The sequence below is a fragment of the Saccharothrix sp. NRRL B-16348 genome, assembly GCF_001280085.1.
Lineage (GTDB): Bacteria > Actinomycetota > Actinomycetes > Mycobacteriales > Pseudonocardiaceae > Actinosynnema.
In genome coordinates this window covers 1-165,845 of record NZ_LGED01000198.1, presented here as the reverse complement: position 1 = coordinate 165,845, position 165,845 = coordinate 1, and the positions used below count along the sequence as shown (strand labels likewise).

Annotated in this window: 122 protein-coding genes and 1 pseudogene; 74 read left to right on the top strand and 49 right to left on the bottom strand. The window is 72.1% G+C overall.

Annotated features, from left to right (window positions below):
• Window positions 1–11: 11 nt before the first annotated feature.
• The 6 genes from ADK67_RS49185 (at window position 12) to ADK67_RS20925 (ending at window position 6,516) form a co-directional block, all read left to right on the top strand.
• On the top strand, window positions 12–110 hold the full coding sequence (locus tag ADK67_RS49185; RefSeq protein ID WP_231648288.1) for a ricin-type beta-trefoil lectin domain protein: 99 nt from the start codon (window positions 12–14) through the stop codon (window positions 108–110).
• A gap of 86 nt (window positions 111–196) precedes the next feature.
• A complete protein-coding gene (locus ADK67_RS20945; RefSeq protein ID WP_082403644.1) occupies window positions 197–1,579 on the top strand; it encodes a glycoside hydrolase family 43 protein in 1,383 nt (460 codons plus the stop codon).
• Window positions 1,580–1,858: 279 nt separating this feature from the next.
• Window positions 1,859–3,124, top strand: a complete 1,266-nt coding sequence (locus ADK67_RS20940) for an extracellular solute-binding protein (protein WP_053718146.1) — start codon at window positions 1,859–1,861, stop codon at window positions 3,122–3,124.
• On the top strand, window positions 3,121–4,074 hold the full coding sequence (locus tag ADK67_RS20935; RefSeq protein WP_053718145.1) for a carbohydrate ABC transporter permease: 954 nt from the start codon (window positions 3,121–3,123) through the stop codon (window positions 4,072–4,074). The genes ADK67_RS20940 and ADK67_RS20935 overlap by 4 nt, the downstream gene beginning before the upstream one ends.
• Entirely contained in the window at window positions 4,074–4,919 is an 846-nt protein-coding gene (locus ADK67_RS20930; RefSeq protein WP_053718144.1) for a carbohydrate ABC transporter permease, read from the top strand. Before ADK67_RS20935 ends, ADK67_RS20930 begins: the two co-directional genes overlap by 1 nt.
• 43 nt (window positions 4,920–4,962) lie before the next feature.
• The gene (locus ADK67_RS20925; RefSeq protein WP_053718143.1) at window positions 4,963–6,516 is read left to right on the top strand and encodes a glycoside hydrolase family 43 protein; all 1,554 of its coding nucleotides are present in this window, start codon (window positions 4,963–4,965) and stop codon (window positions 6,514–6,516) included.
• 158 nt (window positions 6,517–6,674) lie between these two features.
• On the opposite strand, the gene ADK67_RS20920 is transcribed toward ADK67_RS20925, so the two are convergent.
• Window positions 6,675–9,035, bottom strand: a complete 2,361-nt coding sequence (locus ADK67_RS20920; protein WP_053718159.1) for a family 43 glycosylhydrolase — start codon at window positions 9,033–9,035, stop codon at window positions 6,675–6,677.
• Between the two features lie 32 nt (window positions 9,036–9,067).
• Window positions 9,068–11,938 carry a family 43 glycosylhydrolase gene (locus ADK67_RS20915; RefSeq protein ID WP_053718142.1) on the bottom strand — a complete coding sequence of 957 codons (2,871 nt, stop codon included), beginning with the start codon at window positions 11,936–11,938 and terminating at the stop codon, window positions 9,068–9,070.
• Window positions 11,939–12,355: 417 nt separating this feature from the next.
• On the opposite strand from ADK67_RS20915, the gene ADK67_RS20910 reads away from it, so the two are divergent.
• Both ADK67_RS20910 and ADK67_RS20905 read left to right on the top strand, forming a co-directional pair.
• Window positions 12,356–13,372, top strand: a complete 1,017-nt coding sequence (locus ADK67_RS20910; protein WP_197289548.1) for a LacI family DNA-binding transcriptional regulator — start codon at window positions 12,356–12,358, stop codon at window positions 13,370–13,372.
• A gap of 165 nt (window positions 13,373–13,537) precedes the next feature.
• Window positions 13,538–16,225: a hypothetical protein gene (locus ADK67_RS20905; RefSeq protein WP_157620670.1), complete on the top strand. Its 2,688-nt coding sequence runs from the start codon at window positions 13,538–13,540 to the stop codon at window positions 16,223–16,225.
• A 1-nt stretch (window position 16,226) separates the two neighbouring features.
• Here the strand turns inward: ADK67_RS20905 and ADK67_RS52650 are convergent, their stop codons facing one another.
• Both ADK67_RS52650 and ADK67_RS52645 read right to left on the bottom strand, forming a co-directional pair.
• Window positions 16,227–16,763 (bottom strand): TetR/AcrR family transcriptional regulator C-terminal domain-containing protein, encoded by a 537-nt coding sequence (locus ADK67_RS52650; protein ID WP_231648287.1) that lies wholly within the window; start codon window positions 16,761–16,763, stop codon window positions 16,227–16,229.
• Complete coding sequence (locus tag ADK67_RS52645; RefSeq protein ID WP_197289546.1) at window positions 16,688–17,197, bottom strand: GntR family transcriptional regulator; 510 nt, start codon at window positions 17,195–17,197, stop codon at window positions 16,688–16,690. The genes ADK67_RS52650 and ADK67_RS52645 overlap by 76 nt, the downstream gene beginning before the upstream one ends.
• 126 nt (window positions 17,198–17,323) lie before the next feature.
• On the opposite strand from ADK67_RS52645, the gene ADK67_RS20895 reads away from it, so the two are divergent.
• Window positions 17,324–18,055 (top strand): DUF2306 domain-containing protein, encoded by a 732-nt coding sequence (locus tag ADK67_RS20895; protein ID WP_082403643.1) that lies wholly within the window; start codon window positions 17,324–17,326, stop codon window positions 18,053–18,055.
• A gap of 102 nt (window positions 18,056–18,157) precedes the next feature.
• Here the strand turns inward: ADK67_RS20895 and ADK67_RS20890 are convergent, their stop codons facing one another.
• Complete coding sequence (locus ADK67_RS20890) at window positions 18,158–19,135, bottom strand: PaaX family transcriptional regulator (protein WP_053718139.1); 978 nt, start codon at window positions 19,133–19,135, stop codon at window positions 18,158–18,160.
• 303 nt (window positions 19,136–19,438) lie between these two features.
• Here ADK67_RS20890 and ADK67_RS20885 point away from each other — a divergent pair, with 303 nt between their 5' ends.
• Together ADK67_RS20885 and ADK67_RS20880 are read left to right on the top strand one after the other, a co-directional pair.
• Window positions 19,439–20,785, top strand: coding sequence for an extracellular catalytic domain type 1 short-chain-length polyhydroxyalkanoate depolymerase (locus tag ADK67_RS20885; protein ID WP_053718138.1), 1,347 nt, complete (start codon window positions 19,439–19,441; stop codon window positions 20,783–20,785).
• Window positions 20,786–20,958: 173 nt separating this feature from the next.
• Entirely contained in the window at window positions 20,959–21,924 is a 966-nt protein-coding gene (locus tag ADK67_RS20880) for a hypothetical protein (RefSeq protein ID WP_157620668.1), read from the top strand.
• Window positions 21,925–21,961: 37 nt separating this feature from the next.
• On the opposite strand, the gene ADK67_RS20875 is transcribed toward ADK67_RS20880, so the two are convergent.
• Together ADK67_RS20875 and ADK67_RS20870 are read right to left on the bottom strand one after the other, a co-directional pair.
• A complete protein-coding gene (locus ADK67_RS20875; protein ID WP_157620666.1) occupies window positions 21,962–23,530 on the bottom strand; it encodes a hypothetical protein in 1,569 nt (522 codons plus the stop codon).
• Between the two features lie 25 nt (window positions 23,531–23,555).
• Entirely contained in the window at window positions 23,556–24,539 is a 984-nt protein-coding gene (locus ADK67_RS20870; protein ID WP_053718135.1) for an ATP-binding protein, read from the bottom strand.
• A 318-nt stretch (window positions 24,540–24,857) separates the two neighbouring features.
• Between ADK67_RS20870 and ADK67_RS20865 the strand changes: the two genes are divergently transcribed.
• The gene (locus ADK67_RS20865; RefSeq protein WP_053718134.1) at window positions 24,858–25,313 is read left to right on the top strand and encodes a DUF1877 family protein; all 456 of its coding nucleotides are present in this window, start codon (window positions 24,858–24,860) and stop codon (window positions 25,311–25,313) included.
• A gap of 113 nt (window positions 25,314–25,426) precedes the next feature.
• Here the strand turns inward: ADK67_RS20865 and ADK67_RS20860 are convergent, their stop codons facing one another.
• The 3 genes from ADK67_RS20860 to ADK67_RS20850 all read right to left on the bottom strand — a co-directional run bounded on the left by ADK67_RS20860 (window position 25,427) and on the right by ADK67_RS20850 (window position 28,345).
• Window positions 25,427–26,089: a lytic polysaccharide monooxygenase auxiliary activity family 9 protein gene (locus ADK67_RS20860; RefSeq protein ID WP_053718133.1), complete on the bottom strand. Its 663-nt coding sequence runs from the start codon at window positions 26,087–26,089 to the stop codon at window positions 25,427–25,429.
• A gap of 287 nt (window positions 26,090–26,376) precedes the next feature.
• On the bottom strand, window positions 26,377–27,933 hold the full coding sequence (locus ADK67_RS20855) for a multicopper oxidase family protein (protein WP_053718132.1): 1,557 nt from the start codon (window positions 27,931–27,933) through the stop codon (window positions 26,377–26,379).
• Window positions 27,926–28,345: a hypothetical protein gene (locus ADK67_RS20850; RefSeq protein ID WP_053718131.1), complete on the bottom strand. Its 420-nt coding sequence runs from the start codon at window positions 28,343–28,345 to the stop codon at window positions 27,926–27,928. The genes ADK67_RS20855 and ADK67_RS20850 overlap by 8 nt, the downstream gene beginning before the upstream one ends.
• Before the next feature lie 107 nt (window positions 28,346–28,452).
• Between ADK67_RS20850 and ADK67_RS20845 the strand changes: the two genes are divergently transcribed.
• Complete coding sequence (locus ADK67_RS20845; RefSeq protein ID WP_231648284.1) at window positions 28,453–29,352, top strand: LysR family transcriptional regulator; 900 nt, start codon at window positions 28,453–28,455, stop codon at window positions 29,350–29,352.
• Window positions 29,353–29,355: 3 nt separating this feature from the next.
• Here the strand turns inward: ADK67_RS20845 and sigJ are convergent, their stop codons facing one another.
• Window positions 29,356–30,291, bottom strand: coding sequence for an RNA polymerase sigma factor SigJ (gene sigJ / locus ADK67_RS20840; protein WP_053718130.1), 936 nt, complete (start codon window positions 30,289–30,291; stop codon window positions 29,356–29,358).
• A gap of 164 nt (window positions 30,292–30,455) precedes the next feature.
• On the opposite strand from sigJ, the gene ADK67_RS20835 reads away from it, so the two are divergent.
• A complete protein-coding gene (locus tag ADK67_RS20835) occupies window positions 30,456–30,896 on the top strand; it encodes a YybH family protein (RefSeq protein ID WP_053718156.1) in 441 nt (146 codons plus the stop codon).
• A 61-nt stretch (window positions 30,897–30,957) separates the two neighbouring features.
• Window positions 30,958–31,395: a YybH family protein gene (locus tag ADK67_RS20830; protein ID WP_053718129.1), complete on the top strand. Its 438-nt coding sequence runs from the start codon at window positions 30,958–30,960 to the stop codon at window positions 31,393–31,395.
• A 359-nt stretch (window positions 31,396–31,754) separates the two neighbouring features.
• Here the strand turns inward: ADK67_RS20830 and ADK67_RS20825 are convergent, their stop codons facing one another.
• The 3 genes from ADK67_RS20825 to ADK67_RS20815 all read right to left on the bottom strand — a co-directional run bounded on the left by ADK67_RS20825 (window position 31,755) and on the right by ADK67_RS20815 (window position 35,513).
• A complete protein-coding gene (locus ADK67_RS20825) occupies window positions 31,755–32,651 on the bottom strand; it encodes a DMT family transporter (RefSeq protein ID WP_053718128.1) in 897 nt (298 codons plus the stop codon).
• 4 nt (window positions 32,652–32,655) lie between these two features.
• Window positions 32,656–34,143, bottom strand: coding sequence for a class I adenylate-forming enzyme family protein (locus ADK67_RS20820; protein ID WP_231648283.1), 1,488 nt, complete (start codon window positions 34,141–34,143; stop codon window positions 32,656–32,658).
• 194 nt (window positions 34,144–34,337) lie between these two features.
• Complete coding sequence (locus ADK67_RS20815; RefSeq protein ID WP_053718126.1) at window positions 34,338–35,513, bottom strand: serine hydrolase domain-containing protein; 1,176 nt, start codon at window positions 35,511–35,513, stop codon at window positions 34,338–34,340.
• Window positions 35,514–35,625: 112 nt separating this feature from the next.
• Here ADK67_RS20815 and ADK67_RS20810 point away from each other — a divergent pair, with 112 nt between their 5' ends.
• Entirely contained in the window at window positions 35,626–36,798 is a 1,173-nt protein-coding gene (locus ADK67_RS20810; RefSeq protein ID WP_053718125.1) for an ArsR/SmtB family transcription factor, read from the top strand.
• A gap of 7 nt (window positions 36,799–36,805) precedes the next feature.
• Here ADK67_RS20810 and ADK67_RS20805 read toward each other — a convergent pair whose 3' ends face one another.
• Window positions 36,806–37,933, bottom strand: a complete 1,128-nt coding sequence (locus ADK67_RS20805) for a cytochrome P450 (protein WP_053718124.1) — start codon at window positions 37,931–37,933, stop codon at window positions 36,806–36,808.
• Window positions 37,934–38,075: 142 nt separating this feature from the next.
• Here ADK67_RS20805 and ADK67_RS20800 point away from each other — a divergent pair, with 142 nt between their 5' ends.
• Window positions 38,076–38,546, top strand: a complete 471-nt coding sequence (locus tag ADK67_RS20800; protein WP_053718123.1) for a MarR family winged helix-turn-helix transcriptional regulator — start codon at window positions 38,076–38,078, stop codon at window positions 38,544–38,546.
• On the opposite strand, the gene ADK67_RS20795 is transcribed toward ADK67_RS20800, so the two are convergent.
• Window positions 38,543–39,493 carry a helix-turn-helix transcriptional regulator gene (locus tag ADK67_RS20795; RefSeq protein ID WP_053718122.1) on the bottom strand — a complete coding sequence of 317 codons (951 nt, stop codon included), beginning with the start codon at window positions 39,491–39,493 and terminating at the stop codon, window positions 38,543–38,545. The two genes, ADK67_RS20800 and ADK67_RS20795, sit on opposite strands and share 4 nt — an antisense overlap.
• Window positions 39,494–39,556: 63 nt before the next feature.
• Between ADK67_RS20795 and ADK67_RS20790 the strand changes: the two genes are divergently transcribed.
• The 4 genes from ADK67_RS20790 (at window position 39,557) to ADK67_RS20775 (ending at window position 43,480) form a co-directional block, all read left to right on the top strand.
• Window positions 39,557–40,711 carry an epoxide hydrolase family protein gene (locus ADK67_RS20790; protein WP_053718121.1) on the top strand — a complete coding sequence of 385 codons (1,155 nt, stop codon included), beginning with the start codon at window positions 39,557–39,559 and terminating at the stop codon, window positions 40,709–40,711.
• Between the two features lie 161 nt (window positions 40,712–40,872).
• Window positions 40,873–41,301: a YybH family protein gene (locus ADK67_RS20785; RefSeq protein WP_231648282.1), complete on the top strand. Its 429-nt coding sequence runs from the start codon at window positions 40,873–40,875 to the stop codon at window positions 41,299–41,301.
• Between the two features lie 68 nt (window positions 41,302–41,369).
• Complete coding sequence (locus ADK67_RS20780) at window positions 41,370–41,894, top strand: flavin reductase family protein (protein ID WP_053718120.1); 525 nt, start codon at window positions 41,370–41,372, stop codon at window positions 41,892–41,894.
• 11 nt (window positions 41,895–41,905) lie between these two features.
• Entirely contained in the window at window positions 41,906–43,480 is a 1,575-nt protein-coding gene (locus ADK67_RS20775) for an acyl-CoA carboxylase subunit beta (protein WP_442974174.1), read from the top strand.
• Between the two features lie 185 nt (window positions 43,481–43,665).
• On the opposite strand, the gene ADK67_RS20770 is transcribed toward ADK67_RS20775, so the two are convergent.
• Together ADK67_RS20770 and ADK67_RS20765 are read right to left on the bottom strand one after the other, a co-directional pair.
• Entirely contained in the window at window positions 43,666–45,120 is a 1,455-nt protein-coding gene (locus ADK67_RS20770) for an aminotransferase class III-fold pyridoxal phosphate-dependent enzyme (protein ID WP_053718118.1), read from the bottom strand.
• A gap of 1 nt (window position 45,121) precedes the next feature.
• Window positions 45,122–45,505, bottom strand: coding sequence for a YybH family protein (locus ADK67_RS20765; RefSeq protein ID WP_053718117.1), 384 nt, complete (start codon window positions 45,503–45,505; stop codon window positions 45,122–45,124).
• A 178-nt stretch (window positions 45,506–45,683) separates the two neighbouring features.
• On the opposite strand from ADK67_RS20765, the gene ADK67_RS20760 reads away from it, so the two are divergent.
• The 8 genes and pseudogenes from ADK67_RS20760 to ADK67_RS20725 all read left to right on the top strand — a co-directional run bounded on the left by ADK67_RS20760 (window position 45,684) and on the right by ADK67_RS20725 (window position 82,208).
• The gene (locus tag ADK67_RS20760; RefSeq protein ID WP_053718116.1) at window positions 45,684–58,436 is read left to right on the top strand and encodes a type I polyketide synthase; all 12,753 of its coding nucleotides are present in this window, start codon (window positions 45,684–45,686) and stop codon (window positions 58,434–58,436) included.
• Window positions 58,437–58,448: 12 nt separating this feature from the next.
• Complete coding sequence (locus ADK67_RS20755) at window positions 58,449–67,565, top strand: type I polyketide synthase (protein ID WP_053718115.1); 9,117 nt, start codon at window positions 58,449–58,451, stop codon at window positions 67,563–67,565.
• Window positions 67,566–67,666: 101 nt separating this feature from the next.
• Window positions 67,667–73,681: pseudogene (locus tag ADK67_RS20750) on the top strand (thioester reductase domain-containing protein); the annotation flags it as partial.
• 1,009 nt (window positions 73,682–74,690) lie between these two features.
• Window positions 74,691–76,772: a BTAD domain-containing putative transcriptional regulator gene (locus ADK67_RS20745; protein WP_197289544.1), complete on the top strand. Its 2,082-nt coding sequence runs from the start codon at window positions 74,691–74,693 to the stop codon at window positions 76,770–76,772.
• Window positions 76,773–77,146: 374 nt separating this feature from the next.
• The gene (locus ADK67_RS20740; protein WP_053718112.1) at window positions 77,147–77,926 is read left to right on the top strand and encodes an SDR family NAD(P)-dependent oxidoreductase; all 780 of its coding nucleotides are present in this window, start codon (window positions 77,147–77,149) and stop codon (window positions 77,924–77,926) included.
• Window positions 77,927–77,961: 35 nt separating this feature from the next.
• Window positions 77,962–79,209 carry a cytochrome P450 family protein gene (locus ADK67_RS20735; RefSeq protein ID WP_053718111.1) on the top strand — a complete coding sequence of 416 codons (1,248 nt, stop codon included), beginning with the start codon at window positions 77,962–77,964 and terminating at the stop codon, window positions 79,207–79,209.
• Window positions 79,210–79,370: 161 nt separating this feature from the next.
• Window positions 79,371–80,954, top strand: a complete 1,584-nt coding sequence (locus ADK67_RS20730; RefSeq protein WP_053718110.1) for a GMC family oxidoreductase — start codon at window positions 79,371–79,373, stop codon at window positions 80,952–80,954.
• A 114-nt stretch (window positions 80,955–81,068) separates the two neighbouring features.
• Window positions 81,069–82,208 (top strand): MFS transporter, encoded by a 1,140-nt coding sequence (locus ADK67_RS20725; protein WP_197289543.1) that lies wholly within the window; start codon window positions 81,069–81,071, stop codon window positions 82,206–82,208.
• A 72-nt stretch (window positions 82,209–82,280) separates the two neighbouring features.
• On the opposite strand, the gene ADK67_RS20720 is transcribed toward ADK67_RS20725, so the two are convergent.
• Both ADK67_RS20720 and ADK67_RS20715 read right to left on the bottom strand, forming a co-directional pair.
• Window positions 82,281–83,459: an acyl-CoA dehydrogenase family protein gene (locus ADK67_RS20720; RefSeq protein ID WP_053718109.1), complete on the bottom strand. Its 1,179-nt coding sequence runs from the start codon at window positions 83,457–83,459 to the stop codon at window positions 82,281–82,283.
• Window positions 83,460–83,592: 133 nt separating this feature from the next.
• The gene (locus ADK67_RS20715; protein WP_053718108.1) at window positions 83,593–84,174 is read right to left on the bottom strand and encodes a maleylpyruvate isomerase N-terminal domain-containing protein; all 582 of its coding nucleotides are present in this window, start codon (window positions 84,172–84,174) and stop codon (window positions 83,593–83,595) included.
• 155 nt (window positions 84,175–84,329) lie between these two features.
• On the opposite strand from ADK67_RS20715, the gene ADK67_RS20710 reads away from it, so the two are divergent.
• Window positions 84,330–85,502: an acyl-CoA dehydrogenase family protein gene (locus ADK67_RS20710; protein ID WP_053718107.1), complete on the top strand. Its 1,173-nt coding sequence runs from the start codon at window positions 84,330–84,332 to the stop codon at window positions 85,500–85,502.
• 174 nt (window positions 85,503–85,676) lie between these two features.
• Here ADK67_RS20710 and ligA read toward each other — a convergent pair whose 3' ends face one another.
• Window positions 85,677–87,668, bottom strand: coding sequence for an NAD-dependent DNA ligase LigA (gene ligA, locus ADK67_RS20705; RefSeq protein ID WP_053718106.1), 1,992 nt, complete (start codon window positions 87,666–87,668; stop codon window positions 85,677–85,679).
• 118 nt (window positions 87,669–87,786) lie between these two features.
• Between ligA and ADK67_RS20700 the strand changes: the two genes are divergently transcribed.
• Window positions 87,787–88,956 carry an RtcB family protein gene (locus tag ADK67_RS20700; RefSeq protein WP_053718105.1) on the top strand — a complete coding sequence of 390 codons (1,170 nt, stop codon included), beginning with the start codon at window positions 87,787–87,789 and terminating at the stop codon, window positions 88,954–88,956.
• 124 nt (window positions 88,957–89,080) lie between these two features.
• On the opposite strand, the gene ADK67_RS51070 is transcribed toward ADK67_RS20700, so the two are convergent.
• Both ADK67_RS51070 and ADK67_RS20695 read right to left on the bottom strand, forming a co-directional pair.
• Window positions 89,081–89,251, bottom strand: coding sequence for a hypothetical protein (locus ADK67_RS51070; protein WP_157620659.1), 171 nt, complete (start codon window positions 89,249–89,251; stop codon window positions 89,081–89,083).
• Window positions 89,252–89,341: 90 nt separating this feature from the next.
• Window positions 89,342–92,404: an AfsR/SARP family transcriptional regulator gene (locus ADK67_RS20695; RefSeq protein ID WP_157620657.1), complete on the bottom strand. Its 3,063-nt coding sequence runs from the start codon at window positions 92,402–92,404 to the stop codon at window positions 89,342–89,344.
• Window positions 92,405–92,759: 355 nt separating this feature from the next.
• On the opposite strand from ADK67_RS20695, the gene ADK67_RS20690 reads away from it, so the two are divergent.
• From ADK67_RS20690 to ADK67_RS20680, 3 genes are all read left to right on the top strand, one after another.
• Window positions 92,760–93,260 carry a GNAT family N-acetyltransferase gene (locus ADK67_RS20690; RefSeq protein ID WP_053718103.1) on the top strand — a complete coding sequence of 167 codons (501 nt, stop codon included), beginning with the start codon at window positions 92,760–92,762 and terminating at the stop codon, window positions 93,258–93,260.
• 122 nt (window positions 93,261–93,382) lie between these two features.
• Window positions 93,383–94,825 carry an argininosuccinate synthase gene (gene argG, locus ADK67_RS20685; protein WP_053718102.1) on the top strand — a complete coding sequence of 481 codons (1,443 nt, stop codon included), beginning with the start codon at window positions 93,383–93,385 and terminating at the stop codon, window positions 94,823–94,825.
• A 196-nt stretch (window positions 94,826–95,021) separates the two neighbouring features.
• Entirely contained in the window at window positions 95,022–95,921 is a 900-nt protein-coding gene (locus ADK67_RS20680; RefSeq protein WP_053718101.1) for a bile acid:sodium symporter family protein, read from the top strand.
• A gap of 78 nt (window positions 95,922–95,999) precedes the next feature.
• On the opposite strand, the gene ADK67_RS20675 is transcribed toward ADK67_RS20680, so the two are convergent.
• Window positions 96,000–97,016, bottom strand: coding sequence for an NAD(P)/FAD-dependent oxidoreductase (locus ADK67_RS20675; protein WP_053718153.1), 1,017 nt, complete (start codon window positions 97,014–97,016; stop codon window positions 96,000–96,002).
• A gap of 195 nt (window positions 97,017–97,211) precedes the next feature.
• The gene (locus ADK67_RS20670) at window positions 97,212–97,691 is read right to left on the bottom strand and encodes a superoxide dismutase (protein WP_197289540.1); all 480 of its coding nucleotides are present in this window, start codon (window positions 97,689–97,691) and stop codon (window positions 97,212–97,214) included.
• A 129-nt stretch (window positions 97,692–97,820) separates the two neighbouring features.
• Between ADK67_RS20670 and ADK67_RS20665 the strand changes: the two genes are divergently transcribed.
• Window positions 97,821–99,185: a 3' terminal RNA ribose 2'-O-methyltransferase Hen1 gene (locus ADK67_RS20665; RefSeq protein WP_053718100.1), complete on the top strand. Its 1,365-nt coding sequence runs from the start codon at window positions 97,821–97,823 to the stop codon at window positions 99,183–99,185.
• A complete protein-coding gene (locus tag ADK67_RS20660; protein ID WP_053718099.1) occupies window positions 99,185–101,674 on the top strand; it encodes a polynucleotide kinase-phosphatase in 2,490 nt (829 codons plus the stop codon). The genes ADK67_RS20665 and ADK67_RS20660 overlap by 1 nt, the downstream gene beginning before the upstream one ends.
• A 155-nt stretch (window positions 101,675–101,829) precedes the next feature.
• Here ADK67_RS20660 and ADK67_RS51060 read toward each other — a convergent pair whose 3' ends face one another.
• Genes ADK67_RS51060 through ADK67_RS20650 form a run of 3 tightly spaced genes read right to left on the bottom strand, consistent with a single transcriptional unit; the run spans window position 101,830 to window position 104,997 of the window.
• Window positions 101,830–102,030, bottom strand: coding sequence for a hypothetical protein (locus ADK67_RS51060; protein WP_157620655.1), 201 nt, complete (start codon window positions 102,028–102,030; stop codon window positions 101,830–101,832).
• 40 nt (window positions 102,031–102,070) lie between these two features.
• Window positions 102,071–102,688, bottom strand: coding sequence for a hypothetical protein (locus ADK67_RS20655; protein ID WP_053718098.1), 618 nt, complete (start codon window positions 102,686–102,688; stop codon window positions 102,071–102,073).
• Window positions 102,689–102,747: 59 nt separating this feature from the next.
• A complete protein-coding gene (locus tag ADK67_RS20650) occupies window positions 102,748–104,997 on the bottom strand; it encodes a hypothetical protein (RefSeq protein ID WP_197289539.1) in 2,250 nt (749 codons plus the stop codon).
• A 438-nt stretch (window positions 104,998–105,435) separates the two neighbouring features.
• Here ADK67_RS20650 and ADK67_RS20645 point away from each other — a divergent pair, with 438 nt between their 5' ends.
• From ADK67_RS20645 to ADK67_RS20625, 5 genes are read left to right on the top strand one after another with little or no spacing between them, the layout of a single operon-like run.
• Window positions 105,436–106,566: an ABC transporter substrate-binding protein gene (locus tag ADK67_RS20645; protein WP_053718097.1), complete on the top strand. Its 1,131-nt coding sequence runs from the start codon at window positions 105,436–105,438 to the stop codon at window positions 106,564–106,566.
• A 3-nt stretch (window positions 106,567–106,569) separates the two neighbouring features.
• The gene (locus tag ADK67_RS20640) at window positions 106,570–107,481 is read left to right on the top strand and encodes an ABC transporter permease (protein WP_053718096.1); all 912 of its coding nucleotides are present in this window, start codon (window positions 106,570–106,572) and stop codon (window positions 107,479–107,481) included.
• Window positions 107,469–108,272 (top strand): ABC transporter permease, encoded by an 804-nt coding sequence (locus tag ADK67_RS20635; RefSeq protein WP_053718095.1) that lies wholly within the window; start codon window positions 107,469–107,471, stop codon window positions 108,270–108,272. The genes ADK67_RS20640 and ADK67_RS20635 overlap by 13 nt, the downstream gene beginning before the upstream one ends.
• A 2-nt stretch (window positions 108,273–108,274) precedes the next feature.
• Window positions 108,275–109,318, top strand: coding sequence for an ABC transporter ATP-binding protein (locus tag ADK67_RS20630; protein ID WP_053718094.1), 1,044 nt, complete (start codon window positions 108,275–108,277; stop codon window positions 109,316–109,318).
• 7 nt (window positions 109,319–109,325) lie between these two features.
• On the top strand, window positions 109,326–110,489 hold the full coding sequence (locus ADK67_RS20625; RefSeq protein ID WP_053718093.1) for a low temperature requirement protein A: 1,164 nt from the start codon (window positions 109,326–109,328) through the stop codon (window positions 110,487–110,489).
• Here the strand turns inward: ADK67_RS20625 and ADK67_RS20620 are convergent.
• A complete protein-coding gene (locus ADK67_RS20620) occupies window positions 110,461–111,075 on the bottom strand; it encodes a hypothetical protein (RefSeq protein WP_053718092.1) in 615 nt (204 codons plus the stop codon). The genes ADK67_RS20625 and ADK67_RS20620 overlap by 29 nt on opposite strands.
• A gap of 222 nt (window positions 111,076–111,297) precedes the next feature.
• Window positions 111,298–112,728, bottom strand: coding sequence for an LVIVD repeat-containing protein (locus tag ADK67_RS20615; protein WP_442974175.1), 1,431 nt, complete (start codon window positions 112,726–112,728; stop codon window positions 111,298–111,300).
• A 335-nt stretch (window positions 112,729–113,063) separates the two neighbouring features.
• Between ADK67_RS20615 and ADK67_RS20610 the strand changes: the two genes are divergently transcribed.
• Entirely contained in the window at window positions 113,064–113,573 is a 510-nt protein-coding gene (locus ADK67_RS20610) for a DUF305 domain-containing protein (protein ID WP_231648281.1), read from the top strand.
• A 7-nt stretch (window positions 113,574–113,580) separates the two neighbouring features.
• Here ADK67_RS20610 and ADK67_RS20605 read toward each other — a convergent pair whose 3' ends face one another.
• On the bottom strand, window positions 113,581–113,895 hold the full coding sequence (locus ADK67_RS20605) for an antibiotic biosynthesis monooxygenase family protein (protein ID WP_053718089.1): 315 nt from the start codon (window positions 113,893–113,895) through the stop codon (window positions 113,581–113,583).
• An 81-nt stretch (window positions 113,896–113,976) separates the two neighbouring features.
• Here ADK67_RS20605 and ADK67_RS20600 point away from each other — a divergent pair, with 81 nt between their 5' ends.
• The 5 genes from ADK67_RS20600 (at window position 113,977) to ADK67_RS20580 (ending at window position 118,345) form a co-directional block, all read left to right on the top strand.
• On the top strand, window positions 113,977–114,558 hold the full coding sequence (locus ADK67_RS20600; RefSeq protein ID WP_053718088.1) for a TetR/AcrR family transcriptional regulator: 582 nt from the start codon (window positions 113,977–113,979) through the stop codon (window positions 114,556–114,558).
• A gap of 314 nt (window positions 114,559–114,872) precedes the next feature.
• A complete protein-coding gene (locus ADK67_RS20595) occupies window positions 114,873–115,781 on the top strand; it encodes an ABC transporter ATP-binding protein (protein WP_053718087.1) in 909 nt (302 codons plus the stop codon).
• A 4-nt stretch (window positions 115,782–115,785) separates the two neighbouring features.
• On the top strand, window positions 115,786–116,511 hold the full coding sequence (locus tag ADK67_RS20590; protein ID WP_053718086.1) for an ABC transporter permease: 726 nt from the start codon (window positions 115,786–115,788) through the stop codon (window positions 116,509–116,511).
• Window positions 116,512–116,522: 11 nt separating this feature from the next.
• Complete coding sequence (locus tag ADK67_RS20585) at window positions 116,523–117,719, top strand: sensor histidine kinase (protein WP_053718151.1); 1,197 nt, start codon at window positions 116,523–116,525, stop codon at window positions 117,717–117,719.
• Window positions 117,716–118,345, top strand: coding sequence for a response regulator (locus ADK67_RS20580; RefSeq protein ID WP_053718085.1), 630 nt, complete (start codon window positions 117,716–117,718; stop codon window positions 118,343–118,345). Before ADK67_RS20585 ends, ADK67_RS20580 begins: the two co-directional genes overlap by 4 nt.
• A 25-nt stretch (window positions 118,346–118,370) precedes the next feature.
• Here the strand turns inward: ADK67_RS20580 and ADK67_RS20575 are convergent, their stop codons facing one another.
• The 9 genes from ADK67_RS20575 to ADK67_RS20535 all read right to left on the bottom strand — a co-directional run bounded on the left by ADK67_RS20575 (window position 118,371) and on the right by ADK67_RS20535 (window position 127,618).
• Complete coding sequence (locus tag ADK67_RS20575; protein WP_053718084.1) at window positions 118,371–118,868, bottom strand: hypothetical protein; 498 nt, start codon at window positions 118,866–118,868, stop codon at window positions 118,371–118,373.
• Window positions 118,869–118,952: 84 nt separating this feature from the next.
• Entirely contained in the window at window positions 118,953–119,327 is a 375-nt protein-coding gene (locus ADK67_RS20570; RefSeq protein ID WP_053718150.1) for an allophanate hydrolase-related protein, read from the bottom strand.
• A complete protein-coding gene (locus ADK67_RS20565) occupies window positions 119,236–120,294 on the bottom strand; it encodes an XdhC family protein (RefSeq protein WP_053718083.1) in 1,059 nt (352 codons plus the stop codon). Before ADK67_RS20565 ends, ADK67_RS20570 begins: the two co-directional genes overlap by 92 nt.
• 10 nt (window positions 120,295–120,304) lie before the next feature.
• A complete protein-coding gene (locus ADK67_RS20560; RefSeq protein WP_053718082.1) occupies window positions 120,305–121,729 on the bottom strand; it encodes an NCS2 family permease in 1,425 nt (474 codons plus the stop codon).
• A 168-nt stretch (window positions 121,730–121,897) separates the two neighbouring features.
• Entirely contained in the window at window positions 121,898–122,380 is a 483-nt protein-coding gene (locus tag ADK67_RS20555; RefSeq protein WP_053718081.1) for a nucleoside deaminase, read from the bottom strand.
• Between the two features lie 288 nt (window positions 122,381–122,668).
• Window positions 122,669–124,894: a xanthine dehydrogenase subunit D gene (gene pucD, locus ADK67_RS20550; RefSeq protein ID WP_053718080.1), complete on the bottom strand. Its 2,226-nt coding sequence runs from the start codon at window positions 124,892–124,894 to the stop codon at window positions 122,669–122,671.
• Entirely contained in the window at window positions 124,891–126,246 is a 1,356-nt protein-coding gene (locus tag ADK67_RS20545; RefSeq protein WP_053718079.1) for an 8-oxoguanine deaminase, read from the bottom strand. Before ADK67_RS20545 ends, pucD begins: the two co-directional genes overlap by 4 nt.
• A complete protein-coding gene (locus ADK67_RS20540) occupies window positions 126,243–126,728 on the bottom strand; it encodes a (2Fe-2S)-binding protein (RefSeq protein ID WP_053718078.1) in 486 nt (161 codons plus the stop codon). Before ADK67_RS20540 ends, ADK67_RS20545 begins: the two co-directional genes overlap by 4 nt.
• Before the next feature lie 2 nt (window positions 126,729–126,730).
• Window positions 126,731–127,618 carry an FAD binding domain-containing protein gene (locus ADK67_RS20535; RefSeq protein WP_053718077.1) on the bottom strand — a complete coding sequence of 296 codons (888 nt, stop codon included), beginning with the start codon at window positions 127,616–127,618 and terminating at the stop codon, window positions 126,731–126,733.
• A 174-nt stretch (window positions 127,619–127,792) separates the two neighbouring features.
• On the opposite strand from ADK67_RS20535, the gene ADK67_RS20530 reads away from it, so the two are divergent.
• Window positions 127,793–129,271, top strand: a complete 1,479-nt coding sequence (locus tag ADK67_RS20530) for a PucR family transcriptional regulator (protein WP_157620652.1) — start codon at window positions 127,793–127,795, stop codon at window positions 129,269–129,271.
• A 63-nt stretch (window positions 129,272–129,334) separates the two neighbouring features.
• On the opposite strand, the gene ADK67_RS20525 is transcribed toward ADK67_RS20530, so the two are convergent.
• Together ADK67_RS20525 and ADK67_RS20520 are read right to left on the bottom strand one after the other, a co-directional pair.
• Window positions 129,335–129,688, bottom strand: coding sequence for an Imm1 family immunity protein (locus ADK67_RS20525; RefSeq protein ID WP_053718076.1), 354 nt, complete (start codon window positions 129,686–129,688; stop codon window positions 129,335–129,337).
• A gap of 2 nt (window positions 129,689–129,690) precedes the next feature.
• Entirely contained in the window at window positions 129,691–131,103 is a 1,413-nt protein-coding gene (locus ADK67_RS20520; protein ID WP_053718075.1) for a DUF1996 domain-containing protein, read from the bottom strand.
• Window positions 131,104–131,420: 317 nt separating this feature from the next.
• On the opposite strand from ADK67_RS20520, the gene ADK67_RS20515 reads away from it, so the two are divergent.
• The 6 genes from ADK67_RS20515 (at window position 131,421) to ADK67_RS20490 (ending at window position 138,041) form a co-directional block, all read left to right on the top strand.
• Window positions 131,421–132,965, top strand: a complete 1,545-nt coding sequence (locus ADK67_RS20515) for an NB-ARC domain-containing protein (protein ID WP_053718074.1) — start codon at window positions 131,421–131,423, stop codon at window positions 132,963–132,965.
• Window positions 132,966–133,054: 89 nt separating this feature from the next.
• A complete protein-coding gene (locus tag ADK67_RS20510; protein WP_053718073.1) occupies window positions 133,055–133,984 on the top strand; it encodes an SMP-30/gluconolactonase/LRE family protein in 930 nt (309 codons plus the stop codon).
• A 212-nt stretch (window positions 133,985–134,196) separates the two neighbouring features.
• On the top strand, window positions 134,197–136,614 hold the full coding sequence (locus tag ADK67_RS20505; RefSeq protein ID WP_053718072.1) for a sensor histidine kinase: 2,418 nt from the start codon (window positions 134,197–134,199) through the stop codon (window positions 136,612–136,614).
• 44 nt (window positions 136,615–136,658) lie between these two features.
• Complete coding sequence (locus ADK67_RS20500; RefSeq protein WP_053718071.1) at window positions 136,659–137,096, top strand: roadblock/LC7 domain-containing protein; 438 nt, start codon at window positions 136,659–136,661, stop codon at window positions 137,094–137,096.
• Window positions 137,096–137,467, top strand: coding sequence for a DUF742 domain-containing protein (locus tag ADK67_RS20495; RefSeq protein ID WP_053718070.1), 372 nt, complete (start codon window positions 137,096–137,098; stop codon window positions 137,465–137,467). The genes ADK67_RS20500 and ADK67_RS20495 overlap by 1 nt, the downstream gene beginning before the upstream one ends.
• Entirely contained in the window at window positions 137,448–138,041 is a 594-nt protein-coding gene (locus tag ADK67_RS20490) for a GTP-binding protein (protein ID WP_053718069.1), read from the top strand. Before ADK67_RS20495 ends, ADK67_RS20490 begins: the two co-directional genes overlap by 20 nt.
• Before the next feature lie 4 nt (window positions 138,042–138,045).
• Here the strand turns inward: ADK67_RS20490 and ADK67_RS20485 are convergent, their stop codons facing one another.
• The 4 genes from ADK67_RS20485 to ADK67_RS20470 form a co-directional block, all read right to left on the bottom strand.
• Window positions 138,046–138,612, bottom strand: a complete 567-nt coding sequence (locus ADK67_RS20485) for a hypothetical protein (RefSeq protein ID WP_157620650.1) — start codon at window positions 138,610–138,612, stop codon at window positions 138,046–138,048.
• A 68-nt stretch (window positions 138,613–138,680) separates the two neighbouring features.
• Window positions 138,681–140,048: a tryptophanase gene (locus ADK67_RS20480; protein WP_053718067.1), complete on the bottom strand. Its 1,368-nt coding sequence runs from the start codon at window positions 140,046–140,048 to the stop codon at window positions 138,681–138,683.
• Between the two features lie 9 nt (window positions 140,049–140,057).
• Window positions 140,058–141,056 (bottom strand): tryptophan dimethylallyltransferase family protein, encoded by a 999-nt coding sequence (locus tag ADK67_RS20475; protein ID WP_053718066.1) that lies wholly within the window; start codon window positions 141,054–141,056, stop codon window positions 140,058–140,060.
• 538 nt (window positions 141,057–141,594) lie between these two features.
• Entirely contained in the window at window positions 141,595–142,458 is an 864-nt protein-coding gene (locus tag ADK67_RS20470) for a 3-hydroxybutyryl-CoA dehydrogenase (protein WP_053718065.1), read from the bottom strand.
• Window positions 142,459–142,576: 118 nt separating this feature from the next.
• Between ADK67_RS20470 and ADK67_RS20465 the strand changes: the two genes are divergently transcribed.
• Window positions 142,577–143,596, top strand: coding sequence for a serine hydrolase domain-containing protein (locus tag ADK67_RS20465; protein ID WP_053718064.1), 1,020 nt, complete (start codon window positions 142,577–142,579; stop codon window positions 143,594–143,596).
• Window positions 143,597–143,648: 52 nt separating this feature from the next.
• Window positions 143,649–146,828, top strand: coding sequence for an NACHT domain-containing protein (locus ADK67_RS20460; protein WP_053718063.1), 3,180 nt, complete (start codon window positions 143,649–143,651; stop codon window positions 146,826–146,828).
• Here the strand turns inward: ADK67_RS20460 and ADK67_RS20455 are convergent.
• Window positions 146,818–147,279 carry a CAP domain-containing protein gene (locus ADK67_RS20455; RefSeq protein ID WP_082403639.1) on the bottom strand — a complete coding sequence of 154 codons (462 nt, stop codon included), beginning with the start codon at window positions 147,277–147,279 and terminating at the stop codon, window positions 146,818–146,820. The two genes, ADK67_RS20460 and ADK67_RS20455, sit on opposite strands and share 11 nt — an antisense overlap.
• 144 nt (window positions 147,280–147,423) lie before the next feature.
• Here ADK67_RS20455 and ADK67_RS20450 point away from each other — a divergent pair, with 144 nt between their 5' ends.
• Both ADK67_RS20450 and ADK67_RS20445 read left to right on the top strand, forming a co-directional pair.
• Window positions 147,424–147,939 (top strand): SigE family RNA polymerase sigma factor, encoded by a 516-nt coding sequence (locus ADK67_RS20450; RefSeq protein ID WP_053718062.1) that lies wholly within the window; start codon window positions 147,424–147,426, stop codon window positions 147,937–147,939.
• Complete coding sequence (locus ADK67_RS20445) at window positions 147,936–148,586, top strand: hypothetical protein (RefSeq protein WP_053718061.1); 651 nt, start codon at window positions 147,936–147,938, stop codon at window positions 148,584–148,586. The genes ADK67_RS20450 and ADK67_RS20445 overlap by 4 nt, the downstream gene beginning before the upstream one ends.
• Window positions 148,587–148,622: 36 nt before the next feature.
• Here the strand turns inward: ADK67_RS20445 and eat are convergent, their stop codons facing one another.
• Entirely contained in the window at window positions 148,623–150,038 is a 1,416-nt protein-coding gene (eat, locus tag ADK67_RS20440) for an ethanolamine permease (RefSeq protein WP_053718060.1), read from the bottom strand.
• A 176-nt stretch (window positions 150,039–150,214) separates the two neighbouring features.
• On the opposite strand from eat, the gene ADK67_RS20435 reads away from it, so the two are divergent.
• The 5 genes from ADK67_RS20435 to ADK67_RS20415 are packed head-to-tail and all read left to right on the top strand — an operon-like array spanning window position 150,215 to window position 155,078.
• Entirely contained in the window at window positions 150,215–151,555 is a 1,341-nt protein-coding gene (locus ADK67_RS20435; protein ID WP_053718059.1) for a glutamine synthetase family protein, read from the top strand.
• The gene (locus ADK67_RS20430; RefSeq protein ID WP_053718058.1) at window positions 151,536–152,246 is read left to right on the top strand and encodes a gamma-glutamyl-gamma-aminobutyrate hydrolase family protein; all 711 of its coding nucleotides are present in this window, start codon (window positions 151,536–151,538) and stop codon (window positions 152,244–152,246) included. Before ADK67_RS20435 ends, ADK67_RS20430 begins: the two co-directional genes overlap by 20 nt.
• Complete coding sequence (locus ADK67_RS20425; protein WP_053718057.1) at window positions 152,243–153,601, top strand: aldehyde dehydrogenase family protein; 1,359 nt, start codon at window positions 152,243–152,245, stop codon at window positions 153,599–153,601. The genes ADK67_RS20430 and ADK67_RS20425 overlap by 4 nt, the downstream gene beginning before the upstream one ends.
• An 11-nt stretch (window positions 153,602–153,612) precedes the next feature.
• On the top strand, window positions 153,613–154,380 hold the full coding sequence (locus tag ADK67_RS20420) for a 3-oxoacyl-ACP reductase (RefSeq protein ID WP_053718056.1): 768 nt from the start codon (window positions 153,613–153,615) through the stop codon (window positions 154,378–154,380).
• Entirely contained in the window at window positions 154,380–155,078 is a 699-nt protein-coding gene (locus ADK67_RS20415) for a FadR/GntR family transcriptional regulator (protein WP_053718147.1), read from the top strand. Before ADK67_RS20420 ends, ADK67_RS20415 begins: the two co-directional genes overlap by 1 nt.
• Window positions 155,079–155,082: 4 nt before the next feature.
• Here ADK67_RS20415 and ADK67_RS20410 read toward each other — a convergent pair whose 3' ends face one another.
• Complete coding sequence (locus tag ADK67_RS20410) at window positions 155,083–155,628, bottom strand: hypothetical protein (RefSeq protein WP_157620646.1); 546 nt, start codon at window positions 155,626–155,628, stop codon at window positions 155,083–155,085.
• 144 nt (window positions 155,629–155,772) lie between these two features.
• Here ADK67_RS20410 and ADK67_RS20405 point away from each other — a divergent pair, with 144 nt between their 5' ends.
• From ADK67_RS20405 to ADK67_RS54715, 11 genes are all read left to right on the top strand, one after another.
• Window positions 155,773–155,985 (top strand): RNA polymerase subunit sigma-70, encoded by a 213-nt coding sequence (locus ADK67_RS20405; protein ID WP_053718054.1) that lies wholly within the window; start codon window positions 155,773–155,775, stop codon window positions 155,983–155,985.
• Between the two features lie 3 nt (window positions 155,986–155,988).
• Window positions 155,989–156,762 (top strand): Clp protease N-terminal domain-containing protein, encoded by a 774-nt coding sequence (locus tag ADK67_RS20400; RefSeq protein ID WP_053718053.1) that lies wholly within the window; start codon window positions 155,989–155,991, stop codon window positions 156,760–156,762.
• 121 nt (window positions 156,763–156,883) lie between these two features.
• Complete coding sequence (thrS, locus tag ADK67_RS20395) at window positions 156,884–158,947, top strand: threonine--tRNA ligase (protein ID WP_197289538.1); 2,064 nt, start codon at window positions 156,884–156,886, stop codon at window positions 158,945–158,947.
• Entirely contained in the window at window positions 158,944–159,492 is a 549-nt protein-coding gene (locus tag ADK67_RS20390; RefSeq protein WP_053718051.1) for an HIT family protein, read from the top strand. The genes thrS and ADK67_RS20390 overlap by 4 nt, the downstream gene beginning before the upstream one ends.
• Window positions 159,493–159,583: 91 nt before the next feature.
• Window positions 159,584–160,444 carry an alpha/beta fold hydrolase gene (locus ADK67_RS20385; RefSeq protein ID WP_053718050.1) on the top strand — a complete coding sequence of 287 codons (861 nt, stop codon included), beginning with the start codon at window positions 159,584–159,586 and terminating at the stop codon, window positions 160,442–160,444.
• Between the two features lie 329 nt (window positions 160,445–160,773).
• A complete protein-coding gene (locus ADK67_RS20380; protein ID WP_231648280.1) occupies window positions 160,774–162,207 on the top strand; it encodes an amino acid adenylation domain-containing protein in 1,434 nt (477 codons plus the stop codon).
• Window positions 162,204–163,418 carry a hypothetical protein gene (locus ADK67_RS20375; protein ID WP_053718048.1) on the top strand — a complete coding sequence of 405 codons (1,215 nt, stop codon included), beginning with the start codon at window positions 162,204–162,206 and terminating at the stop codon, window positions 163,416–163,418. The genes ADK67_RS20380 and ADK67_RS20375 overlap by 4 nt, the downstream gene beginning before the upstream one ends.
• Window positions 163,419–163,428: 10 nt before the next feature.
• Window positions 163,429–164,253, top strand: coding sequence for an enoyl-CoA hydratase/isomerase family protein (locus tag ADK67_RS20370; RefSeq protein WP_053718047.1), 825 nt, complete (start codon window positions 163,429–163,431; stop codon window positions 164,251–164,253).
• 15 nt (window positions 164,254–164,268) lie between these two features.
• On the top strand, window positions 164,269–164,778 hold the full coding sequence (locus ADK67_RS20365; protein WP_053718046.1) for a sigma-70 family RNA polymerase sigma factor: 510 nt from the start codon (window positions 164,269–164,271) through the stop codon (window positions 164,776–164,778).
• Between the two features lie 341 nt (window positions 164,779–165,119).
• Window positions 165,120–165,473 (top strand): hypothetical protein, encoded by a 354-nt coding sequence (locus ADK67_RS51055; protein WP_157620644.1) that lies wholly within the window; start codon window positions 165,120–165,122, stop codon window positions 165,471–165,473.
• Between the two features lie 207 nt (window positions 165,474–165,680).
• Window positions 165,681–165,845, top strand: a 165-nt coding sequence (locus ADK67_RS54715; protein ID WP_157620642.1) for a helix-turn-helix domain-containing protein, incomplete at its 3' end; no start/stop codon positions are given.

The following is a 165,845-nucleotide window of genomic DNA, read 5'->3' as shown; positions in this document are numbered from 1 at the left end:
CCCAGGCGGGGTTGTGCCTGGACGTCAACCAGGCCGCCACCGCCAACGGCTCCACCCTCATCCTCTGGACCTGCAACGGCCAGAACAACCAGAAGTGGACCCGCGTCTGACGGACGGCCGCCGCCGACCGACGCACCGGGACCGATCACCCGCACCGTCATCACCCGCCGACCGGTACTCCTCCTGGAGGTTCGTCATGAAGTCGACGCCGTTGTCCTCGGCGCTCCTGCGGCGGGCAGGCGCCCTGCTCACCGCGATCCTGTGCGCCCTCGTGCTCGCACCCGCGATGGCCAAGGCGGACAACCCGATCGTGCAGCACATCTACACCGCCGATCCGGCGCCTTTGGTGCACAACGGTCGGGTGTACCTGTACACGGGCCACGACGAGGACGGCTCGACCTGGTTCACGATGAAGGAGTGGCGGGTCTGGTCGTCGGCCGACATGGTGAACTGGACCGATCACGGTTCGCCGATGAACCTGGGCACGTTCGCCTGGGCCAAGCAGGACGCGTGGGCCGGGCAGGCGATCGAGCGCAACGGCAAGTTCTACTGGTACGTGCCGGTGGTGAACCGGGCGACCGGCCGGATGGCGATCGGCGTCGGCGTGGCGGACAGCCCCACCGGCCCGTTCCGCGACGCGATCGGCCGGCCGCTGGTGGAGAACGGCGAGATCGACCCCAGCGTCTTCATCGACGACAACGGTCAGGCGTACCTGTACTGGGGCAACCCGAACCTGTGGTACGTGCGGCTCAACGCCGACATGACGTCCTTCTCGGGCGGTGTCACGCAGATCCCGCTCACCACGGCGGGGTTCGGCTCGCGCACCGGTGACGCCGCCAGGCCGACCCTCTACGAGGAAGGCCCGTGGGTCTACAAGCGCAACGGCCTGTACTACAACGTGTTCGCGGCGAAGTGCTGCTCGGAGTTCATCGCCTACTCCACCGCGCCCAGCCCCACCGGGCCGTGGACCTACCGCGGCACGGTCATGCCGACGCAGGGCGGCAGCTTCACCAACCACGCGGGCATCGTCGACTTCAAGGGCGGCTCGTACTTCTTCTACCACAACGGCGCCCTGCCGGGTGGCGGCGGCTTCACGCGTTCCGTGGCGGTGGAGAGGTTCAACTACAACGCCGACGGCACCATCCCGACCATCAACATGACCACGGGCGGCGCACCGCGGGCGGACACGCTCAACCCCTACGTCCGGCAGGAGGCCGAGACGATCGCCTGGGGCTCGGGCATCGAGACCGAACCGTCCTCCGAGGGCGGCATGAACATCGGCTGGATCGAGAACGGCGACTACGTCAAGGTCAAGGGCGTCGCGTTCGGCGCGGGCGCGAGGTCGTTCAGCGCGCGGGCCGCCTCGGGCACGTCCGGCGGCACCGTCGAGGTCCGGCTGGACAGCTCCAGCGGCCCGGTGGTGGGGCGCTGCGGCGTCTCGGGCACCGGCGGCTGGCAGAACTGGGCGAACGTGTCCTGCCCGATCAGCGGCGCGACCGGCACCCACGACCTCTACCTGCGCTTCACCGGCGGCAGCGGCTACTTGTTCAACCTCAACTGGTGGCAGTTCACCGCCTAGTCGGCGCGCTCGACGAGCTTAGATAGTTCGCGTTCACAAAGTGTGTCGAGAAGAGTCCACTGAGGCGAGTCCGGCCGGGGGGATGGCAGGCGGCACAACGGTTCTTGACGGCCCTTGTGACACAGCTTACTGTCGTGAGCGCTAACAATCGGAGTTGAGGGCGAAACTTTCGGTCGCACGGTGCGGCCCGGCACTCGACCCGGTTCACGCGATCGCCTGCCTGCGGTGCCCACCGCCGGTGGCGGTGCCGCCTGTTCTCGCACACCTTGGAGAAGCGTCGTGAAACTCCGCTTGCCCCTGCTCTGCACCGCCACGGCCCTGGCTCTGCTCACCGCCTGCACACCCGGCACGGGCGGCGGCGGGGGAGGGGACGGCAAGTCCTTCGAGTTCTGGTCCTTCTCCGCCATCAACCAGAAGCTGACCGTGGACGCGTACCAGGCGAAGCACCCGGACGTCCAGATCAAGCTGACCGAGGTGGGCTCCTCGACCGAGACCGCCCAGTCGCTGACGACCGCGCTGGCCGGCGGGAAGGTGCCGGACCTGGTGCTGATCCAGGGCGACAACCTGCCGCAGTTCGTGGACCAGCCGCAGAACTTCGTCGACCTGAGGACGCTGGGCGCCGACGACATCAAGGGCGACTACCTGGACTGGGTGTGGAAGCAGAGCGTCGCCAAGGACGGTGAGGTCCTGGGGGTCCCCACCGACGTCGGCGGCATGGCCGTGGCGTACCGGACCGACCTGTTCGCCGCCGCCGGGCTGCCCACCGACCGCGAGGCCGTCAGCGCGCTGTGGCCGACGTGGGACGCGTTCATCGAGACCGGCAAGCGCTACAAGCAGGCCACCGGCAAGGCGTTCACCGACAACGCGGCGACCAGCGTGTTCTACCAGGCGGTCAACCAGGTCTCGGAGAAGTACTACAGCGCGGACCGCAAGCTGGTCTACAGCACCAACCCGCAGGTGAAGGCGGCGTTCGACCTCGGCATCAAGGCGGCCACCTCCGGGATCACCGCCGGGCAGTCGTCGTTCGAGAGCGCCTGGAGCGCCGGCATGGGCCAGGGCGCGTACGCCGCGGTGTCCGCGCCGTCGTGGATGCTCAACAGCATCCGCAGCACCGCGCCCGACACCAAGGGCAAGTGGGACATCGCCAGGATCCCCGGCGGCTCCGGCAACTGGGGCGGCAGCTACCTCGCCATCCCGAAGGGCGCGAAGAACCCGCAGGCCGCCTGGAACTACATCAAGGAGATGCAGTCGCCCGCCGGGCAGCTGGAGCACTTCACCCGCGTCGGCGCGCTGCCCTCGACCCCGTCGGTCTACAAGGACCCCAAGCTCACCGACGGCAAGGACCCGTTCTTCACCGACGCGCCGACCGGCAAGATCTACACCGACTCGCTGCTGGGCCTCAAGCCGTTCTACATCGGCCCGGACAGCGCCGCCATCGGCCAGGAGTTCCTCGACGCCATCACCAACGTCGAGCAGGGCGGTGGCAACCCGGCCACCGCGTGGGACGACGCCGTGAGCAACATCAAGACCGCCATCGGCGAGTGACGACCGTGACCGCCACGCTCACCCCGGCGCCTTCGGCCGAACTGCCGCCCCCTGCCTCGCCGCGAGGCAGGGGGCTCGCCGAGCGCCTGTCGCCGTACGCCTACGTCGCCCCGTTCTTCGTCCTGTTCGGGGTGTTCGGGCTGTTCCCGCTCGCCTTCACCTTCTACGTGGCGCTGTTCGACTGGAACCCCATCGGCGACCAGGTGTTCATCGGCACGGACAACTTCACCCGCATGTTCTCCGACCCGCGGTTCTGGAACGCCGCGGGCAACACGGTGAGCATCTGGGCGCTGTCCACCATCCCGCAGTTGCTGCTGGCCCTGGTGCTGGCGCACGTGCTCAACCACGCCCGGCTGCGGTTCGCGCTGTTCTTCCGGATGTCCGTGCTGGTGCCCTACATCACCTCGGTGGCGGCGACCGCGGTCGTCTTCGCGCAGCTGTTCGACCGCGACTACGGGCTGCTCAACTGGCTGCTCGGGCTGGTCGGGATCGATCCGGTGGACTTCGTCCAGTCCACGTGGGGCAGCCACGTCCTCATCGCCACGATGGTGACCTGGCGGTGGTTCGGCTACACCACGCTGCTCTACCTCGCCTCGCTGCAATCGGTGCCGCGGGCGGTCTTCGAGGCCGCGGCCATCGACGGCGCGGGGCCGTGGCAGCGCTTCCGGCACATCACCATCCCCTCGCTGCGGCCGGTGATCATCTTCACCGTGGTCACGTCCACCATCGGTGGCCTGCAGATCTTCACCGAGCCGCTGCTGACCGGCTCGGGGCTGACCTGCGGCGCGGTGCGCCAGTGCCAGACGTTGACGTTGTTCCTGTACGAGCAGGGTTTCGGGCAGTTCGAGTTCGGCTACGGCTCGGCGATCGGGGTCGCCCTGTTCGTCATGGTCGTGGCGATCGCCGCGATCAACTTCGTGCTGTCCACCCGGATCAAGGCGGACCGATGATGAGCACCGCGACGCGCGGCCGGCGCCCCGGCCGGGTCCGCTGGTGGACCTACCTCCTGCTGTCCGCGGCCACCGCCGCGTGCCTGTTCCCGCTGTACTGGATGTTCATCGTCGCCACCACCGACACGGCGACCGCGACGAAGATGCCGCCCGAGGTCGTGCCCGGCGGCAACTTCTTCCACCTCCTGGGCCTGGTCCTGGAGACGGTGCCGTTCGTGCAGTCGCTGCTCAACAGCCTCGCCGTGGCGACCGCGATCGGCGTCGGCCAGGCGGTGCTGTGCTCGCTGGCCGGGTTCGCCTTCGCGAAGCTGCAGTTCCCCGGCCGCAACACGCTGTTCGTGATCGTCGTGCTCACCATGACGGTGCCCACGCAGCTCTCGGTCATCCCGCAGTACATGATCATGACGCAGCTCGGCTGGGTCGACACCCTCCAGGCGCTGATCGTGCCCGGCCTGGCCAGCGCGTTCGGCATCTTCTGGATGCGCCAGCACATCTCGGCCACGATCAGCGACGAGCTGATGCAGGCGGCCCGCATCGACGGCGCGAGCACCGCTCAGGTGTTCTGGCGCATCGCGTTCCCGATCGTGCGCCCGGCCGCGTTCGTGCTCGGCCTGTTCGGGTTCGTCACCGCGTGGAACGACTTCCTGTGGCCGTTCATCGTGCTCAAGTCGCCCGAGCGCTACACCGCCCAGATCGCGATCAAGGCACTCCAGAACAGCCTCGACGTGGACCTCGGCCTGGCCATGTCCGGCTCGTTCCTCGCCACGATCCCGCTCGTCGTGCTGTTCGTCGTGGTCGGGCGCCGCATGGTCGCCGGCATCCTCGAAGGCGCCTTCAAGGGCTGAAGTCACCGCACAACGCTGAAGCCCTCGCACAACAAGGAAAACCATGACCTCACCGAAGTCCGAGGTGTCGTACTACGACAACCCCGTGATCCCTGGGTTCCACCCGGACCCGAGCGTGTGCCGGGTCGGCGACGACTACTACCTGGTGTGCTCGAGCTTCGAGTACTTCCCGGGCGTGCCGATCTTCCACAGCCGCGACCTGGTGAACTGGCGGCAGCTCGGCAACGTCCTGGACCGGCCGTCCCAGCTGCCGCTGCCGGCCGACGCGATGGCGTCCGACGGCATCTACGCGCCCACGATCCGGCACCACGACGGCCGGTTCTGGATGATCACCACGAACGTCTCGCACGGCGGCAACTTCATCGTCACCGCCGAGCGGCCGGAAGGCCCCTGGTCCGACCCGGTGTGGATCGACCTGCCCGGCATCGACCCCGACCTGGCGTGGGACGAGGAGGGCAACTGCTGGTGCTCCTTCGCCGGCGCCCACGGGCCCACGTTCAACGGCGTGCAGGTCGCCCGCGTCGACCCCGAGGCGGGGAAGGTGCTGGAGGGACCGTTCCCCGCCTGGGCGGGCACCGGGTTGCAGTGGCCGGAGGCGCCCCACCTGTACCGCATCGGGGAGTGGTGGTACCTGATGATCGCCGAGGGCGGCACCGAACGCGGCCACACCGTGGCCATGGCACGCGCCCGCTCGCCGCGCGGTCCGTGGGAATCCGCGCCGGGCAACCCGGTCCTGACGCACCGCAGCACGAGCGAGCCCGTCCAGAGCACCGGCCACGCCGACCTCGTCACCACCCCGGACGGCGAGTGGTGGATGGTCCTGCTGGCCACCCGCCCGGTCGGGTACAGCCCCAAGTTCCACGTGCTGGGCCGGGAAACGTTCCTCACCCCCGTGCGGTGGGAGGACGGCTGGCCGCTTGTCGGTCCCGTGAAGTTGAGGGAACAGGCGCCCGGCGCCGCGCGGCCGCTGGAGGCCGCACCCCAGCGGGACGACTTCGACACCCCCGGCCTCGCGCCGGTGTGGATCTCGCCGCGGTCGCGCCCGGACGGGTCCTGGTCGCTCGCCGAACGGCCCGGGTGGCTCGCCCTGCACGCCACGGGCGCCACGCTGGACCAGCCGGGCTGCACCTTCGTCGGCCGACGCCAGCAGCACCCGGAGAGCCGCACCGCGGTGCGGCTGGACCACGGCGCCGGTCGCGCCGGCCTGTCGGTGCGCCTGGACGAGGGCCACCACTACGACTTGGAGGTGGCCGACGGGCAGGCCAGTGTCATCGCCCGCATCGGACCGCTGCGCCAGGTCGTGGCCACGCGTCCCGTGGTCCAGGGCCCGGTGACCCTGGTGATCACCACCCGGTCGGCCCGGAAGTGGTCGGAGGGTGAGGAGCGGCGGTCGGGCCTGCACGTCGCCGCGCCCGACTACCTCGCCTTCCACGTCGGCGAGGACCCGGAGCCGCTGGCCGAGCTGGACGGCCGGTACCTGTCCACGGAGGTGGCCACCGGGTTCACCGGCCGGGTGATCGGCATGTACGCCACCGAGGGCACCGCGTGGTTCGACTGGTTCGACCACGGCCCGCTGGACGACCCCGAGCGTTCCTGACGAACGTTATCGACCGCGGACCCGCGGCCGTCCCGACCACCGTCGGAACGGCCGCGGGTCCGTCTCACGTCCGGGCCAAGCGTGGAACCGCCGCCGCTACGACGACAGTTCCGGCACGACGAGGAGGCGGCCCGGGAAGCCCCGGGCCGCCTCGCCGGTCAGCGACAGGTGCGCGCGTCGTACGGCACCGAGAGCGCGGTCGACACCTCGTGCCCGTCGACCACCGCCTTCGCCGTCACCTCCGCCGTGCCCGCGGCCACGGCCGACTGCCGCGTCGTGAACGGGTGGAACCGGGTCTTGCCCGGCTCGACGTCGTCGAACGACTTCGTGCCGTAGGGCGTCTCGACGACGAAGTCGACCGGCGCCGACTCGTTGTTGGTCACCCGCACGGTCAGCTTCACGTTCGGCCCGGCGCACCGGGTGTCCGCGTCGCCCTCGACCTTCAACGACGGCTTGGCGAACTGCCAGCTGTCGACCTCCAGCAGGTCCCGGCCCTCCGGCCCGACGAACGTGAAGTACACGTCGTGCACCCCCGCGACACCGTCGAGCTCGGTACCGACCTCGGTCCACTCGCCGACCGGCCCGTCCACCGGGATGGTGGCGACGACGGGGCCGGTGCGGTCGTCCAGGCGGAGTTGGACGCTCGTGCCCGCGGTGAGCGGCTTGACGCGCGCCGACACACCGGTCGTCCCGGACCCGAAGTCCGCCGACGACAACGACGTCCAGTCGCCGTTGTCGACGTCGTGCAGAGCCAGTTGCGGCACGTCGTTCGGCGCGTTGAGCCGCTTGGTGGCCAACCCCTGCTGCCAGGCGATGGTCTCCGCCTCGACCACCCGGTACGGGTCGAGGTGGCGGATCTGCTCGACGCCGTCGAAGGTGCCGACGACCTCCTTGATGGTGCCGTCCGCGTTGAACTCCAGCTTCGCGATGTGCGGGCTGCGGAACCCCTGCGTCGCGCCGCCGGTGATGCGGCGGTTCAGCGTCTGCGCGTGGTAGGTGAAGTAGTGCTCGCCGTTCAGCTCGAAGACGGACTGGTGGTTGTTGCCGCCGGCGCCGAAGTAGTTGCCGGGGTTCTTGAAGATGACCCCCGCGTACTTGTCGGGCGTCCACGGCCCCATCGGGTTGTCGGCCACGAGGTAGGCGATGGCGCCGGTCGGCGGGCCGTTCGGGTCGATCGGGCCGCCGAAGCCGAAGTTGGACGAGTAGGAGTAGTAGTACTTGCCGTCCCGCTTGAAGACGTGGCCCGCCTCGAACATCAGCGGGGCGTCGATGGTCTCCGCCGCGCCGTCGGTGCTGATCATGTCGGCGCCCAGCTTGACGACGCGCGTCGACTTCGGGTGGTTGGTGTTCTCGTAGGAGTTGGAGCCGTCGTTGCCGCCACCGCCGAAGTACAGGTAGCCCTGACCGTCGTCGTCGATGAACACGCCCGGGTCGAACAGCCAGTTGCGGCCGTCGGACGCGCCGGGGGTCTGGCTGGTGATGAGCAGGCTGCCGCGCTCGTCGCGCCACGGGCCCAGGGGCGAGTCGCCGACCACGACCCCGGTCGCCGCGCCGTTGTTGGCGAAGTAGAGGAAGAACTGCTCCTTGCCGTCGACCACCCGGCTCTCGACCGCGGGCGCCCACGACTGCGTCGCGTACTTCGCCAGGCCGTTCGGCCCGGCCACCGGGATCTCGCCGTGGTCGGTCCAGTTGACCAGGTCGTCCGACGAGATCACGGTGATCGTGTTGATCCCGCCGTAGGTGTTGGTGGGCGACGTCCCGTCCGGGCCGGGGTTGTACACCTGGGTGTCGTTGGTCATGTACACGTAGACCCGGCCGTCGTGCACGAAGGCGTTGCCGTCGGCCCCGAACTTGTGGGAGATCAGCGGGTTGCCCTCGCCGGGGTTCTTGCCGAGCACCTCGATGGTGGTCGACGGGGTGAACTCCCGCAGGGTGACGTCGTCCACCTTGAAGTCCATCAGGTGGAGCGCCGGCGCGGCCGCGGGGTCCGCCGTCCACGGCGTCTCGACGAAGACGCGCGGCGTCGTGACCGCCTGGCCGGCCGGGATCGTGAACGTGCCCTGGAGCAGGCCCCACTGCCCGCGCGGCACGGTGCCGGTGCCCAGGTTGGTGTAGGTCGAGCCGCCGTAGTGCATGGTCACGAAGAACTGCTTGGTGGCGGGGCTCGCCGGGTTCTCGTACTTCACCCGGGCGGTGACGGTGTACGTCTTCCCGGCCTGCACCTTGCCCGCCAGGTCCTGGGCCGGTCCCGAACCCGTGGTCTTGCGGTTCGTCACCACGACCGCCCCGGCGCCCGAGTAGGCGTCGCCGGTGGGTGACAGGGTCGCGCCGTCGGTCGCGTTGCCGCTGTTGACGGTCCACCCGGACAGGCCGTCCTCGAAACCCGGGTTGGCGATGAGGTTCGGCTCGGCGGCCGTCGCCGCGGGTGCGGCCCCGAGGCCACCGGCGAGCAGGGCGCCGACGGCGGCGAGGACGACGGCTCTGCGCCGTCTCGACCGCGGCGGACGTTGTCTGTGCACGTGGTTCTCCTTGTTGTGGGCGTGGTGGTCGCTCACCGGCAGGTGCGCGCCTCGTAGGGGGCCGTGAGCTCGACCGTCCGCGGCTCGCCGTCGACCGTCGCGGACGCGGTGACCGACGCCGAACCCGCCGGCACGTCCCGCTCACGGGTCGCGAACGGGTGGGCGCGGGTCTGGCCCGGCTCGACGTCGCGGAACGACTTCGTCCCGTACGGCGTGTCGACCGTGACGTCCACCGAGACCGCTTCGTGGTTGGTGATCTCGACGGTGAGCGACACCTTCGGTCCTGTGCACCGGGTCCGCGCCGACGCCGACACCGCCACCGGGAACCGGGCCACGCCGAGCCGGGCCAGCTCCAGGCTCAGCGCCCGTTCCGGCGCGTCGACCTGGTTCTGCGTGCCCAACCGCGTCGCCCGCGCCTGCTCGGCCTTCCGCAGCGCCGCCCGCATCGCGGCCCACGCGTCGGCGGGGTAGTGGTGCTCGTCGAGGGTGCGCGCGTGCGCGATCGCGGCGTCGAGGGCGGCGGTGCCGACCGGCTTGCCCTCCGCCGTCAGGGTGTCGCTGAGCAGGAAGTGGTCGAAGTCGACGTTCCCGCCTGCCTGCCGCGTCGCGTAGTTGAACAGGCCCCAGCGGTGGCCCATGAAGTGGGCGAGGCTGCCGTCGAGGGTCTGCGGACCGACGCGATCGCCGAGCTTGTGCCAGGCCAGGCCGTCCAGGCTGTAGTAGAACGTCGTCCAGCCCTGCCCGGTCGGCGAGTCGAACTCCACGTCACCCTTGAGGTGCACCTCGGTGGCGTCGCCGAGCGGCACCTCCGTGCCGGGCACGAAGCGCTCCGCCGCCGCCTGGTCGAACGTGGCCGGGAAGGGCTGCACGCGGTTGACCACCCCGAGGGTGTTCCGCCCGTCCACCCGCTTCACCGCGACGTAGGAGAAGCCGCGGTTGTACATCGCCAGGCCCGCGACGTCGCCGTCCTCCATCCCGGAGAAGTCGAGCCGCGTCTCCGCCGAGCCCTTGGGGCCGAACGTGCGCTGCGACAGCGTGTTGCGCGCCTCCTCGAACCACGTCAGCTCGGCGCGGTTCGACAGCTTGGCGTAGGTGTAGTCGCCGGTGACGACCTTGCCGGTGGTGAGCCGCAACCAGCCCTCGCGGTCGGTCAGCGACCAGTGGCGGTTGTCCGGCGCGTGGTTCCACTCCCAGGTCAGGCCCAGCCGGGAGCCGTTGGGCGCGATCTCCGCCTCGGTCGGGTGCTCGGTGGTCACCGGCTGCCCCACGACCGACACGTCGTCGAGCAGGTACTCGACGGCGGACGACGGCGGCTGCGGGTTGGCCCACGGCGTCTCCACCGCGAACTTCACCTTGTCGGTCGCGGCCGTGCTCGGCACGGTGAACCGGCCGGAGACCGTCGTCCACCGGCCGGCCGGTACGTCACCGGCCGCCATCACCTGCACACCCGCGCCCCAGTCGGCGACGAGGTTGAACCGCACGGTCGCCGGGCCCGCGGCGTACTTCACCTTCGCGGACACCGCGTACGTGACGCCGCGCTGCAACACCCCGTCCAGGGACTGCTGGGGGCCCGAGCCGTTGACCGTGCGGTTGCCCACCCTCAGCGCGGTCGACCCCGTGGCCGGATCGGTCCCGTCCAGGGCGAGCCGCGCCCCGAACTGTCCCGCCCACGGCGCCACCGAGCCGGACTCGAAGCCGGGGTTGCGCATCAGTTCCACGCCGAGCAGCGACTCGTCCACCTCCGGCGGGGCCGGGATGGTCCACTTCTCGTCCATGTACGCCTTGTGCGGCGCGTCGTTGGCGAAGTCGTCGGAGGCGACGATGCCCTTCTGCCGCTCCAGCGCCTCCAGCGCGGGGCTGAGCCTGATCGGCTTGGCGAACACCCCGTTCACCGGCACCACGCCGTCGTCGCCGAACGTCGGCCAGCCGTCCTGCCACGTGGCGGGGATGAGCGCCGGGATGCGGCCGACCGGGAACGAGTCGCGGAAGAACATGCCGTACCAGTCGGTCCGGCCGCCGTCACGGGCGATCGGCACGAGGCTGCCCTGGGCGAACCCGTTCGAGTTCAGCGCGCCGCGTACCTCGTACGGGTTGCCGCCGTCCGCGGTCGCGTACCGGCCGAGCAGGTACGGCGAGCGGAAGAGGACCACCTGGCGACCCTGGCCCGGCGGCCACGTGATGATCACGACGTAGTAGTGGCCGTCGATGTACTGGACCTGGGCGCCCTCGAACAACCCGCCGAGGAACGGGGAGCCGGGGTAGTCCGCGGGCCGCAGGATGCCCGGGTACTCCGCCACCACCCGGGTCAGGTCGCCGCTCAACCTGACCGCGCTGGTCGACCCCGACCCGTAGAAGACGTACGGCGTGCCGCCGTCCCGCTCGTCGAAGTACAGCGACGGGTCGTGGAACGCGCGCCCCAGCGGCAGCCGCGTCCACGCGCCGTCCTCGATGTCGTCGGTGCTGTAGAGGTAGGAGCCGCCGAGGTTGTTGGTGTTGAAGGCGACGTAGAACCTGCCGCCGTGGTAGCGCAGCGACGACGCCCACTGGCCCTGGCCGTACGAGTTCTGGCCGTTGCGCAGCGAGAACGAGTCGCCGATGTCCAACCGGTCGAAGACGTAGTTGACGATCTCCCAGTTGACGAGGTCGTACGACTTCATGATCGGCGCGCCCGGGCTCAGGTGCATCGTCGTGCTGATCATGTAGTAGAGGTCGCGGCCCTCGTCGTTCTCGGCCGCCGGGACGCGCTCGACGCTGACGTCCGGCACGTCCGAGCCGAGCAGCGGGACCGAGTACGTCCCGTCCCCCTTGTCGGTGGAGGTGTACGACGGCGCGGGCCGCCACCCGTCCACGGCCTGGGCCGGGCTGGTCGAGGCGACGGTGGCGCCGATGAGGGTGATCGTCATGACGGCGGTCCGCAATCTCCGGCGTGTGGCGCGCGGGCGGGAATGGGCGTGCAGGGACATGGACGACTCCAGACGCGGCCGAGATCCTGTGACCGCTAACAGAAGGTGTGCGACCAATGACAGTGAGGGCTTCGGTGCTTCCGTAACGGCCGTGAGTCGGCGGCGTGAACCTCGCGTTGCCGTCAGTGTTAGCGATAACACAAAAGGGTGTCAACGGCCGGTAGCTGCTAAAAAACGCGCGCGGACATTTAGCACCCACCCGCGTTGACTGGAGAAATGGCAGGTGGCTACATTGACGTGCTGGTCACCGTCGATCGGCCGCCAAGACGAAACTTTCGGTTGCGGACGACCATCCACTGACCGAGTGGTTTGCGGCGACGTCCGCCACGCGCGGGCGTTGCGCGGATGGGGACGGTAGTGGGGAACAGGACATCCGGCGCGCCCGCGATGGCAGACGTCGCCCGGCTCGCCGGGGTCTCGCACCAGACGGTGTCGCGCGTGCTCAACGGGCACCCGTACGTCCAGGAGCAGACGCGCCTGCGGGTCCAGGCCGCGATCGACGAGCTGGGATACCGCCCGAACCGGGTCGCCCGCGCCCTGGTGACGGGCCGCTCGCAGCTGATCGGCGTCGTCGCCCAGAACACCACCCTGTGCGGGCCCTCCTCGTTGCTGGCCGCGTTCGAGCAGGCGGCGGCGCTGGCCGGGTTCGTGGTGACCACCCACCGGGCCAACGTGCTGGACCGCCAGTCGATCACCAAGGCCCTGGAGCGGCACCGCGACCAGCGGGTGGCGGGCATCGTCGTCATCGCGCCGACGACCTCCGCGCACGACGCGGTCGACACCGTGCCACCCGACGTGCCGCTGGTGATGGTGGACGGCGACGCGCGGCGCGCCACCCCGACGGTGACGGTCGACCAGGCGGCGGGCGCCGTCGCCGCGACCCGGCACCTGCTGGAGGCAGGCCACCGCACGGTGTGGCACGTGTCCGGTCCGCCGGACTGGTTCGACAGCGCCGGCCGGATCGAGGGCTGGCGGTCGGCGCTGGAGGCCGCGGGCGCGGAGGTGCCGCCGATCGTGCCCGCCGACTGGAGCGCCGCGTCCGGCTACCGGACGGGCCAGATGCTCGCGCGGATGCCGGAGGTCACCGCGATCTTCGCGGCCAACGACCACCTGGCGCTGGGCATCCTGCGGGCGATGAGCGAACGCGGCAGGCGCGTGCCGCACGACGTGAGCGTGGTCGGCTTCGACGACGTGCCCGAGGCGGCGTACTTCATCCCGCCGCTGACCACGGTCCGGCCGGACTTCGACGCCGTCGCCCGTGACGCCCTGGAACTGCTGATGGCGCAGATCGACGGGAGTTCGGTCGCCGGGCTGCTGCGCACCTCCACCCCGACGCTCGTGCCCCGGGACAGCGTGCGGCCACCGTCGGCTTGACGCTCGGCCGCGTTCACGTCGAAACTTTCGATCGAGCGCGGCGGGCGTCAGGTACTTTCGGGAAGTGTTGTGGCCGAAGGCCCGCAACATTTTCGTCAATGCTTGTGAGCCCCTCTCCGACACCACTAGAACTGTTCGGACGTCGGCGATTCAGGGGGACTTGACATGCGCTCGATCGGACTCTTATTACCCGCGTTGGTGGCAGCGGCTCTCGTCGTGCCGGTCGCGGCGACGGCTCACGCGCGACAGGCGCCGGACCCGCCGTCGTCGGGCTGGACGGTCAGCGGCGCACGGGTTGCTTGGACGGCGCCCGCCCCGGTTCCGCCGGGTGGCGCCGCGGTCGAGTTCTGGGAGGGCGACCGGCTGCTCGGCGTGCCGCGCCCGTCCGCGGACCTGCGCACCTTCACCCTGGACGCGGTCGGCGTCGACGACGTCGACGGGCTCCAGGTGCGGGCGTCGGGCAGGCGGTTGGACGTCGAGGAGCCCGCACCTCCGTCGGCCGCGGTGGACGTGGCGCCGCTCGCGTTGTCCCCCGCCGGCGACACCGATCCCGGCAAGCCCGGTCCGTTCGGCACGCGCACCGGGGAGTACGAGATCGACCCGATCACGGTGCCCGGCTACCCGGTGCCGCTGGAGATGAAGGCCGTGGTCGTCGCGCCGGACGGCGCGCCGGGCAGGCGACCGCTGGCGTTGTTCCTGCACGGCAGGCACATCACCTGCTACAACGGCACCCAGCCGCTGCTGGAGTGGCCGTGCCCGGCGCCCGCCAAGCCGGTGCCGAGCCACCGCGGCTACCTCCAGGCGCAGCGGCTGCTCGCCTCGCAGGGCTACGTGACCGTGTCCGTGTCGGCCAACGCGGTCAACGCCCACGACACGTTGGACTTCGAAGCAGGCGCGGGCGCGCGGTCGGCGCTGGTCCGCGCCCACCTGGCCAGGTGGGCGGACTGGGCGGGCGCCGGTCGGGGCTCCGCGCCCGAGGTCGTCCGCGCCGCGCCCGTGGCAGACCTGGGCAACGTGCTCCTGGTCGGGCACTCCCGCGGCGGCGAGGGCGTCAACCGGGCCGCGGTCGACAGCCTCTCCCCGTCCCAGGGCGACGGTCCCGTGCGCTGGACCATCAAGGGCCAGCTGCTCATCGGCCCGACGATCTTCGGGCACAACCCCGCGCCGGACGTGCCGTCGGCGACCATCCTGCCCGGCTGCGACGGCGACGTGTCCGACCTCCAAGGCCAGCTGTTCGTGGACGCGACCCGCGGCCTGAGCCGGGGGACCGCGCTGCACAGCGCGTTGTACTTCGTCGGCGCCAACCACAACTACTTCAACACCGAGTGGACGCCCGGCCAGGCGGAAGCCCCGGCGTCCGACGACTTCCCCGTCACGTGGACCGACGCGGTGTGCTCGCCGGGGACGGCCACCCGGCTCACGGCCGAGCAGCAGCAGACGGCGGGCGCGACCTACATCGCCGCGGCGGCACGGCTGTTCGTCGCGGGCGACCGGCGGGTGCTGCCGCTGCTCGACGGGGCGGGCGTCCGCGCGCCCTCGGCCGACCCGGCGCGCGTGCTCGCCCACGCCGTCGGCGGCGCGCGTTCCCCGTTCGTCGTGCCCGACGGGACGACTTCGGCGGACGGGTCCGCGCGGGTGTGCGCGCAGGTCTCGGCCGACCCGGCCGCGGCGTGCGTCGACCCGACGGCCAGCCGCCCGTCACCGCACTTCACCCGGTTCAACCGCGTGGTGCCGGAATCCGGCCGGTTCGCCGTGGCGCTGCGGTGGACCGCCGACGGTCAGCCCTCGACCGTGCGCCCCGACGCGCCGGTGTCCCTGGCCGGGTCGCGTCAGCTGGCGCTGCGCCTGGCCGTGCCGCCGAACACCACGGCCAACCGCTTCGACGTGGCCGTCACCGACGCGTCCGGTCGGCGCGCGCGGCTGGGGACGGTGAGCCTGGACGGGCTGCCCGCCACCGACCGGCTGTCCGCCCGCTGGGCGCAGGAGGTCCGCGTGCCGCTGCCCGCGCGAGGGATCGACCTGCGGCACGTCGCCGAGCTGGAACTCGTCCCGCACGGCGGTTCCGGGCAGGCGTGGCTCATCGACGCCCACGGCTGGGCTCCCGGCCTGCCGGACCCGCGCCCGGTGGCGCTGCCGCGCGTCGACGTGGGCGCGCTGACCGTCGAGGAAGGCGACTCGGGCGTGCAGACCGTCCGGTTCCCGGTCTCGGTCACCGGTGACGGCGCGGGCTCCGTGCGGATGTTCGTCCAGGGCGAGGACGGCGCGTACACCGAGCTGCTGGTGGCGATCGAGCCGGGGCAGCGCGAGGTCGAGGTCCCGGTGACGGTCACCGGCAACACCCGCTGGAGCTTCGGCGCGAAGCGCGTGGTCCTGGCCAAGGCCGTGCGGGGCGCGGTCGTCGGCCACTACACGGACCGGCTGACCGTGCCGAACGACGACCCCGAGCCGACCGTCACCGCCACCCCGGTCATCGGCGAGGTCACCGAGGGCGGCACGCTGACCTTTCGGGTGACGCTGTCCTCGGCGGCCGACTCGAACGTCACGGTCATCGGCCGGGCGATCGCGCCGGGAGGGGCCGAACTGTCCACAACGGACGTCGACGAGACGTGGTTCCGCCAGCGCGTCTTCCAGGAGGAGCCACTGCCGTCCCGGCCGTTGTCGAGCACCGGGGTGCAGGTGACGGCCTACTTCCAGCGCGGGCAGGTGAGCGTGGACGTGCACGTGCTGACGGTGGCCGACGCGGAAGTCGAGCCGGCCGAGCGGATCCGGTTCGACCTCGCGACGCGCACACCGGGCTCGATCGCCGCCACCGTCGTCGGCACGGTCACCGACAGCCCGCCGAACGCGCGGTGAGCTACGGGGGCGCGGACCCGTGCGTTCCGCGCCCCCGCCCGCCTGCGTGATCAGCCACCAGGGCGGCGAACCCGTCGAGGTGGCGTGCGAGGCCGTACTCGAACAGCTCGTCCAGGTCCGACGTCGCGTCACGCGGGATCGTCGCCAGCAAGGGGAAGTGCCCGCCCGCGAGGAGTTCCTCGGCTCGTGCCCGCCGCGCCGACCACCACCGGTCCAGCGGCACGCCGGTCTCCTGCTCGGCGTCGACCTCGTCCGCCAACGGCAGGGCGGTGGCGATGACCAGCGAGTGCAGCGTGAGCGCCTCGCGGATCCGCGTCGACATGGGCAGTCCGAGCCCGTCGAGCGCGCGCAGGACCCGTTCGGTCTGGGCCATCATGTTGGGCACCAGCATCGGGCGGGTGAACGAGACGGCCCTGGGCAGCCAGAGGTGCCGCCGGCACAGCTGCCACTGCCGGCGGGCGATCAGCTCCAGGTCGGCCCGCCACCCCCGCGACGGCCGGGCGGGCGGCTCCGCTTCGCCGAAGACCTCGTCGGCCATCTGCGCCACCAGCTCGTCCTTGGTCGCCGCGTGCCGGTGCAGCGACACCGGACCGACGCCGAGTTCGGCCGCGAGCCGTCGCAGGACACGGCGTCGAGCCCTTCGGCGTCGGCGATCGAGATCGCGGTGCGCACGACGTGCTCGCGGGTCGACTCCCGCCGGGGCATGCCCTTCCGCCGCGGCGCCGCCTGGTCGGCCGGCTGCTCGCGGGCGCTGATCACCGTGCCGGAGCCGACCTTCGTCTCGACCAGCCCGTCGTCGCGGAGGGTCGACACCACCCTGGTGGCCGTCGCGACCGCCACGCCCCACCGCTGGGCGATCTGCCGGGTGGACAGCATCCGGTCACCGGGCTTCAGGTCGCCGGTCAGGATGCGGGCGCGGAGTTCCGCGACGATCCGCCGGTAGGGCGGTTCCGGCCGCTGCGCTGACGACATGGCGAAATCGTACTAGTCCAGTTTTTCGCAGTACTAGTGCACTTCCTCGCAGGTGAGCGGCGATTTCCGAGCACTCGGTGGATACCGTTCTCGCGTTCGCACAATTCCCATTACGAACGGACCGTCATGACCTCCACCGTGAACGCGCCGCGCGCAGTTCCGCCCCGCCGTGCGCCAGTCTGGTGGCGTCGCCCGTGGATCGCGCCGCTGATGACGTTGGCCGCGGCGTTCCTCGCCTTCTCCGTGCCGCCCTACCTGACCTTCGACCCGTCCCTGTCGCGCCTGAAACCGCCGGAGGGCAACGACCTCTACTACCCGCTGCTCGTCGCGCACGTCCTCTTCGGCGCCGTCGCCATGGTGACCGCGTGCTTCCAGATCTGGCCGTCCTTCCGCGCGAGCCACCCGCGCGGGCACCGGATCACCGGTCGGATCTACGTGTTCGCCGGAGTGCTGCCCGCCGGCGTGCTCGGGCTCTACATCGGCTGGCACACCGCGGGCGGACCGTCGGTGCGGGTGGCCAACCTCGTCGGCTCGGCGCTGTGGCTGGTGGTCACGGTCATGGCGCTGCGGCTGGCCCGCCGGCGCCGCTACGACGATCACCGCAGGTGGATGTCGCGCAGCTTCGCGCTCAGCATGTCGATCGTGCTGAGCCGGGTCGTCAACACCGTGGCCACGATCGTGCTCATGCCGCAGTTGGACACCACGTTCAAGGGCAGCCTGGAACTGCTGCAGCAGAGCGCCGCGAGCATCGGGGTCTGGCTCAGCCCCCTGCTCCTGCTGCTGTTCACGGACTGGATGCTGGAACGCCGCAAACCCCGCCGCACCTCCCTCTCGACCACGGCCGGTGATTCTCGCTGAACGGGCCGCCGGAATTCGTCGTGGAAATGGCGTGAACCCGGCGGGAATCCACTTCGGTATTGCTTGAAGGTGGGTCATGTCGAGGCCGACGAACGCGCGCGGCTACCGGCCCTGGTCCGCGACGGGCTCCAGGGCGTACCGCAGGCCGCCGAGCATGTCCGCGACGGTGTGGGCGTGCACGTCGGTGAGCGGGTCGGTGGTGAACCGGCTCGCGACGGCGCGGACGTGGTCCTGGGCGGGGCCCGCGAGGCCGTCGTACACGGCGGTGAACAGGTCCCGGGCGGATTCCCGCGGCCAGTCCGGCGGGAGCAGGCGCAGCGGCAGGCGCGGGTCGAGGATGGGCAGGCGCCGGTAGGTGTCCATGACCTCGGTGCGGGCGCGGACCGCTTCGACCCCGGTGATCCGGGCGGCGCGGATGTCGGGCAGCAGGGGGCGCCAACGCCGGATGAAGTCGTCGTAGTGGCGGGCGATGGCGGTCGTGTCCCAGGCGTCGAGGGGGTTGCGGCCGGTCGAGTCGCCGAGTTCGACGTGGCTCGCGCGGAAGACGGTCATGGTGTCGGAGGCGAGTTCGGCCAGGTGCGCCCTGATCTTGTCGGTGAGGTCGTGGGGCGAGATCCAGAGGCCGTCGTAGAGCGGCGCGCAGCCGAACCAGCGCAGCCGGCTACGCAGCTCGCGCCGTTGGGCGACCTCGTCCTGCGGCAGCGAGAACGCGATCAGCGTCCACTGGTGGTCCCACGGCTCGTCGGCAGCGGCCGCGGCGACGATGGACCGACCTCCGGCGGCCAGGTTGACGGCGGCAGGCGCGGTGAGCCGGTAGGAGCTGTTGCGGCCCTGCCTGCTGCCTTCGAGGACACCGCGCCGGGCGAGCCGGCTGATCGTGGTGCGCGCGCCGGCGTGGCTGACACCGGCCTCGGCGAGCAGCGCCACGATCGCGGCGGACGGCAGCCAGGCGCGGGTGCTGAGGGTGTAGTCGGCCATCAGGGTCACGGTCAGGCCCTGGGGCGACTTGCCGGATTGCCGCCGGGGAAGCCGGACCGCGTCGTCCGGGAAGATCTCCTCGATGTCGTACGGGCTGGTCACGGCGGCTCCGGCGGTGGCTCGGACAGGTCGTCGCCACTGACCCTAACCGGGCGTCGATCCGCCGCACGGGCACGCCGGCGATCGGTCGAGACGGACGATTGACAGTTTCCTGGCCGAGCGGCAGGCTAACTGTCACACGATGGACGGGGTCCGACCGGCCGGGACCGTGCGCTCGACCGCACCGGCTGGTCATCCGCCGGGCGCGTTCACGAGTGCACCTCCTCCGCCGCCGCACCGCGGGTCGCACCCGGCCCGCGGCCAACCTCCCAGTCCGGCTGTGCGCGACACAAAGGAGTCAAGCGCATGAAGGTCAAACCGAGTCTGCTGCTCGCCGCGGCGACGTCGCTGGTCGTGGCGAGCCTCGTCTCCATCGCGTCCTCACCCGCGTCCGCGGCGTCGTTGACCGAGGTCACCAACTTCGGCAACAACCCAGGCGGGATGCGGATGCACGTCTACGTCCCGGATTCACGGCCGGCCAACCCGGGGATCGTGGTGGCGATGCACGGGTGCGGCGGTTCCGGGCCGGGCTTCTACTCGGGCAGCGAGTTCGCGTCGTTGGCCGATCGGCACGGGTTCGTGGTGATCTACCCGAGCGCGCAGCAGGAGGCCGGGTTCGGCAAGTGCTTCGACACCTGGTCCGACGCGGCCAAGCGCCGTGGCGGGGGCAGCGACCCGGTGTCGATCGTGTCGATGGTGAGCTACGTGCAGCAGCGGTACGGCGGCGACGCGAACCGGGTCTACGCCACCGGCTCGTCGTCGGGCGGCATGATGACCAACCAGATGCTGGCGCTCTACCCGGACGTGTTCAAGGCCGGTGCGGCGTTCATGGGCGTGCCGTTCAACTGCTTCGCCAACGCCGCCGACTTCCCGCCCGGCAGCAGTCGGTGCACGGGCAGCGGCGGCGCGAACCGCACGCCGCAGCAGTGGGGCGACGCGGTGCGGCAGGCGTACCCCGGCTTCACCGGCGTGCGGCCGCGGGTCCAGTTGTGGCACGGCACCAACGACACCCTCGTGCCGTACTCGCTGCTGCAGGAGTCGATCGAGCAGTGGACCAACGTGTTCGGGCTGAGCCAGACGCCGACGTCCTCCGACACCCCGCAGACCAACTGGAACCGCCGCCGCTACAACGACAGCGCCGGCACGACGCAGGTCGAGGCGTACAGCATCCAGGGCGCCGGCCACAGCCTGCCGTCCGGCGGCATGGCCGCCCAGGCCATCGCGTTCTTCGGCCTGGACCGCCCCGGTGACCCGACCAGCACCACGTCGACCACCACTACGACGTCCACCACGACGACGAGCACCACCACGACCACGACCACGCCGGGCGGCTCGGACTCGTGCCGCGTCACGAGCACCGTGAACGCCTGGAACACCGGCCTGACCGAGACCATCACCATCACGAACACCAGCGGCACGGCGATCAACGGGTGGTCGCTGGTCTTCACCCTGCCGAGCGGGCAGACCATCACCTCCGGCTGGAGCGCGAGCTACGCGCCGACCTCCGGTCAGGTCACGGCCCGCAACGTCGCCTACAACGCCTCGATCCCGCCGAACGGCTCGATCGGCATCGGCTTCCAGGCCACCCACAACGGCAACACCGCCAAACCGGCGTCCTTCACCCTCAACGGCTCACCCTGCACCACCGCCTGACGATCGCCGTCGGGCCGGAACCCTCCCACTGTCCGGCACGCGGTGAGGTGACCCGGAGTCTTGAGTCACCTCACCGCGTGCCCGTCATCCGACCGTGAAACGCCGTGTCGGATGTGGACGACTACCTGGTGACGGACCCCGGTGGTCCGACGCGGTGGGGAAGGTGGCTCCCGATGGCGATCGACGATCCGCGCCTGGTGTCGACAAGAGTGCCGGCGATGGCGTGGTACCAGCACGGACCGGACGACTTCATCCGCTGGTCGCCGAGCACGCGGGTGGTCGGCCCGACGCCGCGCTGGCCGGGGCCGGTGGTGCTGAACGACCGCCGCACCAGCCACGTCCCGTCCATCTCCGGCAGCACGTACGGCTCGTGCATGGTCTGGAAGGGCGGTGGCGCGGACCGGCGGATCTGGTTCTCCGTGCTGGACCAGCCGCTGCCGTCCCCGCTTCCCGGTGGGGCCGGCCACACCTGGGGCCCTCAAGCGCCGGCGGCGCTGTTCGAGACCGCGTCCTTCCCCACGGTGGTCCGCTACCGCGGCCGCATCTTCATGTTCTACAAGGCCACGGCCGCGTACGAGTACCAGCTCCGGTGGACGGAACTGCGCGGTCGCGACTGGGTGCACCCGGTGACCGGCACTCTCGAACCCGCGGCGGCCACCTTCGACTGGGTGCTCACCGACGACGGCGTCGCCGTGACCGAGAACGTGCACAGCGACGAACTCGTCATGGCTTGGCGCGGTCGGGGCGACGACGCGCGGATCTCCTGGGCCGTCTTCGACGGCGAGTCGTGGGAGCAGCGAGGGGCCGTTCCCGGAGCGCTGACCAGCAAGCCTCCCACCCTGGCCTGCGACGGCAACGTCGTCCACCTCGCGTGGCGCAACACCGACGACGACCACATCTCGTGGACGAGGCAGTTGGGCAGCACGTGGTGGCGTCCCACGGTGTTGGACGACCGGCGCACCGCCGGTGGACCGGCGCTGGGTGCGACGGAGGGCGCCGGCGGGCTGGTGATGGCCTGGGTCGGCGGCACCGGCGACGTCCGGATCTGGTGGTCGCAGTACGAGAACGACCACTGGGGTCCGCAGCAGGTCTTCACCGATCGGCAGCTGGACATCGACCTGCGCGTCTCGCTAGCCTGAGCCTGACGGTCCACTGTGGACCCGAGTCCGCGGTGGATCAGATCGCCGCTCCGAGCGCACCCTCCTTGGTCGTCGCGACGGCGGCGTTCAAGCCGGGGATGACGGCAACCGCCTGCGGCTTGTCCGTGGGCGGTGCGTCCGACGCGGGTGGGGTTTCCTTGAGTTCGCGGAGGACGTCCTTCAGCGCCCGTTCCAGGCTCTGCTGGTCGCTGAGGGAGGGGCTGTCCGCCGGGGTGACGGTGCCGGCCTTGACCCAGACGTCGGTGTTCTGGTCGTTCAGCGTGACCTTGAAGACGACGTCGTTGCGGCTGTCGTCCGGCATGTCGATGCTGGCCAGGTCGACGGTGATGCGGGGCTCCTCGGGACCGTCGCCGCCCAGGCCGAGCGCCGCCCGGTCGATGTCGAACGGCGGCTTGTTCCCGCCGCCCGCCGCCCGTGCCGCGGCTGCCGCCCGGGCGATGACGACGGTGGCGTAGGCCAGTTGCGCCTTGGCCTTGAACCAGCCCTGCTGGGTGGTCGGGGGCGGTTTGCGCCGTCCGTCCAGGATCGCGCCGAGCGCGCCTGCCGGGTCGACCGACTGCCCGGCCAGCTTGCGGTGGAACGCCTCGGGGGACAGGCTGCCGTTCGCCCACTCCAGCGACAGGTTCGACGGCGAGACGATGGCGTAGGCCATGTTCCGCCCACCGAGGGACTCCGCGACGTCGGTGCTGTGGGCGGCGCCGATGTTCATCGCGATCGGGGCGCAGCCGGCCTGCTTGGCGGCGATCCCGGCCGTGTTGGCGGTCATGGTCTCGCTGCGCCGGGCGCCCGCGTCGAAGAACTCCCGGGACTTGCGGAGGCCTTCCCGGTACTCGGTGACGTCCGCGCCCACCTGCCGGGCCTTCTCCTCCAGCTCGGTGCCGAGCTGCTGCATCTCACCGCTGGTGACGATCGGCGTCTTCCGCTCGAGCAGCTGGTTCCGCTCGCTCGTCCACGGGCTCGTGCCGATGATGTACTGGATGCCCTCCTCGGCTTTGCCCTGGTCGAGGAGCGCGGTGGCCTGCCCGATCTGGTCGGTGGTCATCGTGGTCAGGGCGATGGCGGTCAGGTACCCGGTGTAGGCCCGCTGGTCCTCGCTCGCCAGGCCGATCCGGTACTCCTCCTCGTGCTCGATCGCGTGCAGGCGGAAGTCGGGCAGGACCATCGCCGCGAACTCCGCGGCGCTGACCTCGCCCTGCTTCAGCAGTTGCAGCGCCACGGCGCGCCGGATGTCCGCGTCCGGCATGGACGTGAACCAGCCGAGGTCGGGCTGCGGCTGCTCGACCACGCTCCCCTCCAGCGCGAGGTGGCGCAGGCCCGCGCCGTGGTAGAGGCGGTTGAGCATGATGGCCAGCTCGACCTGCCCGGTGCGGGACGCGTGCTGCTCGTCGAGGACGACCACGGAGGGCGTGCCCGTGTCCTTGGCGCTCGCGAGCTTCCCGACGTCCGCGTACACGTCGGCGCCCAGCGAGAACGGCGCGCACGTCACCGGCTCCGGCTGCGCGGACGTGCAGCCGGAGGTGTACGTGACGAGCACGGCCGCCAGCACGGCGGACTTGGCCCACAACGGCCGACGTCGACTTCCCACGGACGTTCCTCCCCTGGTCGTGCGGTCAGATTTCGAGCGCTTCGCGGATCGAGAGCCGTTCGATGTCGTGCCTCGGCCGCAACGACCTCAAAGCTTCTCTCGCCGCCGTGGTGCCCACCCGCGCCAATTCCCAGACGATTCGACAGCGCACCTCGTGATCGGGACTCGCTTCGAAATCCCTGACGAGGATCGGCACCGAATCGCTCGACGCGGTGGGCGTCCAGCCGGGGAACCGCGCCAGCCGGGCGAGGTAGCCGGGCGGCGCCAAGCGGTGCCGCGCGAGGTAGGCGGCTGCCTGGTCGATCGCCGACGGCTGCCCGCCCAGTGCCGCGCACAGGTCTTCCGCGCCGGTCAGGTCGGCCTCCGGCCACTCCCGCCGCACCAGCAGGCACAGGAGGTCCACCACCTGCTCCCTCGGCAGCGCGGTCAACTCCAGGCCACGCCACCCGGCGTCCGCTCGGGAGGTGATCACCACGGTCCCGGTCCGCACGCGGCTCACCAGGCGCAGCGCGTCGTCCGGGTCGGTCACGTCGTCCAGCACGACCAACCACTCGTGGTGGGAGGCCAGCCAGCGCACGCTCGCCTCGACCCGCTGCTCCGCCGTCCAGTCCGCGGCCTGCGAGGTCAGGGCGAGCGCCAGCTCCGCGAGGCCCGCGTCGAGCGCGGCGGCCGAGTCCGCGGTGATCCACCACACCAGGCCCTCGTGCCGCTCGGCGAACCGCGCCACCAGGGCGCTCTTGCCGACTCCGCCGGGGCCGTGCACCGCCACGACCGCCGTGCCGTCGCCCGACCCGGCCACTGCCGCGTCCAGTTGTGCCAGCTCGGTGTCGCGCCCGACGAACACGCCCGAGGTGACCGGCAGCCGGCGGACTCCCGGCGGGAGCGGGACGGACTCCATCGGCTGCGCCACCGGCACGTGCCGCACGGCCATCACGGGACCGTGGACCGTGATGTCCCGGCCGGCCTGGATCACGGTCGACCCGCCGGACGCGGTGCCGGTCTGGCTCACCGCATCCGGTGGAATCGGAAAATCGGAGCCGGCCACTTGAACACCCCATACGCGAATACGACCCGACGGCCGGAACACGTCAACCGAAACTCACCGGGCGTTCCGCGACAACGCAATTCTGCGGACAGCTCCGCCACGCCACCCGGCCGGGTGGCAAACGACGAAAGGTGGCCCCGGATACGGTTTATTCGGATTTCGCACGGCCGCGGAATGCGGGTCCCGAGCCGGAACGTCTGAGCCGGCCGCCCCGGCGTCGGTCGTGCCGATCATGGAAAACTGGCCCGTGACCGAAGCAGTCGATGGGGGAGTGGTGGGTTCATGGGCATGACGTTGTCGTTCACGCGGGTCACCCCGGAGGAACTGGACCGGGCGTACGACGACCCGGAGTGGGCGCTGGAGTGCGTGGACGACGAGGACCGGCCGTACTGCTTCCTCGAGAAGTCCTGGGCGGGCATCCAGTTCCTGCTCAGCGCGGCCGAGGTGGACGTCGACGTGTACGAGGACGGCGACGCCCTCGACGACGAGGCCACGCTCTTCGGCTGGAGCGGCAGCATGATGGCCGCGGCCGCCAAGGCGTTGAGCGCCGCGCCGTTCGAGGTGTTGGAGGGCCACTTCGACCCGAGGAAGCTGAGCGAGGCGGAGGTCTACCCCATGCGGCACATGTGGGGCGACGACGACCTCGACTACCTGCGGGAGAACTACCGCGATCTCGTCGCGTTCTTCGCGGAGACGGCGGCGGTGGGAGGCGCGGCGATCCGGTACTTCAGCTTCTGACCAGGGCTGCTGACCGGAGTTGCTGACCGGACAGCGGTCCAGCCCGGCGCGAAGGCTCTCGCGCCGGGCCGGACCTTGGTCACTTCACGGATTCCGCTCGGTTGGCCGGATTCCTAGCCGAAGTTCACGTCGCTGCACCACATGTAGGCCTGGTCGAGGTGTGAAGCCTGCCAGATCGTGAAGACGATGTGGTGTCCCCGGTACGAGCCGTTGGTCTGGACGTTGAACGTGATGTCCTTGGCCGGTGCGTACCTGCCGGTCTGCTGGATGAAGTCGAGGTCGCCCCAACCCAGGCTCTGGGTGGTCGGGTCGAACCCCTGCTTGCTCACGTAGACGCGGAAGTAGTCAGCGCCGTGGCTGGCCTGGTCGTACAGGTGCAGGGAGAAGCTGCTCCCGACGTTCGTGGTCCGCCACTTGCCGGGGGTGTTCAGGGAGTTGTTGCGGGTGAGGCCGTTGCTGCAGAGCTGACCGTTCGGGGTCCGGCCCTGGAAGTTCCCGCCGAGGCCGTCCCGCAGCGCGCTCATCCAGTTCCACATGGTGTCGGCGTTGGCCTGGAAGGCCTGCCAGCACATGGGGTCCTGCTGCTGCATGGCCGGGTTCGTGTGCTGGCTGCCCCAGGACTGCCAACACTGGTACTGGCGGGTGGCCGGACCGACGATGGTGCCGTGCGCCGTGGCCGCCGGCGCCCAGACGAGCATGCTGGCCAGCACACCGAGGATCAGTGCGATGACGCCCTGCCGCCTGGTGACGGACACGGAGGTACTGCTTTTGCGCATGGATGAACCTCCACTCTTCGGATGGTTGAGCGGCGGTGATCGTTTATGGGAGCGCTCCCAGAGCGAGTCTCAGCCTATACGTCACTCAGCGAAACTTCAACGAAACATTGGGTGATGGTCACGGCTGTCCGAAGCTCCGGCGCGCTCGCCGCACGTCACCGCGCTGACCTGCCCCGACCCGGTGACCTCCGCGCACGACGGTGATCACGTCCGGGACGACCGGCCGGGGCGGGAGCACGACCCCATCCGCCGACCGGGTGAGGCCCTGCCCCCGTCCGGCGACGGGGCTAGACGATCTCGATGTTGGCCATCATGCCCATGTCCTCGTGCTCGGCGTTGTGGCAGTGGAAGAGGAAGCGGCCGCGGTAGCCGTCGAAGCGGGTGATGATCTCGACCGCTTCGCCCGGCCGCAGGGCGACGGTGTCCTTGAGGCCGGCGTCGTGCGGCAGCGGTGGCCCGCCGCCGCGCGTGAGCACCTGGAAGCCGACGAGGTGCAGGTGCACGGGGTGGTGCACGTCGGCGACCAGCCGCCACACCTCGACGTCGCCGAGCCGGGTGGTGACGTCGGTGCGCGCCGGGTCGAACGGGAGCCCGCCGATCAGCCACCCGTGCCGGCCGTGCACCCGCCCGGTGCGGAACGGGAAGTCGCGCACCCGCACGGCGTCCGATCGGCGCCACGTCGGCAGGTCCGCGGACAGCGCGGGCGGGACGCGGCTGTCGTCGGCGGCACGGCGGGCGACGCGGAACGCCATCACGTCACGTGTGCGGCCCGAGCCGAGCCGGTTGACGAGCCTGACGAGGCTGCCGACCGGGACGCCGGAGAAGTCGACGATCACGTCGTAGCGCTCGGCGGGCGCGATCGGCAGCAGCCGGTGGGTCACCGGCGCGGCGAGCAGTCCCTGGTCGGCGCCGATCTGGACGAGGTCGAGCGCGCGCCCGTCGTCGGCGACCGCTTCGAGTTCGTAGTGCCGGGCGTTGGACGCGTTCAGGAGGCGCAGCCGGTAGCGGGCGGCGTCGACCTCGTGCACGGGCCACGGGGCGCCGTTGACCAGGATCACGTCACCGAGGACGCCGGCGATGTAGGGATCGTGCACTCCCGGCCGGTCCCGCAGGTCGGGGTCGAGCGAGGGGTAGGCGAGGCTGCCGTCGGCGGCGAACGCCCGGTCGGCGATCATCAGCGGCAGTTCCCGTCCGCCCGCCGGCAGGCCGAGGTCGTCCTCGGCGTCGTCGCGCACGACGTGCAGCCCGGCCAGGCCGCGCCAGATCGCCGGGGCGGTGAAGTCCATCCGGTGGTCGTGGTACCACAGCAACGTCGGCCGCTGGTCGAGCGGGAACGTGTAGTCGCGGGTCAGCCTGGTCACCACGGCCCGCGGGTCGTGCATTCCGTGCCCGGTGGCGTGGTGCCCGCCTTCGGGCAGCACGAGGTCGGTCGGGTAGCCGTCGGAGTCCGCCGGTGTCCGTCCACCGTGCAGGTGCACGACGGTCGGCGCGGGCAGCTCGTTGCGATGCGTCACGGTGACCGGCCGGCCGCGCCGCGACTCGATGGTGGGCCCGGGGAAGGTGCCCTCGTAGGTCCACAACGGCGTGCGGACGCCGGGCAGGATCTCCGCGCTCACCTCACGTTGGGTGATCTCGTACCGGTCCACGCCCACCGGCGCGAGCACCGGGGGGATCGGCAGTGGCACCTGGAACGGCGGCGGCAGCGGCACGGCACTGCGCAGTTCACCGCCGGTGACCGCCGGGCGGCGGGCCAGCCCGGCCGACGCCGTCAGCCCGGTGGCCGCGATCAGCCCGAGCGCGCCGCCGATGCCCAGCACCCGCCGTCTGGTCAGGTCGTCACGCATCACGGGCCTCCCGTCGCACGAGCGGTCGGCCCCAGACGGCGATGAACTGCACGACGAGCGCGGCCACGGTCAGCACGCCCAGCGGGACGTGCAGCCACAGCGCGCCGTCCAAGCCGGCGAAGTACTGCACCGTCTCGGCGACCACCACCGCGGCGGTGGCCAGGAACGGCCCGGCCTGGCGCAGCCGCGCCCAGACCACGACCGCCACGATCAGCTGGACGTAGCCGAGGGAGCTGGCCACGTCGGCGCCGACGGCGTGCCGGCGCAGGCTGTCGAAGTCCCCGGTCAGGTACACCCCGGCGAACACCGGTTGGGCGACGATCGCCACCACGTGCGCGCTGACGACGGCCCGGAAGACCCACCCGACCGGCCTCGTCCGAGGCGCGGCAACGGATCCCGGCCTGGTGGCCATGGGGATCCCTCCTCACTCTGGTCTCTCGTGCGAACGCCGGTGACGTTATGACCCGCGAGACATCGTGTCTAAGATCAATATCGCTATGGAGTTATGCGCGCGGAGGCATGGTGGAGCTGAACTCGCTCAGGCAGTTCCTCGTGGTGGCGCGGCTGGAGCACCTCAGCCGGGCGGCCGACGAGCTGCGCGTCGCCCAGCCGTCGCTCAGCCGCACCGTCGCCCGGTTGGAGGGTGAGCTGGGCGTGCCGCTGTTCGACCGCGGCGGCCGGCTCCGGCTCAACGACGCGGGCAAGCTCTTCCGCGACCACGTCGAACGTGCCCTCGGCGAACTCGACGCGGGACGACGCGCCGTCGCCGAAGCCGCCGGCGAGGGGTTGGGCGCCGTGCGGCTGGCGTCGGAAACCTTCCTCACCCTCACCGGACCGCTGTCGGCCTACAAGCGCGCCCACCCGTCCGTCGAGGTCGAACTCCACTGGTGCCCGGCCGAGGACATGTCCCGCCGCCTGCGGGCGCGGGACGTCGACCTGTGCGTCGCCTCGCAGCCGATTCACGCCGAGGGCTTGGCGTCCGCGCAGCTGTTCGACGAGGCAGTGGGCGTGGGCACGCCACCGGGCCACCCGCTGGCGGGCCGTGCGTCGGTGACCGTCGAGGACCTTGCGGACCAGCCCTTCATCACCGCACGCCAGGGGCACTGGATCCGCCGACTGCTCGACCGGCTCTTCGCCGCGCGCGACCTCACCCCGAAGATCGTCTGCGAGAGCGACGAGCCCGGCGCCATCGCGGACCTGATCAGCGCGGGGCTCGGCATCGGGCTCGTGCCCGCGTTCGCGCTCCGCGCCGCCAGCCGCGGGCCCGGCGCCTGGGTGCCCGTCGACAGCCCCGACTGCCGCCGCACCGTCACCCTCTACTGGGGCGCCGACAGCCGCCTGTCCACCGCTGCCCGGCTGATGCGCACCACGATCACCGGCTGGGACTGGACCACCGGCCGACCTCCGGAGGAACGCTGACGGTCAGCCCTCCGTCCACGCGCGCAGCTTCTCCGGGTTGCGCACCGCCCAGATGCGCTTGATCCGGTCGTCCACGACCTCGAACGCGTACACCGACACGGTCACGTCGAACTCCTGGGCGATCAGGCCGGGTTGGCCGTTGACCGTGCGCTCCAACATCGTCTGGCCACGCAGCCGGTTCGCGAGCTTGTGCAGCGCAGCCAGGATCCGCTCGGCGCCCTTGACCGGGCGGAGCGTGGTGGTGACCAGCCCGCCGCCGTCGCTGATCACCGTGGCGTCGTCGGCCAGGAGGTCGACCAGGGTGTCGACGTCCCCGGCTTGCAGAGCCCGCTTGAAGTCGCGGACGACCCGGGCCTGCCGGGCGGTCGGGGTCGAGGGGGCCCGCGCGGCGCGGACGCGGCGGCGGGCCGACGACGCCAGCTGACGGCAGGCCGCCGGCGTGCGGCCGACGATCTCGGCCACCTCGGCGAACGGGTAGCGGAAGACGTCGTGCAGGACGAACGCCACGCGCTCGGCGGGCGTCATCGAGTCGAGCACCACGAGGAAGGCCATGCTGACCGACTCGTCCAGGGTGATCCGGTCGGCCGGGTCGGCGGTGGCGGCGCCCGGTTGCCCGCCGGTCGACTCGGTCCGGTCGGGCAGCGGCTCGGGTAGCCACTCGCCCACGTAGCGCTCCCGCCTGACCCGCGCCGAGCCGAGCAGGTCGAGGCAGACCCGGCCTGCCACCGTGGTCAGCCAGGCGCCGGGCGACTCGATGGCCTCCTGCTGCTGCCGGGACAGGGCGTACCAGCGGGCGTAGGTCTCCTGGACGGCGTCCTCGGCCTCGGCCAGGGAGCCGAGGAGCCGGTAGGCGAGGTTGATCAACTGCCGGCGCTCGCTGATGATCGCGCCCAGTCCCGCGTCGGACCGGTCGTGCGCCGGTCCTGAATGGTCGGTCATGGTTCCGTTGCTCCCCCGGTCGGTTCTGCCCCTCGCCAGTCCGACGGAACAGCACACCGAATTGTGAGGCCGCCGCGCCGCGCGGCCGACGAGACCGCCGTCACCCTCACATTCCGGCCCGCCGCGTCGTCGTAGTGGTGCAAGCGAGAAAGGGGTGGATGGCGATGCCAGTGCACCGCGAAGCGGAGGAAGCCGAGATCAGGCGGCAGGTCGACCGGATCGTCGAAGCGCTCCGGGCCAAGGATCTCGACGGCCTGGAGCGGCTCTACGCGACGGACGTCGTGTCGTTCGACGTCGAGCCGCCGTTGCAGCACGTGGGGGTGGCGGCGAAGTCGAAGAACTGGGCGAAGGTGTTCGAGCTCTTCCACGAGGTGGACTACGAGGTCCGGGACCTGACGCTCGCCGTGGGCGACGACGTGGCGTTCGGGCACGGCTTCGGCCGGCTCAGCGGCACGTTGCGGAACGGGACGGCGACGAACGGCATGTGGGTGCGGGCCACGTTCGGCTTCCGGAAGGTCGACGGTCGCTGGCTGATCGCGCACGACCAGGTCTCCGTGCCGTTCGACGTGTCGACCGGCACGGGAGTGGCCGACCTTGAGCCCTGAGTCGTCCACCGAGACCGGCTATCCACAATTCTTGAACGAATTCTTGAACGGAGACACAGCGATGACGAACGAGTCCGAGGTCACGGCGTTCCTGGAGAGCCGCGCCGAAGCCCAGCAGGCGAAGGACATCGACCGGCTCATGTCGTGCTACTCCCCGGAGATCGTCTACTACGACGTCGTGGCCCCTCTCCGGTTCACCGGGACCGACGAGGTGCGCCGCAACTTCCTGCGGTGGTTCGACGGCTACGAAGGGCCCATCACCCTGGAAACGCACGACCGGACCATCGTGACGGACGGGGACGTCGCGTACGCCAACATGCTCCACCTGGACTCGGGTGAGCGCAAAGGCGGCGTCCAGCGGTCGATCTGGGTGCGGGAGACGGTCTGCCTGCGACGGTCGAACGGCACGTGGTCGATCACGAACGAACACATCTCGATCCCGATCGACCCGACCACCTTCCAGGTCTGGCTCCCCGCCGAGAAGGACCAGCCCGCCTGACCGCTCGGCACCGGGCTGGGGGTCGGCCGGGGACGGCTCGCGTCGTCCCGCGGAGAAGGGCCGGCCTGCCTGACGGCTCGGCGGGGCTGGGGGTTGGCCGGGGACGGCTCGCGTCGTCCCGCGGAGAAGGGCCGGCCTGCCTGACGGCTCGGCCGGGCTGGGGTTGGACGGGGAGGGCCCGCGTCCTCCTGCGGAGAAGGGCCGGCCTGCCTGACGGCTCGGCGGGGCTGGGGGTTGACCGGGGACGGCTCGCGTCCTCCCGCGGAGATGGACCAGCCCGCCTGACGGCTCGGCCGGGCTCGGGGTCGGACGGGACGGCTCGCGTCCTCGTCCGACCCCGGACGTCACCTCACCACACCTCACCTCACCGCCGCCGTGACGGCGGGTTTGGGTTTGCCGCGCGACACCGCGACACCGATCAGGCACAGCGCGCCGCCCGCCAACGCGACGAGACCGGGCACCTCGTCGAGCAGCGCCCACGACAACAGCACGACGATCGCCGGCACCAGGTACGTCGTGGCGCCGAGCTTCCCGGTGGTCATGTGGGAGAGCGCGTACGCCCACGTGTAGAACGCCAGCGCGGTCGGCAGCAAACCCAGGTACACCACCGAGAGCGTGGCGCTCGCGGGCGCGTCGCCGAGGTCGGTGACGAGCTGCCCGCCGAACGGCAGGCACACGACCGCGCCGACCACGCAGCCGAACGTGGTGGCCTGCAACGCGGACGCGTGCCGCAGGGCTGGTTTCTGCGCCACCACGCCCACCGCGTACCCGGCCGCCGCGACCAGGCACAGCAGCGCCCCGCGGGTCGTCGAGCCGCCGCCGGAGTCGACGAGCCCGACCGCCGCGACGCCCGCGAACGCGATGGCGAGCCCGACCAGCAGCCGCGCCGGGAAACCCTCGCGGAGCAGCCAGCCGGCCAGGAACGCCACCAGGATCGGGCCGACGCCGACGATCAGGGCGGCCGTGCCGGCGTCCGCGTGCCGCTCACCCCAGTTCAGCGCCACCATGTACAGCGCGAACCAGAACACCCCGGAGCCGACGATCCCCGGCCAGGCCGGTCTCGGCGGCACACCGACACCGCGCACCGCGGCGACGGCGCCGAGCGCGAGCGCGCCGACCAGCAACCGGCCGAGCGCCAGCGACCCCGGCTCGAAGTGCTCGCCCGCGTACCGGATGCCGACGAACGCCGACGCCCACAGCACCATGGTGGCCAGGACCGCCGCGGCGGCCTTCCCGTTGACACCGCTCCGCTCCACCGGCTCAACCCCCCGCCATCGCGCGGATCACCCGTCGGCGCAGCTTCCCCGTCGGTGTGCGGGGCAACTCGCGCACGAACACCACGTCCTCCGGAACCTTGTACCAAGTGAGCGTCGCCCGCGCGCCGTCGAGCAGTTCGGCCCGCACCCGCTCCGGTGACGCGCCGTCGTCCAGCGCCACGAACGCGCGCAGGGTCGTGACACCGTCCTCCCGCCGCGCCGAGCACACCGCGGCCTCGCGCACGTCCGGGTGCCGCATCAGGAAGTCCTCGGTCTCCGCCGGGTGCACGTTCTGACCGCCGACGATCTCCACGTCGTCCAGCCGGCCGTGCAGCCGCACGTACCCGTCCTCGTCCACGGTGGCCGCGTCACCGGTGGCGTACCAGGAGTCCCCGGCCCGCGCCGGCGGATCACTGCCCCGCGCCACGCCCAGCGCGATCGACGGACCCGCTACCTCCAGCGCGCCCGGCACGCCCGGCGGCGCCTCGGCGCCCGCCTCGTCCACGATCCGCATCCGGTACGGCGGCAGGATCCGCCCGATCGTGTGATCACGGCGGTGGCCGATCGCGTTGGCCACCAAGGCGTGCCCGATCTCCGTCGTGCCGAAGACGTTCAGCAGCCGCTCGCCGAGCACCGTCCTCAGCCGCGCCTCCAGCGGTTCCGGCAGCACCTCGCCGGCGACCACCGCCAGCCGGAGCCCGGACAGCAGCGCGTGGTCGGGGTGACGTGACAGCCGGGCGTAGAAGCTCGGCTGTCCGTAGAACACCGTCACGCTGTGGTCCTTGATGATCCGCAACGCGTCGTCCTCGGTCGCACGGGCCGGCGACAGCACCGTCGTGCCGCCGCGGTGCAGCGGGAGGAACACGGAGTTCCCCAGCCCGTAGGCGAAGTACATCCGCGACACCGAGAACGTGACGTCGTCGGGCGTGATGCCGATGACCGACCCGATGGCCTGCTCGTACACGCCGGGGTCGCCGTGGGTGTGGAAGCACAGCTTCGGGTCGCCCGTGGTGCCCGACGTGAACACCGCGTACGCCGGTGTGTCCGCTGTGGACGGCGCGTACGGCACGACACCGCCCGCCCGCAGCTCGTCCGGTGCGATCAGGTCGGTGGGCGGACCGCCCGGGTCCTCCTCGCACACCACGGCGTCCGGCTCCGCGATCACGATCGCGCGACGCACCTCGTCCGGGTGCATGGTCGAGTTCACCGGCACCGCGACCGCGCCGATCCTCAGCGCGCCGAGGAACGCCCACACCGCCTCGATGCCGTCCGGCAGGACCAGCGCGATCCGACTGCCCGGGCCGAGCCCTCGCGCCGTGAACGCCGCGGCGGCCCGGCCCGCGCCCTCGTAGACGTCGGTGAACCGGTAGGTCTCGTCGCCGACGTGGTAGGCGGGCCGGTCCAGCCAGCCGCGGTCGCGCGCCAGCCCTTCCAGCCGTTCGACCAGATTTCCGGTGACACCCTGCTTCGCGCGCAGGGTTCGCTCGCTCAACGACATGATTCCCCCGTCATCACGTCGAGTGCCGATCGGCGACGACTCCCCGGGCCGCCGCCGAGGTCGAGGTTGACCGCCCCTGCCGCGGACTGTCAAGCGCCGCTGATCGGCAGCTACCTCTTCGATCAGGCCGAATGCGCACGTCAGTGCCCTCGGCGTCACACGATTGAGTGAGTGTCCGGGTGCGCCGGTTACGTGGCGCTGCCGGTCAGGATGTCCTCGGCCCGGCGTCGGGCGGCCATCATCACGCGGTCCTGGTTGGTCAGGAAGACCACGACGTGGCCCGTCCCGGGGTAGATGTCGAGCTGTGCCATGAAACCCGCCGAGGCGCCGTTCTTGCTGAGCACGCGGACCCCGTTCACCCGGCGGTCCTCGATGCCGTACCCGTACGTCGTGCCGGGGCCGCCCGCACCGCCGCTCGGCACCGTGCCGGTGGTGAGGGTCCTGGTCATCCTCGGGCCGAGCAGCCGGTGCCCGGTCAGCGCGGTCGCGAAGGCGAGCAGGTCGGCGGCGGTGGAGTACGCGCCCCCGCCCGGGAGGCCGACCACGAGCCGCTCGCCGATCTGGACCAGGGTGGCGCCCGGTGGCACGTCTCCGGGGCCCGGCGGGATCCACCGACCGTTCTCGTCGACGAGCATGTGGCCGTGCGCCATCCCGGGCACGTCCACCGGGCGGAACGTCCGGAGCCCGGTGTCGCACATGCCCGCCGGCTCGAACACGTGCTCACGCAGGTGGTCCCGGTACGGCCGGTCCGCCACCCGCTGCACGATCGCGCCGAGCACGGTGAAGCCGTCGTTGCTGTACTGGGGCCGTGATCCGGGCTCGAACAGCAGGGGCTTCCCGACGATCAGCGCGAGCAGGTCCTCCAGCTCGATCGGTGGCGGCCCGCCCGGCCCGGCCAGGGCGTCGCCCATGCCGGAGGTGTGCGTGAGCAGGTGGTGCAACGTCACCCTCTCGCCGATCCCGGCCGGGAACTCGGGCACGTAGGTCCCGATCGGCTCGTGGAAGGAGAGCTTGCGCCGTTCGACGAGCTGGGCGACGGCGACCGCGGTGAACGTCTTGGTGACCGACCCGGTGGTGCACCGGGTGGCCGGCGTGTTCGCCACCCGTCCGGCGGTGTCCGCCATCCCGTACGCCCGGTGCAGCAGGGGCCGGTCGTGGTGCGCCACCACGACCACCCCGGAGAACCGGCCGGCTCCGGCCTCCCGCGCGAGGTGTTCGCCGAACGACTCCCACACCCCGTCCGAAGGCGGTCGACGGCGCGCCGAGGTGTCCGGACCCGCCTGGGCCCGACCCTCGCCCGCCGCGGCGAGTGCGGCCGGGAGCAGCGCCAGGCCGGCGAGGACCCTCCTGCGATCGATGTCCATTGCTGGGTTCCCTTCCGATGTCGATCTCCGACGCGCCGACCGTACGTACGCTGGAGCGCGCGGGACCGACCGATCAACCGAGGAGTTGATCGCGACCGGAGAAGGGGAACGGGTGACCATCCGGCTGCGCGTGCGGGACCTGAGCCCGGATCGGGTGGGCATCGGCTTCTCACCCGTCCTCGAAACCCTGTCCAGCCTGCACGTCCTGCGGACCATCGAGAACCACCCGCTGCACATCTCGTGGAGCCTGCGCGCCCGGGACCGGCTGACCGCCGAGCTGAAGGCCGAGCTCGCCGCGTACGCGTTCTGGCACGCCGACGCGCCGCTCGACCTGCCCCCGATCGGCCGGCCGACCGGCGCGCGGTCCTGGGACGAGGACTCGGCCGCCCTGCGCGCGGCGCCGGTCGAGCTGGTCGCCGAGCAGTTGGTCCACCGCTGCCTCGTCACCGGCGGGCGTGGCCGACGGGTGCCGCTCGCGGAGTTCCGGCGCAGCGCGGACCTCCAACGACAAGCCGGGGAACGGGTCGAAGCCCGGCACCCGTCGTCCGCGTCGGTCCTGCGCGAGCTGATCGCCGACCCCGAGCGGGCACGGGACCGCTTCACCGCGTTCGTGTCGTCCTTCTGGCACGCCTGCCTCGCGCCCGAGTGGCCCGAGCTGGAACGGCCGTTGCGGCACGAGCTGACCCGACGGCGTCAGGTGTTGTCCCGCTACGGCCCGGCCGCGACGATCGCCGGGATCTCACCGCGCGTGCGACTCGACCCCGCCGACGACAGCATCGAGATCCGGCCGCCGCAACGCCGGTCGAAGGGCGTCGACGGGCCGCTCGACATCGTCCTGCGCCACACGGACCGGCTGGTCCTCCTGCCCTCGCACTTCGCCTGGCCGAAGATGTCCGTGGCGCTCTACGCCGACACCTCGACCGGCCGGGCGCAGCGGACCGTGCTGCTGCGGTACACCCTGACCGAGATGCAGCGGGAGGCCCGCGCCCCGGAACCGCCCGACGACCTGATCGAGCTGCTGCGGGCCGCGGGCGACCCGACCCGCCTGCGGATCCTCCAGCTCCTGGCCCGCCGGCCCTGCTCGACCCGGGAGATCGCCCGACTGGTCGGGCTCACCGACGCGGCCATCTCCAAGCACCTCAAGCCGTTGCGCGACGCGGGCTGGGTCTGGACCGAGCGCCGGGGCCACTACCTCTACAACCACCTCGACCGCGAGGCGTCCGGGCGGCTCACGCAGGCACTCGACCTCCTGTCGGAGCAGCCGGGGACGACGGCCGGCAACTGACCGGCGGCTATCGCAGCACCACCGGAAGCGCGTGGAGGCGGCTGCCCATGATGCCGCCCGGCCCGCTGTGGCGGAGGTCGTCGAACGGGGTGGTGAGGCGGGCCTCGGGGTAGTGGGTGCGGAACGTCTCGGCGAGGGCGCGGAGTTCGAGCCGCGCCAGCTGGGCGCCGATGCAGTAGTGGGGACCCGCGCCGAAGGTGAGGTCGTTGTCGTCGGGCCCGACGCGCTCGTTGACGCCCTTGATGTCGATGAGGACGGGCGAGTTCGCCGGCAGGCGGACGCCGGCGAGGTCCAGTTCGGTCGACGTGAAGCGCCACAGGGTGAACGGCGCGGGCGGGTGTCGGCGGAGGGTGTCGCGGACGAGTTCGTCGTCGCCGGTCGGCGCGGCGGGGTCGCCGAGCAGGCGTGCCACGAGGAAGCCGATGGTCAGGTCGGTGGTGAGCTGGCCGGCGAACAGCAGGGTGAAGACCTGGTAGTGCAGGTCCCGCCGGGTGCTGCCCGGCGGCATGCGCCCGGCGAGTTCGGTGGCCGGTCCGTCGCCGGCGAGCGCGGCGGTCGCGAGGTCCGCGAAGGCGGACATGGCCTGCCCCACGTGCTCGGGGTAGTCGGTGTGCATGAGCCGGCACGCCGCCATCGCGGTGTCGACGTGCTCGTCCGGGATGGCGAGCAGGTCGCACAGGACGGCCAGCGGGTACCTGGTGGTGAAGTCCTGGACGAGGTCGACCTCGCCGGGTTCGAGGCGGGCGAGCAACCGTTCGGCGATCGCGAGCAGCCGCGGGTAGGCCGCCCGCATCCTGGTCGCGCTGAACAGCGGGGCGAACGCGCGCCGCAGCCGGCCGTGCGCCTCGCCGTCCAGCGTGGTCACCGACAGCTGCTCGGCGGCCGTCGGTTCGAGGCCCGCCACGCGGCGATCCCAGTGCGGCGGCGCGAGGGCGGTGTCCTTGGCGAACCGGGTGTCCGCCAGGACTTCGCGGGCCAGGTCGGCGTCCGTGACGATCCAGAACGGCCCGCCCGCCGGCGCTTCCGCTTGGACGACCGCGCCGGCCTCCCGCAGCTCCGCCCGGTGCGGGTCAGGAGCGCCGATGGCGTGGGCTTGAGTGGAGAACGGGCAGGTCACGGTGGCTGCCTCAGGCATGGGTGCCTTCCCTGTCGTGGCTGGTGGTCCCTGAAGTATAGCTGCGTGACGCAGATACTGTGCAACGCAGACAGTGTGCCGTGCAGCGGCTGTGTGGCGCAGTATGCTGACGCGGTGGAGCGAGCGGGATGAGCCAAGACCGATGAGCGAGACGCCTGACGACGCGCGTGCGGAAGTCCTGCGGGCCGTGGCCCGGTGGCAGGTGCCGGTCATCCAGCTCAACGGGATGATCGCCGAACGCCTCGGCGTGCCGTGGACGGATCTCCAGGCGCTGTACGTGCTCGCGAACTACGGCCCGTGCACCGCGGGCGAGCTGGCCCAGCGCGTCAACCTCACCAGCGGCTCGGCGTCGCGGATGATCGATCGCCTGGTGAGGGCCGGTTTCGCGCGCCGCGTGCCGGATCCGCGCGACCGGCGCAAGGTGCTCATCGAACCGGACGCCGACGCGGTGGAGCGGATCGGCCGGATGTACGACGGCCTCAACGACCGGCACCGCCGCGACGTGGAGGCCCTGGACGACGCGGAACTCGCGGCGCTGCTGCGGTTCATGGACACCGCGACGCGGCGCACCGAAGAGGAGATCCGGGACTTCCGGCGCGAACGCCTGCCCTAATCCGTCGCGCCGGCGAGCCGGGCCGCCAGCGTCCTGACGCGCTCGACCAGCTCCGGGGGTTCGTGCACCCGGAAGTCGAACCCCTTGGTCGTCACGTAGATGGCCAGCTCGTCCAGCGAGTCGGACCCGGCGCGCAGCGTGCAGCTGTGCTCGTCGATCGGCTCCAGCGCCCCGGTGGTCGGCGCGATCCGCTCCGCCGCGGTCTCGGCGCTGACGTGCAGGGTGAAGCGGGCCTGGTAGCGGTAGGCCGACGTGGAGATGCCGCGCGAGGTGTAGCCGCCGAGGTCCGGGTCCGGCGGGGTGCGCGGGGTGAACCGGGGCCCGGTGGGCGTGCGCGGGTCGAGGCGGTCCACGCGGTAGGTGCGCCAGTCCTGGCGGTCGACGTCCCAGCCGACGAGGTACCAGCGCCGTCCCGAGTGCACCAGCCGGTGCGGCTCGGTCGTGCGGACGCCGGTCGTCCCGTCGTGGGTGCGGTAGTCGAAGCGCAGGCGCAGCGAGTCGCGGCAGGCGGCGGCGATGGCGGTGAGCGTGCTCGGGTCGACGGTGGGACCGGCGTTGGCCATCGGCACCGTCATCGACCGCAGGGCGTTGATCCGGTGGCGGAGCCGGGACGGCAGCACCTGTTCCAGCTTGGCCAGGGCGCGCACCGAGGTCTCCTCGATGCCCGTGATCGAACCGCCGGCGGCCGTGCGCAGACCCATCGCGACCGCGACGGCCTCGTCGTCGTCCAGCAGCAGCGGCGGCAGGTCCGCGCCGGGACCGAGCCGGTAGCCGGCGACGCCCGCGGTGGCCTCCACGGGGTAGCCGAGGCCGCGTAGCCGGTCGATGTCGCGGCGCACGGTGCGCGGGGTGATCTCCAGCCGCTCGGCCAGTTCCGCGCCGGACCAGTCCCGACGGGTCTGCAAGAGCGAGAGCAGGCGCAGCAGCCGCGCCGAGGTTTCCCACATGACTCGAAGTGTGCCGGCCAGCTAGGACCGAACTTGACCTAGCCGCTTCCTAGTGTTCTCGGCATGGAGCACAACAGCGGGATCCGGCCCTTCACCATCGACGTTCCCCAAGCCGACCTGGACGACCTGCGCGACCGGCTCGCCAGGACCCGGTGGGCCGCCGACCTGCCCGACGTCGGCTGGAGCCGCGGGGTGCCGGTGGCCTACCTCAAGGGGCTGGCCGAGTACTGGCGCGACGGCTACGACTGGCGCGTGCACGAGCGGGAGCTGAACTCCCACCCGCAGTTCACGACCGAGATCGACGGGCAGAACGTCCACTTCCTGCACGTGCGGTCGCCCGAGCCGGACGCGCTGCCGCTGATCCTGACCCACGGCTGGCCCGGCTCGGTCGCGGAGTTCCTGAACGTCATCGGACCGCTGACCGACCCGCGGGCGCACGGCGGCGACCCGGCGGACGCGTTCCACCTGGTGATCCCGTCGATCCCGGGCAGCGGCTTCTCCGGGCCGACCCGTGAGGCCGGCTGGGACACCAACCGGGTGACCAGGGCGTTCGCCGAGCTGATGGACCGGCTCGGCTACGACCGCTACGGCGCGCAGGGCGGCGACACGGGCGCGGTGATCTCGCCCGGGCTCGGCAGGCTCAACCCCGACAAGGTCGTCGGCGTGCACACGAACGGGCTCTCCGCGTTCACCGAGGTCCCGCCGGACGAGGTCGGTGAGCTGACCGAGGCCGAACGGGCGCGGCTGGAGCACTTGGCGTACCTGACGACCGAGCAGGCCGGCTACGTGGCCATCCAGATCACCCGGCCGCAGACCCTGGCGCACGGGCTGCACGACTCGCCGGTCGGGCAGCTGGCGTGGATCGTGGAGAAGTTCAAGGAGTGGACCGACCCGGCCGCCGAGCTGCCCGAGGACGCGGTGGACCGGGACCTGCTGCTCACCAACGTGATGCTGTACTGGCTGACCGGCACCGCCGGTTCGTCGGCCAACAGCTACTACGAGACGGCGCACGCCGGCGCGTGGGGCGCGAGCGAGCGCTCCACCGTGCCGACCGGGGTCGCGGTGTTCCCGCTGGACGTGTCGATCCGGCGCACCGTCGAGGCCGAGCACAACGTCGTGCACTGGTCCGAATTCGGTCGGGGCGGCCACTTCGCGGCCATGGAGGCGCCCGACCTGCTGATCGGCGACATCCGGGAGTTCTTCGGCAAGCTCCGCTGAGCGGCCGGCCGGCGTCCGCACAACCGGTTCGGTCGGCGGTAATCGGCTGATCTCCGCGTCGAATGCGCAATGGACACGGCGGTGTGCGCCCAGTTATTCCGCGGTGAGGGGCAGAAAGGGCGTGGTGGATAGCGTGGCGTGGGATCTCTGAAGAACCACGCATGAAAGCGAGGCTGCCCATGACCGCGCAGATCGACCTGCGGAACCTGGATCTCACCGACGATCCCGAGACCCAGAACGACGTCTTCCTGGCCGCGTTCAACTCCGGTGAGGGGGCCATCTTCGACAGCCTCTACCGGGACGACTCGATCTCCAACCTGTCCGGCAAGCCGTTGACGGGCAAGGAGCGCACCGAGGCCATCACCGCGCTGCTCGCCACCGGCCCGGAGCTCAAGTCGTCCGTGAAGGCCTACTACGCCACCGCGGACACGTCGTTGATCATCGTCAACTACGACCTGGTGCTCACCCTCGAGGACGGTCGCAAGCAGCGCATCCTCGGCAAGTGCACCGATGTCCTGGTGCGCGGCGAGGACGGCAAGTGGGTCATGGCCGTCGACCGACCGGTCGCCGACCAGGTCCAGGACCTCTGACACCCACGGCCACGCGCGGACCGCGCCCGTCGCGGTCCGCGCCCACCCTCGCGAAAAGGAGGCGCGCGATGGACCTCGCCCCTGAGCTGTCCGGCGTCACCCCGGCCGAGATGCGCTCCACCCTGGCCCGGTTCGCCACCGGCGTGGTCGTGCTGACCGTCGGCGGCGAGCACATGCACGGCATGACCGCCAACGCGTTCAGCTCGGTGTCCCTGGACCCGCCGCTCGTGCTGTGCTGCGTGGCCCGCACGGCCACCATGCACGGTGCGATCACCGCGGCGGGCCACTTCGCCACGTCGGTGCTCAGCGCCGAGCAGGAGGCCAGCGCACGCCACTTCGCCGACCGCGCCCGTCCCGACGGGCCCGCCCAGTTCGACGCGGTCGCGTGGCGGCCGGGCGAGCGGACCGGCGCGCCGGTCCTCACCGACTCGCTGGCGTGGTTGGAGTGTGAGCTGGCGGAGGCTCACGAAGCGGGCGACCACTCGGTGTTCATCGGCCGCGTCCTCGGCTCCGGTCGGGGTGGCGGAGCGGCCGGCCTGCTGTTCTTCGAGGGCGCGTACGGGCACGTCGACACGACCGAAAGGCGACGATGAGCATCTCGGAAATGGATCTCCGGCCGGCGGTCCGGCCCGAACCCGAACCGCCGGCGCGACCGCCGCGCACCATGCGCGGGCTGCGGGACCGCCGTGACGAGCTGACCACGCGCATCGCGCTGGGCAACCGGGACGCGGTGGCCCGCCAGCACTCCCTCGGCAAGCGGACCGCGCGGGAACGGCTGGAGCTGCTGCTCGACGAGGGCTCGTTCGTCGAGGTCGAGATGTACCGGACGGGCGCCACCAAGGCGCACACCGACGGCGTCGTGGCCGGCTCCGGCACGGTCGACGGCCGGCGCGTGTTCGTGTACGCCCAGGACTTCACCATCTCGGGCGGGTCGCTCGGCGCGGCGCACGCGGCGAAGATCCACAAGGTGATGGACCTGGCGGTGGCGACCGGGTCGCCCATCGTGGCGCTCAACGACAGCGGCGGCGCCCGGATCCAGGAGGGCGTGCTGGCGCTGGACGGCTACGGCGGCATCTTCCGCCGCCAGGTCGAGGCGTCGGGCGTGATCCCGCAGATCTCCGTGGTGCTGGGGCCGTGCGCCGGCGGCGCCGCCTACTCGCCCGCGTTGGCCGACTTCACGTTCATGGTGCGCGACACCGCCCAGATGTACCTGACCGGGCCGGACGTCGTGGCGGCGGTCAGCGGCGAGCGGGTGACGCACGCCGAGCTGGGTGGCGCCGACGTGCACGGCGGGCGTTCCGGTGTGGCGTCGTTCGTGCACGACGACGAGGAGAGCTGCCTGGAGGACGTGCGGTACCTGCTGTCGCTGCTGCCGAGCAACAACGTCGAGCCCCTGCCCATCGTGCCGCACGACGCCGTGGACGACCTGCGGCCCGCGTTGGCCGACATCGTGCCGGTGGAGCCGAACCGGCCCTACGACATGCGCGCGGTCGTGGCGGAACTGGTGGACGGCGGCGAGTTCCTGGAGGTCCACGAGGGCTGGGCGGGCAACGTGCTGTGCGCGTTCGGGCGCATCCGGGGCGAGGTCGTCGGCATCGTCGGCAACCAGCCCCGCGTGCTCGCGGGCGTGCTCGACACGGCGGCGTCGCAGAAGGCGGCGCGGTTCGTGCGGTTCTGCGACGCGTTCGGCATCCCGCTGGTGACCCTGGTGGACGTGCCCGGTTTCCTGCCCGGCACCGAGCAGGAGTACGGCGGCGCGATCCGGCACGGCGCCAAGCTGCTGTACGCGTACTGCGAGGCGAGCGTGCCCCGCGTCCAGGTCATCCTCCGCAAGGCCTACGGCGGCGCCTACATCGTGATGGACTCCCGGTCGATCGGCTGCGACCTGTCGCTGGCGTGGCCGACGAACGAGATCGCGGTCATGGGCGCGGAGGCCGCGGTCAACGTGGTGCACCGCAAGGAGTTGGCCGCCTCCGCCGACCCCGCCACGTTGCGCGCGACGCTCATGGAGCGCTACGCCGACGAGCTGATGCACCCCTACTACGCCGCCGAACGCGGCCTGGTCGACGACGTGATCGACCCCGCCGAGACCCGGTCCGCGGTGGCCCGGGGGCTGGCGATGCTGCGCGACAAGCGGCGTCGCGGCCCGGCTCGCAAGCACGGGAACGTCCCTCTCTGATCGCGGTCGCGGAAACTCGCGCGGGTGACTCGGTCGCCGGCGCGAGTTTTTCGCGTGCGCGCACCTTGTCCAACCCCTGGGTCTCGACGTCACACGCGGTGGTTGACGGCACAGAAGCAGCGGCCCGCCCGACCACTGGGGGAGTCGGGCGGGCCGCTGCCGCCTGTGCGAACCTGGGGGATGGGTCAGCCAGGCGGAATGAGGGTCTCCGGGTGGTCGCGCAGCGCGGCGCACACCTCCCGCAGGCCCGTGGTGAGCCGGGTGATCGCGGCGTCCTCGATCCCGATGGACGGCTCGAACCTCAGCGTGTGCGTCGCGCTCGCGGTCGGGAACACCCGCACGTGGTGCTCCCGCAGCAGGTACCCGGCCACCAGGTAGCCGAGCAGCCCCATCCGGGCGAACTCGGCGACCGGGCCGTCACCCGCGGTCTGGTCGTGGAACTCCAGGCCCAGCAGCAGGCCGAGCCCGCGTACCTCGGACACGACGGTCGGGAACTCCTCCCGCACCGCGCGCAACGCCTCGGCCAAGGCCTCGCCGCGCTCGGCCGCCTGCCGGTACGCGGCGCCACCGTCGGCCTCCAGCAGCTCGACCACGCGCGAGCCGATGTGGCAGGAGAAGGCGTCCTTGGCGAAGGTCGAGCTGTGCAGCAGCTCGAAGTCCGACAGGTACCGGTCCTGCCGCACCAGCATCACCGACGCCTTCGCCAGCCCGCCGCCCAGCGCCTTGCCCAGCAGCACGTAGTCGCCGAGCAGGCCGACGTGCGACGCGGCGTAGAACGCGCCGGTGCGCCCGAACCCGGTCTGGATCTCGTCGACCACGACCGGGAAGCCGCCCGCGTCGGCCGCCGCCCGGATCTCCGCCGCGACCGCGGTGTCCAGCAGGTGGATGCCGCCCTCGCCCTGGATCGGCTCGACGAAGAACGCCGCGACCACTGGCAGGTCACGCTCCGTCAACCGGCCGTCCACCACGTCGAGCACGGTCACCCGCTCCGCCTCGACGGCCTTCGCGACCTCGGCCGCCGGCACGAACCGCGCCTGCGCGGCCAAGCCGCGGAACGGCAGCCGGTAGCCCGCGTTGTGGGTGAGCTGGACGCTGGCGGCGAGCTTGCCGTGGAACGAGCCCTCCAACGTCAGGAACACCGGCGGTGACTCGAAGAGCCCGTCGTTGTGCTCCCTCGCCTGGCGGGCGAGCCCCGGGTCGGCGTCGGCCAGGTGCGCCTCGATCTCCGCGCGCAGCGCCTCGACGCGCCCGACGCGGGCCATCTCGGCGTGCTTGAGCGCCACCTCGACGGCCTCCGCGCCGGTGTTGGCGAAGATGGCCGCGTACGGCTGCTCGGTGTCGAACTCGCGCCACAGCACGCGGTTCAGCGCGGTGGCGAGGTCGTTGGCGTACGGGTGGTAGGAGAACTGCGCGTGCACCGGGACGCGCGCGTCGAGCAGCTCCCGCGCCAGTGCCAGCACGTCCGGGTGGTTGTGGCCCAGGACCAGCGAGCCGTAGCCGCCGACGAAGTCCGCCACCGGCACCTCGCCGTCGCCGGTGCGCCACCACAGCGTGTCGCCCTCGCCGCGCACGTACTCCGCGTCCAGCCCGAGCTGGGACAGCAGGCCGCGCAGGTGCGCCTCGGCCAGTTCGAGGACCATGTCAGTTGTCGCCGAACGGGTTGTCGATGGCGTAGCGCCACTTGCCGTCGTCGCCGAGGCGCAGCACGTCGAGGCCGGTGCCGGTCAGCGTCTCCGAGCCCTCGACGGCGATCTCCCAGTCCACGACCAGCAGCGCGGTGTCACCGGTGACGTAGGACTCCTTGAGCTCGGCCCGCATCACCGGCCGCTGGGCCATGAACTCCTCGACCGCGGCCCGGTGCTCCGCGCCGCTGATCGGCTTCTCCGGGTCCCACACCGACACGGCGTCCTCGGTGTAGAGGTTGAGCACCGCTTCGACGTGGCCCGCGTTCATCGCACGCACGTAGAGAGCGGTCATCTGCGTCGCGTCGTCGGTCAGCGCGAACTCGTCCGTATTCGTGGTCATGGTGAACCAGTCCTCTTCTCCGGTAGCGGTGGCAACGGTTCCCGACGTTAGCCGGCGGTCGGTCACGGGCCGGTAATCGGCCATTCCGAGAACGGCCGCCTACCGATTCGTGACTGGAACCGAGAAAAAGGTTGATAGGAAAGGACGTCGAGGAATCCCCTGGTGCGAAGGACAGTCGATGACGAACCTGGACGACGCGGTCGCGGTGGTCGGTGTGTCCTGCCGACTGCCGATGGCGGCCGATCCGGCCGCTTTCTGGCGCCTGCTGCGCGACGGGCGTGACGCGGTGGTCGAGCTGCCGGAGGACCGCCGCGAGGCGCTGTCGCCGGACGTGCGCGGCACCCGGTGGGGTGCGGTCCTCGACGGCGTGGGCGATTTCGACGCCGCGTTCTTCGGCATCTCGCCGCGCGAGGCGGCGGCGCTCGACCCGCAGCAGCGGCTGGTGCTGGAGCTGGCGTGGGAGGCGTTGGAGGACGCGGGCATCGTGCCCGCCGACCTCGCGGGCACGGCCACGTCGGTGTTCGTCGGCTCGTTGCGCGACGACTACACCACGCTCGTGCTGGGGCGCGGGGCGATCACCCAGCACACCAACATCGGCACGCACCGGGGCATCATCGCCAACCGCGTGTCCCACGCGCTGGACCTGCACGGCCCCAGCGTCGTCGTCGACACCGCGCAGTCGTCGTCGCTGGTGGCCGTGCACCTGGCCGCGCAGAGCGTGCGTTCCGGCGAGTCGCCGCTGGCGCTCGCCGCCGGGGTGAACCTGAACCTGCTGGCGGAAGGCGCGGTCGGCGCGGAGAAGTTCGGCGGGCTGTCGCCGGACGGGCGGTGCTTCACGTTCGACGCGAGGGCCAACGGCTACGTGCGCGGCGAGGGTGCGGCGGTCGTGGTGCTCAAGCCGTTGCGGCAGGCGCTGGCGGACGGCGACGACGTGTACGCGGTCGTGCTCGGCAGCGCGGTGAACAACGACGGCGCGACGCCGGGCCTGACCGTGCCCGACGCGCGGGCGCAGGAGCAGGTGGTCCGCGCCGCGCAACGGCGGGCCGGTGTCTCGCCCGCGCAGGTGCAGTACGTGGAGCTGCACGGCACCGGCACGCCGGTGGGCGACCCGGTGGAGGCGGCGGCGCTGGGCGCCGTGTTCGCCGACCGCGACGAGCCGCTGCCGGTGGGGTCGGTGAAGACCAACATCGGGCACCTGGAGGGCGCGGCCGGCATCGCGGGCCTGCTGAAGGCCGTGCTGGCGATCCGCAACCGGCAGCTGCCGGCGAGCCTGAACTTCGAGACGCCGAGCCCTCGCATCCCGCTGGCCGAGCACAACCTGACCGTCCACACGGGACTGGCGGGCTGGCCGAGCCCGGACCGGGCGCTGGTGGCGGGTGTCAGCTCGTTCGGCATGGGCGGCACCAACTGCCACCTCGTGCTCGCCGAACCGGCCGCGATCACCGGGATGGCGGTGGCGGCCGGAGAGGTGGCCACCGGTGCGGCCGGCGAGGCAATCCCGGTCACCGGTGCGGCAGCGGGCGAGGCAGTAGCGGTTACCGGGGCAGCGGGCGAAGCGGTTGCGGTTACCGGTGCGGTGGCGGGCGAAGCGCTTGCGGTTACCGGAGTGGCGGAAGGCGAGGTGGCGGCGGGCGGGCCGGTGGTCGTGCCGCTCTCCGGGCGCACCGCCGAAGCACTCCGCGCGCACGCGGCCAGGCTCCGCGACACGCCCGGTCGGTCGGTGGACCTCGGGTGGTCGCTGGCCACCACGCGGACCGCGTTCGAGCGCCGCGCGGTCGTCGTGGCGGCCGACCGGCAGGCCTTGGACGCCGGGCTCGACGCCGTCGCCGCGGGCACGCCCGCGCCCGGTGTGGTCACCGGCGAGGTCGTGGACGGCGCGTTCGGCGTCGTGTTCACCGGCCAGGGCGCGCAACGCGCGGGGATGGGACTGGCGCTGCACGAGCGCTTCCCGGTGTTCGCGCGGGCGTTCGACGAGGTCGCGGCGCACCTCGACGGCCGGCTGCGGGACGTGATCGCGTCCGGCGACGGGCTCGACGACACCGCGTGGACGCAGCCCGCCCTGTTCGCCGTCGAGGTCGCCGCCTACCGGCTCGCCGAGTCGTGGGGCCTGCGGCCGTCGGTCGTGCTCGGCCACTCCATCGGCGAGATCGCCGCCGCCCACGTGGCGGGCGTGCTGTCCCTCGCCGACGCGGCCACGCTGGTGTCCGCCCGCGGCCGGTTGATGTCGGCGTTGCCGACCGGCGGCGCGATGGTGGCCGTCGGCATGGCCGAAGCCGACCTCGACCTGCCCGACGGCGTCTCCCTCGCCGCCGTCAACGGACCCACCTCGGTGGTCCTCTCCGGGGCCGAGGCGGAAACGCTCGCCTACGCGGAGGCATTGCGCGCCAAGGGCTATCGCACCAAGAGGCTCACCGTCAGCCACGCGTTCCACTCGCACCTGATGGACCCGATGCTGGACGAGTTCCGGGACGTCGTCGCGGGCCTCGACCTGCGGTCGCCGGACATCCCGGTCGTGTCCACGGTGACCGGCGCGTTCGCCGCGGACGAGCTGCGCGACCCCGAGCACTGGGTGCGCCAGGTGCGCGAACCCGTCCGCTTCGTCGACGCGGTGCGCGCGGCGGACACCGCCACCCTGCTGGAAGCCGGGCCGGACGGCGTGTGCTCGGCGATGGCCGCCGCGATCGGCGTGCGCGCGTTCCCGATGATGCGGGCGGGCTCGGACGAGCCCACCGCCGCGCTCACCGCGCTGGCCGCCGCCCACACCCGCGGTGTCGCGGTCGACTGGGCCGAGGTCTACCGGGACCGGGGCGCACGGCGGGTGCACCTGCCGACCTACCCGTTCCAGCGGGAGCGGTTCTGGATCGACGAACAGCCGTCGACGCCCACCACCCGGCCGACCCGAGCGCCGAAAGCCCCGACCACGCCCACCTCGCGCGGTGCCGCCGACCCCACCGAACTGGTCACCGCGCACGTGGCCGCCGTGCTGGGCGTGACCGACCCGCGCCGGGTCGACCCGCGCCGGCCGTTCCGCGACCTCGGGTTCGACTCGCTGATGGGTGTGGAACTGCGCGACAACCTCGCCGCGGCCACCGGGCGCGACCTGCCGAGCGGGCTGCTGTTCGAGCACCCCACGCCCAACGCCGTCATCGAGTTCCTGCGCGGCGCGGACGACGACACCGAGGACCACGACACCGCGGCCGGCGCCGACGAGCCGATCGCGATCGTGGGCATGGCCTGCCGGTTCCCCGGCGACGTCACCTCGCCCGACGACCTGTGGCGGCTCGTCGACCAGGGCCTCGACGCGGTCGGCCCGTTCCCGGCCGACCGGGGCTGGGCGCCGGACCTGTACCACCCCGACCTGGACCGCTCGGGCACGAGCTACGTGCGCGAGGGCGGTTTCCTGAGCGGCGCCGCCGAGTTCGACCCGGCGTTCTTCGGCATCTCGCCGCGCGAGGCGCTGGCGATGGACCCGCAGCAACGACTGCTCCTCCAGGTCGCCTGGGAAGCCGTCGAACGGGCCGGGATCGACCCGGAGGCGTTGCGCGGCAGCCGCACGGGCGTGTTCGTCGGCGGCACGACCGGCGACTACGGCCCGCGCATGCACGAGGCGTCCGACCAGGCCGAGGGCCACGTGCTGACCGGCTCGACGCCCAGCGTGATGTCCGGCCGGATCGCCTACCAGCTCGGCCTGGTCGGCCCCGCGCTCACCGTCGACACCGCGTGCTCGTCGTCCCTGGTCGCGCTGCACCTCGCGGTGCGGTCGCTGCGCAGCGGCGAGTCGTCGGCGGCGATCGCGGGCGGAGTCACGGTCATGGCCACGCCCGGCATGTTCCTGGAGTTCTCCCGCCAGCACGGCCTGTCCGCCGACGCGCGCTGCAAGTCGTTCTCCGCCGACGCGGACGGCACCGCGTGGGCCGAGGGCATCGGCCTCCTGGTGCTCGAACGCCTCTCCGACGCGCGCCGCAACGGGCACCACGTGCTCGCGGTGATCCGGGGCAGCGCCATCAACTCCGACGGCGCGTCCAACGGCCTCACCGCGCCCAACGGCCGCTCCCAGCAGCGCGTCATCCGCCAGGCGCTGGCCGACGCCGGGCTGTCACCCGCGGACGTGGACGTGGTGGAGGCGCATGGCACCGGCACGTCCCTGGGCGACCCGATCGAGGCGGAGGCCATCCTCGCCACCTACGGCCAGGACCGCGCGGAACCGCTGTGGCTGGGTTCGCTGAAGTCCAACCTCGGCCACGCACAGGCGGCGGCCGGCGTGGGCGGCGTGATCAAGCTGGTGCAGGCGATGCGGCACGGCGTGCTGCCGCGCACCCTGCACGTCGGCGAGCCGACCCCGCGCGTCGACTGGTCGTCGGGCAAGGTCGAGCTGCTGGTCGAGCCGCGCGAGTGGCCGGCGACCGGCAGGCCGCGCCGGGCCGCGGTGTCGTCGTTCGGCATCAGCGGCACGAACGCGCACCTCGTGCTGGAGCAGGGCGAGGCCGAGCGGCCCGCGACGCCCGCCGAGGTGACGGCGCCGATCCCTTGGGTGCTCAGCGGTCACGACCGGCAGGCCGTGCAGGACCAGGCCGACCGGCTGCGCGGGCTCGACCTGCCGGACGTCGCCGCCGTCGCCCGCACGCTGGCGGGCCGCACGCGGTTCGACCACCGGGCCGTCGTCGTCGGCACGACCGCCGCTGACTTCGCCGCCGGGCTCGCCGCCGCCGACGTGGTCCAGGCGGACCCGAACGGCCGGACCGCCGTGCTGTTCACCGGTCAGGGCGCGCAGCGCGCCGGCATGGGCCGGGAGCTGTACGAGGCGTACCCGGTGTTCGCCGCCGCGCTGGACGAGGTGGTGGCCGCCTTCGAGCCGCACCTGGACCGCCCGCTGCGCGAGCTGATGTTCGGCGACCACGAGGAGCTGCACGAGACCCGTTACACGCAGCCGGCGCTGTTCGCGTTCGAGGTCGCGCTGTTCCGGCTGGCCGAGCACCACGGCCTGCGGGCGGACCTGGTGGCCGGGCACTCGATCGGCGAACTGGTCGCCGCGCACGTCGCGGGCGCGCTGACGCTGGCCGACGCGGCCGCGCTGGTCGCGGCACGGGGCAGGCTCATGCAGTCCGCCCGCGCCGGCGGCGCGATGGTCGCCGTCCAGGCGGGCGAGGACGAGGTCGAGCTGCCCGAAGGCGTGTCGCTGGCCGCCGTGAACGGCCCCGACTCGGTGGTCATCGCGGGCGACGAGGACGCGGTGGCCGCGGTCGCCGCCCGCTACGCGCGCACCCGCAAGCTGTCGGTGAGCCACGCGTTCCACTCGCACCACATGGACGACGTGCTGGACGACTTCCACGCGGTCGCCGCCACGCTCACCTACCAGGAGCCGCGGCTGCCGGTCGTCTCCACGGTCGACGGCCGGCCGCTGACGCCCGACGCGGACCACTGGACCCGCCAGATCCGCTCGACCGTCCGGTTCCTGGACGCCGTGCGCGCCTTGGAGGAGCGGGGCGCGACCGTGTTCGTCGAGGTCGGCCCGGACGCCGTCCTCGCGCCCCTCGCGCAGTCGGCGGGCGTCACGGCGGTGGCCCTCGGCCGCGCCGGCCGGCCCGAGGTGGACACCGCCATCGCGGGACTGGCTCGGGCGCACGCCCACGGCGCGGCCCTGGACGTGGCGTCGTTCGCGCCCGGCGAGGGTCGGGTCGACCTGCCGACGTACCCGTTCCGCCGGGAGGCGTTCTGGCTGGTGCCGCGCGGCCGGACCGCCGGGCTGGTGTCCAGCTCGGTCGAGCACGCCGAGCGGGACGAGCTGCTGCTCAGCGGCGAGGTGTCGCTGAGCGCGCAACCGTGGCTGGCCGGCCACGTGGTCAACGGCGCGGTGCTGGTGCCGGCGACCGCGTTCCTGGAGCTGGCGCTGGCCGCGGGGGAGCGGGTGGGCCTGCCGCGGGTCGACGACCTGACCCTGGAGACGCCGCTGGTGGTGCCGGCGGACGGGTCCGTGCAGGTGCAGGTCGCCGTCCGCGAGGGCCGGTTCACCGTGCACTCCAAGGTGGACAGCTGGGTCCGGCACGCGTCCGGCTCGCTCGCCGAGTCGGTGGCGCCGGTCGAGGAGTTCGGGTGGCCGCCGGAGGCGGAACCGGAGTCGGTGGACGACGCCTACGACCGGCTCGCGGCGCTCGGCTACGACTACGGCGGCGCGTTCCGCGGCCTGCGCGCGATGTGGCGCGACGGCGTCACCGTCTACGCCGAGGTCGCGATCCCGGCGGCCGAACGCGGGTTCCTGGTCCACCCGGCGCTGCTGGACGCCGTGCTGCACCCGCTGGTGCTCGACCCGGCCGCGGCGCACGAGATCCGGCTGCCGTTCGCCTGGAGCGGTGTCGAGCTGCGCGCGGCCGACGTGACGGAGCTGCGGGTCCGCATCGAGCCGACCGGCGCCGACACGTTCGCGATCGCGCTGGCCGACGGCGCGGGCGTGCCGGTCGGCTCGATCGACGGCATCACGCTGCGCGCGGTGGCGAAGGACGCGCTCACCGCCGCGTCGACGTTCGCGCTGCGGTGGACCGAGGTGCCCGCCGCCGAGCCGTCCGGCGACCCGGTCGTGGTGCCGCCCGCCGACACCGACGACCCCGGTGCGGCGGTCCGCCGCGCGCTGCGGATCGTGCGGGACTGGCTGGCGGAGGAGCACGGCCCGGACGACCGGCTGGTGTTCCACACCCGCCGCGCGGTGGCGGTGCGCGACGGCGAGCCGGTCGACGGCCTGGCCGACGCCGCCGTGTGGGGCCTGGTGCGGGTCGTGCAGTCCGAGCACCCGGACCAGGTGGTCGTGGTGGACGCCGACGACGAGGCCGCGGTCCGCGCCGCGGTCGCCACGGGTGAGCCGCAGGCCGCCGTGCGCGACGGCGCGGTGCTGGCGCCCCGGCTGGCGCGCACCGACCTCGGCGACGTGACGCCGGGCCTCGGGTTCGACCCGGACGGCACCGTGCTGATCACCGGCGGCACCGGCGGGCTCGGCGCGCTCGTCGCCCGCCACCTCGCGCAGCGGCACGGCGTGCGCGACCTGCTGCTGCTCAGCCGCCGCGGCCTCGACGCGCCCGGCGCGCGGGACCTCGCCGACGAACTGGGCGCACGGGTGCTGGCGGTGGACGTGTCCGACCGCGACGCGCTGGCCGCCGCGCTGGCCGGCGAACGGCTCACCGCCGTGATCCACACCGCGGGCGTGCTGGACGACGCCACCACGACGGAGCTGACCGACGCGCAGGTCGACCGCGTGCTCGCGGCCAAGGCGCACGCCGCGCGGCACCTGCACGAGCTGGCCGGCGACGTCCAGGCGTTCGTGCTGTTCTCGTCGATCTCCGCGGTGCTCGGCACGGCGGGCCAGGCCAACTACGCCGCCGCCAACACCTACCTCGACGCGCTCGCCGCCCACCGCCGCTCCCTCGGCCTGCCCGCGACGTCGCTGGCCTGGGGCCTGTGGGAAGCGGGCATGGGCGAGACGCTCGGCGAGGCGGACATCGCGCGGTGGGCGCGGTCGGGTGTCGTGCCGCTGGACGCCACGCGCGGCCTTGCGCTGTTCGACCGGGCGGTGTCCGGAAACGCGGCGCTGCTCGTGCCCGCCGCCCTCGAACCGTCCCGGGTGGACGGTGACGGGAACGTGCCCGCGCCGTTGCGCGGACTGGTGCGGCGCAAGACCGTCGTGACCACGCCGAAGGCGGCGGCGCTCACCGAGGCGTCCGCGCTGGAACTGGTGCGCGCCACGGCCGCCGCCGCCCTCGGGCACGCCGACGGCCGCGCGGTCGACCCGGAGCGGGCGTTCCGCGACCAGGGCTTCGACTCGCTGGCGGGCGTCGACCTGCGCAACCGGCTCATCGCGGCGACCGGCCTGCGGCTGCCGACCACGCTGGTGTTCGACCACCCGACGCCGGTCGCGCTGGCCGCGCACCTGCTCGCGGGCACCGCGAAGGAGGTCGTGACCACGAAGGCGGTCCGCGCGGACGAGCCGATCGCGATCGTGGGCATGGCGTGCCGCTACCCCGGTGACGTGCGGTCGCCGGAGGACCTGTGGCGGCTGGTCGCGGAGGGCCGGGACGCCGTCTCCGGGTTCCCCACCAACCGGGGCTGGGACCTCGACGCGCTCTACGACCCGGACCCGGAGAAGCTGGGCACCTCCTACACGCGCGAGGGCGGGTTCCTGCACGACGCGGACCTGTTCGACAACGCGTTCTTCGGCATGTCGCCGCGGGAGGCGCTGGCCACCGACCCGCAGCAGCGGCTGCTGCTGGAGACGGCGTGGGAGGCGTTCGAGGACGCCGGGATCGACCCCGCCACGCTGCGGGGCAGCCGCACCGGCGTGTTCACCGGCGTGATGTACGACGACTACGCCTCCCGCCTGCCCGACACCCCGGACGAGGTCGAGGGCTTCCTGCTGGCGGGCAACACCTCCAGCGTGATCTCCGGCCGCCTGGCCTACACCTACGGGCTCGAAGGCCCGGCCATGACGGTGGACACGGCGTGCTCGTCGTCGCTGGTGGCCCTGCACCTGGCCGCGCAGGCGCTGCGCAACGGCGAGTGCGAGATGGCGCTGGCGGGCGGCGTGACGGTGATGGCGGGCCCGAGCACGTTCGTCGAGTTCTCCCGCCAACGCGGCCTGTCGCCGGACGGGCGCTGCAAGTCGTTCTCCGCGGACGCCGACGGCACCGGCTGGTCGGAGGGTGTCGGCCTGCTCCTGGTGGAACGCCTGTCCGACGCCCGCAAGCGCGGCCACCGCGTGCTCGCCGTGGTCCGGGGCACCGCGGTCAACTCCGACGGCGCGTCCAACGGGCTCACCGCGCCGAGCGGACCGGCGCAGCAACGCGTGATCCGGCAGGCGCTCGCCGCCGCCCGGCTGTCCACCTCGGACGTCGACCTGGTCGAGGCGCACGGCACGGGCACCTCGCTCGGTGACCCCATCGAGGCGCAGGCGCTGCTGGCCACCTACGGGCAGGACCGCGCCGAGCCGCTGTTCCTCGGCTCGCTGAAGTCCAACATCGGCCACGCGCAGGCCGCCGCGGGCGTCGGCGGGATCATCAAGGTGGTGCAGGCGATGCGGCACGGCGTGCTGCCGCGCACCCTGCACGCCGACCGGCCGTCGCCGCACGTCGACTGGTCCTCGGGCAACGTGGAGCTGCTGACCGAGGGGCGGGACTGGCCGGCGACCGGCCGACCGCGTCGGGCCGCGGTGTCGTCGTTCGGCATCAGCGGGACCAACGCGCACGTCGTGCTGGAGCAGGCGCCCGCCACGCCGGAGCCGGAACGCGAGCCGACCGCCGGGCCGGTGGCCTGGGTGCTGTCCGCCCGTGACGACGAGGCGTTGCGCGCACAGGCCGAGGCGTTGCGCGCGCACCTCGCCGAGCACCCGGACCTCGACCCGGCCGACGTCGGCCTGACCCTGGCCCGCCGGGCGCGGCTCGAGCGCCGTGCGGTCGTCGTCGGCGATCGCGACGGGCTCGCGCGCGGCTTGGCGGAGGTGCGCGGCGGCGACGGCGAAGGGCGCGGCGCGCTGGCCTTCCTGTTCACCGGGCAGGGCAGCCAGCGGGTCGGCATGGGCCGCGACCTCCACGCGTGGTCGCCGGTGTTCCGGCAGGCGCTGGACGAGGTGTGCGCGCACCTGGACCCGGTGCTGGACCGTCCACTGCGGACGGTGCTGTTCGCCGAGCCGGACACCGCGGACTCGGCGCTGCTGGACCAGACCGCGTTCACGCAGGCCGCGCTGTTCGCGATCGAGGTCGCGCTGTTCCGGTTCCTGGAGCACCACGGCGTGCGGCCGGACTTCCTGTTCGGCCACTCCGTCGGCGAGGTCGCGGCCGCGCACGTCGCGGGAGTGCTGGACCTGGCCGACGCGTGCCGGCTGGTCGCCGCGCGCGGCCGGGCGATGCAGTCGGCGCGCGACGACGGCGCGATGGCCGCGATCGAGGCGACCGAGGACGAGGTGCGCGGCTCGCTGCACGGCGTGCTCGCCATCGCCGCGGTCAACGCGCCGCGCTCCACCGTCGTGTCCGGCGACGAGTCCGCGGTCACCGCCGCGGTGGCCGAGTGGAGCGCGCGTGGCCGGCGCACCCGGCGGCTGCCGGTGAGCCACGCGTTCCACTCGCCGCACATGGACGAGGTGCTGGCGGCGTTCCGCGCCGAGCTGGACGGCCTGGTGTTCCACGAGCCGCGGATCACCGTCGTGTCCGACGTGACCGGCGACGTGGCCACGGCCGAGCAGCTCCGGTCGCCGGACTACTGGGTCGCGCACATCCGCGAGTCGGTGCGGTTCCTCGACGGCGTGCGCACGCTGGAGCGGCTCGGCGTCACCGAGTTCGTCGAGCTGGGCCCGGACGGCGTGCTCACCGCGCTCACCCGGCAGTGCCTCGCCGCCGAGCCGGGTTCGGCGACGCCCGTGCTGCGGGCGGGCCGCCCGGAGGCGGAGACCGCGCTCACCGCGCTGGGCGTCCTGCACACCCGCGGCGTCACCGTGACGTGGGACTACCCGGGCGCGCGGCCCGTGCCGCTGCCCGCGTACCGGTTCCAGCGGCGCCGGTTCTGGCTCGACGCGCCGACCAGGGCCCGGTCCGCCGGCGCGCTCGGCCTCGGCGACACCGGCCACCCGCTGCTCGGCGCCGTCGTGGAGCTGGCGGGCGGCGACACGGTCGTGCTCACCGGGCGCGTCACCGCGAACTCGTGGCTCGCCGACCACCGCGTCGGCGACCAGGTGCTGCTGCCCGGCACGGCGTTCGCCGAGCTGGCCTTGGCCGCCGGCGCGCGCACCGGCCACCCGCACCTGGCCGAGCTGACCCTGGCCGCGCCATTGGTGCTCGGCGCGGCGCAGCTGCAGGTCACCGTGGGCGCGCCCGAGTCGGGGCGGCGGCCGGTCGCGATCCACGCGCGCCCGGACGACGAGTCGCCGTGGGAGCTGCACGCCTCCGGTGCGCTCGCCGAGGACGTGCCCGCGCCCTCGCCGCTGGACTGGCCGTCCGACGCCGAGGAGGTCGACCTGGCCGGCGCCTACGAGCGGCTCGCCGAGCACGGCTACCGGTACGGGCCGGCGTTCCGCGGGCTGAAGTCGTTGCGGCGCCTCGGTGACGACCTGTTCGCCGAGGTGTCCGGTCCGGAGGGCGGCGGGTTCCTGGTGCACCCGGCGGCCCTGGACGCGGCGCTGCACGCGCTGCTGCCCGGCGTGGCCGAGGACGACGCCGAACCCGTGGTGCCGTTCTCGTGGCGCGGGGTGACGGCGCACGCCGGTGGGCCGGCCGCCCGCGTGCGGCTGAGCAGGCGCGGTTCGGCGGTGGCCCTGGCGGTCGCGGACGCCGCGGGCAACCCGGTGCTCACGGTCGACGAGCTGGGGTTGCGGCCCCTCGGCCGCGGCACGCCGCCGGACGGTCTGCACGCCCTCACGTGGCGCGCGGTGACCGTGCCCGACCTGCCGCCGCACGGGCTGGCCGTGCACCGGGTGCCCGCGTCGGTCGACGGCCGTGCGGTGGTCCACCACGTGCTGGACGTGCTGCGGCGGGCCGAGGGCCGGTCGGCCGTCGTGATCCGGGACGGGCTCGACCACGCGGCGGTGCGCGGTCTCGTGCGCAGCGCGCAGGCCGAGCACCCGGACCGGTTCGTGCTGGCGTCCGTGGACGACTCGACGTCCGACGAATCGCTCGACGCGGCCCTGCGCCTCGGCGAGCCCGAGGTGGCCGTCCGCGCCGGTCGGGTGTTCGTGCCGCGGTTGGCGCGGACGGCGCCCGAGGGGACGGACGTGCGCTGGGGCGACGGGCCGGTGCTGGTCACCGGCGCGACCGGCGCGCTGGGCCGGGTGCTCGCCCGGCACCTGGTGACCCGGCACGGCGTGCGTGACCTGGTGCTGCTCAGCAGGCGCGGCCCGGACGCGCCCGGCGCGGCGGAGTTGCGCGCCGAACTGGCCGACCTCGGGGCGACCGCGGCGGTGGAGGCCTGCGACGTGGCCGACCGCGACGCCCTCGCGGACGTGTTCGCGAGGTGGCGGCCGACCGCGGTCGTGCACACGGCGGGCATCACGGACGACGGCACCTTGGAGGGGTTGACCGCCGAGCAGGTCGACGCCGTGCTGCGGCCCAAGGTGGACGCCGCACGACACCTGCACGAGCTGGCGGGCGACGTCGAGGCGTTCGTGCTGTACTCGTCGGTCGCCGGTCTGCTCGGCACGGCCGGGCAGGCGAACTACGCGGCGGGCAACAGCCACCTGGACGGCCTCGCCGAGCACCGGCACGCCCTCGGGCTGCCCGCGACCTCGCTGGCGTGGGGCCTGTGGGAGACCGAGAGCGAGCTGTCCGGCGGACTGTCCGAAGTGGACCTGCGCCGCCTGGCCCGCTCGGGCCTGAAGCCACTGGCCGCCGACGAGGCGATGGAGCTGTTCGACGCCGCCCTGGCGCACGGCGCGCCCGTGCTCGCGGTGACCAGGCTCGACCACGCGGCGCTGCGCGGCCGGGACGACCTGCCCACCGTGCTGCGCGACCTGGTCCGGGTCAAGCAGGCCGCGCCACGGCCGCACCAACCGGTCGACACCTCCGATCCGGCGGCCCTCGTCAGCAGGCACGTGGCGGCCGTCCTCGGCTACGACGACCCGGACGCGGTCGACGGCAAGCGCGCGTTCAGCGAGCTCGGGTTCGACTCGCTGACCGCGGTGGAGCTGCGCAACCAGCTCCGCGCCGCGACCGGCCTCGACCTGCCGACGACGGTCGTGTTCGACCACCCCAGCCCGGCGGCGCTGGCCGAGCACCTGCGCGGCCTGCTGGCGACCGACGAAGCGGAGCCCGTGGTCGACCGGCTGGAGGCGCTCATCCGCGCCGGTGAACTGGACGACACGGCAATGGACCGGCTGCGCGCCCTGCTGGGCGTGCGGCCGGCGCTGGACCCCGACCTCGACTCCGCCGGCGACGAAGCGCTGTTCGCGCTGGTCGACGAGCTGGACTGACCAGGAGACGACGTGGCTGACGAAGACAAGCTCCGCGACTACCTCAAGCGGGCCATCGCCGACGCCCGGGAAGCCCGCCGCCGGCTCAAGGAGGTCGAGGAACGCGACCAGGAACCGGTCGCGATCGTCGGCATGGCCTGCCGGTACCCCGGCGGCGTGACCTCGCCGGACGAGCTGTGGCGGCTGGTGGCGGAGGGGCGCGACGCGGTGACCCCGTTCCCGACCGACCGCGGCTGGCCCGCCGACCTGTACGACCCCGACCCCGAGCGGGTCGGCAAGTCCACCAGCCGGCACGGCGGCTTCCTGCACGACGCCGACCGGTTCGACGCCGAGTTCTTCGGCCTCTCGCCGCGCGAGGCGGTGGCAGTGGACCCGCAGCAGCGGTTGCTGCTGGAGACCACCTGGGAGACGTTCGAGGACGCGGGCCTCGACCCGGAGGCGTTGCGCGGCAGCCGGACGGGCGTGTTCGTCGGCGTGATGTACAACGACTACGGCTCGCGGGCGAACCTGCCGCCGGAGGGCGTCGAGGGCTACCTGTTCAGCGGCAGCGCGGGCAGCATCGCCTCCGGTCGGCTGGCCTACACCTTCGGCCTGGAGGGCCCGACCGTCACCGTCGACACGGCCTGCTCGTCGTCGCTGGTGGCGATGCACCTGGCCGCGAACGCGCTGCGCCGCGGCGAGTGCGAGCTGGCGGTGGCGGGCGGCGCGACGGTGATGTCCACGCCGACCGCGTTCGTCGAGTTCTCCCGGCTGCGCGGCCTGGCCGCCGACGGGCGCTGCAAGTCGTTCTCCGACGACGCCGACGGCACCGGCTGGGCCGAGGGCGTCGGCGTGCTGCTGCTGGAGAAGCTGTCCGACGCCCGCCGCAACGGCCACCGGGTGCTCGCCGTGCTCCGCGGCAGCGCGGTGAACTCCGACGGCGCGTCCAACGGCCTGACCGCGCCGAACGGCCCGGCGCAGGAACGCGTCATCCGGGCCGCGCTCGACGCCGCCGGGCTGTCCGCCGCGGACGTGGACCTGGTCGAGGCGCACGGCACCGGCACGACGCTCGGCGACCCCATCGAGGCGCGGGCGGTGTTCGCGACCTACGGGCGGGACCGCGCCGAGCCGGTGCGGCTGGGCTCGTTGAAGTCGAACATCGGCCACGCCCAGGCGGCGGCCGGCGTCGGCGGCGTCATCAAGGTGGTGCAGGCGATGCGGCACGGCGTGCAGCCCCGCACGCTGCACGCCGAGCAGCCGTCCCGGCACGTCGACTGGTCCTCCGGCGCGGTCGAGCTGCTGACCGAGGCCCGCGAGTGGCCGCGCGGAGACCGGCCGCGCCGGGCGGCGGTGTCGTCGTTCGGCTTCGGCGGCACGAACGCGCACGTGATCGTGGAGGAGCCGGACGAGACCGAGCCACCGACGGCTCCGGCGACCGTTCCGGTGCCGATCGTGCTGTGCGGTCGCTCGCCGGAGGCGGTCGCGGAGCAGGCCCGCCGACTCGCCGGGGTCGAGTGGACGCCGGACGCCGCGTACACCCTCGCGACCCGCACGCCGATGCCGTACCGCGCCGCCGGCGTCGACGCGGACGACATCCCGGCCGCCGTCGTCCCGCGCAAGGGCCGGACCGCGTTCGCGTTCACGGGTCAGGGCGCGCAGCGCGTCGGGATGGGCTTGGAGCTGGCCCGCACGTACCCGGTGTTCGCCGCCGCGCTGGACGAGGTGTGCGCGCGGTTCGACTTACCCCTGCGCGAGGCGATCGAGTCCGGCGACGGGCTCGACGACACCGGTCTCGCGCAGCCGGCGCTGTTCGCCGTCGAGGTGGCGCTGTTCCGGCTGGTCGAGTCGTGGGGCGTGCGCCCGGACTTCGTGGTCGGCCACTCGATCGGCGAACTCGCCGCCGCGCACGTGGCCGGGGTGCTGTCCCTGGCCGACGCGGCGAAGCTGGTGACCGCGCGGGCCGCGTTGATGCAGGCACTGCCCGCCGGTGGCGCCATGGTGGCCGTGCGGGCCGCCGAGGACGAGCTGGACCTGCCCGAGGGCGTGGCGGTGGCCGCCGTCAACGGTCCGCGATCGGTCGTGCTGTCCGGGCCGGAGGAGGCCGTGCTCCGGGCCGCGGAACCGTGGGGCGGCAAGCGGCTGGCCGTGAGCCACGCGTTCCACTCGCCGCTGATGGAGCCCATGCTCGCGGACCTGCGCGCGGTGGCCCGGACGCTCACCTACCGGCCGCCGTCGATCACCGCGGTGTCCACGGTGTCGCGGGACGCGGACTGGACCGACCCGGAGTACTGGGTGGAGCAGGTCCGCGCGACGGTGCGGTTCCACGACGCCCTCGTCGCGTTGCGCGAGGAAGGCGTGACGACGCTCGTCGAGCTGGGCCCGGACGCCGTCCTGTCCGGCCTGGCCGCCTCGGCGACCGACGACGTGCGACCGGTGCCGCTCCTGCGCGCGGGCCAGTCCGAACCCCGCACGGTCGCGAGCGCGCTGGCCGCGCTGCACGTGCAGGGCGTCGGCGTCGACTGGGACCGGGTGTTCCCGGGTGCGCGGAAGGTCTCGCTGCCCACGTACGCGTTCCAGCGCAAGCGCTTTTGGCTGCGGCCCGTGGCGGGCGGTGACGTGGCCGCCGCCGGCCTGCGGTCCACCGGGCACCCGCTGCTGGGCGCGTCGGTCGACCTGCCGGACGGCTCGACGGTGGTCACCGGCGTCCTCTCCGCGGCCACCCAGCCGTGGCTGGCGGAGCACCGGGTGCACGGCGCGATCGTCGTGCCAGGCACGGCGCTGGTGGAACTCGTCGGCCCGGTCGCCGAGCTGACCGTCACCGCGCCGCTCGTGGTGCCCGACGACGGCGCGCTGACGCTGCGGGTCGTGCGCGCCGACACGACCGTGGAGATCCACTCCCGGCGTGACGACGACGAACCGTGGACCCGGCACGCCACCGGCACGGTCGAGGACGGTGGCGTCGACGTGGCCGACCTGGTGGCGTGGCCGCCCGCGGACGCGTCCGAAGTGGACTTCACGTACGACGGGCTCCAGGAGCACGGCTACGGCTACGGCCCGGTCTTCCGGGGGCTGCGCCGGGTCTGGCGGCGTGGCGACGAGCTGTTCGCCGAGGTCGCGTCGCCCGAGGAGGTGCCGCTCACCGGGTTCACCGTGCACCCGGCGCTGTTCGACGCCGCGCTGCACCCGCTGCTGCCCGGCGTGGTCGACGACCGGCCCGCCCTGCTGCCGTTCTCGTGGCACGGCGTGCGCTTCCACGGCACGGCGGGCGCCGCGCTCCGCGTGCGCATCGCCCCCGTCGGCCTGGAGTCGGTGTCGCTGCTGGTCGCCGACGCCGCGGGCAGCCCGGTCGTGTCCGTGGCCGAACTGGTGCTGCGGCCGTTCGACGCGCCCCTGACCGGCGACCGGCTGCTGCTGACGCCCACGTGGCACGAGTCGGACGTCGAGCCGGACGCGACCGCGGAGGTCGAGACCGGTGACGGCACGCTGCCCGAACGGGCCCGCCACGCCGTCCACCACACGCTCGGCGTGCTGCGCGACTGGCTCACCCGGGACGACGGCCGGCTCGGCGTCGTCGTCGGCGACGACCTGGCGCACGCGGCCGTCACCGGTCTGGTCCGCAGCGCGCAGGCCGAGCACCCCGACCGGTTCGCGCTCGTCCGCGACGGCCGCGTGCGGGAACCTCGCCTGGAGCCGACGCCGCGACCCGAGGGCCGTGGCCCGACCTGGGACACGGTCCTCGTCACCGGCGCGAGCGGCGCGCTCGGCTCCGCGCTGGCCCAGCACCTGGTGACCAGGCACGGCGCGCGGAAGCTCGTCCTGGTCAGCCGTAGCGGCACGGCGCCCCGGCCGACGGGCGACGTGGAGGTCGTCGTCGCCGCGTGCGACGTCACGGACCGGGACGCGCTCGCCGAACTGCTCGCCGAACACCCCGTCACGGCGGTGGTGCACGCGGCGGGTGTGGTGCGCGACGGTGTGCTCGACTCGCTCACCCCCGAGCAGGTCGACGAGGTGCTGCGGCCGAAGGTCGACGCTGCGTGGCACCTGCACGAGCTCGTCGGCGACGTCGAGGCGTTCGTGCTGTACTCGTCCATCGCGGGCCTGCTCGGCACGGCCGGGCAGGCGAACTACGCGGCGGGCAACACGTTCCTCGACGCGCTGGCCGAGCACCGGCACTCGCTCGGCCTGCCCGCGACGTCCCTGGCCTGGGGCCTGTGGGAGACGGAGAGCGCGCTGTCCGGCGGTCTGTCCGAAGTGGACCGCAAGCGGATCGGCAGGCTCGGCCTCAAGCCGATGGGCACGGACGAGGCGCTGGCCGCGTTCGACGCCGCGGTCGCGACCGGCGCGCCGGTGCTGGCCGTGACGGGAGTCGACCGGGCGGCGCTGCGCGAGAACCCGCACCCGGCGCTGAGCGGTCTCGCGCCGCGCAAGGCGAAGGCCGCCACCACCCCGGACCGGTTCGCGAGCCTGTCCGACGCCGACCGGCTGCGGGCGCTGACCGAACTGGTGCGCACGCACGTCGCGGCGGTGCTCGGCCACACCGACCCGAACGGCGTCGACGCGGACCGCGCGTTCACCGAGCTGGGCTTCGACTCGCTGACCGCGGTGGAACTGCGCAACCGGCTGGCCGCGGCCACCGGGCAGCGGCTGTCCACCACGCTGGTGTTCGACCACCCGACGCCGCACGCGCTGGCCACCCACCTGGCCGGGGCGACGGCGCCCGTGCGCGTCGAGCAGCGGGCCGTGGCGGGCGACCCGATCGCGATCGTGGGCATGGCGTGCCGCTACCCGGGCGGCGTGCGGTCGCCGGAGGACCTGTGGCGGCTGGTCGAGGGCGGTGTCGACGCGATCGGCCCCTTCCCGGCCAACCGCGGGTGGGACCTCGACGGGCTCTACGACCCCGACCCGGAGCGGACGGGCACGTCCTACGCGCGTGAGGGCGGGTTCCTGCACGACGCCGACCTGTTCGACCCCGAGTTCTTCGGCATGTCGCCGCGCGAGGCGCTGGCCACCGACCCGCAGCAGCGGCTGCTGCTGGAGACCGCCTGGGAGGCACTGGAACGCGCGGGCGTCGACCCGGTGTCGTTGCGGGGCAGCCGGACCGGGGTGTTCACCGGGCTGATGTACCACGACTACGGCACCGGCGGCGCGCTGCCGCCGGAGCTGGAGGGCTACCTCGCCGGCGGCACGGCGGGCAGCGTGGCGTCCGGTCGCGTGGCCTACGCGCTCGGCCTGGAGGGCGCGGCGATCACCGTCGACACGGCGTGCTCGTCGTCCCTGGTGGCGCTGCACCTGGCCGCGCAGGCGCTGCGGTCCGGCGAGTGCGACCTGGCGCTGGCCGGCGGCGCGACCGTGATGTCCACGCCGACCGCGTTCGTCGAGTTCTCCCGCCAGCGCGGTCTCGCGCCCGACGGCCGGTGCAAGCCGTTCGCCGCCGCCGCGAACGGCACCGGCTGGTCCGAGGGCGTCGGCGTGCTGCTGGTGGAACGGCTGTCCGACGCACGACGCCTCGGCCACCCCGTGCTCGCCCTGGTGCGCGGCACGGCGGTCAACCAGGACGGCGCGTCCAACGGCCTGACCGCGCCGAACGGCCCGGCCCAGCAGCGGGTGGTCCGCGCGGCCCTCGCGGCGGCCGGGCTCGGACCGTCCGACGTGGACGCCGTCGAGGCGCACGGCACCGGCACGACGCTGGGCGACCCGATCGAGGCCGAGGCGCTGCACGCGGTCTACGGCGGTGAGCGCGAGCGTCCCCTGGCGCTGGGCTCGCTCAAGTCCAACATCGGCCACACCCAGGCCGCGGCGGGCGTCGGCGGGATCATCAAGATGGTGGAGGCGATGCGGCACGGTGTGCTGCCGCGCACCCTCCACGTGGACGAGCCGACCCCGCACGTCGACTGGTCGTCCGGCGCGATCGAACTGCTGACGGAGCCCTGGGAGTGGCGGGTGGACCGCCCGCGCCGGGCGGCGGTGTCGTCGTTCGGGATCAGCGGCACCAACGCGCACGTCGTGCTGGAGCAGGCGCCCGACGGGGCACCCGAGGTCCCGCGGCAGGGCGGACCCGTGCCGGTCGTGGTGTCCGCCCGCACCCCGGAGGCGTTGGCGGAGCAGCTGGAGCGCCTGGCCGCGGCCGACGTGCCGCTGCCCGACCTGGCGTTCACCGCGGGCACGGGCCGGGCGTTGCTGGAGCACCGCGCGGTGGTCGTCGCCGAGCGCCACGCCGACCTGACCTCCGCGGTGCGGCTGCCGAAGGTCCGTCCTGGGCGGCTGGCGTTCCTGTTCACCGGTCAGGGTTCGCAGCGCGTCGGCATGGGGGAGGAGCTGGCGCGGGCGTTCCCGGTGTTCGCGACCGCGTTGGACGAGGTGTGCTCGCTGCTGCCGGTGCGCGAGGCGATCCGCTCCGGCGACGGGCTGGACGACACCGCCACCGCGCAGCCGGCGCTGTTCGCGGTCGAGGTGGCGTTGGCGCGACTGCTGGAGTCGTGGGGCGTGCGACCCGACTTCGTCACGGGGCACTCGGTCGGCGAGATCGCCGCCGCGCACGTCGCCGGCGTGCTGTCCCTGGACGACGCGGCGAAGTTGGTGGCCGCGCGCGGCTCGCTGATGGGCGCGCTGCCGCCGGGTGGCGCGATGGTGTCCGTCCAGGCGGCCGAGGACGAGCTCGACCTGCCCGCCGGCGTGGCGATCGCGGCGGTGAACGGTCCCCGCTCGGTGGTGCTGTCCGGCGAGGAGCGGGCCGTGGTCGAGTACGCGGCCCGGTTCCGGCACAAGAGGTTGGTGGTCAGCCACGCGTTCCACTCGCACCTGATGGACCCGATGCTGGCCGAGTTCCGCGCGGTGGCCGAGTCGCTGACCTACCGGGAACCGGTGCTCGCGACCGTGTCGACGGTGACCGGCGGCGACGCCGACTGGACCGACCCGGAGCACTGGGTGCGGCACGTCCGCGACGCGGTCCGGTTCGCCGACGCCACCCAGGCGCTGCTCGACGCGGGCGTCACGACGTTCGTCGAGCTGGGGCCGGACGCGGTGCTGTCGGGCCTGGTGGACGCGGTGCTGCCGGAGGGCGCGGAGGCGGTGCCCGCGCTGCGCCGCGACCGGTCGGAGCGGCACACCGCGACGGAGCTGTTCGCCCGCCTGCACGCGCGGGACGTGCCGGTCGACTGGTCGGCGTTCCCCGGCCGCCGGGTCGTGCTGCCCACGTACCCGTTCCAGCGCGAGCGGTACTGGCTCACTCCGCGCCCGCGCACCGCGAGCGGCCACCCGGTGCTGGACGCCGCCGTGCCGGTCGCGGGCAGCGAGGAGGTCCTGTTCACCGGCACGGCCACCGGTCCGCTGACCGCCGTGGACCTGGCGGACCTGGCGTGGCACGCGGGCCGCGAGGTCGGGCACCCCGTGGTGGACCTCGACGTCACGTCGCTGCCGGTGGTGGACGGCGCTCGGGTCCAGGTCAGGGTGGGCGCGCCGCACGACGGCGCCCGACCGGTCGCGGTGCACGCGTGGCACGACGGCTGGGTCGAGCACGCGCGGGGCACGCTGACCGCGGGCGCGCCGGTCGCCGCCAAGGTCGACCTGGCGCTGCTGGTCCGGGACGACGTGGAGCCCACGTCGTGGCGGGGTCTGCGCGCCACGGCGCCGGGCGTCGCCACCCACGTGGACGCGCTGGTGTTCCGGGACGAGCGGGGCGCGGAGGTGGCGCGGGTCGACTCGGTCGAGCACCGACCGCTCGGCCGCACCACGCTGTACGAGGTCGAGTGGACGCCGCTTGAGCTGCCGTCGGCCGAGCACCTCTCGAACAATCTTCAGTCCGCCGAACACCAGTCGGCCGATCGGTCCGATACGCACCGGTCTGGCGATCACCAGTCCGATGTGGACCGGCCGGCCGAGCCCGAGGCGGTCGTGATCAGGGTCGAGGCCGGGCCGGACCCGGTGGCGACCGCGCACACCGCCACCCGGCACGTGCTGGCGGAGCTGCGGGCCCGGTCCGCCGACGACAGCCGGGTCGTCGTCCTCACCCCCGACCCGGCCGATCCGGGCGTGGCCGCCGTGTGGGGCCTGGTGCGCGCCGCGCAGGCGGAGGCGCCGGGCCGGATCGTGCTGGTGGGCGGCGAACCCGCGTCGCTAGCCCCGATCGTGGCCTCCGGCGAGGCGCAGGTGCTGGTCCGCGACGGTCGCGCGTTCGCGCCGCGGCTGGTCAGGGCGGCGGTGAAGGAGACGGCCGAGCTGGTCGACGCGGTCGTGCACCGGCCCGAGGCCCTCGACCGCGCGGTGCTGGCGGCGTTGGACGACGACGCGCTGACCTCGGCCCTGCGCGCCGCGGTCGACACGGCGTGGCGGCTGCACCAGGAGCACCCCGACCAGCCGCTCGTGCTCGTGTCGAGCGTGGAGGACTGGTTCGGCGCGTCCGGCCGGGCGCACCACGCCGCGGGCGCCGCGTTCATGGAGGCGTTGGCGCGCACCCGGCCGCACGCGGTGTTCGTGGCCCTGCGCGAAGACGCCTTGGCGGACAACGCGTTGGCCGACGAGGCCATGCTGAAGGAGGGTGCGCTGAAGGACGCCGTGCGCGCGGGCCGACCCGCCGTGGTCGCCGCACCGCTGTCGGCCATGCCGGCCAGCCCGCTGCTGCTCGGTCTCGTGCGCGAGACCCCGCGCGCCACGCTGGCCGAACGACTGGCCGCCGTGGCGGACGACGACCGGCGCGGGCTGGTCGAGGAAGCGGTCCGGCAGGAGGTCGCGGCGGTCCTCGGCCACGGCGACCCGAACCGGGTCGACCTCGACCGCCAGTTCGGCGACCTCGGCTTCGACTCGCTGACGTCGGTGGACCTGCGCAACCGGCTGGTCGCCGCGACCGGTGTCCGGCTGGAGGCCACCGCGGTGTTCGACCACCCCACGCCGGCGGCGCTCGCCGGGTCGCTGCTGGACCGCCTCACGCCCGCCGCGACGCCACGCGCGCTGGCCGAGCTGGACCGGCTGGAGGAGGCGCTGGCGGCGATCGGCCACGACGAGGACCACCGCGACGAGATCACCGTCCGACTGCACACGATCCTGACGCGCTGGAACGAGAACGGCGGTGACCGCGCCCGGCCCGACTTCGCCGAGGCGTCCACCTCGGAGCTGTTCGACTTCATCGACAACCAACTCGGCCGCGCCTCGCGCTGACGCCGTCGCAGGCCACCACCGGAAGAACCCGCGCCCGCGGGACGGACAACCCACCCGGCCGCGCCTCGCGCCGGGTGGGCCACCACCACTGGGGAGCACTCGTGTCCAACGAGGAACGACTGGTCGACTACCTGAAGTGGGTCACCGCCGACCTGCAGCAGGCCAGGGAGCGGATCGCCGAGCTCGAATCGGCCGCGCCGGAACCCGTCGCCATCGTGGCGATGGCGTGCCGCTACCCGGGCGGCGTCGGTTCGCCGGACGACCTGTGGCGCCTGGTCGAGGAGGGCCGCGACGGCGTCACGCCGTGGCCCGTCGACCGGGGCTGGGACGTCGACCGGCTCTACGACCCCGAGCCGGGCACACCGGGCCGGACCTACGCGAGGGAAGGCGGTTTCCTCGACCACGCCACGGAGTTCGACGCCGGCTTCTTCGGCATCTCGCCGCGCGAGGCGCTGGGCATGGACCCGCAGCAGCGGGTCCTGCTGGAGACGGCGTGGGAGCTGTTCGAACGGGCGGGCATCGACGTGTCGACGTTGCGCGGCAGCCGGACGGGGGTGTTCGCGGGCGTCGGCGAGCAGAGCTACCTCGGCCTGGCCGGACCGGAGGAGCTGGAGGGGTTCCTCATGACCGGCAAGCTCGGCAGCGTCGCGTCCGGCCGCGTCGCCTACACGTTCGGCCTCGAAGGCCCGGCGATGACGGTCGACACGGCGTGCTCCTCGTCGTTGGTGGCGCTGCACCTCGCGGTCCGCTCGCTGCGCGCGGGCGAGTCGGCGCTGGCGATCGCCGGCGGCAGCACGGTCTACGGCTCGCCGACCGGCTACGTCGACTTCTCCCGCCAGCGCGGCCTCGCCGCGGACGGGCGGTGCAAGTCGTTCGCCGCGGCGGCCGACGGCACCGGCTGGTCCGAGGGCGTCGGGTTGCTGCTGCTGGAGAGGCTGTCCGACGCCCGCCGCCACGGCCACCCGGTGCTCGCCCTGGTGAGCGGCACCGCGGTGAACCAGGACGGCGCCTCCAACGGCCTCACCGCGCCCAACGGCCCGGCTCAGGAGCGCGTCATCCGCGCCGCCCTCGCGGACGCGCGCCTGACCTCCGCCGACGTCGACGTGGTGGAAGCGCACGGCACCGGAACGCGGCTGGGCGACCCGATCGAGGCGCAGGCGCTGCTGGCGACCTACGGCCAGGGCCGGACCACGCCGCTGCTGCTCGGCTCGCTGAAGTCCAACATCGGCCACAGCGTCGCGGCGGCGGGTGTCGGCGGCGTGATCAAGATGGTGCAGGCGATGCGGCACGGCGTCGCGCCGCGCACCCTGCACGTGGACGAGCCGACGCCGGTCGTCGACTGGTCGGCGGGCGCCGTGGAGCTGCTGACCGACGCACGGCCGTGGCCCGAGGCGGACCGGCCCCGGCGGGCGGCGGTGTCGTCGTTCGGCATCAGCGGCACGAACGCGCACGTCGTGCTGGAGCACGTGCCCGACGAGCCGGCCGCCGAAACACCGGCGGTGTCGGGGGAGCTGCCGTTCCTGCTGTCGGCCCGGAGCGCGGACGCCTTGCGCGCCCAGGCGGAGCGGCTGCGGGACTTCCTCGCCGAGCACCCCGACGTCGAGCCGGTGGACGTGGCGTTCACCCTGGCCACGGCGCGGACACCGCTGGAGCACCGCGGCGCGGTGGTCGCGGCCGACCGCGAGCGGCTGTCGGCGGCGCTGGCGGGCTTCACCGGCGGCGCGCCGGTCGACCAGCCCGGACGCACCGCGTTCCTGTTCACCGGCCAGGGCGCGCAGCGCGCCCGGATGGGCCGCGACCTGCACGAGCGGCACCCGGTGTTCGCCGAGGCGTTCGACGCGGCGTGCGCGCTGCTCGACCCCCACCTGCCGCGACCGTTGCGCGAGGTGGTGTTCGGCGACTCCGAGCTGCTGCACGAGACCCGGTTCACGCAGCCGGCGCTGTTCGCGTTCGAGCTGGCCCTGTTCCGGCTGCTGGAGTCGTGGGGCGTGCGGCCGGACTACGTGGCCGGGCACTCGCTGGGCGAGCTGACCGCGGCGCACGTGGCCGGCGTGTTCTCCCTGGAGGACGCGTGCGCGTTGGTGGCCGCCCGCGCCCGGCTCATCGGCGAGCTGCCGGCCGGCGGCGCGATGGTCGCCGTCGCCGCGCCCCTGGCCGAGGTGGAGCCGCTGCTGACGGACGCGGTCGGCGTGGCGGCGGTGAACGGCCCGGACGCGGTGGTGCTGTCCGGCGACGAGGACGCCGTGCTCGCCGCGGCGGCCGAGCTGCGGTCGCGTGGCCGCCGCACGAAGCGGCTGACGGTGAGCCACGCGTTCCACTCGCCGCGCATGGCGCCCGCGCTGGAGCCGTTCCGCGCCGTCGCCGCGAAGGTCGAGTACCACGCGCCGACCATCCCGGTGGTGTCCAACGTGACCGGGGCGCCAGCGGGCAGCGAGCTGTTGCGCGGCGCGGACTACTGGGTGCGGCACGTGCGGGAGCCGGTCCGGTTCGCGGACTGCCTGCACGCGCTGGCGAAGGAGGGCGTCACGACGTTCGTCGAGGTCGGGCCGGACGCCGCGCTCACCCCGATGGTCCGCGACACGCTCGACGGCGTGCAGGCGGTGCCGCTCCAGCGGGCGGGCGGCGGCCTGGCCGAGGCGTTGGGCGCGCTGCACGGGCACGGGGTCGGGGTGGACTGGCGGGCGTTCTTCGCCGGCGCCGGCGCGCGCCGGGTGGACCTGCCCACGTACCCGTTCCAGCGGCAGCGGTTCTGGGTCGAGCAAGCCGACGCGGTCGACCCGGTCGAACTGGGCTTGGCCGACGCGGAGCACCCGCTGCTCGGCGCGGCCGTCCCGGTCGCCGGTGACGACGAGGTCGTGTTCACCGCCCGGATCTCCCCGCGCACGCAGCCGTGGCTGGCGGGCCACCGCGCGCACGGCTCGGCGGTGCTGCCGTCGTCCGCGCTGGTGGAACTGGCGATCCGGGCCGGTGACGAGGTCGGCCTGCCGCGCCTGGCCGCGCTCGACGTGACCGCGCCGGTCGTCGTGCCCGAACGCGGCGTGCAGCTGCAGGTCCGGGTGCGGGCGGGCGAGGTGACCGTCCACACGCGACTCGACGGCCGGTGGGCCGAGCACGCCACCGGCACGCTCACCCCGGCCGGTCCGCGGCCGACCTGGGGCGACGACGGCGAGTGGACCGACGTGCCCGGCGTCGACCCGGGCGGGTTCCGGCTGCACCCGACGCTGCTCGACGCCGCGCTGCGGCTCGTCGGCGAGGGCGAGGCCGTGGCGTGGCGCGACGTCGAGCTGCACGCCGTCGGCGCCGCGGACCTGCGGGCGCGCGTGACACCCGACGGCGCGCTGTGGTTGGCGGACCCGGCGGGCCGGCCGGTGGCCTCGGTCGGGTCGGTGACGTTGGCGGAGGTCACGCCCGAAGCCGTGGCGGACGGCCTGCTGCGGCCCGCCGACGCCCTGTTCCGCGTCGCCTGGGAACCGGTGGACCTCCCGCGGACCGCCGCGAATGCCGGTCTGCCACAGGCCATCGCGGACCTGCCGCGGACCACCGCAGACCTGGCGCCGGCCGCTACGGATCTGCCGCGGGTCGTGCGGTGGCTGCCGCCCGGCAGCCTCGACGAGCGGGCGGCGGGCGCGCTCGCCGACCTCCAGGGCCCGGACGAGCGGCTCGTCGTGGTGACCTCCGGCGCGGCCGACGACGTGACCGACGTCGACGGCGCGGCGCTGTGGGGCCTGGCCCGATCGGCCCAGTCGGAGCAGCCGGGGCGGATCGTCCTGGTGGACGTGGACGACGATCCGGCGTCGGAAGCCGCGATCGCGGCCGTGGTCGCGTCGGGCGAGGCGCAAGCCGTCGTCCGGCACGGTGTCGTGCACCTGCCCCGCCTGCGCCCGGTCGATCCCGAGCCGGCCCGGTGGAACACCAGGGGAACCGTGCTCGTCACCGGCGGCACCGGCACGCTCGGCGGCATGGTCGCGCGCCACCTGGTGACCGCGCACGGCGTGCGCAGCCTGCTGCTGACCAGCCGCCGCGGCCTCGACGCGCCCGGCGCGTCGGACCTGCGCGACGAGCTGACCTCCCTCGGCGCGGAGGTCACCGTCGCGGCCTGCGACGTGGGCGACCGCGCCGCGCTGGCGGCGCTGCTCGCCGAGACGCCGGTGCGGGGCGTGGTGCACGCGGCCGGCCTGATCGACGACGGCCTGGTGGGCGCGCTGACCCCGCAACGCCTCTCGGCCGTGCTGCGGCCCAAGGCCGAGGCGGCACGCCACCTGCACGAGCTCGTCGGCGACGTGGACGTGTTCGTGCTGTTCTCCTCGATCGCGGGCGTCATCGGCGGCGCCGGGCAGGGCAACTACGCCGCCGCCAACGCCTTCCTCGACGGTCTCGCCGCGTACCGGGCGGCCCGCGGCCAAGCCGCCACCTCCATCGCGTGGGGCCTGTGGGCGGGCCGCAGCGGCATCACCGGCGACCTCACCGAAGCCGACCGCCGCCGCATCGCCCGCGCGGGCTTGCGGCCCATCGAGGCCGCGCACGGCCTGGCGATGCTCGACGCCGCCCTCGGCACGCCGACCGCCGTCGCCATGCCGTTGGACCACGCCGCGCTGCGCGCCCGTGCCGACGAGGCGCCTGCCCTGCTGCGCACGCTCCTCCCGCCGGTGCGCCCGACTGCCCGCCGCGGCGCGCCGACGCCGAACCTGGCCGACCTGCCCGCCGCCGAACGCCGTCGGGTCGTGGAAGAGCTGGTGCGGTCCGAGGTGGCCGCCGTGCTCGGGCTGACCGGCGAGGTGCCCGACCGGCCGTTCCCCGACCTGGGCTTCGACTCCCTGCTGTCGGTGGAACTGCGCAACCGGGTCGCCGCCGCCACCGGGCTCGCCCTGCCCGCGACCGTCGTGTTCGACCACCCGACCCCGGGCGCGCTCACCGCGTTCCTGGCCGGTGCGGCCGGCACGACCGACGTGGACTACGCGGCGGAAGCCGTGCTGCCGGACGACATCCGGCCCGCGGCCGAGGTGGTGCGCACCGTGTCGGCGCCGTCCCACGTCCTGCTCACCGGCGCGTCCGGCTTCCTGGGCGCGTTCCTGCTGCGGGAGCTGCTCCGCGCCTCGGACGCCACCGTGCACTGCCTGGTGCGCGCGGAGGACGAGGCCGAGGGGCTGCGCAAGGTCGAGGCCAACCTCCGCTGGTACCGGCTGTGGGACGAGGTGGACCCGGCCAGGTTGCGGATCGTCCCCGGCGACCTGAGCCGACACCGGCTCGGGCTCTCCGAGGAGCGGTTCGACGAGCTGGCCCGGTCGGTCGACGCGGTCTACCACGCGGGCGCCGCGGTCAACTGGCTGCGCCCGTTCGGCGACCTGCGCGCGGCGAACGTCGGCGGCACGCTGGAAGTGCTCCGCCTGGCCGCCCGCCACCGCACGGTGCCGGTGCACCACGTGTCCACCACCGGCGTCTTCGCCGGTGCGCGGGAACCCGGCGTGCCGCTGGCCGTGACCGATCCGACCGGCCCGCCCGAGCGGCTGCCCAGCGGCTACCTGCGCACCAAGTGGGTCGCCGAGCAGCTGCTGGACGCGGCCCGGACGCGCGGCCTGCCCGTGTCGGTGTACCGGGTCGACCTGGTGTCGGGCGACCAGCGCAACGGCGCGTGCCAGACCAGGGACTTCGTCTGGCTGAGCACCAAGGGCCTGGTGCAGGCGGGCGCCGTGCCCGCCGGGTTGGCCGGTTCGGTGCCGATGGTGCCGGTGGACTACGCGACCGCCGCCATCGTCGCGCTGTCCCGGGACTCCGGCGGCACGTACCACGTCTACAACCCCGGCCAGGTGTCGTGGCGCACGCTCGTGGAACGGTTGCGCGCCCACGGCTTCGGGATGGTGGAGCAGGACTGGGAGACCTGGCGCGCGGGTGTGCTGGCCGACCGCGACAACGCGCTCATCCCGCTGCTCGACGCGTTCGAGCTGATGACCTCCGACAGCGCCGCGTTCTACCCGCTGGTGGACGTCTCGGCGACGGAGGAGGCGTTGGCGGGCACCGGGATCACCTGCCCGCCGATCACGGCGGAGCTGGTGGACACGTACATCCGGTTCTTCGTCGAGACCGGGTACTACCCCGCGGCGGGAGGCGTCGGCGCCTGATCGCACGCGTCCACGACCGGGTCCGGTGGCTGCTCACCGGCCCCGGTCGTGCGCGTGCGCTCACACCGCAGGCGTGCCCGTTTTCACACGGTGCTTACCTACCTTCGGTCATCGTGGGGTCACCCGGTGTCCACGACCTGGGATGAGCCAACGGTGTCCGGGCAGTGATGATCGGGCCGCAAGACTGGCCAGGCCGAGACCGGCACGTGCGGGTCCGGCGTGGGCGTCGTCGACTGGGGGAGTTCGAAATGGCAGTTGGGCGAAGTATAAGGGCGTCGCGAGGGACGGTTGATCACCGGTCGACCTCGCGACCGCGCCACCCGGGCCTCGTGGGTCGCCTCTCGCGGGGACGTTCCGCCGCGAGCCGCTGGACCGTAACGCCGGAATAGCGCGGCACGCCGGAAGATCGCGCAGGGTCCTGTTCGGCGTGCCGCCGTCGCGGTGCGCGACTTCAGGCGGACCGCGCGGGACGGGATTGCCCGCTGCGGCATTCCGCAGTGGTGTGCGCCGGTCGGTGTCGAATGCGCTGGACGCGCTCCGCTGTTCAGGTGAATGGCGTCGGCTGCGACGTGGTCCCGTATTCCCGGATCGGTTTTTCGTTGCGCCGTACCCGAATTGGTGTGAAAAGTGGATCCGGCGGACGGGAAGTGGGAATCCGAATTCGATTCGCGCGCCCGCTGTCCGGATCCGCGGTGCGATTGCCGTCACCGCCATCCGCAACCCGTCGGGTGCTCGACGTGCGTGCCTGCAACGGTGGTCACGGCGAGTGCTTGGCGGATGCGACCGATCGAGTGACGGAGGGTCGCTTTGTGCACTGTCTGTGCCGGGCGTTTACCAGGGCCCATGGTACGGTATTTCCGTGAAGTCAGCCTACGGGGGGGTAGGTGGAGCCATGCTTTTTCGAGTCTTAGGACCGCTCGACTTAAACGTCGGTGAAACATCCGTTCAACTCGGCGGAATCAAGCAACGAGCCACGCTGGGCTTCCTGCTCCTGCACGCGAATCGGGTGGTGTCCACGAGCGGTCTGGTCGACGCGCTGTGGACGGGCGACGACCCGCCCGCGTCGGCGCGGAAGATGCTGCAGAACGCGGTGTGGGGCCTGCGCGGGATCCTGGCCACGGCGGGCGGCGCGGCCTCGGGCGTGTCGCTGCAGACCAAGGCGCCGGGGTACGTGCTGCACGTCGAGCCCGACCAGATCGACCTGTGCCGGTTCCGCGGCCTGGTCGCCGACGGGCGCCGTGAGCTCGCCGACGGCCAGCCGGACAAGGCGGCGTCGCTGCTGCGGGACGCGTTGGCGCTGTGGCGCGGTCCGGTGCTCGCCGACCTGGTCGAGGCGGGCGTCGAGTGGTCCGAGCTGGCGTCCATCCAGACGTCGCGGCTCGCGGCGGTGGAGGACCGGTTCGAGGCCGAGCTGCGCTGCGGTGGCCACTACGCGGTGCTCGGCGACCTGGAGGAGATGGTCGAGGCCGAGCCGTTCCGGGAACGCTCGATCGCGCACCTGATGCTCGCCCTCTACCGGTGCGGGCGGCAGGCCGACGCGCTCAACGTCTACGCCCGGTTCCGGGTGGCGCTGGCGGAGGAGATGGGGCTGGACCCCGGCCTGGAGCTCCAGCAGCTCCAGCAGTCGATCCTGGAGCAGTCGGCCGCGTTGGCGCTGCCCGGCAGGCCGACGGGGCTGCCCGCGCTGATCGAGGCGCCGCTGGTGGAGCCGGTGCGCCGGCGCGGGCCCCTGGTGCTGGCCGGCGACCCCAGGACCGAGAGCAGGGTGGAGAGCCGGTCCGAGGGCAGGCTCGAGAGCAAGCCGGAGCCGGTCGCCGCCGACCACGGGCACGCCGACCACCGTCGCGCGACGTCGTGGCGGCAGGCCAGCGCGCTGATCGTCCGCGCCGAGATCGGCACCCGCGGCTGGGACGACGGCGTGACGGTGGACGACACGCTGCACGACGTGGCGGCGGTCATCCGCGAGGAGACCGAGCGCTGCGGCGGTGCGGTGCTGGCCTCGATCGGGTCGTACTCGCTGGCCCTGTTCGAGCCCAACCGGCACGGCGACGACTACGCCAAGCGCGCGGTCATGGCGGCGCTGGCCATCCGGGACCGCACCGAGCTGGACGCGCGGGCCGGCCGGTTCGCGTTCCACACGGCGGTCTCGACGGGGGAGACGACGGTCCGCTCCGCCGCCGCCCAGGGCGGCTCGCAGTCGGGCAACGGCGCGCTGATGGTCGCCTGCGAGGAGCTGCTCTCGCTCGGCGGCCCCGGCGAGGTCCTGGTGTGCGAGCGCACCCGGATGGCCACCGCCGGGCACATCGCCTTCGAGCGCACGGGTGAGGCGGGCTGGCGGGTGGCGGGCTGCCGCTGCCTGGACATCGCGCACGACGCCGTGCCGCCCGCCGAGTACGAGCACGAGATGGACGTGCTGGAGAGCCTGCTCATGCTCGCGGTGACCAGGAAGCGGCCGATGCTCGCGTCCGTGCTCGGCGTGCCGGGCAGCGGCAAGAGCTGGTTCCTGTCGACGTTCGAGAGCCGGGTCGCGGGCCGGGTCGTGGACGGCACGCCGCTGCACGTGGTGCGCACGCCGCCGTTCGCCGGCCCGTGGGGCCTGCGGGCCGAGATCCTCGCGGCGTGCTGCGGCATCCAGCCCGGCGACTCGTCCAACGTCGCGGAGCTCAAGCTGTACCGCACGGTCCAGCAGGTGCTCGGTGATCCCGCCAACACCGAGCTGGCCATGGAGAGCCTCGCCCCGCTGCTCGAACCGGGCCAGGACGGCGACAACTACGACGCCGAGGGCAAGCAGGCCGCGGCCCGCGACTGGAACCAGGTGGTCAGCCAGGCGCTGCGGGAACGGCCGCTGGCCGTGTTCGTCGACGACCTCCACCTCGCCAACGACGCGATGCTGAACCTCATCGAGGGCGTGGTCGGGTGCATGGTGGGCGTGCCTCTGATGGTGATCGTGGGCGGCCGGCTCGGCCTGCTGCAGCGCCGCCCGGAGTGGGGTGGCGGCAAGCCCTACGCCACCACGTTGACGCTGGACGTCGTGTCCAGGCCAGGTGCGATGCGGCTGTACTCGACAGCGACCGCGACAGCCGTCGGATGAGCGGACGGGCGCCGGTCGCAGCGTCGCTGCCGAGCGTCCGCCACAAATCGCCCGATCGCACTACCCGCACCGCTCGGACGCCGGCCCCGCTCCGCCGGGGAGCCGTGCGGAGCACCACAACCCGATAACCGCACGCCCGAACCAGCCGCAGATCTTCTGCGGCTGTTTTGCTTTCCGGACCGGTCACGGCCGCCCCCGATAAACCATCGCGGTCATTGTCCGGTCACTTCCGCCCCCGCGCGGCGTCGATGACCCGGAAGTGCCGACCGGCGGCAATGCTGGTCCTGCCGGGAAAGACGCGTGCGGCCGTTGTCGCCCACTGGTCGCCGTCCGGCGTGAACGCCCACCAAGAGTCACCGAAGGGATTTCCACCGATGAGCGACTACACGGGCAAGAAAGCCGTGGTCACCGGCGGCACGCACGGCATGGGCCGGGCCGTGGTCGACGCGTTGCTGGCCCGCGGCGCCGAGGTGGTGTTCACCGGCAACAACGAGGCCAACGTCGACCGGGCGCGCGCGGAGCTGGAGCGGGACGGGCTGGCCGACCGCGGCCACGTCGTGCGCTCCGACGCGTCGAACCTCGACCACATCGACGAACTGGCCAAGGTCGTCGAGGACCGCCTCGGCGCCGCGGACCTGGTGCACGCCAACGTCGGCTACGCCGCGATGGAGCCGTTCCACATGGTGACGCCCGAGTCCTACGACCGCACGTTCGACATCAACGCCAAGGGCGCGTTCTTCACCGTGCAGCGCCTCGCGCCCCTCGTCAACGACGGCGGGTCGTTCGTCTTCACCACGTCGGTCGCGAACGACACCGGCAACGTGGGGCTGACCGCCTACGCCGGCGCGAAGGCCGCCGTGCGCGCGTTCACCAAGGGGTTCGCCACCGAGCTGCTGCCGCGCGGCATCCGCGTGAACGCGGTGAGCCCCGGCTTCATCGACACGCCGTCGATGGGCTTCGTCGGCATCCCGCAGGAGGCGCGCGCCGCGATCGTCGAGGCCGGTGACCTGATCACGCCGATGAAGCGGCACGGCACGATGGCCGAGATCGCGCAGGCGGTCCTCTTCCTGGCGTTCGACGCCACCTTCACCACCGGCATGGAACTCACCGTCGACGGAGGTCTCGGGCACGGCTTGGCCGTGATGCCCGCATAGCGACCCGCCGCCCCTTCTTCCTGGAGACAACGCTGATGGACGAACCGACCTGCCCGTACGCCATCGACCCGACCGGCCGTGACGTGCACGGCGAAGCCGCCATGCTGAGGGAACGCGGCCACGCCACGCTCGTGGAACTGCCCGGCGGCGTGCCCGCGTGGGCCATCACGGGCCACGCCCTGATCAAGCAACTGCTGCTCGACCCGCGGGTGTCCCGCGACAGCTACCAGCACTGGCCCGCGTGGGAGAACGGCGAGGGCGAGCTGGCGAAGACCTGGCCGCTGGCGATCTGGGTCTCCGACCGCAACATGATGACCGCCTACGGCAAGGAGCACACGCGCCTGCGCAAGCTCGTCGTCAAGGCGTTCACCGCGCGCAGCACGGCGGCGATGCGGCCGCGGATCGAGGAGATCACCGCGGAGCTGCTCGACCGGATCGCAGAGCTGGGGCGTGACGGCGCGGTGGTCGACCTGCGCACCGAGTTCGCCTACGCCCTGCCCACCCAGGTGATCAGCGAGCTGCTCGGCATCCCGCACGAGCTGCGGCCGGATCTGCTGGAGCAGGTGCACCGCATCTTCGACACCACGCTGACGCCGGCGGAGGCGGAGGCGAACGTCGCCGCGATCTACGCGACGATGGCCAAGCTGCTGGAGCTCAAGCGCGCCGACCCGGGGGAGGACCTGACCACCGGCCTGATCACGGTCCGCGACGGCGACGACGGCCTGACCGAGCGCGAGCTGATCGACACCCTGCTGCTGACCTTCACCGCGGGGCACGAGACCACGGTCAACCTGCTCGACCACGCGGTGTACGCGCTGGTCACGCACCCCGACCAGCTCGCCGCGGTGCGCGCGGGCGAGGTGCCGTGGGAGGACGTGATCGACGAGACGCTGCGGTGGCAGGCGCCGCTGGTGAACATGCCGCTGCGGTTCGCCGTGGAGGACATCGAGCTGGACGACGTGACCATCGCGAAGGGTGACGCGATCCTGGTGTCGTTCGGCTCCGCCGGCCGCGATCCGCTGGTGCACGGCGACACGGCCGACGGCTTCGACATCACCCGCGCCACCCGGCGCGACCACCTGGCGTTCGGCCACGGCGTGCACTTCTGCCCGGGTCAGTCCCTCGGCCGGCTGGAGGCGGCGGTCGCGCTGTCCGAGCTGTTCGCCCGCTTCCCGGACCTCGAGCTGGCCCGTCCGGCCGAGGAGCTGCTGCCGCTGGAGTCGTTCATCTCCAACGGCCACCGCGAGCTGCCGGTGCGCCTGCGGGCCGCCGTGAACGCCTGACCGGAGCGACGACAGCACGAGCACGGTGACCCGACCGGGGCCTGCCACCGCGATGGCGCGGCGGCAGGCCCTTCACCGTGCGTGAGAGATCGATTACCAGCCAGTGACTGGCGGCAGGAACGATGAAGCAGACATATGAGCGGGCACAGGGGGAGCGTGGGATGGTCGACGCGGAGTTCGACTACGTCGTGATCGGGGCGGGTTCCGCGGGTTGCGTGCTGGCCAACCGGCTCTCCGAGGACCGCGGCGTGCGCGTCGCGCTGGTCGAAGCGGGCGGCACGGACCTGGAGAACCCGGCGGTGCGCGTGCCGTTCGACCTGTTCGCGCTCTTCGGGTCCGAATTGGACTGGGCGTTCACCACGGTGCCGCAGCCCGAGCTGAACGGCCGCACCGTGCCGTGGCCGCGCGGCAAGGGCCTCGGCGGGTCGTCCACGATCAACTTCCAGATGTGGGTTCCCGGCCACCGCCAGGACTTCGACCCCTGGGTCGACGCCGCGGGCGAGCTGTGGTCGTGGGAGGCCGTCGAGCCGTACTTCCGCCGCACGGAGACGTGGACGGGCGACCGGGCCGACGGCGCGAGCTACGGCACGGACGGTCCACTTCGGATCTCTCCGCCGCGCGACCCGGACCCGCTCAACGCGCGGTTCCTCGACGCGTGCGCGGAACTCGGCCTCAAGGAGGTCGTCGGCGGCCTCGGCGGCGGCGACCCGACGGGTGTCGCGCTCACGCCGCTGAACCAGGAGCGCGGCGCCCGGTGGAGTTCCGCCGACGGCTACCTGCGCCCCGTGCTGGACCGGCCGAACCTCACCGTGTTCACCGACACCCTGGTGCACCGGATCGTCGTCGAGAACGGTCGCGCGACCGGCGTCGAGCTGTCCGGCGGCGTGCCCCGGCTCACCGCCACCCGCGAGGTGCTGCTGAGCGCGGGCGCGGTCGGCTCGCCGCACCTGCTGCAGCTGTCGGGCATCGGGCACGGCGCCGAGCTGCGCGAGCTGGGCATCGAGCCGCGCGTCGAGCTGCCGGGTGTCGGCCGCAACCTCCGCGACCACATGTTCGTGTCGGCCGCGGTGCGCGCGAGCGGCGAGTTCCGGCTGGTCGGCGCGGACACCCCGGAGAACCGGGAGCTCTACGAGCGCAAGCGGACCGGGCCGCTGACGTCCAACATGGCCGAGGCGGTCGCGTTCCTGCGTGCCGACGGCGGTCCCGGCGCGCCGGACGTCGAGCTGATCTTCTCGCCGGTCGGGCTGACCGACGAAGGCAACGTCCCCGGCTTCGGGTTCACCGTCATCCCGTTGCAGCCGCACAGCCGCGGCCGGATCTCACTGGCGAGCGCCGACCCGGCCGAGGCGCCGCTGATCGACCCGGGCTACCTCTGCGCCGAGGAGGACGTCAGCGTGTTCGTCGACGCCCTGCGCGTCGCCGAGCGGCTGTTCGAGACCGAGGCGCTGCGACCGCTCGTGCTGGGACCGCTGGCCCCCTGGCCCGGCAAGGTCGACGACGACGTGCTCGTGGACACGATCCGGGAGCACGCCAGCACGATGTTCCACCCGGTCGGCACCTGCCGGCTGGGTCGGGCGGACGACGGGGAAGCGGTCGTCGACCCCCACCTGAGGGTCCGCGGTGTCGAAGGGCTGCGCGTGGTCGACGCGTCGGTCATTCCGGCGCTGCCCCGCGGTCACAGCCACGCCGCTGTGGCGATGCTCGCCGAGCGGGCCGCGGAGTTCGTCCGAGACGCCTGGCGCTGACCAGGTCTCGCGGCGTCCACCGTCCGGCGTGGCAGAACGCGCGCCGGAACACGAGAAAGATGTGAGGACTTGGAAACTCGGAGCTCGCTGTACAAGCAACTCATCCCCCTTTCGGTGGCCCTCTTCGCGGTCGGCACCGACGGGTTCGTCATCGCCGGTCTGCTCCCGCAGATCGCCGCCGATCTGGAGGTCGGCGTCTCCGCGGCCGGTCAGCTCGTCACCGCGTTCGCGCTGGCGTTCGCCGTCTCCGCGCCGATCGTGGGCGCCCTCACGAGCTCGATGGACCGGCGCACCGCCCTGTACCTGGGGCTCGCCGTCTTCATCGTGGGCAACGCGGTCACGGCGGTCGGCCCCAACTACGAGATCGTGATGATCGCCCGCATCGTCACGGCCGTCGGCGCCGGTCTGATCGGCTCCGCGGCGTTCAGCGCGGCGGCGGCCATCGCACCGGAGGCCAAGCGCGGCCAGGCGCTCGCGTTCGTGATGGGCGGTCTCACCCTGGCCATCGCGTTCGGCCTGCCCGCGGGCACGCTGATCGGCGGCGCCGACTGGCGGCTCACCCTGTGGGTCGTCGCCGGCATCGGCGTGGCGGCGGTCGTCGGCGTCGCGGTGGCGCTGCCGTCGATCATGCTGCCGGCCGACTCCCTGAAGGCCCGGCTCCAGCCGCTGAAGGAGGGCTGGGTGTTCGGCCTGCTGGTGGTCACCACGGCCAGCCTGGCGGGCACGCACGTGCTGTACACCTACATCAGCCCCGCCGTCGAGGGCGCCACGGGCGGTTCCACCACGGCGCTGACCGTGATCCTGCTGGCGTGGGGTGTCGGCAACATGATCGGCAACACGGTGGCGGGCCGGCTCGCCGACCGCTACCCGCCGGAGCGCGTCGTCACCGGCGGTCTCGCCGCCGCCGCGCTGATGCTCGGCATCAGCCCCTTCGTGGTCACGAACCTGGTCACCGCGATCGTCTGGGCCGTGCTGTGGGGCGTGTTCGTCTCGCTGCCGGTCGTGCCGCAGCAGAGCCGGTTCGTCATGTACGCGCCGAGCGCCTCGGCGGTGCTGCTGGGTCTGAACAACTCGGCGATCTACGTCGGTGTCGCCCTCGGCGGCGCCGTCGGCGGCCTGTTCCAGGAGCAGCTCACGCCCGCCCGCCTCGGCCTCATCGCCGCCGGCATCAGCGTGCTCGGCCTGCTGGTCAACCTCGGCACCAGGCGTGCGGCCGTCACGACGGCTCCCGCGCCCGCGCCGCAGGCTGCCTGACGCACCACGCGAGAACGGCCGATCTTCCGCGGAAGATCGGCCGTTCTCGCGTGCGCGGCGGGAGAAGCGGAGTCAGAACGCCCCGTCGGCGTCCAGGCCGAGGACGGCCCGACCGTAGATCTCCATGTTCGTGCTCAGCAGCCCCAGGCCGTGCAGCGACAGGCCCTGGATGTCGCGGTGGAACCGCTGCAGCGGCACGCTGAGCTGGATGCCCGTGGCGCCGCTCGCGTTGTACAGGATCTCCACGGCTTCCCGGGCGAGCTGCATGGCGTAGGCGCTGTCGCCGCGGACCTTGCCCTTCTCCAGCGCGGTGAGCTCCACGCCTTCGTCGGCGCGCCGCTGCACCAGCTCGTTGACGCCGGCGGACAGGCCCTCGGCGGCGGCGATCTTCGCCGACACCGTGCCGACCTGGATCTGGGTGAACGGGTGCTTGCTCTGCTCGGTCCACGCGGTGTAGGCGATGCCGCGACCGGGGAGCCGCTCCATGAACAGCTCCAGCGCGCCCTTGGCGATGCCGATGAACGTGCCCACCGCCTGCGCCACCGCGAACTCGCCGAGCGAGTAGTTCCGGTCGGTCTTGCCCGGCTCCGACCGGCTGTCCGCGCCCTCCAGCAGCACGTGCAGCTTCTGCACGCGGTGCGCGGGGACGAAGATGTCCTTCGCGGTGGTGGTGGAGCTGCCGGTGGCCGCCACGGACGAGACGTTCCAGTCGTCGGCGAACTCGAACTCGCCGATCGGGACGATCGTGGCCATCTCCTCGGTGGTGCCGTCCGGCAGCGTGAGCGTCGCGCTCATGCCGTTCCAGTCGGCGCCCCGGCAGCCGGTGTTGAACTTCCAGAACCCGTTGAGCAGGTAGCCGCCGTCCACCGGGGTGAGCGTCGCGGTCGGGAACGGGCTGAACACACCGGAGACGCGCACCGACGGGGTCGACCAGATCTCCTCCTTCGCCTGGGCCGAGTGGCCGCGGGCGACCCACGAGCTGGCCAGCCACACCGTGGACACCCACGCGGTGGACGGGCAGCCGCGCCCGATCTCGGCGAGCACCGCGCACTGCTGGGCGATCGAGGCGTCCAAGCCGCCGTGGCGGCGCTCGGTCACGAGGCGGAACACGCCCGCCTTGTCCAGCAGCTGGAGGTTCTCGTCCGGGATCCAGCGCTGCTGCTCGGCGAGTTGGCCGTTCTCCCGGAGCGTGGGCACAATGCTTTTCACCGCGTCCAGCACATCGACGAACTCTTTTTCGGCCGTGGTCATCTTGCTCCCTCGAAGTGACATTCCTCGATGGTGTGGCGAGGATCCGTGACCACAGCTTCGGCGAGCCCGGGTGCTGCCCGGTCTTGTCCGGGTAATCGCCGCGTCACCTCCGGCGCGGCGATCCGGGCACCGGTCAGCGCGCCGCCACGTGCGGCCGCCAGGACGTCTGCCTCGGCACGCCGGGCAGCTCGCCGCGGCCCGTGCACCACAGGAGCGTCCGCGCCGGGGCGTGGCCCGCGGGCGCGTGCGGGAACAGGCGCTCGACCACCGGCGGGCACCACTCGTCCGGCGGTGTCCAGTCCACCCCGAGACCCTGTGCGATGTCGTAGGAGTGCACGGTCAGCTCCAGCACGGCCATCGCGGAGAACCCGCTGGGGTCCGAGCGGCCCCACGGGTGCCAGGCGCGCACGTCGGGCGCGGTCCGCTCGATCGTCGAGGCCAGCAGCGTGCCGCCGATCCGCAGCGCTTCCAGGCAGCGGTCGATCGGCGCCCTGGGGTCGAGCCGGGAGAACAGCGTGACGTAGCGGTCGGCCGGCTGGGCGATGAGCATGCCGGCGTAGCCGACCTGACCGACCGCGATGTGGTCGAGCGTGGCGCGGCAGGTCCACTCGACCTCGCCCGCCGGTGAGGACCAGTCCCGGTCGGCGGCCGTCGTCAGGACGGCGGCGCACCCGGTGGCGGCGGTGCGGACGAGATCAGCCCAAGAGGTGTTCACCGGGGCATCGTCCGCGCGCGTGGCACGGCTGCGGTCACTGTCCGGTAATCCCGCCGCAACCGGCCGCCGCAGACCTGACCGGGAGTGGCCGGTGGCCCGTCCCCGTTAGAACTGGGATCGACGTGCCGGAATGTTTGAAAGCAAGGGGAGCGGAAATGGCCGTGGATGGCGACGTGGAATCCGTGCTGGACGCGGTGAGGGGCATTGTTCCCGTCCTGCGCAAGAACGGCGAGGAATCCGAGTCCCAGCACTGGGTGGTGGAGGAGAACCTCCAGTTGCTGGACAAGGCGGGTGTGTTCCGCACGGCCACGCCGCGCCGGTTCGACGGCCTCGACCTGAGCCTGGCCGACCAGGCGCGCGTGATCACCGAGATCGCCCGGGGCTGCCCGTCGACCGGCTGGGTGTCGTTCGTGTGGCTGACCAGCAACTGGACCGCCACCCTGTACCCGGACCGGGCCCAGGAGGAGGTGTTCGCCACCGGGTCGGTGCGCATCTCCAGCGCGTTCGCCCCGACTGGCACCCTGACCCCGGTGGACGGCGGCTACCGCCTCAGCGGCTCCTGGCGGTACAACTCCGGCGTCAAGGGCGCGGACTGGGACTTCCTGGCGGCGGTGCGCGAGGAGGGCGGCGAGCACGACGAGGCGATGGTCATCGTGCCGGTGTCCGACCTGACCCTCGGTGACGACTGGGACGTGACGGCCGGCGGCGCGACCGGCAGCGTCACGGCGACGGCGGACGACGTGTTCGTGCCGTCCCACCGCGTGGCGGGCTTCGGCGACGCGTTCGCGGGCACCACCGGCGACCGCTCCAACGTCGGCGCGACGGGCCGCAACTACGGCGTGCTGGCGTTCGTCATGGCCGAGGCGGCGGCGGTGTTCATCGGTATCGCGAAGGGCGCCCTCGACCTGTTCCTGGAGCGCGTGCCCGGCCGCGGCATCACCTACACCAACTGGACCGACCAGAGCCAGCACCCGCTGACCCAGGTCCAGGTGGCCACGGCGGCCAACAAGATCGCCGCCGCGGAGGGCCTGTCGCAGGCGTGGCTGAAGGTCCTGCAGGACCGCGCGGACGCGGGCGAGCAGCCGACGGACACCGAGAAGGCCGTGATCCGCGGTCAGGTCGGCTACGCCGTGCAGCTGTGCAAGGAAGCCGTGGAGATCATCTACAGCGCGAGCGGCGGCTCGGTGATCCAGCGGAACTCCCCGATCCAGCGCTTCCACCGCGACATCCAGGGCTTCGCCCTGCACGCCCTGGCCCAGCCGAACGTGAACCTGGAACTCCAGGGCCGCGTCCTGCTGGGGCTGGACCCGGGCACGTACTTCCTCTGATCGACCTCCTCGGTCGACCTCCTCTGGTCGACGCCGTGCACGGACGCCCGGTCCTCGGTGCTGAGGGCCGGGCATCCGCGTGCCGTGACCGGTGCGCCTGCCGTGCCGCCGAGGTCGAAGGCGACCCTGGCGTGCGGACACCACGTTCCGGTCGCCTTGCCCGTGGAGCGCGCCCTAGGCGACGCCGGCGGCGATGAGCTGCTGCCAGATCACGCCCTGGTCCACGACCTCGACGCCGAGCTTCTCGGCCTTCGCGGTCTTGCTCGCGCCGACGTCCGCGCCGGTGATCAGGTAGTCGGTGTTGGCCGAGACCGAGGTCGCGGTGGTCGCGCCCGCCTTCTCGCAGAGCCTCTGGAAGGTGGGGCGCGGCACCTTCTCGCCCGAACGCGGGTCGCTGATCGCGCCCGTGATCACCACCGTCTTGCCCGCCAACGGCGCGTCGGACGCCACGACGGGCGGCAGGTCCTCGTCCCGCACGTCCAGCGACACGCCGCGCTCCCGCAGCCGTTCGAGTTCGGGACGCAGCCGGGCCAGGTGCTCGATCAGCGAGGCGGCGACCTTCGGCCCGATGTCCTCGACGGCCACCAGCCGTTCCTCGCCGGCGTCGGCGACCTCCTCCAACGAGCCGAACCCCGCGCGGCACAGCCGGGTCGCGGTGCCCTCCGACGCCATCGGGATGGCGAGCCCGATCAACGCCCGCCGCAGGCCGACGGCCCGGCTCGCGGCGATCGAGTCGATCATGCGCGTGGCCGAGGTGTCGCCGATGCGGTCGAACTCCAGCAACTGCTCCTTGGTCAACGCGTAGAAGTCCGACGGGTGCTCCAGCAGCCCGGCCTCGGCGAGCCGCTCGATCCACACCGGGCCGACCGCCTCGATGTCCGCCGCCGCCCGCGACGCCCAGTGGATCAACCTGCGCACGGTCTGCGCGGGGCAGGCGACGTTGGTGCAGAACAGCTCCCGGCTGTTGCCCTGCTCGGTCAACGGCTGACCGCACGACGGGCACTCCGACGGCGGCACGATCTCCCGCTCCGCGCCCGTGCGCTTCGACTCGTCCAGCACACCCGCCACGAACGGGATCACGTCACCGGCCCGGCGGATCAGCACGGTGTCGCCGATCCTGATGCCCTTCGCCTTGATGACCTCCTGGTTCGCCAGCGTCGCGCGGGTCACCGTCGTGCCGCCGACGAACACCGGCTCCAACCAGGCCACCGGGGCGATCTTGCCCGTCTTGCCCACGTCCCACACCACGTCGGCCAGCACCGTGGTCTTCTCCTCGGCGGCGAACTTGAACGCCAACGCACCGCGCGGCGAGCTGGACCGGGTGCCCGCGGCGGCGAAGGCGTCCCGGTTCGCCAGCCGCAGCACCGCGCCGTCCAGGTCGTAGTCCAGGCCGTTGCGCTGCTCCTCGATCGCCGAGATCACGATTTGCGCCGCCGCCGCGTCGTCGCAGTGCCGCATGTCGGCGACGTCGAACCCGAACGCGCGCAGCCCGTGCTCCAGGTCGGCCGCCGCGCCGCCCTCGGACGTGTCCAGGTCGAAGGCGAAGAACTGCAGGCGCCGCTCGGCGACCGTGGCCGGGTCCTTCGCCCGCAGCGTGCCCGCGGCGGCGCCTCGCGGGTTGATCAGCGGCTTGTCCGGGTGCGCGGTGTTGTAGGCGACGAACGTGGACCGCAGCATCACCGCCTCGCCGCGCACCTCCACCCGGCCCGGAGCCTCGACCCGCTCCGGCACACCGTCGACCAGCGCGCGCACCAGCGGCGTCACGTCGTCGCCCGTCGTGCCGTCACCGCGGGTGATCGCACGGGCCAGCCTGCCGTGCTCGTACACCAGCGCCAGCGACAGCCCGTCCAGCTTCGGCATGACCACCACCGGCTGGCCGGGGAAGCGGTCGAAGAACGCCGCCACCTGCTCCGGCTTGGTCGCCTTCTCCAGCGACAGCATCGGCCGCGAGTGCCGGATCGGCGCGTGCAGCACGGCGGGCGCGCCCACCTGGTCGAGCGGGTTCGGGTCGGGCGCCAGCTCCGGGTTCGCCTCGATCAGCCCGCGCAGCTCGTCCTCGATCGCGTCGTACTCCGCGTCCGCCACCAGCGGCGAACCGCGGTAGTAGGCGTCGCGCAGCACGACGACCTGATCGGCGAGTTCCTGGATGCGTTCCCGAGCGTTCACGGCTCACAAGTTACCGGCGACCACCGACAATCCGGGGGCGGGCGACGCGCGACCGCCGCGAATTCGGTCGCGGGACCACCCGATCACGTTTAACTTCTGCGTCGAGCAGAGGAGAACCGTGGAGCAGATCAGCAAGCGACTGGTGAACTGGGCGTCCATCCTGGACCCGGGCACGCGCGAACAGGCCGAGAAGGCCTCGCGGATGCCGTTCATCTTCCCGCACCTGGCGCTCATGCCCGACGCGCACCTCGGGAAGGGCGCCACGGTCGGCAGCGTCATCCCCACCCTGGGCGCGATCATCCCGGCGGCCGTCGGCGTCGACATCGGCTGCGGCATGATCGCCGTGCGCACCCAGTTCACCCAGGACGAGTTCCGAGGGCGTCCGCTCGCACCGCTGCGCGAGGCGATCGAGCACGCCGTGCCGCTGTCGGCGGGGAAGTACAACACCCGGATGACCGACACGGCGCGTGAACGCGTCGACGTGCTCACCCGCCGTGCGGAGGCGGCCGGCTTCGACCCCGGTTCGTACGCGGGCAACTGGCAGCTGCAGCTCGGCACCCTCGGCAGCGGCAACCACTTCATCGAGATCACCCTGGACGAGACCGGCCGGGTGTGGCTGTTCCTGCACTCCGGGTCGCGCGGCGTGGGCAACAAGATCGCCCAGAAGCACATCCGGGTCGCGCACGAGCAGTGCAAGCGGCGGTGGATCGACCTGCCCGACCCGGACCTGGCCTACCTGGTCGAGGGCGAGGACGAGTTCTGGCGCTACATCCGCGAGATGCGCTGGGCCCAGGACTTCGCGTGGTTCAACCGCGAGGAGATGATGGACCGGGTCGTCGCGTGCGTGGCCGAGTGGACGGGCCGCGAGGTGGAGCGGCAGGAAGTGGTGAATTGCCACCACAATTATACGGAGCAGGAGACCCACTTCGGCAAGCAGGTGTGGCTGTCCCGCAAGGGCGCCATCAACGCCGAGGAGGGCCGGGCGGGTCTCATCCCGGGCTCGATGGGCACCGCGTCGTACGTCGTGGTCGGCAAGGGCAACCGCGTCGCGCTGAACTCCTCGCCCCACGGCGCGGGCCGTGAGTACTCCCGCTCGGCCGCGCGCCGGACGTTCGACCGGGACGACCTGCGCAAGGCGATGGTCGGCATCGAGTACCGCGACACCGACGCGTTCATCGACGAGATCCCGGCGGCGTACAAGGACATCGACGTCGTCATGCGTGACGCGGAGGACCTGGTCGAGGTGCGCCACACGTTGCGGCAGATCGTCAACGTGAAGGGCGATTGACCGGTGGGCAGGCGGATTGTCCGCCTGCCCCACCTGTTACGGGGCCTGGTCTGGTTTCAGCTAGCCGGTGCCCAGGTGCCCGTCGGTCGTGGTAGCTCTCTCCGAATTGATGGATGACTCCGCACTAAGCGGCGGAGATGTCGGTCGCGCCGACGCCGGGAAAGAAATAGATCACGTTGGGCCACGACAGGACCACGATGGCCACGGTGACGGTCCACGCCAAGGTCTGCACCGGGTGGGAAGCGATGCATCGTGCGAGGTAGGTCGACGTTCTGCGGACCGTGCTCTTGATCATGTCCGGATTTAACCACAGCCGTTCCCTAGCATTGGGCCAGGGGTCCGGGAGCGCTGTGGGGTCGCCCGTCAGGGTGGTGTGACGTTCGAGTTAACGTGAGTCCATTTCGTCTTCGTCACCCGATCGTGTGGCTATGTCGCGCTGGACGAAGCGAGTAGATTGCGGATCGCTGTGCTCATCGTTCCGGGCCGGTCTATTTGAGCTGTCCGCAGAAGAATGGTCCCGTGGGTCCGGGATGGCGGCCGGCCTGCCGCGCATGAATTCCGGTTCGCCGAGCGCGGTGTGCATTTGTTCCGTGAGACCGGATTGGGCGAGCAGTGGCTCGGCCTCCTGCCACCGCCGCTCCGCCTCGACCTGATCGCCCACCACGGCGCACGCGTGCCCGAGCAGGAAAAGGGCCTGCGCCTTTTCCCTGGTGGCGTCCAGGTCGGCCGACAGGTCCAGTGCCCGGCGGCAGAATTCGACGGTCCTCTCGTAGGACTTGCGGTCGTAGTGGACGCGGGCCAGTGCCACCAGCGCCTCGACCGTGCGGGCCCGCTCGCCGGTGGACAGGTTGATCTCGAGCGCCGCCTCCAGGCACCGGAGGGCTTCGCCCAGCTCACGGCGCTGGTGGTGGAGCTTCCCGAGCGCGGTCAAGGTCGTGCCCTCGCCGTGGCGGTGCTTGATGGTCCGGCGCAGGGCCAGGGCCTCCCGGTACAGCTCCACGGCCTCGTCCACCCGGTCCAGCCGCTGGTAGGCCGCGGCCATCTGGTCCAGCGTGGAGGCTTCGAGGCTTCGGTGGCCGGTCGCGCGGTGGAGTTCCAGGGCCGACTCGTACAGCGACAGCGCGATCCGGACGTCACCGCGTTCACGGTGGGCGCTGGCCAGGTTGTGCACCGCGATCTCGGTGAACTCGACGTTCTCCAGGCGCTGTGCGATGGAGAGCGCGGCCTGCATGTGCTCGATCGCCTCGTCGTACTCACCGAGCCGGAAGTGGGCCGTGCCCAGGTTGAGCAGGATGCCGCACTGGCCCTCCAAGTCCCCGGTCGAGCGGGCTGCGTCCGCCGCCACCCGTTCGACCGCGACCAGGTCCCGGTGTGCGCCGGTGCGGTCCAGGGCTTGATCGATGTTCGCCGCGATCCGCCAGGCGTGACCGGCGAAGCCGTGGCGGAACGCGTGCGGCACGGCGGCGACGAGGTTGGCCCGCTCGGTCGCGAACCAGCTCAGCGCGTCGACCTCGTCGACGAAGCGGGGCACGGCGTCGAGGGTCATGCCCGGCAGCAGCGGCACGGGGTCGTCGGGCGCGTTCAGGGCGCGCTCCAAGCCGATGGCACCGGCGAGCTGCCAGGTCAGCAACCCGCTGAGCGCCACCTGCCGCTGGTGGGCCGACTCCTCGGTGCGGACCCGGTCCAGGGCGTAGTCGTGCAGCAGGTCGTGCAGGCGGAAGCGTCCGGGGGTCGTGTACTGGAGGAGGTTCGCCTTGGTGAGCGTCCGCAGGTGGACGACGACGTCGCCCTCCGGTCGCTCGGTCAGGGCGCTCGCCGCCGCAGAGGAGAACTCGGCCGTGGGGTGCAGGCCCAGCAGCCGGAAGACCCGGGCGGTCTCGGTCGGCAGGTCCCGGTAGGACACCTCGAACGCGAACGACAGGCTCGCGCTGTCGTCGTCGCTGTCGTCCAGCGAGCCCAGTATCCCCAGACCTTCTTGCGTCGCGTACTCCTCGACCAGGAAGGCGATCGGCACCTGCGGCCGGTTCGCCACGTGTTGGGCGACGATCTTGACGGCCATCGGGTGGCCGTCGAGCCGCGAGGCCAGGGCCCACAGCGCGGCGGGCTCCGCGTCGGCCCGGCTCGCGCCGATCTTGCGGCGCAGCAGCTCGATCGACTCGTCGAAGGACAGCGGCGGCACGGCGAGGAGGTGGACGTCGTCGTGCAGGTCCAGGCCCCACGGCCGGGTCCTGCTGGTCACGATGGTGAAGCAGTTCGTGGCGGCTCCCAGCAGCGGCCGGACCTGAGGGCTGTGCCGGGCGTCGTCGAGCACCAGCAGCACCTTGCGGTCGCCGAGCGCGCGGTGCAGCGCGGCGGCGCGTTCGGCGCCCGTCGTCGGGATGCGCGTCACGCCGAGCGAGGCCAGCAGCACGCCGGACGCGTCCTCGGCAGTCATCGCGGTGCCGCGGCCGAAGCCCCGGAGGTCGAGGAAGAGCTGGCCGTCCGGGAACCGGTCCGCCCTCGTCCGCCCCCAGTGGATGGCCAGCCGGGTCTTGCCGACACCCGGCATCCCGTGCAGCGCGACGACCTGGCCCCGTCCGCCGTCGGGCCCGTCGAGCAACGCGTCCAACGCCGTGAGCAGGCCCTCCCGGCCGACGAACGTCCGGGCCCGCCTGGGCAGCTGACGGGGTGGGACGTGCTGCGGCTTGGTGGACGTGGTGGCGGTGCCGGCTTGCTTGCGGACGACGCTCTGGTACACCGCGCGCAGCTCCGGGCCCTGCTCGGCGCCCGTTGCCTCGAAGAGGCGTTCGCAGAACCGCTCGTGGTACTCCAGCGCCGCGGCGTACTTGCCCTGTCCCTCCAGGGAGCGCATGTACAGCCGCGCGAGCACCTCGTCGAGTTCGTGCTCCTGGGCCAGCCTGCCCGCTTCGCCCATCGCTTCGACGTGCTCGCCGAGCGCGTTCAGGCTTTCCACCAACGCGTAGTGGGCGGTGAGCCGGTCGAAGGTGTCCATCTGGTAACGCAGGTGGTCCGCCCACATGCTTTCGACATCCTGCAACGGACGTCCTTGCCACCGCGACAACGCTTCCCGCAGCACCTCTTTCGCGCGCGCGTGGTCGCCCGCGGCCGCCGCCGCCCGGCCCATTTCCGCCAATTTGCGGAACCGGTGGTAGTCGACGAATTCGCGGTCGACGTCGAGCAGGTAGGCGTCGCCCTCCCGGTCGATCGACCGGTCGAGGCCGGTTCGGCCCAGCACCCCGCGCAGGCGGCTGATCAGTGGTTGGAGCCTTCCTCGCATACTGGAGGGGTCCTCGTCGGGCCACACCGCCTGCGCGATCGTGCCGATGCCGACGGGCTGGCCGACGTGGTAGAGCAGCAGCGCCAGAACCGCGCGTTGCTTCGCGGACCCGAGGTCCACGTCCTCGTCCGCCACGCGTAATCGGGTCTTACCCAGGATCTTGAATTCCACCAGCGTTCACCTTTCGCTGGCACGACGGTCCGGTATTGCCAGTGTGCTGGATTCGGACGGGATTGTGCAGTGGAATGTCGTGTTGTTGCTCCGTTGTGCCGAACGGTCGGGCGGCGATCGGCGGCACAAGTGAACTGCAAGAAAACTGCAAGGAGGTGTGTGTCGGTCGCCGGGAACGGTTTGTCCGTGGCGCGGGCGGTTGCTAGTCTCGCGGCGGCGACGAAGATCGCCGGGGCATCGAGGGCGAGGGGGTTGATGAATATGGCTGTCGGCAGCCGTCTTCAGCATGTCCTCGTCCGGCTCGCACGCGGCTGACGCGTGGGGCCGGGTCATACTCGATGACCAGGAGTTCCGAGTGTCTTCTTTTCCCATCGCAGGCCCTGATCCGACCACCGAACGGCTCGTGCTGCGGCCGTGGACCGTCGGTGAGGTCGACGCCGTCGTGGGCGGTGTCCGGCGGCCGGACTGGGCCGCCGACTTCCCCGCCGAGGGCGATCAGGTCATCGCCGGGCTGCTCGGCGAGCACCCCCAGTGGCTGGACGCCTACGGCCACCGGTTGGTGGTCGAACGCGGCAGTGGTCTGGTGGTCGGGTCGATCGGGCTGTTCTGGCCGCCGAGCGACGGCGTCGTGGAGATCGGGTACGGCATCGTCGCGTCCCGGCGGGGGCGCGGGTACGCCGCCGAGGCCACGCGCGCGTTGACCGACCACGCGTTCACCGCGCCCGGCGTCCGGGTGGTCCGCGCCGAGGTGGAGCTGTCCAACCCCGCCTCGGTCCGCGTCCTGGAGAAGGCCGGTTTCCGCCTGCTGGACACCGACACCGAGCAGGGCACCGCCCGGTACGGCATCGTGCGGTAGGTCGTCCCACGGGGTCGGCGGCGGTTCACGCCGTCGGCCCCGCCGGGGTGGCATCACCGCTGGTAGGTGACGTTGGACCCCCGGCTATGAATGGTCATGCAGCGTCGTGCATACTTCTAGTCGTGTCCAAGGTGCTCACTTACCTCCCCGCCGGCGAACACGTCGGCATCGCGTTCTCCGGTGGTCTCGATACGTCCGTGGCGGTCGCCTGGATGCGTGAGAAGGGCGCGGTGCCGTGCACGTACACCGCGGACATCGGTCAGTACGACGAGCCCGACATCGCATCGGTGCCCAGCCGCGCCGCGGTGTACGGCGCCGAGATCGCCCGACTGGTCGACTGCCGGGCGGCCCTGGTCGAGGAAGGTCTCGCGGCCCTGGCCTGCGGCGCGTTCCACATCAGGTCCGGCGGCCGTGCCTACTTCAACACCACGCCGCTCGGGCGGGCCGTGACGGGCACCATGCTGGTGCGCGCCATGCTCGACGACGACGTCCAGATCTGGGGCGACGGCTCCACCTACAAGGGCAACGACATCGAGCGGTTCTACCGCTACGGCCTGCTCGCCAACCCGTCCCTGCGGATCTACAAGCCGTGGCTGGACGCGGAGTTCGTCAGCGAGCTCGGCGGCCGGACTGAGATGTCCGAGTGGCTGCTGGCGCGCGGCCTGCCGTACCGGTCCAGCACGGAGAAGGCGTACTCGACCGACGCGAACATCTGGGGCGCGACGCACGAGGCCAAGGCGCTCGAACACCTCGACGCGGGCATCGAGATCGTCGACCCGATCATGGGCGTGCGGTTCTGGGACCCCGAGGTCGAGATCGCCACCGAGGACGTCACGGTCGGCTTCGACCAGGGCAGGCCGGTGACGATCAACGGCAAGGAGTTCTCCTCCGCCGTCGACCTGGTGCTGGAGGCCAACGCCATCGGCGGCCGGCACGGCATGGGCATGTCCGACCAGATCGAGAACCGGGTCATCGAGGCCAAGAGCCGCGGCATCTACGAGGCGCCGGGCATGGCGCTGCTGCACGCGGCCTACGAGCGGCTGGTCAACGCGATCCACAACGAGGACACCCTCGCCTCCTACCACAACGAGGGCCGCAAGCTGGGCCGGCTGCTGTACGAGGGCCGCTGGCTCGACCCGCAGGCGCTGATGGTGCGCGAGGCGTTGCAGCGGTGGGTCGGCACGGCGGTCACCGGCGAGGTGACGCTGCGCCTGCGCCGCGGTGAGGACTACTCGATCCTGGACACCTCCGGGCCCGCGTTCAGCTACCACCCGGACAAGCTGTCCATGGAGCGGACCGAGGACTCGGCGTTCGGGCCGGTCGACCGCATCGGCCAGCTGACCATGCGCAACCTCGACATCGCCGACTCGCGCGCCAAGCTGGAGCAGTACGCCGGGCTCGGCATGGTCGGCAGCCAGTCGACGTTGATCGGCGCGGCGCAGGTGGCGCCGACCGAGCTGATCGGCGCGATGCCCGAGGGCGGCGCCGAGGTCATCGCCTCCCGCGGCGAGGTGACCGACGACGAACTGCTCGACCACGCCGCCCTCGAAGCCGGCAACGACTGACGGCTCCCGGAGCACCGGACGCGCGTGCGCCGCTCACGTCGAGCGGCGCACGCGCGTTCCGCACGACCGGCTTCAGCCGCCGAGGAACCCGTGCGACCACGGCGAATCGGGCGTAAACGGCAACGCTGGAGAAGTAGCGGGTCGACCGCCGGTGTGAAACTCCCTGTACCTCGCTCCAAGCGGAAGGCAGGGTGGCATGACGAATTCCACGGTACTCCTCCTTTTTCCCATCACCGTGGCCGTGATCATGCTGGGGCTCGGCCTGACGTTGACCTTGGAGGACTTCCGCCGGGTGGTGAGGTACCCGCGGGCGATGGTGGTCTGCCTGGTCTGCCAGATGGTGGTGCTGCCCGCGATCTGCCTCGGTCTCGTGGTCGCGTTCAACCTCCGGCCCGAGTTGGCGATCGGCATGATGCTGCTCGCCGCGTCGCCGGGCGGCAGCACGGCCAGCCTCTACAGCCACCTGTTCAAGGGCGACGTGGCGCTCAACATCTCGTTGACGGCGGTCAACTCGGTGCTGGCGATGTTCACCCTGCCGCTGATCGTCAACCTGTCGGTCGCGGGCTTCATCGGCGCGGACAGCTCGATCGGCCTGCAGTTCGACAAGGTCCTCCAGGTGTTCGCGATCGTGCTGATCCCGATCGCGATCGGCATGGCGGTGCGCGCGAAGTTCTCCGCCTTCGCCATCCGCATGGAACGGCCGGTCAAGATCCTCTCGGTGGTCGTCCTGATCATCATGATCACCAGCGTGATCGCGGGCCTCGGCGAGGAGGTCTTCGCCATCCTCGGTGAGATCATCGTCGTGGTGGTGCTGTTCAACCTGCTCGGCATGGCGATCGGGTACTTCGGGCCGCGCCTGATGAAGGTCGGCCCGCGCGAGTCGACCGCCTCCGCGTTCGAGATCGGCCTGCACAACGGCCCGCTGGCGATCGGCATCGCGATGAGCCCGTCGCTGCTCAACAACACGGTGATGGCCATGCCGCCGGTGACCTACGGGTTCGTCATGTTCTTCACCGCCTTGGTCTTCGGCCTCGTCGTGGCCCGCCGCACGTCGGCTGCGACCGCCGACCGCGAGGTGACGCCGAGCGGGACGTGACCCATCGGCCGAAGCCCCCGCGCCCGCACCGGGTCCCGCGCACGACGCGGCCGGTGCGGGCATCGGCTTTCCGCCGCCTCACCCGCCGTGGCGGCGGTCGCCCGCGACGAGTTCGGCGACCCGTGCCTCGGACTCGTGGGAGAACGGGCCCCGGTGTGCCTCGACGGCGAGGCGGGTCTCCTCCGCGATCAGGTCGGCGTTGATCTGGGCGCCGGCCGTGGCGCCCGCCGCGGCGGCGGCGCCGACCTGCGCGGACAGGTCGGTGACGTTGCCCGCGACCCACACGCCGGGCACGTCGGTGCGGCCGAACGCGTCGGCGGGGACGTGCTCGCCCATCCCGGACGGGTGCGCGACGGGTTCGAGCCCCAGCGCGGCCAGGAAACCGGCGCGCGCCACCATCCGCGACGCGACCGCGACCACTTCCCGGCCCACCGTGCGGCCGTCGGCGAGCCGCACGCCGACGATGCGGTCGCCGGCGATCTCCAGGGCCGCGACCTCGCCCGCCACGACGTCGACGCCGCGCGCGGCCAGCTGCTCGGCCTGCTCGGCGGTCGGCGGCTGCGTGTGGGAGAAGAACGTGACGTCGGCGCTCAGCTGCCGGAACATCAACGCCTGGTGCACCGCCATCGGCCCGCTCGCCAACACGCCGATCGCCTGGTCGCGGACCTCCCAGCCGTGGCAGTACGCGCAGTGCACCACGTCGCGGCCCCAGCGCTCGCGCAGCCCCGGCACGTCCGGCAGCTCGTCCACCAGGCCCGTGGTCACCAGCAGCCGGCGGGCCCGGACCGCGCGGCCGTCGGCCAGCGCCACCGCGAACCCGTCGCCGGCACGCGTCACGGCGTCGACCTCGCCGGTCACCACGTGGCCGCCGTAACCCCGGACCTCCTCCCGGCCGCGGGCCACCAGCTCGGCCGGCGGCATCCCGTCCCTGGCCAGCAGCCCGTGCACGCCGTCGGCCGGCGCGTTGCGCGGCGACCCGGCGTCGATCACGACCACCGACCGCCGCGACCGCGCCAGCATCAGGGCGCCGTTGAGCCCGGCGGCCCCACCGCCGACCACTGCCACGTCATAGCTGTCACTCAGCTGAAAGGTCATCGCGACCACCTCCACGACCACCATGCGTGCGAGGTCGACGGATCGGCAAACCTTGTTGCCGTTTCCGCAACAGGCCGGCCCCCGGCTCCCACCGGGCCAGCCTGCCGTCAGCTCAGAAGTCGACCGTCGCGCAGCCGAGCCGGGGACCGGCGGTGCCCGCCTTGCCCGGTTCGGTGGCCGTGCGCTGGGCGTGGATCAGACCGAGCCCGCCCGGCGGTCGGCGAACCGCCACGGCACGACCGCGCCGACCACCGCGCGGCCGCGGTCGTCGGTGGTGAAGTCGAGCCAGAGCTCGTTCTCGGGGTTGGCGTAGGCCGGGTCCACCGACGGCTGGTTCGGGTCGACCACGTGCTGGTGGTGCGCGCCGGCGTCGGTGGGCGCCGCGCCGCACGGCCGTTGGTGCGCGTGCGCGCCGTAGGTCCGGTTCGGCACCAGGCCGTAGACGCTGAGCAGGGTTTTCGTGGCACGGCGCACCGGGGTGGCCACGACCATCACGGCCGCGCCGGGCGCGATCAGCGCCGGGTCGTAGGTGTAGGCCTTGGTCGCGGCGTCGGGGGTGGCGAAGCGGGCCACCGTCACCGCGACTCCGGAGCCCCGGGTGCTCTCCGCGGACGCCATCGGCGTCACCGCTGTCGCGAGCAATCCGCCGATGACCAGGGGGATCAGACGTTTCACACTTCTGCCTTCCGTAGGACAAGGCGGCGGCCCATCCGAAATTAGCACCGATCGTCATGGGCCGGGTTCACCGTAAGACCCTCGTAATTCGGGGGCGGTGGGCGGTTCACCTCGTCCACACTGGACGACGTGCTGCTCACCCTGACCACGACCCACCGCCCGGCCACCGACCTCAGCCACCTCCTGCACAAACATCCCGATCGGGCGCAGTCGTTCACCACTTCCTCCGGCACCGCGCACGTCTTCTACCCGCGCGCGGACGAGGAGGAGTGCACGGTCGCGCTCCTGCTGGAGGTCGACCCGGTCGCGCTGGTGCGCGGTCCCGGCAGCACGCTCACCCAGTACGTCAACGACCGCCCGTACGTGGCCGGCTCGCTGCTGACGGTCGCGCTCGGCTCGGTGTTCCGCACCGCGATGAACGGCCGCAGCCAGAGCCGCGCGGACGTGGCAGCCACCCCGATCCCGCTCACCGTGCGCGTGCCCGTCCTGCCGCACCGCCTGGTCGACCAGCTCTTCACGCCGTTGGGCTGGACCACGCACATCACGCCCCTCCCGCTCGGCGACGGCGACGACTCGCGGTACGCCGACGTCACCCTCACCGGCACGCTCACGCTGTCCGAAGCCCTGAAGCACCTGTACGTCCTGCTGCCCGTCCTCGACGGCGACAAGCACTACTGGGTCTCCGAGGACGAGGTGGACAAGCTGCTGCGCGCGGGGGAGGGGTGGCTCGGCGCGCACCCCGACCGCGAGCTGATCACCACCCGGTACCTGATGCGCCGCCGCCCGCTGGTGCGGTCCGCGCTGGCCCGCCTGGCCGACGTCGAGGAGGTCGAGCCGGAGGAGCTGGACAACGCGCTCGTCGAGCCGAAGATGTCGCTGGCCGTGCAGCGCCGCGAGGCGATCGTCGAGCAGCTCAAGCAGGTCGGCGCGCGTTCCGTGCTCGACCTGGGTTGCGGCGGTGGCGCGTTGCTGCGCGCCCTGCTCGAAGACCCCGGCTTCACCCGCATCCAGGGCGTGGACGTGTCCGCGAACGCCCTGGCCACGGCCGCGCGCAAGCTGAACGTGGACAAGATGTCGGATCGTCAGCGCGCCCGGCTCACGTTGCGCCAGTCGTCGCTGACCTACGCCGACCCGGACCTGAAGGGCTACGACGCCGCCGTGCTGATGGAGGTGGTGGAACACCTCGACCCGGACCGCCTGCCCGCGTTGGAGCACTCGGTGTTCGTCGTCGCACGGCCGCGCACGGTCCTGGTCACCACGCCGAACGTCGAGTACAACGCGCTGTTCGAGACGCTGCCGGAAGGGCGGCACCGGCACTCCGACCACCGCTTCGAGTGGACCAGGGCCGAGTTCGCGGACTGGGCGGACGGCGTCGCGCACCGCCGTGGCTACACCGTGACCCACCTGCCGATCGGACCGGTGGATCCCGAGCGCGGCGCGCCGACCCAGCTCGCCGTCTTCACCCTCGTCGAGCACAGCAGCGTGGAGGACTGATGGACCTCAAGATCCCGGACCTCTGCCTCGTGGTGCTGATCGGCGCTTCCGGCTCGGGCAAGTCCACGTTCGCGCGCAGGCACTTCCTGCCGACGCAGGTGCTGTCCAGCGACTACTTCCGCGGCCTGGTCGCGGACGACGAGAACGACCAGTCGGCGTCCGCCGCGGCGTTCGAGACGCTGCACTTCGTGGCGGGCAAGCGCCTGGACGCGGGCCGCACGACCGTGGTCGACGCGACGAACGTGCAGCGGTCCGACCGCGCGCAGCTGATCGAGCTGGCCCGTGAGCACAACGTGCTGCCGGTCGCGATCGTGCTGGACCTGCCGGAGGAGGTCTGCCTGGCCCGCAACGCCTCCCGGCCGGACCGCGACTTCGGCGCGCACGTCGTGCGCCGGCACCGCACCGCGTTGCGCAAGTCGTTGAAGCACCTCGGCAAGGAGGGCTTCAAGCGGGTGCACGTGCTGCACTCGCAGTCCGAAGTGGACGAAGCGGTCGTCGTGCCGGAGCGGCTGCTGAACGACCTGCGGCACGAGACCGGGCCGTTCGACGTGATCGGCGACGTGCACGGCTGCCGCGCGGAGCTGGAGGACCTGCTGGTCAAGCTCGGCTACGCGCTGGTGCGCGACGACGAGGGACGTCCGGTGGACGCCGTGCCACCGGCGGGGCGGCGCGCGGCGTTCGTCGGCGACCTGGTCGACCGCGGCCCGGACACGCCCGGCGTGCTGCGCCTGGTGATGGGCATGGTCGAGGCCGGGCACGCGTTCGCCGTGTGCGGCAACCACGAGCAGAAGCTGGTGCGCGCCCTGCGCGGGCGCAACGTGCAGGTCAAGCACGGTCTCGCGGAGTCGCTGGCGCAGCTCGCGGCCGAGCCGGAGGAGTTCCGCGAGCGCGCCGTGCGGTTCTGCGACGGCCTGATCGCGCACTACGTGCTCGACGGCGGAGACCTGGTGATCGCGCACGCCGGCCTGCCGGAGAAGTTCCACGGCCGCGCGTCGGCCCGCGTGCGCAGCTTCGCGCTGTACGGCGACACCACCGGGGAGACCGACGAGTACGGCCTGCCGGTGCGCTACCCGTGGGCGACGGAGTACCGCGGCAAGGCGACCGTGCTCTACGGGCACACGCCGACTCCCGAGGTCGAGTGGATCAACAACACGATGTGCCTGGACACCGGTGTGGTGTTCGGCGGCAGGCTCACCGCGTTGCGCTACCCGGAGCGCGAGGTCGTGGCGGTCGACGCGCACGAGGTCTGGTACGAGCCGGTGCGCCCGCTCGTCGTGCCCGAGGCGGAACGGGAGCCGGACGTGCTCGCGCTGTCCGACGTCACCGGCCGCCGGTTCGTCGAGACGGCGCACCGGGGTCGCATCGGGGTGCGCCCGGAGCAGGCCGCGTCGGCGCTGGAGGTGATGAGCCGCTTCGCGATCGACCCGCACGCGCTGCTGTACCTGCCGCCGACGATGGCGCCGACGGCCACCTCGCAGCGGCCGGACGTGCTGGAACACCCGGAGGACGCGTTCGTGGAGTACCGGAGCGCGGGCGTGCGCCAGGTGATCTGCGAGGAGAAGCACATGGGGTCGCGCGCGGTGGTCCTGGTGCGCAAGGACGACGGCGGTGTGATCCACACGCGGACCGGCCGCGCGTTCTTCGACCCGCCGTCGGGCGAGGAACTGCTGGCACGCGTGCGCGAGGAGGTGACCAGGGCCGGGCTGTGGGAAGAGTTCGACACCGACTGGCTGCTGCTCGACGCCGAGCTGCTGCCGTGGAACGCCAAGGCGGCCGGGCTGATCAGGGAGCAGTACGCCTCGGTCGGCGCGGCGGCCACGGGCGCCCTCGGCGTGGCGGTGGACGTGCTCGCGCGGACCGCCTCGCGGGGCGTCGACGTCGGCGAACTGCTGGCCCGCACGGAGAGCAGGAGGGCGAACGCCACCGGCTACCGCGACGCCTACCTGCGGTACGTGCGGCCGACCGACGGGCTGGCGGGCGTCACGATCGCGCCGTTCCAGCTGCTCGCCGCCCGCGGCAGGACGTTCCACGACCGCGACCACCTGTGGCACCTGGACGTGCTGGGACGCCTGGAAGGGGACCTCTTCACCCGCACCCGGCACCTGGTCGTCGACACGGCGGACGACGAGCAGGTCGCCGCCGGCATCCGCTGGTGGGAGGACCTGACCGCGGCCGGCGGCGAGGGCATGGTCGTCAAGCCGCTGGCGAACCTCGTGCGCGGCGACCGCGGCCTGGTGCAGCCGGGCGTGAAGGTGCGCGGGCGCGAGTACCTGCGGATCATCTACGGCCCGGACTACACCGAGCCGGAGAACCTGGAACGCCTGCGCAAGCGCGGCCTCGGCGCGAAGCGGTCGCTGGCGATCCGCGAGTACGCGCTCGGCCTGGAGGCGTTGGAACGCGTCGCCCGCGACGAGCCGCTGTGGCGCGTGCACGAGTGCGTGTTCGCCGTGCTGGCGCTGGAGTCGGAGCCGGTCGACCCCAGGCTCTGAGGCGTCACGTGGTGCTGGGCAGCCGACCGAGCCGCCACCCGGCGGTTGCCCAGCACACGCCCCAGACCAGGAAGAACGGCGACCACAGCAGCAGTCCCACCACGCGAGGTCGCGGGCCAGGGCGGTGTGCTCGGCCGGCGGCTGGTCGACGCCGGTCAGCACGAGCGCGTCGCCGACGAAGCCGAAACCCACCACTCCAGGGCGTAGGCCTCGGTGTCGGCGGCCGACACGAGAGGGCCGCCCGGGATGCCGAGCCGGGACTGCGCGGCGAACACGGCCTTGCCCACCGCGTAGGCGAGGAACACGATGGTCAAGGCGTACGCCGGCCGGCGACGTCGGCGATCGGTGTCAACCATGGTCCGACGACAAGGCCGCGCGGACCGTGCCCATTCCCCATCATGAGGAATGCGCGGTTTCCCGCGAGTGGCTTCTCAGCCGGACGGCGCGGACGATCGGGTACCCGGCCGCGACCAGCGCCGACACCGCCGGGAGCGGCACGCCGAGCAGGTTCTGGCCGAGCGCGTAGTCGAACGCGGGCACGGCGAGGCACAGCGCGAAACCCCACGGCGGCGCGGTCTTCGGCTTCCGGGGAGCCGCCCACGGCGTCCGCTTGAACGGCTTGGCCACCGACAACCACACCTGGCACGCGAGCGCCGACGCCATCAGCAGCGAGCCGACGCGCAGGAGCAGCGGCGAGCCGCCCGGGTGCAGGTTCGGGCTGAGCACGAAGATCCCCGCGTACAGCTGGCTGAACGTGATCGCGACCTTCGCGAGCACCCACCAGTGCCGGAAGTAGCCCCACGCGGTGAGGCCGGACAGCATCAGCCCGCTGAACGCCGACGTGGTGGCCATGAACTGGAGCACCTGCACGTCGAGCAGCGTCGCCACCTCGAACGCAACCAGCCGTCCGGGCGTGGTCAGCGCGTGGTTCACCACCACGAACAACGCCAACGCCATCATCATCCAGCCCGTGGACGACACGACGTGCAACCAGACCAGCAACTTCCGGCTCATGACCAACCCCCATTAGTAGCCGCACTACGTATAGTACGGCTACTAGTGGGGTGGGTGGCTCAGACCCGGCAGGGGCTGCCGCCGGGCTCGCCCGGCAACGCCTCCACGTTGGCCTTCGCCTCACCGAGCACCACGTCGGTCAGCAGGGTGTCCAGTGCGAACGCCCGCTGCACCACGCTGCTCGACGTGGTCGTGGTGCTGTTGAGCTGCAACGAGCCGATCACCAGCGGGATGGTCAGCGGCGCGCTGCCCACGTTCACCTGCACCCCGTTGATCCGCAGGCTCGCGATCTGCGACGAACCGGCGAACTGCGGGTTCAGGTTCGCGTCGCACGTCACCGACGCGGTCGCCTGGATGACGCCCACCTCGATGGTCACCAGCAGGCTGCTGATCCGCGTGTAGTCGACCCGGGCGTTGGACACCGCGCCGTCGCCGGGAGCCGGCGGCAGGGCGAGCAGGTCGTCCGGTGTCTGCTCGGTGCTCGCGGTCAACGCGTTGGCCCGCACGGTGAGGATGCCCGCCGACAGGTTCACGTTCGCCACGTTGGCGTAGTCGTCGACGCACGGCACGTCCGGCGGGTTGGCCCGCGCCACCACGATCCCGGCCAGGTTCAGCGCGGTCGCCTGGCAGGAGAACACGCCGGTCCGCTCGGAGGTCGTGATCCGCAGGTCCGACAGCACCGGCGTGTCGCCGGACGGGCTCGCGGTCAACGTCGCCCGAACCTCGATGTAGCGGCCGACCCGGGCGAACTCCACCCCGTTCGACACCGGCGCGAACGCCTCGCCGGCCAGCCCCGCCTCGGTGTCGGACGTGCGCGCCTCGACCGTGATCGAGGTGCCCGCCGGGACGCTGCCCTGCGCCTCGGTGTTCCAGGTGACCGTGCCCCAGGTCTGCCCCGCGACGCCGCCGTCCTGCACCACCGACCACGTGCCGACCGGCGCGGTGATCTCGCCCAGCACCGACCCCGTCATGTCGCTGTAGTTGTACGGGCCGGCGCCCGCGCCGAGGTCGACGGTCAGGTCGACCGCGCCCACGGCGAACCCGCCGCCGCCGACCGGACCGGCGTCCGGGTCGATGCGCTGGGCGTTGTTGGAGTTGATGTTGGTGACCCACACCTTGCCGTTGGTGTCGACCGCGACGCCGGTCGGGCCGTTGCCGCCGGGCAGGACCACGTTGCCGACGAACGTGCCGTCGGTGCGCAGGTGCCCGACCGTGTTCGTGCCGTTGTCGAGCGCGTGGGCGACCCAGACGTTGCCGTCCATGTCGACCGCGACGCCCTGCGCGCGGTTGTGACCGTGCGGGAAGGAGCCGAGGATGTTGCCCGCCGCGTCCATCTTGACCGTCTGGCCGGAGTTGACGCCGGTGTGCCAGATCTCGCCCGTCTGCGGGTCCATGCCGAGGCCGTAGTCGCCGTGCGAGGTGTCCAGGCACGTGCCCGAGCCGCTGCCCGGCTCGTAGCGCAGCAGGTTGGCGCCGTACCGCGCCGACCACAGCGTGCCCGCCTGGTCCACCAGTCCGCCGTAGCCGCCGCAGGCGAAGCTGACCGGTGCGGTCAGCGGCGAGCCGTCCAGCCCGGAGATCTTCTGGTGCTGGGTGTTCGCGCCGCCGGTCCACAGGTTGTTGTCGGCGTCCACGGCCACCGTGCGGGTGTTCGTGCCCGCCACCCGGCTGTAGGTGATCAGGCACTCGTCGGCCGCCGTGGTGACGCCGCCGTTCGCGTCCGCGCCGCCCGCGTTGGTCCACGGCCGGATGTCACCGAGACCGCGGGAGGTGGCGAACAGGCCGTCGAGGTCGCGGTCGAGGCAGGTGTTGTAGCCGAACGGCCCCTTCAGGTAGTCGCCGGTGGGGTTCGGCGTGCCGTCGGCGTTCGTCCGCGTGCCGCCGCGGATGACGCCGACGCGGGTGACCGACCCGCGTCCGCCGCCGGCCTCGTTGCGGTTGGACAGCCAGGTGTTGCCGAGCTTGTCGACGGTGGTGCGGGACGGGTTGCGCCCCTGGCCGTCCGGCGCGGACAGCCACTCGCCGACGATCTCGCCGGTGTTCACGTCGATGCGGACCATCGTGCCGCGCGCCGAGGCGGCGACGTTGACGTAGGGGAAGAACACGCTCTGGCGGTTGAGCTGGAGCTGGTTGTTGTTCGGGGAGTCGTGGTTGACGTCCTGGAGCACTCCCTGGTCGAAGTCGGCGTCCAGCGTGTAGAGCACGTCTTCGCCGGGAACGGGCGCGGCGGACGCCGACGGCGTGCCGACGAGGGGGAGGAGCAGCGCGCCGACGGCGGCCAGCACTAGGGATCTTCGCGGGTGACGCATGGATCTGCCCTTCTTCGGGGTTCGGCAGTTATTCGGGCATTTCCGTCACGTGACAACCGGGTGTCGAGGGCCGGTCGGAACGCGTTACCGGACCCGGAAATGTGAGTAGACAATTAGGCAAAAATCGGGCCGGACATTCATGCTCTTCCGAGCGGGAACCGTCCGAATGGCCCAACGAGGCGATCCGGGCGGTGACTGTTGACGTTGCGGGCTGGGCCGAACGGGCTAGTTCCTGGGCTGATCCGGGCCGATCCGACCGGTGTCGGCGTTAACCCTGCGGACACCCCCGGACCACCCGGAATTCGTTCACCCGGTCGAACGGGTCTCAGTCCGCCCGGCCGGCTTGACAAGTGCGCGCGAGGTCCCGAATCCTCCGCTGGGCTGACACGTTTTGGTCGTCCGCGAAAAAACCCTTGTCACCCGAGGAAGGTTCGAAACGTGAACCACACCCGAGTCCTGCGGTCGGTAGGCGTCGGCGTCGCCGCGTTGGCGTTGGTCGCGGCCTGCGGCACACCGCCGCCCAAGGACGGCGCCGCCGGCGGCACCCCCGCGGCCACCGCGAAGTCCGCCGCCGAGTTCGGCGGGTTCGACAAGCTCGTCGAGGCCGCGAAGAAGGAGGGCAGGCTCAACGTCATCGCGCTGCCGCCGGACTGGGCCAACTACGGCGAGATGATCAAGGCGTTCGAGGCGGAGTACGGCATCGAGGTCGACTCCGCGCAGCCCGACGCGTCCAGCCAGGACGAGATCAACGCCGCCAAGCAGCTCAAGGGCGGCGACCGCGCGCCGGACGTGTTCGACCTCGGCCTGAACGTGGCGCTGGCCAACAAGGACCTGTTCGCGCCCTACCAGGTGCGGACGTGGGCCGACATCGCCGACGAGCTGAAGGAGCCGTCCGGGCTCTACTACGGCGACTACGGCGGCTTCATGTCCATCGGCTACGACACCACCAAGGTGCCCGCGCCGACCTCCGTCAAGGACCTGCTCAAGCCCGAGTACCAGGGCAAGGTCGCGCTCAACGGCGACCCGACGCAGGCGGGCGCAGCGTTCTCCGGCGTCGTGATGGCCTCGCTGGGCAACGGCGGCTCGGCCGACGACATCGCGCCCGGCGTCGAGTTCTTCAAGCAGCTCAAGGCCGCGGGCAACTTCCTGCCGGTCGACCCGTCGCCGGCGACCATCGAGTCCGGCCAGACGCCCGTCGTGATCGACTGGGACTACACCAACGCCGCGCAGACCGCGAAGCTCGCGGGCAAGGTCGACTGGAAGGTCGTCGTCCCGGCGGACGCGCAGGTCGGCGGCTACTACAACCAGGCGGTCAACAAGGACGCCCCGCACCCGGCCGCCGCGCGCCTGTGGCAGGAGTTCCTGTACTCCGACAAGGGCCAGAACATCTTCCTCAAGGGCCTGTCGCGGCCGGTGCGCATGGACGCGATGACCAAGTCCGGCGCGGTGGACGCGGACGCGGCGGCGAAGCTGCCGAAGACCTCCGGCGAGCAGGTGTTCCCGACCCAGGAGCAGTCGGACAAGGCCAAGCAGGTGCTGGCCTCCACGTGGGCGCAGGCGGTGGGCTGACCGGTGGTCGCACCCGTCACGACCGGGGTCGGGGGAGCCGATCGGGCCTCTCCCGGCCCCGGGCCCGGCCGGAGCTGGTTGGCGTGGCTGGTCGTGGTGCCGTTCCTGGCCTACGTCGGCACGTTCCTGGTCTACCCGACCGCGCTGGTGCTGGCCGGGTCGTTCCAGGGCTCGGACGGCTCGTTCACCCTCGACAACCTGGCCGACCTGACCCGCGGCGTGTACCTGCAGGCGTTCCTGCGCAGCGTGGAGCTGTCCGCGATCACCGCCCTGCTCGGCGCGGTGCTCGGCGCGCTGCTGTCGTGGGCCGTGGCGGCCGGCGAGCCGGAAGGGCCGCTGCGCCGCGTGGTGGTGGCCGGCGCGGGCGTGCTCGCCCAGTTCGGCGGCGTGCCGCTGGCGTTCGCGTTCCTGGCCACGATCGGCTTCCAGGGCTTCGTCACCCAGTTCCTGCGCGACTCGTTCGGCGTCGACCTGTTCGCCACCGGCGCGTGGCTGTTCGAGCTGCCCGGCCTGACCCTGGTCTACACGTTCTTCCAGATCCCGTTGATGGTCATCGTGTTCCTGCCCGCGCTGGACGGCCTGCGCCCGCAGTGGCGCGAGGCGGTGGACAGCCTCGGCGGCTCGTCGTGGACCTACTGGCGGCACGTCGGCGGCCCGATCCTGCTGCCCGCGTTCCTCGGCGCGGCGCTGCTGCTGTTCGCCAACGCGTTCTCCGCCTACGCCACGGCGGCGGCCCTGGTGTCGCAGGGCAGCCCGATCGTGCCGCTGCAGATCCGGGGCTTCCTGACCGGCGAGGTGCTGTTGGGGCAGGAGAACCTGGGCAAGGCGCTCGGCCTGGGCATGGTCGTGGTGGTCGGCGTGGCGATGGGCCTGTACGCGCTGCTGCAACGGAGGTTCGCCCGATGGCAGCGGTGACCAAACCGCGCAGGTCGGCCGGGAGCGCGGTGGCCCGGTTCGCGATCCTGCTGGTGCTCGGGGGCTTCTTCCTGCTGCCGCTGGTCGCGATGGCGGAGTTCTCCACGCGCGGTGCGGGCGGCACGCGCAGCCTCGCGTCGTGGGCGGCGATCGTGGACGACCCGGACCTCGTCGAGGCGATCCTGGTGTCGGTGCAGCTCGCCGTGGCCAGTTCGCTGCTCATGCTGGTGCTGCTGGTGCCGACGATGACGTGGATCAGGCTGCGGCTGCCCGCGCTGCGGCGGCTCGTGGAGTTCCTGTGCCTGCTGCCCGTGGCGATCCCGGCGATCGTGCTCGTGGTGGGCATGGCGCCGCTGTACGCGTGGGTGAACTACTTCCTCGGCGACTCGCCGTTGACGCTGACGTTCGCCTACGCGGTGCTGGTGCTGCCGTTCGCGTACCGGGCGATCGACGCGGGCCTGTCGTCGATCGACCTGAAGACGCTGGCGGAGGCGGCCCGCGGCCTCGGCGCGTCCTGGGGCACGGTGCTGGTGCGGGTCGTGGTGCCCAACATCCGCACCGCGCTGCTCGGCGCGTCCCTGCTGTCGGTGGCGTTGGTGCTCGGCGAGTTCACCATCGCGTCGCTGCTGAACTTCGACACGCTGCAGGTGCGGGTCAACCTGCTCGGCAAGCGCGACGCGGGCGTGTCGATCGCCGTCTCGCTGCTGAGCCTGCTGTTCGCGTTCGCGCTGCTGTTCCTGCTCTCGTTCATCGGCAGGCGACGGCGGGACACCGCCGTCGAGGAAGGCTGATCATGGGGTACCTGCGACTGGACGGGCTGCGCAAGTCGTTCGGCGGCCAGAGCGCGCTCGACGGGCTCGACCTGGAACTCGCCGAGGGCGAGCTGGTCAGCCTGCTCGGGCCGAGCGGCTGCGGCAAGACGACCGCGCTGCGCATCGTCGCCGGGTTCGAGACCGCCGACTCGGGCGCGGTCCTGGTGGACGGCCGCGACATCACCCGCGTGCCCGCGAACAAGCGGGACATGGGCATGGTGTTCCAGGCCTACAGCCTGTTCCCGAACATGACCGTGACGCAGAACGTGGCGTTCGGTCCGCGGCTGCGCAAGGCGCCGGACCGGGCGGGACGGGTCGCCGAGCTGCTGGAGCTGGTCGGGCTCGCGCACCTCGGCAAGCGGTACCCGCACCAGCTGTCCGGCGGCCAGCAGCAACGCGTGGCGCTGGCCCGTGCGCTGGCGATCCGGCCGCGCGTGCTGCTGCTGGACGAGCCGCTGTCCGCGCTGGACGCCAAGGTGCGGGTGAACCTGCGCGACGAGATCCGGCGCATCCAGACCGAGCTGGGCATGACCACGTTGTTCGTCACGCACGACCAGGAGGAGGCGCTGGCCGTCTCCGACCGGGTGGGCGTGATGTCGCAGGGCAGGCTGGAGCAGCTCGACACGCCGGCGGTCGTGTACCGGGAACCAGCGTCGGCGTTCGTGGCGCAGTTCGTCGGGGTGACCAACGCGGTGCACGGCATCGCCGAGGCCGGTGGCGTGCGGCTGGGCGCGTTCCGGCTGGACACCGACGCGGTCGACGGGCTGACCGGCGAGGTCAAGGTGATCGTGCGGCCGGAGGACATCGGCATCGCGCCGCACCGCGGCCAGTCCGACGGCGCGTTGACCGGCAACGTGCTCACCCAGAGCTTCCTCGGGCCGGTGACCAGGCTGTCCGTGCGGCTCGACGGCGGCGACCAGGTCGTGCGGGTCGACCAGCCGTCCAGCCGCGCGGCCGACTTCCCGCCCGGCACGACCGTCGCGCTCGACCTCGGGATCGGCAGGCTGATGGTCGTCGGGGCATGATGCCGGCATGACGACGTTGTACCGGCGGATGACGGCCCGGCGGTCCGATGAGGACCACCGGGTGGCCACGCCGTTGGAGCTGCTGTTCGACCTGAGCTTCGTGGTGGCGGTCGCGTCCGCGGCGGCGAAGCTGCACCACGCGCTGTCGGAGAACCACATCGGCTCCGGTGTGCTCGGCTACCTGCTGGTGTTCTTCGCGATCTGGTGGGGCTGGCTGAACTTCACCTGGTTCGCGTCCGCCTACGACACCGACGACGTGCCGTACCGCCTCACCACCCTGGTGCAGGTCGCGGGCGTGCTGGTGCTGGCGGCGGGCGTGCCCCGGGCGTTCGACCACTCGGACTACACCGTGATCACGCTCGGGTACGTGCTGATGCGGCTGGCGATGGTCGCGCAGTGGCTGCGCGCGTCGCGCGCCGACGCCGAGCGGAAGGTGTGCGCCCGGCGGTACGCCATCGGCATCACGGTGGTGCAGGTCGGCTGGGTCGCGCGGCTGTTCCTGCCCGACGACGTGTTCCTGGTCGGCTTCCTGACGATGGTGGTGGCGGAACTCGCGGTGCCGGTCTGGGCGGAGCGCGCCGGCCAGACGACGTGGCACCCGCACCACGTCGTGGAGCGGTACGGGCTCTTCACGCTGATCGTGCTGGGCGAGTCGATCCTGGCCGCGACCGGCGCGATCGGCGCGGCCCTGGACGCCGGGCACGCGAGCTTCGCGCTGATCTCGCTCGCCGCGGCCGGCCTGGTGATCGTGTTCTCGCTGTGGTGGCTCTACTTCGACTACCCCGCGCACCACCTGCTCGACACCCTGCCGCGGGCGATCACCTGGGGTTACGGCCATTACCTGGTGTTCGCCTCGGTGGCGGCGGTCGGTGCGGGACTCGAAGTCTCCGTCGACTACGACCTGCACGTCGCGCACCTGCCGACGTTGGCCGCGGGGCTGACCACCACGGTGCCGGTGGCGGTGTTCCTGGTCGTCGTGTGGGCGCTCCAGGTCCGTCCCGCCCGACGCGGACCGGCGCTCTGGGGGTTCCCGGTCGCCGCCGTGCTCGTGCTCGCGATGACGTTCACGCCCGCGCCGATCCACGCGGTGGCGGTCGTGCTCGCGGCGCTCGTCGCGGTGGTGATCTCCGGCCGGCGCGGCGCTACGGACGGCGCAATTTCGTCAACTTGAGCCGTTCGGCGTCGGACAAGGCCGAATCGGTCAGCACGCGCACCCCCTGTGCGCCGATCGGCTGGCCGTTCACGGAAGTCACCCAATTGGTCGGCACATCGGTGAACAAGGTGACTTCCGGCGTGTCGGCGAAATGGCCGTAACCCAATACCGTCGACCGGCTCACGCTCGGGCCGTTCAGCACCACGTAATCCTGGTCGGCCGGCGCCGGATCGGTCACCCACGGCACCTCGTCGCCCAGCGTCCAGCCGCCGACGCCGCCGTAGCGCAGCAGGAACGTGCGCGCGTGGTGGATGGTGACCACGTAGTGGTGGTCGCAGTCCGGGTCGACGGGCACGGGCGTGCGGGTGAAGTTCAGGCCGTAGGACACGCCGGCCGCGCGCACGGTGCGGGAGAACGCCGCCAGGTCGCCGCCGCCGGTGCTGATCTGCCGCGACAGCGCCGACCACGCGCCGGTGGCCGTCTGGTTCGGCAGGCGAGCACCCGGCCACGGGTCGCGAATGGTCATGCCGCCCCAGATGAGGCGCACGGCAGGGGCCGGCCAGACATTGCCGCGCTCACCCCGGTAGAGGGTCATGTCCGGCATGGGAAATACTCCTCGCGAGGAATTCGTGAAGAGGAATCGGTTTTGATACTACGCGGAGTAGGAGCGAGCGCGAACGAATTCACCGGCAAGGAGTACCGGGCCGCGATAGTGCGGTGTTAAAAGGGGGAATATGCAGTGTGCGTGGCCGTCGGGCGAACGAAGGGGCCCGCCGCTGGTGCGCGGCGGGCCCCTCCTGGTGTCACGACGGTCGGACCGTCCGGGCTAGCGCGGGAACAGGTCCCGGTACGAGCCCTGCGTCTGCACGTTCAACTCGCCGACGCGGACGAGCTTCGCCGTCGCCGTCCGCGGGTCGCGGATGTCGAGGACGTCGAAGCCCTTGGCCATGTCGTTCGAGAAGATGTAGCCGTTGTAGTAGTACGCCGACCACGAGCCGCCGCCGGCGCCGTTGGGCAGCGGGCCGCGCTCGAACCAGCCGATCTCCTTGGGGTTGCGGGAGTCGGTGAAGTCCCAGACCGAGATGCCGCCCTGGTACCACGCCTGCACCATGATGTCGCGACCCTGCACGGGGATCAGCGAACCGTTGTGCGCCACGCAGTTCTCCGTGTCGCCCTGGGTCCGGGAGATCTTGTAGTACGAGCGGAACTCCAGCTCACGAGCGTCACCGTGGCCGGTGATGTCGTAGATGCCGTCCGCACCGCGGGTCGGGCCGATCTTCTCGTTGCAGGTCGGCGCGCCGCCGCCGCCGAGCTCGTCGGTGAAGACGACCTTGGTGCCGGCGTTGTTGAAGGTGGCCGAGTGCCAGAACGCGAAGTTCACGTTGTCCTGGACGCGGCTGATCTCGCGGGGCTTCTCCCGGTCGGAGATGTCCCACAGCACGCCGTCACCCATGCAGGCGCCGGCCGCGAGGTCCTTCGACGGGTACACGGTGATGTCGTGGCAGCCCGAGGTGGCGCGGACGTAGCCGTCCTCGATCGTGCCGTCACGGCCGGGGTTGCCGCCGTCCGGGAACAGCACCGTCTCCGAGAGCAGCGAGGCCGCCGCCGGGTTCTTGAGCGGCACCTTGACGATGCTGATCAGGTCGTGCGGCGTCTTGCAGTCCGGGAACGTGTCGTTGGGGCCGTAGGACGAGACGTAGAGGTAGGCGTCCTTGCCCTTCTTGTCCGGCACCAGCGTGTGCGTGTGCGAACCGCACTTGGTCTCGACCGCGGCGACGTACTTCGGGTTCTTCTTGTCGCTGATGTCGAAGACCTTGATGCCCTCCCACGCGTCCTTGTTGGTCGCGGCGAGCGGCGTGCTGGCGCAGGAGTTGTCGCTGCGCGAGGAGTCGGTGGACAGGAAGAGCAGGTTGTCCTTGACCGAGATGTCGTTCTGCGAGCCCGGGCACCACACCGTGCTCACGATGGACGGCTTGTGCGGGTTGCGCACGTCGTAGATGACGAAGCCGTCGTAGTTGCCGCTGTACGCGTAGCCGTTCTGGAACGCCAGGTCGGACCACGTGGACGAGGTGGTGAACGGCGCCGGCTTCGGCAGGTTCGCCAGGTGCTTGACGTTGCGGCTGTTGCGGATCTCGTCGACGCCGGGAATGCCGGCGACCGGCTGCTCCTGGCTCGACAACTGGGTCTCGGACAGTCCGGCCAGGTCGGCGTCGTCCGGCGCGGCGGTCGCCTGAGGCGCCCAGGCCACGACCGACAGGCTCAGCGCGAACGCCCCCAAGACCGCGGCCGGCGTTCTGCGTCGGCGGGTCAAATCGCGTACATCCACTTCAGGTTCCCCTTCCAACCCACTGCAGGGCCCGCAGTATCACCCCTTCGCATGGCTAAGTACCAGACCCGATCGTCGGGAATTTCTGGCTTCCGGCTGGTGGAACGGCCGGGTACGTTGGCGGCCGACCGGAGGTTCTAGGGGGTAGCGGGATGCGGATCGTGTTCGTCGCGGTGTTGGTGGCCGTCCTCGCGGGGTGTACGTCCCAGTCGGACGACCAGCCTCCGATCATTGCCCCGCAAGGGCCCGGTGAGCAAGCGAAAACGTTGGCGCCGGAAGATTTCGGCACGGATCGCTGGGTCGCGCCGAGCGAGGCGGACCTGGAGTACGTGGCCCGCATGATCGTCCACCACCGACAGGCGCTGGACATGACCGCGCTGGCGCCGGAACGCGCGCAGCACGAGACGGTGCGCGGCCTGGCGTCGCGGATCCACGACACGCAGGGCCCGGAGATCGCCGCGATGGAGCAGTGGCAGCGGCAGTACGCGGAGAACGCGCCCGCGCACGGTCACGCCGCCGACCTGCCGGAGGTCGACCACGGTTCGATGCCCGGCATGGCCACCGACGAGCAGTTGGCCGCGTTGAAGGCGGCCAGGGGCGCGGACTTCGACCGGCTCTTCCTCCAGCTGATGATCGCCCACCACGAGGGCGCCGTGCAGATGGCCGTCGAGGTGCTGTCCTCGGGCAGCGACGTGCGGGTCGAGGAGATGGCCAACGACGTCTCCGCGTCCCAGACCGACGAGATCAACCGGATGAAGGCCATCACCATCCCCTGACCGCGGATCAGGGGATGAGCAGCAGGTCTTCCGAGGGCTGGAAGGTCTCCACCGCGTTGCCCGTGACGTGGCGGGCGATGCCGGAGTTGCGCCGGTGCGCCTCCTTGAAGGAGTCCGACGCGACCCAGGCGCGGAAGTCGTCCTCGGTGTCGAACTCGTTGACCGACACGTACGGCTGGTCCGGGCGGGTGGGGCGCAGCAGCGTGCTGCGGCGCAGGCCGGGCACGCCGGGCAGGTAGGCGCGCATGTTGCTCCGGAAGTGCGCTTCGAACTCCTCGGCGCGCTCGGCGGGGACGAACAAGCGGTTGGTCGCGATGAACACCCGACACCTCCGTGGTTCCCGACGCTGTGTAGGGAACTATCCCAACGGCGCGTAGGCAAGGCAAGGGCTAGGATCGGGCGAGTGCCCAGGATCAGCGCCGACACGCTCGCGCAGCACCGCGCGAACCGGCTGCGGGCCCTGCTGGACGCGGGCCGCGACATCGTGGCCGCGGAGGGCGCGGACGCGCTGACCCTCGCGTCGCTGGCCCGTCGCGTCGGCCTGTCCCGGCCGAGCCTGTACGAGTACTTCCGCTCCCGCGAGGAGCTGGTCGCCGCGATCGTGTCCGACGAGCTGCCCGAGTGGGGCCGCTGGCTGGCCGAGGCGGTGCGCTCGGTCGAGGGCGTCGAGGCCAAGGTCGAGGCCTACCTCCGCACCGAGCTGGAGATCATCGCCGACGGCCGCCACGGCGCGGTCGTCGCCCTGTCCGCGCACGCGCTGCCCGACGCCGCCCGCACCGCGATCCGCGCCGAGCACGACAAGCTCCTCGCACCCCTGACCGCCGTCCTCATCGAGGCAGGCGTCCCCGCACCCGCCCTCCGCGCCGTCCTCGTCCACGGCGCCGTCGAGGCCGCCGCCCGCACCCTCCGCCCGGGCGACACCGCGCACAACGACCAGGTCGTCACCGCCCTCGTCACCCAAATCCTCCACGGCCTCCACCCTTAACCCCCGCGCGTGTCGAACGCTCGGGTCACGCGTGTCGAACCTTCGCGTCACGCGTGTCCTACCTCCAGAACGCGCGTGTCCTACGTTCAGAACGCGCGTGTCCTACGTTCAGAACGCGCGTGTCCTACGTTCAGAACGCGTGAGTCCTACGTTCGCGTCGCGAGAGTCCTACGTTCAGGACCCCTGAGTTCAACGCTCAGGCACACCCCTGAGGGTGGATCAGGGTGGTCTACGGGGAGATCAATCGATCGGTTGATGCCAGGTGTGGCCCGCCGTGTGATCCGGCCGAACGCCCCCGCGACCACGCTGGTGGCATGGCAATCATCGAGGTGGTCGACCTCGTCAAGACCTACGACCGGAAGGTCGCGGTGGACGGTGTCTCGTTCACCGTCGACGAGGGGGAGATCTTCGGGATCCTCGGCCCGAACGGGGCGGGGAAGACCACGACCGTGGAGTGCGTGGAGGGCCTGCGCTCCCCGGACGGCGGCACGATCCGCGTCGACGGGCTGGACCCGCGACGTGACCGGGCGGAGCTGCGCACCCGGCTCGGCGTGCAGCTGCAGCAGAGCGAGCTGCCCGACCGCATCCGGGTCGGCGAGGCGCTCGACCTGTACGCGTCGTTCTACCGCGACCCGGCCGACTGGCGGGAGCTGCTGGCCCGCCTGGGCCTGGCCGACCGCGCCAAGACCGAGTACCGCAAGCTCTCCGGCGGCCAGAAGCAACGCGTCTCCATCGCGTTGGCGCTGATCGGCAAGCCCAAGATCGCGGTGCTGGACGAGCTCACCACGGGCCTCGACCCGCAGGCGCGCCGCGACACGTGGAGCCTGGTCGAGCAGGTCCGCGACGCCGGCGTCACGGTCGTGCTGGTCACCCACTTCATGGAAGAGGCCGAACGGCTGTGCGACCGGATCGCCGTGATCGACGCGGGCAGGCTGGTCGCGGTGGACAGCCCGGCCGGGCTCGTGTCCCGGGTGGACGGTGAGCAGCGGGTCCGGTTCCGGCCGACCGCGCCGCTGGACGTGAAGCTGCTCGAAGAGCTGCCCGAGGTCTCGAACGTCGAGCAGCACGGTCCGCAGCTCGTCGTGACCGGCACGGGCAACCTGCTGCACGCCGTCACGTCCGTCCTCGCCCGCAACCAGATCGTCGCCGCCGACCTGCGCATCGAGCAGGCCGGCCTGGACGACGCCTTCATCCGCCTCACCGGCCGCGCGCTCACGGAGTAGCAGCATGCTGAAGATCGTCAACACCGAGTGGAAGCTGTTCCTGCGCGAGCCGAGCATGGTCGTGTTCGCGGTCCTCTTCCCGGCCATCCTGCTGCTGGTGCTCGGCGCGATCCCCGCGTTGCGCACCCCCGACCCGAACTTCGACAACCAGCGGTTCATCGACGCCTTCATGTCGTCGCTGGTGGTGACCGCGTTGGCGTTCCTCGGCCTGAACAAGCTGCCCGCCACGGTCGCGACCTACCGCGAGAAGGGCGTGCTGCGCCGCTTCTCCACCACCCCGGTCCACCCGGCGCGCCTGCTCGTGGCGCAGGTGCTCGTCAACCTGATCGCGGGCGTGATCTCGATCGTGCTGCTCATGGTCGTGGGCCGGGCGGTGTTCGACATCGACCTGCCGCACCACCCGCTCTGGTTCCTGGTGACGTTCCTGCTCGGGATGTTGTCACTGTCCGCGATCGGCCTGCTGGTCGCGGCCTGGGCGCCGAACGCGAGGTCCGCCGGCGGGTGGGCGACCGTGGTGTTCATGCTGGTCATGTTCTTCGGCGGCGTGTACCTGCCGAGGTTCCTGCTGCCGGACTTCCTCAACGTCATCGGCGCGTACCTGCCGCCGGGCGTCGAGGCGTTGCAGCAGTCGTGGCTCGGCGCCGCGCCGGACCCGGTGCACCTCGGCGTGCTGGCGCTGGTCACGGTGGCGGCGGGTACCGTCGCCGCGAAGTCGTTCCGCTGGGAGTAGGGGTGCGCGCGATGGACGTGCTGGACACTTGGGAACGGCGGCTGACCGTCGCCGGGCACGCCATCCCGTACTTCGTCCTGGTGCTGACGACCGTCATGTACCTGGTGGTCGGGTCGGACACCGGCCCGACCACGGCGGTCAACGTGGGCATCGCGGCGGTGACCGGCCTGTGGATGCTGTGGTGGTACACCCTGCACCCGGGCTGGCGCTCCCGAGTCGGCCTGATGGCGGTGTTCTTCGTCGGCATCCTGGTCGCGTACGCGTTGCTGGGGCTGCGCGACCCCATGTTCGGGTTCTTCTCCTTCGCCGGGTACATCTACGCCATCGACGTGCTGCCCGGCCGGTGGAAGCTCGTCGGGGTGTCGGCCACCGGCGTGCTCGCGGCGACGTCGCTGTACGGCGGCTTCCCGCCGGCGGAGCTCGGGCCGATCGTCGTCTACCTGATCATCGTCGTGTTCATCGTGATCATCGCCTGCACGTTCACCACGTTCGGCCACATCACGTCCGAGCAGTCCCGGCGGCGCAAGGAGATGGTCGCCGAGATGGCGGCGATGATGAAGGAGAACGCCGGCCTGCACGCCCAGTTGCTGATCCAGGCGCACGAGGCGGGCGTGCTGGACGAGCGGCAGCGGTTGGCGCGGGAGATCCACGACACGCTCGCCCAGGGCTTCGCCGGCATCATCACGCAGCTCCAGGCGGACGAGGACCCGCCGCGGCACGTCGAGACGGCGTTGCGGCTGGCGCGGGAGAACCTGGCCGAGGCCCGCCGCTCGGTGCACGCCCTGCGCCCGCCCGCGCTGGTGGACGCGAACCTCCCGGACGCGTTGGCCGAGGTCACGGCCGGGTGGACGGACCAGACCGGGGTGGCGGCGTCGATCAGCACGACGGGTGCGGCGCGCCCACTGCACCCCGAGGTGGAGGTGACGTTGCTGCGTGCCGCTCAAGAGGCGTTGTCGAACGTCGCCAAGCACGCGCGCGCTTCGCGGGTCGGGTTGACGTTGTCGTACATGGAGGACGTGGTGACGTTGGACGTGCGCGACGACGGCGCGGGGTTCGACCCGGAGGTCAAGACGGACGGGTTCGGGCTGGTCGGCATGCGCCAGCGGGTGTCCCGGCTGGCGGGCGCGCTGGTCGTGGAGTCCGAGCCGGGCGGCGGCACGGCGGTGTCCGCGTCGGTGCCCGCGATCCCGGCCGAGGTGGCCCGGTGATCCGCGTGGTGATCGTGGACGACCACCCCGTCGTGCGCGACGGGCTGCGCGGGATGCTCGCGCGCGCCGGTGACGTGGACGTGGTGGGTGAGGCGGCGGACGGCGCGGAGGCGGTGACCGTGGTGCTGGCCCTGCGGCCGGACGTCGTGCTGATGGACCTGCGGATGCCCGGCGTGGACGGCGTCACGGCCATCGAGCGGCTGCGCGGCTGCCCGACCCGGGTGCTGGTGCTGACGACGTACGACACGGACAGCGACGTGCTGCCCGCGATCAAGGCGGGCGCGACGGGGTACCTCTTGAAGGACACGCCTCGGGACGAGCTGTTCCGCGCGGTGCGTTCGGCGGCCAGGGGAGAGGCGGTGCTGTCACCGTCCGTGGCGACCAGGCTCGTGGGCCAGGTGCGGCAGCCGGTGGCGGAGCCGTTGAGCGACCGCGAGGTGGAGGTGCTGAGCCTGATCTCCCAGGGGTGCACGAACCGGGAGGCGGCGGCGAGGCTCTTCATCAGCGAGGCGACCGTGAAGACGCATCTGGTGCACGTCTACGCCAAGCTGGGTGTGAAGGACCGCGCCGCCGCCGTGGCGGTGGCTTACGAACGGGGACTGCTGGTGCCGCGTTCCGGGACGTAGACCCGGCGCACCTGCGAGGAAGGGTTCACGCGTCGCGGCAGGCCCCCGTGGCCGCCGAGCACGCCAGGGTCATGCCGAACGCGACGCTCCAGTCCTCGTTCGGGTAGGTGCCGCGGTAGACCCACGACAAGGCCTTGAACTCGACGTTCGCCTCGGATCCGGCCACCTTCGGCGTCCAGCACCGCGTTTGACCCGGCTTCACGTAGCCGTTGCCGCCCGGCTCCCCGTTGCAGGAGAACTCGCCGGTCAAGAAGCCCTCGTAGTAGCGCCTCAGCCACACGTTCCCCCAGCGCCCGGCGGGCATGGGCTGGTAGAGCACCACGTACGCCCAGACCCGCTTGCTGCTGTCGATGCACAACTGGACCGATCCGATGCCCCCTTCCAACGAGTCGGCGGACCTCGGCAGCGCCACACCACCCTGCTCGTGGTTGCAGTTGTTCGACGCCGCGGCAGCCGTGGTCGGCACCGCCAGCGAGCCGATGACCATGGCCAGCGCGGCCAGGAAGATGCCTGGTTTCCTCATGAAGCCCCCTCTGGATCGTCCTGTGCCGGCCATCGTGACACCCGGACGCGCCGAGCGTGCGCGATCGGGCCGGCCCGCGCGGGATCAGGGCTTTCCGGCCAGGTACGCGCGCCAGTCACCGACCGCCGTGATGTCCGTCAGCTCACGGCTGTCGAGGTAGGCGTCCCGCAGCACGGTGGCCAACGCGGCGCTCCCGTCCGCCAGTTCGATCACGCCGATCTCCAGCTCGGGCGGCTCGGCGGGCAACAGGTGGTCGCGCAGCACGGTCAGCGGCACGTCGTACACCTCGCCGACCACGCGGCCCGAGCCGGAGGCGTGCATCGCGGGGAACCGGTCGCCCACGGAGAAGTAGCGGTACCGGGGCGCGCTACGCGCCACACACAACAGCGGTGTCCCCTGCAACTGGTGGTGCAGCGGGCCGCCGCGCATGCCGCCGCCGTTGAGGAAGATCAACGCCATCGGGGTCCTCCTTGTGGATCGGGACGTCGGTCCGGGACAGGGGCAGGCCACCGCCGCCGCGGCGCACGGCGATCAGCTCGGCGGCGATCGACACGGCGGTCTCCTCGGGCGTGGCCGCGCCGAGGTCGAGGCCGATGGGGGAGCGCAGGCGGGCGAGTTCCGCCTCCGTGACGCCTTCCGCGCGCAGCCGGGCCACGCGGTCGTGGTGCGTGCGGCGTGAGCCGAGGGCGCCGACGAACGCCAACGGCCGCCGCAGCGCCTCCACCAACAGCGGCACGTCGAACTTCGGGTCGTGCGTCAGGACGCACACCGCGGTGGACGGGTCGGTCGGCGTCGAGGCCAGGTAGCGGTGCGGCCAGTCGACCACCACTTCGTCGGCCGCCGGGAACCTGTCCACAGTCGCGAAGACAGGTCGTGCGTCGCACACCGTGACGTGGTACCCGAGGAATTTCCCTTGTGCAGCCACGGCCGAGGCGTAGTCGATCGCGCCGAACACCAGTAGTCGCGGAGCCGTTCCCCAACTCTCCACAAGGCAGTTGTCCACAACCGACGAAGAAGTTGCTGCGAGGTCTGGGAATTCCACGGAACCTGTGCCCATGGCCAACGACCTCGTCAACACCACCGGACGCCCTTCGACCGCCGCCCGCAGCGCGGCCCGGATCTCGGGGGTGGCGAGCTGGACGAAGACCTCCAACTCGCCGCCACAGGTGAGACCGACCGCGAACGCGTCCTCGGTCGAGTACCCGAACCGCGCGAGCCGCGGCTGCCCCGTGGCCAGGACCTCCAGTGCCAGCTCGTACACCGCGCCCTCGACGCACCCACCCGACACGCTGCCCACCACCCGTCCGTCCGGGTGCACGGCCAGCGCCGCGCCCACCGGTCGTGGCGCGCTGCCACGCACCGACACGACGGAAGCGACGGCGAACGGCCCGGTCCACGCCAGCACCGAAGCGGCCAACTCGCGCACGACACCCTCCCTAACGCAGCACGGCGGTGAACCCCTCGACCCCGAAGTAGAGGACGAACAGCACCGCGATCACGGTCATCAGCCAGCCGACCGAGCGCCACTGGCCCTTGCAGGTCTTGATCACCACGTACGACACGAGGCCCGCGCCGATGCCGTTGGTGATCGAGTAGGTGAACGGGATCACCGCCGCGGTGAGGAACACCGGGATCGTGTAATCCGTGTCGTCCCAGGGGATCCGCCGGCACTGCGCCATCATCAGGCCGCCGATCACCACGAGTGCCGGTGCGGCGGCCTGCGCGGGCACCACCGCCGCGAGCGGGGTGAAGAGCAGGGTGGCGGCGAGCATCGTCCCGGTCACCACGCTCGCCAGACCGGTCCGGGCGCCTTCGCCGACGCCTGCGGCCGACTCGAGGAACACGGTGTTGGGCGACGACCCGGTGACACCGCCCGCGACCGCGCCGAACCCGTCGACCAGCAGGATCCGGCCCATGCCAGGCACCTTGCCGTCCCGGGTGAGCCCGGCCTCGTCGGAGACGGACGTGATCGTGCCCATGGCGTCGAAGAACCCGGACAGCACCAGCGTGAACAGGAACACCGTCGCGGTGATCGCGCCCGCCGAGGCGAACCCGCCGACCAGGTCCACCTCGCCGAACAGCCCGAAGTCCGGCGCGGCCACGACGGAGTCCGGCAGGTCGGGCGTGACGAGACCCCACCCGGACACGTCGAACACGGCGTTCACGACCACGGCGAGCACGGTGGCCGCCGCGATGCTGATCAGCACCGCGCCGGGCACGCCGCGGGCCATCAGCACGATCATCAGCAGCAGGCCGACGCAGAACACCGCGATCGGCCAGCCGACCAGGTGGCCGTCCAGGCCCATCCGGACCGGCACGGTGGAGCCGGCCGCGTCGGGCGTCCGGGTCACGAACCCGGCGCTGACCAGGCCGACCAGCGCGATGTACAGGCCGATGCCGATGGTGATGGCCGTCTTCAGCGGCGCGGGGATGGCGTTGATGATCCGTTCCCGCACCCCGGACGCGGCCAGCACGACGATGCACAGGCCTTCCAGCACCACGAGTCCGAACGCCTGCGCCCAGGTCATGGTCGGCGCGAGCTGGAACGCGACCACGCCGTTCACCCCGAGGCCCGCGGCCAGTGCCAGCGGCGCGTTGCCGACGACACCCATGAGGACCGTCATCACGCCCGCGGCCAGCGCGGTCGCCGTGGTGACCTGTTCGACGGTGAGGCGGGCGCCGGTGATGTCGGCCGAGGCGCCCAGGATCAGCGGGTTGAGCAATACGATGTAGGACATCGCCACGAAGGTGGTGATACCGCCGCGCACTTCCCGGCCGATGGTGCTGCCGCGTTCGCTGACGCGGAAGAACCGGTCGAGTCGTGTGGTCCGCGTGGGGATGTCATCCCTGAGCCGGGTCATGACGTCCTTCCCATGCCGGTGGGCGCGTTCGGCGGGGCGAAGCCGGCAAGCACGGCCCCGCTGAACGCGTTCGAGTCGGTGTGCTCGGTGCTCCGGTCAGCACCTGCGGCTCGTGGCCGCTCCGGGTTCCGCCGCCTGCTCGGGCGCCGCCTTCTGGTCTTGGTCCGGCTAGTAGTCGACGCGGTCGGTCCGGGCCAGCCACGCGCTGAACGGCGTGGTGTCCTCGCCCGTGGAGACCTGGTGCACCGGCAGGCTCCACGTCTCGCGCGGCCGGCCGAACAGCTCGTGGAACTCGCGGTCGTCGAACCCGGCCGCGGCGGCGTCGTGCCGGTCCGCGGCGTAGACGACCCGGTCCACCCGCGCCCACAGCGCGGCGGACAGGCACAGCGGGCACGGCTCGCAGGACGACACGAGCACGCAGCCGGTGAGCCGGAAGTCGCCGATGACCTGGCACGCCGCCCGGATGGCGACCACCTCGGCGTGCGCGGTCGGGTCGAGCGTCGGCGTCACCTGGTTGGTGCCGGTCGCGATCACCTCACCACCCCGGATGATCACCGCGCCGAACGGGCCACCACCGGCGGCGACGTTGCGGGTGGCGAGGTCGATCGCCTCGCGCAGCCAAGCGTGGTCAGGGGACAGGGACGTGGTCACGGGGTGCTCCGTAGGACTTGTGCGGCCCAGAAGGGCCGGCTGCGGCTGATGGGGTCTTGCCTTTGGCGGCTCCCGAGAAGTCTCCGTCCGGCTCTTCGGGCCACCCTGGCTGCCGATAAGGCTGTGATTCCGCCTCTACCGCCCATGTCCGCGATGAGTTGGCGGTCGTCGGCGTGTCGCCCGCCGCCCAGAGCAGCATCGTTGGTCATGGGTCTCCTTGGGGCGTGCGCGTGCGCGCCACGGCGGGACGTGGCGGCCGCGTCGTTCGGTATGGGGCCGGAGAGGGAGTCAGGTGCCGGTGATGTGCTCCGGTCGCACGGGCACGCGGGTCAGGGCGAGGCCGGTGGCGGCGCGGATGGCGGCGACGATGGCCGGGGTGGACGAGATGGTCGGCGGCTCGCCGACGCCACGCACGCCGTAGGGCGCGTTCGGGTCGGCGAGTTCCAGCACGTCGATGCTCATCGGCGGCATGTCGAGCACGGTGGGGATGAGGTAGTCGGTGAACGACGGGTTGCGCACCTTGCCGCCCTCGGTCTGGATCTCCTCCATCACCGCGAGGCCGAGGCCTTGGGCGGAGCCGCCCTGGATCTGGCCCAGCACGGCCTGCGGGTTGAGCGCCTTGCCGACGTCCTGGGCGCAGTCCAGCTCGACGACCTTCACCAACCCCAGCTCCACGTCCACGTCCACCACCGCGCGGTGCGCGGCGAAGCCGTACTGCACGTGGGCGTTGCCCTGCCCGGTCTCGGGGTCGATGGGTTCGGTGGCGCGGTGCCGCCACTCCACGGTCTCGTCGATCACGTCGTCGCCCAGCAGCCCGACCAGGTCCACGCCCGCCAGGTCACGGCCGCCGGCGAGCTTCGCCAGCTTCTCCCGCACGGCGGCGCACGCGGCCTTCACCGCGCCGCCGGTCACGTAGGTCTGCCGGGACGCGGACGTGGAGCCGCCGTTGCCGATGCTGGTGTCCATCGGCAGGATCGTCACCCGCTCCACCCCCAGCTCGGTGCGCACGATCTGCTGCATGATCGTCACCAGGCCCTGTCCGACCTCGGCCGCCGCCGTGTGCGCCAGCGCGGCCGGTTCGCCGTTGATGATTTGCAACCGGACCCGCGCGGTGGAGTAGTCGTCGTAGCCCTCGGAGAAGCAGATGTTCTTGATGCCCACGGCGTAACCCACGCCGCGCACCACACCTTCGCCGTGCGTGGTGTTGGAGACGCCGCCGGGCATGTCACGCAGGTCGACCGCGGTCGACAGCGGCGGCATCGGCTTGTCCTTCACCAGCTTCAGCAGCTGCGCGACGGGCGCGGCCGAGTCGACCACCTGCCCGGTCGGCATGACCGAGCCCTCGCTCATCGCGTTGACGATCCGCACGTCCACCGGGTCCATGCCGAGCGCCTCGGCGAGCTTGTCCATCTGGGACTCGTAGGCGAACGCCGACTGCACCGCGCCGAACCCGCGCATCGCGCCGCACGGCGGGTTGTTCGTGAAGACGCCCCAGCAGTCGACCGTCACGTTGTCCACGTCGTAAGGGCCGACGCCGAGCGTGGCCGAGTTCGCCACCACGGCGGGCGTGCTGGAGGCGTACGCGCCGCCGTCGAGGTAGATCCGGGCCTTGACGTACACGAGCTTGCCGGTGCGGTCCGCGCCGTGCTCGTAGTACAGCACCGCGGGGTGCCGGTGCACGTGCCCGTAGAACGACTCCTCGCGGTTGTAGACCATCTTGGTCGGCTTGCCGGTGTGCAGCGCCAGCAGGCAAGCGTGCACCTGCATGGACAGGTCCTCACGCCCGCCGAACGCGCCGCCGACGCCGGACAGCGTCAGCCGCACCCGCTCCAGCGGCAGGCCGAGGGCCGCCGCGACCTGGCCCTGGTCGACGTGCAGCCACTGGGTGGCGATGTACAGGTCGACGCCGCCGTCCTCGGCGGGCACGGCCAAGCCGGACTCGGGCCCCAGGAACGCCTGGTCCTGCATGCCGACCTCGTACCGGCCGGTGACCACGACCTCGGCCTCCGCGTGCTGGTCGCCCCGCCGCACGGGCACGTGCCGCACGAGGTTGCCGCCGGGGTGCAGCGGCGTGTCGTCGACCGCCGTCTCCATGTCCACGACGGGTGTGAGCACCTCGTACTTGACCTTGATGCGCTTCATGGCGCGCTGCGCCGTCTCCGGGTGGTCCGCGCCGACGAGCGCGACCGGTTCACCCTGGTAGCGGACGATGTCCTCGGCGAGCACCGGTTGGTCCTTGTGCTCCAACCCGTACCGGTTCTTGCCCCGCACGTCCTCGTGCGTGAGCACGGCGTAGACGCCGGGCACCTGAAGCGCCTCGGTCAGGTCGATCGAGAGGATCCGCGCGTACGGGTGCGGGCTGCGCAGGGTCGCGCCCCAGATCATGTCCTCGTGCCACAGGTCCGAGGCGTAGGCGAACTCGCCGCGCACCTTGAGGTTCCCGTCGGGCCGCTGCGGGCTGGAGCCGATGCCACCGGCCACGGCGGAGGTCAGTTCGGCGGGGGTGAGGCTCATCGCGTGCCCTTCAGTCGCTCGGCGGCGGCGCGCAGGTCGCGCGCGAGATCGGTTTCGGAGGCGGTGCGCAGTTCGCCGTCGTCCACCACGGTCCGGCCGCCCACCAGCAGGAGCTTCAGCTTCGGCAGCGGTCCGAGCACCAAGGCGGCCACCGGGTCGTCGATGCCCGCGTGGTCGAGCCCGTCGAGCCGCCACACGGCCAGGTCGGCGAGCTTGCCCGGTTCGATCGAGCCGATCTCCCCGTCACGCCCGAGGCAGCGCGCGCCGCCCATGGTGCCCAGCCACAACGCCTGGCGAACGTCCAGCGCCTTGGGGCCGCCGCGGTGCCTGGCCTGCAGCAGCGCCTGGTGCAGCTCCTCGACCATCCCGCCGGACTCGTTGGACGCCGCGCCGTCCACGCCGAGGCCGACCGGCGCGCCCGCGTCGAGCAGGTCGCGGACCGGGGCGATGCCGGTGCCGAGCCGACCGTTGGAGGTGGGGCAGTGGGCACTGCCGGTGCCGGTCGCGCCCAACCGCTTCACCGCATCGGGTGACAGGTGCACGGTGTGCGCGAGCCACACGTCGTCGCCGAGCCAGCCGAGCCGTTCGGCGTACTCGGTGGGCGTGCAGCCGTACTCGGCCTGGCACTGGTCCTCCTCGTCCACCGTCTCGGCGAGGTGGGTGTGCAGCCGGACGCCCTTGGCGCGGGCCAGTTCCGCCGCGCCGGTCATCAGCTCGGCGCTGACCGAGAACGGCGAGCACGGCCCGACGGCCACCCGGGTCAACGCGTCCGGGCTCGTGTCGTGGTGGTCGTTCACGGCCTGCTCGGTGGCGAGGAGCGCGGCCTCGGTGTCCTCGACCAGGTTGTCCGGCGGCAGGCCGCCGTGCGACCGGCCGCGGTCCATCGAGCCGCGGATGGCGTGCAGGCGGAGGCCGACGCGCTTACCCGCCTCGACCAGCGCGGCGAACTGGTCGCCGCCGTCGCGCGGGTAGACGTAGTGGTGGTCGGCGGCGGTGGTGCACCCGGTGGTCGCGAGCCTCGCCAGCCCGGCGGACGCCGCCGCGTGCGTGATCTCGGCGTCCAGGCCGCGCCACACCGGGTACAGCGTGGTCAGCCACTCGAACAGCGTGGCGTCCTGGGCGAGACCGCGGGTGGCCCACTGGTAGAGGTGGTGGTGGGTGTTGACGAGGCCAGGCGTGACCAGGCAGCCGCTGCCGTCGACCCACGTGTGCGGCCCGGTCGGCTTGGGCGCCTGACCCGCGCCCACCGCGGTGATCCGGCCGTTCTCGATCACCACGTGGCCGAACGCGTGCTCGGTGCCCGCGGCGTCCACCGTGGCCACCGCGACGCCGTCGAGGATGGTCGGCGTCATCGGCTCGCGGCCTCCGGGTCGGCCTTGCGGGTCGCGGCCAGGCGCACGGCGTCCAGGATCTTCTCGTACCCCGTGCAGCGGCACAGGTTCCCGGCCAGCGCCTCGCGGATCTCCGGGTCGCTCGGCCGCGGCACCCGGTCGAGCAGGTCGTGCGCGGCGACCACGAGTCCGGGCGTGCAGAACCCGCACTGCACCGCGCCCGCCTCCACGAACGCCTCCTGCACCGGGTCGAGCCGATCGCCGTCGGCGAGGCCCTCCACCGTCCGCACCTCGCGGTCCTGCACCTGGCCCGCGGCCACCAGGCAGGAGCACACCGGCGTGTCGTCCAGGTACACCGTGCACGAGCCGCACTCGCCCTGCTCGCACGCGTTCTTCGAACCGGGCAGACCCAGCCGCTCGCGCAGCAGGAACAGCAGGCTCTCGCCCTCCCACACGTCGTCGGCCTGCCTCGGCTCGCCGTTCACCGTCACGTTCACGCGCATGGTCAGGTCACCTTCTCGGAGTAGTCGCGCCAGGCCCAGTCGAGCGTGCGGCGGGCCAGCACGGAGAGGGCGTGCTTGCGGTACGCGGCCGAGCCGCGCACGTCGTCGATGGGGTTCGCGGCCTCCGCCACGAGTTCCCCGAACCGCCGCTTCACCGAGTCCAGCAACGGTTTCGGCGACTCCCACTGGTTGGCGGAGGTCAGCTCGGCGGACAGGAACTCCTCGGCCGCCGACGCCCGGCGCGGGGTGGGCGCGGCGCTGCCGACCGCCGCACCGACCCGCTGCCGCGCCGGGTGCAGGGCGACGGCGAACGAGCACACCGCGATCACCATGGCGTTGCGCGTGCCGACCTTGGCGAACTGCTGCGGCGCCCGCGTGACCGGCACGTGGACCGCCGTGATCAGCTCGTCCGGCTCCAGCGCGTGCCGCTTCACGCCCAGGTAGAACTCGGTGGCCGGGATCAGCCGGGTGCCCCTGGTGGACGCGGCCTCCACGGTGGCGTCCCCGGCGAGCAGCACGGGGTGCGTGTCGCCGGCGGGTGACGCGGCGCCGAGGTTGCCGCCGACCGTGCCCCGGTTGCGGATCTGCGGCGAACCGACCGTGCGGGACGCCATCGCGAGCCCGGGCAGGCGGTCGCCCAGTTCGTCGATGATCCGCGTGTACGGGACGCCGGAGCCGATGCGCACCGTGCCGCCGTCGCCGTTGCCGCCGGCGGAGTCCCAGGAGCGGAGTTCGGCGATCCGGGTCAGGTCGAGCAGGGCGGCCGGGCGGCGGTGGTCGAAGTTCAGCTCCACCATCACGTCCGTGCCGCCGGCGATGGGCACGGCGTCCGGGCGCTGGGCCTTGAGTGCCAGCGCCTCGGCGAGGGTGTCGGGGCGGAGGAAATCCATCAGCTACCTCGCTGGGTGGAGTGCGCGGTGTGTGAGCCAGTACACAGACCCGGGACGGTGATCGGCTACGGCGGTGCGCATGAATCCCAGGCTCCTACGTCGGGTGGATTTGTGCTTTCCTACAAACACGATCGGACGAAGGTAAACCGGCGAGATGACGTGGAGGGGGCGCCCGTGTTGCTGGTTCGGAGCCTGCTCGGGATGCCGGAACTCCGACTTCGCCTCGTCGGCGGCGCCGAGTCCCTGGACAGGCCCGTGACCAGGCTCTACGGCACCGAGCTGCCCGATCCGGCCCGTTACCTGTCCGGTGGCGAGCTGGTGCTCTCCGGCCTGTTGTGGCATCGGACGGCCGCCGATTGTGAAAAGTTTGTCGCTTCCTTGGCGGCGGCGGGAGTCGCCGCGCTGGCGGCCAGCTCGCCCGAAGCGGGCGAATTGCCCGAGGCGCTGGTCGAGGCGTGCGAACGGCACGGCGTGCCGCTGCTGGAGGTGCCGGTCGACCTGTCGTTCGCGGCCATCACCGAACGGGTGGTGTCGGAGCTGGCGGCCGAACGGGTGGGCGACGCGGGCGCGCAGCTCGGCAGGCACCGGCGCCTGCTGACCGTGGTCGCCGACGGCGGCGGGTTGTCCGAGCTGGTGGCGGCCGGCGCGGCGGAACTGGACGCGCCGTGCTGGGTGCTGTCGTGCACCGGTCACGTCGTCGCCGGGCCGGAGCTGCCGGAGGCGGCGGCGCTCGTGCGGGAGTTCCTGCTGGCCGACCGGCTGCCCAGGGTGGTGCGCGGCACGACGTTGCTGCCGGTGTCCGCGCGCGGTGGTTCGCGGCTGACGTCGTGGATCCTCGTGGTCTCCGGCGACCGCACGCAGGACGAGGTGGCCGCCGAACTGGCCAGCCTGGTCGGCGTGGAGCGAGCGCGGGTCGTGCAGGGGCGGGAGATCGAGAACCGCGCGGCCGGGCCGTTGCTGCGGCAGGTGTTCGCGGGCGGCGACCTCGCCGTGCGGATCGCGGCGGTCGGGTGGGACCCGGACGCGCCGCTGCGGGTGCTGGCCGCGTCGGTCTCGGACGGGCAGGTGGAGCAGGCCGTCGCGCTGGTGGGCGAGGTGCTGGCGTCCGTGACGTCGGCGTTCCTGGTGTCCGCCGTCGGCGCGGAGGTGTACGCGCTGGTGCCGTCCGGGCCGTGGACGGAAGGCGTGCGGTCGGCGTTGCGGACGCTGGAACCGGGTTTGCGCTCGACCAGGGTGCTGGTCGGGATCTCGTCACCGGTGGGGCACACGGGGCTGCGCGGCGCGGCGGAGGAGGCGTCGCACGCCCGGCGGCTGGGTGAACGGCGGACCGGGCGGACGTGCGTGGTGGCGGGGGAGGAGATCGCCCTGCACCAACTGCTGCTGGCCGGCGTGCCCGAGGAACTGCGCCGCTCGCTGCGCCGCCGGCTCCTCGGCCCGGTGCTGGACTACGACGCCGAGCACGGCTCGGACCTCGTGGGCACGCTCCGGGTGTTCCTGGACTGCTCCGGCTCGTGGACCACCGCCGCCGCGCGCCTGCACGTCCACGTGAACACCCTGCGGTACCGGATCGGGCGGGTCGAGGACCTGCTCGGCGTGGACCTGTCGGACTTCACCGAACGGGTGGACCTGTACCTGGCCCTGCAAGCCGGCTGAACCCGGTCCCGGACGAGCGCCATCCCCGACCCGCCGCCGCGCGGGTCGGGGATGACGTCCTCCTCACCTCACCTGCTGCCACGGGACGAGCGTCGGGCGCTGTCCGGTGGCGAGGAACTCCTCGATCGCGACGGCGAGGTCGGCGACCGGGATCTCGCAGTGGGTGGGGAAGTCGACCCCGGCGTACCGGGGGCGTTGGCGCGGGCCCTCGCCGAGGCTGGCCCACGAGCCGGTGATCACGTCGGTGAACAGCATCGCCCCGCGGTCACCGCGCACGCCGACCCACACGCGGTGGTCCGGGCAGTCACCGTGCACGAGGGTGGCTTCCCTGGCCACCGTGAGGCGGTCGAGCAGGCGGCGCACGTCGTCCGTGGCGCGCAGTTCGTCCACACCGGACGCGAAGTTGGCCTGGATCATCGTCACTCCTTGCACCGGCGGCCGGAGTTCACGCACTGGACCAGTCGGTTCATGATCTCCTCGGACATCACGTTCGCGAAGTCGTCGTGGTCGGAGAACGGGTTGTGCTCCTCCTGCGGGAAGGCGTCGACCGCGTACTGCCCGGCGACCTGGACGTCACGCGGGATGTTGTACGTCAAGCTGATCCGCAGCTGCGGCACGGCCTTGAAGCCGCGCGGGCACTTGCCGTTCTCGTTCGGGTAGACGATGTGGTCGCGGTGGTTGGCGCTATCGGTGTTCTTGCCGTCCCAGCAGCTGGCGAAGTCGTGGACGCGCTTGACCTTGCTGCCCTCCGGGCAGATCGGGTACTTGTCCATCAGCACCTTGTCCTCGAAACCGGTGCAGGTCCACGACTTGCGGGCGTTCTTCGGGCCGTTCGTGGAGACCTTGGCGTCGCCGTAGAGGACGCGGAGGAACTGCGGCATCGCCTCGACCTTGCCGGCGGGGCTGCCGCGGAAGGTGATGTCCACGACCTCCGGGCGCTGGATCTCGCCCTCGTTGCCGGGCAGCTCGTTCTCGTCGCTGGCGCTCTTGCCGTCACCCTTCTCTGGCGCGTCCGCCTCGGCTTCCTGGGCGGCTTCGGCGACCTGGGCGTCGTTGGCGTCGCCGTCCTTCACCGTGCACGGCGCGAGCCTCTTGAGCCCGCGCGGCCGTTCGGCGACCCGGTCGATGGCGATGGCGATGCGGTCGATCGCCGCGGTCCGCTTGTCCCGCAACGGCCCGAGGACGGCGTTGTTGACGAAGTTCGGGTCGTCGACGTTCGCCGCCGCCTTCAGCTTCTGGTTGGCCTCGGCGATCTGGTCCTTCATCGCCTGGAGGTTGCGGTCCACCTCGGCCTTGGCCTGGCGCGGCACGTTGCGCAGCTTCCGCTGCACGTCCGGGCACTCGACCTCGGCGCCCGCCGGCTCGCCCGGCTCGTCGTCCTCGTTCTCGCGGTCGATCCGGATCACCGGCCAGAAGTAGGCCGACTTGTCGCCGTTCTTGCAGGTGGTGTCGGCTTCCAGCAGGCTCTCGTCGGTCGAGTCGGCGTCGGTGGACACGTTGCCCACGTAGTCGTGCAGGTGCTCGGCGCCGTTGCGGACACCCGGCTGCGCGATGAAGTTGTCCGGGTTGAAGTGGCCGTTCTCGTTGCGGCCGCAGTCGACGGTGAACGTGCCGGTGCTCGCGCCCCGTTGCGGCTGGGGCGCCTTCACGTTGCGCTGCTGCTTCGTGATGTCGACGAACTGGGAGATGTCGGCCCCGTCAGCCTGGGCGGTGCCCTGATCGCCGGTGGTGCTGATCGCGACGGCCAGGCCGATCGTGAGCGCCAACCCGGTCACGCCGGCAGTCAGCTTCGTGCGCCGGGAGAAGCGGTGCCGCCCCTGGTTTCGCGTCATGGATGTGTCACCTCGTCGTAGGTACGCGCATGTGTGCGTTGAACCCCGACCGCCGGTGGGCGGTGGACACAGTGGCATACGTACCGCACCCAGTCCGCGACCTGACCGTTACCCGTTCGTTATCTGAACCGACCCCTAACCTTCCGCTCCAGGAGGGGCCGCCTTTGACCAGCAGTCCCATGACTGCCCGTTCCACCCGCTCGCGCCACTGAGATTCGCGCCATTTCTGTGACACTCGAGCCACGTTGCGTACGAGGTGAGGAGCGCACGTGCCGCAAGGCAGGAACAACGTGGTGACTGGCACTGCCCACGGAGCCGTGGTTCAAGCGGACAGCGTCGGTCAGGTCCACTTCCATCGGCACGCGGAACCACCCCTGCCGCACCAGCTGCCGCCGTCCCAGAGGTTCTTCACCGGCCGGATGCGTGAACTGGCCGAACTGGACGAGTGGCTCTCCAAGGATGAAGGGCACCCGCTGGTCGTCGTGGTGGGCGGTCCGGGCGGAGTGGGCAAGACATCGCTGGCCCTGCGGTGGCTGCACGGCGTCCGGCCGAGGTTCCCGGACGGCCAGCTCTACGCCGACCTCGACCTCGATGGCGGTGACGGTCCCGTGACGCCGGAGGAGGTGCTCGAGTGGTTCCTGTCGGGGTTGGGCGTGCCGGCCGCCGCGATCCCGGCGGGGCTCCAGCGCAGGCAGGCCGCTTTCCGCTCCCTCACCGCCGACCGCTCGATCTCGGTCCTGCTGGACAACGCGGTCTCCGCGGCGCAGGTCCGCCCGCTCCTGCCGACATCGCCGGGCAGCGCGGTCGTCGTCACCAGCCGGTGGCGGCTGAGCGGTCTCGCGGTCGATGGCGCACGGTTCGTTCAGGTAGGCGAGTTCGACGAGAGCACCTCCGTCGAACTTCTCGAGCGCGCGCTCGGTCCGCGTGTCACGTCGGAGCCCGAAGCGGCCCGGGAACTGGCCCGCCTTTGCGCGGGCCTGCCGATCGCGCTGTCCGTCGTGGGCGCCCGCCTGTCGACCAAGCCGGCGCGAGCGCTGTCGAAGGAGGTCGCCGCCCTGCGCGACGACCTGCTGGGGACCCTGGCGTTGTGGGACGGCGTGTCGGTCGGAGCGGTGTTCGACTCGTCGTACCTGGAGTTGCCGCCGTCGCACGCCAAGGTCTACCGCCTGTGCGCTCTGCACCCGGGTGAGTCGTTCGGAGCCGAAGCCGCGGCGGTGCTCGTGGACGAACCCCTGGCGCACGTCGAGGAGATCCTGTCCGCCTTGGTGGAGAGGAACCTCCTCGGCGGAGTGGGTGAAGAGCGCTTCCGCTATCACGACTTGGTTCGCGCCCACGCGCGCGAGCACGCCCGGCGCGATCCGCCCGACGACCTGTGCGCCGCGGTGCTGCGCGTGACCGAGTGGTACCTCGAATGCGCGGTGGCCGCCGATCTGGCCGTGGCGCCCGACCGGCCGCGCTTCGACCTCCGTTACCAGCCGGCCACCGCCGCGTTCGGCCAAGCCCACCGGGCGTTGGACTGGTTGGAGGCCGAACGGGGCAACCTCGTTCCGGTGGTCCGCACGGCCGCAGACCACGGGTGGCACGACCTCGCCTGGCAGTTGGTCGAGGTGATGTGGGGATTCTTCCCACACCGGCAAGATGTGCCGGACTGGATCGCCGTCCACGAGGCAGGGGTGCGCGCGGCACGTGCGGCGGGCAACGTCGCGGCCGAACACCAACTGCGCATGCGGCTCGTCGTCGGCTATCTCAAGGACGGCCGCCTGACCGATGCGGCTCTTGAGGCGGAGCGCGCAGTTCCGTCGGAGTCCCTGCGACCTCCTGGTCGAGTGTCCCCCGATCCGGCTCCTGTCGGTTTGCTGTAGATGCCGGACCACGCGCGCGCTGGGGTTCACTGGAGGTCGAGCGCTGCGAAACACTCCCGGGACGCCTCAAGAGCGAAGAAGGAGTGGTCATGTCTCGCACACTCGGTGCGCTGGCCGCCGTGGTGCTGGGGGTCTCCCTCGTCACCGCCGCGCCCGCCACCGCAGCGCAAGCACACCCGTTCCCCGCCGAGTTCGGGCTGCCCGACGGGTTCCTGCCGGAAGGCATCGCGATCGGGGCCGCGCCCACCGCCTACTTCGGGTCGCGGGCCGACGGGGACCTGTTCCGCGTCGACCTCCGCACCGGGCGCGGCGAGGTGTTCAGCCAGGGGCCGGGGACGGCTTCGGTCGGGTTGAAGGTCGATTGGCGCAAGCGGTTGTTCGTGGCCGGTGGGGCGGGTGGGGACGGGCGGGTCGTCGACGCTCGGACGGGAGCAATCCTCAAGTCATACCGGTTCTCGCCGGACGCGAACACTTTCGTCAACGATGTCGTGATCACCGATGACGCCGCCTACTTCACCGACTCGCGGAAGGCGGTGCTCTATCGCGTCGCGTTCGGCCGGCACGGGTCGTTGCCGGAGTCGCACACCGCGATTCCGCTGTCCGGCGACTTCGTCCTGACCCCCGGCGTGAACAACGCCAACGGGATCGCGGAGACGCCCGACGGCAAAGCGCTGTTGATCGTCCAGAGCAACACCGGTCAACTGCACCGGGTCGACGCGCGCTCGGGCGTGACGACCGCCGTCGACCTGGGCGGCGAGGTGCTGACCAACGGGGACGGGCTGCTGGTCGAGGGCCGCACGCTCTACGTCGTGCAGAACCGGCTGAACGTGGTCGCCGTGTTTTCCCTGGCCAAGGACGGGTCGAGCGGCACGCTCGTGACCAAGATCACCGACGCGCGGTTCGACGTGCCGACCACGGTCGCGTCGTTCGCCGGCCGGCTCTACCTGCCCAACGCCCGCTTCACCACACCGCCCACGCCCACGACGACGTACAACGCCGTTTCGGTGCCGAAGCCGTGAAAGTCAGGGGGCCGGTGTCGAGAAGTTCACATCGGCCCCCTGTTCGCGGCATCACTCGACTGGGTAACCTCATCGTCGCGTCGCGCAAGTGATCGCTGTCTCTTCGTAATGATGATCTTTGAGTGTTACCGTTCCGTCGCCGATCGGGTGAAGAAGAGTCAGCGTTCCTAGTGCTGCGCCTGACCTGGCAACGGACGAGGCTGCGGAGCGCTGTGAAGCAGAAGAGCACCACGGAGACGAACTACAAGACGATCCGCTCACGACTCACCGGTGTCGTCGTCGTCCCCAGCATCGTCCTGCTCATCATGTGGGCGCTGTTCTCGTCGTACACCCTGTTCGACGGCTTCTACCTGCGCGCTGTCGCGTCCGGCGTGAAGGACGCTTCGATCCCGGCGGTCCAGACGTTCGCCGCGCTGCAGAAGGAGCGCGAGCTCAGCATGACCGCGCTGAGCCAGCCGGGCCTCGGCACCAGCAACCTCGAGGTGCAGCAGGCCGAGACCGACCGCGCGGTCGTGGGGATGCGCACGGCGTTCGACGAGCTGGCGTCCCAGGCGCCGCAGGAGATCGTCGACAAGATCAACGCGCTCAACGTGCTGCTGGACCAACTGCCGCAGCGCCGCGCCGCCCTCGAGGCAGAACGCGCCTCGAAGACCGAGATCTACACGTACTACAACAGCCTCCTCGACGCCGGTGACGCGCTGTTCAGCGTGCAGGCGCGCGTGGTGCCGGACCACGAGTCCGTGAAGGGCGCCATCACCGCCGAGGAGTACTTCAAGGCGGCCGACTGGATGTCCCGCGCCACGTCGCTCGCGTCGAGCGCGCTGGCCGCCGAGCAGTTCACGCCCGAGGAGCACATCGAGTTCGCCAACCTCGTCGGCGCCTACCACTCCTCCTACGACTCGATCGCGCCCTACGCCCAGCCGGAAGTGCGCGAGCACTACCAGTTCATGATCGAGGGCGACCAGTGGAAGCGGCTGGTCGAGTTCGAGGGCAGGCTGATCCAGAACGGCCCGGATCCGCTCAACGCCGGGTCGCTGCAGGAGTGGCAGAACATCAGCGGCCCGATCTCCGACGAGCTGGTCGCGCTGGTCAGCGAACAGGCGTCGAGCGCGGTGAACGTCACCATGGGCCGCGGCGAGAGCAAGTTCCGCACCGTGCTGATCGGCAGCCTGGTCGCGCTGCTCGCCGTGATCATCGGCATCCTGATCGCGATCCGCACGTCGAACCGCCTGGTCAACCGCGCCCTGATCACGCGCCTCACGGCGTTGAAGAAGGACTCGCTGACCCTGGCGCACGAACGGCTGCCCGACATCGTCGACCGGCTCCGCGAGGGCAAGCACGTCGACGTCGAGGTCGAGGTGCCGCCGCTGGACTACGGCAGCGACGAGATCGGCCAGGTGGCGGACGCGTTCAACGCCGCCCAGTACACCGCCGTCGCCGCGGCCGTCAAGGAGAGCCAGGCGCGCGAAGGTGTGAACCGGGTCTTCCTCGACATCGCGCACCGCAACCAGGGCCTGGTGCACCGCCAGCTGAAGATCCTGGACAAGCTGGAGCGCGAGGAGGAGAACCCCGAGCAGCTCGACGCGCTGTTCCAGCTCGACCACCTCGCCACCCGCGCCCGCCGCAACGCCGAGAACCTGATCATCCTCGCGGGCGAGCAGCCCGGCAGGCAGTGGCGCAAGCCCGTGCGCCTGCTCGACGTGCTGCGCGCCGCGGTCGCCGAGACCGAGCAGTACGTGCGGGTCAAGGTGAACCCCGTGCCGGACACCGCGCTGGTCGGCGCGGCCGTCGCCGACACCATCCACCTGATCGCCGAGCTCGTGGACAACGCCACCGCGTTCTCCTCGCCGAGGTCCCAGGTGCAGGTGCACGCCAGCGAAGTGCCGCAGGGCATCGTGGTGGAGATCGAGGACCACGGCCTCGGCATCAACCCCGAGGACCGCGAGCAGCACAACGCGATGCTGGCCGACCCGCCGGAGTTCGACGCGATGCGCCTGCGCGGCGAGTCGCGCCTCGGCCTGTTCGTGGTCGCCCGGCTGGCCGCCCGCCGCGGCATCCACGTCGAGCTGCGCGACTCGCCCTACGGCGGCACGCTCGCGCTCGTGCTCATCCCGTCCGCGATCGTCGCGGGCCCCACGACGGCGACGGAGCCCGCCGAGACCCGGCAGCTGCCCCGTCGCTCCTTCCACGACATCCCGGAGCAGGGCGACGACTCAGTGCGAGACGCCAGGTTTCCCGACGGTTCCCGAGACCTGGAAGGGTTCTGGGCCCAGGCCGAGGCCGCAGCCAACCAGGATTCCCTTCCAGAGGTCGAACGACTGAGCGGCGGGCTGGACCTGTCGCAGCGCAGCGGCGAGCTGGACCTGCCGCAGCGGAAGCGCGCCACGTCCGAGTGGCCCGCGGACGAGCCGGAGTCGGCCGGCACCGCCGACCGACCCGAACTGCCACGCAGGCGCCGTCAGCAGAACCTGGCGCCGCAGTTGGTGCGCAACGATTTCCACCCTTCGCCCGAACCGCTCCCCGAGGTCGACCCCGAGAAGTCCGCCGAGAGGGTCCGCAAGGGCCTGTCGGCGTTCCAACGGGGCACACGCGACGCCCGTCGGACACCCGCCGACGACCTCGAACCCTGATCAGCAGCAGTGGCCGGACGACTGGAAACCGGAAAGGCAACCCGATGAACGACATGACCAGCCAGCACAACGAACTGAACTGGTTGTTGGAGGACCTGGTCGGCCGGGTGGTCGGAGCTCGGCACGCGGTGGTCCTCTCGGCCGACGGTCTGCTGCTGGGCCGTTCGCCCGGGCTGTCGAAGGACGACTCGGACCACCTGTCCGCGATGGCGTCGGCTTTCCAGAGCCTCGCCCGCGGCACCGGGCGGCACTTCGGCGGCGGCGCGGTGCGGCAGACCATCGTCGAGATGGAGCACGCCTACCTCTTCGTCACCGCGGCCGGCCACGGCGCCTGCCTGGCCGTCCTGGGCGAAGAGGACTCCGACATGGGCATGATCGCCTACGAGATGAACATGCTCGTCAAGCGCGTCGGCACGTACCTGTCCTCGGCGCCGCGCGGCACCGCCGCGGCGAGCCTGCCCGCCGCCCGAAGGTCCTCCTGATGGCGGGCCGCGAGGACTGGTGGTACGACGAGGCCGCGGGCCCGCTGGTCCGCCCGTACGCGATGGTGCGCGGTCGGACGCGCCCGCTGCGGCCGGAGCTGCACCTGGTGACCCAGGTGCGCGCGATGCCGTCGCCGTCGGACCCGGACGCGCTGTCGGTCGAGCACATGGAGATCATGGAGCTGTGCCGGCGCCCGTTGTCCGTGGCGGAGGTCGCGGCGTACCTCGACGTGCCGCTCGTCGTCGTCAAGGTGTTGTTGAGCGATCTCATCCAGCGCGGTGACGTCGTGATCCGAGACCCCTCCCGAGTCCCGCAAGTGCCGGACCGGAACCTGCTCCAGGCGGTGTTGGATGGTGTCCGTGGAATCTGAGCGGCCGGGTGGGGAACTGCTCGTACCCACCCCAGTGAAGATCGTCATCGCCGGTGGCTTCGGCACCGGGAAGACGACGATGGTCAACTCGGTCAGCGAGATACCCCCGCTGCACACCGAGGAGCTGCTCACCGAGGCCGGTGTCGGCGTCGATGACGTGCTGGGCCTGGAGTCCAAGGAGACGACCACGGTCGCCCTCGACTTCGGCCGCATCACCATCAACCCGGAGGTGGTGCTGTACCTGTTCGGCACCCCCGGCCAGAACCGGTTCTGGTTCATGTGGGACGAGCTGGCCTACGGCGCGATCGGCGCGGTGATCCTGGTCGACACGCGGCGGCTGGACAGCAGCTTCCCGTCGATCGACTTCTTCGAGCGGCGCGGCATCCCGTTCATCATCGCGGTGAACTGCTTCGAGGGCGCGCACAGCTACGAGGTCGACGAGGTGCGGCGGGCGCTGGACGTGGACGCCGCCATCCCGCTCGTGCTGTGCGACGCGCGGGACCGCGAGTCGGCCAAGACCGTGCTGGTCAGCCTGATCCAGCACACCATGGACCGGCTCGACGCCATGGCCTGAACGCTCAACGGCCGCCGCAGGGGGGCGCCAGGCGACGCGCGTGCGCGTACGCCGGGTCTTCGAGCTCCGGCTCGTCGACGGTGAACGACACCAGCTCCACCAAGGCCAGCCGGAACGCCGCGGCGATGCCCTCGGGCGGGAACGTGGCGGCGTTCGCGGCGTACTCGGCCATCCTGGCCTGCAACGGGTCGATCGTGCGGCGGTACGCCTGCGCGATCGCGTCACCACCGGTGAACGGCGCCGGGGTCAGCGTGGCCACCTGCTGCTGCAACGACTTGAGCGTGCTGTCGACGTCGGTCAGGAGCGCGACGATCTCGGCCCGGTGAGCGCCGGGCGCGTCGCGCCACCCCGGCGAGATCCGGTTGTGGGCCCGGGACACCTCGATCAGCGCCTGGTCGATCCCGCACACCGTGGCCGCCCACGCCGTCTGCGCGTCGGACGGAGCGGGAGGCGCGCTCGACGACGTGGTGGTCGGTCGCACCTCGGACGTCGCCAAGGGCTCGTCCGAGGAGCAACCCACCGCGGTCAAGAGGATCGCCGTCACCGAGAGTCGACGCAGGTGTCCGTTCACGTCGCCCAACGTAGTGACGCGACCGGGGACCGGGACGGTGGGTGACCGGAACCGGTCACCCGTTCCGCCTACACCACCGGTTCGAGCCGGCAGTTGAAGTGCCGCAACAGCTTCGGCACGTGCGTCAGCCGGTACCCGGGCACCCGCTCGGGGTCCTTCGCGATCTCCGCCAGCGTCTCGCCGACGTACTCCAGGTGGCTCTGCGTGTAGACCCGCCGCGGGATGGCCAGGCGGACCAGTTCGTACGGCGCGGGCTTGAGCAGCTCGCCCGCGTCGTCCAGCTCGCCGAGGTACAGCGAGCCCAGCTCGGCGCACCGGATGCCGCCCGCCAGGTACAGCTCCGTGGCCAGGGCGAACCCCGGGAACCGGCTCGGCGGGAGGTGCCCCAGCAGGCGTCCGGCGTTGAGGTACACCGCGTGCACGCCGGTCGGCCGCACGCTGTCCACCCCCGCCGCCCGTGCCAGCTCGGCCACGTACGCGGTGGCGTCCGCCCGGGCACGCAGGTACTCCGGGTCGGTCACCTCCACCAGGCCCTGCGCCAGCATCTCCAGGTCACGGCCGGAGAGACCGCCGTAGGTGCGGAACCCCTCGGTCGCGATCAGCAGCAGCTCGCACTTGGCGGCCAGCTCCGGGTCGCGGATGGCGAGCAACCCTCCCATGTGGACGATCGCGTCCTTCTTCAGGCTCGCCACGCACCCGTCGGCCAGCCGGAACGCCTCCTCCGCGACCTGCCGCGGGGTGTGGTGCTCGTAGCCGGGCTCCCGCTGCGTGACCAGCCACGCGTTCTCCGCGAAGCGCGCCGCGTCGAGGAAGAACGGCACACCGTGGCGCCGGGCGATCCCAGCCGCCGCCTTGATGTTGGCCATCGACACCGGCTGCCCACCACCACCGTTGTTGGTGATGGTGAGCAGCACGATGGCGACGTCCCTCGGGCCGGACAGGATGGCTTCCAGCGCGTCCAGGTCGATGTCGCCCTTGAACGGCGCGTCGTCGTCGAGGTCCTTGGCGGCCCGGCACGGCAGGTCGACGGCCTCACCGCCGAGGATCTCGACGTTCGCCCGCGTGGTGTCGAAGTGCGTGTTGCTGACGCTGACCTGGCCCGGTTTGAGCAGCGCGGTGAACAGGATCCGCTCGGCCGCACGCCCCTGGTGGACGGGGAAGGTGTGCGGGTAGCCGGTCAGATCCTGCACCACGTCGCGGAACCGGTAGTAGGAGCGCGCACCCGCATAGGTCTCGTCACCGCGCAGTCCCGCCGCCTGCTGCTCGGCCGACAGGGCGCCGGTGCCCGAGTCGCTGAGCAGGTCGATCGTCACGTCGGTGGCGGCGAGGTTGAACGGGTTGTACCCGGCAGCGGCCAGCGCCCGCTCGCGGTGCGCGCGCGTGGTGATCGGGATGGGCTCCACGACCTTGATGCGGTACGGCTCCATCGTGGGCATGGGTGACTCCTAGCCTGCCAGGCTGATCGAACGCGGCGAGGCCACGTCGTAGGCCTCGGACGAGAGGTAGACGGTGACACCGGGGCGCGGCCTGCCCATGCGCAGCGACACGTGGGCGATCAGGCCGACACCCTCGTCCAGCGGACGTCGCGCGATGGTGCGCAGCGCGCTGTCGAACTGCGTGGGGTCGAGGTTGTACTTGTCCATCACCGCGAGCACCCGGCGACGGGCTTCTTCGTCGTCGGCCACGTAGTCCCGGATCGGCACGTACAGGGAATAGCCGCTCGGCGCGGCCGCGTCGCCGTCCAGGAACGTGTAGCTGGAAATGAGCGGGCGCTTGTCGAACGTTCCGGTGCTGCCGCCGGTGAGCAAGCAGAAATCGGGCACCCTGTCCACATCCACGCCCCGCGCGGCGTTCGCGGCACGCGTGACGTCCGTTACATCGGCGGCGTGGTGGGAGATGTAGACCTTCACCCGTGCCCGCCGTTGTTCGACCAGGTCGAGTGCGAAGAAGGAATACTTGTCAAGTCCCGATCTGGTCACCGCGTTGGCCCGCAGCGCCGGGAAACCGGCGGCGAAACCGGTCCGGTCGAGACCCTCACGCACCAGTCCCTCGGCGGCGGCCTCGCCGCGCACTTCCGGGTTGAAATAGACCTTCACCGCCGGTGCTTCGTCGCGGCGGAAAACCAGCGAGTACCAGAACGTGAAATCCCGTTCCGGGTTGGCCGGCAGGAACAGGTCCTTGACCGCGTCGAAACGACGGGTGTCCAGGCTGCCCCGGTCCCTCATCCGGTCGAGCGCGGCGAGCGCCGCCGACGTGTTGGCGACCCGGGAAGGCCTGGTCGCGGTGGGTTCGACGATCGTGCGGAGGGTGGGGGACTCTCCCGCCGCGAACGCTGTCGAGAACTCGACCGGGGTGTGGTCGTCGGCCACGTCGGATGGCCAGGCCGGGCTGGTGGAAACCGGCCGGAGACCGCCGGGTCCGAGGGCGTCCGCGAGCAGTCCCACGGAATTGACGCTATTTCCCGTGATGCCCAGCGAATGTAGGAGGGCGCTGAGCTGTCGGCCCGTGAAATCGCGTATGGATACTTTTTGAGGGTCCAAGGCGGGGTTCTCCTCGTGGGGGGCGAGTCGAAAGTTACGCTAGGCGAAGCAATCTTGTCCACCAGGCGGCCGTAGCGTGACGTAGGGCACTCTAAAGGCAGGTCACAGGTCCTGTCGATCAGTAACCCCGAGGAAGACGACGGTAATCAAGACTACTCCGAACGGCCTATTGACTAGACCTTCGTCAGTCTTTCGCACTAATCGCGCGGCCACGTTCGATGACGGATCGTGGCATTTTGTGCCCAGGCCGGCCCACGGTACGGTCGATCGTTTGCCGGCTAATGTTCTCCACCATTCGAGACGCTGCTGTTAATTGTTCGGGCAGTTGTTCGAGTGACGGCGGGCGCGGTGCTGTGGTAATGCGTCGGCGGACATGCGGACGGGGCCGCCGATCACAGGATCGACGGCCCCGCGGACGCCCCGGCCCGGGCGGTGGGTCGGCTCAGGACGCGTAGTTGTGGAACCCGCGCCCGCTCTTCTTGCCCAGCAGCCCGGCGTCCACCATGCGCAGCAGCAACGGCGGCGGCGAGTACAGCGGCTCCTTGAACTCCTCGTACATCGACTCGGCGATCGCCTTGGTGGTGTCCAGGCCGATCAGGTCGGTCAGGCGCAGCGGACCCATCGGGTGCGCGCAGCCGAGCACCATGCCGTTGTCGATGTCGTCGGCGCTGGCGAACCCGGACTCCAGCATCCGGATCGACGACAGCAGGTAGGGGATCAGCAGGGCGTTGACGACGAACCCGGCCCGGTCCTGCGAGCGGATGACCTCCTTGTGCAGCACCCCGGTCACGAACGCCTCGGCCCTGGCCTTCGTCTTGTCGCCGGTCAGCAGCGACGGCACCAGCTCGACGAGCTTCAACACCGGCACCGGGTTGAAGAAGTGCACGCCGATGACCTGCTCGGGACGGCTGGTGGCCATGCCCAGCTTCATGATCGGGATCGAGGAGGTGTTGGACGCGAAGATCGCGTCCGGGTCCACGACGATCTTGTCCACCGCCGCGAACACCTCGGTCTTGACCTGCTCGTTCTCCGCGACGGCTTCCACGACCAGGTTCCGGTCGGCGAAGTCGGCGAGGTCGGTGGTGAACCGGAGGCGCTCCAGTGCGGCGTCCCGGTCCTCGGCGGACAGCTTGCCGCTGCGCACACCCCGGCCGAGCGAAGAGGCGATCCGCCCCCGCGCGGCCTCAGTGGCGTCCGGGCTGACCTCGGCCACCAGCACGTCCAGCCCGGCCCGCGCGCAGACCTCGGCGATGCCGGAGCCCATCAGGCCCGATCCCACCACTCCAACACGTTGAATGTCACTCACGCCCCGATCCTGCCAGGGGCCCCGGCCGGGGGCACATCACCACTGGGGTTTTCCACAGCCGACCCGGTGGCGCTCCTCATGGTCGGCCGCCGCGGCGGTGCCTAGCGTTGCCCACGTGATGATCAACACTGCGATTGCCGGCGTCGTGCTGGCCGTGACCAGCACGTTCCCCGCACTGGACGGGTGGGTGGAGCAAGGCTGGGCGTCCGGTGCGCTGCTGACCGTCGAGGACTCCACCGGCACCCGCGCGGACGCGGCGGGCGAGGCGTCGGTCGGCGGGCACTTCCGGATCGGCAGCGCCACCAAGACGTTCGTCGCCACCGTCGTGATGCAGCTGGTGGACGAGGGCCGGGTGGGGTTGGACGACCCCGTCGACCGGTACGTGGCCGGTGCGCCGAAGGGCGACCTGATCACCGTGCGCCAGGTGCTCAACCACACCAGCGGCCTCTACGACTACGCGCACGAGGCGGGCTACTCGACCAACCGGTGGCGCGGCGCGGACCGGTTCCGGACCTACCAGCCCCGGGAGCTGCTGGACGTGGCGTTCGCCGGGACGCCCTACTTCGACCCCGGAGAGGGGTGGCACTACTCGAACACCAACTACATCGTCGCCGGGATGCTGATCGAACGCGTGACCGGGCGGACCTACGGCGACGAGGTGCGCTCACGCATCCTGCGCCCGCTCGGCCTGACCCGCACCACCGTGCCGGGGCAGTGGCCGGGCCTGCCGCACCCGCACGCCCGCGGCTACACCGAGGTCGGCGGACGGCTGGTCGACGCGACCCTGATGAACCCGTCCCTGGACTGGGCGGCGGGCGAGATGATCTCCACCGCCGACGACCTCAACCGGTTCTTCGACGCGCTCCTGAGCGGCAGGCTGACCAGCGCCGCGTCCCTCGAAGCCATGCGGCAGACGAGGAACGACACCGGCACGATCTTCGCTTACGGCCTGGGGTTGCAGCGGTTCGACCTGCCGTGCGGCCGTTCGGTGTGGGGTCACGGCGGCGAGCTGATCGGCTACCTGACCTACGCAACCCGCGCGGACGACGGCACGCGGGCCACGTTGTCCTACAACCCGTTGCCGACCGAGGTGCCCGCGGCCGCGGTCGTGGGGCTGTTCAGCTCGGTCTACTGCTGACTTTCACCCGAACCCCGCACCCGTCGGCAACGGCGGGTGCGAGGCTGTGGGCATGGGCATCGAGATCGCGCTGATCCCGTTGGGCGCGTCGGTGGTCCGCAGCGCGCTCAAGCTGTGGCTGGGGGACAAGTCGGTCACGGCCGCCGTCGGCGGCACCGGGGTCGACCTGCTGGAGAAGCGGCTGACCGGCGCGCTCGACCAGCGCAAGCTGCGGCGGATGGGCGAGCAGTTCACCGACGCCGTGGTCGAGCGGGTCCAGCCGATCATGGACGCCGAGTACCGCCGATTACCGGAGCACGAGCGGCTCGCCGCGATCGAGGCCGTCCGCGAGACGTTCGACCGGGCCGCGCTGGACGACGACGACCTGTTCGCCGCCGACCTCGACGCCCGCCGGCTCGACCGGCACCTGCGCGCACGTGCGGCCGACGCCACCAACGGGCTGTCCACGGACGGCGCCCAGCTCTACGGCCTGCTGCTGCGCGAGTGCGCCGGGTACGTGATCGAGATCGCCCGCAAGCTGCCGCCGTTCGGCCCGAGCGCGCTGACCGAGATCCTGCGCCGCGAGACCGAGGTCATCACCGGCATCCGCGACGTGCTGGCCCGGCTGCCGCAACGGCGCAGCTCCACCGACTTCTCCTACGACTACCGGCAACTCGTCGCCCGCACGCTCGACCAGGTCGAGATGTTCGGCGCCACGCTGTCCGAGGCGAGCCGCCGCTACCCGCTGTCGGTGGCCTACATCAGCCTCACCGCCGACGGCGCGGCCACCGACTACCTCACGCCCGGACGCCGGGTGGAGGACCTGCTGGCGTCCGGCGACCGGATCTTCGTCCGCGGTGAGGCGGGCCTGGGCAAGACCACCCTGTTGCAGTGGATCGCGGTCCGCAGCGCGCAACGGGACTTCCCCGAGCCGTTGACCAGGTGGAACGACACCATCCCGTTCTTCGTGCCGCTGCGCCGTTACGCCGACCGCGACCTGCCTCCCGCCGAACGGTTCCTGGACGAGGTCGGCCGCCACATCGCCGACGAGATGCCGCCGGGCTGGGTCCAGCGGCAACTGCGCTCGGGCCACGGCCTGATCCTGGTCGACGGCGTGGACGAGCTCGCGCCGCACCGCCGCCAGGAGGCCCGCGAGTGGCTGCGGTCGCTGGTCCTCGCGTTCCCCGCGGCGCGGTTCGTGGTGACGTCACGCCCGAGCGCCGTCGACCCGGACTGGTTGGCGGCCGACGAGTTCGCCGTGGCGTCCCTGCAACCCATGACGCCCACCGACGTGCGGGTGTTCGTGGAGCGCTGGCACGACGCCATGCGCTCGCAGCTGTCCGACGACCTGGCCCGCGCCGAACTGGCCGGCTACCAGCGACGGCTGCTGGAGCAGTTCGGCGCGCGGCACCACCTGCGCAAGCTCGCCGGCTACCCGCTGCTGTGCGCGTTGCTGTGCGCCCTGCACCGCGACCGGCGCGGCCACCTGCCGGACAGCCGCATGGAGTTGTACGACACCGCGTTGCAGATGCTGCTGGAACGCCGTGACGCCGAGCGGCGCATCGAGCCGCTGCCGGGGTTGACCCGGACCCGCAAGGTCCTCCTCCTCGGCGACCTCGCCTACTGGTTCATCCGCAACGACCTCACCGACGCGCCGGTCGACCGCGCGATCGGCCAGGTCGAGCGCCGGTTGACGTCGATGCCGGAGGTCGGCGCGTCCGCCGAGGACGTCTACCGGCACCTGCTGGAACGCAGCGGCCTGCTGCGCGAGCCGGTCGAGGGCCGGGTCGACTTCGTGCACCGCACGTTCCAGGAGTACCTGGCGGCGGCCGCCGCGATCGACGTGGACGACATCGGCACGCTCGTCTCCCACGCGCACCTCGACCAGTGGCACGAGGTCGTGGTGATGGCCGCGGGCCACGCGTCGAGCGGTCGGCGCGACGAACTGCTCGACCGGCTCCTGACCCGCGGGGACGCGGTCAAGGCGCACCGCGCCGCCCTGCACCTGCTCGCCGTGGCGTGCCTGGAGACGGCGCCCGAGCTGACCCCCGCCATCCGCGACCGCATCCAGGACCGGGTCGCGCGCCTGCTGCCGCCGCGCTCGGTCACGGCGGCCAAGGCGTTCGCCTCCGCGGGCGCGTTCGTGCTCGACCTGCTCGCCGCCTCACGACCGCGCACCGAGGCCGAGGTCGCCGCGACCATCCGCGCGGCCGCCGCGATCGGCCTGGACGACGCCCTGCCGCTGCTGGCGGGGTACCGGTCGGACACCAGGGCACGCGTGCGGCAGGAACTGGTCCTGGCGTGGAACAACTTCGACCCGGAGGCATACGCGTCCACCGTTCTCGCGGACGTGCCGGTCCAGTCGGTCAGCCTCACCGACCCCGACATGGCGCGCGGTCTGCGCCACCTGAAGCACGTGCAGCGGGTGCAGTGCGCCGCGCCACCGGGTGCGCTGGACTTCGTGCCGCCCCAGGTCCGGGTGCTGGACCTGCTCGCCAAGGGCGAGGTGGACCTCGGCACGTTGGACACGCCGGCGTTGACGCACCTGCGGGTCGTGCGCCCCGGCAGGCTGGACGTCGCGCCGCTCGGCCTGCTGCCCGCGCTGCGCTCGCTCCGCGTGACGGCCGTGGAGACGACCGGTCTCGACGGCCTGCGCCGCCAGTCGGACCTGTCCCGCTTGAACCTCATCGGCGGCTGCGACGTCACCGCGCTGGCCGCGCTCAGGCGTGGTTGGGGGTTGCGGGTGCTGAAGCTGTACGGCATCCGCGGACTCCACGACCTGCACGCGTTGACGTTCCTGACCGGTCCGGGCGAGCTGCGGGTCGAGGACGCGCGCCTGCTGAACATCGACGCGGTCGAGCGGTGGGCCGGGACGCTCCTGCACCTGGTCCTGCGCAAGTGCGGCACCCTCGACATCGGGCCGATCGCCGCGTTGCGGAACCTGGTGAAGCTGGACCTGGCGCACACGACGGTGTTCGACCTGCGGCCGTTGGCCGGGCTGTCGCTGTTGGAACGGCTGGTGGTCAGCTCCACACGGGACCCTCGGGCGCTGGCGCCCATCGCGGGCCTGCCCAACCTGAAGGAGATCGCCTTCACCGAGGGCAGTCCGGTGAACCTGGCCGCGTTCGCCGGGCGTCGCGGGCTGCTGGTGAAGGTGCAGGGGCTGATGACCAAGGTGGTCGGCGCGGAGCTGCTGGGCGAGGGCAGCGCCGTCGAGGTCGTCTCGACGGTGTCGCAGCGGGTCAGCCCGTGACGCCGAAGTCCTGCGTCCAGTAGGCCTTGTTGTTGCCGTCCACGGCGTGGGCCACGCCGAGGTCGCGCAGCTCGCAGTTCACGATGTTGGCCCGGTGGCCCTCGCTGTTCATCCAGGCGCGCACGACCTCCTCGGCGGTGCCCTGACCGGCGGCGATGTTCTCCGCCATCAGCCGGAAGGGGTACCCCGCATCGGTGACGCGTTGCCCCGCCGTGCTGCCGTCCGATCCGGTGTGGCTGAAGTTGCCGGTGCGCGCCATGTCGTCGGTGTGCCGGCGCGCCGCGGCGGCGAGTTTGTCGTTCGGCACGAGGTCCGGACAGCCCGCGGCGGCGCGTTCCCCGTTCGTCAGCGTCAAAACCCGGTCTTCGTAGGTCGGCGCGGCGAGGGCCGGAGTGGCCGTGACCAGTAGCGCGGCGGCGGCCAGACCGGCCGTGAACGTCCTGGATCCCATCGCTTCTCTCCTCCTCGTGTCGGCGTCTCGTTGTCAAGGGGTTCCCACTCCCGGGAAGACCTGTATTCCACGATCGGTGGAACCGGTGGTGACGTCGTGTCAACCGACCCCGAGGGTCACGTCGTCTGGGGGGTGGAGGTAACGATGCGCAGTGATCCGGGGTCCCCAGAGGGGTTCGCCGAGTTCGTCGCCGAACGGTCCGACTCGCTGGTCCGCGCGGCCTGGTTGCTGACCGGTGACGAGCACAAGGCCGAGGACCTGGTCCAGGTCGCGCTGGTCCGGCTGTGGGAGCGCTGGTCGAAGGTCGACGAGCCCGGCGCCTACGCCCGGCGCGTGCTCTACACGACGTACGTGACCTGGTGGCGGCGGCGGTGGCGGGCGGAGACGCCGTCCGCCGCGGTGCCGGACACCGTGACGCGGGACGACGTGGCGGGTGACGCGGTCGTGCGGCTGGCCGTGCGCGCCCGGCTCGCGCGGTTGAGCAGCCGACAGCGGGCGGTGGTGGTGCTGCGGTACTTCGAGGACTGCAGCGTGGAGGAGGCGGCCCGGGCGCTGGGCTGCTCCACCGGGTCGATCAAGACGCACACGTCACGCGCGCTCGCCGTGCTGCGGGAGGACGCCGTGCTCAGGACGTTGATGGAAGAGGGGGTAGTGCTGTGAAGGGATTGCGCGACCTGCTGGCCGACGCCGTGCCGGAGCTGCCGGAGGTCGACCGGGTGGCGGAGGTGGGCCGGCGGGTGCGGAGGCGGCGCAGGGCACGTGGGGTGGTGGCCACGGGTCTCGTCGTCGCGCTGACCGCGGGCGCGTTGGCGGGGGCACAGTTGTTCGGCTCCGTCCGGGAGGAGAACCCGGTCGCCACCCCGCCGCCGATCGTGATCGTGCCCACGCTCGACTGCCCGGCCGAGGTGCAGCACAAGCCGCCGCGGCAAGGAACGGAGGGTCCGGTGGCGGACGAGTCGGCGGTGAACGCCCTGCTCTGCGTCTACGGCGGGCCGCCGGGCGCTTACTACCGCGCCGAGATCCGGCACGACATCGCGACCGTGGTGCGGGCGATGAACGACTTGTCCGCCGAGTACCCCTACCCGTACAAGGTCGACGGCTGCCGGGCGATCGGGCTCGCGCACTACGCGATCGTCTTCGGCTACCCGGACGGGACGCGGCACCAGGTCCGCGTCGACCTGAACTGCGGCACGCTGTTCCGCGACGACGTCATCCGCTTCGGCGACATCACGCGGCCGGTGGAGGTGTTCGCCGCGATCGTGCGCGCCGACGGCGGCGAGCCGCCGTACCTGCCCGGCGACCGGTGACCGGGTGGCGGTGGAAGCCGCCACCCGACCCACCGGTCAGTCCTTCAACTCCTCCTCGGCCTGCGCGATGGCGGCGAACTCCTCCTCCGGCGCGGCGGCCACCAGGTGGTGCCTGCTGTAGAACCAGAAGTACGCCAGCGCCACCACGACGATGCCCGCGGTGATCCCGGCGGCCAGCTCGTCCACGAAGAACGTCGCCACGACCGCCGCCACCGCGAGCACCAGCGCCGCCCCGGTGGTGACGACGCCGCCCGGCGTCCGGTACGGCCGCGCCAACCCCGGCTCGCGCACGCGCAGCACGATGTGCGACACCATCATCAGCACGTACGACAGCGCCGCGCCGAACACCGCGATGTTGATCAGCGTCGCGCCGCTCTTCATGATCGCCGCGAGGACGAACCCGACGGTGCCGGGCACGATCAGCGCCAGGTACGGCGTCTTGCGCTTGCCGGTCTTCGACAGCCAGCGCGGCAGGTAACCGGCGCGCGACAGCGCGAACAGCTGCCGGGAGTACGCGAAGATGATCGAGAAGAACGACGCCACGAGCCCGGCCAGACCCACGTAGTTCACGATCCGCGCCAGCGCGTTGTCGCCGCCGTACGCCGCGCGCACCGCCTCGGGCAACGGGTTGCCGGACGACATCAACGCCGCCGAACCGGCGCCGCCCGGCGCGAACACGAGGATCGCCGCCGCGAACACCAGCAGCGCCAGCATCGCCCCGATGATGCCGCGCGGCATGTCCTTCTTCGGGTCGCGCGCCTCCTCGGCCGCCAACGGCACGCCCTCGACCGCGAGGAAGAACCAGATCGCGAACACCAGCGCGCCCATGGCCCCGGCGAACCCGAACGGCAGGAAGCTGCCGTCCCCGATGTCGAACAGCTTGGTCGAGTCGAACTTCGGCACCATCCCGACCACGAACGCGATCAGCGCGACCACCGCGACACCGGTGATCACGAACATCAGCCGCAACGCCTCGCCCACGCCGTACAGGTGCACGCCGACGAAGATCGCGTAGCAGACCAGGTACACCGGCCACGAGCTGGTGAGCCCGAACAGCCCGAGCGCCTGCACGTAGTCGCCGATGAACACGACGATCGCGGCGGGCGCGATGGCGTACTCGACCAGGATCGCGATGCCCGTCGCGAAACCGCCCAGCGGTCCCAGCGCACGGCGGGCGAAGCCGTACCCGGCGCCGGCCACGGGCAGCGCGGCGGCCAGCTCCGCCAGGCCGAACACCATGCACGTGTACATGGCGCCCATCAGGATCGTCGCGACCAGCAGGCCGCCCCAGCCGCCTTGGGCGAGCCCGAAGTTCCACCCGGCGAAGTCGCCGGAGATGACGTAGGAGACCCCCAGACCCGCCAGCAGCACCCAGCCCGCGGCGCCCCGCTTGAGCTGCCGGTGCTCCAGGTAGTCGCTGCCCACCTTCTCGTACTCGACGTGTTTGGCCATCTGCGCTCCCTAATGGGTCAGTCGCGCTCCTTTGCAGGGAGAGTGGCGCGCGTCACCGGATCGTGTCAACAGGCACTCCGGCGACGAGTTGCCTGAGCGGGGATGGCGGCCTTCACTCGAAGGTGTCAAGATGAGGCGTCCAATGGCTCGCTGACATACCTTTGGAGGTACTGCGGATGCTCGCCGTGGAGGAGTTGCGCGTGCTCGTGGACGCCGGGGAGATCGACACGGTGCTGGTCGCCGTGGTCGACATGCAGGGCCGCCTCCAGGGCAAGCGCTGCGCCGCCCGCTACTTCGTCGACGAGGTCCTGCCGCACTCCGCCGAGGGCTGCAACTACCTGCTGGCCGTCGACGTGGAGATGAACACCGTCGAGGGCTACGCCATGTCGTCGTGGGACAGCGGCTACGGCGACTTCGTGATGAAGCCCGACCTGGCCACGCTGCGCCGCGTGCCGTGGCACGAGGGCACCGCGCTGGTCATGTGCGACCTCGTCTGGGAGGACGGCGGACCGGTGGTCGCCTCGCCGCGCCAGATCCTCAAGCGCCAGCTCGACCGGCTCGCCGAACGCGGCCTGCGCGCGTTCGTGGGCACGGAGCTGGAGTTCATCGTCTTCGACAACACCTACGAGGACGCGTGGAACCGCGGTTACCGCGACCTCACCCCGGCGAACCAGTACAACGTGGACTACTCGCTGCTGGGCACCGCCCGCGTCGAACCGCTGCTGCGCGCCATCCGCAACCACATGGCGGGCGCGGGCATGGTGGTCGAGTCGGCCAAGGGCGAGTGCAACCCCGGTCAGCACGAGATCGCGTTCCGCTACACCGAGGCGCTCGCGACCTGCGACAACCACAGCATCTACAAGACCGGGGCCAAGGAGATCGCGGCGCAGCAGGGCAAGGCGCTGACGTTCATGGCCAAGTACAACGAGCGCGAGGGCAGCTCCTGCCACATCCACCTGAGCCTGCGGTCGGCCGACGGCGAGCCGGTGTTCGCCGAGGGGCGCGGCAGGTCCAAGCTCATGGAGCACTTCATGGCGGGGCAGCTGGCGGCCCTGCGCGAGCTGACCTACTTCCTCGCCCCGAACATCAACTCCTACAAGCGGTTCGCGCCGGGCAGCTTCGCGCCGACCGCGGTGGCGTGGGGCAAGGACAACCGGACGTGCGCGCTGCGGGTCGTCGGGCACGGCCAGTCGCTGCGGTTCGAGAACCGGGTGCCCGGCGCGGACGTGAACCCGTACCTGGCCGTCGCCGCGCTGATCGCGGCCGGTCTGCACGGCGTGGAGAACGAGCTGCCGCTGGAGGAGGAGTTCACGGGCAACGCCTACGCCTCCGACAAGCCGACCGTGCCCGGCACGCTGCGCGACGCCGCGTCCCTGCTGGCCAAGAGCGAACTCGCGCGTGACGCGTTCGGGGCGGACGTGGTCGAGCACTACCTGAACGCGGCCCGGGTGGAGCTGGCCGCGTTCGAGAAGTCGGTGACGGACTGGGAGCGGATCCGTGGTTTCGAACGGCTCTAGGGCACGGCCGTTGATCGGCGTGAGCACGTACCTCGAACGCGCGAAGTTCGGCGTCTGGGACGTGGAGGCGGCCGTGCTGCACCGCGACTACCTCGACTCGGTGGTGCGCGCGGGCGGCAACCCCGTGCTGCTGCCGCCGGTCGGCACGTGGGACGCGGACAGCGTCGCGTTCCTCGACGGCCTGGTGCTGGCGGGCGGCGCGGACGTCGACCCGGCGTTGTACGGGAGGCCACGCGACCCGCGCACGGGACCGGCGCGGCCCGAGCGGGACGCGGTCGAGCTGAGCCTGGCGCGCGCGGCGTTGAAGCTGGACCTGCCGCTGCTCGCGGTGTGCCGCGGCATGCAGGTGCTCAACGTGGCGCTGGGCGGCACGCTGGTCCAGCACGTCGACGGGCACAACCCGGCGCCCGCCGTGTACGAGCACACCGGGATCGCGGTCGCGCCCGGTTCGGCGCTCGCCGGCATCGTCGGCCTCGCCACCACCGTGTTCTGCCACCACCACCAGGCGTTGGACGTCCTCGGCGACGGCCTGCGCGTGGTCGCGGGCGCGCCGGACGGCACCGTGGAGGCGGTGGAGCTGCCGGGCTCGCGGTTCGTGCTCGGCGTGCAGTCGCACCCGGAGGCCGACACCGAGGACGACCGCTTGTTCGCCGCACTCGTCGGCGCCGTTCAGGACAGAGGAGTGAAGTGACCACGTTCGACGTCATCAACCCGGCCACCGAGGAGGTGGTCCGCTCGGTGCCGCTGGCGACGCTGGAGGAGACCGACGCGGCCATCGCCCGCGCGGCGGCGGCGTTGCCCGCGTGGCGCGCGGTGGCGCCGGGAGACCGGGCCCGGCTGCTGCGGCGGTTCGCCGAGGCGGTCGACGGCGCGGTGGAGGAGCTGGCGGCGCTGGAGGTGCTCAACGCCGGCCACACCATCGGCAACGCGCGGTGGGAGGCCGGGAACGTCCGCGACGTGCTGCACTACTACTCGGCCGCGCCGGAACGGTTGTTCGGCAAGCAGATCCCGGTGCCCGGCGGGCTGAACGTGACCTTCCACGAGCCGCTCGGCGTGGTCGGCGTGATCGTGCCGTGGAACTTCCCGATGCCGATCGCGGTGTGGGGCTTCGCGCCCGCGCTGGCGGCGGGGAACACGGTGGTGCTCAAGCCCGCCGAGCTGACGCCGCTGACGGCACTGCGGTTGGCCTCGCTGGCGTTGGAGGCCGGGTTGCCGCCGGACGTGTTCCAGGTGGTGCCTGGCGCCGGACCGGTGGTGGGGCAGCGGTTCGTCACGCACCCGGACGTGCGCAAGGTCGTGTTCACCGGGTCGACGCGGGTCGGCAAGCAGATCATGGCCGGCTGCGCGGACCAGGTGAAGCGGGTGACGCTGGAGCTGGGCGGCAAGTCGGCCAACGTCGTGTTCGCCGACGCGGACCTGGAGCGCGCCGCCGCCACCGCGCCGTACGGGGTGTTCGACAACGCGGGCCAGGACTGCTGCGCGCGGTCCCGGATCCTGGTGCAGGCGTCGGTCTACGACCGGTTCATGGAGCTGCTGGAGCCCGCGGTCAAGGGCGTGGTGGTCGGCGCGCCCGGCGACGAGGCCAGCGAGATGGGGCCGTTGATCTCGGCCGCGCACCGGGAGAAGGTCGCGTCCTACGTGCCGTCCGACGCACCGGTGGCGTTCCGGGGTTCGGCGCCGTCGGGCGCGGGCTTCTGGTTCCCGCCGACCGTGCTGGCGCCCGTCGCCCCCGGTGACCGCGCGGCCGTGGAGGAGATCTTCGGGCCGGTGGTGGCCGTGCTGCCGTTCACCGACGAGGAGGACGCGGTGCGGTTGGCCAACGACAGCGCGTACGGCCTGTCCGGGTCGATCTGGACCCGGGACGTGGGGCGGGCGCTGCGCGTGTCGCGCGCCGTCGAGGCGGGGAACCTGTCGGTCAACTCGCACTCGTCGGTGCGGTACTGGACCCCGTTCGGCGGGTTCAAGCAGTCCGGGCTGGGACGTGAGCTGGGGCCGGACGCCCTCGACTCGTTCACCGAGACCAAGAACGTCTTCATCGCTCACTGATTGGGAGAGACATGGTTCAGCGACTTGAGGGCCGGGTTGCCGTGGTCACCGGCGGTGGCAGCGGCATCGGTCTGGCCTCGGTGCGGCGGCTGGCGTCCGAGGGGGCGAAGGTCGTCGTCGCGGACGTGGACGCGGAGTCCGGCAAGGCGGCGGCCGACGAGGTCGGCGGGCTGTTCGTCCAGGTCGACGTGACCGACGAGGAACAGGTGTCGGCGCTGTACCAAACCACTGTGGACACCTACGGCTCGGTCGACGTCGCGTTCAACAACGCCGGGATCTCGCCGCCGGACGACGACTCCATCCTGACCACGGGCATCGAGGCGTGGGAGCGGGTGCAGAAGGTCAACCTGACGTCGGTGTACCTGTGCTGCAAGCACGCGATCCCGCACATGCTCTCGCAGGGGCGCGGTTCGGTGATCAACACGGCGTCGTTCGTGGCGACGATGGGCGCGGCGACGTCCCAGATCTCCTACACGGCGTCCAAGGGCGGCGTGCTGGCGATGAGCCGCGAGCTGGGCGTGCAGTTCGCCCGGCAGGGCGTGCGGGTGAACGCCCTGTCGCCCGGACCGGTGAACACGCCGTTGCTGCGGGAGCTGTTCGCGAAGGACCCGGAGCGGGCCGCGCGGCGGTTGGTGCACGTGCCGTTGGGCCGGTTCGCCGAGCCGGAGGAGATCGCGGCGGCGGTGGCCTTCCTGGCCAGTGACGACTCGTCGTTCATGACCGCGTCGAACTTCCTGGTGGACGGCGGTATCGCCGGTGCCTACGTGACACCGCTGTGATGCCGTTGCAGGACGCGTTGTTCCGCCCCGTGCGGGCGGGCAACGCGTTCGAGGAGACGGTGGAGCGGCTCATGCAGGCGATCCGGCTCGGCGTGGTAGGGCCGGGGGAGAGGCTGCCTGCGGAGCGTGACCTGGCGGCCCGGTTGGGTGTCAGCCGGGTGACACTGCGGGAGGCGATCCGGTCACTGCAGGACGCCGGGTACGTCGAGTCGCGGCGCGGCCGGTACGGCGGGACGTTCGTGAACTCGCCGTTGCCGGTGGCCGCGCCGGAACGCCGCGTCGACCCCGGTGAGCTGGCGGACGCGTTGACGTTGCGCGCGGCGGTGGAGACGGGCGCGGCGGAGTGCGCGGCGGGTCGCGCGCTGAGCCCGGTGGAGCGGCGCAACCTGCTCGCCCGGCTGACCGAGTGCCGTGACGCTTCGGTGGACTCCTACCGGCGCAAGGACTCGCGGCTGCACCTGGCGATCGCCGAGGCGACCGGCTCGCCGTCGCTCACCGCGGCCGTCGCCGACGCCCGGACCAGGGTGAACGCGCTGCTCGACCGGATACCGCTGCTGCCGCCGAACCTGGCGCACTCGAACGACCAGCACCAGGTGATCGTGACCCACATCCTGGCGGGCGACCCGGACGCCGCGCGGCGGGCGATGGCCGAGCACCTGGACGGCACGGCCCTGCTGCTGCGCGGCTTCCTGTCCTGAGGGGTCAGCGCTCGAAGTCGCGTCCCGGCACCCGCTCGGGGCCACGTTCGCCGCGCTCGCCCCACGGGCCCCGGTCGCCGCGTTCGCCTCGCTCGCCTCGCTCGTCGAACCGCGAGTGCCCGTGCCGGTCGGGGCCGACGCCGTAGCGGTGGTGGTGGTCGCGGTCGGCCAACGCCACGATCCCGCCGCCGAGGACGAGTCCGAGCAGGCCGACGGCGACGAGTTGGGTGGCGCGGTGCTTGACGACCCGGCCGACCGCCGCGCCCTTGCCGGGCGGTGGCGGGTAGTAGCCAGGGTGGGGCGCGCCAGGTGCGGGTTGGGCGGCAGCAGCCGGTTCGCCGGCGGCGGTGGCCTGGGCGGACGCTTGCTCGCCGGCGGGAGTGCCGGGAGCACCGGATTGGGTGCCGGGTGCGGTCGGGGTCTCGGGCGGGTCCGGATTGGCAGGGTTCGGGGCGGGGGTGGCCATCGGCGTGGTGGCGTCGGTGGGAGTCCGGTCCGCCGCGGGGTCGGGGCCTGGGGTGGCGCGTGGTGGCTGGTTCGGGTCTGACATGGCGGAACTCCTGCTCTCCCGTGCTGTTGTCCGCCATGGTGCGCGTTCGACCTGAGGAGATCCTGATGGCCGGCTGTCCGCCGGCTGTGAACCGTGCCGTCAGCATGTGTTGACGCCGTCCGATCGTCAGCATATGTTGACGACATGGCTGCGATCGCCGATCTCGACCCGGCCGCGCACGGCGCCGACCCGGACGCCGGGCTGCGCGCCGTGGCCCGCCTGCGCCGCCTCGTCGAACAACTGGAAGCCGAACACGTCGCCGCCGCCCGCCGAGCCGGCTGTTCGTGGCGCGACATCGCCACCCGCCTCGGCGTGACCAAGCAGACCGTCCACCGCAAGTACGGCCGAGAGGACTGACCGGTGTTCCGAGGCGACCACCCCGACCTGAACCGCACCATCGGCCGCGCGCTCGCGCTGGCACTGGACCTGGGCCACCCGCGCACCGGCAGCGAGCACCTGCTGGCCGCCCTCGCCGCTGGCCCGCTCGCCGACCGAACGGTCACCGGCGGCCCGTCCACCGGCGAAAACACGGCGAGCGCTCCGCCGGCCCGCCCGACCGCCGCCGACGTCCTCCGCCGCCACGGCGCGACCCCGACCGCGATCCGGGACGCCGCCCACCTCGCGGCCCCACTCGGCGCGGGCGGTGCGGCGGACCGTGCCGTCCTCGCCCCGATCGGCGTCGACCTCGACCGCCTCCTCGGCCGCAGCGCGCCCGCGCTGGACCGGCCGCCCGGCCGTGAGCCGCTGCTCCCGTTCGGCGCGGCGAAAGCACGTCGGCGCTGCGCCCGCCTCACCCCGCCGCTCGGCCTGGACGCCCAGGCGGCCTACTCGGCGTCGCTGCGCCTCGCCCTCGCCCGCCGCGAGCGCGAGCACCGCCCCGAACACCTGGCCCTCGCCCTCACCGCCCTGGACCCCGGCGTGGCGTGGGTCCTCAAGACCGCCCACGTCGACCGCGAGGCCCTGCTCGCCGACCTGGCCGAGACCTTCCCGCCCCCGCGCCGCAACCCGCTGCTCACCGTCGAACGCGCGCTCGGCCACCGCGTGCGCCACCGCGACCTCGTCCGCCGCTACCAGCGCACCACCGGACGTGCCGTGACCTCGGCCGACGCGCTGCCCGCCCTGATCCGCGGCTGACCGCCCACCCGACCGGGTGATCCGCGGGAAACGGGGGCGGCCGACCCGGTGCGCCGGAAATCGACTCGGTGAGCACCGATAACATCTCGGGCAAAGGACCGACGCACACCGAGGAGTCACCGTGTCCCAGCCACGTCCCGCAGCCGCCCAACTCCCACCGCGCGTGGTGGTGACGGCGGGGACCACCGCGGGGACGGCGGTGCGTGAAGCGGGACTCCCGGGCAAGGGTCCGGACGCCGTCGTGGTCGTGCGCGACCCCGAGGGCCACCTCCGCGACCTGTCCTGGGTTCCGCAGGTCGACGTCGAGGTGGAGGCCGTCGCCGCCGACACCGAGGCCGGCCGCAGCGTCATCCGGCACTCCGCCGCCCACGTGCTGGCGCAGGCCGTGCAGCAGCAGTTCCCCGAGGCCAAGCTGGGCATCGGCCCGCCGGTCAAGGACGGCTTCTACTACGACTTCCGGGTCGACAAGCCGTTCACGCCCGAAGACCTCCAGGCGCTGGAGAAGCGCATGAAGGCGATCATCAAGGGCGCGCAGCGGTTCAACCGCCGGGTGGTCGAGTCGGTCGACGCGGCCAAGTCCGAGCTGGCCGCCGAGCCGTTCAAGCTCGAACTGGTGGACGTCAAAGCCGGATCGTCCGACACCGCCGTCGACTCGTCGGAGATCATGGAGGTCGGCGGCGGCGAGCTGACGATCTACGACAACCTCGACCCGCGGTCCGGCGACCGCGTGTGGGGCGACCTGTGCCGCGGCCCGCACGTGCCGACGACCAAGCACATCCCGGCGTTCAAGCTGACCCGCGTCGCCGCCGCGTACTGGCGCGGCAACGAGAAGAACCCGCAGCTGCAGCGCATCTACGGCACGGCGTGGGAGTCGCAGGAGGCGCTGGACGCGCACCTGGAGCTGCTGGCCGAGGCCGAGCGCCGCGACCACCGCAAGCTGGGCGTCGAGCTGGACCTGTTCAGCTTCCCGGACGAGATCGGCTCCGGCCTGGCGGTGTTCCACCCGCGCGGCGGGATCATCCGCAAGGCCATGGAGGACTACTCGCGCGCCCGGCACACCGAAGAGGGCTACGAGTTCGTCTACTCGCCGCACATCACCAAGGGCAACCTGTTCGAGACGTCCGGTCACCTCGACTGGTACAAGGACGGCATGTACCCGGCGATGCACCTCGACGCCGAGTACGACGACGACGGCAAGCTGCGCAAGCCCGGCCAGGACTACTACCTCAAGCCGATGAACTGCCCGTTCCACGACCTGATCTTCAAGTCGCGCGGGCGGTCCTACCGCGAGCTGCCGCTGCGCATGTTCGAGTTCGGCGGCGTCTACCGGTACGAGAAGTCCGGCGTGATCCACGGCCTGACCCGCGTGCGCGGCATGACGCAGGACGACGCGCACATCTTCTGCACCCCCGACCAGGTGCAGGACGAGCTGAAGTCGCTGCTGTCCTTCGTGCTCGGCCTCCTGCGCGACTACGGCCTCGACGACTTCTACCTGGAGCTGTCGACCCGCAACCCGGAGAAGTCCGTCGGCTCCGACGAGGTCTGGGAGAAGGCGACCGAGGCGCTGCGCGTCGCGGCCGAGGACTCCGGCCTGGAGCTGGTGCCCGACCCGGGCGGCGCGGCGTTCTACGGGCCGAAGATCTCCGTGCAGGCCAAGGACGCGCTGGGTCGCACCTGGCAGATGTCGACCATCCAGGTGGACTTCAACCTGCCGGAGCGGTTCGAGCTGGAGTACACCGGCCCGGACGGCAACCGGCAGCGGCCGGTCATGATCCACCGCGCGCTGTTCGGCTCGGTCGAGCGGTTCTTCGGCGTGCTGACCGAGCACTACGCGGGCGCGTTCCCGGCGTGGCTGGCGCCCGTGCAGGTGGTGGGCATCCCGATCGCGGACGAGCACGTCGACCACCTGCTGGCGGTCGCCGGGCAGCTCAAGGCGAAGGGCATCCGGGTCGAGGTGGACGCCTCCGACGACCGGATGCAGAAGAAGATCCGCAACCACACCACGCAGAAGGTGCCGTTCATGCTGCTCGCGGGCGGCAAGGACGTGGAGCAGGGCGCGGTGTCGTTCCGGTTCCGCGACGGCACCCAGATCAACGGCGTGCCGGTCGAGCGTGCCGTCGAGACGGTCGTGGACTGGGTGGCGCGGCGGGAGAACGCGTCGCCCACGGCGGAACTCGTCCAGTGACGGACCGGTACGAGGAGCAGGACGGGGTCGGGGTCGACGACGCGTTGCAGCGGTTGTGGACCCCGCACCGCCTCTCGTACGTGCGCGGTGAGGGCAAGGCCGTCGGCGACGAGCCCGAGGGGTGCCCGTTCTGCCGGGTGATCGGGCTGGACGACGCCGAGGGCCTGATCCTGGCGCGCGGCGAGCTGGTGTTCGCGGTGCTCAACCTGTACCCGTACAACCCCGGTCACCTGATGGTGCTGCCGTACCGGCACGTGCCCGACTACACCGACCTGACCGTGGCAGAGACGGCGGAGTTCGCCGCGTTCACCCAGAAGGCGATGCGGGTGATCCGCTCCGCCGCCGGTCCGCACGGGTTCAACGTCGGCATGAACCAGGGCGTGGTCGCCGGCGCGGGCATCGCGGCCCACCTGCACCAGCACGTGGTGCCGCGCTGGGGCGGCGACGCGAACTTCATGCCGGTGATCGGCCACACCAAGGTCCTGCCGCAACTGCTCGGCGAGACCAGGCAACTCCTGTCCGACGCCTGGTCGGCCACCGACTGACCCGGACGGGTGAGGTTTACCCGGGACCGTCCCGTGCAACGGGACAAGGGTGACTTCACCCCACACGCCCGCCCCGGTCGCCCATCGGACGATGGAGGTCGACGGGACCGCCATCTTCTACCGCGAGGCAGGGCCACCGGACGCCCCGGTGGTGCTGCTGCCCCACGGTTACCCCTGCTCGTCGTTCCAGTACCGCAACTTCATGGCCGCGCTCGGCGACCGGTGGCGGCTGATCGCGCCGGACTACCCCGGGTTCGGGTACAGCGGCACGCCGGACCGGACGCGCTTCTCCTACACCTTCGACGGGTACGCCGAGTTCCTCCAGCGGTTCGCCGACGCGGCCGGCCTCACCCGGTACGCCCTCTACCTGCACGACTACGGCTCCCAGTTCGGGCTGCGGCTGGCCATGCACGCGCCCGAGCGGGTCACCGCCCTGATCATCCAGAACGGTGACATCTACGAGGACCAGCACGGCCCGAAGTACCGGCCGCTCAAGGAGTACTGGGCCGACCCGACGGAGGAGGGGACGTCCCGGCTGTACGCCGCGGTCAGCGCGGACGGCTTCCGCGACGAGTTCGTCGGCGAGCTCCCCGAGAGGCTGGTCGACCGGGTCGGCCCGGACCTCTGGACGTTGTCCTGGGCGCTGCTGGGCACGCCCGAGCGACGGCGGAACCTGGTCCACCTGCTGGCCGACCAGTCGAGCACGATCGACTGGTTCGAACGGCAGCAGGCGTACCTGCGCGAGCACCGGCCGCCGACGCTGATCGCGTGGGGCCCGCACGACGGCTACATGCCGGAGGGCGCCGCGCGGGCCTACCTCCGCGACCTGCCGGACGCCGAGTTGCACCTGCTCGACGGCGGGCACTGGGCGCTGGAGACGAACCTGGACGAGGTCGTCACCCTGGCGCGGGACTTCCTGGACCGGGTCCACCCGCCCGTCTCAGCCGGGTGACGCCGACGACCGGCTCGTTCGACTGTCCCACCCCGAGCGTTCGACTCGAATGTCCTGAGTGTCCGACACGCGCGTCCTGAGCGTTCGACACGCCGGTGCCGAGCGTTCGACACGCCGAGCCTGAGCGTTCGACACGCGGGTTGGGGAAAGTTCAACTTTTTTCGCGTTCGGCTTGAACGGACGGTGGGGCTGTCTCGTTCAGTCCGGGTGACCACGCCCGGCTGACGAGAGGTGCACGACCTGTGACGGCCACGACCGAGCCCGACGCTGTGCGAGGACTTCCTCCGGACGACCGCTCCCTGTTCCGGCGATTCGGCCGCGGACCGAGCGTGACACCACCGTTCCACCGGATACACCACGCCTTCGAGGCCCACGCGGCACGGTCGCCGCACGCGCGGGCGGTCGAGCACGAAGGCGCCTGCGTGACGTACGGCGAGCTGGACCACCGCGCGAACGTGGTCGCCGCCGAACTCCTCGCCGCCGGCGTGCGCCCGGGCGATCACGTCGGCGTCTTCTTAACGCGTTCGATCCACCTCGTCGTCGGCATCCTCGCCGTGCTGAAGGTCGGCGCGGCCTACGTGCCGCAGGACGTCCGGATCACCCCGAAGCCCCACCTCGACCACATCATCCGCACCGCCGACATCGACGTCGTCCTGACCACCCGCGAGCACCTCCCGCAGACCCGCGACCTCGCCGCGCCGAAGGTGCTCGCCCTCGACACCCTCCCGGACCGCCGCGTCGACCCACCGCGGGCGGAACACGGCGACACCGCCGTCGTCATCTTCACCTCCGGCACGACCGGCGTGCCCAACGGCGTCCGCGTCACCCACGCGAACCTGTGCAACGTCCTGCTCACCGCACCCGGCGACCTGGGCATCCGACCGGGCGACCGGGTCGCGCAGCTGCTCAACATCGCGTTCGACATGGCGGTGTGGGAGCTCTTCGGCGCGCTCGCGCACGGCGCCACGTCCGTCATCCGCGGCCGGGACATCGGGAAGACGGCCAAGACCTCGACTGTCCTCATCGCCACCCCAGGCGTCCTGTCCACAGTGGACCCGGCAGAGTGCCCCGACGTGCGAGTGGTCGCCGTGGCCGGAGAGCACTGCCCCAAACCCCTGGCCGACGCCTGGTCCGCCCGCGCCGCGTTCCACAACGCCTGCGGTCCGACGGAGGTCACGATCGTCAACACGATCCAGCGCTACGACCCGCGCACGGGCCGGCTCACCATCGGCCGTCCGGTCCCCAACACCACGGTCTACGTGCTCGACCAGGACCTGCGGCCGTGCCGGATCGGCGAGGTCGGCGAGATGTGGGCGGGCGGCGCCTGCGTCACGGCGGGCTACCTCGGCAACGACGTGCTGACCGCCCAGCGCTACCGCCCCGACCCGTTCCTCGGCGGCGACCACCTGATGTTCCGCACCCGCGACCTGGGCCGCTGGACGCCGGACGGCGAGTTGGAGCACCACGGCCGCACCGACGACCTGGTCAAGGTCCGGGGCTTCCGGGTCGAGCTGGACGCGGTCACCTCCGCCTTGGAGACGACCCCCGGCTGCGTCCGCGCGACCACCGTCCTGCACGACGGCAGGCTCGTCGGGTTCGTCAGCCCCGCCACCGTCGACCCACAGGCGGCCACGGACGCGGTGGCGCACGCGCTGCCCTACTACTGCGTGCCGTCACTGGTCGTCGCGGTGGACGACCTGCCGCTGACCGCACGCGGCAAAGTGGACCGGGCCGCGCTCTCGTCGCTGGTGACGGTCGCATGACCACCACGCGCAGCGACACACCGTCGGCGCTGGGGCTGAGGCTCCGGAAGCGCCCGTTCACCCACCACAACCGGCTCGCCGCCCTCGTCGTCCTGGCCAACGTCATCGCGGCGTTCGGTGTGGACGACGCGCACGACCTCGCGAACCTGGTCGTCGCGAACGTCGCCCTGGCCGTCCTGATCCGCCAGCAGCACGTGATCAACCTGCTGTTCCGGCTCGCCACGAGCGCGCCGACGACGTGGCCGCTGCGGATCCGCTGGACGTTGGGCAAGGTCTACCACTTCGGCGGCCTGCACGTCGGCGCCGCGCTCAGCGCCACCGCGTGGTTCACCGTCCTCGCCGTGGTCCTCAACGACCCGCTGACGTGGACGATCCTCGCCCTGATGGTCGGGATGGTGGTCTTCGCCCTGCCCGGCCTGCGCGCACGCCGGCACGACGTGTTCGAGCGCGTGCACCGCTTCGCGGGCTGGACCGTGCTCGCCCTGTTCGCCGCGCACTCGGCCCGGCAGCCCGGATTCCTCGGCTCGGCCCAGTTCTGGCTGCTCCTGCTGATCGTGGCGAGCGTCGTGCTGCCGTGGGCGCGGCTGCGTCGCGTGCCGGTGCGGATCTCCCGCCCGTCGCGGCACGTCGCGCTGGTGTCGTTCGACTACGGCGTGACGCCGTTCGCCGGCTCCTCGACCGCGGTGAGCCGCCACCCGCTGCTGGAGTGGCACTCGTTCGCCAACGTGCCGACGCCCGGCCAACCCGGCTTCCGGCTCACCATCTCGCGCGCGGGCGACTGGACCGGCTCGCTGATCGACGACCTGCCGACGCACCTGTGGGTCAAGGGCGTGCCGACCGCCGGCGTCGGCAACATCGACAAGCTGTTCACCCGCGTGGTGTGGGTGGCCACCGGCAGCGGCATCGGGCCGTGCCTGCCCCACCTGCTGTCGCGGGAGACGCCGTCGCGGCTGGTGTGGTCCACCCGCACGCCGCGCGACACCTACGGCGACGAGCTGGTGGACGAGATCGAGGCCGTGCAGCCGGACGCCCTGGTCTGGGACACCGTCCGCGACGGCAAGCCCGACCTGGTGGAACTGGCGCTGCGCGCGCACCGGGAGTTCGACGCCGAAGCCGTGATCTGCATCTCGAACAAGAAGACGACGTGGCACGTGGTGGAGGAGCTGGAAGCGCGGGGCGTGCCCGCGTTCGGCGCCATCTGGGACTCGTGAGGAGACTTCCGTGGACTACTCGACCTTGCTCATCGAAGAACAGGACGGCGTCACGACGGTCACCGTGTCCCGACCACCGGCGCGCAACGCGCTGTCCGTCCGGGTCCTGTCCGAACTCGACGACTTCCTGTCCGGCGTCCTCGTCGGTCGGGCGCCGCGCGGCATCGTCCTCACCGGAGCGCCCGGCCCGGCGTTCATCGCGGGCGCGGACATCCGCGAGATGGCCGCGATGACGCCGGACGAGGGCGAGCGGTTCGGGATGCTCGGCCAACGCGTCACCCGGCTGCTGGAGGAGGTCCCGTGCCCGGTCGTCGCGTGCGTGGACGGCTACGCCCTCGGCGGCGGCTGCGAGATGGTGCTGGCGTGCGACTTCGCCTACGCGACCAGGCGCGCGGTGTTCGGCCAGCCGGAGGTCGTGCTCGGCCTCATCCCGGGCTTCGGCGGCTGCGTCCGCCTCCAACGCCTGGTCGGACCCGCGGTCGCCCGGGAGCTGATCTACACCGGCAGGCACGTCGACGCGGCGGAGGCGGCGCGGCTCGGCCTCGTCAACGCGGTGTTCGACGACCGTGATGAGATGCTGGCCGCCGCACGCGCGGTGCTCGGCCGGATCGCGGGCAACTCGGCCACGGCGGTGTCGCTGGCCAAGGCCGCGGTGAACGCCTCGAACGGCACGACCGTCGCCGCCGGGCTGGAGTTCGAGCTCGACGCGTTCCGGGAGGCGTTCACCACCGACGACATGCGCGAGGGCACGGCGGCCTTCCTCGCCAAGCGCCCGCCCGCCTTTCCCAGTGCGACCGTGCCCGCCGACACCAGGGAACCGCTGCTCCACGACTAGCCGAGGAGGTGCGCGATCAACGACAGTCACATTGCCCTGCTGCGCTCCCTCCACGACGAGCACGCGCCCGCCCTGTGGCGGTACGTGCGCCGGCTGACCGGGGACGACGAGCTGTCGCGCGACGTGGTGCAGGAAGCGCTGCTGCGGGCGTGGCGCAACCCCAAGGTGCTCGACCAGGGTGCGGCGGCGGCGCGGGCGTGGCTCTACACGGTGGCGCGCAACGTGGTGATCGACGAGCGCCGCAGCGCACGCGCGCGCTGGGAGATCGGGTCGGAACGGCTGCCCGAACGGCCGCGCGACGACCACAGCGACTCCGCGCTGGACGCCTGGTTGGTGGCCGACGTGCTCACCCAGTTGACGCCGGAGCACCGCACCGTGATCGTGCGCGCGTATTACATGGGACAGTCCGTCGCCGAGCTGGCCGTCGCGCTGGACCTGCCGGAGGGAACCGTGAAGTCCCGGCTGCACTACGGTCTGCGGGCGCTGCGGCTGGCGCTGGAGGAGAAGGGGGTCACCGGACGTTGAGCTCGCCAGTCGATCCGTACCGGGACTGGGGCGCCGCGTACGTCCTGGGTTCGCTGTCCCCCGGCGAACGGCGGGAGTTCGAGGGGCACCTGGCAGCCGGGTGCCCGGAGTGCTCGGGTGACGTCGCGTCGTTCGCGGGCGTGCCCGGCATCCTCTCCGCGGTTCCACCAGCCGCACGCTGGCCGTCACGGGGCTGGGCAGGGTCTGGCGCATCACGACGTCGGGCTCGGGCGGTGGCTCGGTGGTCGAGGCGGTGGTGGGCACGGGGGGGGGGGGGGGGGTGGGGGCCGGGGCCGGCGCCCCCGCCTCCCCCGCCCCCCCCCACCCCCGCCCCTCCCGCCGTGCCCCCCACCGCCTCGACCACCGAGCCACCGCCCGAGCCCGACGTCGTGATGCGCCAGACCCTGCCCAGCCCCGTGACGGCCAGCGTGCGGCTGGTGGACGAGCCGTGGGGCACCCGGATCGACGTGCTGTGCTCCTACGCCGTGCCGGACGGGCCGCCGACGCCCGAGTTCGCCTACGCCCTGCACGTGGTCGCGGCCGACGGCGCCACCGTGCTGGTCGCGACCTGGACGGCCGGTCCCGGCTCGACCACCCGGCCGACCGCGACCACTCGGCTGAGCCGGTCCGACATCACCGGCGTCGAGATCAGATTGGTGCAGAACGACCTGGTCCTGCTCCGCGTCGAGTTCTGACCCGCCCGCGGACCGGCCGGAGGCGCCCGTCGTCGATCACCCGCAGGCCCCGGACCTGCTGCAAGCGCACCTGCACGGCCGGATGCACGTGCGCTCCCCGAAACGCCCGCCGACGTGTGCCAGATCACCCGGGGCGACCGGCCGCGGGCCCGCAGACACCTTCCTGGCCGATCGTCAAGAGGGGTGCGCGTCGATACGGTGCGTTGCATGACCGCACCTGAGCGTTCGCGGCTGGCCCGAGAACGGCTCTCGCGCGAGTTACGAAGGCTGCGCACCGAGGCCAAGATGACCGGCACGGCCACGGCGCGCGCTACCGGGATGAGCCAGTCCAAGCTGTCGAAGATCGAGAACGGCATGCTCCTCCCGTCCGTG

What these genes read in the sequence shown, in the direction of transcription:
- ADK67_RS20455 (WP_082403639.1), bottom strand. Translation starts at nt 147,279, where the DNA reads ATGGGATCCAGGACGTTCACGGCCGGTCTGGCCGCCGCCGCGCTACTG.
- ADK67_RS20655 (WP_053718098.1), bottom strand. Translation starts at nt 102,688, where the DNA reads ATGAGCCGGAAGTTGCTGGTCTGGTTGCACGTCGTGTCGTCCACGGGC.
- ADK67_RS51070 (WP_157620659.1), bottom strand. Translation starts at nt 89,251, where the DNA reads ATGATCAAGAGCACGGTCCGCAGAACGTCGACCTACCTCGCACGATGC.
- ADK67_RS20835 (WP_053718156.1), top strand. Translation starts at nt 30,456, where the DNA reads ATGCCAGTGCACCGCGAAGCGGAGGAAGCCGAGATCAGGCGGCAGGTC.
- ADK67_RS20830 (WP_053718129.1), top strand. Translation starts at nt 30,958, where the DNA reads ATGACGAACGAGTCCGAGGTCACGGCGTTCCTGGAGAGCCGCGCCGAA.
- ADK67_RS20930 (WP_053718144.1), top strand. Translation starts at nt 4,074, where the DNA reads ATGAGCACCGCGACGCGCGGCCGGCGCCCCGGCCGGGTCCGCTGGTGG.
- ADK67_RS20675 (WP_053718153.1), bottom strand. Translation starts at nt 97,016, where the DNA reads ATGACCTTTCAGCTGAGTGACAGCTATGACGTGGCAGTGGTCGGCGGT.
- ADK67_RS20510 (WP_053718073.1), top strand. Translation starts at nt 133,055, where the DNA reads ATGTCTCGCACACTCGGTGCGCTGGCCGCCGTGGTGCTGGGGGTCTCC.
- ADK67_RS20450 (WP_053718062.1), top strand. Translation starts at nt 147,424, where the DNA reads ATGCGCAGTGATCCGGGGTCCCCAGAGGGGTTCGCCGAGTTCGTCGCC.
- ADK67_RS20800 (WP_053718123.1), top strand. Translation starts at nt 38,076, where the DNA reads ATGAGCGAGACGCCTGACGACGCGCGTGCGGAAGTCCTGCGGGCCGTG.
- ADK67_RS20880 (WP_157620668.1), top strand. Translation starts at nt 20,959, where the DNA reads ATGGCGATCGACGATCCGCGCCTGGTGTCGACAAGAGTGCCGGCGATG.
- ADK67_RS20410 (WP_157620646.1), bottom strand. Translation starts at nt 155,628, where the DNA reads ATGTCAGACCCGAACCAGCCACCACGCGCCACCCCAGGCCCCGACCCC.
- ADK67_RS51060 (WP_157620655.1), bottom strand. Translation starts at nt 102,030, where the DNA reads ATGGTTGACACCGATCGCCGACGTCGCCGGCCGGCGTACGCCTTGACC.
- ADK67_RS20815 (WP_053718126.1), bottom strand. Translation starts at nt 35,513, where the DNA reads ATGGACATCGATCGCAGGAGGGTCCTCGCCGGCCTGGCGCTGCTCCCG.
- ADK67_RS20495 (WP_053718070.1), top strand. Translation starts at nt 137,096, where the DNA reads ATGGCGGGCCGCGAGGACTGGTGGTACGACGAGGCCGCGGGCCCGCTG.
- ADK67_RS20795 (WP_053718122.1), bottom strand. Translation starts at nt 39,493, where the DNA reads ATGTGGGAAACCTCGGCGCGGCTGCTGCGCCTGCTCTCGCTCTTGCAG.
- ADK67_RS20915 (WP_053718142.1), bottom strand. Translation starts at nt 11,938, where the DNA reads ATGACGATCACCCTCATCGGCGCCACCGTCGCCTCGACCAGCCCGGCC.
- ADK67_RS52650 (WP_231648287.1), bottom strand. Translation starts at nt 16,763, where the DNA reads ATGGCCGACGAGGTCTTCGGCGAAGCGGAGCCGCCCGCCCGGCCGTCG.
- sigJ (WP_053718130.1), bottom strand. Translation starts at nt 30,291, where the DNA reads ATGACCGACCATTCAGGACCGGCGCACGACCGGTCCGACGCGGGACTG.
- ADK67_RS20865 (WP_053718134.1), top strand. Translation starts at nt 24,858, where the DNA reads ATGGGCATGACGTTGTCGTTCACGCGGGTCACCCCGGAGGAACTGGAC.
- ADK67_RS20590 (WP_053718086.1), top strand. Translation starts at nt 115,786, where the DNA reads ATGCTGAAGATCGTCAACACCGAGTGGAAGCTGTTCCTGCGCGAGCCG.
- eat (WP_053718060.1), bottom strand. Translation starts at nt 150,038, where the DNA reads ATGGCCAAACACGTCGAGTACGAGAAGGTGGGCAGCGACTACCTGGAG.
- ADK67_RS20765 (WP_053718117.1), bottom strand. Translation starts at nt 45,505, where the DNA reads ATGACCACGAATACGGACGAGTTCGCGCTGACCGACGACGCGACGCAG.
- ADK67_RS20720 (WP_053718109.1), bottom strand. Translation starts at nt 83,459, where the DNA reads ATGACCACGGCCGAAAAAGAGTTCGTCGATGTGCTGGACGCGGTGAAA.
- ADK67_RS20585 (WP_053718151.1), top strand. Translation starts at nt 116,523, where the DNA reads ATGGACGTGCTGGACACTTGGGAACGGCGGCTGACCGTCGCCGGGCAC.
- ADK67_RS20595 (WP_053718087.1), top strand. Translation starts at nt 114,873, where the DNA reads ATGGCAATCATCGAGGTGGTCGACCTCGTCAAGACCTACGACCGGAAG.
- ADK67_RS20845 (WP_231648284.1), top strand. Translation starts at nt 28,453, where the DNA reads ATGGTGGAGCTGAACTCGCTCAGGCAGTTCCTCGTGGTGGCGCGGCTG.
- ADK67_RS20785 (WP_231648282.1), top strand. Translation starts at nt 40,873, where the DNA reads ATGAAAGCGAGGCTGCCCATGACCGCGCAGATCGACCTGCGGAACCTG.
- ADK67_RS20850 (WP_053718131.1), bottom strand. Translation starts at nt 28,345, where the DNA reads ATGGCCACCAGGCCGGGATCCGTTGCCGCGCCTCGGACGAGGCCGGTC.
- ADK67_RS20860 (WP_053718133.1), bottom strand. Translation starts at nt 26,089, where the DNA reads ATGCGCAAAAGCAGTACCTCCGTGTCCGTCACCAGGCGGCAGGGCGTC.
- ADK67_RS20895 (WP_082403643.1), top strand. Translation starts at nt 17,324, where the DNA reads ATGACCTCCACCGTGAACGCGCCGCGCGCAGTTCCGCCCCGCCGTGCG.
- ADK67_RS20385 (WP_053718050.1), top strand. Translation starts at nt 159,584, where the DNA reads ATGGAGGTCGACGGGACCGCCATCTTCTACCGCGAGGCAGGGCCACCG.
- ADK67_RS20855 (WP_053718132.1), bottom strand. Translation starts at nt 27,933, where the DNA reads ATGCGTGACGACCTGACCAGACGGCGGGTGCTGGGCATCGGCGGCGCG.
- ADK67_RS20545 (WP_053718079.1), bottom strand. Translation starts at nt 126,246, where the DNA reads ATGACGCCGACCATCCTCGACGGCGTCGCGGTGGCCACGGTGGACGCC.
- ADK67_RS20620 (WP_053718092.1), bottom strand. Translation starts at nt 111,075, where the DNA reads ATGCCGGACATGACCCTCTACCGGGGTGAGCGCGGCAATGTCTGGCCG.
- ADK67_RS20730 (WP_053718110.1), top strand. Translation starts at nt 79,371, where the DNA reads ATGGTCGACGCGGAGTTCGACTACGTCGTGATCGGGGCGGGTTCCGCG.
- ADK67_RS20680 (WP_053718101.1), top strand. Translation starts at nt 95,022, where the DNA reads ATGACGAATTCCACGGTACTCCTCCTTTTTCCCATCACCGTGGCCGTG.
- ADK67_RS20710 (WP_053718107.1), top strand. Translation starts at nt 84,330, where the DNA reads ATGGCCGTGGATGGCGACGTGGAATCCGTGCTGGACGCGGTGAGGGGC.
- ADK67_RS20625 (WP_053718093.1), top strand. Translation starts at nt 109,326, where the DNA reads ATGACGACGTTGTACCGGCGGATGACGGCCCGGCGGTCCGATGAGGAC.
- ADK67_RS20525 (WP_053718076.1), bottom strand. Translation starts at nt 129,688, where the DNA reads ATGATCCAGGCCAACTTCGCGTCCGGTGTGGACGAACTGCGCGCCACG.
- ADK67_RS20650 (WP_197289539.1), bottom strand. Translation starts at nt 104,997, where the DNA reads ATGCGTCACCCGCGAAGATCCCTAGTGCTGGCCGCCGTCGGCGCGCTG.
- ADK67_RS20925 (WP_053718143.1), top strand. Translation starts at nt 4,963, where the DNA reads ATGACCTCACCGAAGTCCGAGGTGTCGTACTACGACAACCCCGTGATC.
- ADK67_RS20420 (WP_053718056.1), top strand. Translation starts at nt 153,613, where the DNA reads ATGGTTCAGCGACTTGAGGGCCGGGTTGCCGTGGTCACCGGCGGTGGC.
- ADK67_RS20540 (WP_053718078.1), bottom strand. Translation starts at nt 126,728, where the DNA reads ATGCGCGTGAACGTGACGGTGAACGGCGAGCCGAGGCAGGCCGACGAC.
- ADK67_RS20560 (WP_053718082.1), bottom strand. Translation starts at nt 121,729, where the DNA reads ATGACCCGGCTCAGGGATGACATCCCCACGCGGACCACACGACTCGAC.
- ADK67_RS20490 (WP_053718069.1), top strand. Translation starts at nt 137,448, where the DNA reads ATGGTGTCCGTGGAATCTGAGCGGCCGGGTGGGGAACTGCTCGTACCC.
- ADK67_RS20465 (WP_053718064.1), top strand. Translation starts at nt 142,577, where the DNA reads ATGATCAACACTGCGATTGCCGGCGTCGTGCTGGCCGTGACCAGCACG.
- ADK67_RS20735 (WP_053718111.1), top strand. Translation starts at nt 77,962, where the DNA reads ATGGACGAACCGACCTGCCCGTACGCCATCGACCCGACCGGCCGTGAC.
- ADK67_RS20405 (WP_053718054.1), top strand. Translation starts at nt 155,773, where the DNA reads ATGGCTGCGATCGCCGATCTCGACCCGGCCGCGCACGGCGCCGACCCG.
- ADK67_RS20630 (WP_053718094.1), top strand. Translation starts at nt 108,275, where the DNA reads ATGGGGTACCTGCGACTGGACGGGCTGCGCAAGTCGTTCGGCGGCCAG.
- ADK67_RS20635 (WP_053718095.1), top strand. Translation starts at nt 107,469, where the DNA reads ATGGCAGCGGTGACCAAACCGCGCAGGTCGGCCGGGAGCGCGGTGGCC.
- ADK67_RS20775 (WP_442974174.1), top strand. Translation starts at nt 41,906, where the DNA reads ATGGATCTCCGGCCGGCGGTCCGGCCCGAACCCGAACCGCCGGCGCGA.
- ADK67_RS20460 (WP_053718063.1), top strand. Translation starts at nt 143,649, where the DNA reads ATGGGCATCGAGATCGCGCTGATCCCGTTGGGCGCGTCGGTGGTCCGC.
- ADK67_RS20570 (WP_053718150.1), bottom strand. Translation starts at nt 119,327, where the DNA reads ATGGCGTTGATCTTCCTCAACGGCGGCGGCATGCGCGGCGGCCCGCTG.
- ADK67_RS20575 (WP_053718084.1), bottom strand. Translation starts at nt 118,868, where the DNA reads ATGAGGAAACCAGGCATCTTCCTGGCCGCGCTGGCCATGGTCATCGGC.
- ADK67_RS20435 (WP_053718059.1), top strand. Translation starts at nt 150,215, where the DNA reads ATGCTCGCCGTGGAGGAGTTGCGCGTGCTCGTGGACGCCGGGGAGATC.
- ADK67_RS20520 (WP_053718075.1), bottom strand. Translation starts at nt 131,103, where the DNA reads ATGACGCGAAACCAGGGGCGGCACCGCTTCTCCCGGCGCACGAAGCTG.
- ADK67_RS20660 (WP_053718099.1), top strand. Translation starts at nt 99,185, where the DNA reads ATGGACCTCAAGATCCCGGACCTCTGCCTCGTGGTGCTGATCGGCGCT.
- ADK67_RS52645 (WP_197289546.1), bottom strand. Translation starts at nt 17,197, where the DNA reads ATGTCGTCAGCGCAGCGGCCGGAACCGCCCTACCGGCGGATCGTCGCG.
- ADK67_RS20945 (WP_082403644.1), top strand. Translation starts at nt 197, where the DNA reads ATGAAGTCGACGCCGTTGTCCTCGGCGCTCCTGCGGCGGGCAGGCGCC.
- ADK67_RS20905 (WP_157620670.1), top strand. Translation starts at nt 13,538, where the DNA reads ATGCGCTCGATCGGACTCTTATTACCCGCGTTGGTGGCAGCGGCTCTC.
- ADK67_RS20805 (WP_053718124.1), bottom strand. Translation starts at nt 37,933, where the DNA reads ATGCCTGAGGCAGCCACCGTGACCTGCCCGTTCTCCACTCAAGCCCAC.
- ADK67_RS20780 (WP_053718120.1), top strand. Translation starts at nt 41,370, where the DNA reads ATGGACCTCGCCCCTGAGCTGTCCGGCGTCACCCCGGCCGAGATGCGC.
- ADK67_RS20885 (WP_053718138.1), top strand. Translation starts at nt 19,439, where the DNA reads ATGAAGGTCAAACCGAGTCTGCTGCTCGCCGCGGCGACGTCGCTGGTC.
- ADK67_RS20770 (WP_053718118.1), bottom strand. Translation starts at nt 45,120, where the DNA reads ATGGTCCTCGAACTGGCCGAGGCGCACCTGCGCGGCCTGCTGTCCCAG.
- ADK67_RS20740 (WP_053718112.1), top strand. Translation starts at nt 77,147, where the DNA reads ATGAGCGACTACACGGGCAAGAAAGCCGTGGTCACCGGCGGCACGCAC.
- ADK67_RS20375 (WP_053718048.1), top strand. Translation starts at nt 162,204, where the DNA reads ATGACCACCACGCGCAGCGACACACCGTCGGCGCTGGGGCTGAGGCTC.
- ADK67_RS20790 (WP_053718121.1), top strand. Translation starts at nt 39,557, where the DNA reads ATGGAGCACAACAGCGGGATCCGGCCCTTCACCATCGACGTTCCCCAA.
- ADK67_RS20415 (WP_053718147.1), top strand. Translation starts at nt 154,380, where the DNA reads ATGCCGTTGCAGGACGCGTTGTTCCGCCCCGTGCGGGCGGGCAACGCG.
- ADK67_RS20760 (WP_053718116.1), top strand. Translation starts at nt 45,684, where the DNA reads ATGACGAACCTGGACGACGCGGTCGCGGTGGTCGGTGTGTCCTGCCGA.
- pucD (WP_053718080.1), bottom strand. Translation starts at nt 124,894, where the DNA reads ATGAGCCTCACCCCCGCCGAACTGACCTCCGCCGTGGCCGGTGGCATC.
- ADK67_RS20500 (WP_053718071.1), top strand. Translation starts at nt 136,659, where the DNA reads ATGAACGACATGACCAGCCAGCACAACGAACTGAACTGGTTGTTGGAG.
- ADK67_RS20535 (WP_053718077.1), bottom strand. Translation starts at nt 127,618, where the DNA reads ATGGATTTCCTCCGCCCCGACACCCTCGCCGAGGCGCTGGCACTCAAG.
- ADK67_RS20480 (WP_053718067.1), bottom strand. Translation starts at nt 140,048, where the DNA reads ATGCCCACGATGGAGCCGTACCGCATCAAGGTCGTGGAGCCCATCCCG.